Raw genomic sequence first — 228,167 nt, forward strand, 5'->3', positions numbered from 1 at the left:
CTGTTGGGGCGCAAGACCTCGCTGGAACGTGTTGCCGCCTTCATCCTCGAGATGGACCAGCGCCTGACCGGAGCCGAGGTCATCGCCCTCCCGATGTCGCGCCGCGATATCGCCGATTATCTCGGCCTGACGCTTGAAACTGTTTCGCGCGCACTATCGCGGCTGCATGAACTTAGCATCATTGATTTTATCGGTAACACGCAGCGCCAGATCGTATTGTCGGACCGTCGGAAGCTCGCCACTATCGATCTGCAGGGCTAACCCCGGAAGCGCCGATCGCGGAGAGGTGCTCAAGCGTCTTGCGCAACACTTCGAACAGCACGGCGGTCGACCAGCCGAACAGAAGGATGCCGTTCATGGCGGTCATCGGCCCAGTCAACCGCCACGCTTGCTGCGGCGTGATGTCGCCGTAACCCAGCGTGGTGTAATTGACGAAGGCAAAATAGAGCAGATCGGATCCTGCGGGCGCCGCGTCGAGGATCAGATAGGCAAGCGACCAGACCAGAATTTCCAGCGTGTGTGCGAGCATGAGCACCGTTGCCGTTGCGACCATCAGGGCCATTAAGTGCAGTTTTGGCCGCGCCGTGTGCTTCAGGCCCGCCGCTCGCGCAATACTGGTGGCACCCACCGTCACAATCGCGTGGATCATGATGTTGATCGCGCTGACGAGAGCGCCTGCCAGGAATTGAAGTGCCATCCGGACCGAACGGAGTTCAGCTGCGCTTGCGTGAGGTCGGGTCGAGACGCAGCCTTTGTGCTCTCATGCGCTTTATCTCTTTGTTGAGCGCCTCGCTCTTTTCGTCCCGCTGCTCCGTTCTGGTCTTCTGGGGCTCGTCGCCGCGCAGCTTTTCGAGTGCCTTCTCAACCGAGAGCTTTGTCGTGCCGGCCATGATATCGTCCTCATACAGTTGCTACCGATAATGATGCGCCTACCGCGTCAGTCCTCCGAACCAGGCGCCGAAATAGCCGGCATACAGCGCCGGATTTTCGAGGTTCATCGAATGTCCCACACCGGGCACGATCACGAGCCGGCAGTCCGGCATTTCCGTCGCCATCGCTCGCAGATCTGCTGGCGGAATCCACCCGTCCCGCTCGCCCCACAGCACCAGGTGCGCATGCCTGATCTCCGCCATCCGGCGCTCCAGCTCTTTGCTCTCCCACTCGCGGTTGAGATTCACGGGCGTCCCGATCCAAATGCCTTCCGAGACGCCGAAGGTCTGATCGAGGATCCGCTCGAACAAAAGCGGTATGTCTCCAAGCCCCTCTCGAAAGCGCGGTACGGTGTTCGGTGCCAGACTGTCGGGAACGAACAAGGAGGATGCCGCAGTCGCCATCACGGCCCGCGTCACCTCCTTGCTCGCCATCATCGCGCGGAACACGCCGATCTGATCGGCATTGAAGGCCATGCCGAGGGGGGTAATCGGATCGAGCGCGAATACCCGCCCGAACCGTTCGGGCTGCATCAGCAGCATCCGCGCCGCGATGATTCCGCCCGTGGAGTGGGTGGCGAGGTGGCAGAACCGGATGCCGAGCGCATCGAGCGCGGCGAGCAAGTCCTGCGCATGCTGCTGCATGGTGTAATTGGAATAGTCCGCGACCGGCTTTGGCCGGTCGCTGTCGCCGCAACCGCGCCAATCGATGCCGATCACGCGCAGCCCCGAGGGAAAAAGCGGTGCGGCGAGCTCGATCCAGTCCTTGCTGGCGAGATTGCCGTGGATGAAGACGACGGTGACGTCGCCTCTGCCCCACTCCCGCCAACCCAACTGGATATCACCCGCCTGAACTCTCGACATGGTCCCGGCCCTACTTGTTCAGGCCGGCGGTCGGCGCTGCCCCCGGAGGCGTCGGCGCCACCGGCAAGGCAGAGATCACGGCACCCTTGATCATCCGGTCCGTGCCGAGCGGTGATGAGGTATCGACCGCTCCCCTCATCACGAAGTCCACGACGTCAGCCGGGAATTCCACCGGATTGTCGGTATGGATGAAGTGCCCAGTCTCCGGATAGATCTTCAGAAGCGGCCGATTGCCGGCATTGGTCATGCGCGACATGAACGGCGTAATCGCATCCCGGCCGAGATCCGTCAGCCCGTTGAAGGCGGGCGTCGGGATGAACGGCTCCTTGTCGCCGAACGAGAGGAAGATCGGCGCCCTGATCTGGGTAAGCCGTTCGTAAAGGTTCTTCGGATCATCCTGCTGCAGCTCGGCGCCGATGGTGTAGATGTCATAGATGAAGACGTTGCACCACTGTTCGAGCTCTTTCGGATTGCCTTTGATCAAGCCGACGCGCTGCTCGGTGTGAAGGCGTGCATACTCGCTGTCGCTGAAGAAGTAGCCGCTCTTGGAGGCCGAAACCACGTTTGTCTCGGGATCGCGCTTCTTGAAGTAGAAGAAGTCGCGCACGTTCTGCTCCGAACGCTTCATCTCGGCGTCGAGAATCCCCGTCGGGCCCCAGGTTGCCTTCCACTTGTCGAAGTCGTGGTCAAAGGCCCGGTCGAACAGCCTCGCCTTCTTGTCCTTGGCGATGGTGATGTCGCGTGGATACTCCTCGAGGCCGGAGGGGGCCTCAAGCGCGAGACCCTGCACGGCGTCCGGCCAGGTCAGGGCGTAGCCCATTACGAACTGGCCACCGAGGGAGTGGCCGAGATAATACGCCTTCTTGACCCCGAGCTGGTTGACCACGAGGTCATAAATGACCTCGCGCATGTCCTGCATGGTACGCGCCGGGCTCTTGTCGAGATTGCCCGGTCCGGACATGCCGTAGTGCGGCAGATCGGGCGCGATCACACGCACGCCGCTGCGCAGAGCATATTGCATGACGTTGCCGTAGTGCCCGGCAAAGGCGCCCTTGCCATGAATGATGACCAGCACCTTCGGATCCTTATCGGTGCCGGCATATTCGTCCATGTAGCCGATCTGCCAGGAATTGCCGCTCTTGTCCTTCGCGTTGGCGTACTTGACTGGATAGGGGTAGGTCACGAAATCCTTCCAGAAGGACTTCTTCGGATCGATGTTCTCCGCCACGCCGGGCACGCGATAGTTCTTGTCATCGAATGTCTGCGCGCGATCCAGCGCCGCCACGTCATCCATGAAGGAGACGAACTTCGGATCGTTCTTGCGCTGATTGATGATCGGGAACACACCGTAGTGCGCAACCGGGCTTTCCTGAGCGATGAGATCTGCGCCGGGAACGCGATCGACGGCCTTCTCCGCCAGCTTGAAGTTCAGCCAGAGATCGTTGGTGATATGCATCACCAGCGTGCGCGCGCGGATGCGGCCGAGATGAGGATTGACATTGTGGGTCTCGCCGACCCGGTTGCGCCAGACGAGGTCAACGGCGTCATAGAGCTTGGCACGGTTGATGACGCTGAGCCCCGCCTTCTCGTTCGGCGGATCCCAGTAGAAGATTTCGGGTTGCACCGCACTCCAGTTCTGGCTCGTACGGAAGGCGAAATCGTAGCCCGTCATGCCGAGGATCGACCAGCCGAACGCCAAGCCCGGAACCGGGTGTTTCTCCTTGGGCAGCTTGTAATAATCGCCCTTGGTCTGCTGCCACACCGGATCCGACTGGATTGCCGCTGTCATCATCTGGAAGGTCCAGTTGCCGACGGGGTCATCGCCATCGGATTGCGTGGTGCCGCCAATCGGCATCAGCCCGCCCATGAACTCGGGATGCATGACACCCCACACATAGGTCTGAGTGCCACCCATGGAGACGCCGGTGATCAAGGCGGCGCGAGTGATCTTCAGGCCGTCGCGCAGCATGCGGTAGTTGGCCTGCACCATGTCGTAGTAGCTGTATTGAGGAAACTTGGTCCCCAGCCCGTCGGACGGCTTGCTCGCGCCCCAGGTACCGAGCGGGTCCACCATGACGACATAGTAGCGATCGGTGTCGATGGGCCTGCCTGGACCGATAATGGGCACGCCGCCTGACAATGCCGCGCCCTTGACCCACTGCTCGTACATGTCGGTGGAGTCGCCCGAGTAGTAGGAATTGACGATCACCGCATTGGTGATCTCGCCGGTCGCGTTGCGGCGGGCATTGCCGATCGCGATATAGGCGGTCCGCAGTTTGCCGCCGCCCAGCGACTCCAGCGTAACGCCGCCTTCGCCGCCATTCTCCCATTTGGAAGGATCGGACAGATCGTACTTGCCGCCCAGGCGGAAGTTCGCAATCTCGTAGGTCTTCTTCAGCTCGTCGTGCTGCATCTGCGACGAGCGGCGCGTGAATGGCTGCGCAAGCGCAAGCGAGGTGCCGATCAACAGCAACACTGCACTCGCGAGAAGACGACGCATGGCCTCACTCCCTTTCATGGCGAATTCCTCCGGGGATTGTTCTGATCGGACGCTAGGAGGCGCCGGACGGCATCCTTTGACTTAACTCAATGGATTGCTGAAGTTCTGACCGAGGATGCTTCCGCACCAAATTACCCGCGGGACTGCCGCAATGCCCTTCCTCAGCTACAGCTCGTATCGGATCCGCTACGAGCTTGACGGCCCTGCCGACGCGCCGGCCTATGTGCTGGTCAACGGTCTGACGCAGTATGCCGAGCTGTGGACCGCCTATCGCGATGCGCTCATCGCACGGCGATTCCGCGTCGCAACGTTTGATCTGCTCGGTCAGGGCGAATCCGACAAGCCCCCCCTCTTCATCAGCCAGGACGATCAGGTTGCGGCCCTGCACCTTCTGATCCAGGAGCTCGGCAGCGGGCCCGTGTTCCTGAGCGGCATCAGTTTCGGCGGTCTGATCGCGTTGCGCTATGCGATTGCACATGGCGACCGATTGTCCGGGCTGGTACCGATGAGCTGCTTTGCGGAGCTGCCACCGCAACTCTTCCTGCTCGGCAACGCTTTGCGCACCGGCCTGATCCTCGGCGGCACCAGCTACCTGCAAGATCTGCTGCTGCCGATGAATGTCTCCGATCAATGGCTGGCGCCGGTGCTGGACAAGCTCGATAGTGTGAAGAGGCCGGGCTGGCTGGTGAACGATGTCTATGCCCTGCAGAACCTGATGGAATCCTTCCTGGACTTCCAACCGCTGACGCCGCAACTGCCGTCGATCGGCCTACCGACGATGATCCTGAACGGTGAATTCGATTTCCTTACGCCACGTGCACTGCACGAGACGTTGCGCGTAAACATTCCAAACAGCAGCCTCGTCATCATCCCCCGCGCTTATCATGCCTTCACGCTGGAGAAGCCTGCACTGACGGCCGATTTGCTCGCCCGCTTCGCGAATGACGTGATGGCCGGACGCTGGCGGGGAAACAAATCGGTCTGGATCGCCCCGGACGAGGCAGGCGGCGATCTCATGCCGTTTCCCGCCGGCTACGATCATCTGCGCGCGGTTCCCGTGCAGAGAGCGATCTCATGAATGGGTTCTTCGGGCCGCTCGATTCCGACGGTCGCGTGCCGCCCCGGCAGCAGACGCGCGTCGCAAGCTTCCTGATTTCGGCGCATGGCGCGCTGGGGCGTCGCTTCGCTCTAGCCTTGCCTCCGAGGCTGGAATCAGCCTGGCAAACCGAACTGAACGCGCAGTTCTACAACGAGTCGGAAATCGTTTCCCTGCTGCTGCGCGCAACGAATTGGACGCCGGACCTCGCGCTCGGCTATCTGGCGACCGCCTGGGAGACCACCTGGTTTCCCGCACCGGCGGCGGGCATTCCAGATCCAACCCTGGCGCTTGCCGTGGATCTTGCAACCCTCGCTCACGCCATTCACGCCGGCATCAGGCCGGCGGCGCTGCTTCCGGTGGAGGCAAATCCGAACGATCCTTTCGCGATGGCAATCCGGCGCGTCGAGTTTGAGAGCGGCCGGCTGCTGCAGGCACAAATCATGTTCCTGAAAGGCGAAAGCCTCGTGCCGTTTCGCGATGCCGTAAGCGCAGCGCTCGAACGGCGCCACGCCGAGGTACGCAAGCTATGGCACGAGCTGCTAGACAGCATCGGGATTACTTCGCGCAACCAGAATGACGCGAAGCCTTGACACAAATCAAAGGATTGCGCCCACCGCCCGCCAACATTCCGCGGACGAACCGATCGGAGTTCCACCATGAGGGCCGTATCCGTCGAAGAAGCCGTTGCGATGATCCCGACCGGCGCGAGCGTCATGGTCGGCGGCTTCATGGGTGTCGGGACGCCGGAGCGTTTGCTCGACGAGCTCGTCCGACAGAAGAAGAGCAATCTCACGATCATCAGCAACGACGCGGCCACGCCGGGCAAAGGGGTCGGCAAGCTGTTTGACGCAACGCTGGTGTCGCGGCTGACCGCCACCCACATCGGCCTCAATCCGAAGGCGCAGCAGCAAATGCTGACGAACCAGGTCGCAGTTGATCTCATTCCGCAGGGCACTTTCGCCGAGCGCATCCGCGCCGGCGGCAGCGGCTTGGGCGGCGTGCTCACGCCGACAGGAGTCGGCACGCTGGTCGCGGAGGGCAAGCGCCAGATCGAAATCGACGGCAGGCCGTATCTGCTCGAAACCGCGCTACGCGCCCAGTTCGCTCTGGTGCATGCCTTCCTCGCCGACTACCTCGGCAATCTCTCCTATGCGTTGACGTCCCGGAATTTCAATCCGGTGATGGCCATGGCGGCCGATACCGTGATCGTGACCGCGGAGCACATCGTGCCCGTGGGCGTCATCGCGCCCGACCACGTCGTGACACCGGCACCGCTGGTCGACTATCTCATTACGAACCCCAACGGGTGACATCATGGATGCGCAGGAGATCATCGCCCGACGGGTTGCACGAGAGCTCAAGGCCGGCAACCTCGTCAATCTCGGCATCGGTATTCCGACCCTCGTCGCCAACTATGTCTCGCCCGATTTGAAAGTGTTCTTCCAGTCCGAAAACGGGCTGATAGGCACCGGCCCCATTCCGGAACAGGGACTGGCGCATCCCCTGCTCACCGATGCCGGCGGCCGACCCATCAGTGCCCTGCCGGGCGCAAGCACATTTGACAGCGCCATGTCATTCGCATTGATCCGCGGCGGCCATGTCGACGTCACCGTGCTCGGCGGCCTGCAAGTCGATGCACGCGGACACCTCGCCAACTGGATGATCCCCGGCAAGATGGTGCCCGGCATGGGTGGCGCGATGGATCTGGTCAGCGGCGCCAAGCGGGTTATCGTCGCCATGCAGCATGCCGCGAAGGGCAAGTCGAAGATCGTCAAGAATTGCAACCTGCCCCAGACGTCGGACCGCCCGGTGAGCCTGGTGGTCACTGACCTCGCGGTGATCGGCTTTCCGAACGGCAACGCGACCCTGCTTGAGACCGCTCCCGGCGTCAGCGTCGGCGAGGTCATGGCAGTCACCGAGGCCGAGCTCATAGTCGGCGACAGCGTCCCTGAAATGAAGATATGAGCGAGGGAAGCATGCGCATATTCAGCGACTTCAAGGAAATCAAGGCGGCCGTTGGCGCAGAGATCGGGGTGAGCGACTGGATCGAGATCACCCAGGAGTGGATCAACCAGTTTGCGGAAGCGACCTGCGACGAGCAATGGATTCACGTCGATCAGGAGCGCGCCAGGAAAGAGATGCCCGGCGGCAAGACCATCGCTCACGGGCTGTTGTCACTCGCGCTCGCGCCGCTGTTCATTCGATCCGTGATCGGCCTGAAAGGCTTGCGCAATACACTCAACTATGGCGCGGACCGGATCCGCTATCTCGCGCCCGTGCCGGCTGGATCCAAACTGCGTGGACGCGTGACAATCGCGGAAGCCGAGGACGTTCCGCCCGATGGACTGCGCGTGAATTATCACCTCGTTATCGAGATCGAAGGCGGCGCGAAGCCGGCCTGTGTCGCCGAGCTGATCGCGCTGCACTATCGTTGAGACATGGTGGGCGCCACAGCCTTCGCCTGACAAGCCCGTCAGTAAGGGCGTCGGTAGGCGGGATGACCCCAAGCTGGTCTTTGCATCTGGGCAAAGTACGGGTTTATCTCACAGCTGGCCGCACGGCCGGATGCCGACGCCCGACATTGCGGGATGGATGTGTAGCTGCAGTCGATCCACTCCCCGCCGCCCAGAGATCCCTCATAGACTTTCATGCAGACCGGATATCGAGGGTCATAGGTCTGAGCATGCCCGGACACAGAATTGATGACCAGCAACACCATGCTCAGCAAGACGATACGCATCCTCCCTCCCTCGCCTCGCCAAGCTCAATCGATGATGTGGTATCCGCCATCGATGTAGAGCACTCCGCCGGTCATGAGCTTGGCGCCGTCGAGCGCCAGGAACGCGGTGGCGTTGCCGACGTCGTCGATGCTCACCAGGCTCCGCGCCGGTGCTTTCGATTGCGCCTTGTCCATCAGCTCATCAAACTCGGGAATGCCCGAGGCCGCACGGGTGGCCAGCGGTCCTGGCGAGATTGCATGCACGCGAATCCCCTTCGGGCCCAACTCGGCTGCCGCGTAACGAACCGCCGATTCCAGCGCCGCCTTCGCCACACCCATGATGTTGTAGTTCTCGACCACCATCTGGCTGCCATAGTAGGTCATGGTGAACATCGTGCCGCCGTTCTTCATCAGCGGCTCGGCCAAATGAGCCATTCGGAGGAAGGACCAGCAGGAGACCTCCATGGTCTTGAGGAAACCCTCGCGGCCGACGTCGACGACACGGCCGTGCAGTGCCTCCTTGGGCGAGAACGCGATCGAGTGCAGCAGAAAATCGAGCTGTCCCCATTCCTTCGCGATCCTGTCAAACACCCGTTCCGTCTGGCCTTCGACCATGACGTCGAGCGGCATGAAGATCGGCGCTTCGAGCGCCTGTGCGAGCGGCTCGACGTGCTTCTTGGCACGATCGTTCAGATAGGTCACCGCCAGCTCGGCACCTAGCGCGCGGAACGCCCTGGCGCAGCCCCAGGCGATGGATTGGTCGTTTGCGATACCGACGACGAGCCCCTTCTTGCCCTTGAGGGCAACCTTGGTCTCCGGATAGACAGGAATCATGACACCCTCTCTTGTCTGGGGTTGCTCGATGGCGTGTTCATCAGCACCGACAACGTATGCCGCGCGATCATCAGCTCTTCGTCGGTTGGCACCACGTAAACTGGAATGAGGCTGTCGGGCTTCGAAATCAGCAGCGCGTGGCGCGAGTTTGGGATAGGATCAAGCGCGACCCCGAGCCAACCGAGCTGCTCGACTACGCGGGCGCGAATGGTTGCGGAATTCTCGCCGATCCCGGCCGTGAAGACGAAAGCGTCGAGACCTTGCAGAGCGGCTGCCAGCATCCCGGCGTTGAGGCCGATCCGATAGGCGAAATAGTCGATCGCGAGCTTTGCTTTGGGATCCTCGCTCTTTTCCAGCTCGCGCATGTCGTTGCTGACACCGGAAAGGCCCTTCAGGCCGCATTCGCGATACAGGAAGTCCTGCACGCTCGCGGCCGACATGCCCTTCTCGGCCATGAGGTAGAGCACCACGCCGGGATCAAGCTGGCCCGGCCGCGTTCCCATCGGCAGACCGTCCAGAGCCGTAAAGCCCATCGTGCTCTCGACGCTAAGCCCGTCCTTCATCGCGCACATCGACGCGCCACTGCCGAGATGAGCAACGATCACCCGACGCTTTGCGATCTCGGGCGCAACGCTCGGCAGCGTTCTGGCGATGTACTCGTAGGACAGGCCATGAAAACCGTAGCGCCTCACGCCCTCCGCATGAAGCTGATGCGGGATGGCATAGTAGTCCGCCAGGGCACCATGCGTGCGGTGAAATGCGGTATCGAAGCAGGCGACCTGCGGCAGCGCCGGGAAGTTCGTCAGGATCGAGCGGATCGGCGACAAATTGTGCGGCTGGTGCAGCGGTGCAAGATTGGTAAAGCGCTCGAGCCGGGCCACCACGCCGTGGTCGATCAAGACCGGCTTGTCGTGGTCCGGGCCCCCATGCACCACCCGATGTCCGACCGCAATGGGGTGAATGCGCAGCTCCTCGCGCAGCCACTCACCGGCGACGCCCATCGCAGTTGAAACGTCCGGCACCGCCTCGATCGGATAGGCGCGGTCGGCAATGGGATCGCCCGCAGCGCCGCTTGCCTTCAGCCGGGGACGGCTGCCGATGCCATCCATCTGGCCCTTGATTTGTCGCCGTAGCCGGCCCTCACCTTCGACCGAGAAGATCTGGAACTTGACGCTCGAGGAGCCGGCGTTGACGACGAGGATCGTATCCATGGCGATCATGCAGCTATCGTTGGCGCATGCTGGCGGCGCGCGTTGGCATAAAGCGATGCCACTGCGCAAGATGCCATTCGCGCACGCGGCGTATCGGCCCGCGAAGTCAGGACGACCGGCACGCGGGCGCCGAGCACGATGCCGGCGCCATCGGCCTTGGCGAAATATGCAAGATTCTTTGCCAGCATATTGCCGGCCTCAAGATCGGGAACGACCAGGATCTGGGCCCGACCGGCGACCTCGGACTTGATGCCCTTGATGCGCGCCGCCTCGAGGTCGATCGCATTGTCGAAGGCCAGGGGTCCATCGAGCACACCGCCGGTGATCTGGCCGCGATCGGCCATCTTGCAGAGCGCAGCCGCCTCGATCGTTGATGGAATTTTGGAGGTGACGGTCTCGACCGCCGACAGGATGGCGACGCGCGGCGCCTTGCCGAAGCCAGCCTGCGTGTAAAGATCGATCGCATTCTGGATGATGTCGCGCTTGGCGTCGAGGTCGGGAAAGATGTTGATGGCAGCGTCCGTCACGAACAAGGTCTCGGCGTAGGCCGGCACGTCCATGACGAACACGTGACTGATCCGGCGATCGGTGCGCAGACCTCCTGCCTTTGCGGTGACCGCCCGCATCAACTCGTCAGTATGCAGGCTGCCCTTCATCAGTATCTCGCCCTTCGCGGCGTGGATCAGCTCGACCCCTTTGGCGGCAGCGTCCTCGCTATGCGCGGCATCGACGATCTCAAACCCCGAGATGTCGAGATCGAGCTTTCTCGCCGTGTCTCTGACCTTGCCCTCGGGACCGACCAGGATCGGCCGGATGATCCCGGCCTGTGCGCTGTCGACCGCCCCACGGAGCGAAGTCTCGTCGCAGGGATGCACCACCACGGTCAGGACCGGAGGGACGGACTTGGCTGCCGCAATCAGCCGATCATACTTGCTGGGGGATTGCGAGTGCCCGATTTCGGCTGCCATGATTCTGCTCCCGATCCTCTGAACGGCCGCTACGATGCTTTCGCCTGGTCGAAAGGGGCAACTTTGCTCTCGCTCCCCCCTCCCGTCTCGATGCCAAGAAGCGCCGCAATCCGCTGAAGGCGCCTTGCGGGCTCACCGACAAGCTCGCCGCTGGCGGAGAGCACGTCCCGCATCGATTCGAACAGAGCTCGGCGCTGATTGATGTCATCAGGGAGCATTTTTGAGATGGCTGCGAGGGCTCCCTCCTGGTCCAGGAGCAGAATGAAGAACTGCTCTCGGACAAGCATCTTGAACTCGGAGAGCGACAGGCGAGGCCCACTGTAGTCCCGCCGCACGCGGCGGAGCGCCTCGATGCTGCGCTCGTCCACCATTCCGCGTGCCGAGCCGATGTAGAGCAGGCTTCGAATGGCGGCCTCGCGAGGACCGCCCTTGCCGACCCTTGATTTCAGCTCGGCAATCCGCTTCTCGAGCATCGCCCGGTGCTCGACGGACATCTCGCGCCGGCGCGAGACTTCCAACTTCGGATCGATTCCCACCGCCGCCTGCAAGGCAGGCGATCCGTAGACGTTGAGGAAGACCGTTTCGCTCAGCGCCTCGGTTGCGTCGCGCCAGCTATCGAGCGCGTGGACGATCTGCTTGGACATCTGCTCCTGGAAGGCCAGGAACGGGTTGTCCTTCGACACCGGCTTGCGCTTGCCCTCGATCTCCTCCGCGACCGACTTGACCGTCGCCATCAGCGGATTCCGACTGCTAAAGAGCTCATACTGCAGCCGCAGCGGATGCAGGTTGCGCATCGTTTCCGCCACTTGCGGGGTCACGACCTTCTTGATCCAGGGCTGAACAAATTTCCGGTAAGCCGCCAGATTGAGCTCGGAGACGCGCTTTGCGGCGGCGAAGCGCCGCTCGTCCTCCGGCGAATTGCCGCCCATGGCCCGGATATCATCGAGCGTGCGCGCCTCGCAACGCATCACCCATTTGCCGACGACCAGATCCGAGCTCTTCGTCTCCTCGTCCTTGGCCTCGAAGGTTGCCTCATAGAGCCCCGGCGGCAGCACATCGATCAAATCGATGTTCTCGGAGAATTCCGCATGCTCCTTCTTGGCGACGCCGCCGGAGACGAAAATGCCGAGATGGCCGACGCTCTGATGAACCGTATAGACGATGGTCTGCCCATACGCCCTGATCTCATCGACGTCCGCGTAGCAATCGAGGATCCAGTCCAGCGCTTGTTGCGGGGGCGTGACGTTGTCGCCTTCGGAACAGAATACCAGAATGGGCGACCGGATATTGCGAAGATCGACCCTCTCGCCATTTGACATCTCGATCTTGCCGGCGGCGAGGTTGTTGCCGATGAACAGTTCATCGACGATGAACTGGATTTCCTCGGCGTTCAGGTTGACGTGACCGCCCCACCAGCGCTCGAATTCGAGATAACGGTCCGCTTCGGTGTCGGCCTTCGAATAGACGTTGTACTGCTTGGTCCACAGGGTGTTGGACGGATTCTGGTTCTCGAAATTCTGCACCAGCCAGGCGCCGTCGAACTTGCCCGCGCCGAGATCGCTGGCGAGCGCCGTCAGCCAGCTTCCGCCCAGAAGACCGCCCGAATAGCGCATCGGATATTTGCCGTGCACACCCGCCCAATAGGCGAGCGGCGCGCCGGCGATGATGATCGGTCCGAACAGTTCGGGCCGCAACGATGCCAGGATCATCACGGCCCAGCCGGCCTGGCAGTTGCCGATCACGCAGGGTTTGCCGTCGGCTTTTGGATGCAGGCTGATGACTTTCTCGATGAACAGCGCCTCGGCGCGGGCGATGCGCTCGATCGTCTGTCCCGGCATCGGCTCGGGCAGGAAGCCGACGAAATAGCAGGGGTGACCCGCCTTCATCGCGACGCCGATCTCGCTGTCGGCCTTGAAGCCGCCGATGCCCGGGCCGTGTCCGGCGCGCGGATCGACCACGATGAACGGCCGCCGCTCGGGATCGATCTCGACGCCGTGGGGCGGAATGATGCGGACCAATGCATAGTTGACCGGCTCGTCGAGCTTGCGGCCATCGATGATCAGTTCAGCGGCATATTGCAGGACGTGCGGAGCGGTCTGCGCGAGATGCTCGCGGTACTGATCGCCGCGTCGGCGCATGATGTCCAGGAAGAGCACACTGCGCTGCCCGGCATCGACTAGATATTCGACAGCCGAGGCGACGAGCCCGGACATGGGACCACCTGGCAGATTTGGAGTTTCCATCGACATGTTCCGATCTCTGTTGTCCGCATCATCATTGAGAGGCCGTGGCGAGGGGATACGTTGACTTAGGTCAACGGTCGGCCGTATTGCGGATCGGGCCGGAACGGTCCGTAGCAATCCACGCCACAGTAAGTTCCCAAGCCACAGACAACACGATTGGACCTACGAACAGGCCAACGATCCCATGTGCGAGGGTCCCGCCGATCACACCGACTAGGATCACAAGCGTGGGCGTGGTGAGACCTCGGCCCATCAGCAGTGGCTTCAACACGTTGTCGAGCAGACCGACAACGATCAGGAACAGCGTCAGCAGAGCTGCCGTGGTGACGTCCTTTGCAGTCCAGATCCATAGGATCACGGGCAGCATGACGACCGCAGCGCCGATCTGCACAATCGAAAGCAGCAGCACAATGAATGCCAAAAGGCCGGCGATCGGAATACCGGCCAGCTTGAAGCCAATACCGGCGAGCAGAGCCTGGATGACCGCGATACCTATCACGCCCTGAGCCACCGCGCGGATAGTTGCGCCTGCCAGATCCAGGAAGTGTTCGCTTTGCTCCGGGACGATCCGCGACAGGAATCCCCGTCCCGCGGCGACGAGCAGCCGCCCAAACGGCAGCATGAACCCAGCCACTGCCACCGACAGCAGAAACTTGATCGCGCCAATGCCGGCATCGCCCGCAAATCCCAGCAGCATTCCGGCGATCGGCTTCAGGTAAGGGGTCACTTGGCGCAGCACCAGCCGGATGTTCGACGACGCCTCGTCCCAGAATTCGTAGAGCGCCGATCCGATCAGCGGCCAGTTTTTGACCGCCTCCGGCGGAGAGGGGATCCTGAACTCTCCGGCAATCAACTGTCCTGCGAAATCCTTGATTCCTTCGACCGCGCCCACGCCGAGCCACGCTGCCGGCCCGATGAGAATTGCTAGGTTGACGCCGGTGAGGAGCCCGGCTGCAAGCTTCGGACGGCCGCCCAGGATCTTTGCCAGCCTGACGAAGATGGGGTTGAACGCTACGGCAAGCACCAGGGCCCAGGCAAGGATCGTTCCAAACGGGCGTATCAGAACGAACGTCCATGTGATCAACAAAGCCAGCAATCCGAGACGGATGACGAGGCGGATCAACTCTTCTTCTAGGAAAAGCTGGCGCAACGACCTCACGGGCGCACCTCGCCCTCGTCTTTCTTGATCCAGATGTTGACGCTCACCAGGAGTACCCAGAACGGAAAGACGACGAGGCTCCAGTCGATGTAGTAGCTTCCGATGAGGAGGACGGCCGCGACTGCATACCCGCCGTAGGCCAGCCACCGCGGCGTGAGACCCGTGTAGAGGGCGATCGTCGACGTCGTCATCATGAACACGGAGGCGGTCTTGACGAGGTAGATGTTGACCATTCCGTACGCCAGGCCGCGGCCGAAATGGAATGTCGCGGAGTTGATCAGCACGCCCGGCGCGGCGTGGAAAGCCAGAATGACGGCGCCGATCACCGCGGCGGCGGCGAACAACATGGCCAGCATCAGGACGGCGCTGCCGAAGAAGATCGTCGCAAAGAACTGGTCCTCACGGGTGCCGAGGCGGTCGCGCAGAAAGCCGACAAACCACAGAAATGCCACGCCCGCGAAAGGCACGAGGTTCAATGCCAATGCGACGTTGCCGGTGCCTCCCTGCAGCCAGGCACCCGGTTCGAGCGGATCGGGCGGCACAGACCGCCGCATCAACCAGAACACGGCGAGTAGCAGCACCGAAAACAGGATCCCCGCCGCGGCCGCCACGCGCGGGGCTCGCAGTTTCGCCTGCGTCAATCCGGTTGCTTGGGTGATCACGAGACCGCCCGTTCCACTTCTTCCGGGGCCGCTCCGCCCCCCTGATGGTGCGAGAGGCCGAGACCTTGCCGGTCCTCGATGCGGGCCGCGGCGCGGTCCTGCGGATCGAAGCCCGAGCGCTCAATCCCGGAATCGAGGTGAATGAGATAGCCGCGAACGAGTTTCGCCCGCTCCCCATCAACGCACGCCACCAGTTCAACTAGCGCGGCGCGCAGGCGGCGCATCACCTGGATGGAGGTCGATCCGAACTGCCGGATCTCGTCGAACGCCAGCGCGAGGTAGTCCTCCCAGGTCGGCATCCGATAGATCACCCTGAGATCGCCGTCGTCGTCGAATGCCCGGCACGCCTCCAGATCACATTTGGCCAACCGCCGTAGCATATCCTCGATCTGGTCAATGGCCTGGACGGCGGTGGTGGGGTCATTGATGGCGGGGGACAGCGCCTTGATCGCGACATCGACGAGAAGCCGCATTGCATATTTCGGGTCCAGCTCGAAAGTCCGCTGCTCGTCGAGACGAACGCATGCACTCAGCTCCTTGTCTCGGACGAGAGCGGCGGTCCCGTGGGCGCGCAGGATGACACTATCTTCGAGCAGGGTGTCCCCGACGCCGCACTCCATCACGATGAGACCGTCCATCCGGCGGGCATGGTGGACCAGCCTGGCAATGTCGATCGAGGTCACCGACTGCGGATTGCCGACATGCTTGACCGTCAGCTCTGGCGTACCTTGGAGATCTTTCGCTCGCGCGGCCTTGCCGGACGTCCGCCATGGGACCGCCTGGTACGTGCTGACGATGACCTGCCGGCCCGTATCGCCGAGCGCCTGCAGCACCCGTATGATTTGGAGGTTGTTCAAGCGCTGGACGAGTTGCGCGAGCATCAACACGCTCGCCACCAGCATGGCTGCGACGATCGCGGCAGACAGGAATGGCACCCCCTGCGCCCCCTGGCGATCGACCCAGGCCAGCGTGGAGAGGCTGTACATGAAGGTCGCGACGAACATACCGAGCGAGTGGAACAGCAGCCGGTCGCGCGCAAACCAGACCACGAGGCGAGGCGAATAGACCACGGCATTGAACTGAACGAGCACGAAAGCGATCGAAAACACGATTCCGGTTAGTGCCATCATGCCCGAGGCGACTGCCGACAAATAGGCCTGCGCGGAAGAAGTCGACAGATTGAGACTGACGGCCAGGAACGTCGCTTCCAGGCGCGGCACCAGGAAGCCGGCCGCGACGCTCACAATCGCATAGAGCGTGGGTATCAGCCAAAGCTGCATGCCAATTCCTTTCACGCTGCCCGAATGCCGGCCGGTCCGCTCGGCAAGTGACAGCATCCTCGCGCTCGCGCGCGGTTCGTTGATCTTGATCAAGGGTGCGTACCGCCTACTGGGATCAATGCTGACCTATTGGGCGGGCGCCACGTTCATCGCGCGCCGCGCCGCTCGCAACGAAGACTCTGGATCATGAATCCCGCCGCCGATCATGTGCCTTCCTTCGAGACCGCCACCAGCCAGTGGATTCACCTCGTCGGCATCGGCATCGAGATTTTCGGCGTATTCATCATCGTCGTCGGGATCATCTGGTCGACCCGATACGTCTTTGGACGAGAGCTCGTATCCCGCTATGACCGCTACAAGATCAGCATCGGTCGATCGCTGTTGCTCGGCCTCGAGGTGCTGGTGGCGGCGGACATCGTGAAAACGATCGCGATCGAGCTGACCTTCGTGAGCCTCGGCCTGCTGGCCGGCCTGGTTGTGGTTCGCACCTTCCTGAGCTGGACACTGACGCTGGAGATCGAAGGCCGCTGGCCGTGGCAGCCGGAGCAGCCCAAGAGAGCCAGAGAAGGTCATTGAGCTTGCACTCGAGGTGGGGCGGTCGCATCCTCCCTGGCCCTGCATTCAAAATCAGACCGATGACACCGTCCGGTATGTCACCGTCTCCGCTGTCAACGAACACTCCCATATTCGACGCTTCGGTCAGGGCACAGAACCTGGCTGTAGGTACCGCCGCAGAAGATAGCTTGGCCCGGGTCGAAGCGCCGCTTTCAATGATGCACATGGCCGTGTGCTAAGGCCTCGATGAGAGACACCGCACGGCCGATGGGGTCTATGAGAAGCATACTAAATTGCGACTTGACTGTCGGTTGCAAGCGGCTGTCCGTTTTACGCGCCCAGTATCCCATTCTACGACGAGCACGTAAGCGACCTGTCTCGTCGGATTTGTACGTTGTATCGAATGGGTGAAGACACGGAAGCAACGGATAAGTCGCACAGCAATTTGATTGTGCCACGTCCGTCCACAAAAAGCATCGCGCGAGACCCATTCTGTTCTCGGCGATCACTCCGCGAAGGTCTTGGAAAATCGGGGTTTTCCAATGGTGGGCGCACCAGGGCTCGAACCTGGGACCCGCTGATTAAGAGTCAGCTGCTCTACCAACTGAGCTATGCGCCCGAAAGGCGGCCAAAGCCTTGCGAGGCCGGTCGTTTAGCAAAGCGATCCGGGGATGGCAAGCGATCGGGTGCAAGTTTTCCAAGGCTTCGTCCACAAATCTGGAAATTCGAAAAGCCGCTGGATTCCAGCGGCTTCGCCAAGGTTAACGGCCGGAAACCCGAGCCGCTCAGAGCCGGCCCTCACGGTCCCGGTCCGGACCGCCGTCACGGTCGAAACGGTCGTGGTGGAAGTGGTCCATGCCCCGATCCATCATGCGGTCCATGCGCTCCATGAAATGGCGGTGCCGCGGCCCGTCCTCGCCGCCGCCGAACGGGCCGCGGTGGCGGGTCAGCACGGCGAGGCGCCGTTTCTGGCCCTCGTCCAGGGTCTTGTAGAGCGGATCGGCGGCATCGGCGATCTTCTTCAGGGCCGCGGAGCTGGCGCCCATGTCCTCGGCGCGCTGGCGCAGGCGGGCGATCGGATCCTCGACCCTGTCGGCATCGCCCGGCCCGGCATTCATCCGCGCATTGGCGCGATCAATGCGCAGCTTGGCGAACTCCCGCACGGCGGCCTCGACCGGCGGCCACAGCTTCTCCTGATCGGCGTTGAGCTTCAGCCCGGCATGAACGGCGGCGATCCGCGCGTCGACGAAGGCGGCACGGTCCTCGGGGTTCATGCGCATGTGGCGGACGTGCTCCATCCACGGGCGGTGATATTGGGCATAGACCGCGCCCGAGCCGGCGATGCTGAGCACTGCGATGGCTGCGATGGTGAATTTCCTCATACGAACCTCCTCTGGAAGGATGCTCCGAGGATGGGCGCGGCGCGGCCGACGCGCAACTTACAACTTGGACAGGGAGCGCTAGTTACGAAGATGTAACGGCCGATTTTACCTCCCGCCGCGATCGGAAATCATTCACAACAAAAAGGCTTCCGTGCAGCTCGCACGGAAGCCTTCATTCATCATTCATCGTCCGTCGGATCAGTTCGTGGTGCTCTTGGCTTCCTTCTGGAACTCGTCGATCAGCGACTGGCCGACCCGGCTTGCTGCGTCCTTGTAGACCGGCTCCATCGCCTTGCGCATCGCCTCGTCCTGCTCCGGCGTGAGCTTGATGATCTCGCTCTTTCCGCTCTTCTTGATCTCGGCGAGCGCGTCGTCGTTCTCCTTCTGCGACTGCGCGTTGCTGAAGGCGGTCGCCTCCTTCATCGCCTTGGAAAGCTGGTCGCGGATGTCCGCCGGCAGGTCATCCCAGAACTTCTTGTTCACGATCACGACGTAGCCGATGTAACCGTGGTTGGTCTCGGTGATGTACTTCTGAACCTCGTGCATTTTCTGGGTATAGATGTTCGACCAGGTGTTCTCCTGTCCGTCGACCACGCCGGTCTGCAGTGCCTGGTAGACTTCCGAGAACGCCATGACCTGCGGCAGCGAGCTGAGCGCCTTGAACTGGGCCTGCAGAACGCGCGAGGACTGGATGCGGAACTTGACGCCCTGATAATCGGCAGGCGTCACCAGCTTCTTGTTGGCACTCATTTGCTTGAAGCCGTTGTCCCAATAGGCAAGTCCCGTGATGCCCTTGGCATCCAGCAGCTTGAGCAGCTTTGCGCCGAGCGGACCTTCCGTCACCTTCCGCAGCGTCTTCAGGTCCGGAAGAATGTAGGGCAGATCGAACACCTCGAATTCGCGGATGCCGAGCGGACCGAACTTGGAGTTGGACGGCGCCAGCATCTGAACGCTGCCGAGCTGGAGCGCCTCGAGCTCTTCCTTGTCCTTGTAGAGCGTCGAGTTCGGGTAGACCTCGACCTTGACCTTGCCGCCGGTGTACTTCTCGGCAAGCTCCTTGAATTTCTCCGCGCCCTTGCCCTTCGGCGTATCGGTGGCGACGACGTGGCTGAATTTGATGATGATCGGGTCGGCGCTGGCGGGACCGACAAGGCTCAAGGCCAATGCCGCGACGGACACAGCGATCGCGAAGGTGCGCATATTCTCTCCCTGTTGTTATTTGAGCCGCCCGGTTGCCGGTCAGCTGTCCTCATGCCAGCCAAATCAATACAGGCCGGCGCCCAAGCCCGCTATTGGTCGTTAGCAGGGCAGCCATCTCTCAGACCGTCATTCCGGGGCGATGCAAAGCATCGAGCCCGGAATCTCGAGATTCCGGGTCTGGTCCTTCGGACCATCCCGGAATGACAAGCTTTGCTCGTCAGCTCGCCGCCGCGGTCGTCACCCTGTCGCGCTGGCGCTTCATGACGATCTTGTTGAGCGCACCGAGATAGGCCTTGGCCGAGGCCACCAGCGTGTCCGGGTCCGCCGCGCGCGCCGTCATCGAACGGCCGTCCTGCGACAGCCGCACCGAGACCTCGGCCTGCGCGTCGGTGCCTTCGGTCACCGCGTGAACCTGGTACAGCTCCAGCTTCGCCTCGTGCGGCACCAGGCGCTTGATGCAGTTGAACACCGCGTCGACGGGGCCGTTGCCCTCGGCCTCCTCGATCTTGATCTGGCCGTCGACGTCGAGCTTCATGGTCGCGCGTTGCGGGCCGTGGGTGCCGGCAATCACGGTCAGCGAGGTCAGCTTGATGCGGTCGTGCGAGGCCGCCATCTCCTCGTCGACCAGCGCCTCGATGTCCTCGTCGTAGATGTCCTTCTTGCGGTCGGCCAGCGCCTTCATCCGCGTGAACGCATCTTCCAGCTGGTTGGGGCCGAGCTTGTAGCCCATCTCCTCCAGCTTGTGCACGAAGGCATGACGGCCGGAGTGCTTGCCGAGCACCAGCGAGGACTGCTTCAGGCCGACCATTTCCGGCCGCATGATCTCGTAGGTGGAGGCGTCCTTCAGCACGCCGTCCTGGTGGATGCCGCTCTCATGCGCGAACGCGTTCCGGCCGACGATTGCCTTGTTGTACTGGACGGGAAACGAGGTTGCCGCCGACACCAGCTTGGAAGCGCGGGTCAGCTGGGTGGTGTCGATCTTGTTCCAGTAGGGGAATTTGTCGTTGCGCACGTTGATCGCCATCACGATCTCTTCGAGCGCGGCGTTGCCGGCGCGCTCGCCGATGCCGTTGATGGTGCACTCGACCTGGCGCGCACCGCCGGTGATGCCGGCCAGCGAGTTGGCGACCGCCATGCCGAGATCGTTGTGGCAGTGCACGGAGAACACCGCCTTGTCCGAGTTCGGCACGCGCTCGATCAGCGTCCTCATGAAGTGGGTGTATTCCTCCGGCACCGTGTAGCCGACGGTGTCGGGGATGTTCACCGTGGTGGCGCCGGCCTTGATCACGGCCTCGACGATGCGGCACAAAAAGTCCATCTCGCTGCGGGTGCCATCCTCGGCCGACCATTCGACGTCGTCGATCTGGTTGCGGGCCCGCGCGACCATGGCGACCGAGGTCTCGATCACCTGCTCCGGCGCCTTGCTCAGCTTCACCCGCATATGCAGCGGCGAGGTGGCGATCACGGTGTGGACGCGGCCGCGCTTAGCGAATTTCACCGCCTCGGCGCAGCGGTCGATGTCGGCGGGATGGGCGCGCGACAGTCCGGCGATGACCGCGTTCTTGGAGCGGCGGGCGATCTCGCTGACCGCCTGGAAGTCGCCTTCGGAGGTGATCGGGAAGCCGGCCTCGATGACGTCGACGCCCATATCATCCAGCAGCTCGGCAACCTCGAGCTTCTCCTCGAAGGTCATGGTGGCACCGGGGCACTGCTCGCCGTCGCGCAGCGTGGTGTCGAAAATGATGACGCGGTCCTTCTCGGACTTGTTCTGGGTGGCCATACGAAATTCCTTTTGAGCGTTTGCGCCGTTCAGACCGTTTTAGTCCCTTGGCGCTTGAGGTGTCCGGTGATCTCGACCAACCCCTGAGCGCCCAGGCGCGTGGCGCCCAGCCGGCCCTCAGGGGCAAGTAAGAAGAAGGCCGCCAATAAGGAGGGTGGGCAGCAACGCGGCCGAGGTCGTGGCGGCGGCCAGAGCCACCTCCCCCGAAATCCCCTCGATTTGGCCACGAATCAGCATTGCCAGACCCTTTTGAGCCCCGAAATCCTCGGCGAAAACCGTTGACGGTTGGTTGCCGGAAGGCTCAGTACGGCCCGTTTCTAGACGAAAAACGGCTGTAACTGCAACGCCAAAAGATGGTCAGCATGCGTGACCTAGTAGGCCATAGCCTGAGGTCCGGCTATCCCGTGCCGGTGCGGCGGGCACGAGCCCTGCTCTCCCAGCGGTCCAGCATCTGGCCGAGTTCGCCGGTCGGCACGGGTGCAGCGGTGTCGGCTTTCGCAAGCTCGTTGGTATTGGCCGGCGCGTTCGCATGGAGCCAATCCGGTTCGCTGTATTCGCGCCAGCGGCGTGCCTCCGCGCGCCTTTTGCGGGAGACGTAGTCGCGTGCGAAATAGCCGGCCGCAAATGCGATCGCGAGGATGAAGACCAGGACGACAATTTGCACAATGAGCTCCGGCTTTATCCCGTCAAACTCTCATCCAAAACGCACTCGAAGGTGACGAAATTGCGACCCGCCATCGCGCCGTGGTTTCGATTCCGCCTCTCGCAACCGACACCGGACCGGACTAACCTTCGGCGGCTCGGCCGGATCAACCGGCCAGCGAACACGATCGGGAGGACGCGATGACACGCCAAGAGGCTCGTGACCACGAGCTGCGTGAGCAGGATACTGCGCTTTCACGACGAACACTTGTCCGGGGGCTGGCGCTCGGCGCCGCGGCGACCTTGGCCGGAGGTGGCTCCGCGCTGGGCCAGACCGGGCCTGCCGCCCCGCCGACGACGATCACCACCCCGCCGCGCGATTTCGGCCCCCACGGCGCGCCGACCACTTATTTCTGGGACCCCGACATCATCGCGGTCGATCCGTCCTTCAACGATCTCGCGCAGCCCAACACCGCAATCAAGCGGCTGTACACCGGGCTGCTCTAGGCCGAAGGCCCGGCGTGGAGCGCGCAGGGCCGCTATCTCCTGTGGAGCGACATTCCCAACAACCGGCAGATGCGCTGGACCGAGGACGACGGCCGCGTCAGCGTATTCCGCTCGCCCTCCAACAATTCCAACGGCAACTCCTTCGACTTCCAGGGCCGCCAGCTCTCCTGCGAGCACCTGACGCGCCGGGTGACGCGCTACGAGCATGACGGCACCGCCACGGTGCTCGCGGACTCCTACCAGGGCAAGCGGCTGAACTCGCCGAACGACGTCGCCGCGCATCCCGATGGCAGCTACTGGTTCACCGATCCGCCCTATGGCGGCCAGCTCTATGAGGGCGAGCCCGACGTCGCGGGCGGCCCGAGCAATGCGGGCGGCAAGCTCAATCCGCGGATCGGGCAGCCGGCCGGCTTCGTGCCGGGCCGGCGCGAGCTGCCGACCAACTGCTATCGCATCGACCCTTCCGGCCGCATCGATCTCGTCGTCACCGAGGACTAGGTGCCCGACCCGAACGGGCTCTGCTTTTCGCCCGACTACAAGAAGCTCTACATCGCCTCGACCGGCAAGGGGCCCGGAGACACCGGGCCCGGCGGCAAGGGCGAGATCTTCGTGTTCGACGTCGGCAGCGACAACAAGCTCTCCAATCTCAAGAAGTTCAGCGACTGCGTGATCGATGGCGTGAAATGCGGACCCGATGGCCTGCGCTGCGACGTCAACGGCAATCTCTGGGCTTCCAGCAATGCCGGCCGCGCCGTCGGCTACAGCGGCGTGACCGTGTGGTCACCGGAGGGCAAGCTGCTCGGCCGCATCCGCCTGCCGGAAGTGTGCGGCAACGTCTGCTTCGGCGGCCCGAAACGCAATCGCCTGTTCATGGCGGCGAGCCAGTCGCTCTACGCGGTGTACACGGCGACGCAAGGCGCGGGTCCGGGCTGAGGCGCCGCAGCCTTCAATTGCAGCACGGCGCCGGCTTTACTCGCCGGCGCCGAATCGTTTGGGCCGATGCGTCGGCCGGAGCAATAGAGGTGACTTACGGACAGCGCGCGTGATAATTGAGCCATGGCAGACAAAATGGCAGACAAAATCCGCGTCGTTGTTCTCTATGGCGGCAGGTCCGGTGAGCATGAGGTCTCGCTCAAATCCGCGGCCTCCGCATTCAGGCATCTCGACCGCAGCCGCTTCGAGGTGATCCCGGTCTCCATCGACAAGGCCGGGCGCTGGCAATGGAACGATCTCGGTGCGCTCGATCTGGCGCAGACGACGTCCTTGCCGATCCTGCCCGATGCGCCCGAGATACGGCTCGCCAGGGGCCCCGATGGACGCGGCGTGCTCATGCCGATTGCGCAAGCCGTGGCCGCCCCGGTGGCCGCTCCGACCGAGATTGACGTCGTGTTTCCGGTCATGCATGGGCCGCTTTGCGAGGACGGCACCGTGCAGGGCCTGCTGGAGCTGGCCGAGGTCGCCTATGTCGGCTCGGGCGTTCTCGCCTCCGCCGTCAGCATGGACAAGGATGTCGCCAAGCGCCTCGCCGAGTTCGCCGGCATTCCGGTCGCGCCCTATCGCGTGCTGACCCGCAAGGCCTTCGTTCAGGACCGCACGTCGTCGCTCGCGAAGGCGGCCGAAGGCCTGAGCCTGCCGGTCTTCGTCAAGCCGTGCAACATGGGCTCGAGTGTCGGCATCCACAAGGTGAAGACGTGGGATGCGCTTGGCGCGGCGCTTGACGATGCGTTTCGTTACGACGTCAAGGTGCTGGTCGAGCAGGGCATCGACGCGCGCGAGATCGAGGTCGCGGTGCTCGAGGGCGAGACGCTGTTTTCGAGCGTCGCCAGCGAGCTGAGCCCCAACGCCCATCACGAGTTCTATTCCTACGAGGCAAAATATCTCGACCCCGATGGCGCCCGGGTCGATCTTCCGGCGAGGTTGGATCCGGCACAGATGCAACGCGTGCGCTCGCTCGCCACAGAGGCGTTTGCGACGCTTGAATGCAGCGGCTTTGCGCGCGTCGACTTCTTCCTCGACCGACAGACCGGTCAGTTCTATTTCAACGAGATCAACACCCTGCCCGGCTTTACCTCGATCAGCATGTATCCGAAAATGATGGAAGCCTCGGGTGTGCCCTACGGCGAGTTGCTGACGCGGCTCGTCGAGCTGGCGCTGGACCGGCACCAACAGCGTCATTCGCTGGAACGTGGCTACGTGAGCTAGGTTGTTTCCGGTCGGGGACAAGCCCGGGTCAGGACAAAGGCCATGCGCGTTGTGATCTGCGGCGGCGGCGTGATCGGGGCCTGTACCGCGTATTTTCTGCGCCGCCGCGGCATCGACGTGACTGTCGTGGAGCGAACCGAGGTCGCGGCCGCCGCATCCGGCAAGGCCGGCGGCTTCCTGGCGCGCGACTGGTGCGCGGGCACGCCGCTCGACGCGCTGGCGCGGCGCAGTTTTGCACTTCACGCGCAACTGCCGGAGGAGATCGCGGGCGATTGGAGCTATCGGCCGATGTCGGCCTATAATGGTTTCGTTGCATCCGACGACGATGCACGTCGGACTGCGCCGTCGGCGCTTCCTTGGCTCAGTGACGGCGTCGTCATCGCACGGCGCATCGGCACGGTGGAGACGACGGCGATCGTTCATCCCCGCAAGTTCACATCGGCCGTGATGAACGCGGCACTCGCGCAAGGCGCCGAGCTTCGCGCCGGCCGCGTCACCGGCATCGCGCGCCGCGCAGACGGCACGCGAGCGAGAGGTGTCGAGGTCGACGGCGATGTCATCGAAGCCGACGCCGTGGTGATCGCGATGGGACCGTGGTCGCTGCTCGCGGCGCAATGGATGAGCCTGCCCGCTGTCTATGGCCAGCGCAGCCCGAGCATCGTGTACGACCTCGGCGCCGACGTGCCGGCCGATGCGTTGTTCCTCGAGCACGAGGACGACGCGGGTGCCGTGTCGATCGAGGTCTTTCCACGCGCTGACGGCAGCACGCATATCGTCGCCCTCTCCGACATCGCACCTCTGCCGCTCGATCCCGCCGCCGTGACGCCGAACACCGACGCGATCGCGCGCCTGCAGATCATGTGCGAGCGGCTGTCGCCGCTGTTTCGTCCCGAGAAGATCATCGCGCGGCAAGCCTGTTTCCGTCCGGTGACGGAGGATGGATTGCCGTTGATCGGCAAGGTGCCGCAGAGCGAAGGCGTTTATGTTGCGACCGGGCACAATGTCTGGGGCATTCTCAACGCACCCGCCACCGGCGAGGCAATGGCGCAGCTGATCGCAGGCGATGCAACGCGCGTGGACTTGTCGCCGTTCGATCCGGCCCGGTTGAGACCGCTCGATCCATCGTTGCTGCAAGCACACTGAACCAGAATACTGTCTCTGATAGAACGGATGGAGCGAGGCGAAATCCGGGACGCTCGTGCCGCTCGGCGAAAATCCCGGATTGCGCTTCGCTCCATCCGGGCTACGGGCGTTCGCTACGCATGCCCACCAGCGAAATCTGCATGCCTGCGCGCATGATGAGTGTCCCGCGCTGTGCTGCCTGCAATTTGCGCAGCGTCAGACTTTGGTCTGCCTCTCACAATCCTGAACGCAGTTTCACTTGCCGAGAAAGTCTCGCCCGTTATAGTCGCGACATAATGGCTCACAAGAGGCCTGTTCGACGGGAGACAACAAGATGAAGAAACGACTCTCTGTTGCAATTGAAATGGTGCGCGACGCGAGCGCGACCGGCGCGCTGAAGGACGTCACAAGGATCGACGTCAGGCCTCGAAATCTCATCAAGCCCACCACGAGTTGATCGATCCGTTCTGCGGGCCTGAGCCCGGACGCACTCACCCTGCGACTTCGCACAGCACCTTCCCTCCAGCGGCAGCTCGTCTGCCCGGTCGATGATTCATGCGAGCATTCCAGATTCTGATCGATGGCTTTGCCATCAGCGCTCTCTACGCTCTCGGCGCCACCGGTTTCACCCTGATCTTCGGCGTCTCCGGCGTGCTCAACCTCTCCCACGGCGCCATCATGGTAGCGGCAGCGGTCGCGGCCTGGGCCGCAGCCAGCGTGCTCGGTGTCGGCACCTATGCCGGCGCGCTGATCGGCGTCGGTGTCGCGCTCCTCACCGCGTTTGCCACTTATTTCGCGGTGGTGAAGCCGATCCAGGATTCGCGGCGCATCCCAAATGAGGAGAAGGAGATCTTCGTCCTCACCGGCACGCTGCTCTGGGGCATCATGATCCAGGAGTTGATCGCCTATTTCTTCACCAACAACGCGAAGACCGTGCTGCCGATCGTCGAGGGCGTGATCGAGATCCTCGGCGTCCGCACGCCACGCAACGAGATCTTTACGGCAATCGTGTGCTGTCTCGTGATTGCGCTGCTGTGGCTTCTGGTGAACCGCACCCGCACCGGCAAGGCGGTGCTGGCGGCCTCAATGAACCCGCGCGGTGTCACCCTGCTCGGGCTCGAGCTCACCAACATCTACGTCGTGGTCTGGGCGATCTACGGCATATTGGCCGGCATCGCCGGTGTGCTGCTCGGAATGTTTCTTGGCGTCAGCTCCTACAGCGTCGGACCGCTGACCGCGAGCGCGTTCTCGATCGTCGTGCTCGGGGGCCTCGGCAGCGTCTCGGGTTCGCTGATTGCGGCCTTCGTGGTCGGCTATCTCGAAACTCTGACGGCCTATCTGGTCTCGCCGGCCTACCGCACCATCCCGGCGCTGCTGCTGCTCGTGCTCGTGATGTACATCCGGCCCCAGGGCCTGCTGGGGAGACGCTGAGATGTCCACCTTCTTCACCTCGCGCCTGTTCTTCATCTCGCTCGCGCTCGTCGTCATCGCGGCAACCTTGCCGCTCTACGTCTCCGGATATGTACTCGGCCTGCTCACCGTTGCCTTCTATTTCGGCGTGTTCGCGATGGCCTGGGACCTTCTGTTCGGTTTTGCCGGCGAAGTGAACTTCGGGCCCACCTTCCTGATCGGCGTCGGCGCCTACACCGCCGGGATCCTGAATGCGCAGTTCGGCTGGTCGGTTTATGCCTGCATCGTGCTCGGCGCGCTCGCCTCGGTGATCGCCGGTCTCCTACTGGCGCTGCCTGCGCTGCGCGTGCGCGGGCCCTATTTCGGCCTGACCACCCTGGTCGCGGTGCTGATGCTGCAGAATTTCATCGTGGTGTTCGTCGATCTCACCGGCGGCGAGATCGGTCTCACCATCCCCGACGTCATCAGCATCGATGCCGGCACCAACTACTGGATCGCGCTCGGCTTCATGACGATCTCCGCGGCCATCCTCTACGGCCTGTCGCAATCGCCGATCGGCCTCGTGCTGCAGGCCAGCGGCCAGGATCCGGTGCAGGCCGGCGCGCTCGGCTTCAACATCGTCAAGCACAAGCTCGCCGCCTTCGTCGTCAGCGCGTTCTTCTCGGGGCTGTCGGGTGCTCTGCTGGTGTTCTATTTCGGCACCGCCTCGGTCGGCACCGTCGTCGACGTCGCGGTCGGCGTGAACGTGATCGTCTCCGCCGTGCTCGGCGGCCGCCGCACGGTGCTGGGCGCTGCACTCGGCGCGATCTTCCTGATCGTCGCCGGCGAATTCTTGAGGCCGACAGGTGAGCTCGCGACCTTCATCGTCTCGGCGGTCGCGCTTCTCGTCGTGCTGTTCTTCCCCGGCGGCTTCCTCGGAGCGGCCCTCTCGCGCGAGGCCCGCACGTGATGGATATGAGGCTTTCAAACCGGGCCGTGCTCGAAGTCCGCGGCCTGACCAAACGATTTGGTGGCCTGACAGCCGTGAAGAATCTCGGCTTCGAGGTCAATGGCGGCGAGATTTTCGGCCTGATCGGGCCGAACGGCTCGGGCAAGTCGACGGCGATGAAGAGCGTGATGGGGATCGAGCGCCCGACGTCGGGCGAGGTGATCTTCGAGGGCGAGAACGTCGCCGGCCTGCCCGCGCATAAGATCGCGCGGAAGGGCTTTGGCATGGTGTTCCAGCACTCGCGGCCGCTGAACCGGCAGACGGTGCTGGAGAACATCCTGGTCGCGCTGCTGCCGGACAGCCTGTTCATGCTGTTCCCGGACAAGGCGCTGGTCGAGCGCGCCAAATGGATCGCCGAGCGCGTCGGGCTCGGTAATGTGATGAACCGCCACCCGCCGACGTTGCCCTTCGCCGACCTCCGCCGGCTTGAGCTCGCCAAGGCGATCGCGCGTGATCCAAAGGTCGTGCTTGTGGACGAGCCCTTCGCCGGGCTGACGCGCGCCGAGGTCGAGATGTTCTCGAACCTGATCCGCAGCTTCCGCGACGAGGGTCGCGCGGTGATGCTGGTCGACCACAACGTCAAGAGCGTGGCCGCTCTCGTCGACCGGGTGCTCGCGATGTATCTTGGCGAGGAGATCGTCACCGGCAGGGCTGACGAGGTCATGAAGAATGCGACCGTGCGCCGGGTCTATCTCGGCGGCGCCATCGAGACCCATGCGCGGCCCGAGACCAGCTTCAAGGACAAGGTGCCGCTGCTCCAGGTCGAGAATGTCAGCGTGTTCTACGGCAAAGCCCAGGCGCTGGAGAACGTCTCGATCCACGTCCACGAGGGCGAGTTCGTTTCCGTGGTCGGCCTCAACGGCGCCGGCAAGACGACGCTATTCAACACCATCTCAGGCTTCCTCCCCTATAGCGGCGAGATCGTGCGCGGTGGCGAGAAGCTGCGCGGAACGAGCCCGGCGAAGATCGCGCGCAGCGGCCTCGTTCAGTGCCCGGAATCGCGCGAGCTGTTCGGCGAGATGAGCGTTCGCGAGAACCTCGACCTCGGTGGTCAGCATCTCTCCGACGAGAAGCGCGCCGCGCAGCTTGCCTGGCTGTTCGAGCTGTTCCCGATCCTGAAGGAGCGCCAGGGCCAGCTCGCGCAAACTCTGTCCGGCGGCGAGCAGCAAATGCTCGCCATTGGCCGCGCGCTGATGATGCAGCCGCAGATCCTGATCCTGGACGAGCCGACGCTGGGTCTTGCCCCCGTCATTCTCGAGTTACTCTCCAAGGCGCTGACGAAGCTGCGGCAGACCACGGCTATCACGGTGCTGCTGGGCGAGCAGAACGTGACCTTCGCGCTGCCACATGCCGACCGCGTCTATGTGCTGGAGCATGCAAGGATCGTCTGGGAGGGTGATCCCGGTCGCTTCGCGGCGGAGGCCGGCGCCGATTTTCTTTGAGTGCGTCAACATCAACAAGAACACGGAAAGGGAAACGACCATGCAATCCTCAGTTCTCGGCAGCAGCTTGCTCGCCTCCGCGCTGGCGCTGTGCCTCGCCGCACCCGCCTACGCGCAGTCGAACGGTCCCATCAAGATCGGCGTCATCGCCGAGGTCCAGTCGATCGCCGGCGCGGCGACGCCAGGCGGCGCGCAGATCGCTGCCGACGAGATCAACGCCAAGGGCGGCATCCTCGGCCGCAAGGTCGAGATCGTCACCTACGACAACAAGAGCTCGTCGGCGGACTCCGTGCGCGCCTTCCAGCGCGCGGTGAGCGAGGACAAGGTGTCCGCGGTGATCGCAAGCTACATCAGCGAGGTCGTGCTGGCGCTGGAGCCGTGGGCCGCGCGGCTGAAGATGCCGCTGATCACGCCAGGCGCCGCCTCGAACGAGATCACCAAGGCGATCCACAATGATTACGAGAAGAACAAGTACACATTCCACGGCTATCTGACCTCGGCCGCGCAGGCCCAGCTCGTCTGCGACGCCGCCAAGGACCTCCTCGTCGACAAGCTCAAGTTCAAGACCGTCGCGATCATGAGCGAGGACGCGGCCTGGACCAAGCCGCTCGACGTCGGCTACGAGGCCTGCCTGCCCAAGGCGGGTCTCAAGGTCGTCGAGCACGTCCGCTTCTCGCCTGATACCACCGACTTCACGCCGATCTTCAACAACATCGAGAGCAAGAAGCCCGACGTGATCGTCACCGGCATCTCGCATGTCGGCGTGCAGCCGACCGTGCAGTGGAAGAACCAGCAGGTACCGATCCCGATGTTCGGCATCAGCGCGCAGGCGTTGAGCCCGACCTTCTGGAAGGACACCAATGGTGCCGCCGACGGCATCCCCTCCCTTGCGGTGGCGACGCCGGACGTTGCGGTGACCTCGAAGACGAAGCCGTTCGCTGCGGCGTTCAAGGCGAAGTACGGCAATCCCCCGGCCTATACGGGCTACACTGCCTATGACGAGGTCTACATCATCACCGACGCGATCAAGCGCGCCGGCTCGACCGACCCCGACAAAATGGTCGCCGAGCTGGAGAAGACCGACTACGAGGGCACGATCGGCCAGATCCAGTTCTACGGCAAGAACGACGAGTTCACCCACGGCATCAAGTCCGGCCCCGGCACCGTCACCGGCCTCGTGTTCCAGTGGCAGGACTCCAAGCAGGTCGTGGTCTGGCCCGAGAGGATCGCCGAAGGCAAGATGAAGTTTCCAAACTTCGTGAAGCTGTCCCAGTAGTCGGCTCGCCGATGTCGGCCCATCGCTTCCCGGGGAGCGGTGGGCCGTTTCGTTGTCTTTCGCAGCTGCGTTGTGGCGGCGCCCATCGACCTTGGGCGATGTTGACTTTACGCATTCCCCTCCCAATACTTCGAAAAAAACCACCAATCGTAAGATGGTTTTGAGGGAGGATAGGATGTCGACTTCACGCAGGCAGCTGCTGAAGAGCTCGGCGGCTGCCGCCGCCGCACTCAGCCTCGATTGGACACGGGCCCAGGCGCAAGCCGAGACTCTACGCATCGGCCTGATCTACGACCTCACCGGCCCCTTCGCCGCGGGCGGCTCGGTCGCTTCGTCAATCGGCGCACAGATCGCGATCGATCTCGTCAACGAGAAAGGCGGTATCGGCGGCAAATACAAGATTGCTCCGGTCGCCGCGGATTCCCAGAGCAAACCCGACGTTGCGATCAACGAGGCCGAACGGCTGATCAGCCAGGAGAAGATCGACATCCTCAACGGTGTCTATGCGAGCTCGCATGCGGTGCCGCTCGCGGCCAAGGTCGAGCAGCAGAAGAAGATCCTCTGGATCACGACCGCGGTCTCGACCGCCGTGTTCAAGGATAAGAACCTGCAATACGTGTTTCGCGCGCAGATCCATTCGGATCAGTACGGGCAGGCCTTTGCAAGCTTCATCAACGAGCATGCGAAAGCCAAGCTCGGCATCGACCCGAAGGAGGTCAAGGTCGCGCTGATCCACGAGGACGGCCCCTACGGCGTCGGCGTCGCCACGGCCGACGAAGCCTATGCCAAGCAGGCCGGCATCCCGGTGGTGCTGCGCGAGGGCTATTCGGCATCGGCGCCGGACCTCTCGGTGCTCGTCACGAAGATCAAGCGCGCCAAGGCCGACGTGATCTCGCATGCCGGCTACAACCCTGATATCACCCTGTTCCTGCGCCAGGCGCGCGAGAGCGGCCTGCGCTTCAGGATGCTGTTCGGCGCCGGTGCCGGCTACAGCCAGCTCGACAAGCTGCGCGCCACCTTCGGGGCCGATATCGACAATTTCTGCAACATCGATCCGGTGCCGGCGCAACTGCTCGACCCCGCCAAGCTCGCGCCGGGCATGGGCGATCTGATCAACGCCATGGTCACGCGCTACAAAGCCAAGACCGGTGCGACCGACGTGCCGCCACACTGCTCAATGGGCTTCAACCAGACCTGGGTGCTGCTCAACAACGTGCTGCCGGTCGCCAAGGAGAAGTACGGCAGCTTCGAGCCCGAGGCCATCCGCAAAGCGGCGCTCGACGTCGACATCCCCGCCGGCGGTACCATCCAGGGCTATGGCGTGAAGTTCTTCCCGCCGGGCACGCCGCTCTCCGGCCAGAACGAACGCTCGACACCGGTGGTGATGCAGAATGCCGGCGAGCACATCTCGGTGGTGTGGCCGACCAATATCCGCACACAGGACCCGGTATTCCCGCTGCCGAAGGGATCGACCTACGCGGCGTGAGGCAGGCTGCGGCGACAAGCTTTGCCCTGCCCTGGAGGGCAGGGCAAGAGAAGCGCACCACTACAACACCACCCTTCGTCCCGCCTCCGCCGCCCAATAGCCGGCGTAGTTCACCTTGATCGTCTCATAGGCCAGCGCGAGGTCGGCGAGCGGCTGGCGCCCGGTCACGACGCATTCCATGAAATCCTGGATCTCCTGCAAGTACCCGCGCGTCCATTCCTCCTCGAGACAGACATACTGCCAGCCGGTCTTGCGATCGACTTTTTCGGTGATGTAGACGCCGGCGAGCTTTTCATCGCTGGTCTGGTAGCTCATCAGATGGGTGTTCGGCGTGATGTTGGCGAACAGCGAGCCGCCGCTCGTATAGGTCTCGATCAGGTTGCGCACGCCGCCCATGATCATGTCGCCGGAGAACACGGTGGCCTTGGTGCCGTCGGAGAAGGTCGCGGTGAGCGTGCCCCAGTCCTCGACATCGATGGGATTGGCTTTGATGTAGCTGCGCTCTTCGGGCTTGAGGCCGGCGGTGACGTTGCCGACATCGCCGGTGACGCTGGCGACGCGGATGGTCTCGCTGCGCGCCTTCGCTTCGACCTGCTTGAGATACAGTACGGCCGAGAGCGGATGGCAGCCCATCCGGATCAGCGAGCCGCCGCCGGTCATCGCCCATTGCGCGGCATGGGCGGCGTGCGAGCCGGAATGGCTCTCCTCGCCCTTCATGAACAGGATCTTGTCCTTGGTCGCCTTGATGATCTCCGCGGTCTTGGTCACCGCCGGCGCGTAGATCCAGTCCTCGGCATACATGAACAGCTTTCCTGTCCGCTCGATCGCGGCGCGCGTCGCGTCCATCTCTTCCAGCACGCGCTCATACATCAGCGCCTTCGGCACGTGCCTGCCGATGGGCTGCTCGTCGCCCTCGCGGCCGAAATAGCCGGCGAAGGGCTTTTCGCAGATCACATGCTTGCCGGCCTGCATCGCGCCGACGATCATCCCGGCATGGAGATTGGGCGGCGTGCAGATGTCGATGACGTCGAGATCGACGTCCGCGATCAGATCGGCGAAGTTGCGATGGACGCGCGGGATGTTGTGTCGAACAGCGAATTCAACAACGTGGTCGCCACGCGCCGCAACCGCCGCAACCTCGACGTCCACGCCATAGACGCGGCGGAACGCATGCATGTGCAGCTCCGACACGAAGCCGCAGCCGACGAGTCCTACCCTGATCCTGGCCATGGTGCCCCCTTGCTTTGGGCGGCACTATAGCGCGCTCAGAAGCCTATTCCACCGAGACCCGCACCACTCCCGCGCTCATCATGCCGAGCGCGCGGGCGGCCGGCACCGAGAGATCGACGATCCGCCCGCGGATGAAGGGACCGCGATCGTTGACGCGGCACTGGATCGTGCGTCCGCTATAGGACACCTTGAGCACGCTGCCGAACGGGCGCGTGCGATGGGCGCAGGTCAGCTCGCCGCCTCTGCCGGCCTTGCTGTATCCGTAGTACGAAGCAAGCCCGCTTTCGGCGTGGGCAACAGAAAAGGCAAAAAGCAAAAAGCTGGCCAGAGATAGCAATAGCGTCATCTGCGCTTGCACGGCACCCTCCCGGTTACCCTGCCTGGCGCTGCAAACGTCGCTTTGTTCCCTCAGGTTCCGGGAACCCTGCCGGGAAGTGCCCCGCGGGGGATCACACTTTGTTACTGCCGGTGAAACACCAACGTGCGGACCTCGATGCTTTCGCGCGGCGCTGCATCTGCCGGCGTGGTCGGATCGACGAACGCGGTATGCGGCCCGAAGCGGGTGCGGCCGTCGGTTGCGGAATCGTAGCACTTCAGCAGCAGCGCCTCGTCCGGCGTCATCTCCGGGAAATAGAACCAGCGGTGGTTCGGATTGGATCTCACCGAATAGATCTCGCCGCGACGGTTGGGATAGATCAGGTCAGAGGCGACGAGATCGTCGGGAGCGACCGTCGTGCCGTCGGCCATCGCGAGCGGGGAATCGCGCAAGGGGCCGCGGATCGGCCGCCAGAGATTGATCACCTGCACACGGCCCTTCAGCAGCTCCTCGGCCTCATCAGGCAGATGCTCGCGCACGCGATTGACGCCGGAGACGGCGGTCTGGTCGACATGAACGCGCGTCGCCGGCTGGCGCGGGCCGGCGTCTCGGATATCCGCAGCACCCTCGACACGCTTGCGCACGGTGTGGTCGAAGATGAAGACCCGATCCGCCTTCAGCGTAGCACGCAGGAATGCCTCCACGGCGGGATAATAGACCGCCCTCACCTCTTCGTCGTTGTAGAAATCCTTCACCTGGGTCGGGTGACGCACCAGCGCAAAGCCTTCACGATCGAGCGAGAAATTCTGCGCAATCAGCCGCCCGTCGAAGATCGGCACCTGATGCGGCTCAGGCAGCGACGTGCTCTTGGGCTCGCCGGGCGGCGGGTCGAAGGCGTAGGTACGCGGCTTGCCCGATGTCGGCGCGAGATAGTTGAGTTCGGCAGTGACGAAGGGAAGCGATTCGATTTTCGTTTCTTGCAGGCCCATGGCCAGTCTCCCGATGTGGTCGTCGGATTGATTTTTGCGGGAGTTCACCGCGTCGCAAGAGGTGCGATGCAAATAGCAATGAGGCTGCTGTCGCGAGCGCTATATACAGGAGGATTGTTTCGAGGAACGCGATTGGGCTGGAAGTTGTCTTCCCGCTTCACGGATGCTCGAGCGCTTGAGAGGTCTCGTGCCCCGACGCAGCGCATCACCAAGTGGTGCGCTGCTGAGCCGGGGCCCATCTAACCGGACGCAATCTGTGCGCCATGGGTCCCGAGCCTGCGCAGCAGCGTTTCACGCTGCAGCGCGTCCGGGACACGAGAGTGTGCGTAGAGGCTACAACCCCGCCTTCGCGATCGCGCCCGCGAAGGAGCGATCGACGATCTCGGCTGCATCGAGCTTCTGCTTGATCAGGCCCCAGCGGAAATAGAGGTCGATCGTGCTTTGCTCGTCCGCGACCACGCCGTCGTCGATTGGGGCGATCCGGATCTTGGCCCGCGACAACCAGTTCTGCGGCACGGCGGTCGGGATGTTCATCAGCCTGCCCCAGGTCGCGGCGTAGCTATCGACGTTGCTCAGCGACCAGGCCCGCGCTGCGGTGAGACGTCGAACGAAGTCGGCCAACTCCCCTCGCTTGTCGCGGATCGCGTCTGGCCGCGCCACCTGAAAACTCAGACCCGGCGTCAGGCCCTCTGAGGTGATGATCCGCCGCGATTTGAACAGCACCTCCTCCTGGCTGACATAGGGCTCCCAGGTTGACCACGCATCAACGGAGCCTTGCATGTAGGCAATCTTGGCGTCCGAGGGCGCCAGGAATGCGATCTGCACGTCGCTCGCAATCCAGCCGTTCTTCTCCAGCGCGGCGAGGATCAGCTGATGGCCGATCGAGCCGCGGCCGGTGGCGATCTTCTTGCCGCGCAGATCGGCGAAACTCCTGATCGGTGAGTTCTCCGGCACGATGATCGCGAGGCCCTCGCGCGTCTGCCGGATGGCGGCGATCGCCTTGACCGGCGCGCCGGAGGCGGCGGCAAAGGTGAAGGGCGCGTCACCGACGAGGCCCGTCTCGATTGCACCGGCGCTGAGCGCCTCGAGCAGTGGAGCTGCCGCCGGAAACTCCCGCCACTCGATCTTGTAGGGAACGTCCTTGAGCACGCCGGCCGCCTCCATCACGGCCTGTGCATTGCCCTTCTGGTCGCCCACACGCAGGGTGGTTTGTGCCGCCGTCAGCCCGAACGAACCGAGCAGCAGCGCGCAGGCCAGCATGAGGCGGATCATTCCGCAGCCTCGCCGCGAACGGCCTGACGCTTGGCAATCAGCTCGCGCGTCAGCGGGATCAGCTCACGGCCATATTCGATGGCGTCGAGCAGCGGGTCGAAGCCTCGAATCAGGAAATGTCTGATGCCGAGATCGTAATAGTCGCCGAAGACTTCGGCGACCTGCTCGGGGGTACCGACCAGCGCGGTTGTGTTGCTGTTGGCGCCGGTGAGTTTTGCGATCTCGGTCCAGAGCCGCTTGTCGATGCGGCTGCCCTGGTCGGCGAGCGCGAGAAGGCGCCGTCCACCGGCAGTGGCATGGCCGTCCGCGGGCTTGCGGTAGCCGGTCTTGTCCTGGAGCGCGGTGGCGCGCGTCAGAATCTCCTCGGCCTTCTCCCAGGCCTGCTTTTCAGTCGGGGCAATGATCGGCCGCACCGACAAGCTGAAGCGCGGCGTCGGCCGGCCCTGCCTCACCGCGGCGTTATGGACGCGCGAGGTCACATCGCGCACCTGCGCGTAGGATTCGCCCCACAGCGCAAAAGTGTCGGCGTGCTTGCCGGCGACGTCGATCGCCGCATCCGAGGCTCCGCCGAAATAGACGCGGATGCCTTCGGGACGATACGGCTTCACCTGCGAGAAGGCGTTCTCGACCTGGTAGTACTTGCCCTTGTAGGTGAATGGCCTGTCGCTTGTCCATTCCAGCTTGAGCACGTCGAGAAACTCGGAGGTCCGCGCGTATCGCTCGTCCTTGTCGTCGAGCGTGTTGCCGTCCTGCCGGAGTTCGGTGGCATTGCCGCCGGTGATGACATGGATCGCGACCCTGCCGCGAGAGAACTGATCGAGCACGGCGAACTGCCGCGCCAGCAGCGTCGGCGCGGTGAAACCGGGCCGCTGCGCGATCAGCACGTTGAGGCGGCTGGTCGTGTTGAGCACGTGCTGGGCTACCTGGAGCGAGTCGGGCGTCGTCGAATGAAACGCCAGCAGCGCACGATCGAAGCCGGCGTTCTCGTGCGCCTTCGCCACCGTCTCGATGTGGGTCGGGTTGAGAACCGGTCCTTCGCGGACGATGGTCTCGGACGAATTGTTGTTACTGATGAAGCCGATGAACTCGATCGACATGATCGTCTCCCTGTTGATGTCCTAGAGGCCCAGTGCAGCGCGGCCGAGGCCGACGCGCGTGGAATCGTCCTGTGGCGTGTGCACGCGACCGCACAGGACGTCGCGATAGTGCCGCTCCAGCGGATTAGTACGGCTGAGACCGTGATTGCCGGTGAGCGATAACGCGTCCTCAACCACGGCGACGGCATTGTTGGTCACCGTCAGCTTGACGGCATTGGATTCGCCGGCGGAAAGCTCGACGCCCTCGTCGACATCGCGGGCGAACGTGTCGATCAGCCGCGCATTGACCGCGAGCCGCGCCTCGATCGCGCCAAGAGTCTCCTGCGCGCGCGACAGTGTTGCGAGCGGCGCGCCCAGGCTGGCGGGCACGCGCTGTTTCAGGAATGTGATCAGCCAGTCGCGTGCGGCGCGGGCGACGCCGTCATAGATCGCGGCGACGAAGACGGCATGGACGGCCACCTGTGTAATGTCGGGCGCGCGCCAATCCGCCGGCTTGCGCACGTCGATCTCGGCGTCGCGCGGGATCACAACGTCCTCGAAGATCACGTCGTGGCTGCCGCTGGCGCGAAGGCCGTGGTGGTCCCAGGTTTCGACGATGCGTGTGCCCGGCAAGCCCGCCGGCACCAGGAACTGACCGACGCTCGGCTCGGCCTCGTCGGTCCGCGCCCAGACCAGGTACCATTTCAGGATCGGCGATCCCGTCGAATAGATCTTGTGGCCGGTCAGGCTCCAGCCGGTCTCGGTTCGACGCACAATCGTCGCTGGCAGGCCGCCGCGCGCCGGTGAACCGAGCTCCGGCTCGACGCGCAGCGCGTTGATCAGCGCGAGGCCTTCCACGCTCTCGCGTGCAAGCTTGCGCGACAGCCGCGCCGGCCAGGTCGGGCTGCGTGCCATGACGAGATGATTGATGTAATGCATCGACAGCACCAGCGCGGTCGACGGATCGGCCTTGGCGAAAATGCCGAGCACGCGCGCGGCATATCGGGCGCCAGCACCGGCGCCGCCATGGACCGCTGGCACCGTCAGCGACAACAAGCCCGCCTCCGACAGCTCGCGAAAATTCTCGAAGGGAAAGCTGCCGGTGCGGTCGTGCTCGGCGGCGCGCGCGGCAAAGCTTGCCGCAAGCGTCTCGGCGCGGGCGACGTAGTCGGGCTCGCTACGGACCGTGCGGTCCTCGGCTACGGACGTCACCATGTGGCATCCAACCCCAGCAAACCAAGGATCTGGCGACGCAGATCGGCCAGATACGGATCGCCGCGATGGCGCGGATATGGGCGGTCGACGCGGATGTCGGCCTTCACGCGCGCGGGACGATCGCTGAAGACGATGACCCGGTTGGCAAGCACCAGCGCCTCCTCGGCGTCGTGCGTCACCAGCAACGTCGTAAAGCCCTTGCGCTGCCAGAGCGAGACGAGCTCGGCCTGCATGGTGATGCGGGTCAGCGAGTCCAGCTTTCCCAGCGGCTCGTCGAGGATCAGGATCTTGGGATCATTGACCAGCGCCCGCGCGAGCGCGACGCGCTGCGCCATGCCGCCGGAGAGCTGGTGCGGGTAGGCCTTGCGGAAGGAGGACAGCCCGACGAGATCGAGCGCGGCATCGACGCGGTGACGCTGACTCCTGAGGATGCCCTGGGCCTCGAGCCCCAGCGCCACGTTGTCCCAGACCGACCGCCAGGGAAACAGGGTCGGATCCTGGAACACGACCACGCGCGAGGGATGTGGACTTCTGATACGCTCTTCGTCCTCCCGCAGCCTCCCCGCCTTGGGTTTGTCGAGTCCGGCAACGAGCCGCAGCAAGGTCGACTTGCCGCAGCCGGAGGGGCCGAGCAGCGCGACGAACTCGCCGGGCTCGACCGAGATGCTGACGTCGCTCAGCACCGGCAGCTCGGCACCGTCGATGTCGAAGGCATGGCTGACCTGCTCGATGTCGAGCGCGGCGCCGGCGGCCGGATGCGTGGCAATTTCGGCCAGAGCTGCGGCTACCATTTCACGGTCCCCTTCTGCCAGACCAGCAAGCGCTCGCGAATCGAAAACAGCAGTGTGATCGCGCCGGAGCAGAGCAGCGACATCACGATCAGCGCCGCATACATGTTGGCGTAGGCGGCCCAGCCCTGCGCCCATTGCAGGTACCAGCCGAGCCCGGCCTTGACACCGATCATCTCGGCGACGACGAGCACGGCGAAGGACGCGCCGAGCCCCATGAACAGGCCGACGAAGACGTGCGGCAATGCGGCGGGGATCGCGACCTTCAACACCAGGAAGGACGGCCTTGCGCCTAGTGTCCGCGCGACGTCGTAATAGGCGTTGGTGACGCTCGCGACGCCCGACCAGGTCAGCACGGTGACAGGAAAGCCCGTCGCCAGCGCGATCAGGAAGGTCGAGGCGCTCCAGCTCGACGGGAAAGTGAAAAAGGCGATCGGCAGCCAGGCGGTCGCCGGCAGCGGACCGATGAAGCGCAGGACCGGGTGCACCCAATAGCCGACCGCACGCGACCAGCCGATCGAGATGCCGGTCAGAAAGCCGATCGTCGCGCCGATCAGATAGCCGCCGAGTTGAAGTTTCACGGACGCAAAGACGCTGTCGAGCAGCTTTGGCAAGTCATCGGTGTAGACCTCGATGATCGCCTGCGGCGGCGGAAAGAACGGCAGCGGCAGCCAGGCGAACTTTGCGGTCGCGACCTCCCACACGGTCAGGAAGGCACCGAGCGCGACCAGCCACGGCGCCCGCTTGTGCAACGCCTGTCCCGCTGCCCCAAGATAGTCGACGCCGACGGTTCCGAACAGCGCGATCGCCGCGATGACGAAGGCGGCGATGCCGAGCGAATGTGTGCGCGACCAGTCGCCGACGTCCTCCCACCACAGGCAGGACAGGCCGAAAGCGATCCACGCGATGCTGGCGAGAACGCCGACGCCGGAGTCCCGGATCCAGATCGCCAGCAGCGGCGCGCGCGAAAGCCGCGGCGCGCCGGAGGCAAGGCCGTCAGACAGCGAATACGTCGACATAGATGCGCTCCGCGAATTTGGCGGTGTCGGTGCTTTGCTTGAAGACCTGCACGCTCTTGAGATCGTCGGCATAGGCCTTGAGCTCGCGCTTCAAAGTCTCGCCGACGGGATGACGGTGGTGGGTGTGGTAGCGCACCATGCCCTCGATATCGGCGAGCGTCGCCGCCTTCGGCGCGTAGGGCTGGAACGACTTCGCCGCGATCGTCGCATTCTGCGAGGTGAACATCGCGGCATCGAGCAGCGCCTGGGTAATGGCGCGCGCGACTTGAGGTTCTTCGCGCACGAGCGAGCCGCGCAGGCCGAGAATGCAGCAGCTCTTTTCGCGGAATTCGCCGTCGAGGTTGGAAGCGACTTCCTTGTACTGGTTGTCCTTGAGCCAGAGATAGGCGAGCGGGTCGGACGACAGGAACGCCTGCACCTCGCCCTTCTCCACGGCGACGTTGAGCAGGTTGCCGGGATAGGCGCGCCAGTCCACGTCCTTGACCGGATCGATGCCGAGCTTGGCAAGCTGGATCGAGAAGAAGTTCTTGTCGGGACCGGCGAGATCACCGACCGCAACGATCTTGCCCTTGAGGTCGGCGAGCTTGGCGACGCCGGAATCGGTGCGTGACAGCACGCGCATGCAGCCGCCGTGGGTGCCCGCGGCGATCTTGACGTCGAAGCCCTGTTCCAGCGGCTTCAGCCAGCGCAGCGCCATGCCGAGGCCGGCATCGCTCTTTCCTGTCGCGATCGCCTCGAGCAGCTGATCGGTCGAGCCGGAATAGTTGACGAGCTCGACGTCGAGATTGTGCTTCTGGAAGAAGCCGTGCTCGATGGCGACTGGCACCGGCGCGAGGCAGACCGCGCCGGCATTCCACGACAGTTTCAGCTTGCGCGGCGCGCCGGTGAGCGCGGGCGCGTCGGAGGCCGTACGGCACAGGGGAAACTCCGAGATATCGACGCCGGGCGCGACGACGCGCGGTGCAAAGGCCTGTGCTGCACCAAAGGCGCCGAGCGGCGCGGCGAACGCCGCAGCCAACCCCGCCTGAAGCAAATGACGCCGGTCAAGGCTCGATCCTCCGCGCTTGCTATCTTTGTCCATCAGCCCCGCTCCTGAGTTGGCACAGCTCCGCCGTTCGCACAGCGCATTGCGTTGCGCATGTTCCGTACGGAGATGCGTTGAGAGAATGTTCTTCGTCGGCGCTTCCTGCGCCGCGTTGATGCGATGCGCAAATCATGCGGCGTGCGAGCCGCATCGTCAATGAAATGGAATTTCGAATGTGACGCGAAGCGAAGTCATTCTCTCCATCGGTGCGAGCGGGAACGATGAAAGGATTTTCGCTGTCGCGTCGTCATGCAAAGCGGATCGCGACTCCATCGCTTGCTTCATCCGTACGCATTTCCCGCTACGCAAGCCGCGCGTTCTCGAAAGCCTCGCTTCGTTGAAAGGTCTTTGCCGATCGCGCACGCAATACGGTTGGCCATTTCATTGACGACGCATTGCGTGCTCATAGACTTGAACGTCCCGCTGCATCATTCGCTCACACATCATGACCCAAGCAACAAGACGGATCCCAATGTGCATCAACTCCCAAGACCATTCCATCAAGCGCCGGCTTGCGGCCTCGCTGCTGGCCGCCGCCATCACCTTGTCGACGGCGGCTGCATCGATCGCCGCCGACACCGTCGTGCTGCGCGTCGGCGACCAGAAGGGCGGCAACCGCTCGCTGCTCGAGATCTCCGGCTATGCGAAGGACCTGCCCTACAAGATCGAATGGTCGGAATTTCCCGCGGCCGCGCCGATCCTGGAGGCGCTCAACGCCGGTGCGCTCGATGTCGGCTACACCGGCGATCTCTCGTTCCTCTCGGTCTATGCAGCGGGCGCGCCGATCAAGGCGATCGGCGGCACGCACTCGGACGCGAAGACGCAGGCCATCCTGGTGCGCCAGGATTCGCCGATCAGGTCGGCCGCCGACCTCAAAGGCAAACGCCTCGCCGGCACATGCGGCGGCTGGGGGCAGTTCCTGATCGACGCGACGCTGGAGAAGGCGCAGATCAGGCTCGAGGATGCGACCTTCGCGCCGCTCGGCCCCGTCGACGCAAAGTCGCGCTCGTCGCAGGCTCGATCGACGCCTGGGCGGTGTGGGAGCCCTACGTCTCGTTCGCGACATTGAAGGACAAGGCCCGCGTGATTGCCGACGGCGAGGGCCTGACGCCGACCATCACCTTCATCGTCGCCTCCGACCACGCCATCGCGACCAAGCGCGCGGCGGTGCAGGATCTCGTGCAGCGTTTGAACAAGGCGCGGCTATGGTCGCTCGATCACCTCGGCGAATACGCCAGGAACACGGCCGAGCTGACCAGGCTACCGGAGGACGTGCTGCTATCGGCCTACACCGCGCAGCGGACCAGCCCGATCGTGATCGACGATAAATTGGTGAAGGAGGTGCAGGAGGCCTCCGACCGCTCCACGCGTTACGGCATCCTGCCGAAGAAGCTCGACGTGAGCCAAGCCGTCGACCGCAGCTTCACGGCGGCGGCCGCGGGATCGAACTAAACGATATGACCTTTGAACTGAGCCGCGCGCTCGGTGCACCTCTCCCGCTTGCGGGAGAGGTCGCGGAGCGAAGCGACGCGGGTGAGGGCTCTCGACTCTTGGGGGTTCTCGCTAGAGGAAACACCCTCTCCCCGGCCCTCCCCCGCAAGCGGGGGAGGGAGCGCACCGTGTTCGCGGCAACAGGCAAATCCAACAAAGCAAAGGGCGGCCGAATGCGCGGGCGTCGCCTCAAGCCCGGCCCATTGCATCTCGCCGCGATCGTGCTCATGCATCTCGCATGCATGAGCTTGATCGTGTGGCTCTCGTTCTAGCCGCGGCGCTCACCAATATCTGTAATAGTGCCGGCGATAGACCCGGTACGGCCGGTAATAGCCATAGCTGTAATACGGGCGGTAGGGCCGATAGTATCGCGGATAGGCATAGCCCGGTCCGTAGCCATAGCCGTAATACGCGGGAGCATAACCATAGCCGTAGCCCGGATATCCGTAGCCGCCATAATACGGGCCGCCATAATAGCCATAGCCGTACGGCGCGCCGCTGGCGATGGCGCCGCCGATGATCGCGCCGGCGGCGAGACCACCAAGGGCAAATCCCCAGCCGCCACCGCGCCAATGCACCTGCGTGACATCGTCGCCGGCCGCTGCCTTCATCGTCGCAACGTTGGTCGGCATCGGGCCCGCCGCGGCCTGCCCGATTTGGCCTGCCATGACCACGCCGGCCAACGAGCAGGCAATTGCCGTCTTCCAGATCCTCATCGTCTTACTCCCTGTCTGACCTTTGGCTTGGAAAAGGATCGCAGCGTCATGATCGGGCATCCTTGCGCCAAGTCAAAGCCTTGAATTTCAAAGCCTGGAATTTGCGTGCACCGCACAAGACGCATGCCTCCGTTCTGATCAACCGGTGCTCGGCGAAGCTCGGCGACCGCGCCTCGTGCGACACCGGTGCGACGGCGCCTGAGGTCCGAACACCCGCAAAGCATTAAGCTTCCCGTGCTTTCGCAACCAACAACCACCTTCACGATTTACTATTCGTGCCATTACTATCGGTTCCAATGTGCGCGGCCGGGAGGCTTCTCGCGAGCGCCAGAGTTGTGGGAGGACGACATGAGTGCCGCGAGACCTGAGCCGCTTGCCCGTCAGGCACTGGCGTTCGTCCTGGCTGGCGGGCGCGGCAGCCGGCTCCTGGAACTGACCGACCGGCGCGCCAAGCCCGCAGTCTATTTCGGCGGCAAGTCCCGCATCATCGATTTCGCGCTGTCGAACGCGGTGAACTCGGGCATCCGCCGCATCGCGGTTGCAACCCAATACAAGGCGCACAGCCTGATCCGGCATCTCCAGATGGGCTGGAACTTCTTTCGCCCCGAACGCAACGAGAGCTTTGATATCCTTCCCGCCAGCCAGCGCGTCTCCGAGACCATGTGGTATGTCGGCACGGCCGACGCGGTGTACCAGAACATCGACATCATCGAATCCCACGCCTGTCGCTTCATCGTGGTGCTGGCCGGCGACCACATCTATAAGATGGACTACGAGGTGATGCTCCGCCAGCATGTCGAGAGCGGCGCCGACGTCACCGTCGGCTGCCTCGAGATGCCGCGGGCAGAATCCTCGGGCTTCGGCATCATGCATATCGACGAGAACGGCTGGATCCAGCAATTCCTGGAGAAACCGAAGGATCCGCCGCCGATGCCGGGCAAGCCGGACGTCTCGCTCGCCAGCATGGGCATCTACGTGTTCGACGCGAAATTCCTGTTCGACCAGCTCAAGCGCGACTCCGAAGACCCGAACTCGAACCACGATTTCGGCAAAGACATCATCCCCTACATCGTCAAGAACGGCCGCGCGATGGCGCACCAGTACTCGACCTCCTGCGTCCGCTCCGGCAGCGACACCCGCGCCTATTGGCGCGACGTCGGCACGGTCGACGCTTATTGGGCAGCCAATATCGACCTCACCGACGTCGTGCCCGAGCTCGACCTGTTCGATCGCGCCTGGCCGATCTGGTCTTATGCGGAGATCACGCCGCCGGCGAAATTCGTTCACGACGAGGAGAGCCGGCGCGGTCAGGCGGTGAGCTCGCTGGTCTCCGGCGGCTGCATCATCTCCGGTGCCTCGCTGCGCCGCTCGCTGCTGTTCACCGGCGTGCGCATCAACTCCTATGCCAATGTCGAGAACGCCGTGATCATGCCCTATGTGAATGTCGGTCGCGGTGCCCACTTGAGGAACGTCGTGATCGACCGCGGCGTCGAGATTCCGGAAGGCCTCGTCGTCGGTGAGGATCCCGAGTTCGACGGAAAGCGCTTCCGCACCACCGAGCAGGGCATCTCGCTGATCACCCAGCCGATGATCGACAGGCTCAATACATGACGCCTGTTCGCGTCCTCGCGGTCGCCTCTGAAGTCTATCCCCTCGTCAAGACCGGTGGCCTTGCGGATGTCGCCGGCGCGCTGCCGGTTGCGCTGAAGGCGCATGGCGTCGAGATGCGCACCTTGATGCCCGGCTATCCCGACGTGATGCGCCTGGTGTCGGGCGCGGAGGAACTCCGGCGCTGGCCGGACTATTTCGGCGGCCCCGGACGGCTGCTGGCAGGCTCGCATGACGGGCTCGATCTGTTCGTGCTCGACGTGCCGCATCTCTATGCCCGGCCCGGCAACCCCTATGTCACCCCCGAGGGCATCGACTGGCCCGACAATGGCGTGCGCTTCGCGGCGCTGTCGCGCATCGCCGCCGATATCGGCCACGGCCTCGTTACAGCGTTCGTGCCCGACATCGTGCACGCCCATGACTGGCAGGCCGGGCTGGCGCCGGCCTATCTGCACTATGACGATCGCCCGCGGCCAGGCACCGTGATGACCATTCACAACATGGCCTATCAGGGCAAGTTCGCTCCCGGGCTGATCGGATCAATCGGCCTGCCCTGGCACGCCTTCAACGCCAGCGAACTGGAATATTTCGGCGGCATCAGCTTCTTGAAGGCAGGCCTGCGATTCGCCGATCGCATCACCACGGTCTCGCCGACCTACGCGAAGGAAATCCAGAGCGACGAAGGCGGCATGGGGCTCGGCGGTCTGCTTCGTGAACGTTCCGGCGTCCTGAGCGGCATCCTCAACGGCATCGACATATCGGTGTGGAATCCGCAGGAAGATCCGCACATCGCATACCGCTTCGGCGCGGAGGACCTCTCGTCACGGGCCGCGAACAAGGCGGTGCTGCAGCAGCAGTTCAATCTCGATTCCTCCGACGAGGCGCCGCTGCTCGGCGTCATCAGCCGGCTGTCCTGGCAGAAGGGGCTCGATCTCCTGCTCGAGGCCATTCCGACCATTTTGCGCGAGGGCATGCAGCTCGCACTGCTCGGCAGCGGCGACCGCGATCTGCAGGATCGCTATCAGGCTGCGGCCCGCGCCAATCCCGGCCGGATCGGCGTCGTGATCGGCTACGACGAGATTCTGGCGCATCTGATCCAGGCCGGTTCGGACGCCCTCGTCGTTCCTTCGCGGTTCGAGCCGTGCGGCCTGACCCAGCTCTGCGCGCTGCGCTATGGCGCCGTGCCGATCGTCTCCCGGGTCGGCGGTCTCGAGGACACCATCGTCGACATCGGCGAGGCCGATGCGTCGGGCCACGACGCCACGGGATTCAAGTTCGGCCCGGTGACGGCGGATGCCCTCGCCGGCACGCTGCGCAAGGCCAACACCGTCTTCCACGACAAGCTGACCTGGCGCCGGCTGCAGCGAAGCGGCCTTGCGACCGACGTCTCCTGGCGCAATCGCGCCGGTGACTATGCCGCGCTCTATCGCCGCCTCATGACGGCCCGCGCGTGAGGCATGGCCGAATCCATGCTATAGAGCCGGGCATGGACCCCTTCGCGATCAAGCTGCTCGGCTTTGCCGCCGCAACCTGCACCACCGTCGCCTACGCGCCGCAGTTCATCAAGGTCTGGAAGACCCGCTCGGCGCGCGACATCTCGCTCGGCATGTTCCTGGTCATGGTGCTGGGCCTGGCGCTCTGGCTCGTCTACGGCCTGCTCTCCGGCGACGCGCCCCTCGTCGCCGCCAACGCCGTCACCATGCTGCTCGCCGGCGGCATCCTGTTCATGAAGCTGAAATACGGGTGATGCCCAGTTTTCTTCGCCTCTCCCGCTTGCGGGGAGAAGGAGAGGGCTCACCCGCCAAACACATAGGACGCCATCGCCACGTTCGCGACCTCGTCGACGAAGACGCGTCGTCCGACGTCGCTGCCGGCAGCACCAGCCGCCACCATCAGCGGCAGCAGATGATCCTCGCGCGGATGTGCAAGACGCGCGCTCGGTGCATTCTCCCAGTCGACCAGCATCGCGTTGCGGCGCGCCGCATCCGGGCTGCTGATTGCCTCGTTCAGATAAGCCTCGAAATCATACGAGACGGGCCTGGACTCCGGCCGGTTGAAGCCGCGCATGTTATGATAGGTGAGCCCGCTGCCGATGATCAGGATGCCGGCGTCGCGCAGCGGAGCGATCGCCTGTCCCACTTTGATGTGCTCGGACGCATCGTAGCTCGATTTCAGCGACAGCAGCACGATCGGCATGTCGGCGTTCGGATACATCAGCCCGAGCGGGACGAAGGTGCCATGGTCAAAGCCCTGGTTGGAATCTTCGCGGCAATCGAGGCCGGCGCGCGCGAGCTGCGCCTTCACCTCCGCGGCGAGCTCCGGCTTGCCGGGCGCCGGATATTTCAGGTGGTAGGTATGCTCGGGGAAACCGTAGTAGTCGTAGACCATCGGCGGATGCGGCGAGCTGGACACGGTGAAGGCATCGGCCTCCCAATGTCCGGTGATGACGAGCACGGCCTTCGGTCGCTCCGGGAGAAGCTGCGGCAGCCGGCCGAATTCCCGCGCAGTTTTCGCATATTGCACCCGCCTGTCCTCCATGAACGGCCAGGGACCGCCGCCGTGGGACAGGAAGAACGTCGGAAATCGAGTCATGGATGCCGGCTCGTCTGGTTCGCAACATGCGCGTGCATAGCCGCGCGATCAGGGCGAGCATAGGCAAACCCGCATGGTTAGCAAGCCGTTAACGATTTGCCGCTCAGAATCCCCGGCGTGGCCGAAGGAGTCGGCCTCAAGACAAGTGAGACGTGAGATGAGGAAGTTTGCGCTGGGGGACGTCGTCAACAGTGACAAGGGCCGCCGTGGTGTCGTCCGCGCCGCCTTCAAGTCCAGGGACGGCCAGCAGTTCTACGCCGTCGAGAAGGACGGCGCGATGGACTATCTGGAGGAAGACCGGCTGAGCCTGGCGCCGCGCGTCGAGCTCGCCGCGTAACTCCAACTCATTTCCTGCCCTCACCTGCGAGCCGGTCGAGACGCTCCGCCAGCGGATCGTCGTCGCTCGCGATGCGGTCGTTCGTGATCAGCAGCAGGCGATCGCCGCCCGCCGCGTCCCAGCGTGGCAGGTCGGGACCGTTGGGATCGCCGCTTCTCGCGAAATTGATCCAGTAGGCGCGCATGCGGCTCGCGACCGCGCGATCACGTCGAGACAGGATGCCTGCGCCGGGCACGCCTTCCGCACCGAAGATGAACTGCAACTCCCGCCCGCGGCCACCTTCCGGATCCGCGCGCCGAGCCTCCGGTACATAGACGAAGCGATAGCGAAACGCCGGCGCACCGCTCGCAACGTGCAGGCGAGCCAGCAATCGCGCCGGCTCCGAGAAGACCTTGTCGGTGTAGAACCTTGCCGCGAGATCCGAAGGTCTGGCAAGGTCCGGATAAAGCTTGCGCAGTTCGTCGCCGGCAATGCCGGACGAGGCAAGCTCCTCCTCGAGATCGGACTCATTGTCGAAGCCCGTCTCGTCGTCGTTGGAGCCGATGATCAGGGGAATGCGGCTTTGATGTCCGGCCGCGAAGCCCAGGGCGATATCCTCGGTCGCCAGACGCCCATCCATGATCGGCACGAAGCTGCGCGACGATTTCTCCAACAATTGCTTTTCGGCGGCCAGCAGCCGCCGCGGCTCGGCTGCGCGCAAATCCGCCTCTCCTCCAAGCGCGGCCGCAAACTGCCGGCCCACCGCCTGCGCCTCTTGCACTGAGCGCAGGCGGGTCCGACCGGGCACCGATTGCAGAATGGCTTTCTGGAAGAGGTCGCGTGATTGCGCAGACAGCATCAGGAGCGCGATCGACGTCGCGCCTGCATCGCGGCCAAACAAAGTGACGTTATCGGGGTCGCCGCCGAAGGCCGCGATATTGTCGTGCACCCAATGCAGCGCGGCAATCTGGTCCATCAGGCCGTAATTTCCGCCGCTATCCGAAAGCGCGGGCTGAGCGAGCCAGCCGAGCGCGCCGAGGCGATAATTCACGGTGACCACGATGAGGCCCGCCTGCGCCAGCCTGGCGCCATCGAACAGCGGATCGCTGGCCGTGCCCGAGACGAAGGCGCCGCCATGGATGAACACCATCACCGGCAATGGGCCGTCGACCCCGAAAGGACGGAACACGTTCAGCGTCAAGCAATCCTCGCTCGAGTCCTGCAGCGACGGTTGAAGGCACGGCGCAGCATAATTGTAAGCGGTGCGCATTTCCGAGCTCTCGGTCGTCGGCTGCGGCGGGCGCCAGCGCAGCGCGCCGACCGGCGGTGCCGCGTAAGCCAGCCCCTTGAACGATGCCACCTCGCCTTCCACGGCCCCGAGCATCTGCCCTTCACGCGTCAGCGCGAATGGAAACTGTCCGACCGGCTGAGCCACAGCCGATGGTGCGCAGCACAGGACTGCGCAAGCCGCAACAAGTGCAAGCAAAGACCGCATCTTCGAAGATCTCGATGAAGGATCCCGGGCAGGTTATGTCCAGGGCCGTCAGCGAGGCAAGCCTTGCGCCGGCGCCTAGCTGCCTTTGCCCATCAACTCCGCCAGCGCGCGACGCGCAACGATGCCGAGCTCGCCGAGCGTGGAGTGGCCGGACTGCGCCGCGTCGATCAGGCGCTCGGCGATGAACCTGCGGCTGTCATGATCGCCGCCATGCGGCAATTGGCGGCACGTCTCCTCGAGGACGACGTCCATGTTCGCTTTGGTTCGCTCGCTCAACTCTGTCATGACGCCCGGCCGGTACGCGTGGCTTGTAAGCGCAAGCATACACGGACGGATACGCTCTGATTACCCCGGGCTATCACGGCCATTGTGCATCGCGGTGCGTGTGATGCCTCAAACATTCGCGCGGTCACGCTGCCGCCGCAAACGACCACCCTGGGATTGCATTTGCTCTAATGACAAGCTGAACCTGCGGCGATAGCCTGCCGGCAAAACAAAACATACGGGAGGAATACCATGCCTGACGCAATGGTTGCCACACGCGTCTCAGACGAGCGCGGAACCGCTCAGCAGGTCGACGTCGCCGTGGTCGGCGCCGGATTTGCCGGCCTCTATCTCTTGCACCGCCTGCGCAAGGCCGGCTTCTCCACGGTCGCCCTCGATGAAGCCGGCGATGTCGGCGGCACCTGGTACTGGAACCGTTACCCGGGGGCGCGCTGCGATATCCAGACCATCGACTACAGCTACAGCTTCGACCCGGAGCTCGAGACCGCCTGGACATGGTCGGAGAAATACGCGACCCAGCCCGAGATCCTGCGCTATCTCGGCTTCGTCGCCAACCGCTACGGTCTGAGGCGCGACATCCGTTTCAAGACCAAGGTCACCGAAGCCAGATGGGACGATGCGTCGGAGCGCTGGCAGCTCACGACCGACAATGGCGCACCGGTCTCCTGTCGCTATTACATCATGGCCACCGGCTGCCTCTCCATGCCGAAGCCACCGGAGATCGACGGCGTCAAGGACTTCAAGGGCGAGGTCTATTTCACCGGCCGCTGGCCGCATGACGGCGTCAACCTCGCGGGAAAACGCGTCGCCGTGATCGGCACGGGTTCGTCAGCGATCCAGTCGATCCCGCTGATCGCCGAGCAGGCCGCACATCTCACCGTGTTCCAGCGCACGCCGAACTTCGCGTTGCCCGCGCATAACGGTCCGGCGCCGTCGGACCGCATGAGCCTGCTGCAGGGCGATCGCGCCGCCTATCGCGAGCAGGCACGCCAATCGATGGCTGGTGTGCCCTATCCTCAGCAGACGGTCGTGAGCTGGCAGCTCACCGATGCCGAGCGCCGCGCGCGGTTCGAGGAAGCATGGGGCAAGGGCGATCTCGTCTATATCCTCACGCAGCTCTGGGCCGACCAGGCCGTCGATCTCGATGGCAACAAGATCGTTCAGGACCTGATCCGCGAGAAGATCCGCGCCGCCGTCAAGGACCCCGAGACCGCTGCGGCGCTCACGCCGGACGATCATCCGTTCGGCGCAAAACGCCCCTGCCTCGACACCAACTATTACGCCACCTACAACCGGCCGAACGTCACGCTCGTCAATCTACGCCAGGAGCCGATCAAGGCGATCACCGCAGGCGGCATCACGACGGCCAGGCGCAGCATCGACCTCGACGTCATCGTGTTCGCGACCGGTTTCGACGCGATGACCGGCGCGATCCGCGCCGTGCACCCGATCACCGGGCGCGGCGGCAAGTCGCTCTCCGACCTGTGGGCGAAGGGACCCGAGACCTATCTCGGCCTCACGGTCGCGGGCTTCCCGAACTTCTTCATGATCACCGGCCCCGGCAGCCCGTCGGTGCTGTCGAACATGGCGGTGTCGATCGAGCAGCATGTCGACTGGGTCGTGGATCGCCTGGCCGCGCTGCGCGAGGCCGGCTTCACCACGATCGAGCCGACCGAGACGGCGCAGGCCGGCTGGGGCCGGCACATGGCGGACTGTTCGACGCTGACGCTGCACCGGCTCGCCAACACCTGGTACACGGGCGCCAACGTCCCCGGCAAGGTCCAGGGACTGATGCCCTATACCGGCGGCGTCGGCCCCTATCGCAGCATCTGCGACGAGGTGGTCAGCCGCGGCATGCTCGGCTTCAGGCTCACCGGACCCTACGTTGCTGCGCAATGCAATGACGGCGAGGTGGTACGGCTGCAGCCGGACGTGCGGCTGGTGCTGAACCTGCTCGCATCGCTCAACCTGCCGCCGATCGAGTCGATGGGCGCCGAAGGCGCGCGCGCCTTCGTCAACGAGTTCAACAAGAGCCGCCCGGCAGGACGGCCGATCGGCGAGATCGTCGACGGCACCCTGCCCGGCGCCGACGGTCCGCTGCCCTATCGCGTCTACAAGCCGGCAACGCCCGGGCCGCATCCGGTCGTGGTCTATTTCCACGGCGGCGGCTGGGTGCTCGGCGACGAGCAGTCGGACGAGCCGTTCTGCCGCGACATGGTGCGGCGAACCGGCATGATGTTCGTCAGCGTCGGCTATCGCCACGCGCCGGAGCATCGCTTTCCGGCGGCCGCCGAAGACGGCTATGCGGCAACGCGCTGGATCGCCGAGCACGCCGGCGAGCTCGGCGGCAAGCCTGGTGCGGTGCTGGTCGGGGGCTGGAGCGCCGGCGGCAACGTCGCAGCCGTCACCTGCCAGCTCGCGCGCGATCGTGGCGGGCCCGAAATCGCGGGCCAGCTCCTGATATGCCCGGTCACGGACTGCACCTTCGATCGCCCGTCCTACAACGACAATGCGACCGGCTATTTCCTGACGCGCTCGCTGATGTACTGGTTCTGGGACCTCTACTGCTCGCCGGCCGATCGCACCGATCCGCGCGTCTCGCCGCTGCGCGGCAAGGTCGAAAGGCTGCCACCGGCCTTCGTTGTCACCTGCGAGTTCGATCCGTTGCGCGACGAGGGCGTCGCCTATGCCGAGGCGATGGCCGCAGCCGGCGTTTCGGTCGGGCAGCTCAGGGCGCGCGGCCATTTCCACTCATCCTTCACCATGGTCGATGTGGTGATCACCGGGGTGCCAGGCCGGGTGCAGATGGCCGAAGCCTTGCGCCGCTTCGCCGGGCTCCCGCCGGAGGTCGGCCGCGGCGACGAGCACAGCGGCCAAGCCAGCCTCAAAATCGCGGCGGCAGCGAGCTGATCGCGACGAGACGGGAACCTTTTCCCGGCTGCCGCGTTCAGCGCCTGTGACATTGAGATGCAACGATAGATGTGGGCCCCGGCACGCAAGTCAGCGTGCTGGGGCGCTTCTTGCGTGAGGCGAGTGCGATGGGGGATGCGATTGCGCGTTCAAAGGTCGATTTTGGTGCGCTTGCGGTGCTGCATAAATGGCCGTCGCTTGCAAACCAGCGCCGGCCGGACCGGGAGTCGTACCAGATAAGCGAAGGCACCCTCGACGAGTGCATCTCGGCCTTCATGGAGAAGCCGGCGACCACCCGGCATCTCTACGAGATCCGGACGATGCCGCAGCCGCCACTCGTGACGGAGATCCTCTCGCCCGAGCACGTCACCGAGCTATCGCGGTTGAGAGAATTTCTCTGACGGCGCTTTGCAGGCACGCGCGCAGGAACCTTCATCCGGTCTTTCCCGTTGTCAGCGATCGGAAGCCAAGGCGTGAGCGCCTCAGATGCTAGAAGCTGGCATACCCTCACCTGTCGTGCCCTATGGTGCAGACCAGACTCTGTTCGTGGTGATCGATCGCCTCGACCGGGCGACCGAAATCCGCATTGAGCGGAGCGATCTCGAAACCACGATCGACGAACTCGTCGCCGGCTGCTTCAACGATCCCATCAAGGTGATTTCGTTCAACACGCTCGAGCATTGGATGAAGGACATCTCGGCCGATGTCGCCGGCGAGATAAAGGCGCGCTGCGACATCGACGGCGTGACGCTGCCCGACTATCTCAGCGACTTCGTCGAGAGCCATCCACTGAACCGCGCGCGGCGCCGATGATGTCCTCATCCTCGTGCATCGCCGGGATGACGCCGGGAAGAAGCTCCGCGCCGAACGTCGTGGCGCATGCGCTCAAGGCATGGTTCGCGGGGAACGATTGCCGTGGTGCTTGCCGACGATGACCTCGATCTCGCGACGGCGTTCGCCCGCGAAGGTCAGGAGCTTTTCGATCGTCAGCGTATCCGTGATCCGTTTGGCGAGCCGCTCGGCGCGCGCAGCCTGATCTTCGAGATAGTGGATCGTGTTCAAGCGCCGCCTCCCCCAAAGCCCCGAATTGCGTGGGCAGCCATGGTGCTCGAGAAGCAGCTAACAGCGGGTTAAGCGCGTCGCGTTGGTCTCGATCAATCGCGCCCTATTGCACGACCTCGAGCCTGACATTGGTGATGCCCTTATCGACCATGCCGAGCGCCTCGGCCGCGGAAGGGGTGATGTCAACCACGCGCCCGCGAACATAGGGGCCGCGATCGTTGACCCTGACGGTGACGAAGCGGCCGGAGGAGGTATCGGTGACCCGCAGCTTGGTGCCGAACGGCAGGGTCGGATGCGCCGCGGTCAGCTCGTTCTTGTCGAACTTCTCGCCGCTCGCGGTTTCCGTATCCGAATAGAAGCTGGCGACGCCATGCGAGGGGGTCTGCCTGGCGTCACTGTCCGGGGCACCCGCCCGGCTGATCGGGCGTGGATGCAGCGCCGCCACCCTGTGCGGCCGCTCGACCGCGACATGCCGGCTGGAACCGGCGAAATCGGCCTTCTGGCGACCGACCGGCGCTTGCGCGCACGCGGCAAGCGATGCTGCGACGACGACGGGGAGCACCAGCCGGCATGAGGTTGCGAAGGAAATCCGGGCATTTTCGGCACGTGCAATGCGAGACATGGTACGCCCTCCGAACAGCCGGATTTTCGGTCGGCAATGAGGGCAGAACCTTGTCGGAACAAAAGCGGCTCTGGGGCCGCGGCCGTTTCACGATCAGCTGTGATGATTCCACCACAGTGGCGTGTCCTGAATCGGAACCGACGGCCCCTGGCCGGCGCGCGAGGCGGCGAGATCAGGCGCTTACCAGAGGCTGGCGAGCGCCAGACCGGATTGCGTTCTGGCGACGATCAACTGTCGGCCTAAGGCAAGATCCGGAAAAGTGCGCAGCTGTTTTCCGAAGAGATCATGCTTAAACAACAACCTAAGGCGTGATGACGATTCATCCTGATCGCATCGCGCTTTAGTGCCTCAGTATTGCGGCTCGTACATCTGCGACTGGACCAAAGCCTTCACGTCATTCGGTGCAGGTCCGTCTGCGAGCCCGCGCTGATAGGCGACGTCGGCAACGGCCGCAGCGATGCGGACCGAGACCTCGCGGATGCGCGGCAGTGCCGGATAGAGACTGCCTTGCGCGAGGTCCTCGTTGCCGACGCAATCGGCAAGCGTATGGGCCGCCGCCATGAACATCTCGTCGGTGACGAGGCGCGAGCCGCTGGCGATGACGCCGAGGCCGACGCCGGGGAAGATGTAGGAATTGTTGCCCTGGCGCGGCACAAAGGTGCGCCCGTTGAGCGTGACCGGATCATACGGACTGCCGCACGCAAACAGCGCGCGACCCTCGGTGTAGCGATAGGCATCCTCCGCCGAGCATTCGGCTTTCGACGTCGGGTTGGAAAGTGCGAACACGATCGGCCGCTCGTTGAGCTCGGCCATCGTCTTGAGCACGTCGGGCGTGAAGGCGCCGCCAACCGCAGCAACGCCGATGATCGCCGTCGGCTTCAGTGTCCTGATCGCGGTGAGGAAATCGGCGATCGGCGCCTGGTCGGTGTGGGCATAGCGGAGCTTGTGACCGGAGAGGCCCTCGCGGCCGCTGACGACGAGACCACGTGAATCCACCAGCCAGTTGCGGCGGAGCGCCTCGGCCTCGGTGGCGCCCTCCGCCATCATGGCGGACACCACGAGATCGGCGATGCCGGTCGCGGCCTCGCCCGCGCCGAGGAACAGGATGCGCTGATCCCTGAGCTTGCCGCCGGAAATGCGCAAGCCCGAGAACAGGCCTGCGAGCGCCACCGCCGCGGTGCCCTGGATGTCGTCGTTGAAGACGCAGGCTTCATCCCGGTACTTGTGCAGCAGCTTGAAGGCGGAGTGATTGGCGAAATCCTCGAACTGGATCAGCACGCCCGGAAACGTCTTTCGCGCAGCCTGCATGAACTCGTCGACGAAGCTGTCATAGGCCTCACCGGTCAGCCGCCGCTCGCGCAGGCCAATATAATACGGATCATTCAACAGCTCCTCGTTGTTCGTGCCGACATCGAGCACGATCGGCAGGCACAACTCGGGATGCACACCGGCGCAGGCCGAATAGAGCGAGAGTTTTCCGACCGGGATGCCCATGCCGTTAGCGCCGAGATCCCCGAGACCAAGAATGCGCTCGCCGTCGGTGACGACGATCAGCCCGGCCGGATAAGGCCAGTTCTTCAGAAGCTCCGCGATCTGGCCGCGATCGCGCGAGGAGATGAACATGCCGCGCGGCCGCTGGAAGATCAGGCCGTATTTCTGGCATGCAAGCCCGACCGTCGGCGTGTAGATGATCGGCTGAATCTCGTCGATATTGTCGACGACGACGCGGAAGAACAATGCCTCGTTGCGGTCATGCAGCGCGTTCAACGCGACATACTTTTCGAGGTCGGTCGGAAGCGCGCGCAGGTTGATGAGAACTCGCTCGGCCTGGGTCTGCATCGTCAGCACGCAAGGCGGCAAGAGGCCGCGCAGGCCGAGCGTCTCCCGCTCCGCTTCCGTGAAGGCAGTCCCCTTGTTGAGCAAGGGATCGCGCAGCAGCGTCATGCCCTGCTGCGGATTGGACGATGTCGGTTGGGTAACGACCCGGGCAGGCCTATTCACGAATTCCCCCAAGGAGCTTGTAGTTGAATCGCGGACATTGTCGGCCAGCGATCCATCCAGATCAAGGACGGAGAGGACTCGGGAATGGACTATGATCTCGCACCGCAGCGAGATTTTCGCGAACGGCTGGCAGTTGCGCTCGAAAAGAGTCAACGGCGCTGCTCCGGCTCAACGTCGGCCACCTCCACGATCGGCCACCATTTCGCCGTCTCAACCTTCTGAAAAGTGGCCATGTTCTCGCACCTGGATGCAGACTGAATGCTGCCGCATCCGTAGAGGCAAGCGGGAAGTTTGGGAGACCTGCTTATCCAGCCGCCCGCCGCGGCGTCAGGCTGGCAGTGCTATCCGCCGGTGGCCCGATATGCATCAAGATGGTCTGGGTGGCGGATGCGACCTCGATACCGTTCTGCTGGAAGCGCAGCTTCATGCGCCGGTTGAATTCGCGCTGGACCGGCCAGCGACCGGCCTCGGTGCAGCGGATCTGGCCGACGATCGACACCATCGCGCCATCGACCTTGTCAATGCCCCACAGTTCGAGGTCGCCGCGGATTAGTGCGCGGAATTCCGGTTCGCGGCGCATCTCGTCGACGATATCCTTCAGCATCTGGCCGGCACGGTCTGTGTCCTCCTTGTAGGCGACGTTGACGCTGACGGAGGCGTTGCCGGCGCCGCGGCTGGCATTGGTGATGGTCGTGACCGCGCTGAACGGTACGATGTGCACGGCACCGTCACCGGCGCGCAGGCGGATGGTGCGGATCGAGACATTCTCGACCACGCCCGAGAGCCCCGAGACGCTGACATTGTCCCCGACCTGGACCGTGTTCTCCAGCAGTAGGAACAGGCCGGTGATGAGATCCTGCACCAGCTTTTGCGAACCGAAGCCGATCGCGATGCCGACGATGCCGGCGCCCGCGAGCAGCGGCGCGACATTGACGCCGATCTCGCTCAGCGCCGTGAGGCCGACGACGGTTGCGATCAGACAGAGCAGCGCCGTGCGCAGCATCGGCTGGAAGGTGCGCAGACGCGCGGCGCGGGCATAATGGCCGTCCCGGGACAGTGTATTGATCTGACGGTCCAGCAGCGCGTTGCTGGCTTCCCAGATCGCAGCTGCGATTAAGACGGCAAGGCCGACCGTCACCACGGCGGAGATCAGCCGGCTGCCGATCTGGCCGCCGTAAAACCAGACGATGGCGTCGACGCCCCAGACTTCGAGCACGGCGACGAAGCCGATGAAGGCGATCACCCCAGACACGATCTTGCGCAGCAGCGGCAGATAGCGGTTGGCGCGGATCTCGAGGCCAGGAAAGCGCTGCAGGATCTCCGGCTTGATGCGGAAGCCGCGGTCGATCAGGCTCAGCGTCACCATGATGACGACGCGCGTGACCAGCGCCACTGCGATGGTGCCGACGAAATATTGCAGCAGCAGCGAATAGCCGTTGCGGATGTTGAGCGCCCACACCGCCCACAGCGCAAGGTCCAGCGCGATGGCAAGATAATGCCAGCCGCCGGCGATCCGGTTGCGCAAACGGGCCGCAATCCCCTGCCGCTCGGCCGGCGCGCGAATGGCGTCGGCGACCTGGCGGCGGCATTGCAGGATGATGACGACGATGAAGAGGTGCACGATCAGCATCACCATGCGCAGCAGTGCGGCGTAGCCGGCGCGGTGCAGGCCGAGCAGCAGCGCCACGTTGGCAAAGGCGATGCCGGAGACACCAACGCCGACGATGCGGCGGGCCCAGATCTCGATATAGGCGGCGGTCTCGGCGCGCACCGGAAACAGGCCGAACGGCCCCGCCAGCGCCCGGACCATGCAGATGAGTCCGCGCGAGAACGCGTAGGCATTGATGACTGCGAGGATCACGAGGCGAACGGTCGTGGGCTCGCCGATCTCAGTCCCGAGCAGCGCCGTGGCAACGCCCACGAAGACGAACACGGGAAGCAGTTCAAGGACGATGCGGCCCAGCACGAAAGGCAGCCGCAGCAACAGCTGCCAAATCCGCGCGAGGCTGTGACGGCGCTTGTGCAGTTCCGGCTCGGGGGTGACTTCAACGACCGATGGCGGCGGATCGGCAATCGGCAGCGTCTGGGTTGGCAGGCGCGCCGTTTGCGGCACGCGCGCTTCCAGGAAGCCCACCGGACGCCGGATCAGGCGGAAGATCACCCATTCCGCGCAAAAGGCAGAACCGAACACCAGCGCCAGCTTCCAGGCGATCTCGATCAGGAGGTTGTAGGCGGCGGGATCGTTCGCGGTCCGCATGATCCAGTAGTAGAACGCCGGGAAGTGCGTGAGCGTCCGCGCCATGCCGGCGATCTGACCCGAGATCTCGCCGATCTCCTCCGACACCGTGAGCAGGAGCTGCGCACCGAGACCGTCGGCCGAGAGCGGGATCGGCGATTTTGGCTCGGGCGCGGGTTGCTGCGGACCGGACGCGTTGGCGATCGCGCGGAGCGTGTCGATCATCTGCGCGCGCTTCTTGTCGTCCTGAAGAGTTTCCAGCGCGCGCTTCGCCTCGTCGGGCGACAGTGCGGCAGCGCTATTTACCGCCAGCGGAGACGGCTCGGCACGGGCGCCGGAGAGAGATGGAATCGTGAGGAGGAGAGCGGCGAGGAGCGCCGCGGCCAGCTTATGCGACACGAGGATTCCCTGGAAATATGAATGCGCCAGCGGCGTCGGGGGCCATCACCGACGAAGCACATGCATCATGTCGGATTGCCGCTATTCGCCCCGACCCTGTGTCGGAAGTTGGCCTTTGAGGCGACATTCTCTTGGCATTTGCCGCAATGCAAGATCAGGAGCCGGCGTCGGCGAAACACCGCGCACGCAAGAACCTCCGCGCGCGCAAAGGCCTCTCCCGTCATTGCGAAACGACGGCGAGGAGGGGAAGCAAGGAATGTGATGAAGGCTCATCGCGGCGGCCTTCGTCACGGCCATCAGACGCGATCGGTGTGATGAGAAATACAGCGCCGGGAAGGTAGGGGCTTTGCCTCACTGATGCAGCCCGCTAAACCTTGTCCCGGCGTGCCGTTCGCGGTTTTTGCCGCTATGCGATAGTCCGAACGAGCTCCATCGCAATTAACGCGGCTGGATTTGCGGAGGTGGCGTCATAGACCTCCCCTTGCTCATGAGGTGGACCTTGCGTGTCGCTTGTTTGCGACCCTCGGCATGGTCCTCCTGCGACACAAAACTGTCAAGCGGGATCAAAGGCGCAAAGGATCACAATTGAACGCGCGAGTTCCTTGGACGGCCGCGCCCGATCGTGAGTTGCAGCACCTCGCAATCAGGAGCATTCGCGCGCCGGGCGAGGACATTGAGCGAGACAGCCGGCACGGTGACACCATGCCACTGTTTTGCCCGACGACGCAAACGGATTTCGCAAAATCCGCATCACGGATGATGGGCCCGATAAGCCATTGATTCCGCTATGCCCGGCTACTGTGCATGGGGTTGTTTTCGCGGTTTTGTCGATGGCCGGCCTAGAGAAACATCTCCGCGAGGTCGACCGTCGAGGCCTTTCCGATCTGGTCGAAGTTTCGCGCCAGCCAGCTTCGCGCCGCCGCGCGGCCCTCGTCGCGCAGGCGGCACAACAGGCTCCATTCGGGATGGAATTGCGTGGCCGTGCCGAGCTCCGACATCAACGCGTCGTTGCCGATCCAATGCATGTACATGCGGCTGTGCTTGTTGCTGTCGAGTTCGCCGTCGTCGATCAGCCGGGTGGCGAAAGCGATCGCGCGCATCTCGCGCATCAAGGACGAATTGAAGCTGATCTCGTTGATGCGGTGGAGGACGTCCGCGGCACTGGCCGGCAGCTCGTCGCGCCGGATCGCCGTCACCTGCACGATGACGACGTCGTGACTGCCCTTGCGGTAGATCAACGGATAGATCGCGGGATTGCCGAGATAGCCTCCGTCCCAGTAATGCTCGCCATCGATCTCGACGGCCTGGAAATAGGGCGGCAGGCAGGCTGAGGCGAGCACGGTTTCCGCCGTCAGCAGCGGGCTCTGGAACACCTTGATCTTGCCGGTGCGGACGTTGGTGGCGTTGAGAAACAGCTGCGGCGCCTCGGGCGAGGAATTGAGCCGGTCGAAATCGACCACGCGCTGCAGCAGCGCTCGGAGCGGATTGAAATGAAACGGATTGAGCAGGTTCGGCGGCAGCGTGTGTGTCAGCGTATGGATGAATGCGTGGACCGGATGATATTCCGGCGGCAGCTTCAGGGCCTGGATCCACTGGTTCAACGGCGACATCAGATCGTACGCCATGTCCATGCGCGACACTTCGTACCAGAATGCGTGCAGGCTCTCCCGCGCGGCCTCAGCGCCTCCATGCGCCATGCCGGAGGCCATCGCCACCGCATTCATCGCGCCGGCACTGGTCGCACTGATCGCCTCGATCGCGAGCCTGCCGTCCTTGAGCACCTGGTCGAGCACGCCCCACACGAAGGCGCCGTGCGCGCCGCCGCCCTGGAGCGCGAAGTTGACGTCCTTGCAGTTCGTGGTCCCGCTGGCTGTCACTTTGCTTGCTTCTTGCCTCCCGTCCCTTCTTTCTCCAGCGCCTGGCGCACCTGCTTGAACTCTTCCAGAGAGCCCCTGTCGGCGCTGGGGAAGCGCAAGTCGAGCTTTTCGAGCGCCGCGTTGATCACCGAGCCGATCACGACGCGGGCGAACCATTTGTGGTCGGCGGGCACGACGTACCAGGGCGCGTGGGGCGTCGCCGTGTGGCGGACGATGTCCTGATAGACCGCCTGGTAACGCGGCCACAGCGCGCGCTCCTTGATGTCGTCCATCGAGAACTTCCACTGCTTGGCCGGGTCCTCCAGCCGCTCGAGAAAGCGCTTGCGTTGCTCCTCTCTGGAGACGTTGAGGAAGAATTTCAGCACGACGGTGCCGTTGCGGCAGAGATAGCGCTCGAAGGCCGAGATGTCCTCGAACCGCTCCTTCCAGATGTGCTTGGTCACGAGCTTTGGCGGCAGCTTCTCCTTGGCGAGAATCTCCGGATGCACGCGCGTCACCAGGCATTCCTCGTAGTGGGAGCGGTTGAAGATGCCGATACGCCCGCGCTCGGGCAGCGCGATCATATGGCGCCAGAGGAAATCATGGTCGAGCTCCTTGCTGCTCGGTGCCTTGAAGGCATGAACCTCGCAGCCCTGCGGATTGATGCCCTCGAAGATCGCCTTGATCGCAGAATCCTTGCCGCCGGCGTCCATCGCCTGGAACACGATCAGGAGCGACCAGCGGTCCTGCGCGTAAAGCTTCTCCTGAAACTCGATCAGCCGCTTCTTGTTCGAATCGAGGACCGTCTGCGCCTTCTCCTTGTCGAGATCGCCCCTCTCGTCGGTCTTGTGGTCCTTGAGGTGAAACTTGCCCGAACCATCGTGGCGGAATGGCGAGATGTAGCGGTCAAGTTCCTGGGCGAGCGATTTGGACGACTTCTTGTTCATGAGCGCGGGGCACCTTGCGTTGCGGCTTCAATCGGTCGAGCAAGCTACCAAGGATGCCCTTGGGAAGGAATATGATGAAAAGGACGAGCAGCACGCCGTAGACGAGGTTGTCCCAGCCGACCGCCTTGGTGCCGAAGCCGATGCGCAACGCCTCGGCCAGCAGAATGGTGATGATGGCGCCGACGGTCGGACCGAGCGAGACGAACAGGCCGCCGACGATGGCCGCGAACACCATCTGGAGCGATACCGCGATGCCGCTCACCGTGTCGGGCGTGATGAACATCTGGTACTGGCAGTAGATCGCGCCGGCAAGCGCCGTCATCAGCGCGCTGAGCAGCGTGATCTTCAGCTTCTCCGCAGTGACATCGACGCCGGCCGCAGCCGCGGCGTCCTCGTCCTCCGAGATCGCCTCCAGCGCATAGCGGGCCATGCTGCGATCGACCCAGTGCCAGACCACGATGCCGAAAAGCCAGATCCCGAGCGCGATCAGGTACCAGGTCGTCTTGTCGTCGAATTGCAGCGCCAGCAGCTTGTTGCCTGAGGTCCGGTTCGGCGTGTAGCCCAGCGAGCCGCCGGTGTAGTCGCGCGTCGCGGTGATGACCTGGAGCACGATGCCTGACAGCGCCAGCGTCACCAGCACGAAATAGTGGCCGGTGATGCGGAAGCGGAAGCAGGGATAGCCGACGATCAGCGCCAGCGCGCCGGCCGCCACCATGCTGATGGGAATGCCGATCCAGGGCGACAGGCCGAGATGATTCCAGAGCAGCGCCGTGACATAGGCGCCGATCCCCATGAAGCCGCCATGGCCGAGCGAAACAAGGCCGAACCGGCCCATCATCGACCACGAGGTGTAGGCAAACGACCAGATCAGGATCAGCACCAGAATGTGCAGATGATAGGGATCGCGATAAACGAAGGGCAGCGCGACCAGCGCCGCCAAGCCTATTCCCCAGGCCGCAAGCCGCCCCTGCCCTATCATCGGCGCCTCACAAGCAGGCCCGCGGGCCGGATGAACATCATGACGATGAAGAAGGCAAAGGCGAGCACATAGCCCCATTCGAGATCGGAGAACAGGCCGCCGAGCGAGATGATCTCGGCGAAGACGAAGGCGGCGATGAAGCCGCCGATGAAATTGCCGAGGCCCCCAAGCACGCAGATCAGGAAGGTGATCGGCCCGAACGACAGGCCGACGAACGGATGCACGTCATATTGCAGCACCAGGAGGCAGGCGGCGAGCCCGGCGAGCGCGCCGCCCAGCGCCGAGGTGATCAGATAGATCCGCCGGGTGTCGACGCCCATCAAGGCCATGATCTGCCGATCCTGGGAGATGGCGCGGATCGCAGTGCCGGTGAAGGTGCGCGTCATGAACAGATAGACGGCGACCATGCCGACCAGCGCGGCCACGAACGAGAGCAGTCGTGCGTAGCTGAAATTCATGTCGCCGAAGGCCAGCACCGGCAGGCGGATGCCCAGATTGCGGAAGTCGATGCCGAAGGCGACCGTGGCAAAGCTCTGCAGCACGAACAGCACCCCGCCGGTCGCGAGCAGCTGGTTTATCGGCGGCGCAGTCAGCAACGGCGCGATCACGAGATAGTGCAGCGCCGCGCCAAGCACCGCGACCAGCAGGATGGTGAGCGGCGCGGCGACGAAATAGCTGATCCCGTAGTACTGCACCATGAAATACATGCCGTACATGCCGATCATCACGAGCTCGGCATAGCAGATCCACGTGACGTCGATGACGCCGAAGATCAGATTGAGACCTAGCGCGAGCAGCGCCAGCACGCCGCCGAGCAGGATGCCGTTGATCACGGCCTCCAACAGGTAGATGTCGAAAATGTCCAGGAATGCCTGCATGCCCGTCACACCCCGAGATACGCTTCCTTGACCGTGTCGCTCGCCAGCATCTCAGCCGAGGTGCCGGACGCCCTGATCGTGCCCGCCTCGATCAGATAGGCGCGGTCGACCACCTTCAGCACCTGCTGCACGTTCTGCTCGACGATCAGCACCGTCAGGCCGCTGGCGCGGATCCGTTTCACCAGCTCGAACACCTGCTGCACCACGACCGGCGCGAGCCCCGCCGAAGGCTCGTCGAGCAGCAGCAGCTTTGGATTGGACATCAGCGCACGACCGATCGCGCACATCTGCTGTTCGCCGCCGGACATGGTGCCCGCCATCTGGTGGCGGCGCTCCTTGAGGCGCGGAAACAGCTCGAACACGACTTCGAGCCGCTCGGCATAGTGCCCGCGCGCCTCTTTCATAAAGGCGCCCATCTTGAGATTGTCATCGACTGTGAGCTGCGGAAACAGCCGGCGGTTCTCCGGCACATGCGCGATGCCGAGGCTGACGATCTTGTGCGCCGGCGTCGCCACGACGTCGACACCTTCCATCCTGACTGACCCGCGCGAGGGACGGATCAGGCCGGAGATGACGCGCATCAAGGTGGTCTTGCCCGCGCCGTTCGGGCCGATGACGCCGACCGCCTCGCCGGCCCTCACATCGAGGGCGACGTCGAATAGGGCCTGAAAGGTGCCGTATCCGGCATTGACGCCGCGAAGCTCCAGCATCGGCTACCCTCCCGCCCGGCGGCGCGCTTCGGCGGCCGCGGCCTGCGTGGTCTCGGCATCGGTGCCGAGATAGACCTCGATCACGCGCGGATCGCCGGCAACGGCACTGGGAAGCCCCTCAGAGATCTTCTCGCCGTGATCGAGCACCATGACGCGGTCGACGACGCGCATCAACACGCCCATGATGTGCTCGACCCAGATGATAGTGATGCCGAGCTCGTCGCGGATGTTGCGCAGCATGTCCGCGGCCTGATCCATCTCGGCCTCGTCGAGACCGCCGAGGCTCTCGTCGGCCAGCAGCAGCTTCGGCGCGGTGGCGAGCGCCTTGGCCAGCTCGAGCTTCTTCAGCCCTGCTGCGCCGAGCCCATCGACGCTGGCATGGCGATCGGTGGGCAGGCCGACCATGGCAAGCGAGCGCTCTGCCGCCTCTTCCGCCCTGGCGCGGCTGTGGCGGCCCTGGCCGTAGAAGCCGGCAAGCGCGACGTTCTCGAAAATGGTCAGGCGGCGGAAGGGGCGCGGAATCTGGAAGGTGCGGCCGATGCCGCTGTTGATGATCCGATGCGGCGCGAGGCCCGCGATCTCGTGGCCGCCGAACAGGATCGAGCCCGATGTCGGCGCCAGCGTGCCGGAGAGCATGTTGAAGATCGTGCTCTTGCCCGAACCGTTGGGGCCGATCAGGCCGAGGATCTCGCCCTCGTCGACCTTGAACGATACGTTGTTCACGGCGGTGAAGCCGCCGAACCGCTTCACCAGCCCGTTCACTTCCAGCACCGCCGCTCTCCGCCGCTACTGGTTGCTGTAGGTGGTGCCTTTCGGCAGCGGCAGCACCGCCTCGCGCTGCGCCTGGCTCTTGGGCCACACCACGTAGGATTTGTCGTCGACGTACTGGATCACGACGGGAAACGAGCGCTCGTTCTGGCCGGCGATTGGCGAGCCCTCGCCGTGGAATTTGACGCCAAAGCCGAGCATGGTGCCGCCTTCGGGTATGTCGGTGTCGAGTGCGGCCTTGCGCAGGGAGTCGGGATCTATGCCGCCATATTTCTTGATCGCTCGCGGCAGTACGTCGGTCAGGAATAGGTAGGTGTTGGACGCAGCCATGCCGACGTGAGCCGAACGTATGGCGACGCCCGGCTTGCGCTTGTCGAACTCCTCGCCAACCGCCTTGATGATCGGCGGAAGCTTCGGATCCATGCTCTTCTGGTTGGCGAGCCAGATCGAGATCGGATCGGTGTTGAAGAAGTAGTTTACATCGGCGCCCAGGCCTTCTTTCAGCTTCTCATAGACCCCGTAGCCGGCGCCATGTCCCACCAGTGCACCGAACTTCAGCCCTTGTTCGCGAGCTTGCCGGAGCAAAAGAGTGATATCGGGATTGTAGCCGGTGTGGAAGATCACATCCGGCTTGGCCCGCTTCAGCTTGGTGACTAGCGCAGACAGATCCGGGGCCGTGGCCGAATATCCCTCCCTCAGCACGATGTTGAAGCCGGCCTTCTTGGCACCGGCTTCATTGCCTTTGGCGACGTCGACGCCGTAGGCGCCGTCCTCATGGATGATGGCGACCCGCAGGTCCTTCGGATCCTTGCCCAACTTTTCCTTCGTGTTCTGCGCGATGAAGTCCATCGTCATCATGCCGAACTGATCGCCGGAGGCCTGCGGCCGAAACACGTATTTGTAGTTCTTGTTCTCCAGCACCGCGGACGAAATGCAGGTCGTGATCCACATGAACTTCTTCAGCTGCTCGACGCGCGCTGCCACCGGCACGCACTGCGCCGAGGAAAAGAAGCCGAGCAGCATGTCGACCTTTTCCTGCTCGATCAAACGGATCGCTTCATTGATGGCGACGTCCGGCTTGCTCTGAGCATCGGCATAGATCGCCTCGATCTTGTAGCCCTCGACATCCCTAGCGCTGTACTGATCCAGCATGATTCTTGCGCCGGTATATTGCAGCTCCGAGCCGCCGCCGGCGAGCGGGCCGGTCAGATCATAGATGACACCGATCTTGATCTTCTTCTCCTGAGCCTGGGCGGACGCCGCCAGGCCCGTCGCGGCAATCGCGACCAACACCCCGCGTACCAAACGGATAGCCATGCGCAGGCGCATCAGAACCTCCCTGGACGATTGTGCATCGCAGTCTTGTTGCTTTTGCTTTTTGCCCATCACATGGGCTGGGCGCGGCGATGTCAAGCCTCGCGCATCAGCGCGACGCGAACTGGCGCTCGACGAAGGCCGTGACAAATCGCGGCATGGACGGCCTGAGATCACCCATGTCGCGCACGAGATGAATGGCCGACAATTCAGGCTCGTCGTCACGTGCGAGATTGGCTTCGATCCGGGCACGGGCCTCTTCGCCCGGCATGTCCAGGTTGAGGATCTGAATCATCGCAATCGCACGGCCGGAGACGACGCAGTGCCAGTCCGCCTCCGCCGCGTAGTCGTCGGCGGTCAGCCCGGTCTCTTCCGCGATCTCGCGGACGACGCTGCCGGGAACGTCGAGGGCGCCATCCCTGACGTCCCCAAGGTCGGGCGTGCCCGAAGGGAAATAGATGCGGCCGGCATTGGCAGTGTGCTGTGCCATCTCGCCCATGATGAAGGCGTTGTCGGTCGTGCGTAGCGCACCCATGCCGAAACCGTTGAACACGGCTGTATCGGGGAAGCCCCAGTCGCGCCAAGCGAGGAAGCTGGCGAAATCGGTCTCGAAATAGGTCGCGGCGAAATGGTTGCCCGTGAACACGGGATCGCGTCCAAGCAAGACGCGGCCGTTCCAGATCTTCGGCCGCTCGCGCTGCTTTTCGGCGAAATGCGCCGCGATCTCGGCGCGCCGTTCCTCCGCGAACGGCCAAACGATCGGCCTCACCGCAAGTTCAAGCGTCGTGACGCGATGAATGACAGGTGACGTCATGACCGGGCGACTATCACGCCTTCGCGTCGGCTATTTGGCATTCCCCGTGGTCTTCTTGGCCTGGTCGACGAATTTGTTGGTGAAGGTCTTGCTGACGTCGATCTTGGCGTTGGCGACCTCGGGCGAGCCGACGCTGAACACCGCGAGCACGGCGTCGGCGCCCTTCGGGTCCATCTTGCCGGTTTCCGAGAACATCGGGATCGTGTTCTTCAGCGCGGCGAGATAGAGGTCCTTGTTCTTGCCGACCGTCTCTTCCGGCATCTTCGCCATGATCTCCTCGGGGCTGTGCGAATGGATCCAGGCGAGCGTGGCGAGGATCGCATTGGTGAGCGCCTGCGTCTCCTTCTCGTGGCCGTTGATCCAGGCCGCGGTCGAATACAGCGCGCCCCCCGGGTATTCGCCGCCGAACGTCTCGAGCGTGTCCTTCTGGGTGCGGGTGTCCGAGAGGATGCGAAGATCCTTGTGGCTGCCCTGAAGCACGGTCACCGAAGGATCGAGCATCACGGCCGCATCGATCTGGCCCTGCTGCATGGCGGCAACCGCAGTGGCGCCAAGGCCGACGCCGATCACCGCGGTGCCGGCGGGATCGAGCCCGTTCTTCTTGAGCATATATTTGAGGAAGAAGTCGGTGGAGGAGCCGGGCGCGCTGACGCCGACCTTCTTGCCTGCGAGATCCTTGACCGACTTGATATCATTGGTGCGCGAGGGCGCGACCACCAGCACGAGGCCGGGGTAACGGTCATAGACCACGAAGGACTGCAGCTCCTGCTTTTTGGCCGCGAGATTGACGCAATGGTCGAAATAGCCGGAGACCACGTCGGCGCTGCCGCCGAGCACGGCCTTCAGCGCGTCCGAGCCGCCCTTGAGGTCGACCAGCTCGACATTGAGGCCCGCCTTCTCGTATTCGCCGAGCTGCTTGGCCAGGACCGTGGGCAGGTAGCACAGGCAGGAGCCGCCGCCGACCGCGATGGTCACCTTGCTTTGCGCCGCGGCAAGCGAGGTGGTGAGCGTCAGCGCGAGCAGCGCGCCGGCGAGCCTGGCAATCGTATTCTTCATCGGTTTCCTCCGTTCGGCCGGCGGCACCATAGAGCAGCGGGATGGGCTTGAGAAGCACTCCTGGGTGGGCTGGCCGCCGGCCCTTCGACGCAATCGCATGCGGCAGACAGGAACGATTCCCGATGAGGAGGATCAAGACGCCGCCGAGGGCGCCTGACGACGTCACGTTGCCGAATTGAGGCCTCGCGATTAGGCTCGCGCCGACGCGCGGGCCCGTTTCGTGAATTTCGCCGCTAGATCGAGCGCGCCTGCTTCCGGATCTCGTTCGCGATCGGCCTGAGGGTGTCTGTCGGAAGCTGGCCGACGAGGGTATAGCCGAGGCCGTCATCTATCCAGGCAAAACCCGCGACGTTGCCGGACGACTGCGGCATCATCGGCGCATCCTGATTGCGGCTGCTCATCGGACGCGTCAGCACCACGAGGCGATCGCCGCGATCGTCGTCGTACATGAACATCGCGGCCGGACCGTGCGAGGTAGCGACCAGGCGCCCGCCCATCAGCCGATAGCCCGAGACGGAGAGGTCCGGTACCTTGACCGGCTGTTTCAGCCGGTTGGATATCCATTGGGTGAGCTCTGCGCTGTCGGACGCCCGTATCTCGACCGGGCGCACGCGATCCGGTGCGTAGACGCCATAAGTATAGGCTGCTTCATTGGCCAACGCGGAGAGTCCGTTCGAACTGTCCTGCACTACGCTGCGCATCGTCCATCCGCCGAGGCCTCCGATACCTAGAAGCAACATCGCAGCGATTGCCCGCCACGCCCGCAGGGGACGGCGCTTCCGGCTCTCGATGATGTGCGACAGGTTCAATTCCGCGGGCAATGGCTCGTCGGCGATTGACGCGAGCGCGCCACGCAGCTGCTCGCGCTGGTTGGCGAAGTCCGCAACGCGGTTGGCGACATCGGGATGCTGGTCCAGATAGGATGCGACCTCGGCGCGACGCTCGGGCTCGAGCGCCTGGTCCACGTAGGCGTGGAGATCATCCTCCGTGATCGGCCGCTGGCTCATTTCAAGCTCCGCAATGCGACGACGTTCCTCGGCCCCACCGCATCCATCTCCTGCTGCAACCGCTCCCGTGCGCGCGACAGGCGCGACATCACGGTGCCCACCGGAACGCCGAGAACTTTCGCAGCATCCGCGTAGGAGAGATCCTCGACTGCGACCAGCAGCAAGACCGCCCGTTGCTCTTCCGGCAGCCGTGCAAGCTTGCTCAGGACGTCCCGGTAGATCAGTCTTTGTTCCTGCGCTGCCGCACTGACAAGCTCCTGCTCACCCGCATCGTCGATCGGCATATGCCTTCCCCGCACCGTGGCTTGGCGGAATTGCGTGATCGCCAGATTGTGAAGGATGGTGAAGAGCCATGCGTGGACGCTGCCATCGCGCCGCTGATGCCAGCGGCTGACGGCGCGCTCCAGGCAGTCCTGGACCAGATCGTCAGCCGCCGCGCGATCGCGCATGAGCACACGCGCATAGCGGCGGCGGAGCGCGGGGATCAGCGGCTCGACCTGAACCAGCATATCCTTCATGACGCGCTCCGCCTCATCTCGGTTGATGCCTGCCGAACGTCATCGCGCCTCGATTTGAATGACGTCGCCCGGCATGGCCGCGTCGCCGGACGCAATCACCAGATATCGCCTGGCAGCCACGGCAGACTGGTCGACGATCTGCCGGATCGGACCGGCCGCGTTGACGATGGCCGATCCGGCCGGATTGGTCATGAACGCCGCCAATGGCTGCAGCGGCCCGCTTCCATCGCCATGGTCCGCCAGCGCCAGCACATATTTCTGCCTGGGCTGAAGTCCCGTCACCGAAGCCTGCAGGACCTGTATCAGGCCCTGATCGAACAACGACACGCTGGTCGGCGCTTGGCCGCCCCCCGCATCACCCTTCGATACAAGCGCGAGATGAGCAACCTGGCCGGCAACCCCGAGAGCCTGCAGGTTTTTGCGGTCATCCGGGTCAGCCGCGGCGTTCGGGACATAGGCGATCGCCTGCGGCGCCTGGCCGATCGGAACGTTCGCAATTACCTTGTTGGTTGCCGTATCGATAGCCGCAAGCGCGTCGGCATTCTCCAGCCCGACATAGATGCGAGTCCCGTCGCCGGACGGCCACACACCGTGCGGAAGACTACCGACCGGGATCGTCGCGACCTGCGAGAAGTCGTCGGTTCGGAACACCTTCACTTCGTTCAGGCCACCGACAGTGACATAGGCAAACGTGCCCTTGGCCGTATGCGCGAAGTTGACGTGATTTGTGATCGGGCCGGTTTCAATGGTTTTGATCGCATTGAACGGCGGCCTTGCGTTGAACACTTGGGTCCGGCCCACGTCTTTCAGCGTGAACCACACTTGGTTCCCATCCGGCGTCGCCGCGATGTTTGGGCAGAATGGGCTCTCCTGCTTCACCCTCGCGATGATCTTGTGCTCGGCAACAGCGACCACGTCAGTCTCGGGATTGAAGGACGAGCAGATGTAGCCATACTTGCCGTCGGGTGAGAAAATCTGCATGCCGGGCCCGTTCGGGGTCGTGATGCGGGTCTTCTCCTTGAAGCTGGTCGTGTCGATGACCGAGATGTAGTTTTCGCCGCGAACGGTGACCCACACCTCCTTGCCGTCCGGCGTGTAGAACGCCTCGTGTGGCGACCTCCCGACGTAGGTCACGTGCTTGACCGCGTTGGTCGCGGTATCGATGAAACTCACGGAGTTCGAACCGATCGAGACCACGGCGAGCGTCTTGTGATCCGGCGAGAACCCCATGCCGTGCACGAGGACCTGGCCCTTGTAGAGCGGGCTAAAATTGCCGGGTTGCGGGTCGCCCAGCCGGATCACGCCGAGCAGCTTGTTGTCGACGGGGTCAGTGACCGAAACCGTATTCGAGAATTGTTCTGCGGCGTACACGCGGTCGTGGTGGCTGATCGGAATATCGGGGACGGACAGCGCGCCCGGTGCCTGCCCCGCCCATGCAGCGGATCCGCCCGCAAGCATCGTGGCGGCCAGGAAAATGCTTCTCACAACCCTGCATTTCGATGTGCTCATGTATGTCGCTCCTACTTCTTCATTCCGGCGGGCATATCCATCTGCATGCCCGAATGTTGATGAACGTTGGCCACCGGAGCGGATGCCGGTTGCGTCGGAGCAGGTGCGGTGTCCGAGGCCGGCTCGCCTAGGGCTAGCTTCATGGCCGCGATCTCCTGCATCTGATCGACAATGATTTCCTGAGCGATGCGCCGCAGCTGCTCGTTCTTGCCATAGCGCAATTCGATTACTGCCATGTCGATCGCGCCCTGATGATGCGGATTCATCATTGCGACGAAATCGCGATCGACGTCGCCGGTCGGCTTGACCGCCATGTCGTTCATCATCTTGGTCATAGCGGCTTCATTTTCTTCCAGAAATGCCCGCTCCTCCGTGCTCAGCGCGGCCGGCGGGCTGGCCGGATGGGACTCATGCGCGAACGCGAGCGGTGGCACAGCGAACGCGAGGAGAATGCGCGCGGCGAGGAACGCCGCGCCGAAGCCGGACCGGCGCCATCGACATCTGGCTGAGAGCGCCGCTACGGCGCAGCGAAACTGTGACGGGTACATCAAGAACTCCCATGCGGGTGGTCGCATGGGGGTTTGACGCGCGGCGGCGCCTTCTATTCCGGCCCGCCGATCACATAAATGTCAGCGCGCAACGAGGCGGCTTAACCACGCCCATCCGACGCGGTCGGCCGCCACACCAGCAGCCGCCGCTCCATCAGCGTGACGCCGAAGTCGATCAGGATGACGAAGGCCGAGAGCACGAACATGCCGGCGAACACGCCGGCAACGTCGAACACGCCCTCGGCCTGCTGGATCAGATAGCCGAGCCCCGCCGCCGATCCCAGATATTCGCCGACGACGGCGCCGACCACGGCGAAGCCGACCGAAGTATGCAGCGAGGAGAACATCCACGACAGGGCCGACGGCCAATACACGTGCTGCATCAGCTGCCGCTCGCTCATGCCGAGCATGCGACCGTTGTCGAGCACCGTGCGGCTGACCTCTTTCACGCCCTGGTAGACGTTGAAGAACACGATGAAGAACACCAGCGTCACGCCGAGCGCGACCTTGGACCAGATGCCGAGCCCGAGCCACAGCGCGAAGATCGGCGCCAGCACGACGCGCGGCAGTGCGTTGATCATCTTCACGTAGGGGTCGAACACCGCGGCGACCAGCGGCTGGCGCGCGAACCAGAAGCCGACCAGCACACCGCCAAGGGATCCGATCACGAAGGCGAGGATCGATTCCGCGAGCGTGATGCCGAGATGCTTCCAGATCACGCCGGAGGAAAACCACTTCACGATCTGGCTGAACACGTCGACAGGATTGGAGAAGAAGAACGGCGGCGACAGGATCTTGCCGAAGACCGGCACGGTGGCGAGCAATTGCCAGAGTGCGAGGCAAACGATGGCGACCAGGATCTGCAACGCCAGCAGCGTCACGCGCGACATCAGACCGCCTCCGCCGCCTGGGTGGATTGCGCGTAGCCCTTCATCACCTCATCCTTGAGCACGCTCCAGATCTCGCGATGGAGCGCATGAAACTCCTTGTCGAGCCGCACCTCGAAGATATCGCGCGGGCGCGGCAAGCTCACGCGCCAGTCGCCGATGATGCGCGAGGACGGCCCGGCCGACATGATCACGACACGGTCGGCGAGCGCGATCGCCTCTTCCAGATCGTGGGTGACGAACAGCACGGCCTTGCGGTCGGCGCTCCAGAGATCGAGCAGCAGGTTGCCCATGACCTGACGGGTCTGCGCATCGAGCGGCCCGAACGGCTCGTCCATCAAGAGGATCTTGGGATCGCGGATCAGCACCTGGGCCAGGGCGACGCGCTTGCGCTGGCCACCGGAGAGCATGTGCGGATAGCGGCCCGCAAAGGCACCGAGGCCGACGGAGGTCAGCCATTTTTGCGCTTGCGGCAGCGCATCAGTGCGCGGCGTGCCCTTGATCTCGAGCCCAATCGCGACATTGTCGAGCGCGGTCTTCCAGGGGAACAGCGCGTCGGCCTGGAACAGGTAGCCGGCATCCCGGTTCAGCCCCGCCAGCGGCCGGTCGAAGATCCGGACGCTGCCGGCGGCGGGCTTGAGCAGCCCTGCCGCAACGTTGAGCAGCGTCGATTTCCCGCAGCCGGTCGGGCCGACGATGGCGACGAACTCGCCCTGGGCGACCATGAGATGAGCCTTCTCGACTGCCGTATAGACCCGCCCGTCCCCGAGGCGGAACGCGACCTTGGCATCTTCCAGCGCCACCGCCGTGGGCGTCGTCATGTGCTTCCTCCGAATTCAAGCCGATGCCTTAGCCGCTCGCGCGGCCAAGTTCAATCAAGGGCCCAAGCGTGCTACGCATGGGGCCCGTCACCCCGCCCCTCAGAGGCAACCGAGCCGAGCGCACGTCTGATGCCGTCCAGTCCCATGATTGGCTATGCACACGCCACCAAGAGCTTCGGCTCCCTCAAGGCTCTGGACGATGTATCGATCGAGATCGCCGAGGGCGAGTTTGTGGCGATCGTCGGCGGCTCGGGTTCGGGCAAGACAACGCTGCTGCGGCTCGCCAATCGGCTGACCGAGGCCGACGGCGGCACCATCACCGTCGAGGGCGCGGACGTGAGAGACGTCGATCCGGTCGCGCTGCGGCGGCGGATCGGCTACGTCTTTCAGAGCGGCGGGCTGTTCCCGCATCTGACCGTCGCCGACAATATCGGGATCACACCGAGACTGCTGGGTGTGTCGGCGGCGGATATCGCGGCGCGTGTCGACGAGCTGCTCGACCTGGTGCAGCTCGACCGTGCCGCGCATCGCGACCGTCTGCCGGAAGCGCTCTCCGGCGGCCAGCGTCAGCGCGTCGGCGTAGCGCGGGCGCTTGCCGCAAGGCCTCGCATCGTGCTGATGGACGAGCCGTTCGGCGCGCTCGATCCCCTCACCCGCGATGCGCTCGGCGACGACTATCGTTCGCTACATCGCAAGCTCGGCCTGACCAGCGTGATGATTACTCATGACATGACGGAGGCTATCTTGCTCGCCGACCGCATCGCAGTGATGCGCAGCGGACAGCTGCTCGCACAGGGCACGCCCAATGAGCTCGCCAAGAGCGGCGACGCCTACGTGCTTGAGCTGCTGCGCACGCCGCGGCGCCAGGCCGAGCGGCTGAATGCGCTGCTGCCGAAGAGCGGTGCGGCATGAGCCTCCTCGCCGATCCACGCTGGGGCGAGGCGCTGGCTCATCTGCCCGATTATCTCGGAAACCATGTGCGGGTGAGCCTTGCCGCACTGGCGCTCGGTCTCGCCGTCAGCCTGCCGCTGGCCATCCTCACGCGCAATCGCCCGGCGCCGCGCGGTCTCCTGCTCGCGTTCGCCAGCATCGTGCAGACCGTGCCTGGACTGGCGCTGCTTGCGCTGTTCTATCCGCTGCTGCTCGCGGCGGCCTCGGTCGCACTGGCCTGGTTCGGCGTCTCCTTCTCCGCTTTCGGCTTCCTGCCGGCGATGCTGGCGCTGGCGCTCTATTCGATGCTGCCGGTGCTCCGCAACAGCATCACCGGGCTCAACGGCATCGATCCCGCGCTGATCGAAGCCGCCAAGGGCGTCGGCATGACCGGGCGCCAATCGCTTCTGATGGTCGAGCTGCCGCTGGCGCTCCCGGTGATGATGGCGGGCATCCGCACCGGCGCTGTGTGGGTGATCGGCACCGCGACGCTGTCGACCCCGATCGGGCAGACCAGCCTCGGCAATTACATCTTTGCCGGGCTCCAGACCCAGAACTGGGTATTCGTGCTGTTCGGCTGCCTGGCCTCTGCCCTGCTCGCGCTCGCTGTCGATCAGCTGCTCGGCCTGATCGAGAACGGCCTGCGTCGTCGCAGCCGTCTGCGCGCAGCGCTCGGCTGCGCCGGGATCGCGGCCCTCCTTGCCGCAACGCTGGTGCCGACGATGGGGCGCTCCTCGCAGGGCTACGTCGTCGGCGCCAAGACATTCGCCGAGCAATATGTGCTGTCGGCGCTGCTCAGGGACCGCCTCCAGGTCGCCGGCCTGTCCGCGACGGCGCGCTCGGGCCTAGGTTCGAGCGTGATCTTCGGGGCGCTGAAGGCCGGCGACATCGATCTCTATGTCGACTATTCCGGCACGCTTTGGGCCAACCAGCTGCATCGCACCGACATCAAGCCCCGCACCGAGTTGCTCGCGGAACTCAAGACGGCGCTCGCCAAGGACAACATCACCCTGCTCGGCGACCTCGGCTTCGAGAACGCCTATGCGCTGGTGATGCCGAGGAAGCGCGCCGAGGCGCTCGGCATCCGCACCATCGCCGATCTCGCCGCACACGCATCGACGATGTCGATTGCCGGCGACTACGAATTCTTCTCGCGACCCGAATGGGCGGCCCTGCAAAAGACTTACGGCCTTTCGTTCCGCGCCCAACGCCAGATGCAGCCGGATTTCATGTATGCGGCCGCCGCCAGCGGCGAGGTTGACTTGATCGCCGGCTACACCAGTGACGGCCTGATCGCGAAGTACGAGCTCGTCGCACTCGACGATATCAGGCACGCAATTCCGCCCTACGACGCCATCCTGCTGCTCGCGCCGAAACGCGCCCGCGACGAGCGATTGCAGGCGGCGCTGCGGCCGCTGCTCGGCAAGATCGACATCGCCACCATGCGCGAAGCGAATTTGCGCGCCAGCGGCAACGACGCGAATTCGTCGCCCGATGCGGTGGCGAAGTGGCTGTGGGAGAAGATCAAGCAGTAGATTGGCGGCAAGCCCCGTCATCCTGAGGTGCGAGCTGCGCGGTGCATAGCACCGTGTGGCGAGCCTCGAAGAATACGGCCGCGATGCAGCCGGGCCGTACATCCTTCGAGGCCTCCGCTACGCTCCGGCACTTCAGGATGACGGTAACAAAAAACTACAATCCCCTGATCATCCCCGCGTCGATCAGCAGCCGGTTCAGCCGCCGTGCCTCGGCGCCGTCCTTGCAGCCGTAGAAGATGCCCTTGCAGCGGACCATGATCTCCTTCTGCTCGGCGAAGGACGGGTCGAGCGGAATGCCGGCGGCTTCTTGGATCACCAGCGGCAGATAGGGGCCGTCGATCGTGTCCATCACGGCCGCGCTCTTCAGCGGCTCGAAATTGACGGCGTCGATCGCATAATAGGTCGCGTAGAGACGCGGATCGTAATTGTCCAGCTTCTTGCCGAGAGCGCCCTCGTCGAGCCCGGGCTCGAGGATCTGCGGTGCGAATTCCGGCTGGTGATCGCCGTAGCGCACGATCAGGAAGCGCTCGCCCGGAAAGTTCTTCTTCAGCCCGGCGACGAAGACCTTGTACTGCTCGGCGCTCATGGCCTGCCGGCGCAGATATTCGTCGATCGACGGCGCATTGCCCGGCGCGCGCCAGGTTGGCAGCAGGTCGGGGCGGAAGCGCGTCTCCCAGGGGAAATGATTGGCGCCGAGATAGATGAAGGTGAACAGCGGCTTGTTCGGCGGCTGCTGGCCCATCAGTTGGAGCGCCTTGTCGTAGAAGAAGCTGTCGGGTTCGACATCCTTCGCGCCGAGGTCTTTCGAATCGAGAAAGCGCTCGATGCCGGTCGTCATCTGGAAGCTGCGCGCGCCCATGAAGCCGCCATTGGCGGGATAGAGCGACAGCGTGTCGTAGCCACAGCGGCGCAGCGCCAGTGGCAGGCCGCGCTCAACCCGGCTCGATGCAATGCGCGTCACGAAATAGGCGAAGCGTCCGAACGAGCGCGACGAGAGCCCCGCGAGCACGTTGTATTCGGTGAACCAGCTCGGTCCGCCATTGCTCTCGGCCAGGAACGTGCGCTGCTTGCCGTCCCAGGACTTGAAGTGGCTGCCATAGCCCTGTGGCACCTTGATGCCCTGCGCCGTGCGGATGTCGAAGCTCGATTCATCATGGATCATGATGATGTTCGGCCGGCGGCCGGCCGGATGGCAGGCGTCGACCAGCGGCACGTTGAGCCGTTCACTGCTCGAAGCGGCCGCCTCCATGAGGCCGTACTGCGCGAAATCCGACACCGCGCTGACGCCCGAGCGGAAGAATTTCGAGAGATAGCCGTCGTCGTAATAGCTGCGCCAGGCTTCATCCGGATGGTAGAGCGAATACCCCACAAGCCCGGCGAGGCAGGCGAGCTTGCAGGCCAGCGCCGGCAGACGGCGGACGCGGAACGGGTCGAGCCACCATAGCGAATACATCAACGGCAGCGTGACCAGGCCGGCCAGAATCACCGACCAGCGCAAGTTCGGGAAGATCGTGAACAGGAACGCGACGGTGTCGCGGTCGATCATCATCAGGTCGATGAAGTTGACTGTCATCTGCACGACCGCGTGCTTGAGCTGTGACAGCAACACCAGCACGACGACCATGGTCAGCGACAGTGCGCCCGAGAGCGCCGGCCGCCGCAGCAGCGTGATCCAGAAGAAGTTCAGGGTACCCCAGGCGAGCGCAAAGGACAGGCGCGAGCCGAAATCGGTCTCGGTCTTGTACATCAGCGCGAGAGCAGCGAGATGCGGCGCTGCGACCGCGAGCAGGCGCCAGATGCCGAGCGCGGCGACGCTCGCCAGCACGGCGGTCGCGGCAGAAGGACCTGGATTGGGCGCGGACGCCATCGAAAATACGCTGAACTTCAAGTCCGGCCCTGTGACACGTCTGACCGGCCGGTCAGGGCGTCCGGCGCAGCCGGAAGCCTGCACCGTGTCATAAAACTGTAACGGAATGGTCAAGGACAGGCAACGCGCGGGGCGGCCCGGCCTTCGCTTAATGTTAGCGAGCGGCGAAGCTGCTACGGCTTGGCAACGCCTGCGACGAACAGGTCGAGCCCCTCGTGCGCCACCCGCTCGATTTCACGCTCCTCCAGGCGCCAACGCCATGGGCGAAATGGCTCGTGGTGGAGACGATATGGAGATGCGCGGGATCGCGCCGTGGCCCAGCGCCATCTCGAACTTGTCACGAAAGCGCCGCTGCGCCCCCTTCGCCACGGCCATCAGGGCGTCGCGCTTTTCGGGAGTGCCGCAACGGCGCTCCCGGCGACACTGCCGCCCGGCACGCGGCCTCACGGACGGAGATCTCTATTCCCTCCGCCGCGAGTTGCAGCGCAGCATCGAATCAGCACGCGGCAGCGGCAACACGGCCCCGATCAGGTGGCGCATCGGCTCCGGCGGGATCTGATGGCGTACCTTGGGACCCGCCGCGGTCAGCGCTCGATCACGATTTCGGCGATGCGCTCGGCCGGTATGCAGCGGCCTGGCCCTCAGTGGACGCGAGATGAGAATGCGGATGAAGAGCCGAATCCTTGCCCCCTGAAGACGCAGAGGTTTTGATGTTCGGAATGCAGGGAGAAAGTGAGACAAACGCCGCAATACCAAAAATGTGGTTTAAAAGTCGGTTCTTCGCGTTCAGGCTGCGCGTCAACCCGCGAAGAAATTGAACGAAGCAGCAATGCTTCGGGCGGGACAGAAAGAGCGAGACCACTGTTTGCGATCTCGCTCGATCATAGCCGCGAAGATTTAAGATTTGGTTTGGCGAGCAAGGTTGCGTTTCGTCCGTCATCCGGGGCGCGCTTTAGCGCGAACTCGGAATCTCGATCCACAACCTCTGGATTCCGGGTTGCGCTTCGCGCCCCCGGAATGACGGCGTAGCCGTCAGTTCTTGCTCTTGTCGACCAGCGCGCCCTTCTTGATCCAAGGCATCATGTCGCGCAGCTTGGCGCCGACTTCCTCGATCGGGTGCGCGGCGAGCTTGGCGCGGGTCGCCTTGAACGAGGTCTGGTTGACCTTGTTCTCGAGCATCCAGTCGCGCGCGAACTTGCCGCCCTGGATGTCGGCAAGAACCTTCCGCATCTCCTTCTTGGTCTCGTCGGTGATGATGCGCGGACCGGTGACGTACTCGCCGTATTCGGCGGTATTGGAGATCGAGTAGTTCATGTTGGCGATGCCGCCTTCATAGATCAGGTCGACGATCAGCTTCACTTCGTGCAGGCACTCGAAATAGGCCATCTCCGGCGCGTAGCCGGCTTCGACCAGGGTCTCGTAGCCGCCCTTGATCAGTTCGACCAGGCCGCCGCAGAGCACGACCTGCTCGCCGAACAGATCGGTCTCGCACTCTTCCTTGAAGGTGGTCTCGATGATGCCGGCGCGGCCGCCGCCGATGGCGGAGGCGTAGGACAGGCCGAGGTCATGGGCGTTGCCCGAGACGTCCTTGGCGATCGCGATCAGGCAGGGCACGCCGCCGCCGCGCTGATACTCCGAGCGCACGGTGTGGCCGGGGCCCTTCGGCGCGATCATCAGCACGTCGAGATCGGCGCGCGGATCGAGCAGGTTGAAGTGAACGTTGAGGCCGTGGGCGAACACGAGGGCCGCGCCCTTCTTCATGTTGTCGTGCAGGTGCTCGCGGTAGATGTCGCCCTGAAGCTCGTCCGGCGTCAGCATCATGACGAGGTCGGCCCATTTGGCGGCTTCGGCGACTTCCAGCACCTTGAAGCCGGCAGCTTCCGCCTTCTTGGCCGAGGCCGAACCCTTGCGCAGTGCAATGGCGACTTCCTTGACGCCGGAGTCCTTCAGGTTGAGCGCATGGGCGTGGCCCTGGCTGCCATAGCCGACGATGGCGACCTTCTTGCCCTTGATCAGGTTCAGGTCGGCGTCGCGATCGTAATAAACACGCATGGTCGTTTCCTCGTTCAGGGCCGAAATCGGCCAATGGTCAGTGTCCGAAGGGTGAAATTTGCGGATTTCGGGGGCTGTCTAGAGCATTTTCAGCCCTGAGGGAAACCCGTTTCTGCATGGAAATCCGCGACATCATGCATCCGTGAAAACGGGGTAGAGGGAAGCGAGCAGCAGGACCGCCATCAGGATATTGAAGGCGCGGACCAGCCGCTCGGAAGTCAGGACCGGCCGTAGCGCAGTGCCGAACAGGGCCCAGACCACGGTCGAGACCGTGCCGACGACGAGGCTGATCACGGTCTGGATGACGATGTTGAGCGGGAATTGGGCGATCGCGGCATAGGCGGTGATGGTGCCGATCACGATCACCCAGCCCTTGGCATTGATCCACTGGAACATGGCCGCACCCCAAAAGGTCATCGGGCCGCGAGCCTTCTCCTCGCCGGGCCTGGCCGGACCGGACAGCGCGATCACGGCGGCCAGGTAAATCAGGTAGGCGGCGCCGGCATATTTGAGGATGGTCTGGAGGATCGGATAGGCCAAGAACACGGTGCCGAGCCCGAGGCCGACGGCGGCGATCATGAAGGCGAAGCCGATGACGATGCCGACGATGTGCGGGATCGTGCGCCGGAAGCCGTAGGTCAGGCCGGAGGACAACAGCATGATGTTGTTCGGCCCTGGGGTGAAGTACATCACCACCATGAAGGCGAGGAAGGCGTAGAACAGCGAGTAGGTCATATTCGCCTCACGCAGTCTTTGGCACGACTTGCGGGCGCTTCGCCAGCACCATCACGGCGATGCCGCCGATCACGGTCAGCATGCCGGCGAGGCGCAGGGGTCCGAACCGCTCGCCGAACACGATGCTGGAGGCGGCCGAGCCGACGAACGGCACCAGCAGCGCGAACGGCACCACTTGCGCGGCGGGATAGTCGCGCAGCAGGCGGCCCCACAGCCAATAGGCGATGCTGGTGGAGATGCCGCCGAGCATCAGCACGCAGAGTGCTGACGTCAGCGACATGTGGGTCAGCGACGTCCAGGTCGGAGCCGGCCCATTGGCGATCAGCGCAAGCACGAGCAGCGGCGCCGCCGACGCGAGACATAGCCAGGCGAACAGGTCGAACATCGGCACGCCGCGGGCGCCGCGCAGCAGGAGATTTCCAAGGGCGAAGCTGAGCGGCGAGATCATCAGCACAGCGAATGCTGCGACGCTGAAATCATAGCCAACGGTGCCGCAGATCATCAGCAGGCCCGCCGCGGCAACGATGATACCCAGCGTCTGCAGCGGCGTCGGCCGCTCGCCGAATGCGAGCGCGGCAAAGCCGATGGTGAACAGCGCCTGGCTTTGCACCACGACGGAGGTCAAGCCCACCGGAACGCCATGGGCGATGCCATAGGCCTGGCTCAGGAACTGGCCGAGGAACAGCGTGAAGCTGATCGCGATCAGAAGCGACCAGGCAATCTTCGGCTTGCGAACGAACAGGCAGGGCACCGCGGCAATGGTGAATCGTAGTGCCGTCATCAACTCCGGCGACAGTTCGTCGAGCGCGATCCGGCTTGCCACGAAGGCAAGTCCCCAGATGATCGCCACCGTGACGGCAATGAGGATGTCGGCGGGCTTCATTATCGTTTCCGGTCCTGCCCTTTCGGACAGCCCTGTTTGTTGTTCTGGTCTAGCCTTGCTCGCCGGCTTTCGGTTTCCGCAGCAGATATGTGCCGTGCATCGGCGCGTGGTAATCGGCCGAGACCAGAGTGAAGCCGACGTCCGTCAGCATCCGCTCCATCACCCAGCCGAAGGTGGAATATTCGTCGCGCATGTGGGTCACCACGCCCTCGCGGGAAAAATCGTGGTTCTTGATCTGGAAATCGGCCCATTGCTCGACGTCACGCTCGACGGAGTCAGGCATCGACACATAGACGATGTCGCGCAAGTAAAAGCTCGCCCCCGGTTTCAGCGCGCGATAGATCCGCGACATCGCCACCGCCTTCCAGAAATCCGGCAAATGGTGCAGCGTGAACTCGCTGACGATCAGATCGTAGGACTCCGGGCGGTAGGCGAAGCTGAGCAGACCTGCCGACTGGGTACGCACCGGCGCCTTGCGGTCGCGGGCGTAGATCTCGGCGAGCGCGAGCATCGCCGGCGAGATGTCGATGGCGTCGACTTCCGCGCCCATCAGCGCGGCTTCGGTGGCGAGCACGCCGTTGCCGCAGCCGATATCGGCGATACGCCAGCCGCGCTGCACACCGAGCATTTTGAGCGCGGCGCGCGCCCGCAGATCGGCATCGTCATGGTTGTCGTAGATCGACGCCACCGCGGGCTCGATCCCCATCCGGTTCCGCTCGTTGTAGTACCAGTCGCGCGCCAGCATGGTTCACATCCCTTCAGGCCCGCGACCGATCGCGGCGACGCCGGTGCGCGACACCTCGACAAGGCCGAGCGGGCGCATCAGGTCGATAAATTGATTGATCTTGTCCGTATTGCCTGTGATCTCGAACACAAAGCTCTCGGTGGTGGCGTCGATCACGCGGGCGCGGAACGCATCCGCCAGCCTGAGCGCCTCGACCCGGTGCTCGCCCTGCCCGCGCACCTTCACCATCGCCAGCTCGCGCTCGATCGAACGCTTCGTCAAGGTCATGTCGACGACTCGGTAGACCGGAATCATGCGATCGAGCTGGTGCTTGATCTGCTCGATCACCATCGGCGTACCCGTGGTGACGATGGTGATGCGCGACAGATGCTTCTGGGCCTCGGTCTCCGAGACCGTGAGGCTCTCGATGTTGTAGCCGCGCCCCGAGAACAGGCCGATGACGCGGGCGAGCACGCCCGGCTCGTTCTGCACGAGCACCGCCAGCGTGTGCGTCTCGTTGGGATCGTGGCGGTCCTCGATGAAGTAGGCGGATGCGGGCTGGTTCATTGTCGTCCCCTCTTGACTCTCCATCACGCCATCGCTGGCGCGTCCGTCCCGACCCAACGGCGGAACAGATCGAAATCGATGTTGCCCCCGGACAGCACGAGACCGACGCGCTTGCCCGACAGTCTTGCCTTTTCCTGAAGTGCCGCAGCGAGCGCGGCAGCGCCGGCGCCCTCGGCGAGATTATGTGTATCGGTCCAGTAGGCGCGGATCGCTGCAGCGACTTCGTCGTCGGTGACCTGCACGATGCGCGAGGCGCCCCTGCGGATCAGGGCGAACGCATCCGGGTCTGGAATGCGCGTCGCCATGCCGTCTGCGAGCGTATTGCTGGTTTCGGTCGTGACGATCTTTCCGGCCGCGAACGACAGCGCGTAGGACGGCGCCTCGGTCGATTGCACACCGACGATCTCGATCTTCAGACCCAGCAGGTCGCGCGCCATGATACAGCCGGAGATGCCGGAGCCCTGCCCAATCGGCACGTAGAGGATGTCGAGGTCAGGTGCGGATCTGAACAACTCGAGCGCATAGGTCGCGACGCCGAGCACGAGATCCGGATGGAACGAAGGCACCATGTGCAGACCGGTAAACTGGGCGCGCCGCTGGGCCTCTTCGGCGGCCGCCTGGAAGTCGTCGCCATGCTCGACCAGTTCGGCACCAAACGCCTTCATGGCGCGGTTCTTCTCGACCGAATTGCCCCGCGGCACGTAGATCACGGCAGGAATGCCGTGACGAGCTGCGGCAAAGGCCAGGCTCTGGCCGTGATTGCCGCGCGTCGCCGAGATGATGCCGGGCGTATTCGGCCGCTCGCGCTTGAGCCGGTCGAGATAGACGAGGCCGCCGCGCACCTTGAACGCGCCGATCGGGGTATGGTTCTCGTGCTTGACCAGAACTTGCGTGCCGAGGCGTTCAGCGAGCAGCGGCCAGGCATGCGCCGGCGTTGCCGGCACGGCCTGCCCCACGATCGCACATGCGTGCTCGAGCTCGTTCAGGTCGAACATGGCTTCACACCAGCGCCTTGCCGCCGGCGAACGCCTTCGCCGTGGCTTCATCGTTCGCCTGCTCCGGCAACAGCATCTCGTTGTGCGCCTTGCCGGAGGGAATCATCGGGAAGCAGTTTTCCAGCGCGGCGACGCGGCAGTCGAACAGCACGGGGCGCTTGACCGAGATCATTTCCTTGATGGCGCCCTCGAGATCGACAGGCTTGTGCACTTGGAGGCCGACGGCGCCATAGGCTTCCGCGAGCTTGACGAAATCCGGCAGCGCTTCCGAATAGGAATGCGACAGGCGGTTGCCGTGCAGCAGCTGCTGCCACTGCCGCACCATGCCCATGTACTGGTTGTTCAGGATGAAGATCTTTATGGGCAGCTCGTACTGCACTGCCGTGGACATCTCCTGCATCGTCATCTGCACCGAGGCATCGCCCGCGATGTCGATGACGAGACTGTCGGGATGGGCAACCTGCACGCCGACCGCCGCCGGCAGGCCATAGCCCATGGTACCGAGACCGCCCGACGTCATCCAGCGATGCGGTTCCTCGAAGCCGTAGAACTGCGCCGCCCACATCTGATGCTGGCCGACCTCGGTCGTGATGTAGGTGTCCTTGCCGCGCGTCGCCTCGAACAGGCTCTGGATCGCGTGCTGCGGCAGGATAACGTCGTTGCTCTTTTTGTAGTAGAGCGAGTTGCGGGCGCGCCATTGCGCGATCTGCTGCCACCACGACTTGATGTCGGGCTTCTTCGCCTCCGCCTTGAACACCTGGAGGATGTCACCGAGGATGTTGCCGCAATCGCCGATGATCGGCACGTCGACGCGGATGTTCTTGTTGATCGAGGACGGGTCGATGTCGATGTGGATCTTCTTCGAGCCCGGCGAGAACGCATCGACGCGGCCGGTGATGCGGTCATCGAAGCGCGCACCGACGCAGAGCATGACGTCGCAATCATGCATCGTCATGTTCGCCTCGTAGGTGCCGTGCATGCCGAGCATGCCGAGCCAGTTCTTGCCCGACGCGGGATAGGCGCCGAGGCCCATCAACGTCGAGGTGATCGGAAAACCGGTAACCTCGACCAGTTCGCGCAGCAGCTTGGTCGCGTCGGGGCCGGAATTGATGACGCCGCCGCCACTGTAGATCACGGGACGCTTGGCATTGGCCAGCAGCGCCACGGCCTTGCGGATCTGCGTCGCATCGCCCTTCACGCGCGGCGCATAGGAGCGGTGGACATCGGACTTGCGCGGCGGATGATAGGTGCCGGTCGCGAACTGCACGTCCTTGGGAACGTCGACCAGCACCGGGCCGGGACGGCCGGAGGTTGCGACATAGAAGGCCTCGTGCAGCACCTTTGCGAGATCGTTGACGTCGCGCACCAGCCAATTGTGCTTGGTGCAGGGACGGGTGATGCCGACGGTGTCGCATTCCTGGAACGCGTCGTTGCCGATCAGATGGGTCGGCACCTGGCCGGAGATGCAGACCAGCGGGATCGAGTCCATCAGCGCGTCGGTGAGCGGCGTCACCATGTTGGTGGCGCCGGGACCGGAGGTCACCAGCGCAACGCCCGGCTTGCCGGTCGAACGCGCATAGCCCTCGGCGGCATGGCCTGCGCCCTGCTCGTGGCGGACCAGGATGTGCTGGACCTCGCTCTGCTGGAAGATCTCGTCATAGATCGGAAGCACGGCGCCGCCGGGATAGCCGAAAATGTCGGTCACGCCGTGATCGATGAGCGCGCGGACAATCATCGCGGCGCCGGTCATCTGGTTCGGGTCGTGGCTCTTGTCGCTCATTGGCTTGCTCCGGATGCGCTGTTGTCAGCGGCTTCGTTCGTGTCGGGTTCGGAAAATAAAAAAGGCCCCGAAGAGGGCCCATGCACACCGCCTGTCTTGTGGATGGCAGCTAGCCACCCCCGGCGGTGTGCCTGGGTACGACGGCGATAAGGAGTTTGGTAATAATGTTACGCATGGCAGGCGCTCGGCTTCCCAAAGGTTGCGCGAAACATAGCGGCCAATGCCCGGATGTCAAGGCAATGCGGCCATTCCCACGCGATTTTGCCAGTGTAGCCCTGTTCCCCGGGTTCGGCGAGAGGTAAATTCGAGCTCCCGCCACAAATCCGCGCTAGTCGGAAGCCCTGCGCGCGTTCACGACCGCCGCGAGCCAACTCCTTGCCCCCTCCGGCCTGACCCATGCGAATTCCGGCAATTGGTGCCGGAACCAGGTGAATTGCCGCTTGGCGTAGCGGCGGGTGTCGGCGCGGCCGATGCTGGCGGCCTCCTCCAGGCTGAGCTCGCCGCGCAGATGCCGGATCAGGGCCGGCACGCCATGGGCCTTCATCGCCGGCAGCAGCGGATCGAGGTGTCTGGCGGCGAGCCGCTCGACTTCGCTCAAAGCGCCGGCTCCTAGCATGGCGTCGAAGCGGGCATCGATGCGGGCGTAGAGCTCGTCCCGCTCAGGTGCGAGAAACACCGCGCAAAAGCTGTCCTTCGGCAGCAGCGGTGGCTGTCCCTCCCGGTGCCAATCGAGCAGTGAACGCCCCGTCGCCTCAATCACCTCGAGCGCGCGCGCAATCCGCGTGCGGTCGCGCAGGTTCAATCGCTCGGCTGCGGCCAGGTCGCGGCGCGCAAGTTCCGCGTGCAGCGCCTCGACGCCGTTCCGCTCCAGCCGTTCCCTCACGTCCTCCCGCACCTCGGCCGGGATTGGCGGCACCACGGAGAGGCCGGTCGTCAGAGCCTTGAAATAGAGCCCTGTGCCGCCGACGAAGACCGGCAGACGGCCTTGAGCCTTTGCTTCATCGAGCGCCTTCGCCGCGTCGCTGACCCAGGCGCCCGCCGAAAAATTCACGGCCGCATCGACATGGCCATAGAGGCGATGCGGCACAAGCGCCTCGTCCGCCGCTGGCGGCCGCGCCGTGATGATGCGGAGGTCGCGGTAGACCTGCATGGAATCGGCGTTGATGACGATACCGCCGGTGGCGAGGGCAAGCTCGAGCGCCAGCGCCGACTTGCCGCTGGCGGTCGGGCCTGCGATAAGCACGGCCTTGCTTGAATGCCCCTCGCTCACGAAACCCTCAATGTCCCTCGTTGCCACGCTGATCTGCAACCCTGACAATCCCGCGCTCGACTCGACCCTCGTCGACGGCGCCCGCGCCGTGCTGCCACAGGCGGCGCCGGCGCACTGGCTGTTCGACGGGGTCGCGGTCGACATCCCCTTCGGCACCGACAGTAACCTCGGAGGCGACCGTCACGCCATCGAGCAACGGTTGCGCGAGCTCCGCGGCGACCTGCCCATCGATATCGTCGTGCAGCCAGTCGGCGCCCGGCGCAAGAAGCTTTTTCTCGCCGACATGGATTCCACCATGATCGGCCAGGAATGCATCGACGAGCTCGCCGATTTCGTCGGGGTGAAGGCGCATGTCGCCGCCATCACCGAGCGCGCGATGCGCGGCGAGATCGAGTTCGAGCCGGCGCTGCGCGAGCGCGTTGCGCTGCTCAAGGACCTGCCCGCAAACGTGGTCGACGAGGTGCTGGCCAAGCGCATCACGCTGACGCCGGGCGGCAGAACACTGGTCGCGACCATGCGCGCGAACGGCGCTTACACCTGCCTCGTCTCCGGCGGATTCACGCTGTTCACGACCGCGGTCGCCGCCAAGATCGGCTTCCAGGAGAACCGCGCCAACGAACTCGTCGTACGCGACGGCAAGTTCACCGGCGAGGTGAAGGAGCCGATCCTCGGCCGCGCGGCAAAACTCGCGACGCTGGTGGACTTGATGGAGTCGTTCGATCTCGACGACATCGACTCGGTAGTGGTCGGCGACGGCGCCAACGATCTCGCGATGATTCAGGCGGCGGGGCTCGGCGTGGCCTATCACGCCAAGCCCGCGGTGGCCGCTGCCGCGGCCGCGCGGATCGATCACGGCGATCTCACCGCGCTGCTCTATGCGCAGGGGTATCGACGCGACGAGTTCGTCGAGGGCTGACACAATCGTCGTTCTGGATGGTGCGAAGCACCAGACCTCAGGTGCGCAATCGCGCACCAGGGAACCTCCAGATTCCGGGGTCGATGCTTCGCATCGCCCCGGAATGACGGATGCAGTTACTGCACACTCAGTGCGACGAAACGCAGCTCGCCGTCGCCGTTGGAGACCAGCAGCAGCACCGACTTCTTGCCGTCCTTCTTGAGCTGATCGACCCGCTTCTGGATGTCGGCGCCGCTCGACACCGCTTCCTGCGCGACCTCGACGATGACGTCACCGGCCGAGAGGCGCTTCTCGGCCGCGTCTGAATTGGCGTCGACATTGGTGACGACCACGCCCTTGACGCTGTCCTTGATCTTGTAGCGCGTGCGCAGATCCTTGTTGAGCGCTGCGAGGTCCAGGCCAAGCGCCTTCTGCGTCACCGGCTTCTCGGGCGCGGGTTCGTCGGTCTTCACCGCGGCCTGCACCTTTTCGGGGTCCTGGAGGCGGCCGAGCGTGACCTTCTTGGTCTCTTCCTGTCCCTTGCGGATGATGACGACGTCGACCTCCTTGCCGACCGCCGTGTCGGCGACGACACGGGACAGGTCCTTCGGGTCCTTCACGTCCTTGCCGTCGAACTTGACGACGACGTCGCCGGGCTCGATGCCGGCGGGCTTGGCCGGGCCCTTGTCGTCGACGCCGGCGACCAGCGCACCGCGCGCCGGCTTGATGTTGAGACTCTCGGCGATCTCGTCGGTGACGCTCTGGATGCGCACCCCAAGCCAGCCGCGGCGCAGCTCGCCGAACTGGCGGAGCTGATCGACGACGCCCACCACCGTCTTCGACGGCACGGCGAAGCCGATGCCGATGGAGCCGCCGGATGGGGAGATGATCAGCGTGTTGACGCCGATGACGTCGCCGTCGAGGTTGAATAGCGGACCGCCGGAATTGCCGCGATTGATGGAGGCGTCGGTCTGGATATAGCTGTCGTACGGCCCTGAGGAGATGTCGCGGTTCTTGGCCGAGACGATGCCGGCCGTCACCGTGCCTCCGAGGCTGAAGGGATTGCCGATCGCGACCACCCAGTCGCCGAGGCGCAGCTTGTCGGAGTCGCCGAACTTGACCGCGACCAACGGCTTCGGCGGCTTGATCTTGAGCACGGCGAGATCGGTCTTCTTGTCGACGCCGACCAGCTCGGCCTTGATCTTGGTCCCGTCGTTGAGGATGACGTGAATCTCGTCGGCGTCCGCAATGACGTGGTTATTGGTGACGACGACGCCTGACGCATCGATGATGAAGCCGCTTCCGAGCGAGTTGGTCTTGCGCGGGGGGTTGTTGTCGCCGCCCTTGCTGCCGCCACCGGGGCCCCGGCGGTTCTTGAAGAAGTCGTCGAAGAACTCTTCGAACGGCGAGCCGGGCGGCAGTTGCGGCATGGTGTTGCTGCCGCCGCCGCCCTTGGCGTCGACCGTCTGGGACGTCGAGATGTTGACGACCGCGTCGATCACCTTCTCGGCGACGTCCGCGATGCCATCCGGTCCGCGCGCATGGGCCGGCGTGCCGAACGCGCTGAAAGCACTGACGGCGAGCGCGGCCAGCCCAATTCGCACACCAAGTCGCACGCAACGGCGCGAGCGGGACGGGGCAGTGGTGGCAGCGGTCATTGTGATCTCCAGGCAAAGGGATTCGGCGCCAGACTGCGCTCGAAGGGGGGCACGACGCAAGCGCGGAGCTTAATGGGCCTCAAGACCCCGACAATACGACGAAAACCAGTCTGTCGCCTTCACTTTGGCGTTGGCCTGATGCCCTAAATCGGGCGCCGGATAACCCAGATCAGGACCAGGCCGGCCACGGCCGAGCCGATCCCAACCGCCCGCAGGACGTTGTCCGGCGTAGCGATGGCGCTCTTCATGGCTTTGCGCATCCAGTTGGGACTGGCCGCGAACATCAAGCCTTCAAGCACGAACAGGATGCCTAGGCCGATGAGGAAGTCGGCGAACGCAATGGACCTCATCGGAATGGAACCTCCCGCTATACTGTTCTTGTCTGGACAAAGGGCGGCCAGACCGGCCGCCCTTGTCTAGCTTACGGCTTCGCCGGCGTCTCATTTGCCGTCTTGCCGGACGGATTACTGAAGTACCGGAAGAAATCCGAGTCCGGCCGCAGCAGGAAGCGGGTGTCGTTCGAACGAAGCCCGTTCTCGTAGGCCGTCATTGACCGGTAGAAGGCGAAGAAGTCGGCGTCCTTGCTGTAGGCTTCCGCAAACAGGCGGTTGCGCTCGGCATCGCCCGCACCGCGGGTCTGCTCGGCCTGCGAATTGGCCTCCGCGACGATGACAGTGGCCTCGCGGTCGGCCCTGGACTTGATCTCCTGCGCCTTCTGTCCACCCTGAGCACGGAACTCGGCGGCCTCGCGCTCACGCTCGGTCTTCATGCGCTGGTAGACCGCCTGGCTGTTCTGCTCCGGCAGGTCGGCACGGCGGATCCGGACGTCGACGACCTCGATGCCGTAGCCGTCGGCCTCGCGATCCAGCTGGTCGCGGATGCGCAGCATCAGCTTCTCGCGGTCGTCGCGCACCACATTGATGAAGGTGACCTCGCCGAGCACGCGGCGCAACGCCGCGTTCAGGAGCGTGGTGAGCTGGATGTTGGCAGCCTGGATCGAGCCGATGCTCTGATAGAAACGCAGCGCATCCTTGATGCGGTAGCGCGCAAAGGCGTCGACGACGAGCCGCTTCTGGTCGGATGCGATCGCCTCCTGCGACGGATTCTCCAGATCGAGGATCCGCTTGTCGATGTTGATCACCGAATTCCACGGCGCCTTGAAATGCAGGCCGGGTGTGGTGACGACGTCGACGGGCCGGCCGAACTGGAGCACGATGGTCTGCTCGGTCTGCTGTACCGTGAACAGCGACATGTAGCCGACGATCAGGACCAGGAGCAGCCCGAGCAGAGCGACGAAACCTGTAACCGGAGACCTCATCGGCTGCCTCCGCTCGACTGCGGACCGGTGGTAGGCGGCCGCCTGGTCGTCAGTTCGGGAAGCGGCAGATAGGGCACGATTCCCTGCCCCGAGGCGCCGCCGTCATAGACGAGCTTGTCGGCGCCGCCGAGGACGCGCTCCATCGTTTCAAGATAGATCCGTTCACGCGTCACGTCGGGCGCCTTCTTGTATTCCTCGTAAACTTTCAGAAAGCGCGCGCTCTGGCCCTTGGCCTCTGCGACCGCCTGCTCCTTGTAGCCTTCGGCGGCCTGAAGGATCTGAGCTGCACGTCCGCGCGCCTGCGGCACCACCTGGTTGGCGTAGGTCTGCGCTTCATTCTGCAACTGCTCGAGATTGGCGCGCGCCGCCTGCACGTCGCGGAAGGCGTCGATCACCTGCGCCGGCGGATCCACCTTCTGCATCTGCACCTGGCTGATCTGAATGCCCGCGCCGTAGCTGTCGAGGGTCCTCTGGATCAGTTCATGCACGTTCTGCTCGGTGACGTTCCGCGCGCCGGTCAGGATCGGCTGGATTTGCGAGCGGCCGATCACCTCGCGCATCGCGCTCTCGGCGACCGCCTTCACGGTGCCTTCGGGATTCTGGATGTTGAAGAGGAAATCGCCGACGCCGTCCGGCTTGATACGCCAGAGCACGGTGAAGTCGACGTCGACGATGTTCTCGTCGCCGGTCAGCATCAGGCTCTCTTCCGGCACGTCACGAACCGAGCGGCCGCGCCGCGCCGGATCGTCGATCAGCGTCATGCCGATGGAGATGGTGTTGACGCGCAGCGCCTTGGGCAGCAGCACTGTCTCGATTGGATAAGGCAGATGGTAGTTCAGGCCCGGCTGCACGGTGCGGACATGCTTGCCGAAGCGCAGCACGACGCCGAGCTCTTCGGACTGCACGCGGAAGAAGCCCGACAGCAGCCAGAATGCGACGATCAGCAGGATGATCAGCGTGATGCCGACGCCGGAGAAATAGCCGCCCGGCATGATCTGCTGGAGGCGGTCCTGGCCGCGCCGCAGAAGATCCTCCAGATCCGGCGGCCTCGGCCCGACCGGTTGCGGGCCGGAGCCCCATGGTCCCTTTGGACCCGAGCCCCATGGGCCACCGCCCTGATTCTTCCACGGCATTCGACGCTCTCCTCGGCAGGGTGGAATTGCCCCCGCCCGCTTTGTCCGGTCCGGCTTTATAGGGGACAGGCAGGTCCCTTACAACGCAGCCCGGGTCGTCTTCCGAGCTATGCTCGGGCACGAAAAAGTCAATGTAAACATTGGCGAATGCGGTTAATGGCCCGGCCGCCGACGATATGTCACATAGGAGAAGTCAGCGCTGTCGTCGGGTCCGGCAGGATGACGCATGCGCGTGGTCTCCTCCCACCCGGCCTTGTCGATGTCGAAACGCGTGTCGCCTTCGGGCCGCGCATGCACTTCAGTGATTTCGAGGCGATCGGCGCGATCGAGCCATTGCCGGTAGATCTCGGCGCCGCCGATCACCGCGATCTCAGTGACCGAACGCCGCAGGGCATCGCCGCGCGCGACCGCCTCCGCATCCGCAGCCGACGTCGTGACGACGGCACCAGCGGCACGATAAGCCGCATCGCGCGTGATCACGATGTTGGTGCGGCCCGGCAGCGGCCGGCGCAGGGATTCGAAGGTCTTGCGGCCCATGATCACCGGCTTGCCGATCGTGAGCGCCTTGAAGCGGGCCATGTCGGATTTCAATCGCCACGGGATGGCGCTGCCGGCGCCGATGACGCCGTTCTCCGCAATGGCAACGACGAAGACGATCTCCATCAGGGCGTGTTCCCGGCAAGCCGCGTCAGCGCAGGCCCGGTGACGCGGCACAGCGTCCAGTCGTCCATCATGACGGCGCCGAGCGACTTGTAGAACGCGATCGACGGCGCGTTCCAGTCGAGCACCGCCCATTGCAGGCGCGACCAGCCGTTCTCGATGCATTCCCTGGCGAGATAGACCAGCAGCGCCTTGCCGAGGCCCCTGCCCCGATGCGACGGCCGCACGTAGAGATCTTCGAGATAGATGCCGTGGCGGCCGCTGAAGGTGGAGAAATTCGCAAACCACACCGCGAAGCCGACCGGATCACCGTTCCACTCGGCAATGGCGCAATAGAGTTGCGGTCTTTCGCCGAACAGCGCATCGGCGATATCAGCTTCGGACGCCTCCACCTCGTGCGACAGTTTCTCGTATTCAGCCAGCTCGCGGATGAAATCCAGAACGAGCCCGGCTTCGCCCGGGCGCACGCGGCGGATGTTGAGCGACATAGGCGCTAGACCGCGACTTCCGCCTTGATGTGCGGATGCGGATCGTAGCCGACGAGCTCGAAATCCTCGTATCGGAAGGAGAAGATATCCTTCACATCAGGATTGATCCGCATCACCGGCAGCGGCCGCGGCGCGCGGGTGAGCTGGAGCCGCGCCTGCTCCAGATGGTTGGAATAGAGGTGGGTGTCGCCGAGCGAGTGCACGAAGTCGCCGGGCTTCAAGCCGGTGACTTGCGCCACCATCATGGCGAGCAGCGCATAGGAGGCGATGTTGAAGGGCACGCCCAGGAAGACGTCGGCCGAGCGCTGATAGAGCTGGCACGACAATTTCCCGCTCGCGACATAGAACTGGAACAGCAGGTGGCAGGGCGGTAGAGCCATCTTCTCGACGTCGGCCGGATTCCAGGCGGTGACGATCAGCCGACGGGAATCGGGAGTGCGCTTGATCATGTCGATGACATTGGCGATCTGGTCGATGCTGCGCCCGTCGGCGGTGGGCCAGGAGCGCCATTGATGGCCGTACACCGGGCCGAGATCGCCATTGGCGTCCGCCCACTCGTCCCAGATGGTGACGCCGTTGTCGCGCAGATATTTGATGTTGGTGTCGCCCTTCAGGAACCACAACAGCTCGTGCACGATCGCCTTCAGCGGCAGCCGCTTGGTGGTCAGCATCGGGAAGCCGGCGGAGAGATTGAAGCGCATCTGGTGGCCGAACACCGAGAGCGTGCCGGTGCCGGTCCGGTCGGTCTTCTCGGCGCCGTCTGAAAGAATCCGCTCGAGCAGGTCCTGATACTGGTGCATGTGCCAAAAACCTTAGGAAAGACGGCAGCCTTTGGGGGAGGCGCCGAACTTAGCGGCCACCATCGCGCTGCAACAGCAGCGATTCGCTGCCTGCGGCGATTATACCCGGAAAAATGAGTGTTTCCGGCACAAACGACAAGGGCGGAACCTGCGTCCCGCCCTTCCCTACCTACTCGCTTGACCGTATCGCCTAAGTTGCCGGCTTGAGCACCGGGGTCCACTTCGCGATCTCGCCCTTGACGAGGGTGGCCAGTGATTCGGACGTCCGTTCGGCAGGCCTTGGGATAACGCTGCCGAGCTCGAGCAACCGCTTGCGCACGGTCTCGTCATCGAGCGCCTTGACGGCCGCAGCGTTCAGGCTTGCCACGATCGCGGGCGAAGTTCCCTTGGGCGCGAATATCGCGTTCCAGGCCTGCGCCTGGAACTTCGGCAGGCCCGCTTCGGCCGTCGTCGGCACGTTCGGCAGCGAGGGATTGCGCTCCGGCGTTGCGATTGCATAGGCCTTGATAGTGCCGGCGTTGATCTGCGGCACGGCGTTGACGATCTGGTCGCACATGTAATCGACCTGGCCCGCCACCAGCGCGTTCATCGCAGGTCCCGTGCCGTTGAAGGGCACGCCGACCGGCTTGATGTCGAGGATCGAGTGCAGCAATTCGCAGGAGACATGCGAAACCGAGCCGACGCCGGCATGCGCGGCGTTCACTTTCTCGGCGTTCGCCTTCACATAGGTGACGAACTCATTCAGGTCCTTCGGCGGAAAGTCCTTGCGCGCGAGGATCAGGATCGGCGTGCCCGCGAGCAGCGCAATCGGCTCGAAGTCCTTCTCGGGATGGTAGGCGAGCTTCGGATAGAGCGGCACCGATGCGGCGTGCGTGCCCATATGCCCGGTGATCAGCGTATAACCGTCATTGGCCGCGCGCGCGGCGCGCGTGGTCGCGGTTGTGCCGCCGGCACCGACGACGTTCTCGATGATGATGCTTTGCCCCAGCGTTTGCGCCATGTGCGAGGTGACGATGCGCGCGACGACATCGGTCGGCCCACCGGCCGCGAACGGCACGATCATGGTGATGCTGCGCGTCGGATAGGTCTGCGCCTCGGCCGGTGCAACCAAGGCGCCGAGCGAGGCGAGCGCTGCGGCGCATGCGCCCGTGAGCGCGCGAATAAAGGTCATGTCGATCCCCTTGTGATCCCCTTGGTTATCCACAAAAATGCCGGCCAAGAGGCCGGCATTTTCATTTCACGAAGCCGCCACACAAGTCGATTGGACTTCCGAATGCGGCGCGCCGACGCAGGACGTGGGTCGCCGTTGGGCGGCGACCTCAGTTCTCGGACTCGGTGAACACCTCGTCGCGCTTGGCGCGCAACGTCGGCAGCACCGTAAGAACAAGAAGGCCCGCTGCAACCGCCAGCAGCACCGCCGACAATGGACGCGTCAGGAACACGCTCCAGTCGCCGCGCGAGATCAGCAGCGCCCGGCGCAGGTTCTCCTCCATCAGCGGTCCGAGCACCATGCCGAGCAGCAGCGGCGCCGGCTCGAAATCGTGCTTGATCAGCCAATATCCGACCAGACCGAACACGCCTGCGAGGATGACGTCGACCGGCGCGTTGTTCACCGAATAGATGCCGATCGCGCAGAAGATCACGATCGAGGGGAACATGAGCCGGTACGGCACGCGCAGCAGCCGCACCCAGATGCCGACCAGCGGCAGGTTGATGATGATCAGCATCAGATTGCCGATCCACATCGAGGCGATCATGCCCCAGACGAGATCTGGCTGCTTCTGCATCACCTGTGGACCCGGCACGATGCCGTGAATGGTCATGGCGCCCACCATCAGCGCCATCACTGCGTTCGGCGGGATGCCGAGGGTGAGCAGCGGGATGAACGAGGTCTGCGCCGCGGCGTTGTTGGCGCTCTCCGGCCCCGCGACGCCCTCGATCGCGCCGCGACCGAACCGCGACGGGTTCTTGGCCAGCTTCTTCTCGAGCGTATAGGCCGCAAACGACGCGATGACCGCGCCGCCGCCGGGGAGGATGCCGAGGATCGAGCCGAGCACGGTGCCGCGCAGGATCGGCGGCGTCGAGTCGGCCAGATCCTTCCTTGTCGGCATCAGGCCGGTGATCTTCTGCTGGACGAGGTCGCGGTTCATCTCGGCGCCATGATCGAGATTGCGGATGATCTCGGCAAAACCGAACACGCCCATCGCCACCGTCGCGAAGCCGAGACCGTCGGCGAGCTCGGGAATGTTGAAGGCCATGCGCGAGGCACCGGTCTCGATGTCCGAGCCGACCATCGACAGCAGCAGGCCGAATACGATCATGGCGATCGCCTTAAGCACTGAGCCCTTGGCCAGGACCACCGCGAAGATCAGGCCGAGCACCATCAGCGAGAAATATTCGGCCGGGCCGAACGCCAGCGCGAGCTTCGTGAGCGGCGCGCCGAGGATGGCAATCAGGACGGTCGCGACGCAGCCGGCGAAGAACGAGCCGATCGCGGCGATCGCCAGCGCCGGGCCGGCGCGGCCCTGCTTGGCCATCTGGTGGCCGTCAATGGCGGTGACGACCGATGTCGCCTCACCCGGTATGTTGACGAGGATCGACGTGGTCGAACCGCCATATTGCGCGCCGTAATAGATGCCGGCGAGCATGATCAGCGCGCCGACCGGCGGCAGTCCGAAGGTGATCGGCAGCAGCATCGCGACCGTCGCAATGGTGCCGATGCCCGGGAGTACGCCGACCAGCGTGCCGACGAGGGCGCCGATCAGGCACATCAGGAGGTTGATCGGAGAGAACGCGACGGCGAAACCGTGAGCGAGGTTGGCAAAGATATCCATCACGCCCTCACTGGTTCAGGAAACGCGGGTACATCGGCATCGGCAGCCCGAGCACGTAGGGAAACAGGATGGCGCAACCGACCGTCAGGCAGGCGCCGACGATCACCGCTTCCAACCAGCGCGTCTCATGCGAGCCCGTCGCCGCGATCATGAAGCTCGAGAAGGCCGTTACCACGAGGCCGAGGGACCGGATCGACAGGGCGAAGAAGAGGATCGCGGCGACCACGAACAGCGGTCCCCGCCAGGAATAATGAGCCATCGCCGGCCCGTTGGTCAGAAGGCCGGTCAGGGCGATGCCGGCGGACAAGGCGACCAGCAGCCCGCCGAACATGCGCGGCGCGGTCCCTGCGCCGAAGGAGAAGCCCCGCATGCCCTGCAGATCGCTCGACGCCCACAGCGCGAACAGGGCGACGGCCATCAGGACGACGCCGCCGACATAATCCTGTGCCGATCGGATCGTCATGAACAGCGTCAGGATCGCCACGGCGAACAGCGGATAGGAATAGATCAGCGCCAGCAGCACCTCGGACGACATCTTCTTGGTGCCGCCGCCGAACGATCCGAATATGGCACTGGGCGCGCCGGCGAGCAGCGCCGTCGCGTGGCCGGTGACGACCGCCGCCGGGCCGCGGCCGGTGCCCCAGCCGAAGATCGTCCCGATCGACCAGATCAATTCGAAAATCTGCGGCGCAATCGCCAGCAGACAAAAGCCGAGCGCTACCTTGGTGTTTCGGGTAGCCGTCGCTGAGTGGCCCATCGTGTCGGCCATGCCTGTCTCCTCCGCGACCCGTAAGTCACGAGCACTGTTGTTCTAAATCCGCTGGAACTGGATCCCCCGCCCCGGATCACTGCCTAGCGATTTTCATTACACAATGCCAGCAAAACCCAACACGCCCCCGGCGAGCAGGAGCCACAGGGGATTGACGCGCGAGACGGACGCCACCACGGCAACCATTGCGGTCAGAAGCAGTGCAGCAATGCTGCGATCGGTGGACTGGGCCAGGATCAGGGCACTCGCCGCCATCAAACCAATGGAGAGCGGAACCAATGCAGCCTGGATCAGGCCGGGCCAGCGCGATTGGCTCGGGCGATTCAGGAGCCGGCTGACAAAATAGGCAAGCAGTGCCGTCGGCAGGCACATCGCCAGCGTCGCCGCCAGCGCGCCGGGGATCCCCGCGACGGCATAGCCGATTAACGTCACGATAAGCACGTTCGGACCCGGCGAGAGCTGTGCGATCGCATAGGCGTCAGTGAACTGCTTGTCGGTCATCCAGTGATGGACTTCGACCGCAATGCGGTGCATCTCGGGCACCGCTGCCGCGGCCCCGCCGACGGCGAATAGCGACATCAGACCGAAGGTGGAGATCAGCGACCAGATCGGGCTGTGGCTGGTCATGCTGCTACTTTCCGTCGCAGGAAATAAGTGACGGACATACTAACGGGGATCGCGACCAGCAGCACCGCCTGGAGCGGCATGCGGAGCACGCCGATGGCGAGGAACACACCGAGCATCAGGATCGCCGCGAGGGGATCCGCGCGCTTGAGCAGCGGCGTCATCATGCGGAAGACCACCGCGATCAAGAGGCCGACCGCCGCGCATGAGATGCCGGCAAGGATTCGGCGCAGCACCTCGATATCGCCGAAACGGGCGTAGGCGATCGCCAGCGCCGTCATGATCAGCGTCGGCGGCAGCAACAGCCCGGCAAAGGCGGCAACGCCGCCGGCGACGCCGCGCAGCCGCGATCCAAACACCATCGACAGGTTGACGATGTTGGGCCCGGGCAAGAAGTGGCAGAGCGCAAAGGTCTCGTTGAACTCATCCGCCGTCATCCAACGGTGCTGCTCGACGAGCGCTCGCCGGGCGAACATCAGGACCCCACCGAAACCCGCCAGCGACATCCTGGCGAAGGCCAGAAACAACGCGACCAGGCTCGGCGGTGCGGTGGCGAGATCCGGCTCTTGGACAGCCGGTGCTGAATCCGAGGACATGTCAGGAGCTTAGAACGAGGGTCGCACCGCGGCCAAGACGATCCGGAACCTATCCAAAGGGAACCGCAGCCAATCCGCTCGAAACCCCTGTTTTTCGAAAGCTTTGCGCCCTATATTGGGGATGCCGGTTCGCCGGCTATGGAAATAAACGGTCGTCGCAATAAACCATTCGGACCCGGGGGCGGTACCCGGCGCCTCCACCAAAGCCCACCATCGGGCTAGCCCGGAAGCGGGCTTTGGCGGGGGCGAAATAGGATCGACGAGGGCGTAAAGGGCGTACTTTTTCCCGGTATTGTTCCGCCGTTATCGGGCTACTGCAATAGTTGCCAACGACAACTTTGCTCCGGTTGCTCAGGCTGCGTAACGCAGTTTGAAAGACCACTCTAAAGTCCTAGCGGGTTAAGCTCCGCTAGGCGGGGTTCGGAGGCACCTGGCAACAGAAGCCTCCACTTTAACTCTTCGATTTCTTCCCCGGCGGGGACTCCTGCTCACCCGTCAGGCGCGGTACTATTGCGGCTTGGCGAGTCGGGGCCGGCAGGGTCCGGGTTCGGGGATGCAACAGGACCACCATGGCGACCGATCATATCCGATATGATGTACTGGCCCGCGACGCGCTGCGCGGCGTGCTGCGGAAGGTGCTGACCGATGCCGCGGCCCATGGCCTGCCGGGCGAGCACCATTTCTTCATCACCTTCGTGTCGAGGGCCGAGGGCGTGAAGCTGTCGCCGCGACTGCTCGCGCAATATCCGGAAGAGATGACGATCATCCTCCAGCACCAGTTCTGGGACCTGACCGTGCTCGAGGACCGTTTCGAGGTCGGCCTGTCCTTTGGCGGCATTCCGGAGCGGCTGGTGGTGCCGTTCAGTGCGATCAAGAGCTTCCTCGATCCGTCCGTGAAGTTCGGCCTCCAGTTCGACACCTCCGACGTCGCCGAGGTCGCGCCCGAGAATTTGGCGGCGGCGCCCGCGCCATCGGCCGTATCGGTCCCGGCACCTGCCACGGAAGAGACAGAAGCCACCGACGAGCCGCCCCCGCCGAGCCAGGGCGGCGCCGAAGTCGTGCGGCTCGATCGTTTCCGCAAGAAATGATCTAGACTGGGCCCGAGCCCGTCGCACAGGGCCAAACTGCCTATATAGAGAAGCACATGAAAAGGCCGCGCGGCGTTTCGCGCGGCAGAATGGATGTGCTTATGGCCAAAACGACCGCCAAGACGACCCGCCCTTCACGCTCCGCGACCCGCATCGAAACCGACAGCTTTGGTCCCATCGAAGTCCCCGCCGACCGCTATTGGGGGGCCCAGACCGAACGCTCGCGCCAGAATTTTCGCATCGGCACCGATCGCATGCCGGTCTCGCTGGTGCATGCCCTCGGCATCGTCAAGCTCGCCGCCGCGCAGTCCAATCGCGAGCTCGGCCTGCTCGACCAGCGCCGCGCGGGCGCCATCATCCGTGCCGCGCGCGAGGTGATCGAGGGCGAGCTGGATGATCATTTTCCCCTCGTGGTGTGGCAGACCGGCTCCGGCACGCAGAGCAACATGAATCTCAACGAGGTGATCGCCAACCGTGCCAATGAGCTGCTCGGCGGCGAACTCGGCGCCAAGAAGCCGGTGCATCCCAACGACCATGTCAACATGAGCCAGTCGTCGAACGACTCGTTTCCCACCGCGATGCACATCGCGGCCGCGAGCCGCATCAATGCCGATCTCGTCCCCGCCCTCGGGGAATTGCTGCGTGCACTGCGCAAGAAGGAGAAGGAGTTCGCAAAGATCGTCAAGATCGGCCGCACCCACACCCAGGATGCAACGCCCCTGACGCTGGGCCAGGAATTTTCCGGTTATGCCGCGCAGGTCGAAAGCGGCATTGCCCGGCTCAAGGTCGCGGTGAAGGAGCTTTATCCGCTGGCGCAGGGCGGCACCGCCGTCGGCACCGGCCTCAACTCGAAGCCGCGCTTTGCAAAACTGTTCGCAAAGCATGTTGCCCGCATCACGAAGCTCCCGTTCACCAGCGCCGCCAACAAATTCGAGGCGCTGGCCTCGAACGACGCCTATGTGCTCGCGCACGGGGCCATCAATTCGGTCGCGACCGGCCTGTTCAAGATCGCCAACGACATCCGCCTGCTCGGCTCCGGCCCGCGTTCGGGTCTCGGCGAGCTGATCCTGCCGGAGAACGAGCCTGGCTCCTCGATCATGCCCGGCAAGGTCAATCCGACCCAATGCGAGGCGATGACCATGGTGTGCTGCCAGGTGTTCGGCAATCACACCGCCATCACCGTCGCCGGCAGCCAGGGCCATTTCGAGCTCAACGTCTACAAGCCCGTGCTCGCCTACAACATGCTGCACTCGATCCGCCTGATGGCGGATGCCGCACGCTCCTTCACCGAACATTGCGTCAGCGGCATCCGCGCCGACGAAAAGCGCATAAGCGAGCTGATGCAACGCTCGCTGATGCTGGTGACGGCGCTGGCCCCGAAGATCGGCTATGACAACGCGGCAAAGGTCGCCAAGACGGCGCATGCCAACGGCACCACGCTCAGGGAGGAGGCGCTGCGGCTCGGCTTCGTCTCGGCCGACGAGTTCGACCGGCTGGTACGCCCCGAGAAGATGACCAGCCCGGGATAGATTTCCGAATTCCGATAGCCATCCGTAATGATACGGACCCTCGGGCCTCAGAAATATGCGGTTTTGGGGGAGGGATTTGATTACCGTCAATGTTGCGGCGGGGCGGTGTGTTACGCAGCTCTTCCGCCCTCGGGCGAAATTCATCGTTTGATGGCCCGTGGGGCCGATTGACGAGGACGAGCGAATGGCGATCAAGTCTTGCGGGGCGCAACGTGGCACCCTTTTTCTGAATGTTTCATCCTGCCTAGCGAGGATCTGCTGATGGAGACGCGGCATGGGGAACGTCATCAACCTGAATCGCTTCAGGAAGCGCGTCGAGCGGGAAGCCTCGGCGAAGCAGGCGGACGCCAACCGGGCGAAGTTCGGTCGCACGAAGGCGGACCGGTCGGCAGAGGAGAAGCGGGCGGACCAGGCCAAGGAGCATCTGGACCAGCACCGGATCGATCACGAGGAGCAGCCATGAAGTCGCCCGTCGTGAAACGGTCGATTGTCGTCGCCGGCCACAAGACCAGCGTCAGCCTGGAAGAGGCGTTCTGGAACGGGATGAAGGAGATCTCCGGCCTGCGCAACATGACGTTGTCCGAGCTGGTCGGCGAGATTGACAACAACCGCCAGCAAGGCAATCTGTCGTCGGCGATCCGTCTCTTCGTGCTTGACTACTTCAAGAGCCGCGCCATGGCGGCTCATCCGGACAAGGTCCCGGCCCAGTAGCCCTCGGGGGGCGCCCGCGACGGCGCCCCGGCTGCAACACTTTAAAATCACTCTAAGGTGCAGTTTCCACGGGTGCGCGCGCTTGACCTCAATGCCCCGCGTTGAAAATACAGGGCATGACCGACACCACTGACACGCGTCCGCACATGCCGCTGGGTCTGGCCCAGCGGGGCTATACCGGCGTCATCCAGCACCTTTCCGCCAAGCAGGCGGGCTCGGCGCTCTCGGACGTCGAGCTCGAAAGCCGCCTGATCGAACTCGGCTTCGTCGAGGGCGCCCGGGTCGAGATCTTGCATGAGGGGCTGGTTGGGCGCGACCCGATCGCCGTGCGGGTCGACAGTATCACCATCGCGGTCCGCCGTCGCGAAGCCATGGCCATCATCGTCGCCTAGAATGCGACGGGACGCCTTATCCCGGGCCCCTGATCACATGGAACTCCCCCTGCTGCATCTCGCCCTGGTGGGCACGCCAAACAGCGGCAAGACCTCGCTGTTCAACGCCCTGACCGGCAGCCGGCAGAAGGTCGCGAATTATCCCGGCGTCACCGTCGAGCGCAAGGAAGGCTTCTTCGTTACCCCGCTGGGACGCCAGGTCTCGGTGGTCGACCTGCCCGGCACCTATTCACTGCGCGGCCGCAGCCCGGACGAGGAGATCACCCGCGACTTCGTGCTCGGCAAGGCCAGCGGCGAGACGGTGCCCGATCTCGTGCTCTGCGTCGCCGATTCCACCAATCTGCGCCTGACCATCCGCCTGCTGCTCGAGCTCAAGCGCACGGGACGGCCGATGATCCTCGTGCTCAACATGTTCGACATCGCGTCCCGCCGCGGCATCACTGTCGACGCGGAGCGGCTCGCAAAGGAGCTCGGCGTGCCCGTGGTCACCTCGATCGCGGTGCGCAAGGGCGGTACGGCCGATCTGCTCAAGCTGACCGACGAGATCTCGGCCAAGCTCGCCACTGAGTCGCAGGAGAACAGCTGGCGTGCGCTCAGCGTCAGCGAATTGCGCGCCACCCAGCGCGAGGCCGACCGCATCATCGCCAACTGTGTCAGCCTGCCTGCCAGGCCCGACACCTGGACCGCGCGGATCGACGCGATCGTGCTGCATCCGGTGGGCGGCCTCATCGTGCTCGCGCTGATCCTGTTCGTGATGTTCCAGGCGGTGTTCGCCTGGGCGCAGCCACTGATGGAGCTGCTCAACTCGGGCTTCGAAGCGCTGGGCGAATTCGTCCAGGCCACCCTGCCCGCCGGCCTGCTCCAGAGCTTCCTTCAGAACGGCGTGATCTCGGGCGTCGGCAGCGTCATCGTGTTCCTGCCGCAGATCATCATCATCTTCCTGTTCATCCTGCTCCTGGAAGATTTCGGCTACATGGCCCGCGCCGCGTTCCTGATGGACCGCATCATGGGCGGCGCAGGGCTGCACGGCCGCGCCTTCATTCCGCTGTTGTCGAGCTTTGCCTGCGCCATTCCCGGCATCATGGCGACGCGCGTGATCGACGACAAGCGCGACCGGCTGACCACGATCCTGATCGCGCCGCTGATGACCTGCTCGGCGCGCATTCCGGTCTACACGCTGATCATCTCGGCATTCATTCCGGCTAGGGACGTCTGGGGCTTCATCAACCTCCAGGGCCTCGTGATGTTCGGCCTCTACGCCACCGGCATCGTCAGCGCGCTTGCCGTCTCGTTCCTGATCAAGTTCTTCATGCTGCGCGACTATGCGCCGGCGCCGTTCATGCTGGAGCTGCCGGATTACAAGATGCCGCGGCTGAAATCGATCGCGATCGGGGTCTACACCCGGGCCAAGATGTTCCTGCACCGCGCCGGCACCACGATCTTCTCGATGATGGTGCTGATCTGGTTCCTGGCGTCGTTCCCGCAGCCGCCCGCGGGCGCGACCGAGCCAGCCATCGATTTCAGCCTGGCTGCGATGATCGGCAAGGCCCTGGAGCCGCTGCTCGCCCCCGTCGGCTTCAACTGGCAGATCGCGGTCGCCCTGATCCCGGGCATGGCGGCGCGCGAAGTCGCGGTCGCAGCGCTCGGCACCGTCTACGCGATCGAGGGCGGCAAGGAAGCGGCCGAGCAGATCGGCCAGGTGCTGGCGACGAAATGGTCGCTGGCGACCGCGCTGTCGATGCTGGCCTGGTACATCTTCGCCCCGCAATGCGCCTCCACGCTGGCCGTCATCCGGCGCGAGACTGGCAGCTGGACCTGGATGGCCGCGACCTTCAGCTACATGCTGGTGCTGGCCTATACGGCGAGCCTCGTGACGTACAACGTCGCGGTGGCGCTCGGAGCGGGATAGGCCCTCGCCAGATCAAAAATGCGAAAACAACCCCATGCACAGTAGACGGGGGCTGTGAAATCAATGACCTACGGATTATCCTAAATTCACTTGCGCCGTCGGGCAAAACAGCGGCATAATGGCACCATCGGCCCGCTACGGCATGGCGACCTTCTCGAAATGCTGAGCCCGGGCAACGGCCCGCTTCGCAAGTGTCCTCGAGGGCCTGCTCAGCCGGCGCGGAGCCGAACGAGCGATCGCGGCAGTGAGGTGAGAAACAGCACGACGCAAACACAAAGCAGGACGATGTCCTTGAACAGGAACTCGCCGGTCAAATTCCACGCCATCGGATCGGATGACAGGCTCCATTTCACGACCCCGGGCGTCGTGAAGAAGAACGACCAGGTTGTCGCGAAGGTCACGATGCCCATGAACGAACCGAGCGCAGACAGGATCGGGCTGAATGCGCCGGCCGCGAGCAGCGCCGCAATCACGAACTCGGAAACACCAAGAAAATAGGCCTCTCCCCTCAAGCCGAACACCGACAGCCAGGAGATGAACGGACTGTTCGTGATGAACTGGGCGATGCCCTCTGCCGATTGGAGCGTGAACTTCTGCATTCCAAACGACACGAAGATGATCACCATGACCCAGCGAAGGATGGCAAGAGGACGATAAGAACCCTCGCCATTCTCGGCGACGTTGAATCCGTTCATGTGACGATTCTCCCGGCTACGCGTTCTTTGATTTGCGAACGAAACGTCCGCTGCAGGCTGTACGGCGGGGGCCCTGCCGCGTTACCGGTGGCACGGGGTTCCGCCGATCACAGCCGCGTGTAATGGCGTCCCGTGACGAAAATCCTGCCGCGCAGGATGAGCTTGGTCCTACCCGTCCATGGAATACAGACAGGAGCACGATCGGCATCGTCGCTCTCCCGGGCCCGGCCAGTCACTGCGGGTCACTGCGTCCATTCTCCGATTCGCTCTCCGGCTCCGGGATCAGCACGGCCGGTTCGTCATAGCCTTTGCGGCTGCTGTAGAACACCAGCGCGTAGGATGGGTAGAGCGCGAGCGAAACCCATCATTAGCCACCGCGCCGAGCGGACGATGGGTTTCGCTTGCGCTCTACCCATCCTACGGGCTTTTTTACATTTGGACGCAAGGATGAGGCCGCCGGCGAGGCGGCCTCCGGCCGACCTTGGATCGATGTGCCTCAGCCTATCAAATCACTTGGCCAGCTACTTCTGGGCAACTACTTCGTGTAACCCTGGCTCGTACACCACCACATGGCGTCGGCCGAGGTCGAGCCATGCTCAATGACGTATTTTCGGCACGCTTCGTAATTGACGGCGTAACGCTTGGCACACGGGACCGGGGAAATGGTGCCCCCGCTCCAGGAACACTTGTATTGAGCATTGGCTGCCGGCATCGACAGGGTTACGACAGCGAGCCCGACGACGAGAAACGCGAAGGTCTTCATGACTATCTCTCCCAAATCCATGGATTAGCGAGTGATATCGCAAGTAGTACGATAGCATGCTTTCGATTGCGCGAGCTCGACGCATGCCCATTCGGGATCGAAGGGGTGCCTTGCGGAAATGCCGACTCTCACACCCAGGGCGTGGCCTTCGAAGGCGAAACGATGTTCTTCGCGCAGCGACGCGTGCTCTGGCAGGCCGGCGCCGGTCCACCGCTTCCTGCCGGGCCTGATCGAACGCGTTCTCGCCGGCAAGATCAAGCCGGCAAGGTGTTCGACCTGACGCTGCCACGGTCGGAGGTGGCAAGGATACCGCGCCATGGACGAGCGGCGCGCGATCAAGAGCTTGATTACCGTGTGAAGGGGGGACGACGCTCTGCACTCCGTCATCGCGAGCGCAGCGAAGCAATCCAGAATCTTTCCGAGGCGGCAGTCTGGATTGCTTCGCTGCGCTCGCAATGACGGCGTGGGAGGCAGCCTACCTGAAATACCCCAGCACGAGATCGACATCCGAGCTGCCTGCGACCGTGCCGTTCAGCTCGGCGTCGATGACGCGACGGCAGGCTTCGACGGCGGCGTGGTCGCCGAGATCGTTGGCGGCTTCCAGCACGAGCCAGGCGGCGTCCACCGACGCCTTGTCCGGTGCTCCGCCGCCGAGATCGGCGGTGACGGCATTGCCCAGGTTCTTCTTGCGGACGGCGGTGCCGAATTGAGGCAACATTGCAAATACTCCCCTTCGAATTCCGGGATGATGCTCAGTACACCCGACTAGTGGACCTGGAGCTCGGGCTGACGGCCCGCCGCATCGGCGCCCGCGCCGGTCTTGCGCGACTGATAGAACTTCAGGATGCTGCGCGAGGTCTCGATCTTGAGCCGGCCGTACTCGCGCTCGTTGTCCTGGAGCTCGCGCGCCGTGATCAGATGATCCTTGGCGCCGAGGAACAAGAGCGACATCGTCGTGTCCCAGGAGAATTCGAGCGCCTTACACAACACCAGGATCATCTCGCGGTTACGGTCCATCAGCGCGCGCTCGATCACGTCGACGGGCAGCGACGAGAGCAGCGACAGGCCGATCTGCACCTCGTCGAAGCGGTGCTGGCGCGCATAGTTCGAGATGGAATCCTGATTGAGGTTGCCCTGCCGATACTGCGTCGTGACCACGCGCTTGGCGACGAAATAGCTGCGCGAGGACGGGCCGAATTTGGACTGGAGATCGCCGGTGAGTTCGGTCACCGAGCTCTGGATCTGCGCCATCATCTCGGGCCGCTCGCTCTCGAGGCGGCGGCGCACGTCTTCCGACGCCTTCGAGATGAGCTGCTGGAAGATGTGGCGCGGCACGTCCTTGCGCAGGCCAAGCTGTTCGGCGAGAATCGAATCGCCCTCGGCGCGACGGACCATGTGCAACAGGCCCGATCCGGAGAAGCGCGCGCCGTCGTTCCTGGCAACCGACGTCACGACTTCCTGGTTACCGCGCTTGACCAGCACGTCGGTCACCGCTTCGCCGATCGACTTGCGCTGGGCGATCGCGAGCAGGTGCGACTGGCTCTTGGTCAGGGCACTCTCGACCAGCATCTTCTCGTCGAGACGATTGGAGTCGCGCAGCACGGGACCGGCGACCTCGATCTCGTCGTCGAGCGCGAGCTTTTCGATGACGTTGAGCGGCGCGTGATCGCAGGCCGCCATCAGCTCCGAGAGCTGCGCCCGCGCGGCGACCTCGATCTCTTCGGCGAGCCGGCCGATGACCTCGCCGAACGTGGAGATCTCGTCGTCGCTGTAGCGGCCGGTGATCAGAATATCGGTCGCGTGCCACAAAGCCTTCGCCCGGCTTTCGTCGGTGCCGCGCGCGATCGCGTCGTCCAGATCCTGCAGCAGCGATTTCGCCCCGTTCATCTCGATCACCCCAGTTCTTGGTAGCCCGTTGGCAGGCCGTCCCGCCGCTCTTGGCGCGACGCCGAATTCCTCTGGGAACCGACGCTAGAGATGAAACGCGAGAATTCAGTAAAATCGGCAAATCAGTTTTGCCGACGAAAATTCATTCAAATGCGAGGGAATGGATTTACCGGTGCGAAAGGTGCGCACTTTCCGTAGGACCCTAATGCCTGCTCCACGTCATGGCCGGGCTTCGTCCCGGCCATCCACGTACGGCAAGGCACGGAGAACGTGGATGCCCGGGACAAGCCCGGGCATGACGACCTTTATGGCCACGGTCGCGCTTGGCTCAACGTCACGGATTCTGCGGCGTCAGCACCAGCGGCGGCTTCGGCCTGGGCCTGGCGGGCGGCGGGCCCGGAGCCGGCTTCACCTCGATCGGCGGCGGCAGAGGCGCGGCCTGCTGGCTTGCGAGCGGCGGGCTTGTGAGTGGGGGGCTTGGCGCGGCGGGAGCGGCCTGCGGCGCCCGCGGCGTCGGCGCGGGCCGCGATTCCACCTTGGGCTTCGCCGGCATGCGGCGCGGATCCTGACCCGGCAGCGGCACATTGGCCGGCGCCTGCTCAGGCGCTGCATCTGGAGACACCAGCGTCGGCAGGGCAGCGGTGGCCGGCGGCGGCTCGCCGCGTTCGATGGCATCGAGCCGACGCGTCTCACGATCGATCGTGCGCACCGCAAGCCATGACGACAGCGGCGTGAGGTCGATGGTGCGGCTCAGCTTGTCGGGGGGCCCTGCCGCGAACAGCTGGATCTCCGGCGGCGCGCCGGAGAGGCCGGTCATGATTGGCGTCAGGCTGGCGCGGATGTCGGCCTGGTCGGCGGGAATGTCGTAGCCTCCGGAGACGATGGCGCGGGCGTTCTTGGCCTCGAGCGGCGTCGCACCGACGCGCAGGCGGCCGTCGCGGATCGTGAACGGGATCTGCGCCGAGGCGATCGCAATGCGCCCCGCCGACAGCGCGGGCTCGACGAGCTGCCGCAGGCGGTTGTCGTCGGCGACCTGGCCGCCGTCACTGGCGCGGATGGCGATCTCGAAGGCGCGCGGATTGAGGCCGCTGATTTCCGCGGATTCGAGCGTCACCGTGCCGTTGCCGGCGAGCGCGCCGGTCAAGGCCGCGACGCTGCGACCCTGGCTGGTCAGCGCCATCTGCACCGAGGCACGCCCCTTGGGCAGCGCGAGGTCGCGATAGCGCAGCGTCGCCGCATCGACATTGCTGAGCTCGATGCGCGCGTTCAGCGCAAGACCATTAGCGCCATTGCGCGCGTCGAGGCTCGCGGACATCTCGCCGCCGCCGAGGCCGCCCTTGAGTGCATCGAATGCGAGCGACTGCCCGTCGCTGCGGATCGTGCCGCCGAAGGGGCGCAGCTCGATGCCGCCCGGCAACGTTCCGCGCAGGGCCTGGAAGGCGACGCGGCCGCGCCAGCCGCTGACGAGCCCCGGACTGAACGGCTCGCCGGACTCATGCCCGGCCGCGCCGATCGCGATTGCGAGCGCCGGCGCAACGTCGAGCGAGTCGAGGCCGACCTCGCCGTCGACGCTTTTCTCCTGATCGAGCATCACCGAAAGATGCCCGCGCAGATGCGAGCCCGCTGCATTGCCGTCGAGATCGCCGAACGTCAGACGATTGCCCGAGAGCGTCAGGCGGGACGACAGGCTGACATTCCGCGTCGATTTGTCGGCCGGGCCGGTGCCGAGCAGCGGCGCCAGATTGACGTTGCGCACGCGCAGGTTCACGTTTCCCTTCGGCTCCGACAGCTCGACGCTGCCTTGCGCATCCGCATCGAGCCCGCCGCCACTGAGCTTTGCGTTCAATTGCAGCGGTCGCCGCCAGGCGCCGCTCAAGCGGCCTTCGAACTGCGAGGCGCCCTCGCCCGCGGCCACGACGCCATCGAGCCCGAGCAGCGCCAGCATCGCACCGGCCTGCGATGACGAGCCCTTCGTGTCCAACGTGAAGTCGCTGTTGCGCAACCTTTCGAGGTCGATGCCTCCGATGGCGGCCGCCGGGGTCTGCGCCGCCAGCGTCGCCGTGGCCTTGAGCTGCGGCGCGTCGAGGTCGAGCACGATTCGGGCATTGCTGCGGTCGGCATGCTCCGTGTTCCTGTCCAGGCTGAGATCGAGCTTGAGACGGGTCGCGCCGGGCAATGACGGGAGCGCATCGACGCGCGCGCGCACCGCGGGTGCAAACGGCTCGATCAGCGCAGCAAGTTCGCGCAGCGAATTGGCCGAGGATTTCAGTGCGAGCTTGCCGGTGGCCTTGGTGCGGTCGAAGCTGCCGCTCGCCTCCGTGGTCACGCCGCTGGCCTGACCGAAGCGCAGTTGCTCCAGCGACAGCGATGCGGGGCTGTAGGCGAGCTTGGCTGCGAACGGCCGCAGCTCCTGTCCAGCGGAGATCGCACGGCCGATAGCGAGCGAGAGTTTCGCCTCTTCCGGCCACTCGCCCTGCGGCCCCGCCAGCGCGCGCACGAAATTCGCGGCGGCATCGAGGTCGAGCCGGTCGGCCTTGAGCTCCGCGTCGATCCGCGAGCCTTTGCTCGCGCCTGATTGCATGAAGGCGATGCGACCTTCGACGGCGCCGCCGTCGATGTCGGCTTTCAGCCTGTCGATGGCGAGGTGATTGGCGGCGATGGTCACGTCGCCGGCGAGGCGCAGCGGCCGCGTGCTGCGGCGGCCGATTTCGCTGCGACCCTGGAGCCAGGCCACCAGCGTGTCCGGATCGGACGATTCGACGCTGAGCCGGCCGCTGAAACTGTCGGCGCCGGGAGCCGCGCCATTGAGCGAGAGCTGCGTCATGCCGGGCGCGCGCAGCTCGAACCGCCGGAAGGTCCAGGACCGTCCGTCGGTCTGAAGCTCGGCCGCGATGTTCTGAAGCGGACGACCGCCGAGCATGATCTGATCCGCGTTGAACTCGATCTGCGCCGGGATCGGCACCTGCGGGATCGCCGCAAGGCCCGCCCGCAGCGCCGGCAGGACGCGCTGCGGATCGGCATCATCCTTGGCCGTCAGCCTGTCGGCATCGACCTGCCGCGCCGACAGCACCGCGCGCAGCAGCGGCGAGGCGCCGAACCTGAGATCACCGACGCCGCCGAGCTTCAGCGCGGCGTCCTCCGTGCCGAAGCTCGCGTCGATCTGCTCGAATTTCGCGCCGGCCGGATCCGCCTTGAGCCTGGTCGCGAGCTTCCAGGGCGCCGGCCCCGCCTCGCCCGCCTTCTTGACCGCGGGCACGGCGAGCGTCAGCGCGCCGTCGAATTTCGGCTGGCGATTGTCGAAGGCGAGCACGCCTTCGAGATCTGCGAGGATGGCGCGCTCGCCGGGATCGATGTTGAGGTGCAGACGGGTGGCGCTGCCGTCGGCGCTCGGGCCGGAGGAGACGCGGAACGGGTAGCGCACCCCGGCAGCGCTGAAACTGCCGTCGCCCCGCACCGAGCCTGCCAGCGATCGCACGTCACCGGAGAAGGCAATGTCGTTCAATTCCAGCGTCGAGCGGCTGGCGGCGTCATGCAGGGCGATGCGGCCGGTGAGATTCAGCCGTTCGATGGCGAGGGATGCCAGATTGAAGGTGCCGCTCGCGATCGACGGCAAGTCGACCCGCCCGCGCGCATCCAGGCCTAGATCGACCGCCATGCCGCCCACCGAAAGCTCGGTGGCGCGCCATTCGCCGCGCATCAGGGAGCCCAGGCTGAACTCGACGTCGAGCTTGTCGGCGCGCAGGCGGCCGAGATCGTTGTTGCCGCCGAAGGTGACCTGGCGCAGCCGCAGCGTCGGCGCCGGCAGCAGCCGCGCGTCGAGCTCGCCCGCCACCCGCACCGGCACGCCGATGATCTTGCCAGCCTCCGCCTCGAACTGGGGCCTGAACTGGTTCCAGTCGATGTAGTAAGGCCCGATCAGCGCGGCCAGCAGCGCAATGATGAAGGCAATCGCCAATCCGAGCAGCGTCGTCTGCACGGGTCTCCCCTCGGCCAAAACCGGCCCGGGCCGAACCTGAGGGCCTCAGGCGCGCCGGAACAGCCCCTTATATAGGGGGAAGTGTGGCGAAGTCACAGCGACTGTTGCGCGCGGAGGTTAACGCTGGCAGGTCTCACCAGCTCGCCGGCAGCCGCTTCAGGCCACGCAGCACGAAGGTCGGCCGCCATTCCGGATTTTCGGCATCGTCGATGCGCAAGTCCGGCAGCCGCCGCAGCAGCGTGGCGATGGCGATCTCGGCCTCGATGCGCGCCAGCTGGGCACCCAGGCAGAAATGGATGCCGCCGCCGAACGACAGCGGCTTCACGTTCGCCCGGGTGACGTCCAGCCGGTCGGGCCGATCGGGATAAATCGCGGGATCCCGGTTGGCCGAGCCGAGCAGGCACAGCACGCTCTCGCCCTTGGGAATCTTCACCCCGCCGAGGTCGACATCCTCCAGCGCGACGCGCCCGGTCATCTGCACCGAGGAATCGTAGCGCAGGAATTCCTCGATCGCGCCCTCCATCAGCTCCGGCCGCGCCTTGAGCAGCGCCAGCTGATCCGGATTGCGGTGGAGCGCGAGCAGGCCGTTGCCGATCAGGTTGACCGTGGTCTCGTGGCCTGCGCCGAACAAGAGGATGATGTTGGCGGTGAGTTCCTCATTGGTGAGCTTGTTGCCGTCCTCCTCGGCCTGCACCAGTCGGGTGATGAGGTCATCCCCGGGAGTGCGGCGGCGCAGTTCGAACAGCTGCTGGAAGTACATCTGCGCCATCAGGTTGCCGGCGTTGCCCTTTTTGATCTCCTCCGCAGACAAGGGCACGGGATCAAGCAGCCGCCCGCCGTCGCGCGAGCTCTTGTAGAAGACTTCGCGGTGCTCCTCGGGGATGCCGAGCATGTCGCAGATGATGGTGACGGGCAGGCGGAAGGCGAAATCCTCGATCAGGTCCATGTGGCCGCGATCAATCACGGCGTCGATGGCCTGGTCGACGATCTCCTGGATCCGCGGCCGCATATCCTCGACCCGGCGGGCGGTGAACGCCTTCACCACGAGGCCGCGCAGGCGGGTGTGGTCGGGAGGATCGGCTTGCAGCATCCAGTAGCTCATGCTGCGAAACACCGGCTCCTTCATGATCTCGGGGCCGTAGCGTCGCGTGGTGCGCTCGACGAAATCCTTGCCAAAGCGCTTGTCGCGCATCACGAGGCTGACGTCGGCATGGCGGCTGGTGACGAACTGGCCGAACGGCGTCACATGGATCGGATCGAGGGTGCGCAGCCGGTCGTAATGCGGATAGGGATCGCGGATGAAGTCCGGCGAGAGCGGGTTGAACAGCGGTCCGCCGCCGGCGCCTTGCACGTGCTCGTTCATGGTGACCTCAGATCGGTTGCCGCATGAATCGAATACGCCGGGCAGCCCCTCACGCGCAGCGTAACCATCCCTGAATTATCCAACTAGATACATTGTTGTATCGAGTTGCAGTCTGCCCTAACCTGCGCCGATGTCAAGGGTGAGAACGAGACCGACCAGGGACGACACGCGCGACAGACTGTTCGAGGCGGCCGCGCGCGTGTTCGAACAGGACGGCATCGGCGGCGCCAGCATCGAGGCGATCGCGGCGGCGGCGGGTTTTAGCCGCGGGGCGTTCTATTCGAACTTCAAGAGCAAGGACGAATTGATCATCGCCATGATCGAGGATCATGTCGAGCAGTCGATCCGGCGCAACATGGACATCCTCGCGGAGCACGACAATCTCGACGATTTCATCGCGGCGCTGAAGACAATGGATCGCAGCCGGCAGGATCCGCTCGGCCGCTCGCCTCTCCTCCACATGGAGATGATCCTGTTCGTCGCACGCGCCGAGAAGCGCCGCCCGGAGCTTGCCAAGCGCCTGCGTGCGCGGCGCAAGCTGGTCGCCGACATCGTCGAGGCGACGTTGAAGAGCAACGGGCGCAACGACAATCTGAACCCGCCCTGGATGGCCTCCATCGTGCTCGCGCTGGAAGACGGCTTTCGCCTGCACCGGCTGATCGATCCGGAGACGACGCCGGCCGACAGTTTCCTGCGCGCGATCACGGATCTCAGGCGCAGGACGGGATTGGCGTCGGACTAGCGAAGAGCGACCCGAGTCAGCGAGCTGCGAGATTTGTCGCAGGATCGGACAAGGCATGTCCGCTTTGGGAAAGACGTTTCGATCCGCCCGGCGCCACAAACAAGCCCATCGCTCGAATCCGAAGGTTCCGTTCTGCCTCAGCTCCCGAACGGTGCAGCCACACCGACGTCCGTTGTCGATGTCCTGAGGGCGGTCGCCGGTCTTCCGCCCAAGGCGCGCGCGAGCTTTTGCTGGGGCCAATGCGTTCGTGGCACCTATGCCCCCTCGGATCAGGCCAAGGAAATCACCAAGTCCCGCAGCTTCACCATGCCCTCCCGGGTGCTGGCGCGTTTCTCGACGGACGGTGTCTCCGCCAACGCGGTCGATACTGACGGCCGCTCGCTGCGCGGCTTCAGCTTCCGGCTCGGCAGTGGCGATCACCGTTCCGAGATTCTGACCCAGAGCGCCCCGGTTCATTTCGCCAGAACGCCCGACCAGATGCTGGCTTTCCTGCAGGCGCGCATGCCGGGACCGGACGGCAAGCCGGACATGGCCCGGGTCGAGGCATTCTCCGCCGCCAATCCCGAAACGTTGCGCCAGGCAGCCTACCTTGCCGCAAATCCGCCGCCGGCAAGCCTTGCCTGCACGACCTATTGGGGCGTGCACGCCTTTCCCGCAACGAACGCTCGGGGTGAGACACGGTTCATCAAGTTCAAGGTCGCGCCGGTCGGCGAAGAACGCAGGTCGGCCGAGGATGCGACCAAGTCCACCGGCTTGCTGCGCGATCTCGAATCCCGGATCGCGGCGCGCGACGTCAGGTTCAGCGTGATGGCGCTGCTGGACCGTCCCGGCGATCCCGTCATGGACGTGACCATCCGTTGGCCCGACGAGGATGGCCGCGAACCGGTGCGCCTCGGAACGATCGTGATAACGGGCACTGAATCAAACGAAGCGTGCGACGCGGCCGTGTTCAATCCAGCCAATCTTGCCGAAGGCATCGGCCATCCGCCGGACGAGATGTTCGCGGCACGGCGCGCCGCCTACGCCATCTCTCGAAGGTGCCGCTGAGCGGTGGAGTCACGTTTCGCCGTCCGGCACGCCCTGCGCCTCACGGCGCCACATTCCCGGGCTGATGCCGACCAGCGAGGAAAACACCCGGGTGAAGTGGCTTTGATTGGCGAACCCGGCCGATATCGCGATCTCCGCCAGCGACAGGTCGCGCACCGTCATCAACTGCTTGGCCGTGTCCACGCGCTGGCGGAGCAGCCATTGATGCGGCGGCAGGCCGGTGGAGACGCGAAATGCGCGCGAAAAATGACTGACCGAGAGATCGAACTCGGCTGCGATCTTTTCCAGTGAAAGCTTGCCGCGAAGATCGGACTCCAGCCTTTCGCAAGCCCGCTTGACCTGCCAGGGGGCAAGGCCGCCACGCGCCGGCTCGGCGGCGCGCCGCAATCCGCCGTAGGTCGTCGCGACATGTGCGGTGAGCGCGAGCATCATGTGGTCGATGAAGAGCTGGTTGGCCTCTTCAGGCTGCCGCAACGCCGCCAGGAACGACGCGCCGAGATGGCGGATCGTCACATCGTCATGGCCGACGCCGGGCTGATAGGCGAGCTCATCGATCCGCAGCGCGCCGCTTTGTCTCGCCATATCGTCCAACGCCGAACGGGGCAAATGGAAGAACAGGGAATGGAAGGGCTTGTCGATGACGTAGCGCGGATCGCGTTTCAGGTCGTACAGATAGGTGGCACCGGCGCGGATATCGCGCTTGATCACGCATCGGCCGCGTTCCCAGCACTCGCAATCAGCGAAATCGCGGAATTTGAGGCTGACGAGATAGGCATCCTCCGGGGGCATCGACTCGGAAAGACGCGGGGTGGGATGATCATTGCGGGTCTCGGTGACCGCGAGCTCGGCGCTGCGCAGCGAACGCGTGACCAGAGTTGGCGGCGCATCCTTCAAATGCAAAAAACGTTCGAACTTCTGCGCAAGGGCGCCCGCCTGTGCCATGGGAATGCATCTCAAATGTGAGGAGACTGGGGAGCGGATACGCTACACCAGACCATGTCGAATTATCCGACATCGGCAAGTGACGGTCCAGACTTGCGCGTCGGAACGCTAGCCCCGTGACTCCTCGCCGCAGCTATCGTCACGAGACGTTTTCACAAGAGATTTCAACGGATTCTGATGCCTCTTGCGCGAGCTCCGTTCAATGCCTCGACAACGCCTCGCCCGCCGATCGTGCATTTGTGAAAGCGCGCGCCTGCTTTGAGCATTCGCCACCGGCTGATCAATCCTGAGACAACGCCGGCCGACAGCTTCCGCGATCACGGAGTTGCGGCGTCACATGCCCTCAAATGCCACAAGTGCTCGCGAAGCTGGCACGACTACGTTCGTCGGGTCGGCACCGAATAGCGTTTGCAGGAAACGCCATGCGCGACTGGTGAGTTGCAGCCGCTCGCTACTTCTTCTTTGCAGGTCCGAAGTCCGGCTGCCACGCGACTTCCTTGCGGGACCGGGCCGCGGCGATCACCTTGGCCTTGCCCTTCTTCAGCTTCGGAACGAAGACCGCTGCTACTCCGGCCTTGCTTTGACCTCCGGCAAGGGCGGCTTGCGCTCGAAGGGCTTCTTTTTCGGCGGTGCGGGCAGCAATCCTTCCCTGATCGCCTGCTTCCGGGCGAGCTTGCGGGCGCGGCGAATGGCCTCGGATTTCTCGCGGGTCTTTCTCTCGGACGGCTTCTCGTAGGAACGGCGCTGCTTCATTTCCCGGAAGACGCCCTCGCGCTGCATCTTCTTCTTGAGAACACGGAGTGCCTGCTCAACATTGTTGTCTCTGACGAGTACGTGCAATTTGTTCCTCCTGGCCCGGGCTGCGAACGCGACACGTCCTGCACGGCAGCCAATTGCGCAGGAGCTTCATTGCGATTTTTGAGGATAGTGACGGCGACTTTGTCGCGGCTTCGCGCGAGCCGATCTGCCTGTCACGGCGAGCAGCTGGTGGCGTCAACGTGACCACTGTCGCGCAGCGCTGTCAATCGATTACGTCCCGCTTGAAGCTCGACGGACACATGCAGGGCACCTCGATCGGAACGGAAGAACCGGCGCGCAGAAAACAAACCGGCTTCGCTCCTTGCAAAACCACGAAAATCATATATGTTGAGGCCGTTCGATTAGCCGCTGTGCCTTGTTGAATGCGCCCGCGGGCTCCTTTTCCAATGTCATCGACGAAGTTGAAGATAGCTGCGTGATTGTCACGCGGGATGCGCTTGTGCGCTTTGGAGAAGAAATGACGACAGGTACAGTCAAGTGGTTCAATGGCCAAAAGGGCTTCGGTTTCATTCAGCCGAGCGACGGTGGCAACGATGTGTTCGTTCACATCAGCGCCGTCGAGAGAGCTGGTCTTGCTGGTCTCGGAGAGGGCCAGAAGGTCAATTTCGAGATCAAGACCGACAAGGTGCGAGGCAAAGCGAGCGCTGAGAACCTGTCGCTGGCCTGATATCGTGGCGCCGTTTCACGGATGTACTGAAATGGCTGCTCCGCCCGCTCAATCCTGGGATTGAGCGGGTTTTGGCCGTTGTGGATCCGGGTGAGCGATGAGCACCAAGAAACCGGCAGAGCCGTCACCCGAAAGCATCGCGCGTTCCGATCGCAAACGCCTGGCCGCCGAAGAGGGCGCGAAGGCGTTGGCAGATGTCGAAAGGCAGGCCATCGAGGTTCGCAAGAACATGGCGCGGCTCCGAGAGGTACGCGAGGCGAAGCAAGCGGCTGATGAAGCTCTTCGAACAGCCTTGCCGGCGCCAGTGCTCAAGAAGCGTTCGAGGAAGCCGGTGCGATAGTCGTATTCAACACCGCCGGCGAAATCTGAAGAGCCGATCCCATGCCGGAGGGTGCAGATCGTGCCTAGAATCAAGCCCGACCACGGAACCATCACGTTCTTTCTCGCGTCCGGCGCCAATCGGCAGATGTGCCGGCTTGCCACGACATTCAACACGCAGAAGCAGGCCTTCAGTTACCTGCAGAAGCATCGAACGGAGTTCGAGCGTATGGCCCGGGCCCGCCTTGCTTCAGGGGACCTCGAAGACGGGATTGTCGTGCTTTCGATGCTCTAAAGCATGATCCGGAAAAGTGCGCAGCGGTTTTCCAAAAGGACCATGCTTGAGCAACAACCCAAAGCGCGATCTCAATTGACCTGTCGAACTCTCTCGCGGAATGAATGTCGCGCTCGAGACGGGACCGCTCGCATCCCGAACAATGATGGCCAGGCCGTCGCTGCCGTCGAACGGCTCAAGCTGCTTGGCAATATCAGCGAGATACGGCGCTGCCTCGATCTTCGCGGGCCGCCGGCTGCCCAGATCCAAACCTTCTTCGTCTACGACGCGCGGTTCCGCATCCCGGATGTCAAACTAGAACTGCGACGCTAGGTCGTCCTCTCGGACTGGCTTCGTCGTTCAGCTTCCCTCGCCAGCCGTTCAGCTTTCAGTCGCTCCCGATTTTCGTGGAAGGCCTGCTCCGCTTTCTCGTAATCAGTCGCGGGCTTCGTCGCCGGCTGTTTGAAGTGGCTATTCGCCTCGTTCGCTGCATGCGATTGGGAATGTCGTCTCATTGCACCTCCTCCATGTCGCTGGTAGTTCGAATTCCTCCGGTGTCGGCGGCTTCCTGGTGCTCAGCCGATTCTCGGATCGGCTTGCCGCGCTTGGACCGATCAATTCGCACGCGATCGAACTCCTCGGGGCCGTCGAGCAGATCCCGCTTGCGGACCGCCCTATCCTCCGCCGTCGTCCTCGTGTCGCCCATGCGATCGATCGCATCGCCAGCCATTTTGCGAGCGCGCCGCTTCTGGCGATCGGTATCCGTGTACAACGCAAGCCCCAGTTCCACCAAGCGGCTTATTGCCTCGGACAGGCTGGGCTTGTCGCTCTGACAAGCCATCCATGCCGTGATGGCCTTGAGCTGCGGTTGCGAAGGTCGAAGGCCTGCCGCTCGGACGGTGGCGCTGCTTTGTGGTCTTTTCATCGGGCCCATGCCGTTTGCAAACAGGACATGGCGCGGTGCTCCTTCGGCGGATGTCGGGGACCAAATCGCCGGTCGTCAATGCGTTCCTTATCGGCTGCGAATATCGCCCGAGGGCAGCTACGCCGACCGCTTCACCGCATCCCCGCCCGCCGGCGCAAGGTCAAGCCGCGTCAGCATGGTCCTCGCCTGCTCCGCGCAGTGGTCGATCAGCCAGCGCTCGAAGGCGACAGGAGGCAGCGCGGGTGAATAGAGGAAGCCCTGGACGATGTCGCAGCCGAGTTCGGCCAGCGTCTTGCGCTGCCCCTCGGTCTCGACGCCCTCGGCGACCACGGTCATGCCGAGACCCTGGCCGACGCGGACCACCGCAGTTGCGATCGCGAGCGCGCCCGCGTCTTTCTCGATGTCGCGCATGAAACTGCGATCGATCTTCAATTCGCGGATCGGCAGATGCGCGAGCCGGCTCAGGCTGGAATAGCCGGTGCCGAAATCGTCCACCGAGAGGCCGACGCCGAGCTCGCGGATCGCGTTCATCGTCTCCAGCGCTGCGACGCCGTCCTGCATGAACGCGCCTTCGGTGATCTCCAGCATCAGCGCGTCCGGCGGCAGATCGTATTCGGCCAGGATGTCCTTGAGCCGCGCCGCCAGCGTGACGTTGCGGAAATTGATCGGCGACAGGTTCACCGAGACGCAGGGAATGTTGAGCCCTGCGTGGCGCCAGCTCGCCATCTGGCGGCAGGCCTCGCGCACGGACCAAAGGCCGATCTGCTCGATCAGGCCGCATTCCTCGGCGAGCGGGATGAACTTTGCCGGCGAGACGTCGCCCAGCACGGCATCGCGCCAGCGCGCCAGTGCCTCGACGCCATGGATCGCGCCGTCGCAGCTGCGGATCTGCGGCTGGTAGCTGAGACTCAGTGCGCCCTCCGCGATCGCGCGGCGCAGCGCCGCGATCAGGGCCAGCCGCTGCTCGGCGAGCACGTTCATCTCGGTACTGAAGATGCGATGGGTCGAGCGTCCGGCCTGCTTGGCCATGTACATGGCGGCATCGGCCTGCTGCATCAAGGTGTCGATATCGGTGGCGTGATCGGGATAGAGGCTGATGCCGATGCTGGCGGACAACGGCATCAGCTTCGATCCGAGCCGGAGCGGCCGCGCCAGTGCTTCGGCGAGATCGGCCGCGACGCGCTCGGCGTCCTCGGCGTTGCGTTGCGGCAGCAGGATGACGAACTCGTCGCCGCCGAGCCGCCCCAGCATGTCCCCGGGGCTGATATGCTCGCGCAGGCGCTGCGCGAGTTGAACCAGGAGCTCGTCGCCGGCGGCATGACCGAGCGTGTCGTTGACGTCCTTGAAATGATCGACGTCGAGGAAGGCCAGCGCGACGTGGCTGCCGGTCGGGCAGGCATCGATTGCGGTGGTGATCAGGTGCCGCAGTTGGGCGCGGTTCGGCAGGCCGGTGAGGATGTCGTGATAGGCGAGCCGCGCGATCTCGGCGCGCGCCTCCTTGCGCTCGATCGCGAAGGCGCCGAGATTGACGCAGGCCTCAACGATGCGCCGGTGCCAATTGCTCGGCTCACGCGGCTCGCGGTAATAAAAGGCGAAAGTCGCGATGACGCGGCCGTCCTTGGCCTTGACCGGGGTCGACCAGCAGGCGCGCAGGCCGATCGCGAGCGGCATCGCCTTGTAAGGCTGCCAGCGCGGATCGGTGTCGAGATCGGCCGCCAGAACCGGCGTACCGTAGAAGGCCGCGGTGCCGCAGGAGCCGACATTGGGACCGATCGCGATGCCGTCCAACGCGCGGGAATAGTCCTCAGGCAGGCTGGGACCACCGAGCGGATGGATCAGGCCGGCAGCATCGACGTGGAGCAGCGAACAGACGGCGTCGGGCGCGATCTCCTCGACGCGGCGGCACAGCCGGTCAGCGATCTCGCCGATCGGCACCTCGTCGGCGAGTGCGCTCATGATGAGTTGCTGAAGCGAACGCAGCTGCTTGGTCTCGGTGATGTCCTCGAGCAGCGCGAAGATATGCTTGACCCGGCCCTTGCCGTCGCGGAAGACGTCTATCCGCGCGGAGACCCAGATCTCCTCGCCGTCCTTGTCGTAGACGAGTACGTCGGCCTCTCCACGCTGGCCGCCACGCATCAGGCGCGTGACGAGCTTCGCGAGGGCCTTGCGATCGGTGTGACGACCGGCAACGAGCTCGGCGACGGGGCGACCTGCGGCCTCCTCGCTGGTATAGCCGAACAGCGCCGTGAACGCCGAATTGACGTAGACAATGTTCTGCTCGACGTCGGTGACGATCACCGCGCGGTTGGTCTGGTCGGAGACGGCGTGGAGCAGCCCGATCCTGACGCGTCGCTCCGCATCAAGAGTGACATCGCGTGCGAACACGATGCGATGGGTCGCGCCGGCAATCGTCGTTGATGACATCGCGACCTGCACCTTGATACGACTGCCGTCGCGCCGCACGAGGCTGATCTCTTCGCGGAAGTCCGCGGTCGCGCCGGCCTCGAGACATTTGAGGGTGAGAACGGCGGCGTTACGGCCGAGCACCTCGGTGGCAGCGAACTTCCAGATCCGCTCCGCGGCAGGGTTGAAGTGCGTGATGCGATGCGCGTCATCGACGACGACGATACCATCGTCGGCGCGTTCGACCGCGACGCGCAGCACGTCCGGCATTTCGGTCGCAAGACAATCGGAGGCAGGCATCGTTAGACCCGGACGTCATCGGGAAGAAGTGGCACTGAACCGACGCTAGCGCTCCGATGGTGTCCAAGACGTTCTTGCAGGCCCGCAGCGCCACGCCAAGACACGACATGCTTAACGTTCTCCAAAGAAGGAACGAACAATGCCGTGATTGAGAAAACCTACTCCGCAGTGCCGCCGGGGAGCTTGTGCAGCCGGCCGGCCACGGCCCGCACCTTGCCGGGGGCCGCCCGCCAGATCGCGAACGCCGACAGTCCGCTCATGACCGTCGCGATGGCAAAGGCAAGCGTGTAGTCGCCGGCACGATCATAGAGGAAGCCTGTCACCCACGGTCCGGCCGCACCACCCGCCAGCGCCGCAAGCATGATCGTGCCGAAGATGCTGCCCTGATGCTTGCCCTGGAAAATCTCGAATACCACCGCCCCCATGATCGAGGTGAGGCCGTAACCGAGCGCGCCTTGCACGAAGACCATCACGTAGACCAGCCACAGCGACGGCTGGAATTTCAGCGCCATCAGCGCCGCAAAGCAGATCGCAAAGCCCGCGCAGCTGATCGCCCACACCCATTCTCGCCCGATCCGGTCGGAGACATGGCCGAGCAGGATCTGGCCGGGAATACCGAGCAGGCTGACCATGCCGAGTGCCCACACCGCAACGCTGGGGCTGAAGCCGATGTCGAGCAGGAACTTGGTCTGGTGCACCTGCACCGCGTACCAGATGTAAAGGCCGCAGAAATAGCCGAGCGCGATCCACCAGAAACGCGCGGTCGCGACGGCTCGCTTGAGCGTCCAGTCGATGCGGACCCAGACCGGATCGACGACGTTGGAGACCGGCCGGGCTGCGCCCCGCACCGGGGCGGCATCGCCGTCCGGTTCAAGGCCGATGTCCTCCGGGCGCTTGTGCAAGAGCAGATTGACCGGCGCCAGCACCATCAGGACGAGCAGTCCCATCGCGGTGCAGGCGGTGCGCCAGCCGGTCTGCTCGATCATGTGCTGCACCCAGGGCAACAGCGTCACCGAGCCGATGCCGACGCCGGCGAAAGCGATACCGATGGCGAAGCCGCGCTTGCGGATGAACCAGTTCGGCAGGAACAGCGACTGGCCGGAATAGCCGAGACAGACGCTGCCCGCACCGACCATGACGCCGATGGTGACATAGAGGTGCCAGGGCGCGCTGGTCAGCGGTGCCAGCAGCAGTCCGCCACCCATCAGCACGACACCGAGCTCCATCACCGCGCGCGGACCGGCGCGATCCATCAGGCGGCCGATCAGCGGGCTGACCACGCCCGACACCACGAAGCCGAAGGAGAAGGCGCCGGCCGTGACGCCGCGCTCCCAGCCGAATTCGGAGATGATGGGCGGAAAGAACAGCGAAAAGGCGGTACGCGCGTTGACGCCAATGGCCATGGTGACGAAGGTCACGGCGACCACCACCCAGCCGTAGAAGAACGGAAGCCGCATGTTGTGCTGTTTCATCCCTAGACGTTCCTTCGGATCATCCGGGGATGCTCTGGTCAAGCGCTTTTTCGCGCATGCCACTTTGAGCCGCAGCGCAACCGCGCCTGGGAGCGGTGTCCCCGCAGCCATCCTTCGAGAGGCCCGCTTGATGCGGGCTCCTCAGGATGAGGACAGAGTGTGTGGCAGCAGTTCAACAGGCACCGGTGCTGCTTAGCCTCATCCTGAGCTCAGCGCGGCGGTCGTTTCGAAGGACGAGGCGCGCGCTCAGGCGGCATCGAGCTGTGAGGATTTGACCGGCGCGTCGAACAGGATCCGCTCGATCGGCTGCGGGCGGCCGAACAGATAACCTTGCGCAAAATTGACGCCGAGCGCCTTCAGCCGCTCGAACTCCTCGGAAGTCTCGATGCCCTCGGCCGTGACCGACATGTCCAGCCCGCGCGCCAGTGTCACGATCGCGGAAATGATGGCGGAGCTGCGCGGCTGATGCGTGAGGTTGCGGATGAACGACTTGTCGATCTTGATCTTGTCGAACGGGAACGCGGTCAGGTAGCTGAGCGACGAATAGCCGGTGCCGAAATCGTCGAGCGCGAGCTCGATCCCGATGCTCTTCAGCCGCTCCATGAAGGCGTGGTTCTCGGCGGCGCGCTCCAGCAGCACGGATTCGGTGATCTCGATCTCCAGCCTCTGCGGCGGCAGGCCGGAATCGGCGAGCGCCGCGCAGATCATTTCGAACAGCTCGGCTTCCTTGAACTGGATCGGCGACAAATTGACGGCGACCATGAGATCGCAGGGCCAGCCGGCGGCGTCCGCGCAGGCGCGGCGCAGCACGAATTCGCCGAGCGGCACGATCAGCCCGGTCTCCTCTGCAAGCGAGATGAACTGGTCCGGCGGGATCAGTCCGCGCGTCGGATGCCGCCAGCGCACCAGCGCCTCGAAGCCGCGCCGTACGCCGCCGAGGGCGTCGACGAACGGCTGGTAGTGCACCTCCAGCTGACACTGCGCGATGGCCTCGCGCAGATCTCCCTCCAGCGTGTTGCGGGCCTCCAGCTCGGCCGACATCGCCTCGTCGTAAATGGTGAAACAGTTGCGGCCCGCCGATTTCGAACGGTAGAGCGCAAGATCCGCCTTCTTCAGGAGCTGCTCCTGATCGCTGCCGTGGTCCGGCGCGATCGCGATGCCGATGCTGGTGCCGATCTCGACGCGGTGTCCCGGCAGCAGGAATGGTTCGCTCACGAGCTTGGCGATCTGCGCCGCCAGCTCGGTCGAGCAGGCACGTTGATCCTCGCCGGCTTCCTGGATGATGGCGAATTCGTCGCCGCCGAGCCGCGCCAGCACGTCGTTGGCGCGCATTGCGGATTTCAGCCGCTGCGCCACCTGGCGCAGCAACGCATCGCCGGCTGCGTGACCAAGTGAGTCGTTGACGTTCTTGAAGCGGTCGAGGTCGAGCATCAGGATCGAGAAGGGCAGACCCGTCACGTCCGACTGCCTGTTCATCTCGTCGAGCCGGGTGAGGAAGAAGGCGCGGTTCGGCAGTCCGGTGAGTATATCGGTCTGGGCAAGCTCGAGCACGCGCCGGTTCGCCTGCGACAGCCGCCGCGAATTGCGGCTTGCGAGCATCAGATAGGTCGACAGCGACAGCGTCAGCAGCATGCCGACGATCAGCACCGCGCCCGCGCGATCGTAAGTCGTAGCCAGCGGACCACCGGCGGTTGGAACCGCCCGCACCTGCCAGTCGGCATCGCCGATCTTGAGACTGCCCGACCATTGCACGGCCCGCGCGATGTCTTCCATCGACCGCGGCGCGGCGGCGGACGACGAGTAATCCGGCAGCGTTTCCTCCAGGTTGGCGATCTCCGCCGTGAAGGGCGGGTAGATATTCATGCTGACCGCGGGGCTTGCTCCGGTGGTCACGCGAATGGAGTGGATCAGCAGCGGCAGGTCGAAGATGCCGACCACGAAGCCGGCGAGATTGCGGCGCCGGTCCGCGATCTCCTCGCGTGACGTGCCCTTGGCGTAGACGGGAATCGCGACGAGGACGTCGGGCACCCGGCCGCCCCCCTGCTTCGGCTCGAAGAGGCGCGTGCGAATGGCTGCGACCTGATCGTTGTCGCGGGCGCGCTCCAGCACCGCCCGGCGCTCCGGAACCGTCGCGTAGTCCATGCCATAGACCGACGAAGTCTTCGGCCGAGTCGAGTAGAACACCGGAAAATACTCGTCGCTCTGCGGCGCGACGGCGAAGCCGTCGCCCTGGAGCGACTTGATACGATAGCCGGATACGCCGTCGGTGATCGCCGCGGCCTCGTATTCCGCGCGCTCCTTGCGGTTGACGCGCGGCAGCCAGGCAATGCGCAGCATGCCGGGATGTCGCTCGAACAGGCGGGCGCTGAAGGTCTCGAATTCGCTGCGGGTGACTTCGTCGCTGGTCGATTCGAACAGCGTGCGCAGTGCGAGCAGCCTGGAGATGTACTCGTTCGTACCGTTCTGCATGACGGTCGCTTGGGCCGAGGCCGCGTTCTCGAACTCGATCCGATTGACGCGATCTTCCCACCGCGCTACGGCAGCAGCGCCCACGATCGAGAACAGAAGGCCGATGCCGACCGCAACGAGCGCAGGGCGATAGAGCCCGAGCAGCGGCGCGGCACGCCACCATCCCCTCATACGCCCCCGATCCTGATCGTTCTGATCGCGACCGCTCATCTTTGATCCGCAAATCCCCATGGGTACGGCGGCCCGAACTTCTGGTTGAGCCGCCGGTGCGACTATCGGGCCAGGATCGGGGTTAAGAACTGCCCAATTTCGGAAACCGGACCGCTGCGCATCGCGCAGCTTAGTTAACGATTGCCCCGAAAGTTGCGGCAGAGTGGCAATAACTTACCGGTTTTCCCCGAGGCTTACGGACCGTGGCCGGGCACAAATTAGCGTCCTGTTTAGCCCGCTCGACCTATCGTTTCCGGAACGCCTCCTGCATCCGGCAAGCATCCTCATGGCACGATCGCCGTTCGCGACCTACGTCGGCTTGACCATTGCGCTGCTCGCCGCAGCGACGCATTCCGCCAAAGGCGACGAGGTCGGGGTCGGCGAGGACGCGATCCTGTTCGGTCAGGCAGCAGCGCTCGAGGGCCCCTCCTCCACGCTCGGACAGCGCATGCGGCAAGGCATCGTCGCCGCGTTCACCGAGATCAATGCCAAGGGCGGCATCCACGGCCGCAAGCTCCAGCTCGTCAGCCGCGATGACGGCTACGATCCCGACCGTTCGGTGACGCAGACGCTGCGCCTGATCGAGAACGACAAGGTGTTCGCGCTGATCGGCGCGGTCGGCACGCCGACCGCCATCGCGACAATTCCGATCACCAGCACCAGGAACATTCCCTTCATCGGCCCCTTCAGCGGCGCCGAATTCCTCCGCGACCTCGAGCTTCCCAACGTCGTCAACATCCGCGCGAGCTACGGCGCGGAGGCCGAGGCCTGGGTCAAGCACCTCACCGAGGATCGCCGCTTCACCCGCATCGGCATCTTCTACCAGGACGATTCCTTCGGCCGCGACGGTCTCCTTGGCGTCAAGCGCGCGCTTGCGAGGCGCGGCCTCGAACTCGCCGCCGAGGGCACTTTCGAGCGCAATACCCGCGCGGTCGCCGCAGCCTTGCGAGTGATCAAGCGCGCCGAACCCGAAGCCATCGTCATGGTCGGGACCTATGGTCCCTGCGCGGAATTCATCAAGCTGGCGCACCGCGGCGGCTTCTATCCGGCCTTCGTCAACATCTCCTTCGTCGGCGCCAACGCGCTCGCGGGGGAGCTTGGCCCGGACGGCGAGGGCGTCATCGTCTCGCAGGTCGTGCCTTTTCCCTGGGACCGCTCGCTCAAGCTCGTCGCCGACTACCAGGCGGCGCAGCAGGCGTTCGATCCGACGCTGACACCGGACTTCGTGTCGCTAGAAGGCTATATCTCCGGCCGCCTCGCGGCCGCGGCACTGGAAAAGGCCGGACCGAAGCCGACACGCGCAAGCCTATTGCGCACCATCAACGATATCGGCCGTTTCGACATCAGCGGCACCACCGTCACCGTCGGCCCGCGCATGATCGACGCGCCGCCGAAGGTGTTTTTGACGGTGATCCAGAAGGACGGGTCGTTCAGGGCGGTGGATCGGCTGTAGGGCGCGATAGCGCATGCAAGTGCTGGAGGACGTCATGCCCGGCCTGTCGAGACTTGTCCATGACGATGTGGAAGCTTCAGTGCGCCGGGCGCCGGATCCGCCGCTTCACGGCCGCCGCGTCCACCGATCGGCATTGACGGCGCCTTGAGGGACCTCGCCTTTGACGATGGCCTCGACTTGCCGCACGGTGTCCAGCGACTGGTATTCGATCGCCTGCGGCGTCAGCCCGCCGACATGCGGCGTGGCGATGACGTTGGACAGCTTCGCCAGCTCGGGCGTGGGCATCTGGTCGGGTGCGCGGCCGACATCCATCGCCGCGCCGGCGATGCGGCCCCCGCGCAGCGCGCGCGCCAGTGCGGCTTCATCGACGAGATTGCCGCGCGAGAGATTGACGAAGACGGCATGCCTCTGCATGCGCGACAGCGCCGCTTCGCCGATCAGGTTCTCGGTCTGCTCGTTGGCGACGGCGAGGCAGACGACGTAATCCGATGCGGCGAGCAGCTCGTCGAGCCCGACCTGGCGAATGGCGCTGTCGCTGACGGTCGCGAAGGGATCGGCGACCAGCACCTCCATGCGCAGCACTTTTGCCACTTCGGCAAGATAGCGCCCGATGCTGCCATAGCCGATGATGCCGATTCGGCTGCCGGCGAGCTGGCGGCCCATCCGCGCCTCCGCCTTGCGACCGGCCTGATAGTCGGCAGTGGTCCGCGACACCCCGCGGGAGAGATCGACCATGAAGCCGAGCGCGAGCTCGGCCACCGCCTGCACGAAGCCGGGTCCGGCGCGAGTCACGAGCACGCCGGCCTCCGAGGCCGCTTCCACGTTGACGTTGCGGATGTCGACGGCGCAGCGGACGAACGCCCGCAGGCGCGGCAATTGCGCAAAGATCTCGCCGCGGCCCTCGGTCATGCGATCGGCGACGATGATGTCTGCGTCCTTGGCGGCGCGTACCAGGCCGGCTGCGTCCAGCGGGTCATCGCCCTCGTGCAGGATCACCTCGGCGGCCGCGCGCAGGCCGTTCACGCTGCGATCGCCATAGTAATTGCGCCGCATCTCCGGGGTGTGAGCCAGCAGGACCTTCACGGCAGCCCCCTTCAGTAGCCGAATGCCCGCGGCAGCGCGGTCGAGAGCCACGGCACGAAGGCGATGACGAGCAGGCAGAGGAACAAGAGGCCGAGATAGCCCATGATCGGCTTCACGGTCTGCTCGATCGGCACGTTACCGATCAGGCAGGCGCCGTAGAGGCCAAGTCCCAGCGGCGGCGCGAACAGGCCGATGCCCATGGCGATGACGAGCACGACGCCGAAATGCAGGGGATCGACGCCGAGCTGCACGGCGACCGGCAGCAGCAGCGGCCCGAAGATGATCAGGGCGGCCGCGCCTTCCAGCACCGAGCCCATCACGATCAGCACTGCGATCGCCAAGAGGATGAACAGCCAGACGCCCGAGGTCTTGGACAGGCCGAGCATGAAGTCGCCGACCGCATGCGGCACCTGCTGCAAGGTCAGCGTGAACGCCAGCGACTGCGCGGCGGCGACTATGAACAGCACGAGGCCTGCGCGCGTCGCCGCCTGCACGAAACTGTGCGCTGCCGATTTGAAGCCGAGCTCGCGGAACACCACGCTGCCGACGATGAGCGCATAGGCCACCGCGAAAGCCGATATCTCGGTCGCGGTGGCAAAGCCGCTCTTGAAGCCGAAGAAAATCATGAAGATCAGGCCGAACGAGGCGATCGCGCCGCTCCACAGACCCGACACCGGCATTTGCGGCTCGACATCCTCCGCCTCCGCCGGCCGCTTGCCGAAGATGATGGACACCGCGATCAGTACCAGCGCCATCAGCGCCGACGGCAAGAGACCCGCGACGAACAGGCCGCCGATCGACAGGTTCGCCACGAAGCCGAGGATGATCAGGTTGATGCAGGGCGGAATGGTCTCCGCCATCACCGCGGAGGCTGCGAGCAGCGCCACCGCGCCGCCGGGGTTCTGCTTCGAGCGTCGCGCCGCCGGGATCAGCACCGAACCGACCGCGGCGACGTCGGCCATCTTCGAGCCGGAGATGCCGGAGAACAGCACCATCGAGGCCACCATCACGACGTTCAGCCCACCGCGCATCCGGCCCACGGCGCGCTGCAGCAACTCGATCAGCCGCACCGACATGCCGTTGGCTTCCATGAGATAGCCGACCAGGATGAAGAAGGGGATCGCGAGCAGCACGAAGTTGTCGATGCCGCGTGCCATCTGCTGGGCGAAGATGACGCCGGGCAGCGCGCCCTCGACCCAGATGAAGATCAGCGCGGCGAGCGCCAACGCAAATCCGATCGGCAAGCCGCCGAACAGGGTGGCGAAGAAGCCGGTCAGCATCAGCATGCCCGCCGACGGCACCGACGACGGCGACAGATGATCCCAGGCGAGATAGAGGCCGGTCACGGCGATGATGGCAACGAGGCCCCTGACGATCTCGGGGAGCGGCCTCGCGCAGAGATGATCGATCGCGAACACCGTCATGAACAGCGCGCCGATGCCCATCGGATAGAAGGTCAGCTCCAGCGGCAGGCCGGAGCCGGTGGTCTGCCCCGACGTCAGCGAGCCCAGCTTGACGGCGTTGTAGGCGACGTAGCCGGAGATCACCACGATCAGCAGCGCGCTGGCGGCATCGACCAGCGTGCGCAGCCGCACCGGCAAGAGATCGCGGAAGAACGACACACCGACATTCTCGCCGCGCGCGAGCGCGCTCGCCGCGCCGAAGAAGGCCGAGCCGACCATCAGTCCGCGAGCAACGTCGTCGGACCATTCGACCGGCGCGTTGAAGAAGAAGCGCAGCAGCACGGAGGCGCACACCACCACGAGATCGGCGGCCAGCAGAATGGCCGCGATCGCATCGCTGAGCTGAAGCAGCAGGACGATGCTGCCGTGGCGGCCGCCCGAGAGGGGCACGGCAGCTGTCATGGTCATGTCAGGCTTGCGTCGCGCGGATGATGTCGATGACGGCCTTTGAGCCAGGCCGCGCCTTGATGAAGTTCTCGGTCTGCGGCTCCACGCGCTTCTTGAACGCCTCGCGGTCGCATTCGGCGACCGTCACGCCCTTCTCGGTCAACGCCGCAAGCGCCTCCTTCTCGACCACGAGTCCATGGGCTCGGGTGTCGGCCGCGGCCTTCTTGGCGGCATCGAGGAAACCCTCGCGCAGCTTCGGATCCATGCGATTGTAGGTCATGTCGCTGAAGTAGATCGCGAGCGGCGAAAAATTGTGCTGCGTCAGCGCGTAGAACTTCGCCGTTTCGAAGAACTTGCTGGCCAGGATGGTCGGCGGATCGTGCTCGAGCCCATCGAGCACGCCGGCCTGCAACGCCGTGTAGATCTCGCCGAAGGCGAGCGGCGTCGCGGCCGCGCCCATCAGGCGCAGGCATTCGGTGATAACGGGATTTGGCAGGGTGCGGATCTTGAGGCCGGCAAGATCCTCCGGCGTCTTCACCGGCTTCTTCGCCAGCACGCTGCGAGAGCCGAAATTATAGGCCCAGGCGATGATGCGGATGTTGCCGCCCTTGAGCAGCGCATCCTCGATCGGCTTGGCGGCGCCGGCATCGAACGCCTTGGTCTGCTGCGGGAAGCTCGAGAACAGGAAGCCGAGATCGAAGGTGCCGACCAGCGGCACCAGGTTGGCCGAGATCGATGAGCCCGACACCATGAGATCGATCACGCCGAGCTTCACCGAATTGATGACGTCGATTTCCTGGCCGAGCTGGTTGTCGGGGAAGAAGGTGACCTCGACCTGCTCGCCGAGCCCGTTGCCCTTCAGGTTCTTGACGAGATTGTCGTAGTAGACGCGGCCGTTGGCGTATTTGGGATCGTTCGGCAGCGAGGAGGAACACTTCAGCTTCAACGTCGCAGCTTCCGCGCGGCCGATGATAGCGGGAGAGAGCACCAGGCCGGCGGTGGCCGCCGCCGACGACTTGATGAACGCGCGACGGTTCACGGGCACGATGGTCATTGAGCGGTCTCTCCCCGATTCTTTTTGTTCGATGCGGTCGTTGCCGCAGCCAGTTGCGCGGACTGTATGGCCAAAGCGACAGCACAGGCAAGCATGGCGCCGGCCATCGCAGAACGGCGCGAGACGCCTGCCCGCAGTCCACATGCAGAGCAAAACGACGACGAATCCCCGGGGATTCCTTGCGGTGGTCGGCCTGCGGCCCGCTCTGCGAAAGACATCCTTTCGCGAGGACATGGCATCAATCCAATTGGAGCATGGATCAATGCGCGATTCACATGGATGAACTCGGAACGATGCTGTTCCGCTCCGGCGATACCCTGCCCCATTTTGCCGCGGCCCCTGCGTGATCCAGCGCACAGACGGCTCGTGGCGCAGACGTAGAAAAAGTGACATCATCGCGCGCATTGCCGATCGAGGTGACACCATGCGTCGTCCGACATTTTCCAATTTTCTGCTTGCATCCGGTCTTCTTGCGCTCACGCAGTTGATGACGCCGACCGGCGCCGCCGCCGAAACGCGGCTTGCACTGGTCATCGGCCAATCCGCCTATCGCGCCGTGCCGGAGCTGCCCAACGCCGCCAACGACGCCAAAGGCATGACGGAGCTGCTCGGCAACGCCGGCTTCACCGTCACCACCGCGGCCAATCTGGCGCAGAACGAGATGCGCGCGGCGATCTCGGATTTCGCCGGCAAGGTCAGTGCCAGCGGCAGCGATACCGTCGCGCTGGTGTTCTATGCCGGCCATGGCCTGCAGATCGACGGAGAAAATTATCTGGTGCCGGTCGATCTCGACCCCAAGCGTGAGGCCGACATTCCGCTTCAGGGCGTGCGGCTCAACGACCTGCTCAACACGCTCGGCGCGCTGCCGACGCGGGCGCGCATCTTCATGCTCGATGCCTGTCGCAACAATCCGTTCCCCGCGCTCAGCGGCGCCGGCCACGGCCTTGCGATCGTCGACACCAAGGCGGGCGCGCCCGGCTCGTTCATCTCCTATTCGACCTCGCCCGGAGCCGAAGCCGAGGACGGCAACGGCACTGACAGCCCCTACACGGCGGCCGTGCTGACGGTCGCCAAGGAGCCCAATCTGCCGATCGAGGAGATGTTCAAGCGCATCCGCGTCGCCGTGGCGCAATCGACCGACGGCCGGCAGATTCCCTGGGAGAGCTCGTCGTTGACCACCGACTTCAGGTTCTTCGGCGAGGGCAGCGGCCAGACGTCTTCCCTTCCAGACACAGATTCGATGGCGCTTGCCAGCGGCACGCGCAGCCTCGAGGACTGGCGCAAGGAATTGCAGGGCAAGCCTGCCCCGGTCGCCTATGAACTCGTGATCACCGAGGACACTGTGCCCGCTTATCAGGCCTATATCGAACTCTACGCACAGGACGCCCGCACGCCGCGCCTGCGCAGAGTGCTCGAGCGGCGGCGGCAGATGCTGGCCTGGGAGCGCGCGACCGCGATCAACACACGCGCCTCGTTCGAGGCTTATCTGCAGAACTGGGACAACAGCGATCTCGCGGCAACCGCGCGCAGGCTGCTGCTCCGCGTGCAGAACCGCAACTACGCCTTGCCTGTGGCCGCCGCGACGACGCCCGTCGCGGTCGCGATGACGCCGACCTGCCCGTGCTCGACGCCGTCGCCGCCGGCAACGCCCGTCAACCCGAACGTCGCGCCCGCCATCAAGAAGCGCGTCGACGAGACCCCGCCGAAGCGCAAGGTGGTCGAGACGCCGCCCAAGCGACGACCGCCGTCTGACCAGGTGATCTACGAGCGCGCTCCGCCGCCGGATCGCGGCCCGCCGCCCGAGGCTGTCATGCAAGGCATCGGCGTCGGTGTTGGTATCGGCCTCGGCGTAGGAATGGGCAGCCGCGGCGGCGACCATTATCGCGGCGATTACCGCAGGTACTGAGCCGGTCCGTCACAAACACGACATCCGCGCTCGCGCCAAGCGCGCGAGCCGTGCGACAGGGCCGGATAATCCCGCTGCACGGCCTCGCGAACCCAGCCCGCCTGGATCGCGCGCGACAATACCTGCGCGGCCTTGATGTCGTCAGCCTTCATGCAGAGGTCGACGATGCGACGCACCGCATCGTCGCGCATCAGGTCGTCGAAAATCTTCATCGCGATCTCCATCGCGGCGCGGGCCGCGCGTTCATAGCGCTCGCGCTCACGCTTGCCGGTCTGCCCGGAACCTCCGACGTTTTCGGCGCTTGCCCTCGCGGCCTGGCAGATGTTGCGGATCTGGTCGGCCGCCTCGATGTCGCCGATCGGCGCCTGGACCGGCTCATCCCAGATGTCGGCCGGCTGCCGCCTTGCGAACCACTTCATGATTGCCCCACCCGTGATCTTTGATGGCTCGCAGCGTTCAGGAGATGCGGCGCGGCCCGATCGCCTCGAACTGCGCCTTCTGCTCGTCGTTCAGCGTGGCGTAGAAATCATCGAGCGCCGCGCGCACCGACTTGATCCCGTCCAGCATCACGTCGAGCCGCTTGCGGATCGCGGCCATGCGTGCCGGCGGTGTCATCACGTCATTGGGCTCGCAGGCCGCCTTGAGCGATGCGCTGACTCTGGCGCTGGTATCCTGGAGCACCTGCAGCGCCGCACGCTGGGTGTCGTTGGGATGCAGCCTCTCCTCGATCGTGGCGCCGGGCCAGTCGAACGCCGCGGACGCGCTGCAATTCTGCACCGACGACCGGCCCGCATTGTTCGATGCCGTTGCACGACGCTGATCGTCAGCCAGCGCATTGAAGCGCGCCTTCTGCTCGTCGTTAAGCGAACCATAGAACGTGTCGAGTGCGGGCTGGACCAGATCGACCGCCTTCTGCATGGCTTCGACACGCTGCTGCATCGCCGCGAGCCGGCCGGGCGCTGTCGCTGCGGCCTGGGTCGGACAGGACGTGCGGATCAGCGCCGCCGCGTCGACCGAGGCATTGCCGAGCGCGTCGAGAGCGGCGATTTGCGCATCCGTCGGCTGCACCGCGGCCGCGATCTGATCGATCGGCAAACCGACGATGGCGCGCCGGTCGCTGCCGCAGAGCTGATCGAGCGATGCGCTGCGCGCCCGCCGTCGTCCCTGCGGCTGCTGCGGCAGATAGGCCGACAGGCGATCATAACCATAGGGGCCGAAGATGCCGGCATATATGTCGGGATAGCCGTAGCCCCAGAAGCCGAGCCCGTCACCCCAGATCGTGTAATCATAGAAGTCGTTGTAGGCGAACGGCCAGAACAGCGGCCCGACCCAGCCATAGCCACCGCCCGGGTGCTGCCACCATCCGCTGCTTGCGCCGCTCCAGCCCGCCAGTGCGGCTGCGGCCGCGAGTTGCGCGCGGGCTGCCGGATTGCTGATCAGCCGGCCATTGCGGAATGCGCTGGCGTTCAGGGCATTGCGGAAATCCGCAGGGCGGATCGCTGCATTGCGGATCTGACCGAAATTCGGGCCGCCACGTCGGGCACCGGTGGTGAACCGCATTCCGCGATGATGCCCGCCGCCATGTGCATGCCCGCCGCCGTGACCGCGGAAATGGCCGCCGCCGTGATGACCACCGCCATGCCCGCCTCCGTGGCCGCCGCCATGTCCGCCTTTCGCCAGCGCCGCGCCAGCCAGCATGCAGGCAAAAGCCACCGCCGCAATTCCAAGGACCGGTCGCACCGTCGCACCCTCCCGCGCAAGCCCTGCCATTGAGGCATCGGAACTTGGCGGGAATTGGAACCGGCGAGATTGCCGAAAGTTCCCGATGCCTTGCGGCGCAGGCCTTATGCCTCCGGCACGATCTTGCCGGGGTTGAAGATGTTGAGCGGGTCGAGCGCCTTCTTCAACGCCCGCATCGCGTCGAGCGCCTCGGGGCCGAGCTCGGCCTCGAGATATTTCTGCTTGCCCTGTCCGATGCCGTGCTCGCCGGTGCAGGTGCCGTCCATCGCCTGCGCGCGCTCGACCAGGCGATGCATGAACTCCTCGCCGCGCGCCATCTCCTCGGCGTCGTTGGTATCGCAGACCAGCGAGCAGTGGAAATTGCCGTCGCCGACATGGCCGACGATCGGCGACAGCAAATTGAGACGCTTGAGATCCTCCTCGGTCTCGCTGACGCAGTCGGCGAGCCGCGAGATCGGCACGCAGACGTCGGTCGCGACCACGCCGATGCTGTCGCCGGGCCGCAGCGCCTTCACCGACCAATAGGCGTCGTGCCGCGCCTGCCAGAGCTTCGTGCGGTCCTCGGGCTTGGTGGTCCAGGAGAAATCGCCGCCGCCGCATTCCCTTGCGATCTCGCCAAACGCCTTGGACTGCTCGCCGACCTCGATCTCGCTGCCATGGAATTCCATCAAGAGCAGCGGCGTCTCCGGCAGCGTCAGCTTCGAATAGGCGTTGCAGGCTTTCACCTGCGCGGCATTGAGCAGCTCGATGCGCGCGATGGGAATGCCGGTCTGGATCGCCAGGATCACGGCCTGGCAGGCCCCGTGCACGGTGTCGAACGAGACCGCGCCCGCCGCGATCGTCTCGGGGATGCCGCGCAGGCGGATGGTCAATTCCGAGATGATGCCGAGCGTGCCCTCGGCACCGACGAACAGATGCGTGAGGTCGTAGCCGGCCGACGACTTCTTCGCGCGCGTGCCGGTGGTGATGATCTCGCCGTCGCCGCGCACCACTTTCAGCGCCAGCACGCTGTCGCGCATGGTGCCGTAGCGCACCGCATTGGTGCCGGAGGCCCGGGTCGAGGCCATGCCGCCGAGCGAAGCATCCGCGCCGGGATCAATCGGGAAGAACAGGCCCTGGTCGCGCAGATGCTCGTTCAGCGCCTTGCGGGTGACGCCGGGCTGGATCACGCAGTCGAGGTCCTCGGCATGCACCGCGAGGACCTTGTTCATGTCGCGCAGGTCGATCGAGATGCCGCCCGCGGGCGCGTTGACCTGGCCCTCGAGCGAGGTGCCGGTCCCGAACGGAATGACGGGGACGCGGTTCTTGGCGCAGATCCGCACCACGTCCTGGATGTCGGCGGTCTCCTGCGCCATCACCACGCCATCAGGCGGCTGATTGGGGATCCAAGTGGTGGTATGGCCGTGCTGCTCGCGCACGGCCTGCGAGGTGATGAGGCGGTTGCCGAAGCGTGCGGCAAGCTGCTCCAGCGCGCTTGCGAGGGCTTTCGGCTCCGGCCGCGGCGGATTATTGGTGATGGTCGTACCCACGGAATTCCTCCCGACAGAAGAACCGTGGCAAAGGACATAAAGCCGGTCAAGTCAAGCGACCGGACGCATAGCTAGGGAATGAAGCATGCCGGAGACTGCCGCCACCGCCCCGAACGCCGAGCCGTTCCGTTCGTCGATCATGCAGATCGAGCCGCAATGGATCGACTATAACGGCCACCTCAACATGGCCTATTACAACGTGATGTTCGACCGCGCGATCGACCAGCTCTGGCTCGAGCTCGGGATGGGGCCGACGTACATGACGGAGCGAGGCAACTCGAGCTTCACCGCCGAGTGCCATGTGCGGTATCTGCGCGAAATCCATCTCGGCGATCCCGTGCGGATCTTCGTCTGGCTGCTGGAGGCCGACGACAAGCGGCTGCACACGTTCGAGGAGATGCGGCACGCGTCAGAGGGCTGGCTGTCGGCCACGTCCGAGAACATGTCGCTGCACATGGACATGACGGCCCGGCGCGTCGCGCCGTTTCCGCCTGACATCCGCGAGCGTATCGCTGGGGTCACAAAGACCCACGGCGCCGTGCCGCGGCCTGAGGGCATCGGCCGGAGCGTGGCGATGCCCGCGAAGAAATAGCAATTCGGATGCCGCCTGATCGTGGTTCACCTCTCCCCGTCGGGGAGAGGTGAACACGCTGCGCTATATCCGGTTGCGACCGCGCGCCAGGCCGACCACGGCCGAGACCAGGAACAGGACAACCGCGATGAAGAAGATGATCTTGGCGATCTCGATCGAAGCGCCAGCGATACCGCCGAAGCCAAGGATGCCGGCGATCAGTGCGATAACCAGAAACGTCACAACCCAGCCTAGCATGGTCAAACCCTCGTCTTGATGTTGTCTGCGTCGACGCGGCTGGCCGCGCCACCTGCCCTGACAATCTCGACGCGGGAACGATGGTTCCGGCCCATGCGGGAGCGAAATTCGCGGCCCGTGCTGGAACAAATCGGCCTGCCGCGCACGTGGAAAACCTGCCCCCGGCGCCCCATATAGGCTCCAATCCCTGTTATGAAGGCTCCCTTCCGTCACCCCGCGGTGCCATCGTGGGGCCAATGATTCGCATGACCGAGCCGAGCAAGATCACAAGCGTACCCGACCACCAGCCCGCAGCCGGCGGCATCGCCGCGCGTGCGCGCGCCTCGGTGGGTCCGAAATACCTCTCCGGGCTCAATCCGGAGCAGCGCGAGGCGGTGGAGACCCTGGACGGCCCGGTCCTGGTGCTGGCCGGCGCCGGCACCGGCAAGACGCGGGTCCTGACCACGCGCATCGCGCACATCCTGAGCCAGGGCCGCGCCCGTCCCGCCGAGATCCTGTCGGTGACCTTCACCAACAAGGCCGCGCGCGAGATGAAGCACCGGCTCGGCCAGATGCTCGGCCATGCCGTCGAGGGCATGCCGTGGCTCGGCACCTTCCACTCCATCGGCGGCCGCATCCTGCGTTTCCACGCCGAGCTGGCGCAGCTCAAGTCGAACTTCACCGTGCTCGACGTCGACGACCAGGTCCGGCTGCTCAAGCAACTGCTGCAGGCCGAGAACATCGACGACAAGCGCTGGCCGGCACGGATGCTGGCCGGCTTGATCGACGGCTGGAAGAACCGCGGCCTGATGCCGTCGCAGGTGCCCTCGGGCGAGGCCGCTGTCTTCGCCAATGGCAAAGGCGGCAAGCTCTATGCGAGCTACCAGGAGCGGCTGAAGATCCTGAACGCAGCCGATTTCGGCGATCTCTTGCTGGAGAACATCCGGATCTTCCGCGAGCACCCGGATATTCTCCGGCAGTACCAGCAGCGCTTCAAATACATTCTGGTCGACGAGTACCAGGACACCAACGTCGCGCAATATCTGTGGCTGCGGCTGCTGTCGCAGGCGCCGTCTTCCAACTCGTCATTGCCGGGATCGACCCGGCAATCCATCGATTCTTTGCAAGATGGATCACCGGGTCTCGACGCTTCGCGTCGGCCCGGTGACGACGACAATGATGATGTTGCGCTGCCCGCTGCGAACGAAAAGTCCCACGTCAAAAACATCTGCTGCGTCGGCGACGACGACCAGTCGATCTATGGCTGGCGCGGCGCCGAGGTCGATAACATCCTGCGCTTCGAGCACGATTTCCCCGGCGCCAAGGTGATCCGCCTCGAGCGCAACTATCGCTCGACCGGCCACATCCTCGCCGCCGCCTCGCATCTGATCGCGCACAATGAAGGCCGGCTCGGCAAGACGCTGCGCACTGAGGATCAGGACGGCGAAAAGGTCACGGTGACGGGCTCCTGGGATTCGGAAGAGGAAGCCCGCGGCATCGGCGAGGAGATCGAGCAGCTGCAGCGCCAGGGCGAGAAGCTCAACGAGATCGCGATCCTGGTGCGCGCCTCCTACCAGATGCGCGAGTTCGAAGACCGCTTCGTCACGCTCGGCCTGCCCTATCGCGTCATCGGCGGCCCGCGCTTCTACGAGCGCGCCGAAATCCGTGACGCGCTGGCGTATTTGCGCGTCATCAACTCGCCGGCCGACGATCTCGCCTTCGAACGCATCGTCAATACGCCCAAGCGCGGTCTGGGCGATGCCACCGTGCAGATGCTGCACGACCATGCCCGCAAGCGCCGCATTCCCCTGTTCGAGGCCGCGCGCGCGGTGGTCGAGACCGACGAGCTGAAGCCGAAGGCGCGCGGGTCTTTGCGCGACCTCGTCGCCCAGTTCGACCGCTGGCGCGCGCAGCGCGAGGTCACCGCGCACACGGACCTCGCCCAAATCGTGCTCGACGAGAGCGGCTATACCGAGATGTGGCAGAAGGACCGTTCGGCGGACGCTGCGGGCCGGCTGGAGAACCTAAAAGAGCTCGTGCGCTCGATGGAGGAGTTCGAGAACCTGCAAGGATTCCTCGAGCACATCTCCCTGGTAATGGACCGTGAGGGCGGTGCCGAGGACGACGCGGTGTCGCTGATGACGCTGCATTCGGCCAAGGGCCTCGAATTCGACAATGTATTCCTGCCGGGCTGGGAGGAAGGCCTGTTCCCGAGCCAGCGCACGCTGGACGAACAGGGGCGCGCCGGCCTCGAGGAGGAGCGCAGGCTCGGCCATGTCGGCCTCACCCGCGCGCGCCGCCGCGCAAAGATCTATTTTGCGACCAACCGGCGGATCCACGGCACCTGGTCGACCACGATCCCGTCGCGCTTCCTCGACGAGTTGCCGGCGGCCAATGTCGAGATCACGGAATCCAAGGGCGGCTCGGGCTGGGGCGGCACCGGCGGCTACGGCACCTCGCGCTTCGACGACATGGAGGCGTTCGGCTCCAGCTATTCGACGCCGGGCTGGCAGCGCGCCCAGGCCAATCGCAACCGCGGCAGCGGCCGCAATGGCGGCGGAAGCGGCTTCGAGGAGGAGGCCACCACGTTCTCCTCCGCGTCGTCCTCACCCGATTTCGGCAGCTTCTCCTCGCGCCGCCGCGGGCCTCTGACGATCGAGGGCGAGCTGGTCGCCAAGTCCACAGGCACGACCTCGGAGTTCTCGCTCGAAGACCGCGTCTTCCACCAGAAATTCGGCTACGGCCGCGTCACCAGGATCGACGGCAACAAGCTCACCATCACCTTCGACAAGGCCGGCGAAAAGAAGGTCGTGGACAGTTTCGTGCAGCGGGCGTGAACAATCCTGCCATGGCTCAGTACGTTGCCATCATCGAGGACGCCGATCCGGACTCTGTCAGCCTGTGGTTTCCCGACCTGCCCGGCTGCATTTCCGGGGGTGACGATCTCGAGGAGGCGCTGGAGAATGCGCCCGAAGCCCTCGCGTTCTTTGCCCAGGAGCTGACCGCGGACGGCCGCCAGCTTCCCCCGCCGCGGACGTTGGACGAGCTCAAGGCCGATCCTGATTTTGCCGACGATCTCGGGAAACACACGGCTGTCCTGATCGAATGGCCGCCCCGCGATGCCTCGGAGTGAGGACTGTTCGTCGCACTGGCCGGACTCTCGACAGTTCTGGCCCGAACAGCCCTTGACCATCGCGAACTTCCCCGTATCAGATAAACCCATGTTCCGGGGCTCCATCACATTGATCGTGCTTGCATTGGGGATGCCGTCGCTTGCGGCGGCGGAGACCATGAGCTTTGGCGATTCGATCGGAAAGCTGGCCGCGAGCTGCGGCGCGGAAATCGTCGCCAATTGCCGCGGCGTCAATCCGGATTCGAACCGGCTGAAGGAGTGCCTGTCGCGCAACCGCGACGTGCTGTCCCCGCAGTGCGCGAGCGACTATCTCGGCGTGTTCGACGCCATCCAGAAGCGCGTCGCCGCGCGCGTCACGGTGGCGAACGCCTGCCAGCGCGAGATCGTCAAGGTCTGCGGCGGCTCGACCAAGGAGACCAGCAAGTCGGTCCCGTGCCTGGTCTCGACGCCCAAGGGCATCAGCAACAACTGCCTCAAGGCCGTCGACGACGCGGGGTATCGCTGATGCGCGCGACGAGACCGTTCATTGACGGAGCGATCGTTGCGCTGGGGCTCGCTCTGCTCGCGGGCACTGCCGGCGCGCAAACGGCAGCGCCGACCCGCGACGACATCGTCGGCAAGCTGAACCATTTCGAAGAAGCCGCCGAGGTCGATCTGCCCGCGCTGAAGCAGCAGGTGATGGAGCGCGCCAAGACCAGGATCAAGAACGATCCGGGACCCGTGAACCGGCCGCTGATCGCGCCCGACCTCGCCAAGCTGCCGGCCTTCAATGCGCAGATCCAGTTCGACACCGACACGCCGATCATCCAGCCGGCCTCCTACCAGACCGTCGGCCGGATCGCGGATGCGCTGGTTCATTCCTCGCTGCTGCCCTACACTTTCCTGATCGTCGGCCACGTCGAATCCAATTCGAAGACGCGCGAGGCCAATGCGATCCTGAGCCAGCGGCGGGCAGATGCGATCCGAGACGTGCTGGTGAACACGTTCAAGATCTCGACCAAGCGGCTGCATCCGATCGGCCTCGGCGAGGAGCAGTTTCTCGACCGGGCGAAGCCGACCTCGGCCGTAAACGGGCAGCTGCAGATCCTGACCTATGCCAAGCTGCCGGAGGAGCCGCGTCCGGCTGCAGCCTCTGCGCCTGCGGCTAAAAAGCCCGCCAAAAAACGGTGAGCGAACGCGGTTCCGCGGCTGACGGAACCCTTTGAAGTGCTGACGTTTTGCAGCCTGTCCGGGGCGCGCCAACACGGTTTGACGCGACAATAGTGCCGGTTTGTGCACCGTCCGGTCCAGTGCTATAGCCACTGTTCGCCCTTCCCGACCCCATGCTGCATGAGACCAAAATGGGTGGCTTTTTCCAGCGCCAACTTGCCGTTTATGTCGAGTACCATCGCGACCCCCGCAACACGGCGATGCATGTGGTCGGTATTCTCCTGCTGTTCACCGGCGCCGTGCTGCCGCTGACGCTGGTCAGGCTTCCGCTCTTCGGTTTCGACGTCAGCCTGGCGGTGATCCTGGCTTTGCCGGTATTGATCTATTGGCTGCTGCTCGACGCGGCGCTCGGGCTCGGCATTCTGGCCGTCTCCATCGTGCTGTTTTCGGTTGCGACAACCATTGCGGCGCAAGTCAGCACCGCGACGATGTGGGCGATTTTCGCCACGCTGGTGGTGCTCGGCCTCGCCGCGCAGACCATCGGCCACAAGGTTTTTGAGGGCCGCGAGGCCTCGTTGTTCACTTTTCCTTCGCATCTTTTGCTTGGACCGATGTTCGTGATGGCAAAATTGTTCATTGCCTTGGGCTTCCGTCGCGACCTTGCCGCGATTCTGGCGCCTCTTCCGACCAATTCCCTTTCGACCCGATAACTCCAAAAGCGAACAGCAACCTTCTGCATGGCTCTCGTCCTGGTTACCGGTGGCAGTGGCTTCATCGGACATCATCTCGTCGAAGCGCTCCGCGCCCGTGGGCAGCGGGTCCGGGTTCTCGATGTCCGCGTGCCGACCGCAGCGAACACGGACGCTGAACACGTCCACGGCTCGGTGCTGGACGGCGCCGCGGTCGATGCTGCGATGGCCGGTGTCGATCAGGTCTATCATCTCGCCGGCCTGCCCGGCATGTGGGTCGCCAACAAGCAGGACTTTCACGACGTCAATTGCCGCGGCACCGAAATCGTGCTCGCGGCGGCAATGAAGCGCGGCGTCTCGCGCTTCCTGCACTGCTCGACCGAATCGATCCTGTTTCCCTATTCCGACCTCAAGGGCGTTCCCGCCGAAGAGGCGCTGCAACCGGCCGACGCGATGCCCGGCGCCTATACGCGCTCGAAGTCGCTCGCCGAGCATCATGCCGCAGAGGCGGCGGCCACGGGCTTCCCTCTCGTGATCGGCACACCGACCATGCCGATCGGCGCTGCCGACCACAATCTGACGCCGCCGACCGCGATGCTCTGGTACTTCCTCCAGAAGAAGGTGCAGCCGCATCTCGACTTCCTGGTCAACCTGGTCGACGTCCGCGACGTCGCCATGGGCCTCGTGCTGACCATGGAACGCGGCCGCCTCGGCCAGCGCTACATCCTCGGCGGCGACTGCGTCCCACTCGGGCGCATCCTGCGCATGATGTCGGCGATGAGCGGCCGCCGGCAGTTTCCGGTCGTCGTGCCCGGAAAGATCGCCGAGCTCTCCGCGATCATGCTCGAATACATCGCCGATCACGTCACGCGCCGGCCGCCCAACGGCACCGCCGAGGGCGTGCGCATCGCGCTCGCCGCGAGCGACCTGTCGATCGGCAAGGCGCGCACCGAGCTCGGCTATTCGCCGCGTCCGATCGAACCGGTCTTGCGCGAAACCATCACCCATCTGCTCGCCCGCAACGGTCAGCAGCCCTCCGGCGCCATCAAGCATCACGCGCTCTCCTCGCGCGCGAGCTGATCGCTCCGCCCAACGCAAAGAACCTTCATGTCCTTCGATTTCAGCAAGCTTCTCTCTGTCGCCTGGGGTGGCTGGACCACGACCTGGCCGACCGAACTTCTGGCTCTGCTTTGGCTTGCCTTTCTCGCCAGCTGGGTCGGCGCCTCGTTCTGGCAGGGGCGGACCAAGAAGCAGGTCATGACGCTGGAGTCGCAGCGCTATCGGCTGCCGATCCTGGTCGGCGGCATCCTGTACACGCCGTGGGTTGCGGAGATCATGGGCTGGAAGCCGCTCTGGGTACTCGACAACACAGGCATCGCCGTCGCAGCGGTCCTCTCGGCCGCTGGCATTGCCTTCGCCTGGTGGGGCCGGCTGCATCTCGGGAAATTCTGGTCCAACACCATCACCCACAAGGAAGACCACCGCGTCATCGACACTGGTCCCTACGGCATCGTGCGCCACCCCATCTACACGGGGCTGATCTTCGGCATGCTGGTGACCGGAATTGCGATCGGCTTGGTGACGACGATCCTCGGCGCGATCCTGATCTCGCTCGGCATGTGGCAGAAGGGCCGGATGGAAGAGGTGTTCCTCTCCAAGGAGCTCGGCGAAGACGCCTACGGCGCCTATTGCCGCCGCGTTCCGATGATCATTCCGTTCCTGTCGCCGCGCTGAGGGCATAGCAGCTCGCCTCACTCTCATGTCCCGGACGCGCTGCAGCGTGCAACGCTGCTGCGCAGAGCCGGGACCCATATGGCGACGCATCGTGTGGCGGTAAGATGGGCCCCGGACTCAGCGCAACGCGAAGACGCGGTGCGCTGCGTCCGGGGCACGAGTGCGCGGCTCGATGCGTCAAGGAACCACCCCTTCATTCGCCCGTTACCCTCGACCTGCAGCGACCGCAGAGTATCGAGCCATGTCGGACGCCTACGATTATTTCCGCGCGCATGCGATTGCCGCCGTCCGCAAGGCGCGGGCATTGCCGCCCGGACGGACCAAGCAGAAGCAGCGCGCGGTGGCGCGGGTGTATCATCTCCTGTCCAGGGAGGCCGCGCTGGCGCCGAACGTCCATCACCTGGATGATTTTCGCGCGACACGGCGGCTGGAGCGGCAGATCGGTCGCTGATCTCCGGCGCAAACGCCGCGTCCGTCCCATGCAAATTCGATCGGCTGCCATTCCATGGGAATAGGCCCGCGCGGCGCGCCGCACAGGTTGACGTCTGCCCCGTCAGCCAGTTGGATGCGCGCGCACAAAGGGGCTTCTCATGACGTTTTCCAGCATCTTCGCGCAGTTCGTCGCGTTCATCGGCGGCATCGCGCTGCAATGGCGAAAACTGTCGGGCACGGAGCCCGCACCTGCCTGGGGCGATAAGCCGGCCATTCCCGAGGCGAAGCCGCAAGGCGCGATCCCGACCTTGAAGATGCCGACCGCGCGCGGCTGGCGCGAGGGCCAGAAGCCGACGGTCGCGCCCGGACTCAGGGTCAATGCGTTCGCGACCGGCCTCGACCATCCGCGCTGGATCGAGGTGCTGCCCAATGGCGACGTGCTGATCGCGGAGGCAACGCAGATCGCAGGCCCCCCGCGCACCGTGTTTCACTATGCGATGCAGGCGACGATGCGGCGTGCCGCGGCGCTCGGTGTTTCCGCCAACCGCATCACGCTCTTGCGCGACAAGGACGGCGACGGCGTCGCCGAATCTCGCGGCGCCTTCATGGAGAATCTCAGCCAGCCCTTCGGCATGGCGCTGGTCGGCGACACCTTCTATGTCGGCAACACCGACGGCGTGATGGCTTTTCCCTACGTCGCGAACGCCGACCGCATCACCGCCCCGGGCAAGCGGCTCACGACGTTCAAGCCGGGCGGACACTGGACGCGCAGTCTCCTGGCAAGCCCCGACGGCAAGAAGCTCTATGCCGGCGTCGGCTCGCTCAGCAACATCGCCGAGATGGGCATGGAGGTCGAGGAAGGCCGCGCCGCGGTCTACGAGCTCGATCTCGTCGCCGGCAGGCATCGGATTTTTGGTGCCGGCCTGCGCAACCCGGTTGGATTGGCATGGGAGCCGAACACGAATGTGCTCTGGACCGTCGTCAACGAGCGCGACGGCCTCGGCGACGAAACGCCGCCGGATTATCTCACCTCGGTGCGCGACGGCGGCTTCTATGGCTGGCCCTATTGCTACTGGGGCAGGACGGTGGACGACCGCGTGCCGCAGGATCCGGCAATGGTCGCCAAGGCGATTCAACCGGACTACGCGCTCGGCGGCCACACCGCCTCGCTCGGCCTGTGCTGGATGCCCGCGGGCACCCTGCCCGGCTTCGGAGACGGCATGGTGATCGGCCAGCACGGCTCGTGGAATCGCAGCAAGCTGTCCGGCTACAAGCTGGTGTTCATCCCGTTCGAGAACGGCAGGCCCTCCGGCCCCGGTCGCGACATCCTGTCGGGCTTCCTGTCCCCGGACGAGAAGGAGTCCTATGGCCGCCCGGTCGGCGTCGCGATCGGGCCGGACAAGAAGTCGCTGCTGATGGCGGACGACGTCGGCAACGTGATCTGGCGCGTGACGGGCGCCTGATACTCACGTCCCGACGCAAAGCGTGGCGCGCTGCTTGCGTAAGAGCGCGATCACCGAGAGCGCCGTGATCAGCCCGGTCTTTGGATTTTCGGAAGGGATGTTCTCGATCGACATCGAAAACCGCGCCGAATCCGCCTCGACCTCGATCCGGTGAACGTTGCGCGTCACGGTCGGGTCGGCCCAGATCTGCACCATCGTGTGGTCGGGCCCGACGCCCGCAAGCGACAGCGCAACCGCGACGTTGAGATTGGCCGGAAAGCCCTTCGCGGCCTCTCGCGCCGTGCCTTCGAACAGCTTCAGCGGCTCGCGCAGATCGTCGATGTCGATATTGTTCTGCACGATGAACGGCGCGCCCTTCAGACCGTCGATCGGCTTGCGCGTCACCATTTTCACCGAATGGATGGTGCCTATCGCGGCGGCGTTGACGGCATCGAGCCCGATCAGCGCGCCGGTCGGCACGAGGATGCGGCCGCCATTGGCGCGGGCGAGATCGACGAGATCGAAATTGTCGAGCAATCCGCCGACGCTGACGACGACTGCGGCCCTGCCGCGCTTCACCGCGGGCTCGACGATCGCGCGCAGCTGACTGCTCGGCGCGCACTCGACCACGATATCGGCGGCATCGCCGAGCTGGTCGACCGGCAGGATTTGCGGCGCACGGCGCAGGCCGTTGATGAACGCCTGATGCTTTGCGGGATCGCGCACCGCGACCGCCGACAGCGCCAGGCCCTCGACGCCCTGGTCCAGCGCAGTCGCGATCTTGGTGCCGATCGAGCCCATCCCGGCAATGGCAACCTGCAATGCGCCCGACGCCTTCCGTTCAGTCATCGCATCCTGCTTTCTCGCTGGACTGATGTCATAGCGCATCGTTTTCTGTATAAGCCAGCCCGAATTGGTCAGGTTGGCCAGGTCGTGGAACGCGCCGCGGGCTGGACCTTGTCCTACCGACGCAATTTGCCGATTTCCTCCGACGGAGCCTCCCATGCGCACCCATTCGATCGCAGCCATCCCCGCCGACGGCATCGGCCCTGAGGTGATCTCGGCCGGTGTCCGTGTGCTGGAGGCGCTGGCCAAACGCAGCGGCGACCTTGCCTTCAACGTCAAGACGTTCGACTGGGGCTCCGACTATTACAAGAAGCACGGCGTGATGATGCCGACGGACGGTCTCAGCGAGCTGAAGAAGTTCGACGCGATCTATTTCGGCGCGGTCGGTGCCCCTGACGTGCCCGACCACATCACGCTCTGGGGCCTGCGGCTGCCGATCTGCCAGGGCTTTGACCAATACGCCAATGTGCGGCCGACAAAGATCCTGCCGGGCGTGGCCTCGCCGCTGCGCAATGTCGGCGTCGGTGATCTCGACTGGGTGATCGTGCGCGAGAACTCGGAAGGCGAATATGCCGGCATGGGCGGCCGCGCCCACAGGGGCCTGCCGGAGGAGGTCGGCACGGAAGTGGCGGTTTTCACCCGCGTCGGCGTGACGCGGATCATGCGCTACGCGTTCCAGCTTGCGCAGTCGCGTCCGCGCAAGCTGCTGACGGTCGTGACCAAGTCGAACGCGCAGCGCCATGGCATGGTGATGTGGGACGAGATCGCGGCGGAGGTTGCCGGTGAATTCCCCGACGTCAGCTGGGACAAGATGCTGGTCGACGCCATGACCGTGCGCATGACGCTGCATCCAAGGAGCCTCGACACCATCGTGGCGACCAATCTTCACGCCGACATCCTCTCCGATCTCGCCGGTGCGCTGGCTGGAAGCCTCGGCGTTGCGCCGACCGGCAACATCGATCCGCAACGCCGCTTCCCCTCGATGTTCGAGCCGATCCACGGCTCGGCCTTCGACATCACCGGCAAGGGCATCGCCAACCCGGTCGCGACGTTCTGGACAGGCGTTCAGATGCTCGAGCATCTCGGCGAGAAGGATGCCGCCTCGAGGCTGATGGCCGCCGTCGAGCGCGTCTGCGCGGCCGGCGTGCTGACGCCGGATGTCGGCGGCAAAGCCACCACCAAGGAAGTGACCGATGCCGTGATCGACGCGATCAACGGGTCGAATGTCTGATCACTGCTCTGCGTGTTATGGGCCGGGCTTGTTCCGGCCATCCACGATCTTTCGTGCGGGATGTTTTATTTTCGTCCACCCGCGGCCGGCGGTGGCACTGCCATCGCAGCCGTAGGCTCAGGCGGCGTCAGGTGACGCGGGACGATGATGGTCTGACCCGGCGTGAGCTGCGCGTTCTCCGGCAATGAATTGCTCTGCGCGAGCGTCCACAGCGGCACGCGATTGGCTGCGGCGATGCTCTCCATGGTGTCGCCCCGGCGCACCGGCACCCGCACGCCGCTGTCCCACAATTCGACCAGCGTGTCCGCCGGCACGAGATAGCGCAGCGGCACGGCATCAGCCTGGGTTTGCGGCGGGATGCGCGGGAGCTGCGTCACCATCTCGACGATCTGGCGGTGGATGTCGTCGGACTTCTCGATGTTGATGTGGCTGACGCGCGAGTTTTCCTTCAGGTCGTAGCTCGCATAATGGCCGCGAAAGCCGGGCACGGCCACGACGTCGCCGCCGCCGAGCACGCTGTCGGACAGGAAGATGTTGATGAAGCGCTCGACGTTGAGCGGCACGTCGCCGGTCGCATGCGCCGGGTCGATGGCGATGACGAGGCTGATCGGAATGTTCTCCTTGGCCGCCATCTCGGAGATGACGATCGAGCACAGGCCGCCCATGGAGTGGCCGATCAGCACGATCGGCGCCGGCGATTCCTTGTAGCTGGAGATGGCGCGATCGCCGATCCACCGGCAGATGGTGAATTCGTAGACGTTGGCCGAGAAGCCAGCCTTCGTTAGCTTCTCTTCGAGCCGATCCATGCCGGTCGAGAAAATGGGACCCATGGCGCCGCGGAACAGGTAGATTTTTGGCGGCGGCAATGGCTCGAACGGCGGCGGCGTGGCGGGCGCGGCCGCGTTGGTCTTGGACTTGGCTGGTGTGGCAGCGGCCGTGCCGGTGCCGAAGGCGAGCAGCGCAACCGCTGCCAGCACGAGGAGCCGCCTCAAATCAATCATCAGTCCAGCAGTCCCACCCGTGAGAGGCAAAGGCCTTCCTTACCCCGCTTAGTGACGCCCGATTTGGTGGATTTTGGGGCGCGGGAACTGGAACGCGACGCACCGCCGCTCGTAAGTCCCTGTGACCTGCCGGGTGGGCCGCTTCCGACCCATCACCGCCTGCTTTTGAGCCGGCTGCGATGCGCGGCCTGCTTGGCACGGTTGCCGCAGACCGCCATGACGCACCATCGACGCGCGCGCCTGTGGGTGTGGTCGGCGAACAGCATCGTGCAGTTATGGCCCTCGCACCCCTTCACGTGGGAGAAGTCCTCCTCGCAGACGAATTTGGCCAGTGCTTCACCGACCGGCAGCAGCAGGGATTCCGGCGATCGCCAGCGCCGCATCGCTTGCAGGGAAAGACCTTCCTCACCGTGGCGAGGCACGATTTGCAGGAAGGCCTCATCGCGCGCCAGGAGGCTATTCAAGGGGCCAAGCTCGCGCAGCGCCTTCGCAGTCAGCGGCCGGCCCGCATGCTCCAGAACAAATCCCCTGAACCACTCGCGCAAGGCGCGCGCCTGATCTGCGACCTTGTCCATTTCGCCCGGCTTCGCGCCCGCCCGCAATGCGTGCAGCTCATCCGCCGGCACCAGCTTCGCCTGCTCCAGCCAGTCGATCAGGCCATCGCCATCGTCGATCCAGTCGACGGGGATATCGACCGGTGTCGCCACCGAGTTGAGGAAATCGAGGCCGAGCGAGTCGGCAATGAACATGGCGGGCGGGCGGTTCATGCGCGGGTCCTTGGCCTTCATAAAAAGCCACGCCTAGGTAACCTGTGAAATGGCAGTTGACAAGTTACGAAAGGGATGTAACCTGAAATTAGGCTTTTAACAGGTTACAAAAGATTGGAGACGGCGATGGCCCCGACCACCTACCGCACCGCAGACGTCGATGGCTTCAAGGTGTTGTATCGCGAGGCCGGCCCCCGAGGGGCGCCGAAGCTCCTGCTGCTGCACGGCTTCCCGAGCGCCGGTCACATGTTCCGCGACCTGATCCCGCTGCTTGCCGACAAATTCCACATCGTCGCGCCCGACCTTCCCGGCTTCGGCCAGTCCGACATGCCCCCGCGCGAAAGCTTCCGCTACACCTTCGACAATGTCGCGCAGGTGATCGAGCGCTTCACCGAGGTCATCGGCTTCGATCGCTTCGCCGTCTACGTCTTCGACTATGGCGCGCCGACCGGCTTCCGACTTGCGCTGCGTCACCCCGAACGGATCACCGCGATCATCTCGCAGAACGGCAACGCCTATGAGGACGGCCTCAGCGACGGCTGGACTCCCATCAAGGCCTATTGGCAGGATCCCTCGCCCGCCAACCGCGAAGCGTTGCGCGCCTTCCTCACGCCGGAAGCGACGCGCTGGCAGTACACGCATGGCGTCTCCGACCCAGCGACCGTGTCGCCGGATGGCCAGAACCTCGACAATTTCTATCTGGCGCGGCCGGGCTCGGACGACGTGCAGCTAGACCTGTTCGGCGACTACAAGAGCAACGTCGCGCTCTATCCCGCCTTTCAGGACTATTTTCGCACGCACAAGCCGCCGTTTCTGGCGGTCTGGGGCAAGAACGACCCGTTCTTCATCCCGCCCGGCGCCGAGGCGTTCAAGCGCGACAATCCCAATGCCGTGGTGCAGTTCTTCGACACCGGCCATTTCGCGCTGGAGACGCATGCGAAGGAGATCGCAGAGAGCATTCGCTCGTTCTTGAGGTAATGATGGGAGTGCGCAACGATGCGCTCCCGATCTCCGCGCTCATCGGCCATGGCCGAAAGATGGACCCGCGACCTGTCGGTCGCGGGACGGAGCTCAGTTCCTCGCGGGAGCGGTTGCCGCCGCCGAGCGTGCCTGTCGCGGCGTGCGGGGTTCGGCGACGGGCGCTGCCGGTACGCGCGAGCGCATGATCGCAGCGTCGATCTCGGCAATGACGCGACGCTGGATTGCCTCGTTCTTGTCGATCGAGATGTGGCCGACGCCGGTGCCGCGGACGTCGACATTGTCAAGCTTGCCGCGAAAACCCGCTGCGGCCCGCACCGGCTCGCCGGGACCATCGCCGATATAGATGTTGATGTAACGCTCCGCGCCGGTCGAGAGCTTGGTCTTGAACACGGAATCGAGGCCGATCGCGAGCTTCACGGGCACGCCGAGCTGATTGAGCTTGGCGATCATGTCCGGCAGCGCGGTCGCGCCGGAGGAATGGCCGACCAGGATGATGGTCTTGAGCCGGCCGGCCCTGTAGGCGGCCGCCGCTTCATCGGCGAGCGAGGACCAGGACACGAAGTTGGCGACGGTCACCGGGATGCCCTGTGCCTGGAGCCGGGCGCCGATCGTATCGAGCCCGAGCGAGAAGATGTTGAGCACGCCACGAAGCAGGTAGACATGCGTGGTTGCCACAGCGGCTGTCTGGCTCGGCGCGGCCTTGGCGGTGGTCGGGCTGATGGCAACAGCTGACAGCAGGAGCAGGCCCATCGCCCACACACGCAGGGTGGACAATTGGCGGGCGCCGGCGGTGTGACGGCCGTTCGGTCTCATCGATTTTTTCCCTGGAGACAATACGCTTGGCGATTGGCCGGAATCGTAGCCACGGCCCGCTTGCAGACGCAACAAAGAGCCGCGTGAGCGACAATCTTCGCAGCAAGCCGTGGCCATCGCGCAACACTTGCCCGGAACATGCCATTGAACGGCCTGTTTTGAGACCAATTTTCTCCGGGGAATTGCGGGCCAACAACAGCGTTCCTATTTCAGGGCTCCGCCGACCCGCCTTTCCGAGTGGGTCCGGCGTTCCCCTTCCCTCCCCAGCCCGCCGGCCATCATGTCTTCCATCATTTCCGTCGCCAATCTGTCGAAGACCTATGGGTCCGGCTTCAAGGCGCTCAAGAACGTCAATCTCGACATCAAGCGCGGCGAGATTTTTGCGCTGCTCGGCCCCAACGGGGCCGGCAAGACCACGCTGATCTCGATCATCTGCGGCATCGCCAACCCGAGCGAAGGTAAGGTTTTGGTCGGCGGCGAGAACATCCAGACCTCCTACCGCAAGGCGCGTTCGCTGATCGGCCTCGTGCCGCAGGAATTGCACACCGATGCCTTCGAGAGCGTGTGGGCGACCGTGAGCTTCTCCCGCGGCCTGTTCGGCAAGCCGAAGAACCCTGCCCATATCGAGAAGGTGCTGAAGGACCTCTCGCTGTGGGACAAGAAGGACAACAAGATCATCACGCTCTCCGGCGGCATGAAGCGTCGCGTGATGATCGCCAAGGCGCTGTCGCACGAGCCGCAGATCCTGTTCCTGGACGAGCCCACCGCCGGCGTCGATGTCGAGCTGCGCAAGGGCATGTGGGAGGTGGTGCGCGGACTTCAGCAGTCCGGCGTGACCATCATCCTCACCACACACTACATCGAGGAGGCCGAGGAGATGGCCGACCGCATCGGCGTCATCAACAAGGGCGAGATCGTGCTGGTCGAGGACAAGACGACCTTGATGCAGAAGCTCGGCAAGAAGCGCCTGACGCTGCATCTGCAGGGCAAGGTCGCCTCACTGCCGGAGAGCCTTCGCCATTACGAGCTCGAACTCTGCGACAACGGGGCGACGCTGGTCTACGACTACGACACCCAGGGCGAGCGCACCGGCATCACCAGCCTGCTCGGCGACCTCCGCGCCGCCGGCATCCGCTTCAACGACCTCGACACGACGCAATCGTCGCTCGAGGACATCTTCGTCGACCTCGTGAGGACGTCATGAACCATCGCGCCATTCGCGCCATTTATCTGTTCGAGATGGCGCGCACCTGGCGCACGTTGCTGCAAAGCATCGTTTCGCCCGTGGTGTCGACTTCGCTCTATTTCGTGGTGTTCGGCGCCGCGATCGGCTCACGCATCAGCCAGGTCGAGGGCGTCAGCTACGGCACTTTCATCGTGCCGGGCCTGATCATGCTCTCGGTGCTGACCCAGAGCATCGCCAACGCCTCCTTCGGCATCTACTTCCCGAAATTCACCGGCACGATCTACGAGATCCTGTCGGCGCCGATCTCCTATTTCGAGATCGTGCTCGGCTATGTCGGCGCCGCCGCGACCAAGTCGATCATTCTGGGTCTCATTATCCTGGCGACGGCCGGCCTGTTCGTGCCGCTGCACATCCAGCATCCGGTCTGGATGCTGGCCTTCCTGGTGTTGACGGCTGTGACGTTCAGCCTGTTCGGTTTCATCATCGGCATCTGGGCCGACGGCTTCGAAAAGCTGCAGATGATCCCGATGCTGGTGGTGACGCCGCTGACGTTCCTCGGCGGCAGCTTCTATTCCATCGACATGCTGCCGCCCACCTGGCGCACGGTCGCGCTGCTCAACCCGGTGGTCTACCTGATCTCCGGCTTCCGCTGGAGCTTCTACGAGATCGCAGACGTCAGCATATCCGTCAGCATCGGCATGACGCTGGCGTTCCTGGTGATCTGCCTGGCCGTGATCTGGTGGATTTTCAGGACGGGGTACCGGCTGAAGAATTGAGCTGTCATCCGGGGCGAGCGCAGCGCCCCCGGAACGACGGCGTTGCACTTACCGATAGCAATGGAAGCGGTGATAGCGGTCGTAATATCCGCGACAGCGGTGACGGTAATGGCGGTGGGGAATGCCGAGCACGCCTTCGACTGCACCGACGGCCCCACCAACGCCGGCGCCGACGACGCCGCCGACTGCGCCGCCCACGGGCCCGCCGATGCGGTTGCCTTCATAGGAGCCCTCCTGCGCACCGCGCACGATGCCCTGGGCATGACTGGCCTGCGGCAGCGCCAACAACGCCAGCAAGATTGCGGCGGCGGCGAACAGCAGGCGGACGGGCAGACTGGCCGGCAATGGCGCGGCGGCGAGACGGGCTTTGTTCATTTTCGGACCGCAGGGGAAGGAAAGAGGTAAACGGCGCCGGACGCGCCGAATGTCGAGACAGCCCATCACCAACGCGCCGCGCGGCGGAATGGTTGCGCCTTTGTGACGAATTGTCGGCGTTGTGAACGCGCCTCCGCTCGCGAAAATGTCAGCGCTCCTGCGCGTGGCGCGGCGCAAAGTGGCCTTGCTTACATCAGGCATCGCGTTAACGATTGGCTGGCAGCTCGCTGGAACGAAAGCCGGATTGCAGGCATATTGCACGCCGGGGACGGAGAGCCGCGGCGCCTAGCGTGAACAGGCCGGAGGCCGAGATTGATATGTCTTTCCAGATGCGTTCGTTTTTCATCGCTTTCGCCTCATCGCTGCTTTTGAGCGCGGGCGCCGCGCAGGCCAAGGTCGAAATCACCGTCGACAAGGACAATCAGCAGATGACCGTCGCCGTCGACGGCGTCGCGCGCTATCACTGGCCGGTGTCGACCGGCATCCCCTCGCGCGAGACGCCGAACGGCGCGTTCCGCGCCTTCCGCATGGAAGAGGATCACTACTCCAAGGAATTCGACGACGCGCCGATGCCGCACGCGATCTTCTTCACCAAGGTCGGGCACGCCATCCACGGCACGGACTCGGTCGGCCGGCTCGGCTCGCCCGCGTCACACGGCTGCGTGCGGCTGTCGCGCCAGAATGCCTCGACGCTCTATGCGCTGGTTCAGCAGCAGGGCGTGCTCAACACGACGGTGACGCTGACCGGCTCGGCGCAGGTGGCGCTGGCCCGCAATCCGCGTGGCCGCAACCCCAATGCGGTGGCCAGGGCAGCGCAGCCGGCCGAAGAGCAATACGCAACCGCGGGCGATCCCGTGAACCTGGCGCCGCCGGCGCAGCCCGCGCGCCGCTACATGCCGCAGGACGACAACTACATTTACCCGGCCGACGGCAGCGACACCGGCGCGCGCTATCCCGCGCCACGCTCGGCCACTCGCCCGCTCTATGACACGCAGGCCTATCAGCAGCAGCAGCGGCCCTATTACGACCAGGGCTACGGCCAGCAGGGCTACTACTATCAGCCGCAGCCGCGGCAGTATTACCAGCCGCGCGGCTATTACTATCAGAACTGACGCGGTCGCCATCAACCGCCCTCGCCGGCCGAGGCACCATGAAGCCACGTGGCACGACCATTCCGATCGTGCTCTGCGTTCTGATGGCGGGACAGGCCATGGGGGCGGATCTGACCTTCGATCTCGAGCCGCATCGCCGCGGGCGGGCGCTGCTGCCGGAAAACACCCTGCCCGCCTTCGCCAATGCGCTGTCGATGGGTGTGGACACGCTAGAGCTCGACGTCGGTGTCACCGCCGACGGCGAAGTCATTCTGTCGCATGAGCGCGGGCTCAACCCCGATCTCGCCCGCGGCCCCGATGAGGCCTACATCACTCCGCCCGGCACGGCTTTCGTAAGACTGCGGCTCGACGAGGTCAGGACCTATGACGTCGGCCAGATCCGGCCGGACAGTGCCTACGCAAAGCAATTCCCCGACCAGCGTGCCGTGCCGGGGACACGCATTCCCACCTTGCGCGAGCTGTTCGCGCTGGTGCGCAAGTCCGGCAACACGCATGTGCGCTTCAACATCGAGACCAAGATCGATCCTAACCGTCCGGATGAAACGCTTGATCCGCAAGGTTTCGTCGCGAAGCTGCTCGGGGCGATCGAGACCGAAGGCTTCTCCGACCGCGTGATGATCCAGTCGTTCGACTGGCGAACTCTGCTTCTCGTCCAGCAGCAGGCACCGAAGATTCCGACCGTGTACCTGACGCTCCAGCGCGGCTCGGGCCAGACGGTGGCACGCGACAAAGCGACGAACTGGACGGCGGGTTTCAGCCCGGCCGATCACGGCGGCTCGCTGCCACGGACGATCAAGGCTGCGGGCGGCGCGATCTGGTCGCCTTATTTCGGCGATGTGACCGCGTCACTGGTCACCGAGGCTCATGAGCTCGGATTGCGCGTCGTGGTCTGGACGGTCAACAAGCCCGAAGACATGACGCGCATGATCGAGCTCGGCGTCGACGGGATCATCTCGGACAGGCCGGACCTGCTGCGGCAGATCGCCGGCGGGAAGGGGATCGCGCTGCCGGCGGGCACGCCGGTAGCGCCGTAGGACTGGTCTCGTGTCCCGGACGCGGCGCGGCATGAAATGACGCGACGCAGAGCCGGGACCCAAAATTGTGGACCCCTGCTCTGCAGCGCACCGCTGAACTGGACGATGCTTCGCATCGCCGGGGAAGCGCTGCGCAGCGTCCGGGGCATGAGACCATTCGTGGCGCGAAGCCTACTCCCCGTCCCGCAAACGACGATACAGCGCGCCGAGAATATTCGAATAGTCGTCGGTCCAGACCCGCAGCCCATCATCGGCTTCGGTCTGTACCCATTGCTTGGAGGATGCGAGCCTGCCGATGTCGGCCTCCTCGCGCGCGGAGATGACGACGTCGGTCGAGAAGATGTAGTCGGAATCGCGCCCGGAATCCTCGTTGAAGACCCAGCTCGTGAGATCGTTGGCATCCGCAATGCCGACCACGACGGTCTCGAGATCCAGATGCCGGTTGGAGACGTGCATCACCACGGCACCGTGCGGCGCGAGCTTGTCCTTGTAGATCTTCATCGCCTCTTCGGTCGCAAGGTGGATCGGGATCGCATCGGACGAATACGCATCGACGATGATGAGATCGTAGGCGCCATCGGGCTCCTTCGCGAAGGTGAGGCGCGCATCGCCGATGACGGGCTTCATGTCCGGCATGCAGCTCGAGATGTAGCGGAAATTCCTGGGGTCACGCGCCGCGTCGACCATGGACTGGTCGATCTCGAAGAAGGTCCAGTTCTCCCCCGGCTCGGCGGCGCAGGCGAGCGTGCCGGAGCCGACGCCGATCGCGGCGACCTTGAGCGGCGCGCCCTTGCGCTCGCGGATGGCGCTGACGGCCTGGCCGATGCCGCCGTCCTTGTGATAGTAGGTGATCGGCTCGGGCCGGCCGATGACCGGCGTGCCGTCATTGTTGCGGAAGCGCTCGGCGCCATGAATCGTGGTGCCGTGCATCAGCACATGGAAATAGCCGCCCGGCGTCACCACGATCTTGTGCACGCCGAAGAAGCTGCGCACCGTCGTGACGCGGCCTTCGTCCGCAGGGTAAACGCGGATCAACGCCAGCGCGAGCACAACGGTGGCAAAGATCTTCCAGCGGCCGGCATTGAGGGTCAGCGCGAGCAGCGCGGCGAGGACGCCGACGGCGCCGGCGACCCAGACGCGGTGATCCTCGAACCAGGTCGAGAGGTCGTCGGTCATATATGACGGCGCAATGAGCGCCACCGCGAGCGCGGCGAGCGCCAGCCAGTACCATTTGACGATGCCGGCGAGGCGTTCATTGGCGGAGGGGCGGCACAGCGCGGCAAGCGCGATCAGGATTGGATATTCGGCGATCCACGAGAAGGTGAATGGCGCAACGAGGCCGGCAAAGAGGCCGCCGACCATGCCGCCGAACGACAGCGCGACGTAGAAGCCGGTGAGATATCTGGCGGGCGGCCGCGTCCGCGCCAATTCGCCGTGGCAGGCCATGGCGATGACGAAGAAGCACAATTGATGACCGCCGAGCGTCAGCAGCAGATTCTGCTCGCCGCCGAAAGCCAGCAGCACGACGACGCCCGCAATGGCGGCCGGCTGGAGCATCAGCATCCATTTGTGCGGCAGCAGCGGCCGCGACTGGAACACCACGACCCAGGTCAGCAGATACAGCGACAGCGGCAGCACCCACAAAAGCGGCGCCGCCGCGACGTCGGTCGAGATGTGTGCGGTAACGGCGATGAGCAGGCCCGACGGCACCGCGGCGAGGAAGATCCAGCGCAGCCGCGTCAGAAGGCCGGGCGCGGGCGCATTCACGTCCTCGGCCCGCGCATCGACCTCCGCCAGCTTCGGCGAACGCAACAACAGCACGCCGCAGGCGCCGATGAGAAAGATCAACAGGCCATAGAGGCCGGTCCAAAACCGGTTCTGCATGTGCAGCGTGAACATCGGCTCGAGCAGGAACGGATAGGACAACAGTGCGAGGAAGCTGCCGATGTTGGAGGAGGCATAGAGGAAATAGGGATCGTGCCCGGCGGGATGGCCGGTGCGGACGAACCAGGCCTGCAGCAGCGGATTGTTGGCGGCGAGCGCAAAGAACGGCAGCCCGATCGACACCACGAACAGGCCGAGCAGCCAGAACGCATAGCCCGAAGCGGGCGGCTCGCCATAGGCGGAGGCGATGCCGAGCGGCAGCGTCGCGAAGGCCGCGATCAGCAGCGCCATATGCACCGCGACGGGAACGATGCGGCGCCGCGCCTGCATCAAGAGATGCGCGTAGGCGTAGCCGGCCAGCAGCAGCGACTGGAAGAACACCATCGCCACCGACCACACCGCCGGCGAGCCGCCGAGCCGCGGCAGCACCATCTTCGTGAACAGCGGCTGCACCGAGAACAGCAGCAGCGCGCTGACGAAGATCGCAGCAGTGTAGACCGTCAGCAGCAGCCGGTTGCGCGACGAGGAAGGCTGCTCCGTGGCGGCGGGTTGCACGATGGAATCCATGAAAACTCCGGCTCGAACCCGGCGGGTGCCGGACCGCGCGCAATGGAGCACACCGCGCCTGAACGGGCAATAAAGGGGGGCGTGATGTTGCAGCGGGAATTGCCTGATATAAGGGAGTCGTTCCGGGACGATGCACAGCATCGAGCCCGGAACCTCGAGATTGCGGGCTCTCGCTTCGCGAGCCCCGGACTGACAGTGGACTGGGCCTTGCATTCTTCATGACCGAAAGCGACGTCGTCATCATCGGCGCTGGCCACAACGGCCTCACTTGTGCGGCCTATCTCGCGATGGCGGGCCTGCGGGTGCGCGTGGTCGAGCGCCGCAAGGTGGTCGGCGGGGCCGCAGTCACGGAGGAGTTTCATCCGGGATACCGCAATTCGGTCGCGGCCTACACCGTGAGCCTGCTCAATCCGCAGGTGATCCGTGACCTCAAGCTCGCCGAGCACGGCCTGCGGATCGTCGAACGGCGCGCGCAGAATTTTCTGCCCGCGCCCGACGGCAGCTATCTCCTCACCGGCGAGGGGCGGACGAAAGCGTCGGTCGCCCGGCTCAGCGCGCATGATGCGGAGGTCCTCGACGGCTTCTCGCGCGAATTGGAGGACATCGCCGACGTGCTCAGGCAGTTCGTGCTGCGCGCGCCGCCGAACCTGCTCGACGGATTTGGCACGAACGCGATCCGCGAGGCCGTGAATGCGCTCCAGAGCGCCAACATCCTGCGCGGCCTCACGCTGGAACAGAGTCGCAGCCTGCTCGATCTCTTCACCCGTTCGGCCGGCGAAATGCTGGATGAACGTTTCGAGCATGATCTGGTCAAGGCGCTGTTCGGTTTCGACGCCATCGTCGGCAACTATGCCAGCCCCTATGCCGCCGGCTCGGCCTATGTGATGCTGCATCACGCCTTCGGCGAGGTGAACGGCCAGAAGGGCGTCTGGGGCCACGCCATCGGCGGCATGGGCGCGATCACGCAGGCGATGGCGCGAGCGGCCGGCGACCGCGGCGTTGTCATCGACACCGATGCCGGCGTCCGAGAGATCATCGTCGAGCGCGACCGCGTCGTCGGCGTCGTGCTGGAGAACGGCGAGACCGTCCGCGCGAAATACGTCGCGGCCAATGTCAATCCAAAGCTGCTCTACACGCGGCTGGTCGCGGCCGACGCTCTCCCTGCGGACTTCCTCGCCCGCATCCGGCACTGGAAGAACGGCTCCGGCACCTTCCGCATGAACGTGGCGCTGGACCACCTGCCCTCCTTCACGGCGCTGCCGGGCGAGGGCGATCATCTCTCTTCCGGCATCATCCTGGCGCCGAGCCTTGGCTACATGGACCGCGCCTTTCTCGATGCGCGGGCGCAGGGCTGGAGCCGCGAACCCGTCGTCGAGATGCTGATTCCCTCGACGCTCGACGACACGCTGGCACCCGCAGGCAAGCATGTCGCGAGCCTGTTCTGCCAGCATGTCGCACCGGAACTTCCCGATGGAAAGTCGTGGGACGACCATCGCGAAGAGGTCGCCGATCTCATGATCGCGACGGTGGACAAATACGCGCCCGGCTTTGCGGCGAGCGTGCTCGGCCGCCAGATCCTGTCCCCGCTCGATCTCGAACGGCAGTTCGGCCTGTTGGGAGGCGATATCTTCCACGGCGCGCTGACACTGAACCAATTGTTCTCGGCACGGCCGATGCTGGGCCATGCCGATTACCGCGGGCCCCTGAAGGGCTTGTACCATTGCGGCTCCGGGGCCCATCCCGGCGGCGGCGTCACCGGCGCCCCCGGGCACAACGCGGCGCAGGCGATCCTGCGGGATCACCGGTCGCTGTTCAGAGGCCGTGGATAGATCTGTGGATTGCTTGTGGACAGGCTGTCGAAAGGTCTGTGGTCGGGCGGAGGATGCCGGGCAAGTCCGTTGGGCCTGATCCTGGGGATAGCCGGTGGAAAATCGTAGGGACAATCGCGGGAAAAGCGATGGACGGGGTCCCGGCAAGCCCGCGGACAACCTGTGAATATTCGCGGAAACAGACGCTGCAAAAACGACCTCGCCCGCCAGGGGAATTCCTGGCGGGCGGTGATCAGGAACAGCCTCTTGCCGAAAAAACAGCCCCCTGGAAAATGGAGGCGGAAATTACTTCAAGGAGGTGCTAATCGAAGTGAACTTCTCATTCATGGTGGTGCCCAGGCCGTTCACCACGGTGATGATCGCCAGCGCGATACCCGCGGCAATCAGACCGTACTCGATCGCGGTTGCACCCGACTCGTCCGACCAGAACTTCTGAACCATGTGCTTCAAGACTCGCCTCCGTTTCAACTCCAAGCTGTGCTAGCTGGATTCAGCACTAGAGATGTAACAGGGTGGAACCTTAGGTCCAGTTAATCCGAGAACCGCAAATTGTCGGGAACATTGGCACCAAAAGCTTGATAAATTGAACTGAACGGAACCTTGAATGCAGCCTTCCCCCACCCATCGCGCCAGCTTTTCAATCGGCAGCGAGGCCGACGCCAGGCGCGTCGTCGACGTGCTCACCGAGGTATTTTTCGAGGGCGATGCGGCCGTCGCAGCCTTCGAGCAGCCGGACGGACAATGGGACGTCACGCTCCATTTCGCCGAGGCCCCGGATCAGGCCTGGCTGCGCGAACTCGTTGCAGTTTCAGCAGGAAATGAGATTGCCGAGACGCTCGCCTTCGACATCGTCGAGGCCAGGGACTGGGTCAAGGCCAGCCTGGAGGATCTCGTCCCCGTCCCGGCCGGGCGCTTCGTCGTGCACGGCAGCCATGACCGCGACCGTGTGGCGCCAAACAAGCAGGCCATCGAGATCGAGGCGGCGCTCGCCTTCGGCACCGGCCACCACGGCACGACGCGGGGCTGTTTACTTCTGCTTGACCATGTCCTGAAGAGTTCCCTGCCGCGCAACGTGCTCGACCTCGGCACCGGGACCGGCGTGCTGGCGATTGCAGCGGCGAAGGCGCTGCATCGCGCCGTGCTTGCCTCCGACATCGATCCGCCCTCGGTGCGGGTGGCGGCCGAGAACGCCGCGCTGAACGAAGTCGGCAACAATGTGCGGGTGATCCGCGCCACCGGGTTTGCTGCGCCGGACTTTGCGCGCGCGGGCCCGTTCGACCTGGTGCTCGCGAACATCCTTGCCAATCCGCTGCGGCAATTGGCGAGTCCTATGGTGCGGCACCTTGCGCCTGGCGCCCGCGTCATCCTTTCCGGCCTGCTGACGCACCAAGCCCCCGCCGTGATCGCCGCCTATCGCGCGCGGGGCCTCGTGCCGCTGAAGCATCTGCGGATCGAGGGGTGGAGCAGTTTGTTGCTGCGGAAGGTGGGGTGAGCGAGGTGCCGCGGGGTAGTTAGGCGAAGCAGGCCCAATCTAAAATCGCGGAATGATAGTGGATACGGCGCTTCGCGCCCTTTGCCCATCCGACGGAATCGCCGGTGCCGCCCTACTCCGCCGGCTTCTCGTCGCGGCGCATCACGGCCTGATCCTGCAAGGCGCGCCTCGCGCGGCGCTCGGCGAAACGGTCGATCATCTGGCTGATGAGGCCACGCGGCTTCTTCGGTGGTGTTGCAGCCGGGCCGCGGCGCACCGGCGGCGAAATCTTCTCAAACGTGAACGCTGGCATCGTGTGTCCCCTCGCCGTTGAGATGAACCACTTGCTCGAATTTCCCTGTTATCCGGATGAAGCGCAGCTGCCGCATCCTTTACTCCACTCGATTCGACCGGAACTATTTCAAGCACGGTCCATGCCACATGCGACGCAAATGCGTCGAGATTGCGGACCGATCCCCATGATCCTAAAGTGATCCACCATGTTCGAAGCACACTTCCAGACATTCGAGGAGCCGGAGGCCGGCGTCGCATTGACGGCACGGCTGGCCGCACTTCGCGAAGAACTCGCCCGTCGCAAGCTGACCGGCTTCGTGATTCCACGCGCCGATCAGCAGCAGAACGAATATGTGCCGCCATCGGAAGAGCGGCTGGCCTGGCTGACCGGCTTTACGGGCTCGGCAGGGCTGGCAGTGGTGCTGCCCCAGGAGGCTGCGGTGTTCGTCGACGGCCGCTACACGCTTCAGGCCGCCAAACAGGTCGACGCAAAGGCCTGGGCCGTGGAAACGCTGATCGACCCGCCGCCGGAGAGCTGGGTGGCGGCGCATCTGAAAGCCGGTGACCGCCTGGGATTCGATCCGTGGCTGCACACTTATGCGGCAGCCGAACGCCTGTCCGCAGCCTGCACCAAGGCCGGCGCCGAGCTGGTGGCTGTCGACAGCAATCCGATCGACGCGATCTGGCACGACCGGCCGCAGCCGCCGCTCGCTCCCGTCGCCGTGCACGGTCTTCAGAATGCCGGCGTCGCTGAAGCCGAGAAGCTGAGGCAGATCAGGGACGAGATCGCCAAGCTCGGAACCGATGCGCTGGTGCTGTCTGACAGCCACGCGGTGGCCTGGACCTTCAACATCCGCGGCGCCGACGTCGCGCACACGCCGCTGCCGCTGTCCTACGCGCTGGTGCCGAAGGACGGCCGCCCCACCGTCTTCATCGATCACCGCAAGCTCTCCAATCTCACGCGCGACCATCTCGAGCAGTCCGCCGACGTGCGAGAACCGGACGCCATGGCGCCGACACTGATGGCGCTTGCCAAAAGCGGCGCGGCGATCGCGCTCGACAACGCCACCGCGGCCGACGCGCTGAGCCGGCTGATCGCGGGCGCCGGCGGCAAGCCAGTGCGCGGCAGCGATCCCGTGGCACTGCTCAAGGCGGTCAAGAACGCGACCGAGATCAAGGGCACCAAGACGGCCCATGTGCGCGACGCCGTGGCGCTGGCGCGCTTTCTCGCATGGATCGATCGCGAGGCCCCAAGCGGCAAGCTCACCGAGATCGACGCGGTCGAGGCGCTGGAAACATTCCGCCGGGATACCGGCGCGCTCAGGGACGTGTCGTTTCCAACCATCTCCGGCACCGGCCCGAACGGCGCCATCGTGCACTACCGCGTCACGCGCAAGAGTAACCGGCGGATCGAGCCCGGCGACCTGCTGCTGATCGATTCCGGCGCGCAATATGAAGACGGCACCACCGACGTCACGCGGACCATGGCGGTCGGCGAGCCCACGGACGAGATGCGCGACCGCTTCACCCGCGTGCTGCGCGGCCATATCGCGATTGCGCGCGCGGTCTTCCCCGACGGCACCACGGGCGCGCAGCTCGACACGCTGGCGCGGCAATATCTCTGGGCTGCCGGCCTTGATTTCGAGCACGGCACCGGCCACGGCGTCGGCAGCTATCTCTCCGTGCACGAAGGGCCGGCGCGGATCTCGAAGCTCGGCACCACGCCGCTGAAGCGCGGCATGATCCTCTCCAACGAGCCCGGCTACTACAAGGCGGACGGTTTCGGCATCCGCATCGAGAACCTCGAGCTGGTCGTCGCCTCCGACATCAAGGGCGCCGAGAAGCCGATGAACGCGTTCGAGACGCTGACCCTGGCGCCGATCGACCGCCGGCTGATCGATGCGGCGATGCTGAGCCGCGATGAACTCGACTGGCTCAATGCGTATCATGCGCGCGTGAGGGACCAGGTGCGGCCGGCGCTGGACGAGGCGACGAGGGCCTGGCTCGATCAGGCGACGGCGGAGCTGAAGGCGTAAGGTCGTCGTTCCGCCGCGCATGGCACTACGCGATTTGCGCAATGCTTTTTCCTCCACCACCGCCGTCATGCCCCGCGAAGGCGGGGAATGACACCTGCCTTTTGTGGCACAAACAACGCGCCCAATCGGTCGCCATCGTGCCGTCATCATAACCGTCCCGGAATCCGTATAGCCGCATTCCGAAACGCCGATATCCGTCTTGCGCGGGCGCGCTACAGTCGATTCGAATTCGAGAGACGGACACGTATGCACGGCATGATCAGCAAGCCGCCGGAAGCGGCCAGCAACATCGCGACATCGCGCGTGGTGTTGCTGCTGCTGGTCGTGATGACCGGGATCGCGCCGATCTCGCTCTACATGCTGGTACCGGCGCTGCCGGTACTGGCGACGAATTTCGGCAGCGACATTTCGATCGCGCAGATGACGGTGTCGCTCTACATGGTCGGCATCGCGCTGTCGCAGCTGATCATGGGGCCGCTGTCGGACCGGTTCGGACGGCGCCCGGTGCTGCTCGGAGGACTGGCGCTGATGGTCGCGGCCAGCGTCGCCTGCATCTTCGCGCAAAACCTGCCGCAGCTGATCGCGGCACGCTTCTTCCAGGCGCTGGGCGGCGCCGCCGGCATGGTGGTGAGCCGCGCCATCATCCGCGACATCTACGAGCGGGATCGCGTCGCCTCGATGATCAGCCTCGTGATCGCGGCGCTGATGATCGGGCAGATGGTCTCGCCGCTCACCGGCGGCCTGATCGAGACTGCGTTCGGCTGGCGCGCGATCTTCTACGCCATCACCATCGCCGCGATCGTTGTCGCCGTCGGTATCGCGGTGGCGCTGCCCGAGACCCGCCGCAGCCGCGCCGCCGGCGGCGGCTTCCGCGGCGACGTCGGCATGCTGATCCGCAATCGCGCCTTCGTCGGCTATGTCATGTGCCAGGTGCTGGCCTCGCAGATCATCTTCACCTTCGCCGGTGGCGGCCCCTATATCGTCGTGACGCAGATGGGCCGCAGCAGCGCCGAGTACGGCGCGTGGTTCGCAACGACCGGCTTTGCATATTTGATCGGCAATCTGCTCTGCGTGCGCTTCGCGCCGCGGCACTCGCTGGAGAAGCTGATCTGGTTCGGGCTCGGCCTGCAGCTCTGCGGCAGCCTACTGAACCTGCTGTGGAGCTTCGCCGGCTGGAACGAAGCGCCCGCCTGGCTGTTCGGCACGCAGATGATCGTGATGGTCGGCAATGCCTTCGTGATGGCGAATTCCGCCGCCGGCGCGATCAGCATCCGCCCGGAGGCGGCCGGCACCGCCTCAGGTGCGATGGGCTTCCTCCAGCAGGGCATCGGCGCACTGATGTCGCAATTCGGCGCCTATCTCGGCGGCCACTCCGCCACGACGCTGCCGCTCACCGCCGCGGTCCTCGCGATCTCGCTGCTCTGTGCCTGCATGATGATCTTCGTCGTGCCTCGGCGCGAGGTGGTGGTGAGCGAGACGCTGATCGAGCAGGCCGAGGAGGAAGAGACGGGGATGATGTGAGGGGGGCCGCCCTCTCCCCGTCATTGCGAGCGCGGCGAAGCAATCCAGACTGTCACCACGGATACAGTCTGGATTGCTTCGTCGCTACGCTTCTCGCAATGACGGAGAGAAACCTCACTCCCCGATCAGCTTCAGCCACTCGTCTTCGGTCAGCACCTTCACCCCGTGCTTGTTGGCTTCCGCGAGTTTCGAGCCCGCGCCGGGGCCGGCGACGACGAGATCGGTCTTCTTCGACACCGAGCCCGACACCTTTGCCCCTAGACGCTCCGCCGTCGCCTTGGCTTCATCCCGCGTCATCTTCTCCAGCGAGCCCGTGAACACCACGGTCTTGCCGGCGACGGCCGAGTTGCTCTTCGGCTTCTCGGCGTCGACGATCTCGACCTCCTCCGTCAGCCGCTCGACGATGCCGCGGTTGTGGCTCTCGCCGAAATAATCGGCGATGCTCTTGATCACGGTGTCGCCGATCTGGTCGAGCGCGTCCATCTCCGCGATCGCCTCCTCGTCGCCTTTGGCGACCTTGAGGCAGGCATCGTGGAAGGCGTCCCACGAGCCGTAGCCGCGCGCCAGGGCCAGCGCCGTGGTCTCGCCGACATGGCGCATGCCGAGCGCATAAATGAAGCGCTCCAGCGCGATTCTGCGCCGGCTCTCGATGGCACCGAACAGATTGCGGACCGAGGTCGTGCCATAGCCCTCGATCTCCTCGAGCTTGAGCCTCGCGTTGCGCTTCTCCAGCGTGAAGATGTCGGCAGGCTCCTTCACCCAGCCCTCGTCGAAGAAGTACTGGAGCTGCTTCTCGCCGAGGCCGTCGATGTCGAAGGCGCGCCGCGAGACGAACAGCTTGAGGTGCTCGATCTTCTGATAGGGACAGGCGAACTCGCCGGTGCAGCGGGCGCGCGAGCCCTCCTCGCCCGTCGCCGTCTCCTCGCGCACGACGTCAGTGTGCAGCGGACACGGGCACTTCTTCGGGAAGTGGAACTCCTTGGCACCGCGGGGACGCTTGTCGATGACGACATCGACTACCTGCGGGATGACGTCGCCGGCGCGCTGGATCACGACGGTGTCGCCGATGCGGATGTCGCGACCCTCGCGCAGCACCTCGCCCTTGTTGCCGATGCCCCTGATGTAGTCCTCATTGTGCAGCGTGACGTTCTGCACGATCACGCCGCCGACGCCGACCGGCTCGAGCTTGCCGACCGGCGTGAACGAACCGGTGCGGCCGACCTGAATCTCGATGTCGCGCAATACCGTCATGGCGCGCTCGGCCGGGAATTTGTGCGCGATGCCCCAGCGCGGCGTGCGCGACACGAAGCCAAGCCGCTCCTGCCAGTCGATGCGGTCGACCTTGTAGACGACGCCATCGATGTCGTAGTCGAGCCGCGCGCGCTGCTCCTCGATCGCATGATGAAAGGCGAGCAGCTCCTCGACGGAGTGACAGAGCTTGGTCAGCGGATTGGTCTTGAAGCCGCAGCGCTCGAACCAGTGGATCATGCCGCTCTGGGTCCCTTCCGGCATCGCGCTCATCTCGCCCCACGCATAGGCGAAGAAGCCGAGCGGGCGCGAGGCGGTGATGGTCGGGTCCTTCTGCCGGAGCGAGCCCGCGGCCGAGTTGCGCGGATTGGCGAAAACGGTACCGCCTTCGGCCTTCTGCCGCTCGTTGAGGGCAAGGAACGCCTTCTTGGTCATATAGACTTCGCCGCGCACCTCGCAGACATCTGGAACGTTGCGGCCCTTCAGCTTCTGCGGCACGTCTTCGAGCGTGCGGATGTTGGCGGTGACGTCCTCTCCGACCGCACCGTCGCCGCGCGTTGCGGCGGTGACGAGCTCGCCCCCCTCGTAGCGCAGCGACATCGAGAGCCCGTCGATCTTCGGCTCGGCGGAGAAATTGACCTTGTCGTCGTCGAGCTTCAGAAAGCGCACGATGCGGCCGACGAAGTCGCGCACGTCCTCCTCCGCAAAGGCGTTGTCGAGCGACAGCATGGGAACGGCATGCCGGACTTTCTTGAAACGGCCCGACGGCGCCGCGCCGACCTTCTGCGAGGGCGAGTCCGCGGTGACGAACTCGGGAAAGCGCTTCTCGATCGCGTTGAAGCGCTGGCGCAGCGCGTCGTACTCCGCGTCGGTGACGGTGGGCGCGTCCTCTTGATAGTAGCGCTCGTTGTGCCCCTCGATCTCGAGCGCGAGCCGCATGTGCTCGACCTTGGCCTGCGCCTTGGTGAGGTCGGCGACGTCGCGAAACGGTTTCGATTTTGCTGCTCTTGCCATGGTGCTTGGATACGACGGAGCGGGCCGAGGGGTAAAGGCTTGTGGAAATCTCGTGCCCCAGACGCAGCGCAGCGCCTCGGTGCGCTGCAGAGCCGGGGCCCATGCGACGGGAGCTCTGGGTCCCGGCTCTGCGGAGCAGCGCTACGCGCTGCACCGCGTCCGGGACACGAGAGTCAAGCCGTCGCCGCCTTGAGCAGCCTCTCTGCGGCCGCCCTCGCCTCGGCCGTGATCTCCGCGCCCGCGAGCATGCGCGCGATCTCCTCTCGGCGGTGGTCGGCGGCGAGCGTATTGACGCGGGTGGCGACGCGCTTGCCCTTGTCCAGGGCATCCTTGGAGATCAAGAGGTGCTGGTCGGCGCGGGCGGCGACCTGCGGGGCGTGCGTCACGGCCATGACCTGGACCTTGCCGGCAAGGCGCGCCAGGCGCCCGCCGATGGCGTCCGCGACCGCACCGCCGACGCCGGTGTCGATCTCGTCGAACACCAGAGTCGGCGCCGAGCCGCGGTCGGACAGCACGACCTTGAGCGCAAGGAGGAAGCGCGACAGCTCGCCGCCGGAGGCGACTTTCATCAGCGGACCCGGCTTGGTGCCCGGATTGGTCTGGACCCAGAACTCGACACGGTCGAAGCCTTGCGGTCCCGGCGCGGCCTCGTCGGTCTCGACCTGGGTCATGAATTTGGCGCGTTCGAGCTTGAGCGGCGCGAGCTCGGCATTGACCGCCTTGTTGAGCTTCTCCGCCGATTTCTGCCGCGCCAGTGACAGCTTCTTGGCGGAGGCGGCATAGCGGCCGTCTGCCTCGATCGCGGCCTGCTCCAGCTTCTTGAGCCGCGAGGCGCCGGCATCGATCAGCACGACGTCCGCGGCATATTTGGCGGCAAGCGCGGCGAGGCCGTCGACCGGCGTCGAATATTTGCGCGAGGCGGCGCGAAGCGCGAACAGCCGTTCCTCGATGCGCTCGAGCTCGGCCGGATCGAAATCGGTCGCGGCCAGCGCCGCCTGGAGATGCTGGTCGGCTTCCTCCAGCGCATTGATCGCAGCGTCGATCGCCTTCACCGCAGGCTCGACCAGTGCCGGCGAGTTGACGCCGCGGCGCTCCAGCCGGCGCACCGCCGCCGACAGCGTGGCGACCGGCGAATGATTGCCGCCGACCGCCTCCTGCGCCTCGCGCAGGTCGGAGGCGATCTTCTCGCCCTGCATCATGGTGGTGCGGCGCGAGGCCAGCGCGGTCTCCTCGCCATCCTTGGGCGCAAGCTGCTTCAGCTCGTCGGAGGCATGGCGGAGATAATCGGCCTCGCGCGCGGCGCTCTCCATGGCGGCGCGATGCTCCTCCAGTGCGGTATTGGCGGTGCGGCGCGCGTCCCAGAGCGCTTCGACCGCCGCGACGTCCGTCTCCAGGCCGGCAAAAGCATCGAGCAGGCGGCGGTGGGTGGCGGCATCGACCAGCGCGCGCTCGTCGTGCTGGCCGTGGATCTCGACCAGGGCGGCACCGACCGCCTTCAGCGTCTGCACGCTGATCGACTGGTCATTGATGAAGGCGCGGGTGCGGCCGTCGGCGAGCTGCACCCGACGGAGAATCATCTCGCAAGACTCCTCGACACTTGTGCCGTCGAGGCCGTTCTCGGCGAGGATCTTCGCTGCGGGGTGATTCTTTGGGACATCGAATACGGCGGTGACCTGCCCCTGCTCCGCGCCGTGGCGCACGAGGCCTGCATCGCCCCGGCCGCCGAGCGCCAGTGCAAAGGCATCGAGCAGGATGGATTTGCCCGCACCGGTCTCGCCGGTCAAAACCGCGAGGCCCGAGGCGAATTCGATATCGAGCCGTTCGATCAGGACGATGTCACGGATCGACAGACGCGCCAGCATGGAACCAAATTTCCTAGCCGAGTCCCATCTTCTTGAAGGTCCGGCTGATCCAGGACCCCTGATTCTCGCTCGGCTCGAGACCGCCGGATTTTACAAGATTATAGGCGTCCTTGTACCAGCGGCTGTCAGGAAAATTGTGCCCAAGCACGGCCGCCGCGGTCTGCGCCTCGCCGACGATGCCGATCGCCATATAGGCCTCGGTGAGCCGGAACAGCGCCTCCTCGACATGGCGGGTGGTCTGGTACTGCGTGACGACGGTCTTGTAGCGGTTGATCGCGGCCGTGTAGTCGCGCTTCTGGGCGTAGTAGCGGCCGACGTTCATTTCCTTGCCGGCGAGCTGGTCGCGCGCACCCTCGATCTTGGCCTTGGCCGAAGTCGCATATTCGGACGTCGGATACTTGCGCACCACCTCTTCCAGAGCGGCGATCGCCTTCTCGGTGCGGGCCTGGTCGCGGCTGATGTCCGGAATCTGGTCGTAGTGGGAGGCGGCGATCAGATATTGCGCATAGGCCGCGTCCGGGCTGCCGGGATGCAGAGTGACGTAGCGGGTGGCGGCGCCGATGCAGCCGTCATAGTCGCCGCCCTGATAGGACGCATAGGCCGACATCAGCAGCGACTTGCGGGCCCAGTCGGAATAAGGATGCTGGCGGTCGACCTCTTCGAACTTCTTGGTCGCCGCCTTCATGTCCTTCTTCTCGTTCATGAGGTACAAGCCCTCATTGTAGATCTTGTCGGCGGGCTCCTCGATGAAGGTGTCGTCCTTGGCCGTGAACTTGTCCCAGAGCGAGCCGGTGCCGCAGCCGGCGAGCGGCAGCGCGAGCATGATGAAGGTGACGGCCTGCAGCAGCCCACGGGCTCGCGACGAGACCGAGAAATATCCGCGCGTCATACGCTGTGCCGACATGAGTTTAAGCCCTGACGCCCTGTGATGCGGTGCCCGCCAGCCCACGAACCCCGTCCTGGGCGCAAAATGTAACCGTGGTGCCTGCCATGCGACCACGTCGATGGATCCGAAAAACAATCGTTAACCCATCGGATAGGCAGGCATTTCGCCCGGATTAAGGCGAACGTGCCGCAATGCTAGCCGATCTTGGTTACCAGGAGTTTCCCGGGGGGCAAATCGTCGTCACACGCGCGCGCCGACAGGTCTCGTCAGGACACGTCCGGCCCGTAGGCCGCCGCGATCCGACCGCCGACGATACCGCGACCGGTTTCGCCCACGGGACGCGTGGTGCGGCGGACCGCCTCGCCCTCGACCACCCGCCAGGCGGTACGGTCGGCGAGCAGCGCGGTCAGGACAGCGTGGTTGAGCTTGTGGCCGCCGCGGACCGAGCGGTAGGCGCCAAGCAGCGGCAGGCCGGCCAGCGAGAGGTCGCCGATCACATCCAGCACCTTGTGGCGGGCGCATTCATCGGCGTAGCGCAGGCCCTCTGTATTGAGCAGCCGCTCTTCATCGAACACGACGGTGTTGTCGAAGGAGGCGCCGAGGGCATAGCCCGCGCTCCAGAGCCGCGCGACATCGCACATCAGACCGAAAGTCCGGGCACGGCCGATTTCGCGCCGGAAACCTTCAGGATTGAGGTCGAAGACGTAGCTCTGCTGGCCGATGACGGGATTGGTGAAGTCGATCTCGACCTCGACGCGGAAGCCGCTGGCATGCGGCCTGATCTCGCCGAAGGAGTCGCCGATCTTGACCGAGATCGGCTTCAAAACCTGAATGAGACGGCGCTGCGCCGGCTGGGTGACGATGCCGGCCTGGTCGATCGCCGCAATGAAGGCTGCGGCGCTGCCGTCCATGATCGGCACTTCGGGACCGTCGATCTCGATGGTGGCGTTGTCGACCCCCATACCCCGCAGTGCGGCAAGCACGTGCTCGGCGGTGGATACCAGTGGACCACTGCGATCGCCGAGAACGGTCGCGAAGTCGGTCGCCACCACATGCTCGGCAGTCGCCTGAACTTCACGGTCGCTTCCCTCGAGGCCCGTACGGACAAAAATAAAACCTGCGTCGACAGGCGCAGGCCCGAGGGTGAGAGTGACGGGAAGACCGGAATGAACGCCTACGCCTGCCACGGAGGCTTGCGCACGAAGCGTTGTTTGCCGGTTGAATTTCATCAGGAACCGCCCCACTACGATCATCGCGACTTATACAAACTCGCCTCGCCGGTCAGAGCCGACGCCCCGCGAATCCGTATCCCCAAGTCACGGCAAACCATAGTCACCGCCTCAAACAGCGCCAACTCACGCTTTTTTACCGATTGTTACCCCAAACCCGCCGTATTCGCGCCAAGGCTTAACCAAATTGAGCCCAGGCTTGAGACCGTTATCGGCAGTTTTACTGAACCACCAAATGCGTAATTAATGATTTAAAATCAGTCGCTTGGCAAAATAACCCGGGTCTGCACGGGATAAAAGGAAAGGTCCCGGCAAGCTTGCTGCCGAGACCTTTTTCCGTCTGCCTTATTGTAACATTCCTCAGGTCGCCTGCCGGCGCAGGAAGGCCGGGATATCAAGATGGTCGTCGCCCTGTGGCGCCGGCGCAACAGGGGCCGGGCGGCCGTGCATGTCCAAGCCCTGCGGCGCAGGACGACGGGCATACTCCGATACCGGCTCGCTGGATGCGATCTGCTGCGCCACGGTCTTCTGCGGGCGGCGCTCAGGCAGCGGCGGCATGGCGGGACCGGCGGTACGGGCCGCGACCGGCGGCTCGCTCTCCTCGTCGCGACGGCCGAGGCCGACATTGGCGAGGCGCTGAAGCAGCGACAGGCGGGTCTTCTGGGGGGTCTCTTCCTCGACCTCGCCGCGGGCCTGACGGATCTCGGCCTGGGCCGGCATCGGCAGTTCCTCGATGCGCGGCATCCGCGGCGCACGGACCGGCGGACGTTCCGCCTGCGGCGGAATGAAGTTTTCGGGCGTCATCGGCTCCTGCATGGCGACCGGGGTCATGTCAGGCTCCGGAAACAGGGTCGGCTTCTGCGCGATCGGACGCACGGTGACGTCGCCATAGGTCTGCGGCGGCGCCGGCGGCTGCGGGGTTTCGGCAACGGCAGCGGCGATGGCGGCGAGCGCAGCACGCTCGACGTTGGGACGGGGCGCGGCGGCGGCCGGAGCCGCGGCCGGGGGCTGCGCTTCCAGCTTCTGGGCGCGTTCGGCCAGACGCTGGTTGTCGGCACGGAGCCGCGCGGTCAGGTCGGCGAGACGGCTCTCGGCAGCGGCGGCAGGTGCGGCCGCCTGCTGCGCCTGCGGTGCCGGGTTTGCGACGGGCGCGGAGGTCGCCTGGCTGTTGCGGGCGATCGCGGCCTGCTCGATGCCGGTGGCGACCACGGAGACGCGGATCAGGCCGTCGAGCGCTTCGTCGAAGGTCGCGCCGACGATGATGTTGGCGTCCTGGTCGACTTCCTCGCGGATGCGGGTCGCGGCCTCGTCAACCTCGAACAGGGTGAGGTCCTTGCCGCCGGTGATGGAGATGAGGAGGCCCTTGGCGCCCTTCATCGAGCTGTCGTCAATCAGCGGGTTGGCGATCGCGGCTTCAGCGGCCGTCAGCGCGCGCTTGTCGCCGGAGGCTTCGCCGGTGCCCATCATCGCCTTGCCCATCTCGCGCATGACGGCGCGGACGTCGGCGAAGTCGAGGTTGATCAGGCCTTCCTTGACCATCAGGTCGGTGATGCAGGCGACGCCCGAATAGAGCACCTGGTCGGCCATCGCGAACGCGTCGGCGAAGGTGGTCTTCTCGTTGGCGACCCGGAACAGGTTCTGGTTCGGGATGATCAGGAGCGTATCGACGACCTTGTGCAGTTCGTTGATGCCGGCTTCCGCGGTGCGCATGCGGCGGCCGCCCTCGAAGTGGAACGGCTTGGTCACGACGCCGACGGTGAGGATGCCCATGTCGCGCGCGGTCTTGGCGATCACGGGAGCGGCGCCGGTGCCGGTGCCGCCGCCCATGCCGGCGGTGACGAACACCATGTTGGCGCCCGAGAGATGGTCGCGCAGCTCGTCGATCACCTCTTCCGCCGCCGCGGCACCGACGTTCGGCTGCGAGCCGGCGCCAAGCCCTTGCGTGACCGCCGTGCCCATCTGCACAATGCGCTGCGCCTTCGACATCGTCAGCGCCTGCGCGTCGGTGTTGGCGACCACGAAGTCGACGCCCTGGAGGCCCGCCGTGATCATGTTGTTGACGGCGTTGCCACCGGCGCCGCCGACGCCGAACACGGTGATCCGGGGCTTCAGTTCGTGAATATCAGGAACATTGATGCTGATGGTCATGGTTGCCTCTCGATCACGCGCGCGTGGGTTCGCCCCGGCCGGCGGCCGCGGGAGTTGGTGAAAATCGAAGATTGCGGAAAGCGGTCATCAGAAGCCCTCGCGTAGCCATCGTCCGACCTTTCCGAAATATCCGCCGGTCCCTGTCCTGACCTGCTGCCGCGTATGCCGCGGTTCGACATGTTCGAGGTGAACATATTGCGGGTAGACGAGGAGTCCGGCCGGCACCGCGAACGCGGCGTTCTTCGCCTCGTTGGGCAGCCGGCCGAAACCGAGCGGACGGCCGACCCGCACGGGCCGGCCGAGAATCTGGGTGCCGAGCTCGACGAGGCCGGTGAGCTGCGAGGCACCGCCCGACAGCACGACGCGGCCGTTGGGCTCTGAGGCGAAGGGCGAATCCTTCAGCTTGTCCCGAACCATTTCGAAGACTTCCTCGGCACGGTGCTTGACGATGTTCGCGATGGTGGCGCGGGAGACGATCTGCGGCAGATCCTGCTCGTCACCGGCTGTCGGCACAGACATCAGCTCACGCGAGTCCGATCCGCCGGTGATGACGGTGCCGTATAACGTCTTGATTCGCTCGGCATCGGCAATGGTCGCGGAGAGTCCGCGCGCAAGATCCATCGTGATGTGTTGCCCGCCGACCGCAAAGCCGGCCGCATGCACGAAGCGCCCGCCGGAAAAGACCGCGATCGTGGTCGTGCCCGCACCCATCTCGACGACGGCAGCGCCGAGATCGGCCTCGTCGTCGGTCAGCACCGACAGGCCGGCCACATAGGGGCTCGCCGCCATGGCTTCGACATTGATGTGGCAGCGTTCCACCGCCAGCATCAGGTTCCGCGCCACGGTGGCGTCGCAGGTGACGACGTTCATGTCGACGCCGAACTGGTGCGCGACCATGCCGCGGGGATCGCGGATGCCCTTGACGCCGTCAAGCGTGTAGCCGACCGGCAGCGCGTGCAGCACGGTGCGGCCCTCGCCGGTGGCGTGGCGCATGCCGGTGGAGGTGACGCGGCTGACATCGGCGGGCGTCACGGCGCCGCCACGGATGTCTGCGGCGGCTTCGACGAGCTGGCCGGAGAGCCGGCCGCCGGAGACCGAGAGCAGCACCGACTCGACCCGCACTTTGGCCATTTTCTCCGCGAGCCCGACGGCCTGGCGCACCGCCTGCTCGCATTCGGTAAGATCGATCACCGCGCCGGCCTTCATCCCGCGCGACTGGATCTGGCTGTAGCCGATCAGTTCCACCGCATGAGTACGGCCGCGCAGCGCATCGCTCGGAGGCGACGGCTTCAACCGTGCGATCATGCAGGCGATCTTGCTGGTGCCGATGTCGAGGCAGGCGACGATGCCGCCGCGCTTGTGCGGCATCGGGCGCGTCTTCGGCGTCTGGGTGCGATCGAGACCGGTCATGCGGAATCCCCGGCCTTCTTTTTCTTCTTGTCCTTGAACTGATCCTCGCGCGCCTTGGCGGCGTCCTCTGACAGCTGCACCACCAGTCGATCGGGCAGGCGCATGTCGACGGCGACGATATCGCGGGAGAACAGCCTGTCGTCCTTGTCGAGCTTCGACAGCATCGCGAGCGCGTTGCCGACGTCCTGCTCGGGCAGGCGGATGTCGAGGCCGTCCTTGAGCCTCAGGTTCCAGCGCCGCTCGCCAACGAAGACCGCGGCTTTCGTCACCGAATTGACCTGCGGATAGCGCGCCAGCAGCGCCAGGAAATCGCGCGCCTGCGTGTCGGCCCCCTTGCCGACCACGAGCGGCAGCGACAGAAAGCGGCGCGAGACGTAGGGTTCGAGCACGGCGCCGTCATCGGCAATGACGGAAAGCCGGCCGGCCTCCTGCCACAGCGCGAACGCCTTGCGCTCGGTGAGCTCGATCATGAGCTGGCCCGGATAGAGCTTCAGCACGGTCGCATCCGCGATCCATGGATTGGCCTTGAGCTTGTCGCGCACCGCTTCGGCGTCGAGGAACAGCAGCGAGGAGCGGCCGCTGACGCCGCCGATGGCGAGGATCTCGTCCTGGGTGAGCTGCTTGCGGCCGTTGATCACGACCGAGGTGATGCGGAATCCGGCGGAATTGGCCAGCGCGTTGCGGGCGTCGCTGACCGCGGTGATGAAGTCCTGGAGATGGCCGCCCTTGACGATGCCGAAGCCGCAGCTTCCGATCAGCAGCAGCACGGTCATGCTGAGTCCGACCCGGTGCGGCAGATAGCGCTCGACCAGCGCAACCATTCGCGGCGGCGGCTCACGCTCGACGACGGCCTTGGCCCTGCTCTTGATCTTGTCCTTGGCGGCGGCGCGCGCGGCCTGGAGTCTTTCCTGGCGCTTGTCCTGCACCCACTCGCGCAGAAGCACGACCGCTCCGACAGCGGCCGCCTTCAGGTCAGCTTGGGGCCTCAGCGACCTGAAAACCGATCGGGTGAGGCTTCCTGCTCCATCCATTGCACGAGCTCGTCAACAGTTTCCCCGCGACATCGCGCGGATCCTGGCGAACATGACGTCTCGGACCTGCCGGGCCGGGTGCTGGTCTTCAGCAGAAGAAAACCTCTCCCCTTCAAAGCGTTCGCTGGAGGTGAAATCACCCGCGACAGCTCACGCGCCGGCAGCCAAAGCGCCATATGCGCCGCCAGCGTTAACCTTCGGACGTCCTGGTAAACAAAAGGTAAAATTCGTTAACGACATGCGCATTTTGCCCCGCGATATCCGGCATTTGTGGCGCGATGTCCGGCAATTTACCGGTTTTGGTCGCCAAACCGGGCGATTTCGCCGATCCGGCCGTTAACCAGTTCCGATTATTTCCGCACGCGCTGCCCGGCGAGTTCGACCAGGCCGCGCAGGAAGTCGATGAACTCGATTCCTGCGGCTTTCAGCGCCTTGGGGTAGAGCGAGGACTTGGTCAGCCCGGGGAGCGTGTTGGTTTCGAGATAGACGAGGCCCTTGTCCGAGACGATGAAGTCCGAGCGGGAATAGCCGGAGCAGGACATCGCGCGATGCGCCAGCATCGCCTGCTCCTTGAGCGCTGCGGTGATCTCAGGTGCGAAACGGCCAGGGCAGATCTCCTGGGTCGACTTCAGGAGATATTTCGCCGCATAGTCGAAACTGCCCTCGCCCGGAATGATCTCGATCGGCGGCAGCGCAATGATCGAGCCATCGGTGCGCTCCAGCACGCCGCAGGTCGCCTCGACGCCGGCGATATAGGGCTCGATCACGTACTCTTCGTGCCTGGCCGCATTGCGGACGGCGACGAGATCCTGCTTGGCGTTGACGAAGATCAGCCCGTAGCTCGAGCCGTCGCGTGCCGGCTTCGCGATCAGCCGTCCGTACTCGGCGAAGGCCTCGTCGATGTTATCAAGCGCAAGACTCGCTGGCGGCGTCACGCCGCCGAGGGCGGCAAAGCGCTTGGCTGCGATCTTGTCAAAGGCGAGATGCGAGGAGGCCGAGCCCGAGCCGGTGAAGGGCACGCCGCGCGCCTCGCACATCACCTGCAATTCGCCGTTCTCGGCCCGTCCGCCATGCAGGCCGAGCACCAGCACCCGCCCTTCCGCCTTGGCCTGGTCGAGCGCCTGCTCCAGCGGAATGCCCGATGTGCCCGGCTTGAATTCGTCCTCGAATGGGCGGGCATGCTCGAGCAGCTGCCGCGACTGGACGACATGCACCTTGTCCTCGACGTCCCACCACCAGAGATCGGCCTCGGGCAGTGCCTGATGCAGGGCCTGGGCCGAGGCGACCGAAACCAGACGCTCCCGGTTGGAGCCGCCGAAAAGGATGGTAATGCGCATGTTCTCCGTTACCTATCCAGTTGTCATTCCGGGGCGATGCGCAGCATCGAACCCGGAATCTCGAGATTCTCAGGTGCGCAATTGCGCACCATAGTTGCGCTGCGCGCCCCCGGAATGACGGTGATCATGACACCCCGATCCGCTTGATTTCCCAGTGTAGCTCGATTCCGGAATTTGCCTTCACCCGTTCGCGCACGGTCTCGCCCAGCGTCTCGATATCGTGCGCGGTGGCATCGCCCGTGTTGATCAGGAAATTGCAGTGCATCTCGGAGACCTGCGCGCCGCCGACGCGCAAGCCGCGGCACCCGGCGGCATCAACCAGCTTCCAGGCGGAATGGCCCGGTGGGTTCTTGAAGGTGGAGCCGCCGGTCTTCTCGCGGATCGGCTGCGCGGTCTCGCGGTGCGCGTGCACTTCCGCCATGCGTGCGCGGATTGCCTCCGCATCCCTGATCTCGCCGCGAAAGCGGGCGGAGGTGAAGATGATGGAGGGATCGACGCCGCTGTTGCGGTAGACGAACTTCATGTCCGCGTTGGAGAAGACATGCTTGGTGCCCTCGCGCCCCACACCCCTCGCCTCGATCAGCACATCCTTGGTCTCGCCGCCATTGGCGCCCGCGTTCATGCGCAGCGCGCCGCCGATCGTGCCGGGAATGCCGAAGTAGAATTCGAGCCCGCCGATATTGGCGGACGCCGCCACCTCCGCCACACGCTTGTCGAGCGCGGCAGCGCCGGCGGTGACGAGGTCTCCGCTCGCGGTGGCCTCGCCGAAGCCGCGCGGCGAAAGGCGGATCACGACGCCCGCAATGCCGCCATCGCGCACGATCAGGTTGGAGCCGACGCCGACGACATAGACCGGAATGTCGCTGGCGAGACGCGCGAGGAAATAGGCGAGATCGTCTTCGTCCGCGGGCGTGAAAAGCACCTGCGCCGGACCGCCGACGCGAAACCAGGTGAGCTCGGCCAGCGACTGGTTCGCCAGCAGCCGGCCGCGCAAGTCCGGCATCGCGGCTTTGAGTGAAGGGGTGATGTCGGGGAAGCTCATGGTGCGCCGACCGACATGCGAGCTGCGTTGAGATTGCGTCGCGTAACGTTATCCGCCAGCGCCCGGGGCTTACCCCTCTCCCCAACCCTCCCCCGCAAGCGGGGAGGGAGCCTGACCAGCGTGCTCGCCTCACCTGGCATCACAGCTGCAGTCTGAGCCTTTGCGAGAGTGAGGAAGGCACCGGCGGACGGGTTCCCTCCCCCCTTGCGGGGGAGGGTTAGGGAGAGGGGTGGCCACACGGGCGGTGATCGACGATGGCTCGACATCCGCTCGCTCACCCCAGCGCCTTCAACTGGTTCGGCAGTGCATACGCCCATTGCGTGATGTTGCCGGCCCCGAGGCACACGACGAGATCGCCAGGCTTCGCGATCCCTTTGACGATGCCCGCCAGCTCCGATGCCGCCGGCAGCGGGATCACCTCGCGATGACCGTGGGCACGCAGGCCGGCGACGAAGTGATCGCGGTCGACGCCCTCGACCGGCGCCTCGCCGGCGGCGTAGACGTCAGCGACGATCACCGCATCGGCGTCGTTGAAGCAGGTGCAGAACTCCTCAAACAGGGATTGCAGGCGGGTATAGCGGTGCGGCTGCACCACGGCGATCACCTTGCCGGTGTAGGAATCGCGCGCCGCTTTCAGCACGGCCGCGATCTCCACGGGGTGATGGCCGTAATCGTCGATGACGGTGACGCCGTTCCATTCGCCGGTCTTGGTGAAGCGGCGCTTGACGCCTCCGAAGCCTGCGATGGCACTGCGGATCTTGTCGTCGGACACACCGAGCGCGTGAGCGACCGCAATCGCCGCCGTCGCGTTGGAGGCGTTGTGCCGGCCCGGCATCGGCAGCGCGAGGTCGGCGATCTCGTGCGTGGTGCCTGCCTTGCGGTCGCGGATTACGACCTTGAACTTCGAGCCGCCGCCTCCCGCGGTGAGATCGACCAGGCGCGCATCGGCCTGCGGATTTTCCCCGTAGGTGATGATGCGGCGGTCCTCGATCCTGCCGACGAGGCTCTGCACCACGGGATGATCGATGCACATCACGGCAAAGCCGTAGAACGGCAAGTTCTCGACGAAGTGACGGAAGGCGTCCTGCACGGCATCGAAGGTCTTGAAGTGGTCAAGATGCTCGGGATCGACGTTGGTGACGATCGCGACATCGGTCGGAAGCTTCAGGAAGGTGCCGTCGCTCTCGTCGGCCTCCACCACCATCCAGTCGCCGGCACCCAGCCGCGCGTTGGAGCCGTAGGCATTGATGATGCCGCCGTTGATCACGGTGGGATCGAGCCCGCCGGCGTCGAGCAGCGTTGCGACCATCGTGGTCGTCGTGGTCTTGCCGTGCGTGCCGGCGATGGCGACGCAGCTCTTCAAGCGCATCAGCTCGGCCAGCATCTCGGCGCGGCGCACCACGGGAATGCGCCTCTCGCGCGCCGCCATCAATTCCGGATTGTCGCGCTTGATCGCGGAGGACACGACCACGACCTCGGCACCGTCGACATTCTCGGCCTTGTGGCCGACCGAAACCTTCGCGCCCTTCTTGCGCAGGCGATCGAGGTTGTAATTGTCGGCGGCGTCCGAGCCCTGCACGGCATAGCCGAGATTGACCAGCACCTCGGCGATTCCGCTCATGCCGATTCCGCCGATCCCGACGAAGTGGATGGGTCCGATCTCGCGCGGCAGTCTCATACTGTCTCCTCGACGTCGCAAAGCCTGAGATTCAAATCAGCCTGCGTCGACTATTGGATGCCCCGCTTTCGCGGGGCATGACAAGGGGCATTTTTGGTCACTCCGGGGCGCTCGCATCGCGAGCGAACCCGGAATCTCGAGGTTCCGGATCGGTCCGCGTCGCGGCCCGTCCGGAATGACGGGTGCTACACGCCCGCGACCTTGACCACGAGATCCGCCAGACGCTCGGCCGCATCGAGCCGCCCCACCCCCTTCGCGGCCGCGGCCATGGCGGTAAGGCGCGCCGGCTCAGCGGCCAGGCCGGAGATTTCGGCGGCAAGGCGGTCGGAGGTGAACTCGGTCTGCGGGATACGGATCGCGCCGTCGACCTTGACCAGCACGCCGGCATTGGCGAACTGGTCCTGGTCGATCGAGCCGGGCAGCGGCACCAGGATGGAGGGCCGGCCGATCGCCGCGAGCTCGGCGACGGTGCCCGCGCCGGAGCGCGACACCACGAGATGGTTGGAGGCGAGCCGCGCCGGCAGATCGGTGAAGAACGGCGCGAGCTCTACCTTGATCTTGAGCCTGTCGTAGACTGTGCGCACGCGGCTCATGTCCTCTTCGCGCACCTGCTGGGTGAGGACGAGGCGGCTCCATAACGCGGGCTCGAGCCGCTCGATCGCGCCCGGCACGATATCGGCCATGATGCGCGCGCCCTGGCTGCCGCCGACGACGAGCAGGCGCAGCGGACCATTCACCTCGGGGGGGCTATATTTCACCGCAGCGGCGGCGAGAACCGCCGGCCGCATCGGCGTGCCGACGGTCGTGGTCTTGGCCGACAGCGCCGGATCGCGATCGAGGACGCCGGGCAAGGACGTTGCGATGGCGCGGACGCGGCCCGACAGAAACCGGTTGGCACGGCCGAGCACCGCATTGGCGTCGTGGATGATGCCGGGCACGCCGGCGAATTTCGCAGCGACCAGCGGCGGCAGCGTCGGATAGCCGCCGAAGCCGACGACGGCGACCGGCTTGAGCCGCTTGATCAGGAGGTAGGCGGAGAGCGTGCCCGCGGCGAGCGTGAGGCCGGCATAGGCGAGCTGCAACGGATTGCGGCCGCGCGCCGTCTCGCTTCTGACGACGTCGATCATGTCCTTGCTGAACAGCCCGCTGTAGCGCAGCGCGCGCTCGTCCGTGACGAGGCGGACGCGAAAGCCGCGCCGGATCAATTCGACGCCGAGCGCCTCGGCCGGAAACAGATGGCCGCCGGTGCCGCCCGCGGCGAGAAGAATCAGGGGGGACGTGTCCATGGTGGGAGTTTTACAGGGTCTTAGTCGTCATTGCGAGCGAAGCGAAGCAATCCCTCCGCAGGGACAGCCCTGGATTGCTTCGTCGCTTCGCTGCGCTCGCAATGACGGGTTACGCGTAGCTGCGCATCGCCTCGGCATGGCCGCTCGCTTCGACCTCGGTGCGCGGGCGCAGCCGCGTCAGCGCCAGCATCATGCCGACACCATAGGCCAGCGACACGATCGAGGAGCCGCCATAGGAGATGAACGGCAGCGTCATGCCCTTGGCGGGAATGAGCTGGAGGTTGACCGACATGTTGATCGCGGCCTGCACGCCGAACAGGATCGCGAGGCCCGAGGCCGCGAAGCGCGAGAACATGTCCTCATTGGCGTAGGCCCGCGACAGCGTGCGGATGACGACGAAAGCGAACAGCGCCAGCATCGCAAGGCACAGGATGATGCCGAACTCCTCGGCGGCGACTGCGAACACGAAATCGGTGTGGCTGTCCGGCAGGCTGCGCTTGGCGATGCCCTCGCCCGGTCCGAGCCCGAACCAGCCGCCATTATAGAAGGCCTCCATCGCGGTATCGACCTGGAAGGTGTCGCCCGAGGCCGGATTCATGAAGCGCCTGATGCGGCCGGCAACGTGCGGGACGAACAGATAGGCGCTGAACAGGCCGGCGGCACCGAGACCTGCGAGACCGAACACCCAGATCATCCGCATGCCCGCGATGAAGAACAGCGAGCCCCACACCATCAGGATCAGCATGGTCTGGCCGAAATCCGGCTCCATCACCAGCAGCGCGACCAGCATCAGGAGCAGCACCACAGCCATCGAGGTCGCCGGCATCTCCGGCCGTCTGGTCGACTCCGCGAACAGCCAGGCGGCGATGACGACGAACGACGGCTTTGCGATTTCGGAGGCCTGGATGTTGACGCCGAGCAGCGTGATCCAGCGCCGCGAGCCCTTCACCTCAGGACCGATCGCGAGCGTGAGCACGATCAGGATGATGCTGATCGCGAAGATGGTGAGCGCGCTCCGCCGGATGGCACGCGGCGACAGGAAGGACACGCCGATGAGCACGATGCAGGACGGCACCAGGAACAACACGTGGCGGCTGAAGAAATGGAAGGGATCGAGCCCGATGCGGGTCGCCACCGGCGGGCTCGCCGCCAGCGACAGGATCACCCCGGTCAGCATCAAGGCCAGGATGGCGCCCATCAGCGGCTTGTCGACGGTCCACCACCACTCGGAAAAGGGGGTGCGTTCTTCACGGGAGAGCATGGGCGGCCGCTTTCGGACAGAGGTCCGTCCATTGGTCGCCGAGGTTGGTTACCGGGGGGTTAAGAAGATTGATCAAGTTGTGGAGAGGCCCGTGCCCCGGACGCAGCGCAGCGTGCCCCTGGCGATGCGAAACATCGTCCAGTGCGGCATGGTGCGCTGCAAAGCCGGAGCCCATATCGCGGCAGTGTATCGTGTAGCGGTCTGGGTCCCGGCTCTGCGGAGCGTCACTTCGTGCCGCACCGCGTCCGGGACACGAGCGCCCTATTCGTAGTTGATCGCAACGTCTCCCGCGCGCTGATCGCGCTTGTAGATCTGATCTGGCCCGGGGATGAACCCGATCCTGACCGCGCGCTCACTGCTCCACGCGACGACAACATCAAGGTGCCCGCGCAGGCTGACGAAAGTCGGCGTGCTCTCCGGCGAGAACGTCCGGCCGCGCGCCAGGATGCTGGCTTGCGTGCTGTCGGGCACCGTCGCGCCGCACGACTTCCAGACCACGACAACCAACTGGCTACCGCTTGGCGAGGCGAATGCGCGTTGGCGAACGATGCGGCATGCGCCGAATCCAGTCATGACACTGTCGACGATGACAACGAAGATAAAACCCGCGACGACCGGGACAGCAAGCGCAGCGACGACAAGTCCGATCCAGCGTCGCCGCGACATTCTCACACCACCGGCTTCACGCCCGGCAGCGCCTGCACCAGTTCGCGGAACCTGGTGCCGCGGATTTCGAAATTGCGGTACTGGTCGAAGGAGGCGCAGGCCGGTGACAGCAGTACGACCGCATCGCTAAGACCTGATGCCTCCGCATCGCGCGCGGCATGCTCGACGGCGACGTCGAGGGTCTGGCTGATCTCATGCGCGACCGCGCCCAGCGTTCCCGAAAATTCCTGCGCGGCCTCGCCGATCAGATAGGCTTTTCGGATGCGCGGGAAGAAACCCGTCAAACTCGTGATGCCGCCGGCCTTCGGCTTGCCGCCGGCGATCCAGAAGATGTCGGCAAACGACGACAGCGCATGCGCGGTCGCGTCGGCATTGGTGCCCTTGGAGTCATTGACGAACAGCACGTTGCCGCGGCGGCCGACCTGCTCCATGCGGTGGGCAAGGCCGGGAAAGCTGCGCAGGCCGTTCTGTAACACATCGAGGCTGATGCCCATGGCGAGCGCGGCGGCGGCGGCGCACGCCGCGTTCTGCGCGTTGTGCAGGCCGCGCAGCGAGCCGATGCCGCCGAGCGCGGCGACCTCGCTGCGGGCGCCGCCCGAGGCGCGCACGATGTTGCCATGCTCGACATAGATGCCGGAGGCGAGCGGGTTTTTGACGGAAATGCGCATCACGTTCTTGCCGGCGCGGTCGAGCCGGTCGGCGACATCACGGCTATAGCCGTCGTCGACACCGACGATCGAGGTGCCGCCCGCCTGCACACCAGCGACGAGGCGCTCCTTTACCGCTGCGTAGTGCTCGATCGTACCATGCCGGTCGATATGGTCCTCGCTGACATTGAGCAGGATGCCGACGGAGGGATCGAGCGAGGGCGTGAGGTCGATCTGGTAGGACGACATCTCGATGACGTGGACACGGCCCATGCGCGGCGGCTCCAGCGACAGGATCGCGGTGCCGATATTACCGCCCATCTGGGTGTCGTAGCCGGCGACTTTCGTCAGGTGCGCGATCAGCGCCGTCGTGGTCGACTTGCCGTTGGTGCCGGTGATGGCGACGAACGGCGCGTCGGGTGCGTGGCGGCGCCGCTCGCGGCAGAACAGCTCGATGTCGCCGATCACCTCGACGCCCGCTTCGCGCGCCTTCAGCGCGCTCCAATGCGGCACCGGATGCGTCAGCGGCACGCCGGGCGCGAGCACGAGCGCGGCGAAATTCGCCCAGGAGACGTTGCGCAGATCGGCGGTGATGAAGCCGGCCTGCGCGGCTTTGGCGACGTTCTCGGCATTGTCGTCGGCGGCGATCACCTCGGCGCCGCCCGCCTTCAGCGCGTGGCAGGAGGCGAGCCCCGAGCCGCCGAGGCCGAACACCGCGACGCTCTTGCCGGCGAAGGATGTAATCGGGATCATCGCGAGACCATCACCGCAGCTTCAGCGTCGAGAGGCCGGCCAGCGCCAGCATCACCGAGATGATCCAGAAACGGATCACGATCTGCGGCTCGGTCCAGCCGAGCTGCTCGAAATGATGATGGATCGGCGCCATCCGGAAGATGCGTTTGCCGGTGAGCTTGAACGACACCACCTGGACGATGACCGAGACCGCCTCCAGCACGAACAGGCCGCCGATCACCGCGAGCACGATCTCGTGCTTCACCGCGACCGCGATCGCACCGAGCATGCCGCCGAGGGCGAGCGAGCCGGTGTCGCCCATGAAGATCGAGGCCGGCGGGGCGTTGAACCAGAGGAAGCCGAGGCCGGCGCCCAGCAGCGCGCCGCAGAGCACCGCGAGCTCGCCGGTGCCGGCGACATATTTGATCTGGAGATAGTCGGCGAACACGGCGTTGCCGGCGAGGTAGGCGATCATCGCAAAGCTCGCGGTCGCGATCATCACCGGTACGATTGCCAAGCCATCGAGGCCATCGGTGAGGTTCACGGCATTGCCGGCGCCGACGATGACGAAGGCGCCGAACACCACAAAGAACCAGCCGAAATGCAGCACGGTGTCCTTGAGGAACGGGATCGTCAGCGCGGTCGAGGCGGGATCGCGGTTCAGCCGCACCAGCGCGTAGCAGGCAACCAGCGCGATAACCGCCTCGATCAGAAGGCGAAGCTTGCTGCCGAACCCGGTCGTGGTCTGCTTGGTCACCTTGAGGTAATCGTCATAGAAGCCGACGAAGCCGAAGCCGAGCGTCACCGCCAGCACGATCCAGACATAGGGGTTGAGCGGATTGGCCCACAGCACCGTGCCGACGGTGAGGCCGGACAGGATCATCAGCCCGCCCATGGTGGGCGTGCCCTTCTTGGCGAGATGCGATTGCGGGCCGTCGAGGCGGATCGGCTGGCCCTTGCCCTGACGGATGCGCAGATGGTCGATGATCCAGGGCCCGAACAGGAACACGAACAGCGCGCCGGTCACGACTGCGCCGCCGGTGCGGAAGGTGATGTAGCGGAAGACGTTGAAGAAGGTGCGAACGGCACCGAATCCCGGAAATGTGTTGGAAAGCTCGATCAACCAGTAAAACATTCAGACGGTCCTATGGCGCCTTTGCACACGCAGCCTTGGCCTTGTTCTTGGCCTTTATCTTGGCCTCAACGTGCCTCACGGGCATTCGCTGGTTTTCGTCATGGCTCGCGCGACCTCTGGGAAAACGGACGGCTTCGCGCCACAAAGGGTGAGATTCGGGAACAGCGCCTTCCAAGCAGTTTACGCCTTCGCCTGCAAGGCGGCCACCAGCCCCGGCACAAACTTGTTGACCCAGAACATCTTCTTGCTGCCCTTGACAACCACGACATCCCCTGCCTTCAGCAGGCCCGCAACCTCGCTCGGCTTCAACGTGGCGGGATCATCGTGCCAGCCAAGGCCCTTGCCTGATGGCAGCACGTCATAGAGATGGCGCATCAAGGGACCGACGCAGTAGACGCCGTCGATGCCTTCGAGATATTTGGCAAGGCCGGTGTGATAGTTCGGGGCGTCCTCGCCCAGCTCGAGCATGTCGCCGAGAACCGCGATGCGGCGGCCATCACTCACGTGGCGCGCCTGGAGGCTTTGCAGCGCAGCCGCCACGCTGGCCGGATTGCCGTTGAAGCTGTCGTCGATTACGGTGATATCGCCGACCGCCTGCTCGACGCCGCGGCCGGTCATGATGCCGACGCGGTCGAGCTTGATCGCGAGCGTCGCGACGTCGAGATGCGCAGCATGAACCGCGGCGAGCGCGGCCAGCGCATTGTGCACCCGGTGCGGCGCGCCAGGGGTGAGGCTGAAGGCGATCTCCTTCCTGCCGATTGCGGCCACGATCTGCCAGCTCTCGCCGTGGGGCGCATGCGCAACCTCGTGCACCTCGGCATGCTCGCCGCCGAAGCGCACGACCTTGCCCTTCCATTCGGGCGCCTTGATCCCGGCCGGCAGCACCAGCACACCATTCTCGGGCAGGCCGAGCGCGATCGATACCTTCTCGCGCCGGATGGCTTCCAGCGAGCCGAGCTTTTCCAGATGCACGGGCTGCACGTTGACGACGAGCGCGACCGTCGGCCGCGTCAATTCGCTGAGCCGCGCGATCTCTCCCTGCTGGTTCATGCCCATCTCGACGACCCAGAGGCTGGCATCCCGCCTGGCATTGCACAGCGTCAGCGGCACGCCCCAGAAATTGTTGAAGCTCGACGGGCTCGCATAGGCGTTCGGATAGGCGGCGAGAAATTCCTTGGTGCTGGTCTTGCCCGCGCTTCCGGTGAGTCCGATCACCGGCCCATGGAAGCGCGCGCGTGTGGCACGTGCAAGGCCCCAGAGGCCGTCGATCAGCGTGTCCTTGACGACGATCTGCGGGATGCGGATGCCTGCGATCTCGTGCGGCACGATCATCGCCACCGCGCCAGAAGCCTCCGCCTTGTCCGCGAACTCCCAGCCGTCGCGCGCGCTGGCGAAGGCCGAGACGAAGCCGCCGCTCGGCGTGCCGCTGAGCGCGACGAACAGGCTGCCCGGCTTCACCAGCCGGCTGTCCTGCGTGACAAAGTCGATTCCCGTGTCCGGGAATGATCCGGTGACACCCAGCGCACGCGCGACTTCGGCAACCGTCCATATTGGCGCGCTCATGCAACCCTCGACGCTAGTGCGGCGGCAACCGCCTCGTGATCACTGAAGGGCAGAACCTCTCCGCCGACGATCTGCCCGGTCTCATGGCCCTTGCCGGCGATGAGCAGCGCATCGCCCTCTTCGAGTTCCTCGATCGCGGCGCGGATCGCCTCGGCGCGGTCGCCGATCTCGCGGGCGCCCTTAGCCGCGGCGAGGATCGCGGCGCGGATGGACTCCGGCTTCTCGCTGCGCGGATTGTCGTCGGTGATGATGACGGCGTCGGCGTTCTCGGCCGCGATTTCACCCATGATCGGACGCTTGCCGGCATCGCGGTCGCCGCCGGCGCCGAACACGACGACCAGCCTGCGCTTCGCATAAGGCCGCAGCGCCTGGAGCGCCTTCGCCAGCGCATCGGGCTTATGCGCATAATCGACGAAGATCGGCGCGCCGTTGCGCTCGCCGACGCGCTCGAGCCGGCCCTTGGCGCCTTCGAGATGTTCGAGACTTGCGAACACATCTGCCGCGTCGCTGCCGGTGCCGATGGCAAGGCCGGCCGACACCAGCGCGTTCTCGATCTGGAATTCGCCGACCAGCGGAAGCCGGATCGCGTAGCCCTTGCCGCGATGTTCGAGCGTGAGCTTCTGCGAGAAACCTTCGACCACGGCCTCCGTGAGACGGATGCCCTCGCCTGCTCCGTCGCCGTTGCGGCCGACCGCCATGACGCGCAGGCCGCGCGCCCTGGCGGCCTCGATCGCTTGGGCCGAGCAATCATGATCGGCCGAGATCACTGCGGCGCCGCCCGGCGGCACCAACTCGCGGAACAGGCGGAGCTTGGCGGCGAGATAATGCGCCACGCTCGGATGATAATCCATGTGGTCGCGCGAGAGATTGGTGAAGCCGCCGGCGGAGACGCGCACGCCGTCGAGGCGATACTGGTCGAGCCCATGCGAGGAGGCCTCGAAGGCGAGATGGGTGACCCCGTCGCGCGCGATCTCATCGATCTGCCGGTGCAATGCGATCGGATCCGGCGTCGTCAGCGAGCCGTAGACGGTGCGCTTGGGCGAGACCAGGCCGATGGTGCCGATGCTGGCGGAGGCATGCCCCAGCCGCTCCCAGATCTGACGTGTGAAGGCGGCAACCGAGGTCTTGCCGCTGGTTCCGGTCACGGCGGCGATCGTGGCGGGCTGCGCAGGGAAAAATCTTGCCGCAGCCAGCGCCAGCGCGCGGCGCGGATTGGCGCTCGTGATGAACGGCACCTTGCAGGCGGCCGGTGCGTGGTCACCGGCGACAGCCACAGCGCCGGCAGCGACCGCGGCATCGACGAAGCGGGCGCCGTCGGTCTTGCTGCCTGCCAGCGCGAAGAAGAGATCGCCCGGCTTGACCGCGCGGCTGTCGAGCGCAACGCCGCTCACCTCGAGCGCCGCGGCAGCCGGCTCGATGAGGGCATCATTGCCTAAGAGGTCGCGCAGCTTCATGGTCTTCCAGTCGACATGCCCTGCCGGAAAGCCGAATCCATTAGGAAAAATCCCGACTCAGCACCGGCGATGGCCCACCCGGTTGATTACTGGGTTGTCCTGGATGCTGCAAGAATAAGGCGCTCGGACGGCGGCAGGTCGAACCGTGGCTCGACGCCGAGAAGCGGCGCGATCCGCTCGATCACCTTGCCGCCGGTCGGCACCGCGTTCCAGCCCGAGGTGATGAAACCGTGCGTCTCCGGCAGCGCCTGCGGCTCGTCCAGCATGACGAGGACCTGATATTTCGGATCATCGCACGGCATCACCGCCGTGAAGGAATTGAGCACGCGCTTCTTGGCGTAGCGACCGTTGATGACCTTCTCCGACGTGCCGGTCTTGCCGCCGACATAGTAGCCCTTGACGTCCGCCTTTCTCGCCGATCCGACTTCGGCATTGAGCCGCATCAGGAACCGCATCTTGTCGCTGGTCTCCGGCTTGATGACGCGCTTGGCCATCGCCATGGCTTCGGATTCGCTGCGCTTCATGAATGTCGGCGGAATCAGATAGCCGCCGTTCACGAGCGCGTTGATGCCCATCACCGCTTGCAGCGGCGCCACCGACAGGCCCTGGCCGAACGCGGCGGTGACCGTGTTCAGCTCGCTCCAGCGCCGCGGCAGCAGCGGCGCCGCGCTCTCCGGCAGTTCGGTGCGCAGCCGTGTCATCTGGCCCATCTTGGCGAGGAACGCCTTGTGCGCCTCCACGCCCTGGCCGAGCGCGATGCGCGCCGCGCCGATGTTGGACGAGTAGGTGAACACTTCCTTGGTGTTGATGAAGCGGCCGAGCGGATGACTGTCGTGGATCGTGAATTTGCCGTAGTGCAGATTTCCGCGCGCGTCCCACATCGAGTTCAGATTGATCTTGCCGGAATCGAGCGCCATCGCCAGCGTGAACGCCTTGAAGGTCGAGCCCATCTCGTAGACGCCGGTGGTGAGACGGTTGATGCGGTCGGGATCGTGCGCTTCCTTCGGATTGTTGGGGTCGAAATCGGGCAGCGAGACCATCGCCACGATCTCGCCGGTCTTGACGTTGGAGACGATGCCGGAAGCGGCCTTGGCGTGGAACTTGTCCTTGGCCTTGAGCAGCTCGTCGCGCAGCGCGTGCTCGACGCGCAGATCGACCGCGAGCTCGATCGGCTTCTGCAGCCGGTCGGTGGCAAAACCGGCGCGGTGGAGATCGGCGAGCCCCTGATTGTCGAGCCACTTCTCGAGGCCGGCGATGCCCTGATTGTCGATGTTGACGAGACCGATGATGTGGGCAACCTCGTTGCCGGTCGGATAGACGCGCTTGTTCTCGCGCAGGAAGCCGATGCCGGGAATGCCGAGCTTGTGGATGGCCTGCTGCTGTGCCGGCGTGACCTCGCGCTTGAGCCAGGCGAAGCCCTTGCGCGACCTCAAGCGCTCGCGCACCTCGGCCTCGTCGAGGTCGGGAATGGTCGCGGTCAGGAGCTCGATCGCCTCGTCCTTGTCGATGATGCGGCGCGGCTCGCCGAACAGGCTCGCCGCCTTGACGTCGGTCGCAAGGATCGCGCCGTTGCGGTCGACAATGTCGGGCCGCGCGGTCGCAACCACCTCCTGCGCCGCGGCGCGGCGCGCCCCGTGGGCGTCGGCGCCGATCGCGAACATCACGAGCCGCCCGCCGATCAAAGCGTAGACCGAAGCGAAGGCCAGTATCGCAAGGCCCACGCGCGCGCGCGCCTTTGCTGCGCGATCGACATTGCGCCCGTAGAGCAGGCTGCGGATCAGCCGCTGCCGCCAAGGCTCGGTCGACTTCTCGGTCGACTTTTCGATTGGTTTTGCAGGCGTTGCCGGGCTCATTGCTTGTCCTCGGGCTGAGGCACGGAGCCCGTCACCGTATCGGCATCGCTCGCGGCTTCGATGACGTTCAGCATGGCCCCGATCGGATCGGGTTCGCCCGGCCTGAACATCCGCGGCGGGCGCTCCGGCAGATTCTTCAGCGAGTCATATTGCGTGCCGTTGACCGGCTTGAGGTGCAGATGCCGGTCGGACAGGCCTTGCAGCCGCAGCGGGGCATCGAGCTTTGCCCACTCGGCCCGCAGCGCCGCGATCGCATCGCGCTGTTCACGAATCTCCGCATGCAGCCGCAGCACCTTCTCGGTGCGCGCCGTCGAGTCCATTTTGATCCGGTAGACATGGGCCGCCGCGAAGATCAGCGCACCGATGACGAGGAGGTGGATGATGCGCATGCGCTAGCCACCCCTCATCACATCGGAGAGTTTCGGCCAGGGCGACGCCTCGTCGGTCTCATGCGCCGGTGCCGGGGTGCGCTCGGCGGCGCGCAGCTTGGCGGAGCGCGCGCGCGGATTACCCGCAACTTCGTCTTCACCGGCGACGACTGGCCGCCGCGTCAGAACCCGGAAGCTCGGCGTCACTTGCGCCACCTCCGGCAGATGCCGCGAACCGCCGCCGGTCCTGGAGCGCTCGGCGAGAAAATTCTTGACGATGCGGTCTTCCAGCGAATGGAACGACACGACGACGAGGCGGCCGCCGGGCTTGAGCATGCGCTCGGCCGCAGCGAGTGCCGTCTCGAGTTCCTCGAGCTCCTCGTTGACGAAGATGCGCAGCGCCTGGAAAGTCCGCGTCGCCGGATGAATGTCTCCCGGCTTTGAGCGAACCACCCTTCCGACGAGGTCGGCGAGCGCGCGCGTGGTGGTGAACGGAGTTTCCTGCCGGTCTGCGACAATGGCGCGGGCGATGCGGCGCGAATGCCGCTCCTCGCCGAGGAGATAGATGATGTCGGCGAGATCGCCTTCCGACGCGCGTGCGACGACGTCAGCGGCGGTCGGGCCGGTCTGCCCCATCCGCATGTCGAGCGGACCGTCGAGACGGAACGAGAAGCCGCGGCCGGCCTGGTCGAGCTGCATCGAGGACACGCCGACATCCATCACGACGCCGTCGATCGCCTCGACACCTTGCGATGCGCAGACCTCGGCAAGGTTGGAGAAGCGGTCCTCGACCAGCGTCAGCCGGCCCGTGGAGCGTTCGACCAGTTCGGCACCGGCAGCAATCGCGGTGCGGTCCCGATCGATGGCGATGAGTCGGGTTCCCGGCACCTCGAGGATCGCGCGGCTATAACCGCCCGCACCAAAAGTGGCGTCGACGTAAACGCCGCCCTCGCGCGGAGCGAGATGCACGATGGCCTCACGGCCAAGAACGGGGATATGCGGAACCGGGCTCATGCGCGATGCCTGCCGACCGCCCGGCCTGGCATGCAAGCGAGATCGGGGACGAACAAGCCCATAACGCCTCGAATCATTGCGCGTCGCGGCGGTTCCACGACCAAGCCCTTGTCCAGCATGGTTACCGAGCCCGGTCGTCCCCGGCCACAAACCCAGTGTTCCCAGTGGAATTTGTCGGGCAGCCATGGGATTCCGAGCCAAAATACGCTTTGGCCGCCTCCGGACGCGGGTCGGCTCTTCATCCCTCAGTAACGGCCCTTAGCGTTAAGAAAGCGTTGCTCGACTCGATACAACTCGTAAAGGTGACGAGCGGGGTGATGCTTCATCCACACACATCGGCAAAATGCATCCGTTAACCGCGCCGCGCGATTGCGCGCGGTGGAGGGTAAAGGAATAGTAAAGAGAAGGGCTTGCCCCACTCTCCGTCAGTTCGAGCTGCTCATGCCCTCCGGTTCGTCCACACCGTCTGGATCCGATTCGAAGCGTCAACGTGTTCTCCCGGTTCCCAAGGCCGTGGCGAGCCTGCGGACCTTCGAGCCCGACTCATCGATCGTCTCGGACATCATCCCCTCGCCCAACCATGGCGAGCGCAACAAGGGACGGCAGCCGGACATGATCGTGCTGCACTACACCGGCATGCCCGATGTCGAGGGCGCGCTGGCACGACTGTGCACGGCTGGCACCGAAGTCTCGGCGCATTATGTCGTGCTGGAGGACGGCCGCATCGTGCAATGCGTGCCCGAGGCCAAGCGCGCCTGGCACGCCGGCGTCTCCTCCTGGGCCGGCGAGGACGACATCAACTCCTGCTCGATCGGCATCGAGATCATCAATCGCGGCCACGACTGGGGCTATCCGGAATATCCGCTGCGCCAGATCGCCGCCGTGATCGCGCTGTGCCGCGGCATCATGCTCCGCCGCAAGGTGCCGGCCCACCGGGTGCTCGGCCATTCCGACGTCGCGCCCGCGCGCAAGAAGGACCCCGGCGAGAAGTTTCCGTGGCATTCGCTGGCCAATTCCGGCGTCGGCCACTGGGTCACGCCCGCCCCGATCGTGCGCGGCGAGACTCTGATGCTCGGCACCATCAGCGACGCCGTGCTGAGCATGCAGCAGGCGCTCGCCAGATACGGCTACGGCGTGCCCCTGAACGGCAAATACGACGCTGCGACGATGGAAGTCGTCACCGCCTTCCAGCGTCATTTCCGTCCCGCGCGGCTCGATGGCGTCGCGGATCATTCGACACTGTCGACACTGCGGGCACTGCTGGCGAGCTTGCCGGAGGAAGGGACGGCGGTGGCGTCGAAGTGACGGCCTGGCCTCCCCGTCATTGCGGAGTGTATGGCCCCTACCCCATCTCCCTCATCCTCCGTGCATAGAGCCGCCGCAACGGCTCGAGCTGCGTTGCGTCCGTCGCCGCACGATAGGCATCTCGCGCCTCATCCTTGCGGCCAAGCCGCCGCAACAGATCCGCCCTCACCGCGGGCAACAGCCCATAGCCGCGAAGCCCGCCGCGCGCGGTGATCGCATCAACGAGATCGAGCGCCCGTGCCGGCCCATCGACCATCGAGACCGCCGCGGCATGGTTGAGCTCGATCACCGGCGAGGGGTTGATACGCAGCAGCACCTCGTAGAGCCCGGCGATCTGCGGCCAGTCGGTCTGCTCGAAGCTGGGCGCGCGCGCATGCAGTGCGGCGATCGCGGCCTGCACCGCGTAAGGCTGCGGCTGGGCGGGCACGCGCAATGCGTCCTCCACCAGCCGCAGGCCCTCCTCGATCTGCGCGCAGTCCCACAGCGAGCGGTCCTGCTCTTCGAGCAGCACGATGTCGCCGGCCGGCGTCTCGCGCCCGGCGCGGCGCGCGTCGTGCAGCAGCATCAACGCCAGCAGGCCCTTGATGCCGGCGCGATCGGGCATCAGCTGGTCGAGCAGGCGGCCGAGCCGGATGGCCTCGGCCGCAAGATCGGGCCGCATCAGGTCCGCGCCCTCGGTCGCAACATAACCTTCGGTGAAGACCAGATAGATCACGGCGAGCACGCCATCGAGCCGCGGCGCCAGCGCGTCGCGCTCGGGCACCTCATAGGGGATGCCGGCAAGCCTGATCTTCTGCTTGGCGCGGACGAGCCGCTGTGCCATTGCCTCCTCGCCCACGAGGAACGCGCGCGCGACCTGCGCTGTCGACAGCCCGCAGACCGTGCGCAGCGTCAGCGCGACCTGGACCTCGGGCGCGAACGCGGGATGGCAGCAGGTGAAGATCAGCCGCAGCATGTCATCGTCGAGCGTTGCCGGCGGCTCGTCGGGGCCCAGCGCGTTCAGCTCGAGCTCATGCACCAGCGCCTGCTGCTTGCCGCGGAAGACGGCCTGGCGGCGGATGCGGTCGATCGCCTTGTGCTTGGCGACATTGACCAGCCAGGCGCGCGGGTTCTCGGGGACCTCAGACCCCGCCCAGCGGTCCAGCGCGACGGCAAAAGCATCCTGCAGCGCGTCCTCGGCAAGATCGAAATCACCGACGAGACGGATCAGCGTGGCGAGCGCCCGCCCCGCCTCGTCGCGGAAGATTTTGTCGATCTCGCCCGGGATCATGTCGCGCGATCACTTAACTCCACTGTCATTCCGGGCGCGACGCAGTCGCGAACTCTGGTGCGCAATTGCGCACCTGAGAATCCCGAAGCTGGGAGCGAGATTCCGGGTTCTCGCTTCGCGAGCCCCGGAATGACGGCTTCGCCGTCACTTCTCATACACCCAGATCGGCCGCACCTCGATCGAGCCGATGCGTGCGCTGGGAATCCGCGCCGCGATCTCGATGGCCGCATTCAGATCCTTGGCTTCGATGAGATAGTAACCGCCGAGCTGCTCGCGCGTCTCCGCGAACGGACCGTCGGTCGTCAGCATCTTGCCCTCGCGCACGCGCACGGTCGTCGCGGTCGTGGTCGGCTGCAAGCGGTCGCCGGCCTTGAAATTGCCGCTCTGGATGATGCCTTGGGTAAAGGTCTGGTATTCGGCCATCAGCTTCTGAGCCGTGGCCGCGTCGTTCTTCGCGTACTCGACTTCGTTCTGGTAGATCATCAGCAGATATTGCATCGCTTCACTCCTGTTGTTCGGCTGGGTCGCCGACATCCAGTCGAACGGACCACGCGCCAAACGACATGTTCAGGATAAATTATTTCGGACCGCCGGTGCGGAGCGATATCGGCTTGACGAAACCGTCACAAATGCCCATGCGTTGTCGGTCAGTCGGCCGGACGGCCGCTCCGGCAGGTGCCGAAAGGCCGCCGGGGAGGAAAGTCCGGGCTCCCTTGACATGCGGTGCCGGATAACGTCCGGCGGGGGTGACCCCAGGGAAAGTGCCACAGAGAACGAACCGCCCGCCTTCGCCCTCAGGGGCTTCGGAGCGGCAAGCCCTCGGGCCTGTCGTGCCGTAGCAGCGCAAGCTGCGTAGGTGGGTAAGGGTGAAAAGGTGCGGTAAGAGCGCACCGCGGTTCCGGCAACGGAGCCGGCATGGCAAACCCCACCGGGAGCAAAACCGAATAGGGACGGCTCAAGCGGGCTGTTCGCGAAAGCGATAACGCCGCGGGGCGATGTCAGGCTCGCCGTCCGGGTAGGTTGCTCGAGGCCATGTGCAAACACGGTCCCAGAGGAATGGCCGTCACGTATCGTTCGCGCAAGCGGACGGTGCCCTACAGAACCCGGCTTACAGGCCGGCTGATATTCTAAAGCGTTTTCGAGCGAAGTGGTTTTCCGGTTCGCGTGAAGAAAACGCGTCTTACTGAGAGAGTGACGAGGGGTTCGGTGCCAACGCATCGGACCCCTCACCATTTTGGCCGGGCGTCCCGCCATTCAACCGCTGTCTTGCTGGGACTCGCTGAGCGAGAACCCGGAATCCATCGGTCGGCAGAGACGGAGGAGAGATGGATTCCGGGTTCGTGCTGCGCACACCCCGGAATGACGGCGAGAACTAGGCAACGATCGCCTTCAGCACTGCCATCAGCGCCTCCGGCGCCGTCACGTTCGGCGCGTGGCTCGCGTCGAGCTCAAAATAGCGCCAACCGTCCTCGTTCTTCGTGCGCCTCGCAAACTGCCCGAACACGTCGCCCGGCGGGATGCGCGTGCAGTAGATGTAGCTGCGCGGCATCGCCGGCTCGCCGTGCTCGAGCCTCAAGCGCGTCTCGAAGCATTTGATCGGCATCGGCACGCGGCGCGCGTTGAGCCAGTCGAGATCGGCCTGCAGCGTGTCGGGCGGCGGCGGGTTTGGCGGGATGCGGTAGCCGTCACCGGAGCTCGCTGCCTTGCGCATCGGCTCGCGGCCGGCCTCATTGAGATCGAACAGCGATTGGCCATCACGTGGCACGAAGGCGTCGAGATAGATCAGCTGCGTCACGCGCTCGCGCGCGCGATCGGCAACGCCGGTCGCGACCATGCCGCCATAGCTATGGCCAAGCAGCACGATGTCGCTGAGATCCTCGAAGGCGATGACGTTGAGAATGTCCTGGATGTGCGTTTCCAGATCGATCGCGGGGCTTGCGAGATGCGCGCGCTCGCCGAGCCCGGTGTAGGTCGGCGCCACCAGGCGATGGCCGGCCTGCGCCATCAGCGGATGCATCTTCTTCCAGGCCCATCCGCCGGACCACGCGCCATGACAGAGCAGGAAAGTCTTCGCGCGTGCGGCCATCGGCGTTCCCATCGTTCTTCTTGGTACGAGGGAGTGTAGCGGCAGCGCGCACGATGTAAACGCCGCTCAGGCCGCCCGCGTATCCGCCTTCACCAGCACGGGCGCAAGCTCGCCGGCCTCGCGCCGCAGCTTGCTCGCCTCGAAGCCGTGCATGCCCAGCTGCCATTGCAGCCCGACGATGGCGCCCTTGGTCGGTTGCAGCAGTGCGAGCGACGCGAACAGCGTCACCGGCAGCCACACCGCGAGCTGCAGCCACTCCGGCGGTGCATAGGCGGTCTCGACCGCGAGGATCGCGGGGACCACGAGATGGCCAACCACGACCATCACGAGATAGGCGGGGAAGTCGTCGGCGCGCTGGTGAAACAACTCCTCGCCGCAATGGTCGCAGCTGTGGGCGACCTTCAGGAAGCGGCCGAACAGATGCCCTTCGCCGCAGTTCGGGCACCTGCCGCGAAAGCCACGCCGCATCGCCTTTGCAAGAGAGACCGTCGCCATGACCACACCTCTTCCTTTTCGAAGATCCATACAATAATATCTTGCATCCATACATTCAAAGGATATTGGGCTAAATTGCATGGATTGGACCCCTACAATCTCGGAGCTGAGCGGCCCGCGCTATCAGCGCATCGTCGATGCGATGGAGGCCGACATTGCTGCGGGCAGGCTGGTGCGCGGCCAGCAATTGCCGACGCAACGCGCCCTCGCAAGAGCCCTCGGCATCGACCTGACCACGGTGACGCGCGCCTATACCGAAGCCCGGCGCCGCGGCATCATGGAAGCCCGCGTCGGACAGGGCTCGTTCGTGTCGGAGACCAGCGCGCGCCGCGCGGTCGACCTGCCGCATCCCGTCGCGATCGACCTCTCGATGAACGTGCCACCGCATCCGCTGGAGGCGCAGCTCGACGAGCGCATCATTGCCGGGATGGAAGCCATCCGCGCACAGTCGGGCCTGACGGCCTATCTCAACTACCAGCCGCCCGGCGGCAGCGCGCATGAGCGCGAGATCGCGGCGCGCTGGATGCGCGCACGCGTTCCGCATGCGCAGGCCGACAGGCTCGTGATCTTTCCCGGCGCGCAAACCATCCTGTTCAATCTGCTCGCCCATCTCGCGCGGCCCGGCGACATCGTTCTGACGGAAGCCCTCACCTTCCCCGGCATCAAGGCCGCTGCAGTGCGGCTCGGCGTCAAGCTCGTCGGCGTCGCCATGGATGACGGGGGCATTTTGCCCGATGCGCTGGCAAAGGCGTGCCGCGTGCACCGGGCAAAGGCCGTGTATCTCATTCCGACGCTGCACAATCCGACCACCGCGACACTGTCCGCCGAGCGGCGCAACGCAATCGCAAAGATCATTCGCGATGGCGACACGACCTTGATCGAGGACGACGCTTACGGCCTGCTCGATCGCTCGGCGTCGCCGATCGCGAACCTCATTCCGGAGCGGACTTATCTCGCGACCACGCTGTCAAAATGCATCGCGCCGGCGCTGCGCGTCGCCTATCTGGTGACACCCGATAACGGCGCGCAGCGGAGCATGTGCACGTCCTTGCAGGCAACCGTGCAGATGCCGGCGCCACTGATGGTCGCGCTGGTGACGCATTGGATCGAAAGCGGCATTGCCGATCGCATCATCAGCGCCATCCGCAGCGAGGCGATCGGACGCCAGCAGCTTGCACAGCGCGCGCTGAAAGGCTTTCAGTTCCTGGCCAAGCCTGCCGCCCATCATCTGTGGCTGCGGCTGCCGGAAGATCGGACCGATGTCGCGGCACATCTCCTGCGGAACGGACTTGCGGTCGTCGCCGGCGAGGCCTTCACGGTCGACGGGACACCGCCGCATGCGGCACGTGTCTCGCTGGGGGCGGCACGGAACAGATCGGAATTGACGGAAGCGCTGCGCATCCTGATCGGCGCGCTGCAGAAGCCTGCCGACACCAGGCAGATCGTCTAGATCATCGACGATGACGGCGAGGGCCGGAGCGCACCACCGGTGCCAGGGGTCGCGGATAGGCCTGCGAGGCATATGCATCGCTCGGCGCTCCCTGCTGACCGAGAGCCGCACGCCCCGCAGGCGTGAGCTGGCCGCCGTTCAGCACATCACGATCGGGATGGGCGGCCTGATAGGCCGCCGGCTCGGAAAACTGCGCCTGGGCCATTGTCGGCGTCAACGCCACCGCGAGCAGCGCGGCCGCAGCGGCAATCTTGGTGCGGGTCATGGTCATTCTCCATCATCGCAGTCAGGACTGACCGATCGAGCGCACGATCGCGTCGGGCGGCCCCAAGATTGAAGTACGGCCATCATGTAGGCGTGTCTTCCGCGAAAGCCCGCCACGGCAGATCACGCTTGCGTGCAGCATGGATTGACCTGCATGGCAGCAGGCATGTTTATGCGAGCGCTGGCGATCGACAATCCGGGATCGCCCCTTGCGACAAGGTTAATCTGTTGGAAACGCTCACCTACGTCCTGCTGCTGTTCGGCGCGCTGGCCGGCGGCTTCGTCTCGGGACTGGCCGGGTTCGGCACGGCGCTGATGGCGCTCGGCATCTGGCTTTACGTCCTGCCGCCCTCGCTCGCGGTACCACTGGTGCTGATCTGCTCGGTGATCGCACAGACCTCGACGCTGCCCTCGATGTGGAAAAGCTTCGACCTTTCGCTGGTCTGGCCGTTCCTGATCGGGGGCCTGATCGGAGTCCCGCTGGGAACCATGATGGTCGCCACGGCCGATCCGAAGGTGTTCAAGCTGAGCGTCGGTGTGCTGCTCCTGATCTTTTCGAGCGCGCTCTACCTCAACAAGAGGCCCCTCGCCTTCAAGTTCGGCGGCAGGATCGCCGATGGAGCGATCGGCTTTGCCGGCGGCATCCTTGGCGGCCTCGCCGGACTCTCGGGGCCGCTGCCGATCCTCTGGGCGAACATCCGCGGCTGGAACAAGCATGAGCGACGCGGCATCTTCCAGCTCTTCAATTTCACGGTGCTCGCCACCGCGCTGGTGCTGCAGACGGCGTCAGGCCTGGTCGAACTGAAAGTGGTCTGGCTCGCACTGGTCGCGTTTCCGGGCACGCTGATCGGCGCATGGGCCGGCGCCCGCGTCTATCACGCCCTGAGCGACAAGCATTTTGGCGATGTCGTGCTCGGCCTGTTGTTCCTGTCGGGCCTTGGCCTCGTCTGGAATAGTGTTGGCACGCACTAAAGCGCCGGCGCGCGTGCAGGAGGCACGACCGGCTCGACCCCCGACTGCTCCACCGCTTGCTCTGGAGAAGGCAATACCAGCCGCCTGGCGAATTCGCGACGCAACAGCCACAAGCTCAGCACAGCCTGGAGCGTCGTCGCCGCGACCGACAAATACCAGACGTGCTCCATGCGAAAGCCCGGCCGGGTCGAGAGCCAGATCGCTGGCAGCGAATAAGTGAAGACGCGCGTCGCCGAACTCAAGAGCACCGGGCTGGTGTTGCCGAGCCCCTGGAACATGCTCGAGCAGGTGAAGATCAGACCCTGCGCCACCATGTTGAGCGAGATGATACGCAAGAACAGGAAGGCGATCTCCATCGTCTCGTGGTCGTTCGAGAATCCGGCGAGCAGCAGTTCTGGCTTCAACTGCGCAAGGATCATGAAACCGATCATCACGGCACTGGCGATCAGGGCCGTCTTGACTAAGGTTTCCCGCACGCGCTCGGCGATTCCGGCGCCGACGTTCTGACCGGCGATGGGCCCGGCCGCCAGCGCAATCGCAAGCGCCGGCATCTGGATCAGGCCAAGCACCCGCTGCCCGATGCCGAATCCGGCCTGCGCCGCTGCGCCGAAATCGCGCAGCACGAAATAGACCACGGCCATGAAGATGAACATCATCGCGAACTCGCCGCCCGCGGGCAGGCCAACAGTGAGGATGCGCTTCGAGTGGCGCGGCCGCGGACGCCACTGCGCCGGATTGAAGGCGACGTAGCGCTCGACCTTGCGAAAATACGCCAGCAGCATCAGGACGCCGGCACCCACTGCGATCGTGCTCGCCAGCCCGGCGCCGGCAACGCCGAGCGGATAGCCGGTGCCCCAGCCCGAGATCAGCACCGGCGCCAGCGCGATGTTGATGATGACCGCAAGGACCCGCACCAACATGGCGGGACGCACGATGCCGGTCGCGCTTAGCGCGGAGGCAATCACTTGCATGACGAATTCCAGCGCGAGCGCCGGCATGAACCACTGCAGATAAGTGGTCCCCGCCTCGATCGTGGCCCGGTCCGCGGCAATCGAACGCATATAGAGGCGCGACAACACCGCTCCCGCGGCAAGGGTCACCAGGCCGAACAGCACCGACAGCGCGACTGCCTGATTGAAGATCAGATTGGCGTCAGGCCGGTCCTTTCGTCCCACCGCATGCGCGATCAGCGCCACCGTCCCGACGCCGAGCACCTGTATCAGGCCGTTGACGAGAAAGCCGGCATTCCCGGCCGCGGCCACACCTGCCACGGCGGCATCGCCGAGGCCCGAGACGAAGTAGAGATCGACCAGCTGGCAGATCATGATTGAGATCATGCCGGCCATAATCGGCGGTGCCATGCCCAGGATGTGGCTCACGATGGAGCCGCGCGTCAGGTCTTTCATCTCATTCCGTCCTCGGCGGATGACGGCGGGACCTTCGCCCCGCTGCACCCCGCCTCATTCCGCTGCTGCGATCTTTCCGAGCTCCACGACCTGGCGCTCGAACAGGCCGCGATAGATGCCCCCTCGCTTGGCTGCGAGCATCGCATGCGTGCCTTGCTCGACGATCTCGCCGCGGTCGAACACCAGGATGCGATCGAGGCTCTTCACCGTCGACAGGCGATGCGCGATCACGATCGAGGTGCGGCCCTTCATCAGCCGCTCCATCGCCTCCTGGATCAACGCCTCCGATTCCGAATCCAGGCTCGAGGTCGCCTCGTCCAGGATCAGCACCGGCGCGTCCGCCAGGAACGCGCGCGCCAGCGCCACGCGCTGCCGCTCGCCGCCCGACAGCTTCACGCCGCGCTCGCCGACCAGCGTGCCGTACCCCTTCGGCAGGCGCAGGATGAAGTCGTGCGCATTCGCCAGCCGCGCCGCCTGCTCGATCGCCTCGAGGCTGGCGCCGGGCCGGCCATAGGCGATGTTCTCGGCGAGCGAGCGGTGAAACAGGATCGGCTCCTGCTGCACGATCGCGATCTGGCTGCGCAGCGATTGCTGCGTGGCGTGCGCAATGTCCTGCCCGTCGATCAGCACGCGGCCGCCGGTGACGTCGTAGAGCCGCTGCACCAGCTTGACGAAGGTGGTCTTGCCGGAGCCGGAGCGGCCGACCAGGCCGACGCGTTCGCCGGCGCGGATCTTGACGGACAAGCCGTCGTACAGCGGCGCGCGATGGCCGCCATAATGGAACGTGACGTCGTCGAACACGATCTCGCCGCCCTCGATCGCGATCGGCCGCGCATCGGCTGCATCCGCAATCCCGATCGGCTCGTCATGGATCGCCACCAGCTCGTCCATGTCGTTGACCGAGCGCTGGAGGTTGTTGATGTGCATGCCGACGTCGCGCAAGTACGCGTGGATGACGTAGTAGCTCGTCAGCACATAGGTGACGTCGCCGGGCGAGGCGTGACCTGACATCCACAGCAGCACCGATCCGCCGATCACCGCCCCCCGCAGGCATAGCAGCAGCGAGAGCTGCGCCATGGCGGTGTAGTTATAGCGGAACCAGGTCCGCCGCACGCGCACGCGCCAGCGATTAATGACACGGGCGAGCCGCGCGTCCTCGCGCAGCTCCGCGCCGAACGATTTCACCACGGCATTGCAGGTCAGCGCGTCCGCCAGCGTGCCGCCGACCTTGGTGTCCCAGGCATTGGAGACGCGCGCCGCCGGTGCGACGTAGCGCGTCGAGAGCAACACCGTGATCGTGACGTAGAAGATCGCCCCGAGCGCGATCACGAGGCCAAGCGAGGTCCAGTGCACGCCGATCAGGATCATCGAGCCGGCCAGCACCAGCAGCGACGGCGCCAGAGCCATCAGGATGGTGTCGTTGAGCAGGTCGACCGCCCACATGCCGCGGCTGATCTTGCGTACCGTGGAGCCGGCAAAAGAGTTCGCGTGCCAGTCGGTCGAGAAACGCTGCACGCGCGTGAACGCATCCTGCGCGATGTCGGACATGATCTTCAGCGTGAACGGCACGATCGCCTGGAGACCGACGAGACGCAGCACCATCGACGCCGCGCCCAGCGCCACGATGGCGCCGAACGCGACCAGCGCCGCGTGGCGCGCATCGGGATCGGACGGACCGCGGGTCAGCGCATCGACCAGATGTCCCGAGAATAGCGGCATGAACAGGTCGGCGATGGTCGCACCCAGCAGCCCGCCGGCCACGACGAGGCCGCGCCCCGGCTGCTTCAGCCAGTGCCGGAATACGAAAGGCAGCACCACGCGAATGGCGGCGGGCTTCTTGGACAGAGCGGTCATGACATCATCCGGCCGCACGTGCGGGCCGGCTCCATCGATGGACGCAGGCCGGCCGCAAGGACCGGGACGGCGTCACTCAGAACTGATTTTGACTTGGGAGGTGGAGCGATCGGGACGCCTGGTCGAAACCCTGGCCCAATCGAAGCTGGCGGAAGAGGCCTCTAACAGGCCGCGTACATACCGAGCCAGAACGTGATCGAGGTCATCATCGAGCGCGGGCGTACGATCTGCGAATGCGACGAAATCATGCAAATCTCTCCCCGGTTCGAATGAATGAGGTGCGCTTTATAGATGTGTCGTTTGCGATTTGCAACGGGGCCCACGCGAGATCACGGACGAGTGTTGCAATTTGGTGCGCCTCGCCGCCGCACCAATCTCCGCCAGATGCTGGATCGCCCGGTCAAGCCGGGCGACGACGGCGAACGTGGAGCAGGCTAGTGCGCGTCGCCGCCGGCGCCGAACGGCGAGGCCGGCTTGTTCAGCAGCGCGACCAGCAGGCTGAGACCGAGATAGAACAGCGTCAGCATGAGGAAGGTGTCGCCGAAACTCATCACCACGGCCTGGCGATGCACGAGCTGGGAGAGCTGCTTCATCGCCATCAGCGCGGAATCGCCGAGCCCCTGGAACTTCTGCATGAACATGTTCAGGGTTTCGGTCGCGGCCGCATTGCCCCAGGTCACGCGTTCCTGGAGGCGCGTGATGTGCAGGTCGGTGCGATCGTTGAGCACGGTGTTGATGACGGCGAGGCCGACCGCGCCGCCGAGATTGCGCATCAGGTTGAACAGGCCGCTCGCGTTCTTCACCTTCTCGGGCGCGAGGGTGCCGAGCGCGACGTTGTTGGTCGGCACCATCGCGAACATCATGCCGATGCCGCGCAATATCTGGGGCACCAGCAGCTCGTAGAAATCGTAATCGCGCGTGATCCACGTCATCTGGTAGGAGCCGATCGCGAACACGATCAGGCCGAAGGCGATCATGTAACGCATGTCGACCTTCGCCATGAGACGGCCGACCAGCGGTGCGACCAGGAACATGGTGATGCCGGAGACGAACATGGTCTCGCCGATCATCAGTGCGCTGTAGCCCCGCACCTCGGCCAGATAACGCGGATAGATGTAGGTCAGGCCGTAGAGGCCGATGCCGATGCAGAACTGCAACGTGCAGCCGACGGCGAAATTGCGATCGGAGAAGGTGCGCAAATTGACGATCGGCTCGTCCGCCGTGAACACGCGCCAGAAGAAGGCGATCGCCGAGATGGCGCAGATCCAGGCGCAGATCGCGACCGAGGTATCCTGCATCCATTCATATTGCGGGCCTTCCTCCAGTACATATTCCAGCGTGCCGAGGAAGCTGGCCATGAACAGCAGGCCCCACCAGTCGAAGCGGTCGAGCAGTTCGAAGTGCGGCTCGTCGAAATCCACCAGCGCCAGCACGCCCAGGGTGATGCCGATGCCGGGCAGCACGTTGATGAAGAACAACCAGTGCCACGACATCAGGTCGGTGATGTAGCCGCCGACCGTCGGCCCGATGGTCGGCGCCAGCGTCGCGACGAGGCCGATGATGGGGCCGACGATATGGAATTTCGTCCGCGGGAAGACGGTGTAGGCCGAGGCGAACACCGTCGGAATCATGCCGGCGCCGAGAAAGCCCTGCAGCGCGCGCCAGAGGATCATCTCCTCGATCGTGGTGGCGAAGCCGCAGAGCAGGCTCGCGGCGGTGAAGCCGGCCGCCGAGATCGCAAACAGCAGCCGCGTGCCGAAGGCGCGCGACAAAAAGCCGGACAGCGGGATCGCGATCACCTCGGCGATCAGATAGGCGGTCTGGACCCAGGAGACCTCGCTGGAGCTCGCCGACAGCCCGGCCTGGATCTCGCTGAGGGAAGCCGAGACGATCTGGATGTCCAGGATCGACATGAACATCCCGAACACCATGATGATGAACGCGAACAGCCGCTTCGGCGCGATGCGCTCCGAAGCGGGATCCGCCATGATGGCAGGTGAAGCGGTGGTGGCGGTGGCCATGTGTCAGCTCTGACTGGAGCGGCGGGCTCTTACCTCTCCCGCTTGCGGGAGAGGTCGACGCGCTCGAAGAGCGCGGCGGGTGAGGGCTTTCTCCTCTTGGGGAGTCTCCCTAGAGGAGACACCCTCTCCCCAGCCCTCTCCCGCAAGCGGGAGAGGGAGCGCACCTGCATTCGGAGCAGCGGCGCGGCTCATGTCATCGCCCCTACTGCGGATGGCCCGTGGGATCGTCGAGATCGACCTCGCTGTCGGCGTCGGCGGCGCCCTTGTTGGTGTCGACGGTCGCGTAAACCGACATGCCGGCGCGGAGAAGGTTCTGCTTGGCCACCGACTTCGGCACGCGAATGCGGACCGGCACGCGTTGCACGATCTTGGTGAAATTGCCGGTGGCGTTGTCCGGCGGCAGCAGGGTGAACACCGAGCCCGCGCCCGCCGCGATGCTGTCGACGACGCCGGAGAACTTGCGCATGCCGTAGGCGTCGACCTTGATCGTCACCGGCTGGCCGGGGCGGATACGCTTGAGCTGCGTTTCCTTGAAGTTGGCGTCGATATAGACGTCGTCGAGCGGCACGATGTTGCCGAGGCGCTGGCCGACCGCGACGAAGTCGCCGGTGTTGACCAGGCGATTGGAGAACGTGCCGTTGACCGGCGCACGCACCGCGGTGAAGCCGAGGTCGCGCTCGGCCTTGGCGAGCGTGGTCTTGAGCTCGGCGAGCTGGGCCTGTGCTTCGGCCTGCTGCGCTTTGGCTACATCGACATTGCTGACGGCAACGTCGTAGGCGGCCTGCGCGGCCTTGACCCCGGCGGCGCCCTGATCGCGTCCGGCTTCCGAGCTCTCGAAGGTGGCGCGCGAGGCAAAGCCCTTGCTGCTCAGCGCCTGCTGGCGCTCATAGTCGAGGTCGGCGCGCTTGAGGCCCGCTTCCGCGGAGACGAGCTGCGCCTTGGCCTGCGCGACCTGGCTGTCGAGCGCGGCGACCTGGCGGCCGATGCGATCGATGGTGGCCTGCTGGGTCGCGATCTTGGTCGCGGCGGCTTCGACCGCGATCTTGTAGTCGCCGTCGTCGATGCGAAAGACGATGTCGCCGGCACGGACCGGCGTGTTGTCACCGGCGAGGATCGAGGAGATATGGCCGGCAACGCGCGCGCCGAGCATGGTGTTGTTGGCGCGCACATAGGCGTCGTCGGTCGAGATATAGAAGCGGCCGACCAGCGTGTAATAGCCGGCATAGCCCGCAACAGCGAGCGCGAGGACGAGGCCGACGCCCATCAGGACGAATTTGCGCTTGCCGGATTTGGGCGCACCGGCGGCGGGCGCGCCTGGCGCGGGTGCAGACGGCTTGTCGGTCACGGGCTGGTCTGGCGCCACCGGGGCCGGACGTCTGGTTTCCTCCGGTACATGAGCGCGCAACTGCCCGGCAGGGGATGCGGCTGTCTCGGACGCAGCATCATCGCCCGACTGCTCCTCCACCGCTCCCTGGCGAAGGACGCGAGCCGTCTGGTCTCTCGATACGGCCATAAAGGCCCTCCCCAAAATAAGTGCGAGCAAGGGGCCGCTGCGCAGCCGGTTCCTTCTCGCTCATTTCAAGTATCATTGACCGAACGGTTCGGTCAATGTAAACAATTTTCGCGGACGGGACCGTACGACCTCGAAGGCTTTATTCGGGTTTCATCGACCTGATCCGGTCCGAAAACCTTCCGAGACCCTAAACCAATGGTTGCATTTGCCAAGGAACATCCGCAGGTTGTCCATGAAGAGGACAGCTCCAAGCGCCGCCAGATCCTGGACGGCGCCCGCAAGGTGTTCATGGACCTCGGTTTCGACGGCGCCAGCATGGGCGAGATCGCACGCGCCGCGCAGGTCTCGAAAGGCACGCTCTACGTCTACTTCGCCGACAAATGTGCGCTGTTCGAAGCCATCCTCGAGCAGGAAGCGCTTCAGCACGGCCAGGTCGTGTTCAATTTCGATCCCACCCGTGATGCCAAGACCACGCTGAAGGAGTTTGGCCTCGCCTACCTTCACCTGGTCTGCCGGCCCGGTGGCGGATCGGCGATCCGCACCGTGATGGCAATCGCCGAACGTATGCCGGATGTCGGCCGCCGTTACTATGGGCGCGTTCTCGACAAGTCCATCAACCGCCTCTCCAGCTATCTCAAGGCCCGTGTCGCCGCGGGCGATCTCGATATCGACGATTGCGATCTCGCCGCCTCGCAGTTCATGGAGCTGTGCAAGGCCTCGCTGTTCCTGCCCTTCGTCTTCCAGGCCGCGCCCGCGCCATCAGAACAGCGCATGACCGAGGTGGTCGACAGCGCAACGCGGATGTTCCTGGCCGCGTACAAGACGACGTAGCAGCGCGTTGCGCATACGGGCGGGGCGGCACTATATTGCAGCCATGTCTCGTGATCTTCGCCCCCCGGTCGATATCCTCCACTACGAGATCGTCCAGGAACAGGCCTCCGCACTTGGACGGATGGGCCGCGCGCTCGAACAGAGCCTCACGCGCTTGCGCGAATTCGACGCTGCCCACGCACACCCCGAGGATCCGGCCTCAATGCAACCGGCCAGGCGCAAGCTGGTGATGGAAGCCGGTGACGCGCTTTGGATGTTCGTCGTCCAACGTGAGGCGTCCGGCTTGCGCGACAGCCGCCATATCATGCGCACCTACAACGTCCCGAGCGAGGTGCAGCGGTGCATGGGGCTGCCTCCGTCGAAGCCGGCCTCGTAGTGATTTCCGGCAGATCTGCAAAAGAAGGCTACTCGTCGACGTACTCGTCTTCTTCGCGCTTGCGCGCCATGCTCTTGCGCGCACCCAGCGCGCCGGTGATGGAGGGATCGCGCGCGTTGGCATAGGGGTTGCGCGACTGCGCGCGCGCGGCGACCTCCTCGCCGGACACGGCGGCAGGCTGGCAGATCAGGCGGCGGCTGGCGCGGCGCATCAGGTCGACGTGAATGTGATCGTAGTGAAAGACGTTCGAGCCCGGCGCGAGCACGGTGGTGAAATGCGCACACGCTCCCGATTGCACGTCGCGCAGGAAACCCTGTTCCTCCGGCATGCCGCGCCAGCCGTCCTTCACGGTGACGCGGCGGCCGTCGGCGAGCACGAAGGCGGAAATGTCGAGCGCGTTGCCGAAGGCGTGCTCGGAGATGTGGGCCCGCGAGTTGCCGTTCATGCCGCGGCACGAATAGGCGGAGATCTGCTTGATCTCGGCGACGCGGACGCCGAACCAGCGCATCGCCGAGGGCTGCACCGTGTCGGCGAGCCAGCGGTCGAGCTCGGACACGATCGGACAGGCCAGCGTCGCCGTCGGCTTGATCGCGACGGGCCCGACCGCTGTGACGGGATTGCCCTGCGCCGGACCAAGGCGCGGCAGTGGCTGCTGCGCGGGCGCCTGCGAGTAAGGCGCAGGACGAGCCGGATAGCTCGGCGCATTCATGTAGCGCGCAGCCCCGGCGGCATCGGTGCCTTCGGGCGGCAGATCGATTTCGTCCTCCTGCGGCGCTACGCCGGGCGCGTTCAGCGACATCGGCCCGGTGGAGGCCCCATAGCCGGACGGCTGGCGCGGCGCGCTCTCGGGATAGTTCGACCGCGGCGGATAGGAGGAAGCCGGGTAGTTCTGACCCTGCGGATAGTTCGATTGCGGCTGTGTTACGGGCCAGCGCGGCTGGTTGCCGATGCTCCCCGGCGGACGCAATGGCTCGTCGGCAAAGCCATAGGTGCTGGAGGCTTCGCCGATCGCTGCGACCTTGAGTGGAAACTCGGCGCCGCACTGGCCGGGGCCGGAAATCGGGTCGATGCGGACGATGTCCGCACTCTCCTTCACCGCGCCCGATTTCAGGCATGCGGCTTCCGCCTCGGCCCGCCACGGTTCGCGTTCGGCCTGGAAGAAGCCGCGACCGCAACCCGCTAGCGAAACAAGGACGATGGAGCCGACGAGATACAAACGAACTCCGCGCGTCATGCACGCACGTTCGGTGAATTTACTTAAAGACTCTTCAACATGTTGATTTCATGCTTCTTTAACCACGTTGGGCGGCGCACGGGCGAACCAGCGGCAGCAGGTCTGACTTTTTCCGGTTGCAACTCTCTGTTAACCAAGCGTCCCGCAAACGAGGAGCATCCTATGACCTTCGTTGGGAGACTGAGCGTTGTGACCGCCTACCTCGCCATGGCCTTCGTCGGTGCCATCGTACTCGGCATGATCTAGAAGCGTTCACTGGCCGCATCACAGCCTGCCATCAGGCCGCCGAGGCTCTAAAGCGGTGTGAATGCCAGCCTGAGCCGAGCGCTAGCCAACCGAGCTCTGCATCAGCGAGTGAAACATCAGGTATCGTGGCATGGCGCCGTGGACGAACAGCGATGCGCCCGGGACCGCTGCGACGTTGGGATCAAGAACGTCGAGGAAGCTCGACGACTTGCCGAGGTCCTGCCACCGCTGCAGGGGAATGTGGATCCCCTTGTTGAGGCGGAATTCCTGCACGACCTGGTTCAGCTTCACCGGCCGCTGGTCGTAGGTTAACACTTTCGGGGCGAAAGAGCGCAATCCCTCGCTCTTGTCCTTGCTCGTCGAGAAGCGGCCGTCATAGTCCCACACCTCTTTCAGGACGGGCTTGAGGTCCTTGGCTTTGTGCAGGAACGTGCTCATGTATTGGACGCCGGCGCTGTAGCTCGCCGTGATCACCTCCTTGAGATCCATATCCTCGCCTTTCCGTCCTGGAAAACGCTGGTCGCGGATATGCCTCAGGATCAACTCGATCAAATCCTTCCACTTGTCCGGAAACACGCCGCACGTTTCCGTCGACGCGAGGCTGAAGATCGGCATGATGAGCACGATCTTCTTGTTCGACGCGGCGAGCTGGGCGCCCTGCTGCTCGCAATAGCGGTAGATGCTGTGCCAGCCGCCGGTCTGGGCCGCGTACTGTCCGTCGTCGTATCCGGCCCGTTGTGTGGGCAGCGGATGGAAGAAGATGAGCGCGCGGGTGAACTCGGTCGTGCCGTCCGGCACCACGGCGCATACGCGCGCCGGCAACCCTCTCGCGTATGCAAACACAAAATTCCTGAACCCGTTGTGCCCGGTGGTCCCCGACCGCAACACCCTGTCGGCCACGACCGTATCCGGAGCGGCGACCTGGAGCCTGTCGTTCGCCGGAAACGCCTTGGCGCTGGGGTGATCCTTGATTTCACGAATCATCGGGACGCTCTGCGTCTCGAGCGGCCTCTTTGGCTCCCGCTCGACTTCACGCGGCGAGCGGTACTCCAGCTCGGGAACGTCTTTCACCATGCGTGACCCCTTGTTCGTCGTGGACGGAGGAGCGCGTCAGTGACGGCTGGCTGCGCAGGAAGGCAGAGCGATCAATTCAGAAGCCGGAGCGATCAAGTTAATCGAAGGGCTACAGGGAGTCCAGAAGTCGAGGCGGCTGCAAATGGGCGAGAAGCGGACAGCGTCGACACATCTGACGCGAATGATGGATATCAGTTGCCCAATTGAGAAGGCCGCGACGATATTCATTCCCAAGAACGCGTAGCACGATTCACTGCTCCCGATAACGAGTTGCTATTGCTCCGGGTCACGGCGCTTGCCGGTCTGGATGGCTTTCTCCGCAAGACCGAGCAAGCAGCGAGACGCTGTTACGACCGCGAGCCGCCGGACACTTCGCGCTGCGCGGCCGTGACTTCAGTCACAGAGGGAGCGAGGCTTGCTGCCTAGAGTCGAACCAGGCTCGCTGGCTTGGCGACATAGACCATACCCGCTCAAGGCTGCATCTTTGGAGGTCTCATGAAGAAGCTCTATTTCGCCGCCACCGCGCTGTTGCTCGCATCCACCGCCGTGGCGCATGCCGGCAACGTGATCACCTTCCAGATCGAAGGACAGAAGATCCAGATCCAGGCGCCGAAGAATTGCAGCTCGCTGAACTGCGTCACGATCGTCGCGCCTGGCCTGTCCAAGAAGCCGATCACGCTGAACAATCTCGATTTCAATGATTTCGGCTCCGAGGACGATGATGACGACACGACGTCCGGCGCGACGATGACGGCGCAGGGGGCGCGGGCGCCGACCGCTCAGCAGCCGGCACCGCCGACAGCGGTCCAACCGACCGCGCCCGCCGCGCCCACGGTCACAGCGCCGGCCGCGCCGTCAGTTGGCTTCAACGCTGCGCCGGCAGCGGCACCGGCGCCGGTCGCAGCACCCGCTCCCGTCGCGGCACCCGCACCGGCCGTCACAACGTCGGCGCCTGCGCCGGTTGCCGCTACCCCTGCTCCTGCTCCTGCTCCTGCGCCTGCTCCGGTCACGCCGATCGGGCTGTGGGCGACCGAAGAGAACAAGGGCAATGTCCGCGTCGAGCAGTGCGGCGCCAATCTCTGCGGCTATGCCGAGAAGACCAACGAAAAGATCCTGATCAACATGAAGCCCAACGGCGCCAAGTGGAGCGGCCGTATCCACGATCCCGACTCCGGTCGCAACTACGACTCCACGATCGCCATGAAGGGGCCGAATGCGATGCGCGTGCAGGGCTGCGCCTTCGGCGGCATGTTCTGCGGCGGCCAGACCTGGAAGCGCGTGAGCTGACACCGACGGTGTCATCCCGGGGCGACGCCAAGCATCGAACTATGGTGCGCAATTGCGCACCTGGGGATCTCGCGCGACAGCCTCACTCTGTCTTCTCACCCTGAGGAGCCCGCGCGGCAGGCGTCTCGAAGGGCGAGGCCCAGATTCCGGCCTGCATGGTTCGAGACGGGCGCAAGCGCGCTCCTCACCATGAGGGGATAGAGTGCCCTCTGTTGTTCGCCTCTCCCCTGCGGCACCTATTCATCCGCCATTCAGCTGCGCCCGGCTGAAATCCGCAGCTCTCGCCTCGCGTTCTTTCACCGGGACTGTTTCGTGGATCTGATGGTGGTTCGGCGCCGCTTCGCGTTCGCGCTTGTGCTGCTGGTCTTGTCGTTGGCTGGCAGCAACGCGGCTTGTGCATTCGAGGCCATCGAGCTCGCCCAGGCGCAGCCGCAAGCACAGCCGATACCCGGCCCCTCCCCGACGCCGTCGGCCTCACCGACACCCGCTGCAGACGCACAGCCCGCCGCCGTCGAGCCGATCGGCAACGTCGCGACGGTGACGGGGATCGCGACCGTGATCCGCGACAAGAACTCCTATCCGCTGCGCGTGCGCGACGACATCTATCTCAACGACGTGGTGCAGACCTCGTCGAACTCCTCGCTCGGCATCACCTTCCACGACGCCACCACGTTCAATCTCTCGGCCAGCGCCAGGATCACCATCGACAATTACGTCTACGAGGACGGCGGCAGGCAGAATTCGGCGATCTTCGACGTCGGCAAGGGCACGGTTGCCTTCGTGGCGGCAGCGGTGGCGAAGACCGGCGACATGAAGATCACGACGCCGACGGCAACGCTCGGCATCCGCGGCACCACCGGCGTCATCGAGGTGCCGGAAGGCGCGGCGGCGACCAGGGCCGGCAACGTCAACATCAAGCTCTATCCCGACGCCGATGGCCGGGTCGGCCACATCGACGTCGACGACCGCAGCAGCGGCACGCGGCTCGGCGCGCTGACACGGGCGTCCAGCGGCTTTGCGATCCGGCCCGATGCACGCGGCGCCCGCGGCGTCATGCGCTTTGCCGCGGTACCGATCACAATTCCCGCGCAGCAGATCGCGCGCGACCGCGGCTTCGTCAGCCAGGTGCATCTGGCGCAAACCACAGGCCGGCAGATCGTCGCCGAGCAGCGCGACTTCCGCCGCGCCAATCCGGGCGCGCTCAGCCGCATTCCGCGGCCGGTCCAGCCGCAGCAGCAGCAATTGCGGCCGACGACACCCGGACAACAACCACAGCGCCAGAACGGACAGCCCGGTCAGGATACCCGCCCGGGTCAGCAGAAGGGCACACCAGGCCGCCAAGGCGCCCAGCCGCCGCGGCAGGGACAAGGCGGCGCCGTGCAGCCAGGCACGCCGCGCGCCGGTCAGGGGCAGCAGCGACAAGGCGAGCAGGGACGCGTGCCTCAACGCGAAGGCCGGCAACAAGGCACGGGTCGGCCGCCCGTTGCTCCAGGCATCGGACAAGGCATGCAGCCCGATGGCGGACAGCAGACACAACCGCAAGCACCGCGCAGGGGATTGCAGCCTGGCCAGCCAGCTCGACCACCTGCTTCCCAACAGCCAGGCGGCATGCAGCGGAACGGTGGCTTCCAGCAGCGCCTGCCCGGCGCACAACGCCCCGCAGCGGCGCGCAGGCTGGCGCCGGCCCCGAGGGACAGGAGAGAGCGGCGGTGACAGAGTCGCCTCAGCGTGAGGCGCGGCGTTGAGGGAAGTCAGCTCTTTCGCCTCGTCATTGGGAGCGCTCACGCCTCGCCGCGCAGCCACGCCTTCACTTTCTGCAACAAGCCGTGGCGCAGCTCGTCGACGGACGCCGCCTCGGCCGGCGTCAGCGTCTGCAAGGCGGTATCGATGTCGTCGGCGGCTTGCGCCGGCTCGGGCGGCGGCGATGATGTCAGTCCCGCCGCCGCAAGCGCGATCGGGCCAACCTGGTTGAGGAACGCGCGCTCATATTCGCGCGACAGACGTCCGATCGCATCGTCCAGCGTCAACCAGTCGACCGCCTTGATGTCGTTCATGAGCTTGCGGACCGGCCCGCCGTCAGCCTCCATCCGCCAGAAATGCACGACCTTGGAGCGCCCGCCGGACTGATCGACCAGCGTGCCCAGGAATTCGTGCACCGCGACGTTATGGCCGGTCTCCTCCAGCACCTCGCGGTGCGCGGCCTCCTTCGGCGTCTCGCCGTCGTCGAGCTTGCCCTTGGGCAAGACCCATTCGTTGCGCTTGCGCTGGCGCACGACCGCGATCAGCGGCGCCGAGCCACGCAGCAGCACAATACCCCCCGCGGCCAAGACCGGCGCCCGCGCCATCGCTCACACATCCGAAATCGTCGTCCCCCGAGGACGATATAGGCAGCAGGGACGGCGGATTGAAGGCTCCTTTCTTCTGAGCAGCGCCTGCCCTGCGCGAATACGCGTGCCTTCGGCGATGCCGTTGCAGAAGGTGAAATCGCCGGGCGCCAGGATGATGATGGTCGAGCCGTGCTCGAACCAGCCGAGTTCCTCGCCCTTGGCCACGTTGACGTCACAGGGGAAATTGACCGGCCCCGTCGTCTGCGCGTTCAGCACGATGTCGAGGAAGTGCAATCGGATGCTCGCGACCAGGATCGCGGCAACGGGCACCAGTGTCACCGCTTCGCCGGTCGAAAGGTGGGTGCGGATCACCGCGCGCTCGTTCTTGCAGAAGAGACGTTCGACGCGCTTGAGCGCGATCGGGTTGACGTTCCAGACATCGCCATGGATCAGCGTGACGCGTTCGATATGTGCATCATAGGGCGCGTGGAAACGGTGATACATGCTCGACGTCAGCCGCAGCGTGACGAAGGAGCCGTTGCGGTGCTGATCCACAAGCGCGGAGTCGCCGAGGAGATCGAGCAGCGAATAGGGCGCGCCCTTGACCTGGAACAGTTCGGTGTCGGCGATCCTCCCGTGGGCGCCGACGATGCCATCCGAGGGACTCGCCACCACGGCCGGATCCGCATCGAACGGCCGCAGGCCGGGCTTCAGCTCCCGGGTGAAGCAGTCATGCAGGCTCTTGAACTGCGTCTTGCGCGCCTCCGACAGGTCGAGGTCGGAGAACAGCTTCCACAGCGCGATCGAGAAGTCCCGCACGATGGGATTCTCGATCTTGGAGAACCACCCCATGAAGCGCGTCAGGGCGGCGCGGGGGATGCGGTTGGTCAACAGGAAGTTGAGGTCTTCCTGCTGGGTGAAAGAGGCGATGAGGGCTTTGACTGTCATGAATCTGTCAGCTCGCAGGGTTAGCGCTTGTTGTCATGGAAACGACACTCCCGATTCTCTCGATGTCCGTGGCCGCCGCAGCGTCCGCTGCCGCCGCCTTCCCGAAGCTCAAGGCGCGCATCGAACTCTCCCGCGCCAAGCACCGGTCGCTCGCCGGGCACTCCAAGATGTCGCGCCGGGTGGCGCGGCTGCTGCCGTTCTACGAGTTCGCGGATACCGACTATTTCTCGTGCGACGGCGCGCCGGCGAGCATCGCCACGCAGCGTAAGGACGGCTTCTTCCGTCTCGCCGCCCTCTACGCCGAGCGCTACCCCAGGGGACGCGCGATGACGAAGGAAGCGGCGGAGAAGATCTCCGACCTGAACTTCACCGAGAGCTACCGCGTGCCGTTCCAGTTCTCGCGTCTCGTCCGCGAGCACCTGGGCACCTCGACCTTCATGGAATCGTCCAGCGGCGTCACCGTCACGGATGTCGACGGCAACACGTCCTACGACCTCACGGGGTCCTACGGCGTCAACATCTTCGGCAACGATTTCTACAAGGAGTGCATCGAAGGTGCCGAGAAGCGCGCGCATGCGCTCGGCCCCGTGCTCGGTCCCTATCATCCCGTCATCCTGGAGAACGTGCAGCGGCTCTGCCGGATCTCCGGCCTCGACGAAGTCTCGTTCCACATGTCCGGCACCGAAGCCGTGATGCAGGCGGTGCGGCTGGCGCGCTACCACACCAGGCGCACCCATCTCGTCCGCTTCGCCGGGGCCTATCACGGCTGGTGGGGCGACGTACAGCCCGGCGTCGGAAATCCGATTCCCGCGCACGAGACCTACACCCTCGCCGAGATGTCGGAGAAGACGCTCCACGTGCTGCGCACGCGCAAGGATATCGCCTGCGTGCTGGTCAATCCGCTGCAGGGCCTGCACCCGAACGCCAACGCGCCCGGCGATTCCTCGCTGGTCGACTCTTCCCGCGGCGGCAATTTCGATCGGGCCGCCTACACGGAGTGGCTGAAGAAGCTGCGCGAGGTCTGCGACCAACGCGGCATCGTCTTGATCTTCGACGAGGTCTTCGTCGGCTTCCGCCTCGCCGCCGGCGGCGCCCAGGACTATTTCGGCGTCAAGGCTGACATGGTGACCTACGGCAAGAGTCTCGCCGGCGGCCTGCCGGTCGGCGTGGTCTGCGGCAAGCGCGAGCTGATGCGCCGCTTCCGCGACGATCGTCCCGCCGACATCTGCTTCGCCCGCGGCACCTTCAACTCGCATCCCTACGTCATGACGGCGATGGACGAGTTTTTGAGCCGGCTCGCCAGCCCCAACTTCCGCGCCGTCTATGACGGGCTGGAGGAGACCTGGAACGGCCGCGTCCAAAAGCTCAACCAGATGATGGAAGGCGCCGACCTGCCGGTGCGGTTCGCCAACTTTTCCTCGATCTGGACGGTGAAGTACACCACGCCGTCCCGCTACAACTGGATGCTGCAATACTACCTGCGCGCCGAGGGCCTGGCGCTGAGCTGGGTCGGCACCGGCCGGTTGATCTTCAGTCTCAACTACACCGACGCCGACTTCACCGAAGTCGCCGAACGCTTCGTCCGCGCCGCGCAGAAGATGAAGGCGGACGGCTTCTGGTGGCACGATGGCGCGCTCACCAACAAGCAGATCAAGCGGCAGATCCTGAAAGAGATGCTGGCGAAGCGCTTCGGGCGCTGAGGCCGCTCCTACCACCCTCACTGTCATTCCGGGGCGATGCGAAGCATCGAACTCCGGTGCGTAATTGCGCACCTGAGAATCTCGAGATTCCGGGTTCGGTTCTTCGAGCCGCCCCGGAATGACGGCGCTTGTTGCAGCAGCTCTGGAAATCGCATCCCCCAAGACGTGGATGCCCGGGACAAGCCCGGGCATGACGTAACCATCAGACATCGGAGTGCGTCGTGCGAGCAGCGCGTTCAGGCGTGCTGCTCTTCGAGCACGGGCTCGCCGATCAGGCCCAGCGTATGCTCGGGATTGAGATGCAGGCCGGGGTCCATGAGCTCGCCGCGCATCAGCGCCAGCGGCGCCTTGCGATAGAGCATCAGGTCGTGGAACGGATCGGTCAGGATCTTGGTCATCCAGACGAGGCCGGTCTCGACGTCGCGAATGAAGAACAGGTGCACGGTGCGGAACAGAAGGCCGCCGCCGCCGATCACCAGCCAGATCTTGGCAACCTGCCGCATGAAGTCGGCTGCGCTCGCCCACGGCGTGAACAGGCCGAACAGCGTTGGATCCACGAACAGCACCAGCGGCGAGAGCGCCCAGATCGCCATCAGCACCACCTTGCGCTGCAGGTTATAGCCGACCTTGATCTCTTCCTTGTACTCGTGCGTCGCCTGGTTGATGTGATCGTAATCGTGCGGCTCGAAGAAGAAGTGACCGGCCTGGCGCGAGGTCATCGAGACCAGCCAGCCGACCAGCGCCGAGACCACGGGGTCGATGAACAGCCAGACATAGGCGAAGAGGAAGCTCAGCGCGCTGACGAAGTGCAGGCTCTGATTGATGCGGCTGTGGTGATAGTAGCGATGGTCGTCCCAGCGCTGGATCCGCAGCTGCTCGAGATAATTCTTGATCATGCTCTTCCCCAATTGCTTTCGGGTCCGGGTTACAGGGATTCGATGTAGGCCGTGTGACATCATCATTTTGTCATGTGACGATGTGCAGCGGCGCGATGACGCACGGGCTCGTGAGCTTCTGATCAAGCGGCCTTGGCGACGCCGACCTTGCGGAAGCGCACTAGCGAGAAGTGACCGAGCGGCGGAATCAGACGGCGCTCGGCAAGCTCGATGCCGTTCGCACCGGCGAGCCATTTGGCGTAACGCGACCAGGCGAACTCGGCGGTGCGGAAGCCGAGCGGCCGCACCACCGGCTGCAGCTTCTGCTCGATGAAGCGGCGCATGCCGGTGTCGGCGCTGACGCGGGTGAGGATGATCAGCTCGCCGCCGGGACGCAGCACGCGGGCGAATTCGTCGAGCGCTTTCTCCGGGTTCGGCACGGCGGTGACGACATATTGCGCCATCACGACGTCGAAGGAATTGTCCGGGAATTCGAGCTTCTCGGCGTCCATCACCGCGAGGCCCTCGACGTTCTTCAGCTTCTGCTCCTTCACCCGGCGGCGCGCCTTGTCCAGCATCGCTTCCGAGATGTCGGTGCCGAAGATGCGTAGGTTCGGCGCATAGAGCGGCAGCGAGATGCCGGTGCCGACACCGACTTCGAGCACACGGCCGCCGATCTTGTTGGTGGCCGCGATCGCGGCCTGCCGCCCCTTGGCGAACACGCCACCGAACACGAGGTCGTAGACGGGCGCCCAGCGGTCATAGGCCTGCTCGACCGTGCCACGGGTGAGGTCGAGCTGCTGCGTGCCGTCAAGGTTCATGATCTTAGCCATCGATGGGGTTCTCGCTGTGGTTCGAATTGATGATCAGCTGCGCACCGGCCGCCGCGCCATGCGAGGCGAGGCACGCAAGACGCGGCTGGGTTGAAGAGAGGTGAGATTGCCGACAAACTGGCGCGCGCTGTTCTCCCAGGAGCGCTCCAGCGCGAAATTGCGGCAGGTGTTGCGCGACATGGTGAGCGCGCGCAGGCAGGCGGTGCGCAGATCGTGGTCGATCGCGCCGATCGGGTGATCGGCGATGACGTCCTTCGGACCCGTCACCGGAAACGCCGCAACCGGCGTGCCGCAGGCGAGCGCCTCGAGCTGCACCACGCCAAAGGTATCGGTCAGGCTCGGAAACACGAAGACGTCGGCAGCGGCGAGATGCGCGGTCAGACCCGCACCCTTCTTCTCGCCAAGGAAGACCACGTCCGGATATTTCTTTTCGAGCGCCGCCTTCTGCGGGCCGTCGCCGACCACGACCTTGGTGCCGGGCAGGTCGAGCGAGAGGAACGCTTCGAGATTCTTCTCCACCGCGACGCGCCCCATGGTCATGAAGATCGGCCGCGGCAGGTCGAGCCTCGCCGGAGAATCGGGATGGAACAGCTCGGTGTCGACGCCGCGCGTCCAGAAGCCGAGCCGCTTGAAGCCGCGCTCGGACAGCTCCTGCCGCAGCGAGGGCGTCGCCACCATCGTCATGGTGGCGGCATCGTGGAAGTGGCGCAGCACGGCATAGCCGACGGCGGCCGGGATGCCGGTCCGCACCGCGACATATTCGGGAAAGCGCGTCGTGTACGAGGTGGTGAAGGCGAGCCGGTTGCGGCGGCAATAGGCCCGCGCCGCCCAGCCGATCGGGCCCTCGGTCGCGATGTGCAGCGCGTCCGGCGCCGCCCTCTCGATCCGCCGCGCGATCTCCTTGGCGCTCGGCAGCGCAAAGCGCAGGCCGGGATATGTCGGCAGCGGCCAGGACGGAAAGCCGTCGGGGGTGAGGAAGTCGATCTCGACGTCGAGGGCCTTGGCCGCATTCGCCAGCGAAGTCAGCGTCCGGACCACACCGTTGACCTGCGGATGCCAGGCGTCGGTCGCGATTAATACCCGCATGGGGAAATCCCGAGAGTTTGATGATTCTCAGGCATCGACCATCAACGAAGGATATTTCAGGCGTGTGACGTCACAGAAGTGTCGGCCGGCTGTTTTGTTCGTTAACGGGCGCGCGGAGCCACGAAACCGTCATGAAACATTCCTTTCCGCGACGAAACCGTTTTCGGTTTTCCGCGCAAATGTCCCGAAACGTTTCGCCGTTAGGACTTGAGGCAACGGAGCACCGAAATGGTGCCGCGGTGAGCAGAAACACCGAGCAAACAGGGGCGACCAATGTTCAATCTGGATACGTTCAAGACGTTTTCGCGCGCCGTTGCGTTCAGTGCAGCCGCGATCTCCGCAATCGCATTCACAGGCGCAGCCAACGCCGCGCCCGCGCAGCTTTTCCCTCTCTTCCAGCCGCTGCCGTCAATGGCCGCACCGCAGCCGATCCAGCCCTATCAAGCCTATCAGGCAACGCCTTACCAGGCCGCGCCCTCGGAAGATCAGGACACGGTCGAGATGCCGGCCCGCTTCCGCCGCCAGACCGTCTCCTATGCAACGCGCGAGGCGCCGGGCACCATCATCATCGATACGCCCAACACCTATCTCTACTACGTGCTCGGTAACGGCCAGGCGCTGCGCTACGGCATCGGCGTCGGGCGCGACGGTTTCACCTGGTCCGGCATCCAGACGGTGAGTCGGAAGGCCGAATGGCCGGACTGGACCCCGCCGCCCCAGATGATCGCCCGCCAGCCCTATCTGCCGCGCCACATGGCCGGTGGCCCCGGCAACCCGCTTGGCGCCCGCGCCATGTATCTTGGCAGCACCATCTACCGCATCCACGGCACCAATGCGCCCGAGACCATCGGCAGGCACGTCTCCTCCGGCTGCATCCGCATGACCAACGAGGACGTCACCGACCTCTATTCCCGCGTCAATGTCGGCACCAAGGTGGTCGTGCTGCCGATGACCGAACGCAGGGCCGAGCTCGGCGCTGCGACACGCTGAGTGGCCGGACATTGTGACGCAAGCGGCCCCGGAACCCGCCGGGACCGTCTTTGTTTGCCCTCGACATCCCGGCGCGCTTGCTACGGCGCGATCACCGATGGAGGCGCAAATGCAACCACGCCTGCAACACTCGTCAAGAGCATGGGTGCACGCGATCGGCGCCGGGGCACTGACGCTTCTCTTGTCATCACCCCTCTCGCTCGCGCAGCAACCCGCGAGTGACGACACAGGCCAGCAGGCCTTCAACAATTCCTGCCGCACCTGCCACTCCGTGAAGGAGGGCGATAATCGCCTCGGTCCCAACCTCAACAAGATCGTCGGACGCAAGGCCGGCGCGCTGCCGAACTACAACTACTCCTCGTCCATGAAGGAAGCGGGCTTCGTCTGGGACCAGGACAAGCTCACCCGCTTCATGGTCAAGCCGGACGAGGTCGTGTCCGGCCACAAGATGCAGCCCTATGGCGGCGTCTCGGCGGAGGAAGCGAGCAAGGTGTTTGCGTATCTGCAATCGACCGGCAGCCAATAAGACGCCCCGCAGCCCTACGCATCCCTCGGCTCGTACCGTCGCTCGACCTGGAATGATTTCGCCGTGATCAGCCAGGCGTCATCGATGCGGTGGTACGCGAGGTAGTCGATGTACTGGAGCACATCGATACGAACGCGAACCTTCACCAGCGCCTGCACCGGCGAGGCCATGTCGATCAGCAATATCTCCCGAAGGCGCGGGGCGTCCTTGGATTTGGGCGACGGGGTCGATGCCAGCAGCGTCCTGTAGTCGCGAACCGGCAATATCCGCAATTCGGCGTCGCGAATGCCGTGGAGCTGCGCCGTCGGCGCAAAGACTCGGTCGAACTGCGAAACGTCGTTGTCGTACATCAGCGTAAAGTAACGCTCGACAGCCTCCAGCAGGGGCGCGAGAGTCGGGCTTTCGGTCATGGTTCACTCCATCAGCGGCAGGATCGGAACACTCCATCCCATGGAAAGCCGAGGCATGTCCTTGCGAACTGGGCTAGTCTCGACGGCTCGGGCGCAACATCGTGCCCTTCTTGATCCAACGGGATGCGGTTCATGCCAAAATGCGAGCTGGATGCGATCGACCGGCGCATCGTCACCGAACTCCAGGCCAATGCGCGATTGAGCAATATCGAGCTCGCCGACCGGGTCGGCCTGTCACCGTCGCCCTGCCTGCGACGCGTGCGTCGACTGGAGCAGGACGGTTATATCGACGGCTACCGCGCCTCCCTGCGGCGCAACCGTCTCGGGCTCGGCTTCTCGGCCTTCCTCGGCGTCAAGATCAATGGCCACGCCAACGACCAGGCACTGAGCTTCGAAAAGACCGTCGTCGCCATGCCCGAGGTCGTCGCCTGCCACCTCATCGCCGGAGAGGCCGACTATTTGCTCGAAATCGTGGTACCCGAGCTCGAGGACTACCAGCGCTTCCTCGTCGACAAGCTGCTCAACCTGCCGATCGTGCGGGAAGTCCGCAGCAGCATCGCGCTCCAGACGCTGAAGGCGGCTGCACCCTTGCCGCTGGCGCACCTCTCATAGCCATGATCAGGCTGCTCACGCCGGCCGATGCGGCCCTCTATCGCACGATCCGGACGAAATCTGAGCGACGCGGCCCCCGGGTGATGCGGGACCGTTCTCGCTGCTGCCGCGATCGCTTAACCGCCGCCCCGACGCTCCGCGATCAACCTCAGCCACGCGGCCGAGTGAAACGCACTCATCAAGAAATACATCGGCACCATTCCGCCGAGCAGAGATCCCTGCCCGCCGGCACACAGCAGGTCTGCCGGCCCTCCCCCGGTCATGGCCGTCAGCACGGCCATGACCGCGAAGGTCGGTGTCGCCGCCAAGGCCAGCCACAAAGCCAGCCACCTGGCGAGATGGCGCGCCGCCACAACGCCGTCGCGGCCGGCGCCGACAGTTGCGCTGACGGGACTAGTCACGTCCTTCCGCAGCCTCTTTGCGGAACGCCTTTTCACCGGCATCCGAGATCTCGACCCATCGCTTGTCTGGCTCGGCGCCTTCGGTGTAGCTGTCGTGCCAGTTCCACCATTTGTAGGTCGGCGTCTGCGGATAGCCCTTCGGCGAATCCTCCCACACCTCCTGGCGGCCGAGCGGCGTGATGTCGAGATAGTTCCAGGTACCGCCCATCTGCTCGTCGCCCCGGCTCTTGACGAAATAGGTGCGGAAGATGCGCGCCCCGTCGCGGTAGAACACGTTCGTTCCGTGCCATTCGCCGACGCCGAAATCGGCATCGAAGCTGTCGGTGATGGTGACCCACGGCATGGTCCAGCCCATCCGTTTCTTCAGCCTGACGATGTCCGCCTGCGGCGCGCGCGAGGCGAAGACGAGCGTGGTGTCGCGGGCGTTCAGATGCGCGACATGGGCGACCTGGTCGGCCACCATGGAGCAACCGCGGCAGGCATGGTCGGGCCAGCCGAACACGCCGGGTTCGAAGAATGCCCGGTAGACGATCAGCTGCCGCCGTCCCTGGAACAAGTCGCGCAGGCTGAGCTTGCCGCCGGGCCCCTCGAACGCATAGGTTTTGTCCACCGCCATCCACGGCATGCGACGCCGCTCGGCGGCCAGGGCATCGCGGGCACGGGTATGCGCCTTTTCCTTCACGAGCAGTTGCTGACGGGCTGCCTCCCAGTCCTGCGGCGACACCACCGGCGGTGTTTGCATGGCGGCCTGTCCGTTAGTCACTGCGTCTTCACCTGATGTCATGATGGCTCTCCAAACCTCTTGCTCCGGCGGCCGTTCCGCGCCCCGTTCTGACAGCCGCGGAACCGATCGCCCCTCGCCGCACATTGTCGGCCGTCAACGATTTCTGGCACCGGACAGCTGCGCGGTGGGAGTAACAAGTGTGGCGGGATTGACATGGAGTCGCTGATCACCGCCGCGGCGCGCGCGCTCGAGGCCGGCGATCCGCTCGGTGCCTTGAACCGCGTTGCGTTGCGCAACGATGCGCCGTCGCTCGCGCTGCGTGGCATCGCGATGGCGCAGCTCGGCGATCTCGCCAAAGCCAAGACGCTGCTGCGAAGCGCCGCACGCGTCTTCGGTCCACGCGAGGCGGTGGCACGCGCAAGATGCGTGGTGGCCGAAGCCGAGATCGCGCTGGTCTCGCGCGATCTGAGCTGGCCGGTGAAGGCCCTCGTGGCGGCACGCGCGACGCTCGAAAACCATGGCGATCTCGCCAATGCCGCCCATGCAGGCCATATCGAGGCGCGGCGTTTGCTTCTGGTCGGGCGCCTCGATGAGGCCGAGCGCACACTGGCGGAGGTCCGTCCCACGCCGCTCCCGCCCGCATCTCAAGTCGTCCGCGAGCTCGTGCTCGCCGGCATCGCGATCAGGCGCCTCAGAACGAAAGAGGCGCGCGCGGCACTCGGCCGCGCGGCTCACGCAGCGCGGCTGGCCAAAATCCCGGCGCTCGTGGCCGAGGTCGACAGCGCGAACCTCATACTCGCCACGCCGGCAGCGCGCCTGATCGCGCGCGGCAGTGAACACCCGTTGTTGCTCGGAGAGGTCGAGAGACTGGCAACCTCGACGGCGCTCGTCGTGGACACCTTCCATCATGTCGTGCGCAGGCAAGGCGTCGTCGTGTCGCTCGGAACGCGGCCCGTCCTGTTCGCGCTCGCTCGCCTGCTGGCGCAGGCATGGCCCGCCGATGTTTCGCGAGAGACTTTGATATCGGGCGCCTTCCAGGCAAGACACGCCGATGAGTCGCACCGCGCGCGATTGCGTGTCGAGATCGGACGGCTCCGCACCAAGCTCAAGCCTCTGGCCGACATCAGCGCGACGAAGCAGGGATTTGTGCTGGCGCCGCGGAAGACGCGCGACGTTCTCGTGCTGGCGCGGCCCCTGGAGGAGAAGCACGCCGCCGTCCTCGCCTTTCTCGCCGACGGCGAGCCATGGTCGAGTTCGGCGCTCGCACTTGCGCTTGGGATCAGTCCGCGTACCGTGCAGCGGGCGCTCGATGAGCTGGCGCGGTCGCATAAGGTGCAGTGCTTCGGACAAGGACGGGCGCGCCGCTGGATGACACCCCCTGTTCCCGGTTTCCCGACAGGCTTGTTACTCCCTACGCCGCTCCTGAAGACGTAGGATGCGCGCAAGCATCAGGGATCGAGCACATGAAACGTTCAGCCGCCGAGATCGTCACCGAGTATGGGCCCTTTCCGGGCGTTGAAGCCGTGCATGGCGTCACCTATGACGGCAAGCATGTCTGGTTCGCATCCGGCGACAAGTTGAACGCTTTCGATCCGGCCAGCGGCAAGATCGCGCGCTCCATCGACGTCGCCGCGCATGCGGGAACGGCGTTCGACGGCCGGCACCTGTTCCAGATCGCCGAGGATCGCATCCAGAAAATTGATGCCGCCTCGGGCAAGGTGCTCAGCACCATTCCGGCACCCGGCGGCGGCGGCGATTCCGGCCTTGCCTGGGCCGAGGGCTCGCTCTGGGTCGGACAATATCGCGAGCGCAAGATCCATCAGGTCGATCCCGAAACGGGCAAGATCCTCCGCACCATCGAGAGCAGGCGCTTCGTGACCGGGGTGACCTGGGTCGACGGCGAACTCTGGCATGGCACCTGGGAAGGCGAGGAGAGCGATGTGCGGCGAATCGACCCGGAAACGGGCCGGGTGATCGAGCAACTCGACCTGCCCGCCGGGACGGGCGTGTCCGGGCTGGAGTCCGATGGCGGCGACCGCTTCTTCTGCGGCGGCGGAGATCGCGGCAATGTGAGAGCGGTTCGCCGTCCTCGGCGCGGCTAGCCTCGTCGCAATGCTTGAACGCCTGGTAACGGCGCGTTCGCAGCCGTTAACCTGTTCGCCCCAATTCCACCCCACCGGTGCGCTCTAGCGCCCCCCTCGCCCGCCCTGTAAAATCCCCACCGGGGCTGCTTGGGGGATTGATGCGACTGACGTTGAATGTGAAGATCATCCTGATCGGCGTCGCAGTGCTCGCGGCGTCGTTCTTCATCAGCCTGAAGGCGATGGACTTGCTGTCGCCGCGCGCGACGAATTCGGCGCCACCGGTCGCGCAACTGCCGCCGCTGCCGCCGGCCTCGAAGAGCTCGATCGTGGTCGCGCCGGTCGCGATCGCGCTATCTGCGATCCGCGAGCAGGCCGAGAAGGCCGCGCCGCGCAATTTCGCCGGCAAGGCCGATAACCCGATCTCGCAGATCCTGGAGAACGCCGATATCGGCTGGACCGCCGCGCGCGGCCCGATGGCAGCGAGCGGCGACAAGGACGTGCTGACGATCTCGACGCCGCTCACCGGCAGGCTGAACGTGACGGGCTCGCTGTCGTCGAAAGCCACCGGCGCGCTCGGCGACGCACTGGGCAGCGTGCTCGGCGGCGATGCGGCGAAACGGATCGGCGCGGTCAACATCAAGAACCTGAATGCCAGCGCCGAGATCAAGGGCAACGTGGTCGTCACCTCGCGGCCGAAGCTCGCGGCCAATTGGTATCTGGAGCCCAATCTCGGCGCCCAGGTCAATCTCGGCGACACCAACCTCAACGTCGCCGGCGCCAAGGTCAACGTGCCGGCGCAGGTGAAGCCGCTGATCGACAAGAATGTCGGCGAGCAGATCAACGCCGTCTCCGAGCGCATCCGCAACGATCCATCGCTGCGCGAGAATGCGAAAGCGCAATGGATCAAGGCCTGCCGCTCGATCCCGCTGCAAGGTTCGGGTTCCTCGGCCGCTCTGCCGCCGCTCTGGCTCGAGATGAAGCCGGTGCGCGCGATCGCGGCGCAGCCGCGCGTCGATGCGCAGGCCGTGACGCTGCTGCTCGGCCTCGAAGCCGAGACGCGCGTGACCTCGGCGCCGACCAAGCCGGAGTGTCCGTTCCCCGACAAGATTTCGATCGTGCCGCCGACCGGCACCGGTGTGAGCATCGGCGTGCCGATCGACGTTCCTTTCACCGAGATCAACAAGCTGATCGCAGCGCAGATGGTCGGCCGTACCTATCCAGAGGACGGCTCCGGCCCGGTCGACGTCACCGTCAAGAGCGCCAACGTGACGCCGTCAGGTGAGCGGCTGCTGATCTCGCTTCTGGTAAGCGCCAAGGAGAAGAAGAGCTGGTTCGGCCTCGGCGCGGAGGCAACCGTGCACATCTGGGGCCGGCCGGTGCTCGACCAGGCGCGGCAGACGCTGCGGCTGACGGACATCGAGCTCGCGGTGGAATCCGAGGCCGCCTTCGGCCTGCTCGGCGCGGCCGCGCGCGCGGTGGTGCCGCAGATGCAGCAGGCACTGCTCCAGAGGGCGACGCTCGACCTGAAGCCGATCGCCGCCAACGCGCGCGAGAAGATCGCCGCAGCGATCGCCGACTACCAGAAGAGCGAGGACGGCCTCAAGGTCGACGCCAAGATCGACAGCCTGACTCTCGCCGACATCGCCTTCGATTCCAAGACCCTCCGCGTCGTCGCGGAAGCCGGCGGCTCGCTGAATGTGTCAGTGACGAAGCTGCCGGGGATGTAGCGCGCCTCCACAGGGCCATCGCATTCGACTTGTTGCGCGATCTGCGCGCACGCCTCGTCCTTCGAGACGGCGCTTACGCGCCTCCTCTCCATGTGCAGCGTCCGCTTTCGGCGCTGACGGCTCAGGATGAGGCTATTCGGCGTCAGTGCCCTTTGAAACCGCAGCCACGCACTCCGTCCTCATCCTGAGAAGCCCGCCCAAGGCGGTCGTCTCGAAGGATGGCCGCAGGGAAGAGCTCTGAAATGCGATAGCCCTGCCACTCACCGGGCCCGCACGCCTCTTCGTTGCTTGCGCCGCTGGCATTCTCGCTGCACGATGCTAATCTCGCACGGCACGGTAGGGGACAACGCGAGGACGACATGGAAGCCGGCATGGTCACACCTGCGCCGGCACTGGTACGCTTTTCCGGCATTCAGAAGACCTATGATGGCGAGCACCTCGTGGTGAAGAACCTCGATCTCGACATCAGGAAGGGCGAGTTCATCACCCTGCTCGGCCCCTCGGGCTCGGGCAAGACGACGACGCTGATGATGCTGGCCGGCTTCGAGGTGCCGACCCATGGCGAGATCTATCTCGCGGACCGTCCGATCAAGAACGTGCCGCCGCACAAGCGCGACATCGGCATGGTGTTCCAGAACTACGCCCTGTTTCCGCACCTGACGATCGCGGAGAACATCGCCTTCCCGCTGTCCGTTCGCAAGACGAACAAGGCGGAAGCGCAGGAGCGCGTGAGAGCAGCGTTGCGCATGATCAAGATGGAGGCCCTGGCGCATCGGCGGCCGGGTCAACTCTCCGGCGGTCAGCAGCAGCGCGTGGCGCTGGCCCGCGCGCTGGTTTTCAAT

Annotated in this window: 211 protein-coding genes, 1 tRNA gene, 2 other RNA genes and 2 pseudogenes (2 of these 216 cut by a window edge); 80 read left to right on the forward strand and 136 right to left on the reverse strand. The window is 64.8% G+C overall.

Features of this window, described 5'->3' with window-relative positions; genetic code table 11:
• Positions 1-261 carry the end of a helix-turn-helix domain-containing protein gene (locus EHH60_RS13040; protein WP_124160088.1) on the forward strand. 423 nt of this gene lie to the left of the window's left edge, so only the last 261 of its 684 coding nucleotides appear in the window; its start codon lies off the left edge, out of view; the stop codon is at positions 259-261.
• Here EHH60_RS13040 and EHH60_RS13045 read toward each other — a convergent pair.
• Genes EHH60_RS13045 through EHH60_RS13055 form a run of 4 tightly spaced genes read right to left on the reverse strand, consistent with a single transcriptional unit; the run spans position 242 to position 4,293 of the window.
• A complete protein-coding gene (locus EHH60_RS13045; protein WP_124159869.1) occupies positions 242-697 on the reverse strand; it encodes a potassium channel family protein in 456 nt (151 codons plus the stop codon). The genes EHH60_RS13040 and EHH60_RS13045 overlap by 20 nt on opposite strands.
• Before the next feature lie 16 nt (positions 698-713).
• Positions 714-890: a hypothetical protein gene (locus tag EHH60_RS37510; protein ID WP_199751434.1), complete on the reverse strand. Its 177-nt coding sequence runs from the start codon at positions 888-890 to the stop codon at positions 714-716.
• A gap of 39 nt (positions 891-929) precedes the next feature.
• Positions 930-1,793, reverse strand: coding sequence for an alpha/beta fold hydrolase (locus tag EHH60_RS13050; protein ID WP_124159870.1), 864 nt, complete (start codon positions 1,791-1,793; stop codon positions 930-932).
• Between the two features lie 10 nt (positions 1,794-1,803).
• Entirely contained in the window at positions 1,804-4,293 is a 2,490-nt protein-coding gene (locus EHH60_RS13055) for an alpha/beta hydrolase (protein WP_124159871.1), read from the reverse strand.
• Between the two features lie 151 nt (positions 4,294-4,444).
• Here EHH60_RS13055 and EHH60_RS13060 point away from each other — a divergent pair, with 151 nt between their 5' ends.
• The 5 genes from EHH60_RS13060 (at position 4,445) to EHH60_RS13080 (ending at position 7,827) form a co-directional block, all read left to right on the forward strand.
• Entirely contained in the window at positions 4,445-5,371 is a 927-nt protein-coding gene (locus EHH60_RS13060) for an alpha/beta fold hydrolase (RefSeq protein ID WP_124159872.1), read from the forward strand.
• Positions 5,368-5,982 carry a hypothetical protein gene (locus EHH60_RS37515; protein WP_199751435.1) on the forward strand — a complete coding sequence of 205 codons (615 nt, stop codon included), beginning with the start codon at positions 5,368-5,370 and terminating at the stop codon, positions 5,980-5,982. Before EHH60_RS13060 ends, EHH60_RS37515 begins: the two co-directional genes overlap by 4 nt.
• Positions 5,983-6,048: 66 nt before the next feature.
• Entirely contained in the window at positions 6,049-6,702 is a 654-nt protein-coding gene (locus EHH60_RS13070; RefSeq protein ID WP_124159873.1) for a CoA transferase subunit A, read from the forward strand.
• 4 nt (positions 6,703-6,706) lie between these two features.
• Positions 6,707-7,357, forward strand: coding sequence for a 3-oxoacid CoA-transferase subunit B (locus tag EHH60_RS13075; RefSeq protein WP_124159874.1), 651 nt, complete (start codon positions 6,707-6,709; stop codon positions 7,355-7,357).
• A gap of 11 nt (positions 7,358-7,368) precedes the next feature.
• Entirely contained in the window at positions 7,369-7,827 is a 459-nt protein-coding gene (locus tag EHH60_RS13080) for a MaoC family dehydratase (RefSeq protein ID WP_124159875.1), read from the forward strand.
• A 38-nt stretch (positions 7,828-7,865) separates the two neighbouring features.
• Here the strand turns inward: EHH60_RS13080 and EHH60_RS13085 are convergent, their stop codons facing one another.
• From EHH60_RS13085 to EHH60_RS13120, 8 genes are all read right to left on the reverse strand, one after another.
• Positions 7,866-8,132: a DUF3551 domain-containing protein gene (locus EHH60_RS13085; protein WP_124159876.1), complete on the reverse strand. Its 267-nt coding sequence runs from the start codon at positions 8,130-8,132 to the stop codon at positions 7,866-7,868.
• 24 nt (positions 8,133-8,156) lie between these two features.
• Positions 8,157-8,945: an enoyl-ACP reductase FabI gene (gene fabI / locus EHH60_RS13090; protein WP_124159877.1), complete on the reverse strand. Its 789-nt coding sequence runs from the start codon at positions 8,943-8,945 to the stop codon at positions 8,157-8,159.
• On the reverse strand, positions 8,942-10,156 hold the full coding sequence (locus tag EHH60_RS13095) for an acetate/propionate family kinase (protein WP_124160089.1): 1,215 nt from the start codon (positions 10,154-10,156) through the stop codon (positions 8,942-8,944). The genes fabI and EHH60_RS13095 overlap by 4 nt, the downstream gene beginning before the upstream one ends.
• A 5-nt stretch (positions 10,157-10,161) precedes the next feature.
• On the reverse strand, positions 10,162-11,139 hold the full coding sequence (locus EHH60_RS13100) for a phosphate acetyltransferase (protein ID WP_283811838.1): 978 nt from the start codon (positions 11,137-11,139) through the stop codon (positions 10,162-10,164).
• Positions 11,140-11,153: 14 nt separating this feature from the next.
• On the reverse strand, positions 11,154-13,373 hold the full coding sequence (locus EHH60_RS13105) for a DUF3141 domain-containing protein (RefSeq protein ID WP_124159879.1): 2,220 nt from the start codon (positions 13,371-13,373) through the stop codon (positions 11,154-11,156).
• Between the two features lie 64 nt (positions 13,374-13,437).
• Positions 13,438-14,526: an AI-2E family transporter gene (locus tag EHH60_RS13110; RefSeq protein WP_199751436.1), complete on the reverse strand. Its 1,089-nt coding sequence runs from the start codon at positions 14,524-14,526 to the stop codon at positions 13,438-13,440.
• The gene (locus EHH60_RS13115; RefSeq protein WP_124159880.1) at positions 14,523-15,188 is read right to left on the reverse strand and encodes a hypothetical protein; all 666 of its coding nucleotides are present in this window, start codon (positions 15,186-15,188) and stop codon (positions 14,523-14,525) included. Before EHH60_RS13115 ends, EHH60_RS13110 begins: the two co-directional genes overlap by 4 nt.
• A complete protein-coding gene (locus EHH60_RS13120; RefSeq protein ID WP_124159881.1) occupies positions 15,185-16,561 on the reverse strand; it encodes a DUF2254 domain-containing protein in 1,377 nt (458 codons plus the stop codon). Before EHH60_RS13120 ends, EHH60_RS13115 begins: the two co-directional genes overlap by 4 nt.
• A 93-nt stretch (positions 16,562-16,654) precedes the next feature.
• On the opposite strand from EHH60_RS13120, the gene EHH60_RS13125 reads away from it, so the two are divergent.
• Positions 16,655-17,044, forward strand: coding sequence for a DUF1622 domain-containing protein (locus EHH60_RS13125; protein WP_124159882.1), 390 nt, complete (start codon positions 16,655-16,657; stop codon positions 17,042-17,044).
• A gap of 522 nt (positions 17,045-17,566) precedes the next feature.
• Here EHH60_RS13125 and EHH60_RS13130 read toward each other — a convergent pair.
• The 5 genes from EHH60_RS13130 to EHH60_RS13150 all read right to left on the reverse strand — a co-directional run bounded on the left by EHH60_RS13130 (position 17,567) and on the right by EHH60_RS13150 (position 22,052).
• Positions 17,567-17,642 (reverse strand) — tRNA-Lys (locus EHH60_RS13130).
• A 166-nt stretch (positions 17,643-17,808) separates the two neighbouring features.
• Positions 17,809-18,405 carry a Spy/CpxP family protein refolding chaperone gene (locus EHH60_RS13135; protein WP_124159883.1) on the reverse strand — a complete coding sequence of 199 codons (597 nt, stop codon included), beginning with the start codon at positions 18,403-18,405 and terminating at the stop codon, positions 17,809-17,811.
• A gap of 198 nt (positions 18,406-18,603) precedes the next feature.
• Positions 18,604-19,605 (reverse strand): TRAP transporter substrate-binding protein, encoded by a 1,002-nt coding sequence (locus EHH60_RS13140; protein ID WP_124159884.1) that lies wholly within the window; start codon positions 19,603-19,605, stop codon positions 18,604-18,606.
• Between the two features lie 217 nt (positions 19,606-19,822).
• Positions 19,823-21,385, reverse strand: a complete 1,563-nt coding sequence (locus tag EHH60_RS13145) for a 2-isopropylmalate synthase (protein WP_124159885.1) — start codon at positions 21,383-21,385, stop codon at positions 19,823-19,825.
• A gap of 397 nt (positions 21,386-21,782) precedes the next feature.
• On the reverse strand, positions 21,783-22,052 hold the full coding sequence (locus EHH60_RS13150; protein ID WP_124159886.1) for a hypothetical protein: 270 nt from the start codon (positions 22,050-22,052) through the stop codon (positions 21,783-21,785).
• 176 nt (positions 22,053-22,228) lie between these two features.
• Here EHH60_RS13150 and EHH60_RS13155 point away from each other — a divergent pair.
• The 9 genes and pseudogenes from EHH60_RS13155 to EHH60_RS13190 all read left to right on the forward strand — a co-directional run bounded on the left by EHH60_RS13155 (position 22,229) and on the right by EHH60_RS13190 (position 32,460).
• A pseudogene (locus tag EHH60_RS13155) lies at positions 22,229-23,467 on the forward strand (SMP-30/gluconolactonase/LRE family protein).
• Between the two features lie 135 nt (positions 23,468-23,602).
• The gene (locus EHH60_RS13160; protein ID WP_124159887.1) at positions 23,603-24,736 is read left to right on the forward strand and encodes a D-alanine--D-alanine ligase family protein; all 1,134 of its coding nucleotides are present in this window, start codon (positions 23,603-23,605) and stop codon (positions 24,734-24,736) included.
• A gap of 42 nt (positions 24,737-24,778) precedes the next feature.
• Entirely contained in the window at positions 24,779-25,879 is a 1,101-nt protein-coding gene (locus EHH60_RS13165) for an NAD(P)/FAD-dependent oxidoreductase (protein WP_124159888.1), read from the forward strand.
• Between the two features lie 313 nt (positions 25,880-26,192).
• Entirely contained in the window at positions 26,193-26,315 is a 123-nt protein-coding gene (locus EHH60_RS38565) for a hypothetical protein (RefSeq protein ID WP_283811835.1), read from the forward strand.
• A gap of 98 nt (positions 26,316-26,413) precedes the next feature.
• Entirely contained in the window at positions 26,414-27,289 is an 876-nt protein-coding gene (locus EHH60_RS13170; RefSeq protein WP_124159889.1) for a branched-chain amino acid ABC transporter permease, read from the forward strand.
• 1 nt (position 27,290) lies between these two features.
• Positions 27,291-28,217, forward strand: coding sequence for a branched-chain amino acid ABC transporter permease (locus tag EHH60_RS13175; RefSeq protein WP_124159890.1), 927 nt, complete (start codon positions 27,291-27,293; stop codon positions 28,215-28,217).
• Positions 28,217-29,698 (forward strand): ATP-binding cassette domain-containing protein, encoded by a 1,482-nt coding sequence (locus EHH60_RS13180; RefSeq protein ID WP_199751437.1) that lies wholly within the window; start codon positions 28,217-28,219, stop codon positions 29,696-29,698. Before EHH60_RS13175 ends, EHH60_RS13180 begins: the two co-directional genes overlap by 1 nt.
• A 40-nt stretch (positions 29,699-29,738) precedes the next feature.
• Positions 29,739-30,974, forward strand: coding sequence for an ABC transporter substrate-binding protein (locus tag EHH60_RS13185; RefSeq protein WP_124159892.1), 1,236 nt, complete (start codon positions 29,739-29,741; stop codon positions 30,972-30,974).
• A 175-nt stretch (positions 30,975-31,149) separates the two neighbouring features.
• On the forward strand, positions 31,150-32,460 hold the full coding sequence (locus EHH60_RS13190; protein ID WP_124159893.1) for an ABC transporter substrate-binding protein: 1,311 nt from the start codon (positions 31,150-31,152) through the stop codon (positions 32,458-32,460).
• 60 nt (positions 32,461-32,520) lie between these two features.
• Here EHH60_RS13190 and EHH60_RS13195 read toward each other — a convergent pair whose 3' ends face one another.
• From EHH60_RS13195 to EHH60_RS13235, 9 genes are all read right to left on the reverse strand, one after another.
• Positions 32,521-33,690, reverse strand: coding sequence for a Gfo/Idh/MocA family protein (locus EHH60_RS13195; protein WP_124159894.1), 1,170 nt, complete (start codon positions 33,688-33,690; stop codon positions 32,521-32,523).
• 43 nt (positions 33,691-33,733) lie between these two features.
• Positions 33,734-34,048 (reverse strand): septal ring lytic transglycosylase RlpA family protein, encoded by a 315-nt coding sequence (locus EHH60_RS13200; protein ID WP_124159895.1) that lies wholly within the window; start codon positions 34,046-34,048, stop codon positions 33,734-33,736.
• 101 nt (positions 34,049-34,149) lie between these two features.
• Positions 34,150-34,995 (reverse strand): CmcJ/NvfI family oxidoreductase, encoded by an 846-nt coding sequence (locus EHH60_RS13205; RefSeq protein ID WP_124159896.1) that lies wholly within the window; start codon positions 34,993-34,995, stop codon positions 34,150-34,152.
• 333 nt (positions 34,996-35,328) lie between these two features.
• Positions 35,329-36,267, reverse strand: coding sequence for an ABC transporter substrate-binding protein (locus tag EHH60_RS13210; protein ID WP_124159897.1), 939 nt, complete (start codon positions 36,265-36,267; stop codon positions 35,329-35,331).
• Positions 36,264-37,364 carry an LLM class flavin-dependent oxidoreductase gene (locus EHH60_RS13215; RefSeq protein ID WP_124159898.1) on the reverse strand — a complete coding sequence of 367 codons (1,101 nt, stop codon included), beginning with the start codon at positions 37,362-37,364 and terminating at the stop codon, positions 36,264-36,266. Before EHH60_RS13215 ends, EHH60_RS13210 begins: the two co-directional genes overlap by 4 nt.
• 21 nt (positions 37,365-37,385) lie before the next feature.
• Positions 37,386-38,558, reverse strand: a complete 1,173-nt coding sequence (locus EHH60_RS13220) for an acyl-CoA dehydrogenase family protein (protein WP_124159899.1) — start codon at positions 38,556-38,558, stop codon at positions 37,386-37,388.
• Entirely contained in the window at positions 38,552-39,349 is a 798-nt protein-coding gene (locus tag EHH60_RS13225; RefSeq protein ID WP_124159900.1) for an ABC transporter ATP-binding protein, read from the reverse strand. Before EHH60_RS13225 ends, EHH60_RS13220 begins: the two co-directional genes overlap by 7 nt.
• Positions 39,343-40,365 carry an ABC transporter permease gene (locus EHH60_RS13230; RefSeq protein ID WP_124159901.1) on the reverse strand — a complete coding sequence of 341 codons (1,023 nt, stop codon included), beginning with the start codon at positions 40,363-40,365 and terminating at the stop codon, positions 39,343-39,345. The genes EHH60_RS13225 and EHH60_RS13230 overlap by 7 nt, the downstream gene beginning before the upstream one ends.
• Positions 40,343-41,446: an ABC transporter substrate-binding protein gene (locus tag EHH60_RS13235; RefSeq protein ID WP_124159902.1), complete on the reverse strand. Its 1,104-nt coding sequence runs from the start codon at positions 41,444-41,446 to the stop codon at positions 40,343-40,345. Before EHH60_RS13235 ends, EHH60_RS13230 begins: the two co-directional genes overlap by 23 nt.
• A 475-nt stretch (positions 41,447-41,921) precedes the next feature.
• Here EHH60_RS13235 and EHH60_RS13240 point away from each other — a divergent pair.
• Positions 41,922-42,901: pseudogene (locus EHH60_RS13240) on the forward strand (ABC transporter substrate-binding protein).
• 320 nt (positions 42,902-43,221) lie between these two features.
• On the opposite strand, the gene EHH60_RS13250 reads toward EHH60_RS13240, so the two are convergent.
• The gene (locus tag EHH60_RS13250; protein ID WP_124159903.1) at positions 43,222-43,656 is read right to left on the reverse strand and encodes a hypothetical protein; all 435 of its coding nucleotides are present in this window, start codon (positions 43,654-43,656) and stop codon (positions 43,222-43,224) included.
• Positions 43,657-44,004: 348 nt separating this feature from the next.
• On the opposite strand from EHH60_RS13250, the gene glgC reads away from it, so the two are divergent.
• Genes glgC through EHH60_RS13265 form a run of 3 tightly spaced genes read left to right on the forward strand, consistent with a single transcriptional unit; the run spans position 44,005 to position 47,011 of the window.
• Positions 44,005-45,267, forward strand: coding sequence for a glucose-1-phosphate adenylyltransferase (gene glgC / locus EHH60_RS13255; protein ID WP_124159904.1), 1,263 nt, complete (start codon positions 44,005-44,007; stop codon positions 45,265-45,267).
• On the forward strand, positions 45,264-46,718 hold the full coding sequence (gene glgA / locus EHH60_RS13260; protein ID WP_124159905.1) for a glycogen synthase GlgA: 1,455 nt from the start codon (positions 45,264-45,266) through the stop codon (positions 46,716-46,718). Before glgC ends, glgA begins: the two co-directional genes overlap by 4 nt.
• 32 nt (positions 46,719-46,750) lie before the next feature.
• Positions 46,751-47,011 (forward strand): SemiSWEET transporter, encoded by a 261-nt coding sequence (locus EHH60_RS13265; protein ID WP_024339661.1) that lies wholly within the window; start codon positions 46,751-46,753, stop codon positions 47,009-47,011.
• A 47-nt stretch (positions 47,012-47,058) separates the two neighbouring features.
• Here EHH60_RS13265 and EHH60_RS13270 read toward each other — a convergent pair whose 3' ends face one another.
• On the reverse strand, positions 47,059-47,856 hold the full coding sequence (locus EHH60_RS13270) for a DODA-type extradiol aromatic ring-opening family dioxygenase (protein WP_124159906.1): 798 nt from the start codon (positions 47,854-47,856) through the stop codon (positions 47,059-47,061).
• A 157-nt stretch (positions 47,857-48,013) separates the two neighbouring features.
• Here EHH60_RS13270 and EHH60_RS13275 point away from each other — a divergent pair, with 157 nt between their 5' ends.
• The gene (locus EHH60_RS13275; RefSeq protein ID WP_124159907.1) at positions 48,014-48,193 is read left to right on the forward strand and encodes a hypothetical protein; all 180 of its coding nucleotides are present in this window, start codon (positions 48,014-48,016) and stop codon (positions 48,191-48,193) included.
• A 7-nt stretch (positions 48,194-48,200) separates the two neighbouring features.
• Here EHH60_RS13275 and EHH60_RS13280 read toward each other — a convergent pair whose 3' ends face one another.
• Positions 48,201-49,667: a carboxylesterase/lipase family protein gene (locus EHH60_RS13280; RefSeq protein ID WP_124159908.1), complete on the reverse strand. Its 1,467-nt coding sequence runs from the start codon at positions 49,665-49,667 to the stop codon at positions 48,201-48,203.
• A 75-nt stretch (positions 49,668-49,742) separates the two neighbouring features.
• Complete coding sequence (locus tag EHH60_RS13285) at positions 49,743-49,991, reverse strand: hypothetical protein (RefSeq protein ID WP_124159909.1); 249 nt, start codon at positions 49,989-49,991, stop codon at positions 49,743-49,745.
• A 192-nt stretch (positions 49,992-50,183) separates the two neighbouring features.
• Between EHH60_RS13285 and EHH60_RS13290 the strand changes: the two genes are divergently transcribed.
• The 3 genes from EHH60_RS13290 to EHH60_RS13300 all read left to right on the forward strand — a co-directional run bounded on the left by EHH60_RS13290 (position 50,184) and on the right by EHH60_RS13300 (position 53,675).
• Entirely contained in the window at positions 50,184-52,862 is a 2,679-nt protein-coding gene (locus EHH60_RS13290) for a flavin-containing monooxygenase (RefSeq protein ID WP_124159910.1), read from the forward strand.
• Between the two features lie 128 nt (positions 52,863-52,990).
• Positions 52,991-53,263, forward strand: a complete 273-nt coding sequence (locus EHH60_RS13295) for a hypothetical protein (RefSeq protein ID WP_124160091.1) — start codon at positions 52,991-52,993, stop codon at positions 53,261-53,263.
• Between the two features lie 85 nt (positions 53,264-53,348).
• Entirely contained in the window at positions 53,349-53,675 is a 327-nt protein-coding gene (locus EHH60_RS13300) for a hypothetical protein (protein ID WP_124159911.1), read from the forward strand.
• Positions 53,676-53,747: 72 nt separating this feature from the next.
• Here EHH60_RS13300 and EHH60_RS37520 read toward each other — a convergent pair whose 3' ends face one another.
• From EHH60_RS37520 to EHH60_RS13310, 3 genes are all read right to left on the reverse strand, one after another.
• The gene (locus EHH60_RS37520; protein ID WP_199751438.1) at positions 53,748-53,924 is read right to left on the reverse strand and encodes a hypothetical protein; all 177 of its coding nucleotides are present in this window, start codon (positions 53,922-53,924) and stop codon (positions 53,748-53,750) included.
• Between the two features lie 103 nt (positions 53,925-54,027).
• Entirely contained in the window at positions 54,028-54,546 is a 519-nt protein-coding gene (locus EHH60_RS13305; RefSeq protein ID WP_124159912.1) for a septal ring lytic transglycosylase RlpA family protein, read from the reverse strand.
• A gap of 348 nt (positions 54,547-54,894) precedes the next feature.
• Positions 54,895-56,547 (reverse strand): NAD-dependent malic enzyme, encoded by a 1,653-nt coding sequence (locus EHH60_RS13310; RefSeq protein WP_283811837.1) that lies wholly within the window; start codon positions 56,545-56,547, stop codon positions 54,895-54,897.
• Positions 56,548-56,631: 84 nt separating this feature from the next.
• On the opposite strand from EHH60_RS13310, the gene EHH60_RS37105 reads away from it, so the two are divergent.
• A complete protein-coding gene (locus EHH60_RS37105) occupies positions 56,632-56,769 on the forward strand; it encodes a hypothetical protein (protein WP_158626732.1) in 138 nt (45 codons plus the stop codon).
• Positions 56,770-56,851: 82 nt separating this feature from the next.
• Here the strand turns inward: EHH60_RS37105 and EHH60_RS13315 are convergent, their stop codons facing one another.
• The 16 genes from EHH60_RS13315 to EHH60_RS13390 all read right to left on the reverse strand — a co-directional run bounded on the left by EHH60_RS13315 (position 56,852) and on the right by EHH60_RS13390 (position 73,794).
• Positions 56,852-59,182, reverse strand: a complete 2,331-nt coding sequence (locus tag EHH60_RS13315) for a mechanosensitive ion channel domain-containing protein (protein WP_124159913.1) — start codon at positions 59,180-59,182, stop codon at positions 56,852-56,854.
• Positions 59,183-60,021: 839 nt separating this feature from the next.
• Positions 60,022-61,059, reverse strand: a complete 1,038-nt coding sequence (locus EHH60_RS13320) for a patatin-like phospholipase family protein (protein WP_124159914.1) — start codon at positions 61,057-61,059, stop codon at positions 60,022-60,024.
• Positions 61,056-61,985 (reverse strand): polyphosphate kinase 2 family protein, encoded by a 930-nt coding sequence (locus EHH60_RS13325; protein WP_124159915.1) that lies wholly within the window; start codon positions 61,983-61,985, stop codon positions 61,056-61,058. The genes EHH60_RS13320 and EHH60_RS13325 overlap by 4 nt, the downstream gene beginning before the upstream one ends.
• Positions 61,945-62,964 carry a branched-chain amino acid ABC transporter permease gene (locus tag EHH60_RS13330; protein ID WP_124159916.1) on the reverse strand — a complete coding sequence of 340 codons (1,020 nt, stop codon included), beginning with the start codon at positions 62,962-62,964 and terminating at the stop codon, positions 61,945-61,947. Before EHH60_RS13330 ends, EHH60_RS13325 begins: the two co-directional genes overlap by 41 nt.
• Positions 62,961-63,842: a branched-chain amino acid ABC transporter permease gene (locus tag EHH60_RS13335; protein ID WP_124159917.1), complete on the reverse strand. Its 882-nt coding sequence runs from the start codon at positions 63,840-63,842 to the stop codon at positions 62,961-62,963. Before EHH60_RS13335 ends, EHH60_RS13330 begins: the two co-directional genes overlap by 4 nt.
• A 5-nt stretch (positions 63,843-63,847) precedes the next feature.
• Positions 63,848-64,552, reverse strand: a complete 705-nt coding sequence (locus EHH60_RS13340) for an ABC transporter ATP-binding protein (RefSeq protein ID WP_124159918.1) — start codon at positions 64,550-64,552, stop codon at positions 63,848-63,850.
• 3 nt (positions 64,553-64,555) lie between these two features.
• Positions 64,556-65,323, reverse strand: coding sequence for an ABC transporter ATP-binding protein (locus EHH60_RS13345; protein WP_124159919.1), 768 nt, complete (start codon positions 65,321-65,323; stop codon positions 64,556-64,558).
• 15 nt (positions 65,324-65,338) lie between these two features.
• Positions 65,339-66,649 (reverse strand): ABC transporter substrate-binding protein, encoded by a 1,311-nt coding sequence (locus tag EHH60_RS13350; protein ID WP_124159920.1) that lies wholly within the window; start codon positions 66,647-66,649, stop codon positions 65,339-65,341.
• A gap of 94 nt (positions 66,650-66,743) precedes the next feature.
• Entirely contained in the window at positions 66,744-67,448 is a 705-nt protein-coding gene (locus EHH60_RS13355) for an NUDIX hydrolase (protein ID WP_124159921.1), read from the reverse strand.
• Between the two features lie 30 nt (positions 67,449-67,478).
• The gene (locus tag EHH60_RS13360; RefSeq protein ID WP_199751439.1) at positions 67,479-68,504 is read right to left on the reverse strand and encodes an ABC transporter substrate-binding protein; all 1,026 of its coding nucleotides are present in this window, start codon (positions 68,502-68,504) and stop codon (positions 67,479-67,481) included.
• A gap of 233 nt (positions 68,505-68,737) precedes the next feature.
• Positions 68,738-69,511 carry an anti-sigma factor family protein gene (locus EHH60_RS13365; RefSeq protein ID WP_124159923.1) on the reverse strand — a complete coding sequence of 258 codons (774 nt, stop codon included), beginning with the start codon at positions 69,509-69,511 and terminating at the stop codon, positions 68,738-68,740.
• Complete coding sequence (locus tag EHH60_RS13370; RefSeq protein WP_124159924.1) at positions 69,508-70,029, reverse strand: sigma-70 family RNA polymerase sigma factor; 522 nt, start codon at positions 70,027-70,029, stop codon at positions 69,508-69,510. The genes EHH60_RS13365 and EHH60_RS13370 overlap by 4 nt, the downstream gene beginning before the upstream one ends.
• Positions 70,030-70,068: 39 nt before the next feature.
• Complete coding sequence (locus tag EHH60_RS13375) at positions 70,069-71,538, reverse strand: YncE family protein (protein ID WP_124159925.1); 1,470 nt, start codon at positions 71,536-71,538, stop codon at positions 70,069-70,071.
• An 11-nt stretch (positions 71,539-71,549) separates the two neighbouring features.
• A complete protein-coding gene (locus EHH60_RS13380; RefSeq protein ID WP_199751440.1) occupies positions 71,550-72,086 on the reverse strand; it encodes a DUF305 domain-containing protein in 537 nt (178 codons plus the stop codon).
• A gap of 101 nt (positions 72,087-72,187) precedes the next feature.
• Positions 72,188-72,976 (reverse strand): ABC transporter permease, encoded by a 789-nt coding sequence (locus EHH60_RS13385; protein ID WP_124159927.1) that lies wholly within the window; start codon positions 72,974-72,976, stop codon positions 72,188-72,190.
• On the reverse strand, positions 72,976-73,794 hold the full coding sequence (locus tag EHH60_RS13390; RefSeq protein ID WP_124159928.1) for an ABC transporter ATP-binding protein: 819 nt from the start codon (positions 73,792-73,794) through the stop codon (positions 72,976-72,978). Before EHH60_RS13390 ends, EHH60_RS13385 begins: the two co-directional genes overlap by 1 nt.
• A 129-nt stretch (positions 73,795-73,923) precedes the next feature.
• Between EHH60_RS13390 and EHH60_RS13395 the strand changes: the two genes are divergently transcribed.
• Both EHH60_RS13395 and EHH60_RS13400 read left to right on the forward strand, forming a co-directional pair.
• Positions 73,924-74,706 carry an ATP-binding cassette domain-containing protein gene (locus EHH60_RS13395; protein WP_124159929.1) on the forward strand — a complete coding sequence of 261 codons (783 nt, stop codon included), beginning with the start codon at positions 73,924-73,926 and terminating at the stop codon, positions 74,704-74,706.
• A complete protein-coding gene (locus EHH60_RS13400; RefSeq protein WP_124159930.1) occupies positions 74,703-76,259 on the forward strand; it encodes a glycine betaine ABC transporter substrate-binding protein in 1,557 nt (518 codons plus the stop codon). The genes EHH60_RS13395 and EHH60_RS13400 overlap by 4 nt, the downstream gene beginning before the upstream one ends.
• Before the next feature lie 154 nt (positions 76,260-76,413).
• Here EHH60_RS13400 and EHH60_RS13405 read toward each other — a convergent pair whose 3' ends face one another.
• The 9 genes from EHH60_RS13405 to miaA form a co-directional block, all read right to left on the reverse strand.
• Positions 76,414-78,126 (reverse strand): sulfatase-like hydrolase/transferase, encoded by a 1,713-nt coding sequence (locus EHH60_RS13405; RefSeq protein ID WP_124159931.1) that lies wholly within the window; start codon positions 78,124-78,126, stop codon positions 76,414-76,416.
• Between the two features lie 1,032 nt (positions 78,127-79,158).
• A complete protein-coding gene (gene ilvC / locus EHH60_RS13415) occupies positions 79,159-80,178 on the reverse strand; it encodes a ketol-acid reductoisomerase (protein WP_027577255.1) in 1,020 nt (339 codons plus the stop codon).
• Positions 80,179-80,310: 132 nt separating this feature from the next.
• Positions 80,311-80,913, reverse strand: coding sequence for a LysE family translocator (locus EHH60_RS13420; RefSeq protein ID WP_124159932.1), 603 nt, complete (start codon positions 80,911-80,913; stop codon positions 80,311-80,313).
• Positions 80,914-80,920: 7 nt separating this feature from the next.
• Complete coding sequence (locus EHH60_RS13425; protein WP_124159933.1) at positions 80,921-81,796, reverse strand: EamA family transporter; 876 nt, start codon at positions 81,794-81,796, stop codon at positions 80,921-80,923.
• A 49-nt stretch (positions 81,797-81,845) separates the two neighbouring features.
• Positions 81,846-82,541 (reverse strand): class I SAM-dependent methyltransferase, encoded by a 696-nt coding sequence (locus EHH60_RS13430; RefSeq protein ID WP_124159934.1) that lies wholly within the window; start codon positions 82,539-82,541, stop codon positions 81,846-81,848.
• 3 nt (positions 82,542-82,544) lie between these two features.
• Positions 82,545-83,087 (reverse strand): acetolactate synthase small subunit, encoded by a 543-nt coding sequence (ilvN, locus tag EHH60_RS13435; RefSeq protein WP_061879307.1) that lies wholly within the window; start codon positions 83,085-83,087, stop codon positions 82,545-82,547.
• 23 nt (positions 83,088-83,110) lie between these two features.
• A complete protein-coding gene (locus tag EHH60_RS13440; RefSeq protein WP_124159935.1) occupies positions 83,111-84,082 on the reverse strand; it encodes a threonine dehydratase in 972 nt (323 codons plus the stop codon).
• A gap of 4 nt (positions 84,083-84,086) precedes the next feature.
• Positions 84,087-85,862, reverse strand: a complete 1,776-nt coding sequence (locus EHH60_RS13445) for an acetolactate synthase 3 large subunit (RefSeq protein WP_124159936.1) — start codon at positions 85,860-85,862, stop codon at positions 84,087-84,089.
• 328 nt (positions 85,863-86,190) lie between these two features.
• The gene (miaA, locus tag EHH60_RS13450; protein ID WP_199751441.1) at positions 86,191-87,132 is read right to left on the reverse strand and encodes a tRNA (adenosine(37)-N6)-dimethylallyltransferase MiaA; all 942 of its coding nucleotides are present in this window, start codon (positions 87,130-87,132) and stop codon (positions 86,191-86,193) included.
• A gap of 10 nt (positions 87,133-87,142) precedes the next feature.
• Between miaA and serB the strand changes: the two genes are divergently transcribed.
• A complete protein-coding gene (gene serB / locus EHH60_RS13455; protein WP_124159937.1) occupies positions 87,143-88,048 on the forward strand; it encodes a phosphoserine phosphatase SerB in 906 nt (301 codons plus the stop codon).
• 116 nt (positions 88,049-88,164) lie between these two features.
• On the opposite strand, the gene EHH60_RS13460 is transcribed toward serB, so the two are convergent.
• The 12 genes from EHH60_RS13460 to EHH60_RS13515 form a co-directional block, all read right to left on the reverse strand.
• Positions 88,165-89,685 (reverse strand): Do family serine endopeptidase, encoded by a 1,521-nt coding sequence (locus tag EHH60_RS13460; RefSeq protein WP_124159938.1) that lies wholly within the window; start codon positions 89,683-89,685, stop codon positions 88,165-88,167.
• Between the two features lie 143 nt (positions 89,686-89,828).
• A complete protein-coding gene (locus tag EHH60_RS13465) occupies positions 89,829-90,035 on the reverse strand; it encodes a DUF2065 domain-containing protein (protein WP_028177121.1) in 207 nt (68 codons plus the stop codon).
• Between the two features lie 71 nt (positions 90,036-90,106).
• A complete protein-coding gene (hflC, locus tag EHH60_RS13470) occupies positions 90,107-91,003 on the reverse strand; it encodes a protease modulator HflC (protein ID WP_124159939.1) in 897 nt (298 codons plus the stop codon).
• Positions 91,000-92,136 (reverse strand): FtsH protease activity modulator HflK, encoded by a 1,137-nt coding sequence (gene hflK / locus EHH60_RS13475; RefSeq protein ID WP_124159940.1) that lies wholly within the window; start codon positions 92,134-92,136, stop codon positions 91,000-91,002. Before hflK ends, hflC begins: the two co-directional genes overlap by 4 nt.
• Positions 92,137-92,289: 153 nt before the next feature.
• Positions 92,290-92,799 (reverse strand): dihydrofolate reductase, encoded by a 510-nt coding sequence (locus EHH60_RS13480; protein ID WP_124159941.1) that lies wholly within the window; start codon positions 92,797-92,799, stop codon positions 92,290-92,292.
• Complete coding sequence (locus EHH60_RS13485; protein WP_124159942.1) at positions 92,799-93,284, reverse strand: GNAT family N-acetyltransferase; 486 nt, start codon at positions 93,282-93,284, stop codon at positions 92,799-92,801. Before EHH60_RS13485 ends, EHH60_RS13480 begins: the two co-directional genes overlap by 1 nt.
• Positions 93,285-93,289: 5 nt before the next feature.
• The gene (locus EHH60_RS13490) at positions 93,290-94,084 is read right to left on the reverse strand and encodes a thymidylate synthase (RefSeq protein WP_124159943.1); all 795 of its coding nucleotides are present in this window, start codon (positions 94,082-94,084) and stop codon (positions 93,290-93,292) included.
• A 190-nt stretch (positions 94,085-94,274) separates the two neighbouring features.
• Complete coding sequence (locus EHH60_RS13495; RefSeq protein ID WP_124159944.1) at positions 94,275-95,255, reverse strand: tripartite tricarboxylate transporter substrate binding protein BugD; 981 nt, start codon at positions 95,253-95,255, stop codon at positions 94,275-94,277.
• 148 nt (positions 95,256-95,403) lie between these two features.
• Complete coding sequence (locus EHH60_RS13500) at positions 95,404-96,918, reverse strand: tripartite tricarboxylate transporter permease (protein WP_199751442.1); 1,515 nt, start codon at positions 96,916-96,918, stop codon at positions 95,404-95,406.
• Between the two features lie 7 nt (positions 96,919-96,925).
• The gene (locus EHH60_RS13505; RefSeq protein ID WP_124159946.1) at positions 96,926-97,687 is read right to left on the reverse strand and encodes a tripartite tricarboxylate transporter TctB family protein; all 762 of its coding nucleotides are present in this window, start codon (positions 97,685-97,687) and stop codon (positions 96,926-96,928) included.
• A gap of 96 nt (positions 97,688-97,783) precedes the next feature.
• Positions 97,784-98,314, reverse strand: coding sequence for a chromate transporter (locus tag EHH60_RS13510; protein WP_124159947.1), 531 nt, complete (start codon positions 98,312-98,314; stop codon positions 97,784-97,786).
• Positions 98,311-98,907 (reverse strand): chromate transporter, encoded by a 597-nt coding sequence (locus EHH60_RS13515; protein ID WP_124159948.1) that lies wholly within the window; start codon positions 98,905-98,907, stop codon positions 98,311-98,313. Before EHH60_RS13515 ends, EHH60_RS13510 begins: the two co-directional genes overlap by 4 nt.
• A gap of 84 nt (positions 98,908-98,991) precedes the next feature.
• Here EHH60_RS13515 and ssrA point away from each other — a divergent pair.
• From ssrA to feoB, 7 genes are all read left to right on the forward strand, one after another.
• Positions 98,992-99,358: a transfer-messenger RNA gene (ssrA, locus tag EHH60_RS13520) on the forward strand.
• Between the two features lie 118 nt (positions 99,359-99,476).
• Positions 99,477-99,995, forward strand: a complete 519-nt coding sequence (locus tag EHH60_RS13525) for an SspB family protein (RefSeq protein ID WP_124159949.1) — start codon at positions 99,477-99,479, stop codon at positions 99,993-99,995.
• An 89-nt stretch (positions 99,996-100,084) separates the two neighbouring features.
• Positions 100,085-101,524 (forward strand): class II fumarate hydratase, encoded by a 1,440-nt coding sequence (gene fumC / locus EHH60_RS13530; protein WP_124159950.1) that lies wholly within the window; start codon positions 100,085-100,087, stop codon positions 101,522-101,524.
• 274 nt (positions 101,525-101,798) lie between these two features.
• Positions 101,799-101,987 carry a DUF4169 family protein gene (locus EHH60_RS13535; protein WP_124159951.1) on the forward strand — a complete coding sequence of 63 codons (189 nt, stop codon included), beginning with the start codon at positions 101,799-101,801 and terminating at the stop codon, positions 101,985-101,987.
• Entirely contained in the window at positions 101,984-102,235 is a 252-nt protein-coding gene (locus tag EHH60_RS13540; protein WP_124159952.1) for a ribbon-helix-helix domain-containing protein, read from the forward strand. The genes EHH60_RS13535 and EHH60_RS13540 overlap by 4 nt, the downstream gene beginning before the upstream one ends.
• Before the next feature lie 116 nt (positions 102,236-102,351).
• On the forward strand, positions 102,352-102,627 hold the full coding sequence (locus EHH60_RS13545) for a FeoA family protein (RefSeq protein ID WP_061879324.1): 276 nt from the start codon (positions 102,352-102,354) through the stop codon (positions 102,625-102,627).
• 37 nt (positions 102,628-102,664) lie between these two features.
• Positions 102,665-104,536, forward strand: a complete 1,872-nt coding sequence (feoB, locus tag EHH60_RS13550; RefSeq protein ID WP_124159953.1) for a ferrous iron transporter B — start codon at positions 102,665-102,667, stop codon at positions 104,534-104,536.
• A gap of 209 nt (positions 104,537-104,745) precedes the next feature.
• Here the strand turns inward: feoB and EHH60_RS13555 are convergent, their stop codons facing one another.
• Positions 104,746-105,231, reverse strand: coding sequence for a YkgB family protein (locus EHH60_RS13555; protein WP_124159954.1), 486 nt, complete (start codon positions 105,229-105,231; stop codon positions 104,746-104,748).
• Between the two features lie 592 nt (positions 105,232-105,823).
• Between EHH60_RS13555 and EHH60_RS38035 the strand changes: the two genes are divergently transcribed.
• Positions 105,824-106,453: a hypothetical protein gene (locus EHH60_RS38035; RefSeq protein ID WP_245454486.1), complete on the forward strand. Its 630-nt coding sequence runs from the start codon at positions 105,824-105,826 to the stop codon at positions 106,451-106,453.
• A gap of 16 nt (positions 106,454-106,469) precedes the next feature.
• Here EHH60_RS38035 and EHH60_RS13570 read toward each other — a convergent pair whose 3' ends face one another.
• From EHH60_RS13570 to EHH60_RS13585, 4 genes are all read right to left on the reverse strand, one after another.
• On the reverse strand, positions 106,470-106,712 hold the full coding sequence (locus EHH60_RS13570) for a hypothetical protein (RefSeq protein ID WP_124159956.1): 243 nt from the start codon (positions 106,710-106,712) through the stop codon (positions 106,470-106,472).
• A gap of 47 nt (positions 106,713-106,759) precedes the next feature.
• Positions 106,760-107,881 (reverse strand): DUF2336 domain-containing protein, encoded by a 1,122-nt coding sequence (locus EHH60_RS13575; RefSeq protein WP_124159957.1) that lies wholly within the window; start codon positions 107,879-107,881, stop codon positions 106,760-106,762.
• A gap of 334 nt (positions 107,882-108,215) precedes the next feature.
• Positions 108,216-111,857 carry an AsmA family protein gene (locus EHH60_RS13580; protein WP_124159958.1) on the reverse strand — a complete coding sequence of 1,214 codons (3,642 nt, stop codon included), beginning with the start codon at positions 111,855-111,857 and terminating at the stop codon, positions 108,216-108,218.
• 133 nt (positions 111,858-111,990) lie between these two features.
• On the reverse strand, positions 111,991-113,220 hold the full coding sequence (locus EHH60_RS13585; RefSeq protein ID WP_199751443.1) for a cytochrome P450: 1,230 nt from the start codon (positions 113,218-113,220) through the stop codon (positions 111,991-111,993).
• 130 nt (positions 113,221-113,350) lie between these two features.
• Here EHH60_RS13585 and EHH60_RS13590 point away from each other — a divergent pair, with 130 nt between their 5' ends.
• Together EHH60_RS13590 and EHH60_RS13595 are read left to right on the forward strand one after the other, a co-directional pair.
• Positions 113,351-113,962, forward strand: a complete 612-nt coding sequence (locus tag EHH60_RS13590) for a TetR/AcrR family transcriptional regulator (protein ID WP_124159960.1) — start codon at positions 113,351-113,353, stop codon at positions 113,960-113,962.
• 183 nt (positions 113,963-114,145) lie between these two features.
• Positions 114,146-115,009, forward strand: a complete 864-nt coding sequence (locus EHH60_RS13595; RefSeq protein WP_245454492.1) for a catalase — start codon at positions 114,146-114,148, stop codon at positions 115,007-115,009.
• A 9-nt stretch (positions 115,010-115,018) separates the two neighbouring features.
• Here EHH60_RS13595 and EHH60_RS13600 read toward each other — a convergent pair whose 3' ends face one another.
• Together EHH60_RS13600 and rpsU are read right to left on the reverse strand one after the other, a co-directional pair.
• Positions 115,019-115,951 (reverse strand): AraC family transcriptional regulator, encoded by a 933-nt coding sequence (locus EHH60_RS13600; RefSeq protein ID WP_124159961.1) that lies wholly within the window; start codon positions 115,949-115,951, stop codon positions 115,019-115,021.
• Between the two features lie 564 nt (positions 115,952-116,515).
• The gene (gene rpsU / locus EHH60_RS13605) at positions 116,516-116,791 is read right to left on the reverse strand and encodes a 30S ribosomal protein S21 (RefSeq protein ID WP_124159962.1); all 276 of its coding nucleotides are present in this window, start codon (positions 116,789-116,791) and stop codon (positions 116,516-116,518) included.
• Between the two features lie 436 nt (positions 116,792-117,227).
• Between rpsU and EHH60_RS13610 the strand changes: the two genes are divergently transcribed.
• The 3 genes from EHH60_RS13610 (at position 117,228) to EHH60_RS38680 (ending at position 118,050) form a co-directional block, all read left to right on the forward strand.
• Positions 117,228-117,437, forward strand: coding sequence for a cold-shock protein (locus EHH60_RS13610; RefSeq protein ID WP_124160095.1), 210 nt, complete (start codon positions 117,228-117,230; stop codon positions 117,435-117,437).
• A 97-nt stretch (positions 117,438-117,534) separates the two neighbouring features.
• The gene (locus tag EHH60_RS13615; RefSeq protein ID WP_124159963.1) at positions 117,535-117,777 is read left to right on the forward strand and encodes a transcriptional regulator; all 243 of its coding nucleotides are present in this window, start codon (positions 117,535-117,537) and stop codon (positions 117,775-117,777) included.
• A gap of 51 nt (positions 117,778-117,828) precedes the next feature.
• The gene (locus tag EHH60_RS38680; protein ID WP_124159964.1) at positions 117,829-118,050 is read left to right on the forward strand and encodes a hypothetical protein; all 222 of its coding nucleotides are present in this window, start codon (positions 117,829-117,831) and stop codon (positions 118,048-118,050) included.
• Here EHH60_RS38680 and EHH60_RS37525 read toward each other — a convergent pair.
• From EHH60_RS37525 to EHH60_RS13650, 5 genes are all read right to left on the reverse strand, one after another.
• Positions 118,006-118,299 (reverse strand): hypothetical protein, encoded by a 294-nt coding sequence (locus EHH60_RS37525; RefSeq protein ID WP_199751444.1) that lies wholly within the window; start codon positions 118,297-118,299, stop codon positions 118,006-118,008. The genes EHH60_RS38680 and EHH60_RS37525 overlap by 45 nt on opposite strands.
• Before the next feature lie 241 nt (positions 118,300-118,540).
• Positions 118,541-118,954 (reverse strand): hypothetical protein, encoded by a 414-nt coding sequence (locus EHH60_RS13635; RefSeq protein ID WP_158626733.1) that lies wholly within the window; start codon positions 118,952-118,954, stop codon positions 118,541-118,543.
• 117 nt (positions 118,955-119,071) lie between these two features.
• Complete coding sequence (locus EHH60_RS13640) at positions 119,072-121,657, reverse strand: EAL domain-containing protein (protein WP_124159967.1); 2,586 nt, start codon at positions 121,655-121,657, stop codon at positions 119,072-119,074.
• A 158-nt stretch (positions 121,658-121,815) separates the two neighbouring features.
• Positions 121,816-123,114: an MFS transporter gene (locus EHH60_RS13645; protein WP_124160096.1), complete on the reverse strand. Its 1,299-nt coding sequence runs from the start codon at positions 123,112-123,114 to the stop codon at positions 121,816-121,818.
• Positions 123,115-123,375: 261 nt separating this feature from the next.
• Positions 123,376-125,808, reverse strand: a complete 2,433-nt coding sequence (locus EHH60_RS13650; RefSeq protein ID WP_199751445.1) for a bifunctional diguanylate cyclase/phosphodiesterase — start codon at positions 125,806-125,808, stop codon at positions 123,376-123,378.
• Positions 125,809-126,094: 286 nt separating this feature from the next.
• Between EHH60_RS13650 and EHH60_RS13655 the strand changes: the two genes are divergently transcribed.
• Positions 126,095-127,261, forward strand: coding sequence for an ABC transporter substrate-binding protein (locus tag EHH60_RS13655; protein WP_124159969.1), 1,167 nt, complete (start codon positions 126,095-126,097; stop codon positions 127,259-127,261).
• Between the two features lie 105 nt (positions 127,262-127,366).
• On the opposite strand, the gene EHH60_RS13660 is transcribed toward EHH60_RS13655, so the two are convergent.
• The 3 genes from EHH60_RS13660 to EHH60_RS13670 are packed head-to-tail and all read right to left on the reverse strand — an operon-like array spanning position 127,367 to position 131,248.
• The gene (locus EHH60_RS13660; protein WP_124159970.1) at positions 127,367-128,344 is read right to left on the reverse strand and encodes an NAD(P)-dependent oxidoreductase; all 978 of its coding nucleotides are present in this window, start codon (positions 128,342-128,344) and stop codon (positions 127,367-127,369) included.
• 11 nt (positions 128,345-128,355) lie between these two features.
• Positions 128,356-130,209: a TRAP transporter large permease gene (locus EHH60_RS13665; RefSeq protein ID WP_199751463.1), complete on the reverse strand. Its 1,854-nt coding sequence runs from the start codon at positions 130,207-130,209 to the stop codon at positions 128,356-128,358.
• 7 nt (positions 130,210-130,216) lie between these two features.
• The gene (locus tag EHH60_RS13670; RefSeq protein ID WP_124159972.1) at positions 130,217-131,248 is read right to left on the reverse strand and encodes a TRAP transporter substrate-binding protein; all 1,032 of its coding nucleotides are present in this window, start codon (positions 131,246-131,248) and stop codon (positions 130,217-130,219) included.
• A gap of 424 nt (positions 131,249-131,672) precedes the next feature.
• Here EHH60_RS13670 and EHH60_RS13675 point away from each other — a divergent pair, with 424 nt between their 5' ends.
• On the forward strand, positions 131,673-133,154 hold the full coding sequence (locus EHH60_RS13675) for a caspase family protein (protein WP_124159973.1): 1,482 nt from the start codon (positions 131,673-131,675) through the stop codon (positions 133,152-133,154).
• On the opposite strand, the gene EHH60_RS13680 is transcribed toward EHH60_RS13675, so the two are convergent.
• The 3 genes from EHH60_RS13680 to EHH60_RS13690 all read right to left on the reverse strand — a co-directional run bounded on the left by EHH60_RS13680 (position 133,139) and on the right by EHH60_RS13690 (position 136,423).
• Entirely contained in the window at positions 133,139-133,573 is a 435-nt protein-coding gene (locus EHH60_RS13680) for a hypothetical protein (RefSeq protein ID WP_124159974.1), read from the reverse strand. The genes EHH60_RS13675 and EHH60_RS13680 overlap by 16 nt on opposite strands.
• 37 nt (positions 133,574-133,610) lie before the next feature.
• Complete coding sequence (locus EHH60_RS13685) at positions 133,611-134,894, reverse strand: Spy/CpxP family protein refolding chaperone (protein ID WP_245454487.1); 1,284 nt, start codon at positions 134,892-134,894, stop codon at positions 133,611-133,613.
• A gap of 104 nt (positions 134,895-134,998) precedes the next feature.
• Positions 134,999-136,423, reverse strand: coding sequence for an FAD-binding oxidoreductase (locus EHH60_RS13690; protein WP_124159976.1), 1,425 nt, complete (start codon positions 136,421-136,423; stop codon positions 134,999-135,001).
• Between the two features lie 85 nt (positions 136,424-136,508).
• Between EHH60_RS13690 and EHH60_RS13695 the strand changes: the two genes are divergently transcribed.
• A complete protein-coding gene (locus EHH60_RS13695) occupies positions 136,509-137,015 on the forward strand; it encodes a thioesterase family protein (protein ID WP_124159977.1) in 507 nt (168 codons plus the stop codon).
• Positions 137,016-137,078: 63 nt separating this feature from the next.
• On the opposite strand, the gene EHH60_RS13700 is transcribed toward EHH60_RS13695, so the two are convergent.
• Positions 137,079-137,252 carry a DUF1328 domain-containing protein gene (locus tag EHH60_RS13700; RefSeq protein WP_008556598.1) on the reverse strand — a complete coding sequence of 58 codons (174 nt, stop codon included), beginning with the start codon at positions 137,250-137,252 and terminating at the stop codon, positions 137,079-137,081.
• A 236-nt stretch (positions 137,253-137,488) separates the two neighbouring features.
• Here EHH60_RS13700 and EHH60_RS13705 point away from each other — a divergent pair, with 236 nt between their 5' ends.
• From EHH60_RS13705 to EHH60_RS13745, 9 genes are all read left to right on the forward strand, one after another.
• On the forward strand, positions 137,489-140,068 hold the full coding sequence (locus tag EHH60_RS13705) for an ATP-dependent helicase (protein WP_124159978.1): 2,580 nt from the start codon (positions 137,489-137,491) through the stop codon (positions 140,066-140,068).
• Between the two features lie 11 nt (positions 140,069-140,079).
• Entirely contained in the window at positions 140,080-140,364 is a 285-nt protein-coding gene (locus EHH60_RS13710; protein WP_124159979.1) for a type II toxin-antitoxin system HicB family antitoxin, read from the forward strand.
• A gap of 88 nt (positions 140,365-140,452) precedes the next feature.
• Positions 140,453-140,869 carry a hypothetical protein gene (locus EHH60_RS13715; RefSeq protein ID WP_124159980.1) on the forward strand — a complete coding sequence of 139 codons (417 nt, stop codon included), beginning with the start codon at positions 140,453-140,455 and terminating at the stop codon, positions 140,867-140,869.
• On the forward strand, positions 140,869-141,534 hold the full coding sequence (locus EHH60_RS13720; protein ID WP_124159981.1) for an OmpA family protein: 666 nt from the start codon (positions 140,869-140,871) through the stop codon (positions 141,532-141,534). The genes EHH60_RS13715 and EHH60_RS13720 overlap by 1 nt, the downstream gene beginning before the upstream one ends.
• 152 nt (positions 141,535-141,686) lie before the next feature.
• Positions 141,687-142,223: an Mpo1 family 2-hydroxy fatty acid dioxygenase gene (locus EHH60_RS13725; protein WP_124159982.1), complete on the forward strand. Its 537-nt coding sequence runs from the start codon at positions 141,687-141,689 to the stop codon at positions 142,221-142,223.
• A 27-nt stretch (positions 142,224-142,250) separates the two neighbouring features.
• Entirely contained in the window at positions 142,251-143,282 is a 1,032-nt protein-coding gene (locus EHH60_RS13730; protein ID WP_124159983.1) for an NAD-dependent epimerase/dehydratase family protein, read from the forward strand.
• A 27-nt stretch (positions 143,283-143,309) separates the two neighbouring features.
• Positions 143,310-143,936 carry a methyltransferase family protein gene (locus tag EHH60_RS13735; protein ID WP_124159984.1) on the forward strand — a complete coding sequence of 209 codons (627 nt, stop codon included), beginning with the start codon at positions 143,310-143,312 and terminating at the stop codon, positions 143,934-143,936.
• A 241-nt stretch (positions 143,937-144,177) separates the two neighbouring features.
• Positions 144,178-144,387 carry a hypothetical protein gene (locus EHH60_RS13740; RefSeq protein ID WP_124159985.1) on the forward strand — a complete coding sequence of 70 codons (210 nt, stop codon included), beginning with the start codon at positions 144,178-144,180 and terminating at the stop codon, positions 144,385-144,387.
• Between the two features lie 139 nt (positions 144,388-144,526).
• Complete coding sequence (locus tag EHH60_RS13745) at positions 144,527-145,831, forward strand: PQQ-dependent sugar dehydrogenase (RefSeq protein ID WP_124159986.1); 1,305 nt, start codon at positions 144,527-144,529, stop codon at positions 145,829-145,831.
• 3 nt (positions 145,832-145,834) lie between these two features.
• Here the strand turns inward: EHH60_RS13745 and EHH60_RS13750 are convergent, their stop codons facing one another.
• Positions 145,835-146,659 carry an aspartate dehydrogenase gene (locus EHH60_RS13750; RefSeq protein WP_124159987.1) on the reverse strand — a complete coding sequence of 275 codons (825 nt, stop codon included), beginning with the start codon at positions 146,657-146,659 and terminating at the stop codon, positions 145,835-145,837.
• A gap of 154 nt (positions 146,660-146,813) precedes the next feature.
• On the opposite strand from EHH60_RS13750, the gene EHH60_RS13755 reads away from it, so the two are divergent.
• A complete protein-coding gene (locus EHH60_RS13755; protein WP_124159988.1) occupies positions 146,814-147,887 on the forward strand; it encodes a tartrate dehydrogenase in 1,074 nt (357 codons plus the stop codon).
• Between the two features lie 65 nt (positions 147,888-147,952).
• Here the strand turns inward: EHH60_RS13755 and EHH60_RS13760 are convergent, their stop codons facing one another.
• Positions 147,953-148,888: a LysM peptidoglycan-binding domain-containing protein gene (locus EHH60_RS13760; protein WP_124159989.1), complete on the reverse strand. Its 936-nt coding sequence runs from the start codon at positions 148,886-148,888 to the stop codon at positions 147,953-147,955.
• A gap of 152 nt (positions 148,889-149,040) precedes the next feature.
• On the reverse strand, positions 149,041-149,655 hold the full coding sequence (locus EHH60_RS13765) for a CGNR zinc finger domain-containing protein (protein WP_199751464.1): 615 nt from the start codon (positions 149,653-149,655) through the stop codon (positions 149,041-149,043).
• A 126-nt stretch (positions 149,656-149,781) separates the two neighbouring features.
• Here EHH60_RS13765 and EHH60_RS13770 point away from each other — a divergent pair, with 126 nt between their 5' ends.
• Positions 149,782-150,633 (forward strand): alpha/beta fold hydrolase, encoded by an 852-nt coding sequence (locus EHH60_RS13770; protein ID WP_124159991.1) that lies wholly within the window; start codon positions 149,782-149,784, stop codon positions 150,631-150,633.
• 93 nt (positions 150,634-150,726) lie between these two features.
• On the opposite strand, the gene EHH60_RS13775 is transcribed toward EHH60_RS13770, so the two are convergent.
• Positions 150,727-151,449, reverse strand: a complete 723-nt coding sequence (locus tag EHH60_RS13775) for a hypothetical protein (RefSeq protein WP_124159992.1) — start codon at positions 151,447-151,449, stop codon at positions 150,727-150,729.
• Positions 151,450-151,729: 280 nt separating this feature from the next.
• On the opposite strand from EHH60_RS13775, the gene EHH60_RS13780 reads away from it, so the two are divergent.
• Both EHH60_RS13780 and EHH60_RS13785 read left to right on the forward strand, forming a co-directional pair.
• Positions 151,730-152,653, forward strand: coding sequence for an ABC transporter ATP-binding protein (locus tag EHH60_RS13780; RefSeq protein WP_124159993.1), 924 nt, complete (start codon positions 151,730-151,732; stop codon positions 152,651-152,653).
• On the forward strand, positions 152,650-153,411 hold the full coding sequence (locus EHH60_RS13785; RefSeq protein WP_124159994.1) for an ABC transporter permease: 762 nt from the start codon (positions 152,650-152,652) through the stop codon (positions 153,409-153,411). Before EHH60_RS13780 ends, EHH60_RS13785 begins: the two co-directional genes overlap by 4 nt.
• 48 nt (positions 153,412-153,459) lie before the next feature.
• Here the strand turns inward: EHH60_RS13785 and EHH60_RS13790 are convergent, their stop codons facing one another.
• Positions 153,460-153,786: a hypothetical protein gene (locus tag EHH60_RS13790; RefSeq protein ID WP_124160097.1), complete on the reverse strand. Its 327-nt coding sequence runs from the start codon at positions 153,784-153,786 to the stop codon at positions 153,460-153,462.
• A gap of 317 nt (positions 153,787-154,103) precedes the next feature.
• On the opposite strand from EHH60_RS13790, the gene EHH60_RS13800 reads away from it, so the two are divergent.
• Complete coding sequence (locus EHH60_RS13800) at positions 154,104-154,898, forward strand: L,D-transpeptidase (protein WP_199751446.1); 795 nt, start codon at positions 154,104-154,106, stop codon at positions 154,896-154,898.
• Positions 154,899-154,936: 38 nt separating this feature from the next.
• The gene (locus EHH60_RS13805) at positions 154,937-155,932 is read left to right on the forward strand and encodes a glycerophosphodiester phosphodiesterase (protein WP_124159996.1); all 996 of its coding nucleotides are present in this window, start codon (positions 154,937-154,939) and stop codon (positions 155,930-155,932) included.
• Between the two features lie 171 nt (positions 155,933-156,103).
• On the opposite strand, the gene EHH60_RS13810 is transcribed toward EHH60_RS13805, so the two are convergent.
• On the reverse strand, positions 156,104-158,383 hold the full coding sequence (locus EHH60_RS13810) for a fused MFS/spermidine synthase (RefSeq protein ID WP_124159997.1): 2,280 nt from the start codon (positions 158,381-158,383) through the stop codon (positions 156,104-156,106).
• 218 nt (positions 158,384-158,601) lie between these two features.
• Here EHH60_RS13810 and EHH60_RS13815 point away from each other — a divergent pair, with 218 nt between their 5' ends.
• A complete protein-coding gene (locus EHH60_RS13815) occupies positions 158,602-160,212 on the forward strand; it encodes a phytoene desaturase family protein (protein ID WP_124159998.1) in 1,611 nt (536 codons plus the stop codon).
• Between the two features lie 285 nt (positions 160,213-160,497).
• Here the strand turns inward: EHH60_RS13815 and EHH60_RS13820 are convergent, their stop codons facing one another.
• Positions 160,498-160,653, reverse strand: coding sequence for a Flp family type IVb pilin (locus tag EHH60_RS13820; RefSeq protein ID WP_124160098.1), 156 nt, complete (start codon positions 160,651-160,653; stop codon positions 160,498-160,500).
• 163 nt (positions 160,654-160,816) lie between these two features.
• Here EHH60_RS13820 and EHH60_RS13825 point away from each other — a divergent pair, with 163 nt between their 5' ends.
• Positions 160,817-161,704 carry a 50S ribosomal protein L11 methyltransferase gene (locus EHH60_RS13825; RefSeq protein WP_124159999.1) on the forward strand — a complete coding sequence of 296 codons (888 nt, stop codon included), beginning with the start codon at positions 160,817-160,819 and terminating at the stop codon, positions 161,702-161,704.
• Between the two features lie 112 nt (positions 161,705-161,816).
• Here the strand turns inward: EHH60_RS13825 and EHH60_RS13830 are convergent, their stop codons facing one another.
• Positions 161,817-161,996, reverse strand: a complete 180-nt coding sequence (locus tag EHH60_RS13830) for a hypothetical protein (protein ID WP_124160000.1) — start codon at positions 161,994-161,996, stop codon at positions 161,817-161,819.
• Positions 161,997-162,183: 187 nt separating this feature from the next.
• Here EHH60_RS13830 and EHH60_RS13835 point away from each other — a divergent pair, with 187 nt between their 5' ends.
• On the forward strand, positions 162,184-164,013 hold the full coding sequence (locus EHH60_RS13835) for an aminopeptidase P family protein (protein ID WP_124160001.1): 1,830 nt from the start codon (positions 162,184-162,186) through the stop codon (positions 164,011-164,013).
• A gap of 246 nt (positions 164,014-164,259) precedes the next feature.
• A complete protein-coding gene (locus EHH60_RS13840) occupies positions 164,260-165,534 on the forward strand; it encodes a multidrug effflux MFS transporter (protein ID WP_124160002.1) in 1,275 nt (424 codons plus the stop codon).
• A gap of 114 nt (positions 165,535-165,648) precedes the next feature.
• On the opposite strand, the gene ligA is transcribed toward EHH60_RS13840, so the two are convergent.
• The 4 genes from ligA to lpxC all read right to left on the reverse strand — a co-directional run bounded on the left by ligA (position 165,649) and on the right by lpxC (position 171,773).
• The gene (ligA, locus tag EHH60_RS13845) at positions 165,649-167,796 is read right to left on the reverse strand and encodes an NAD-dependent DNA ligase LigA (RefSeq protein WP_124160003.1); all 2,148 of its coding nucleotides are present in this window, start codon (positions 167,794-167,796) and stop codon (positions 165,649-165,651) included.
• A 173-nt stretch (positions 167,797-167,969) separates the two neighbouring features.
• A complete protein-coding gene (gene recN / locus EHH60_RS13850; RefSeq protein ID WP_124160004.1) occupies positions 167,970-169,658 on the reverse strand; it encodes a DNA repair protein RecN in 1,689 nt (562 codons plus the stop codon).
• A 13-nt stretch (positions 169,659-169,671) separates the two neighbouring features.
• Positions 169,672-170,562, reverse strand: coding sequence for an outer membrane protein assembly factor BamD (locus EHH60_RS13855; protein WP_124160005.1), 891 nt, complete (start codon positions 170,560-170,562; stop codon positions 169,672-169,674).
• A gap of 248 nt (positions 170,563-170,810) precedes the next feature.
• Positions 170,811-171,773 carry a UDP-3-O-acyl-N-acetylglucosamine deacetylase gene (lpxC, locus tag EHH60_RS13860; RefSeq protein ID WP_124160006.1) on the reverse strand — a complete coding sequence of 321 codons (963 nt, stop codon included), beginning with the start codon at positions 171,771-171,773 and terminating at the stop codon, positions 170,811-170,813.
• Between lpxC and EHH60_RS37530 the strand changes: the two genes are divergently transcribed.
• Positions 171,711-172,016 (forward strand): hypothetical protein, encoded by a 306-nt coding sequence (locus tag EHH60_RS37530; RefSeq protein ID WP_199751467.1) that lies wholly within the window; start codon positions 171,711-171,713, stop codon positions 172,014-172,016. The genes lpxC and EHH60_RS37530 overlap by 63 nt on opposite strands.
• Positions 172,017-172,133: 117 nt before the next feature.
• On the opposite strand, the gene ftsZ is transcribed toward EHH60_RS37530, so the two are convergent.
• The 16 genes from ftsZ to rsmH form a co-directional block, all read right to left on the reverse strand.
• Positions 172,134-173,921 (reverse strand): cell division protein FtsZ, encoded by a 1,788-nt coding sequence (ftsZ, locus tag EHH60_RS13865; RefSeq protein ID WP_124160007.1) that lies wholly within the window; start codon positions 173,919-173,921, stop codon positions 172,134-172,136.
• Positions 173,922-174,008: 87 nt separating this feature from the next.
• On the reverse strand, positions 174,009-175,331 hold the full coding sequence (gene ftsA, locus EHH60_RS13870) for a cell division protein FtsA (RefSeq protein ID WP_124160008.1): 1,323 nt from the start codon (positions 175,329-175,331) through the stop codon (positions 174,009-174,011).
• Positions 175,328-176,362 (reverse strand): cell division protein FtsQ/DivIB, encoded by a 1,035-nt coding sequence (locus tag EHH60_RS13875; protein WP_124160009.1) that lies wholly within the window; start codon positions 176,360-176,362, stop codon positions 175,328-175,330. Before EHH60_RS13875 ends, ftsA begins: the two co-directional genes overlap by 4 nt.
• A gap of 350 nt (positions 176,363-176,712) precedes the next feature.
• Positions 176,713-177,699 carry a D-alanine--D-alanine ligase family protein gene (locus EHH60_RS13880; RefSeq protein WP_124160010.1) on the reverse strand — a complete coding sequence of 329 codons (987 nt, stop codon included), beginning with the start codon at positions 177,697-177,699 and terminating at the stop codon, positions 176,713-176,715.
• Between the two features lie 124 nt (positions 177,700-177,823).
• The gene (murB, locus tag EHH60_RS13885; RefSeq protein ID WP_124160011.1) at positions 177,824-178,741 is read right to left on the reverse strand and encodes a UDP-N-acetylmuramate dehydrogenase; all 918 of its coding nucleotides are present in this window, start codon (positions 178,739-178,741) and stop codon (positions 177,824-177,826) included.
• 274 nt (positions 178,742-179,015) lie between these two features.
• The gene (murC, locus tag EHH60_RS13890) at positions 179,016-180,419 is read right to left on the reverse strand and encodes a UDP-N-acetylmuramate--L-alanine ligase (protein ID WP_124160012.1); all 1,404 of its coding nucleotides are present in this window, start codon (positions 180,417-180,419) and stop codon (positions 179,016-179,018) included.
• 185 nt (positions 180,420-180,604) lie between these two features.
• On the reverse strand, positions 180,605-181,705 hold the full coding sequence (gene murG, locus EHH60_RS13895; protein ID WP_124160013.1) for an undecaprenyldiphospho-muramoylpentapeptide beta-N-acetylglucosaminyltransferase: 1,101 nt from the start codon (positions 181,703-181,705) through the stop codon (positions 180,605-180,607).
• Positions 181,706-181,814: 109 nt separating this feature from the next.
• The gene (gene ftsW / locus EHH60_RS13900) at positions 181,815-182,966 is read right to left on the reverse strand and encodes a putative lipid II flippase FtsW (protein WP_124160014.1); all 1,152 of its coding nucleotides are present in this window, start codon (positions 182,964-182,966) and stop codon (positions 181,815-181,817) included.
• A 261-nt stretch (positions 182,967-183,227) separates the two neighbouring features.
• On the reverse strand, positions 183,228-183,632 hold the full coding sequence (locus tag EHH60_RS13905) for a hypothetical protein (protein ID WP_124160015.1): 405 nt from the start codon (positions 183,630-183,632) through the stop codon (positions 183,228-183,230).
• A gap of 2 nt (positions 183,633-183,634) precedes the next feature.
• Positions 183,635-185,032: a UDP-N-acetylmuramoyl-L-alanine--D-glutamate ligase gene (gene murD / locus EHH60_RS13910; RefSeq protein ID WP_124160016.1), complete on the reverse strand. Its 1,398-nt coding sequence runs from the start codon at positions 185,030-185,032 to the stop codon at positions 183,635-183,637.
• Between the two features lie 10 nt (positions 185,033-185,042).
• Positions 185,043-186,146: a phospho-N-acetylmuramoyl-pentapeptide-transferase gene (gene mraY, locus EHH60_RS13915; RefSeq protein WP_124160017.1), complete on the reverse strand. Its 1,104-nt coding sequence runs from the start codon at positions 186,144-186,146 to the stop codon at positions 185,043-185,045.
• 180 nt (positions 186,147-186,326) lie between these two features.
• Complete coding sequence (locus tag EHH60_RS13920) at positions 186,327-187,709, reverse strand: UDP-N-acetylmuramoyl-tripeptide--D-alanyl-D-alanine ligase (RefSeq protein ID WP_124160018.1); 1,383 nt, start codon at positions 187,707-187,709, stop codon at positions 186,327-186,329.
• On the reverse strand, positions 187,706-189,163 hold the full coding sequence (locus tag EHH60_RS13925; RefSeq protein WP_124160019.1) for a UDP-N-acetylmuramoyl-L-alanyl-D-glutamate--2,6-diaminopimelate ligase: 1,458 nt from the start codon (positions 189,161-189,163) through the stop codon (positions 187,706-187,708). Before EHH60_RS13925 ends, EHH60_RS13920 begins: the two co-directional genes overlap by 4 nt.
• 86 nt (positions 189,164-189,249) lie before the next feature.
• A complete protein-coding gene (locus tag EHH60_RS13930; RefSeq protein ID WP_124160020.1) occupies positions 189,250-191,016 on the reverse strand; it encodes a peptidoglycan D,D-transpeptidase FtsI family protein in 1,767 nt (588 codons plus the stop codon).
• Positions 191,013-191,405, reverse strand: coding sequence for a cell division protein FtsL (ftsL, locus tag EHH60_RS13935; RefSeq protein ID WP_124160021.1), 393 nt, complete (start codon positions 191,403-191,405; stop codon positions 191,013-191,015). Before ftsL ends, EHH60_RS13930 begins: the two co-directional genes overlap by 4 nt.
• Positions 191,406-191,408: 3 nt before the next feature.
• Entirely contained in the window at positions 191,409-192,398 is a 990-nt protein-coding gene (gene rsmH, locus EHH60_RS13940; RefSeq protein ID WP_199751448.1) for a 16S rRNA (cytosine(1402)-N(4))-methyltransferase RsmH, read from the reverse strand.
• A 441-nt stretch (positions 192,399-192,839) separates the two neighbouring features.
• Here rsmH and EHH60_RS13945 point away from each other — a divergent pair, with 441 nt between their 5' ends.
• Positions 192,840-193,703, forward strand: a complete 864-nt coding sequence (locus tag EHH60_RS13945) for an N-acetylmuramoyl-L-alanine amidase (RefSeq protein ID WP_199751449.1) — start codon at positions 192,840-192,842, stop codon at positions 193,701-193,703.
• Positions 193,704-193,740: 37 nt separating this feature from the next.
• Here the strand turns inward: EHH60_RS13945 and EHH60_RS13950 are convergent, their stop codons facing one another.
• Both EHH60_RS13950 and EHH60_RS13955 read right to left on the reverse strand, forming a co-directional pair.
• The gene (locus EHH60_RS13950; RefSeq protein WP_124160023.1) at positions 193,741-194,973 is read right to left on the reverse strand and encodes an RNA polymerase sigma factor; all 1,233 of its coding nucleotides are present in this window, start codon (positions 194,971-194,973) and stop codon (positions 193,741-193,743) included.
• Positions 194,974-195,117: 144 nt separating this feature from the next.
• Positions 195,118-195,471, reverse strand: coding sequence for a YciI family protein (locus EHH60_RS13955; RefSeq protein ID WP_124160024.1), 354 nt, complete (start codon positions 195,469-195,471; stop codon positions 195,118-195,120).
• Positions 195,472-195,620: 149 nt separating this feature from the next.
• Here EHH60_RS13955 and rnpB point away from each other — a divergent pair.
• Positions 195,621-196,100: RNase P RNA component class A (gene rnpB, locus EHH60_RS13960), an RNA gene on the forward strand.
• A 245-nt stretch (positions 196,101-196,345) separates the two neighbouring features.
• On the opposite strand, the gene EHH60_RS13965 is transcribed toward rnpB, so the two are convergent.
• Both EHH60_RS13965 and EHH60_RS13970 read right to left on the reverse strand, forming a co-directional pair.
• Positions 196,346-197,059, reverse strand: a complete 714-nt coding sequence (locus tag EHH60_RS13965; protein WP_199751450.1) for an alpha/beta fold hydrolase — start codon at positions 197,057-197,059, stop codon at positions 196,346-196,348.
• A 66-nt stretch (positions 197,060-197,125) separates the two neighbouring features.
• Positions 197,126-197,554, reverse strand: coding sequence for a DUF983 domain-containing protein (locus EHH60_RS13970; protein ID WP_199751451.1), 429 nt, complete (start codon positions 197,552-197,554; stop codon positions 197,126-197,128).
• A gap of 79 nt (positions 197,555-197,633) precedes the next feature.
• Here EHH60_RS13970 and EHH60_RS13975 point away from each other — a divergent pair, with 79 nt between their 5' ends.
• Complete coding sequence (locus EHH60_RS13975; protein WP_199751452.1) at positions 197,634-199,004, forward strand: aminotransferase-like domain-containing protein; 1,371 nt, start codon at positions 197,634-197,636, stop codon at positions 199,002-199,004.
• 1 nt (position 199,005) lies between these two features.
• Here EHH60_RS13975 and EHH60_RS13980 read toward each other — a convergent pair whose 3' ends face one another.
• Positions 199,006-199,269, reverse strand: coding sequence for a hypothetical protein (locus EHH60_RS13980; RefSeq protein WP_199751453.1), 264 nt, complete (start codon positions 199,267-199,269; stop codon positions 199,006-199,008).
• A 227-nt stretch (positions 199,270-199,496) separates the two neighbouring features.
• Here EHH60_RS13980 and EHH60_RS13985 point away from each other — a divergent pair, with 227 nt between their 5' ends.
• Positions 199,497-200,240, forward strand: a complete 744-nt coding sequence (locus tag EHH60_RS13985; RefSeq protein WP_028182074.1) for a sulfite exporter TauE/SafE family protein — start codon at positions 199,497-199,499, stop codon at positions 200,238-200,240.
• Here EHH60_RS13985 and EHH60_RS13990 read toward each other — a convergent pair.
• The 4 genes from EHH60_RS13990 to EHH60_RS14005 form a co-directional block, all read right to left on the reverse strand.
• Positions 200,237-201,646: an MATE family efflux transporter gene (locus EHH60_RS13990; protein ID WP_199751454.1), complete on the reverse strand. Its 1,410-nt coding sequence runs from the start codon at positions 201,644-201,646 to the stop codon at positions 200,237-200,239. The genes EHH60_RS13985 and EHH60_RS13990 overlap by 4 nt on opposite strands.
• Positions 201,647-201,700: 54 nt before the next feature.
• Positions 201,701-203,500, reverse strand: coding sequence for an ABC transporter ATP-binding protein (locus tag EHH60_RS13995; RefSeq protein ID WP_199751455.1), 1,800 nt, complete (start codon positions 203,498-203,500; stop codon positions 201,701-201,703).
• Positions 203,501-203,934: 434 nt separating this feature from the next.
• Positions 203,935-205,521, reverse strand: a complete 1,587-nt coding sequence (locus tag EHH60_RS14000; protein ID WP_124160030.1) for a DHA2 family efflux MFS transporter permease subunit — start codon at positions 205,519-205,521, stop codon at positions 203,935-203,937.
• Positions 205,522-205,723: 202 nt separating this feature from the next.
• On the reverse strand, positions 205,724-207,034 hold the full coding sequence (locus EHH60_RS14005; RefSeq protein WP_124160031.1) for an HlyD family secretion protein: 1,311 nt from the start codon (positions 207,032-207,034) through the stop codon (positions 205,724-205,726).
• 195 nt (positions 207,035-207,229) lie between these two features.
• Here EHH60_RS14005 and EHH60_RS14010 point away from each other — a divergent pair, with 195 nt between their 5' ends.
• Complete coding sequence (locus EHH60_RS14010) at positions 207,230-207,865, forward strand: TetR/AcrR family transcriptional regulator (RefSeq protein ID WP_124160032.1); 636 nt, start codon at positions 207,230-207,232, stop codon at positions 207,863-207,865.
• A gap of 43 nt (positions 207,866-207,908) precedes the next feature.
• Positions 207,909-208,241, forward strand: a complete 333-nt coding sequence (locus tag EHH60_RS14015; protein ID WP_124160033.1) for a DUF6665 family protein — start codon at positions 207,909-207,911, stop codon at positions 208,239-208,241.
• A gap of 28 nt (positions 208,242-208,269) precedes the next feature.
• Here the strand turns inward: EHH60_RS14015 and EHH60_RS14020 are convergent, their stop codons facing one another.
• Together EHH60_RS14020 and EHH60_RS14030 are read right to left on the reverse strand one after the other, a co-directional pair.
• Positions 208,270-209,475, reverse strand: a complete 1,206-nt coding sequence (locus tag EHH60_RS14020; RefSeq protein ID WP_124160034.1) for an extensin-like domain-containing protein — start codon at positions 209,473-209,475, stop codon at positions 208,270-208,272.
• A 327-nt stretch (positions 209,476-209,802) separates the two neighbouring features.
• Positions 209,803-210,795 (reverse strand): hypothetical protein, encoded by a 993-nt coding sequence (locus EHH60_RS14030; protein ID WP_124160036.1) that lies wholly within the window; start codon positions 210,793-210,795, stop codon positions 209,803-209,805.
• Positions 210,796-211,290: 495 nt separating this feature from the next.
• Here EHH60_RS14030 and EHH60_RS14035 point away from each other — a divergent pair, with 495 nt between their 5' ends.
• Together EHH60_RS14035 and EHH60_RS14040 are read left to right on the forward strand one after the other, a co-directional pair.
• Positions 211,291-212,082, forward strand: coding sequence for a DUF2147 domain-containing protein (locus EHH60_RS14035; protein ID WP_124160037.1), 792 nt, complete (start codon positions 211,291-211,293; stop codon positions 212,080-212,082).
• 321 nt (positions 212,083-212,403) lie between these two features.
• Complete coding sequence (locus tag EHH60_RS14040) at positions 212,404-213,795, forward strand: FecR domain-containing protein (RefSeq protein WP_199751465.1); 1,392 nt, start codon at positions 212,404-212,406, stop codon at positions 213,793-213,795.
• Positions 213,796-213,863: 68 nt separating this feature from the next.
• On the opposite strand, the gene EHH60_RS14045 is transcribed toward EHH60_RS14040, so the two are convergent.
• The gene (locus EHH60_RS14045) at positions 213,864-214,427 is read right to left on the reverse strand and encodes an NUDIX hydrolase (RefSeq protein WP_124160039.1); all 564 of its coding nucleotides are present in this window, start codon (positions 214,425-214,427) and stop codon (positions 213,864-213,866) included.
• Positions 214,428-214,430: 3 nt separating this feature from the next.
• Entirely contained in the window at positions 214,431-215,357 is a 927-nt protein-coding gene (gene asd, locus EHH60_RS14050; RefSeq protein ID WP_245454489.1) for an archaetidylserine decarboxylase, read from the reverse strand.
• A 35-nt stretch (positions 215,358-215,392) separates the two neighbouring features.
• Between asd and EHH60_RS14055 the strand changes: the two genes are divergently transcribed.
• Complete coding sequence (locus EHH60_RS14055; protein ID WP_124160040.1) at positions 215,393-217,057, forward strand: aminotransferase class III-fold pyridoxal phosphate-dependent enzyme; 1,665 nt, start codon at positions 215,393-215,395, stop codon at positions 217,055-217,057.
• A gap of 236 nt (positions 217,058-217,293) precedes the next feature.
• Here the strand turns inward: EHH60_RS14055 and EHH60_RS14065 are convergent, their stop codons facing one another.
• The 3 genes from EHH60_RS14065 to EHH60_RS14075 form a co-directional block, all read right to left on the reverse strand.
• A complete protein-coding gene (locus EHH60_RS14065) occupies positions 217,294-217,953 on the reverse strand; it encodes a hypothetical protein (protein WP_124160042.1) in 660 nt (219 codons plus the stop codon).
• A gap of 122 nt (positions 217,954-218,075) precedes the next feature.
• On the reverse strand, positions 218,076-218,765 hold the full coding sequence (locus EHH60_RS14070; protein ID WP_124160043.1) for a class I SAM-dependent methyltransferase: 690 nt from the start codon (positions 218,763-218,765) through the stop codon (positions 218,076-218,078).
• A gap of 33 nt (positions 218,766-218,798) precedes the next feature.
• Positions 218,799-219,851 carry a glycosyltransferase family 4 protein gene (locus EHH60_RS14075; RefSeq protein ID WP_124160044.1) on the reverse strand — a complete coding sequence of 351 codons (1,053 nt, stop codon included), beginning with the start codon at positions 219,849-219,851 and terminating at the stop codon, positions 218,799-218,801.
• A gap of 273 nt (positions 219,852-220,124) precedes the next feature.
• On the opposite strand from EHH60_RS14075, the gene EHH60_RS14080 reads away from it, so the two are divergent.
• Both EHH60_RS14080 and EHH60_RS14085 read left to right on the forward strand, forming a co-directional pair.
• Positions 220,125-220,841, forward strand: a complete 717-nt coding sequence (locus tag EHH60_RS14080) for a L,D-transpeptidase (RefSeq protein WP_124160045.1) — start codon at positions 220,125-220,127, stop codon at positions 220,839-220,841.
• Between the two features lie 109 nt (positions 220,842-220,950).
• The gene (locus EHH60_RS14085; RefSeq protein WP_502697406.1) at positions 220,951-221,367 is read left to right on the forward strand and encodes a c-type cytochrome; all 417 of its coding nucleotides are present in this window, start codon (positions 220,951-220,953) and stop codon (positions 221,365-221,367) included.
• A gap of 14 nt (positions 221,368-221,381) precedes the next feature.
• Here EHH60_RS14085 and EHH60_RS14090 read toward each other — a convergent pair whose 3' ends face one another.
• Positions 221,382-221,777, reverse strand: a complete 396-nt coding sequence (locus tag EHH60_RS14090) for a nuclear transport factor 2 family protein (protein WP_124160047.1) — start codon at positions 221,775-221,777, stop codon at positions 221,382-221,384.
• 132 nt (positions 221,778-221,909) lie between these two features.
• Between EHH60_RS14090 and EHH60_RS14095 the strand changes: the two genes are divergently transcribed.
• Entirely contained in the window at positions 221,910-222,389 is a 480-nt protein-coding gene (locus tag EHH60_RS14095) for an Lrp/AsnC family transcriptional regulator (RefSeq protein ID WP_124160048.1), read from the forward strand.
• A 116-nt stretch (positions 222,390-222,505) separates the two neighbouring features.
• Here EHH60_RS14095 and EHH60_RS14100 read toward each other — a convergent pair whose 3' ends face one another.
• Together EHH60_RS14100 and EHH60_RS14105 are read right to left on the reverse strand one after the other, a co-directional pair.
• Entirely contained in the window at positions 222,506-222,790 is a 285-nt protein-coding gene (locus EHH60_RS14100; protein ID WP_124160049.1) for a hypothetical protein, read from the reverse strand.
• Positions 222,783-223,577 carry a DUF899 domain-containing protein gene (locus EHH60_RS14105; protein WP_124160101.1) on the reverse strand — a complete coding sequence of 265 codons (795 nt, stop codon included), beginning with the start codon at positions 223,575-223,577 and terminating at the stop codon, positions 222,783-222,785. Before EHH60_RS14105 ends, EHH60_RS14100 begins: the two co-directional genes overlap by 8 nt.
• Positions 223,578-223,727: 150 nt before the next feature.
• Between EHH60_RS14105 and EHH60_RS14110 the strand changes: the two genes are divergently transcribed.
• The 4 genes from EHH60_RS14110 to EHH60_RS14125 all read left to right on the forward strand — a co-directional run.
• Positions 223,728-224,948, forward strand: coding sequence for a helix-turn-helix domain-containing protein (locus EHH60_RS14110; protein ID WP_124160050.1), 1,221 nt, complete (start codon positions 223,728-223,730; stop codon positions 224,946-224,948).
• A gap of 29 nt (positions 224,949-224,977) precedes the next feature.
• Positions 224,978-225,616: a Vgb family protein gene (locus tag EHH60_RS14115; RefSeq protein WP_124160051.1), complete on the forward strand. Its 639-nt coding sequence runs from the start codon at positions 224,978-224,980 to the stop codon at positions 225,614-225,616.
• Positions 225,617-225,756: 140 nt separating this feature from the next.
• Positions 225,757-227,325 (forward strand): DUF4403 family protein, encoded by a 1,569-nt coding sequence (locus tag EHH60_RS14120; RefSeq protein ID WP_124160052.1) that lies wholly within the window; start codon positions 225,757-225,759, stop codon positions 227,323-227,325.
• Between the two features lie 359 nt (positions 227,326-227,684).
• Positions 227,685-228,167: the 5' end (the start) of an ABC transporter ATP-binding protein gene (locus EHH60_RS14125; RefSeq protein WP_124160053.1), read on the forward strand. The gene runs 627 nt beyond the window's last position; 483 of the gene's 1,110 nt are visible here — the first part of the coding sequence; the start codon lies at positions 227,685-227,687; its stop codon lies off the right edge, out of view.

It is taken from the genome of Bradyrhizobium sp. RP6 (assembly GCF_003837805.1).
In the GTDB taxonomy this organism is placed as follows: Bacteria; Pseudomonadota; Alphaproteobacteria; order Rhizobiales; family Xanthobacteraceae; genus Bradyrhizobium.

Coding starts and splice junctions, on each gene's coding strand:
- EHH60_RS13070 (WP_124159873.1), top strand. CDS start 6,049: ATGAGGGCCGTATCCGTCGAAGAAGCCGTTGCGATGATCCCGACCGGC.
- EHH60_RS14055 (WP_124160040.1), top strand. CDS start 215,393: ATGGAAACGACACTCCCGATTCTCTCGATGTCCGTGGCCGCCGCAGCG.
- EHH60_RS13400 (WP_124159930.1), top strand. CDS start 74,703: ATGAGCCTCCTCGCCGATCCACGCTGGGGCGAGGCGCTGGCTCATCTG.
- lpxC (WP_124160006.1), bottom strand. CDS start 171,773: ATGAAATTCAACCGGCAAACAACGCTTCGTGCGCAAGCCTCCGTGGCA.
- EHH60_RS13365 (WP_124159923.1), bottom strand. CDS start 69,511: ATGAGCCAGCGGCCGATCACGGAGGATGATCTCCACGCCTACGTGGAC.
- ftsW (WP_124160014.1), bottom strand. CDS start 182,966: ATGCTCTCCCGTGAAGAACGCACCCCCTTTTCCGAGTGGTGGTGGACC.
- EHH60_RS14015 (WP_124160033.1), top strand. CDS start 207,909: ATGTCTCGTGATCTTCGCCCCCCGGTCGATATCCTCCACTACGAGATC.
- ilvN (WP_061879307.1), bottom strand. CDS start 83,087: ATGAACCAGCCCGCATCCGCCTACTTCATCGAGGACCGCCACGATCCC.
- EHH60_RS13230 (WP_124159901.1), bottom strand. CDS start 40,365: ATGTCGACGTATTCGCTGTCTGACGGCCTTGCCTCCGGCGCGCCGCGG.
- EHH60_RS13095 (WP_124160089.1), bottom strand. CDS start 10,156: ATGGATACGATCCTCGTCGTCAACGCCGGCTCCTCGAGCGTCAAGTTC.
- EHH60_RS13575 (WP_124159957.1), bottom strand. CDS start 107,881: ATGAACGGGGCGAAATCGCTGCTGCAGGATCTGGACGACGCGATCGCG.
- EHH60_RS37510 (WP_199751434.1), bottom strand. CDS start 890: ATGGCCGGCACGACAAAGCTCTCGGTTGAGAAGGCACTCGAAAAGCTG.
- EHH60_RS13670 (WP_124159972.1), bottom strand. CDS start 131,248: ATGACCATCGTGCCCGTGAACCGTCGCGCGTTCATCAAGTCGTCGGCG.
- EHH60_RS13510 (WP_124159947.1), bottom strand. CDS start 98,314: ATGACCAGCCACAGCCCGATCTGGTCGCTGATCTCCACCTTCGGTCTG.
- EHH60_RS13725 (WP_124159982.1), top strand. CDS start 141,687: ATGCTGCATGAGACCAAAATGGGTGGCTTTTTCCAGCGCCAACTTGCC.
- EHH60_RS13590 (WP_124159960.1), top strand. CDS start 113,351: ATGTCAAGGGTGAGAACGAGACCGACCAGGGACGACACGCGCGACAGA.
- recN (WP_124160004.1), bottom strand. CDS start 169,658: ATGCTGGCGCGTCTGTCGATCCGTGACATCGTCCTGATCGAACGGCTC.
- EHH60_RS14075 (WP_124160044.1), bottom strand. CDS start 219,851: ATGCGGGTATTAATCGCGACCGACGCCTGGCATCCGCAGGTCAACGGT.
- EHH60_RS13460 (WP_124159938.1), bottom strand. CDS start 89,685: ATGACCGCTGCCACCACTGCCCCGTCCCGCTCGCGCCGTTGCGTGCGA.
- EHH60_RS13300 (WP_124159911.1), top strand. CDS start 53,349: ATGCTAGAAGCTGGCATACCCTCACCTGTCGTGCCCTATGGTGCAGAC.
- EHH60_RS13515 (WP_124159948.1), bottom strand. CDS start 98,907: ATGTCCTCGGATTCAGCACCGGCTGTCCAAGAGCCGGATCTCGCCACC.
- EHH60_RS13160 (WP_124159887.1), top strand. CDS start 23,603: ATGGCAGACAAAATCCGCGTCGTTGTTCTCTATGGCGGCAGGTCCGGT.
- EHH60_RS13335 (WP_124159917.1), bottom strand. CDS start 63,842: ATGCAGGCATTCCTGGACATTTTCGACATCTACCTGTTGGAGGCCGTG.
- EHH60_RS13855 (WP_124160005.1), bottom strand. CDS start 170,562: ATGTCGGCACAGCGTATGACGCGCGGATATTTCTCGGTCTCGTCGCGA.
- EHH60_RS13735 (WP_124159984.1), top strand. CDS start 143,310: ATGTCCTTCGATTTCAGCAAGCTTCTCTCTGTCGCCTGGGGTGGCTGG.
- EHH60_RS13490 (WP_124159943.1), bottom strand. CDS start 94,084: ATGCACCAGTATCAGGACCTGCTCGAGCGGATTCTTTCAGACGGCGCC.
- EHH60_RS13770 (WP_124159991.1), top strand. CDS start 149,782: ATGGCCCCGACCACCTACCGCACCGCAGACGTCGATGGCTTCAAGGTG.
- EHH60_RS14095 (WP_124160048.1), top strand. CDS start 221,910: ATGCCAAAATGCGAGCTGGATGCGATCGACCGGCGCATCGTCACCGAA.
- ilvC (WP_027577255.1), bottom strand. CDS start 80,178: ATGCGTGTTTATTACGATCGCGACGCCGACCTGAACCTGATCAAGGGC.
- EHH60_RS13980 (WP_199751453.1), bottom strand. CDS start 199,269: ATGACCCGCACCAAGATTGCCGCTGCGGCCGCGCTGCTCGCGGTGGCG.
- EHH60_RS13745 (WP_124159986.1), top strand. CDS start 144,527: ATGACGTTTTCCAGCATCTTCGCGCAGTTCGTCGCGTTCATCGGCGGC.
- EHH60_RS13930 (WP_124160020.1), bottom strand. CDS start 191,016: ATGAGCCCGGCAACGCCTGCAAAACCAATCGAAAAGTCGACCGAGAAG.
- EHH60_RS13680 (WP_124159974.1), bottom strand. CDS start 133,573: ATGAAGTGGTTCGCAAGGCGGCAGCCGGCCGACATCTGGGATGAGCCG.
- EHH60_RS13785 (WP_124159994.1), top strand. CDS start 152,650: ATGAACCATCGCGCCATTCGCGCCATTTATCTGTTCGAGATGGCGCGC.
- murC (WP_124160012.1), bottom strand. CDS start 180,419: ATGAGACTGCCGCGCGAGATCGGACCCATCCACTTCGTCGGGATCGGC.
- EHH60_RS14040 (WP_199751465.1), top strand. CDS start 212,404: ATGGTGGTTCGGCGCCGCTTCGCGTTCGCGCTTGTGCTGCTGGTCTTG.
- glgA (WP_124159905.1), top strand. CDS start 45,264: ATGACGCCTGTTCGCGTCCTCGCGGTCGCCTCTGAAGTCTATCCCCTC.
- EHH60_RS13295 (WP_124160091.1), top strand. CDS start 52,991: ATGGGGGATGCGATTGCGCGTTCAAAGGTCGATTTTGGTGCGCTTGCG.
- murG (WP_124160013.1), bottom strand. CDS start 181,705: ATGGACACGTCCCCCCTGATTCTTCTCGCCGCGGGCGGCACCGGCGGC.
- EHH60_RS13380 (WP_199751440.1), bottom strand. CDS start 72,086: ATGTACCCGTCACAGTTTCGCTGCGCCGTAGCGGCGCTCTCAGCCAGA.
- EHH60_RS13425 (WP_124159933.1), bottom strand. CDS start 81,796: ATGAAGCCCGCCGACATCCTCATTGCCGTCACGGTGGCGATCATCTGG.
- EHH60_RS37105 (WP_158626732.1), top strand. CDS start 56,632: ATGGACTATGATCTCGCACCGCAGCGAGATTTTCGCGAACGGCTGGCA.
- EHH60_RS13495 (WP_124159944.1), bottom strand. CDS start 95,255: ATGACCTTTATTCGCGCGCTCACGGGCGCATGCGCCGCAGCGCTCGCC.
- glgC (WP_124159904.1), top strand. CDS start 44,005: ATGAGTGCCGCGAGACCTGAGCCGCTTGCCCGTCAGGCACTGGCGTTC.
- EHH60_RS13615 (WP_124159963.1), top strand. CDS start 117,535: ATGAGCACCAAGAAACCGGCAGAGCCGTCACCCGAAAGCATCGCGCGT.
- EHH60_RS13440 (WP_124159935.1), bottom strand. CDS start 84,082: ATGTTCGACCTGAACGAGCTCGAGCACGCATGTGCGATCGTGGGGCAG.
- EHH60_RS13220 (WP_124159899.1), bottom strand. CDS start 38,558: ATGGTGACGTCCGTAGCCGAGGACCGCACGGTCCGTAGCGAGCCCGAC.
- EHH60_RS13140 (WP_124159884.1), bottom strand. CDS start 19,605: ATGCGCACCTTCGCGATCGCTGTGTCCGTCGCGGCATTGGCCTTGAGC.
- EHH60_RS13635 (WP_158626733.1), bottom strand. CDS start 118,954: ATGAAAAGACCACAAAGCAGCGCCACCGTCCGAGCGGCAGGCCTTCGA.
- EHH60_RS13375 (WP_124159925.1), bottom strand. CDS start 71,538: ATGAGCACATCGAAATGCAGGGTTGTGAGAAGCATTTTCCTGGCCGCC.
- EHH60_RS13720 (WP_124159981.1), top strand. CDS start 140,869: ATGCGCGCGACGAGACCGTTCATTGACGGAGCGATCGTTGCGCTGGGG.
- EHH60_RS13800 (WP_199751446.1), top strand. CDS start 154,104: ATGTCTTTCCAGATGCGTTCGTTTTTCATCGCTTTCGCCTCATCGCTG.
- EHH60_RS13340 (WP_124159918.1), bottom strand. CDS start 64,552: ATGCTGGAGCTTCGCGGCGTCAATGCCGGATACGGCACCTTTCAGGCC.
- EHH60_RS13710 (WP_124159979.1), top strand. CDS start 140,080: ATGGCTCAGTACGTTGCCATCATCGAGGACGCCGATCCGGACTCTGTC.
- EHH60_RS13170 (WP_124159889.1), top strand. CDS start 26,414: ATGCGAGCATTCCAGATTCTGATCGATGGCTTTGCCATCAGCGCTCTC.
- EHH60_RS13500 (WP_199751442.1), bottom strand. CDS start 96,918: ATGGATATCTTTGCCAACCTCGCTCACGGTTTCGCCGTCGCGTTCTCT.
- EHH60_RS13545 (WP_061879324.1), top strand. CDS start 102,352: ATGACCGACACCACTGACACGCGTCCGCACATGCCGCTGGGTCTGGCC.
- rsmH (WP_199751448.1), bottom strand. CDS start 192,398: ATGAGCCCGGTTCCGCATATCCCCGTTCTTGGCCGTGAGGCCATCGTG.
- EHH60_RS13085 (WP_124159876.1), bottom strand. CDS start 8,132: ATGCGTATCGTCTTGCTGAGCATGGTGTTGCTGGTCATCAATTCTGTG.
- EHH60_RS13290 (WP_124159910.1), top strand. CDS start 50,184: ATGCCTGACGCAATGGTTGCCACACGCGTCTCAGACGAGCGCGGAACC.
- EHH60_RS13820 (WP_124160098.1), bottom strand. CDS start 160,653: ATGGTTCAGAAGTTCTGGTCGGACGAGTCGGGTGCAACCGCGATCGAG.
- EHH60_RS13840 (WP_124160002.1), top strand. CDS start 164,260: ATGCACGGCATGATCAGCAAGCCGCCGGAAGCGGCCAGCAACATCGCG.
- hflC (WP_124159939.1), bottom strand. CDS start 91,003: ATGAGGTCTCCGGTTACAGGTTTCGTCGCTCTGCTCGGGCTGCTCCTG.
- EHH60_RS13465 (WP_028177121.1), bottom strand. CDS start 90,035: ATGAGGTCCATTGCGTTCGCCGACTTCCTCATCGGCCTAGGCATCCTG.
- EHH60_RS13665 (WP_199751463.1), bottom strand. CDS start 130,209: ATGACAGCTGCCGTGCCCCTCTCGGGCGGCCGCCACGGCAGCATCGTC.
- EHH60_RS14115 (WP_124160051.1), top strand. CDS start 224,978: ATGAAACGTTCAGCCGCCGAGATCGTCACCGAGTATGGGCCCTTTCCG.
- murB (WP_124160011.1), bottom strand. CDS start 178,741: ATGAGCTTCCCCGACATCACCCCTTCACTCAAAGCCGCGATGCCGGAC.
- asd (WP_245454489.1), bottom strand. CDS start 215,357: ATGACAGTCAAAGCCCTCATCGCCTCTTTCACCCAGCAGGAAGACCTC.
- EHH60_RS13585 (WP_199751443.1), bottom strand. CDS start 113,220: ATGAACGAGCACGTGCAAGGCGCCGGCGGCGGACCGCTGTTCAACCCG.
- mraY (WP_124160017.1), bottom strand. CDS start 186,146: ATGTTTTACTGGTTGATCGAGCTTTCCAACACATTTCCGGGATTCGGT.
- EHH60_RS13555 (WP_124159954.1), bottom strand. CDS start 105,231: ATGAACGGATTCAACGTCGCCGAGAATGGCGAGGGTTCTTATCGTCCT.
- EHH60_RS13075 (WP_124159874.1), top strand. CDS start 6,707: ATGGATGCGCAGGAGATCATCGCCCGACGGGTTGCACGAGAGCTCAAG.
- EHH60_RS13970 (WP_199751451.1), bottom strand. CDS start 197,554: ATGGCGACGGTCTCTCTTGCAAAGGCGATGCGGCGTGGCTTTCGCGGC.
- serB (WP_124159937.1), top strand. CDS start 87,143: ATGTCCCTCGTTGCCACGCTGATCTGCAACCCTGACAATCCCGCGCTC.
- EHH60_RS13925 (WP_124160019.1), bottom strand. CDS start 189,163: ATGAAGCTGCGCGACCTCTTAGGCAATGATGCCCTCATCGAGCCGGCT.
- EHH60_RS13325 (WP_124159915.1), bottom strand. CDS start 61,985: ATGAACAAGAAGTCGTCCAAATCGCTCGCCCAGGAACTTGACCGCTAC.
- ftsA (WP_124160008.1), bottom strand. CDS start 175,331: ATGACCGGTCTCGATCGCACCCAGACGCCGAAGACGCGCCCGATGCCG.
- EHH60_RS13360 (WP_199751439.1), bottom strand. CDS start 68,504: ATGAAGAATACGATTGCCAGGCTCGCCGGCGCGCTGCTCGCGCTGACG.
- EHH60_RS13445 (WP_124159936.1), bottom strand. CDS start 85,862: ATGAGCGACAAGAGCCACGACCCGAACCAGATGACCGGCGCCGCGATG.
- EHH60_RS13540 (WP_124159952.1), top strand. CDS start 101,984: ATGAAGTCGCCCGTCGTGAAACGGTCGATTGTCGTCGCCGGCCACAAG.
- EHH60_RS13905 (WP_124160015.1), bottom strand. CDS start 183,632: ATGTCGCGGCGACGCTGGATCGGACTTGTCGTCGCTGCGCTTGCTGTC.
- EHH60_RS14110 (WP_124160050.1), top strand. CDS start 223,728: ATGGAGTCGCTGATCACCGCCGCGGCGCGCGCGCTCGAGGCCGGCGAT.
- EHH60_RS13165 (WP_124159888.1), top strand. CDS start 24,779: ATGCGCGTTGTGATCTGCGGCGGCGGCGTGATCGGGGCCTGTACCGCG.
- murD (WP_124160016.1), bottom strand. CDS start 185,032: ATGATCCCGATTACATCCTTCGCCGGCAAGAGCGTCGCGGTGTTCGGC.
- EHH60_RS38035 (WP_245454486.1), top strand. CDS start 105,824: ATGCTCAATGACGTATTTTCGGCACGCTTCGTAATTGACGGCGTAACG.
- EHH60_RS13760 (WP_124159989.1), bottom strand. CDS start 148,888: ATGATTGATTTGAGGCGGCTCCTCGTGCTGGCAGCGGTTGCGCTGCTC.
- EHH60_RS13600 (WP_124159961.1), bottom strand. CDS start 115,951: ATGGCACAGGCGGGCGCCCTTGCGCAGAAGTTCGAACGTTTTTTGCAT.
- EHH60_RS13920 (WP_124160018.1), bottom strand. CDS start 187,709: ATGAGCGCGCCAATATGGACGGTTGCCGAAGTCGCGCGTGCGCTGGGT.
- EHH60_RS13215 (WP_124159898.1), bottom strand. CDS start 37,364: ATGTCGATCGAGTTCATCGGCTTCATCAGTAACAACAATTCGTCCGAG.
- EHH60_RS13145 (WP_124159885.1), bottom strand. CDS start 21,385: ATGGCCACCCAGAACAAGTCCGAGAAGGACCGCGTCATCATTTTCGAC.
- ligA (WP_124160003.1), bottom strand. CDS start 167,796: ATGGCAAGAGCAGCAAAATCGAAACCGTTTCGCGACGTCGCCGACCTC.
- EHH60_RS37515 (WP_199751435.1), top strand. CDS start 5,368: ATGAATGGGTTCTTCGGGCCGCTCGATTCCGACGGTCGCGTGCCGCCC.
- EHH60_RS13370 (WP_124159924.1), bottom strand. CDS start 70,029: ATGAAGGATATGCTGGTTCAGGTCGAGCCGCTGATCCCCGCGCTCCGC.
- fumC (WP_124159950.1), top strand. CDS start 100,085: ATGGATGTGCTTATGGCCAAAACGACCGCCAAGACGACCCGCCCTTCA.
- EHH60_RS14000 (WP_124160030.1), bottom strand. CDS start 205,521: ATGGCCACCGCCACCACCGCTTCACCTGCCATCATGGCGGATCCCGCT.
- EHH60_RS13175 (WP_124159890.1), top strand. CDS start 27,291: ATGTCCACCTTCTTCACCTCGCGCCTGTTCTTCATCTCGCTCGCGCTC.
- EHH60_RS14120 (WP_124160052.1), top strand. CDS start 225,757: ATGCGACTGACGTTGAATGTGAAGATCATCCTGATCGGCGTCGCAGTG.
- EHH60_RS13825 (WP_124159999.1), top strand. CDS start 160,817: ATGCAGCCTTCCCCCACCCATCGCGCCAGCTTTTCAATCGGCAGCGAG.
- EHH60_RS13650 (WP_199751445.1), bottom strand. CDS start 125,808: ATGAGCGGTCGCGATCAGAACGATCAGGATCGGGGGCGTATGAGGGGA.
- EHH60_RS13285 (WP_124159909.1), bottom strand. CDS start 49,991: ATGCTTGCGCTTACAAGCCACGCGTACCGGCCGGGCGTCATGACAGAG.
- EHH60_RS13790 (WP_124160097.1), bottom strand. CDS start 153,786: ATGAACAAAGCCCGTCTCGCCGCCGCGCCATTGCCGGCCAGTCTGCCC.
- EHH60_RS38565 (WP_283811835.1), top strand. CDS start 26,193: ATGAAGAAACGACTCTCTGTTGCAATTGAAATGGTGCGCGACGCGAGC.
- EHH60_RS13385 (WP_124159927.1), bottom strand. CDS start 72,976: ATGTCGCGCGTGACGCTGCTGGCGTTGCAGATCCTGGTCGCCATCGTT.
- EHH60_RS14035 (WP_124160037.1), top strand. CDS start 211,291: ATGAAGAAGCTCTATTTCGCCGCCACCGCGCTGTTGCTCGCATCCACC.
- EHH60_RS13195 (WP_124159894.1), bottom strand. CDS start 33,690: ATGGCCAGGATCAGGGTAGGACTCGTCGGCTGCGGCTTCGTGTCGGAG.
- EHH60_RS13570 (WP_124159956.1), bottom strand. CDS start 106,712: ATGTTGCCTCAATTCGGCACCGCCGTCCGCAAGAAGAACCTGGGCAAT.
- EHH60_RS14020 (WP_124160034.1), bottom strand. CDS start 209,475: ATGACGCGCGGAGTTCGTTTGTATCTCGTCGGCTCCATCGTCCTTGTT.
- EHH60_RS37530 (WP_199751467.1), top strand. CDS start 171,711: ATGAACGCCTACGCCTGCCACGGAGGCTTGCGCACGAAGCGTTGTTTG.
- EHH60_RS13655 (WP_124159969.1), top strand. CDS start 126,095: ATGGCACGATCGCCGTTCGCGACCTACGTCGGCTTGACCATTGCGCTG.
- EHH60_RS13390 (WP_124159928.1), bottom strand. CDS start 73,794: ATGACGACGCCCACGGCGGTGGCGCTGGAAGATGCCAAGGTCGCGTTC.
- fabI (WP_124159877.1), bottom strand. CDS start 8,945: ATGATTCCTGTCTATCCGGAGACCAAGGTTGCCCTCAAGGGCAAGAAG.
- EHH60_RS13405 (WP_124159931.1), bottom strand. CDS start 78,126: ATGGCGTCCGCGCCCAATCCAGGTCCTTCTGCCGCGACCGCCGTGCTG.
- EHH60_RS13250 (WP_124159903.1), bottom strand. CDS start 43,656: ATGAGGATCTGGAAGACGGCAATTGCCTGCTCGTTGGCCGGCGTGGTC.
- EHH60_RS13695 (WP_124159977.1), top strand. CDS start 136,509: ATGCCGGAGACTGCCGCCACCGCCCCGAACGCCGAGCCGTTCCGTTCG.
- EHH60_RS13750 (WP_124159987.1), bottom strand. CDS start 146,659: ATGACTGAACGGAAGGCGTCGGGCGCATTGCAGGTTGCCATTGCCGGG.
- EHH60_RS14045 (WP_124160039.1), bottom strand. CDS start 214,427: ATGGCGCGGGCGCCGGTCTTGGCCGCGGGGGGTATTGTGCTGCTGCGT.
- EHH60_RS13420 (WP_124159932.1), bottom strand. CDS start 80,913: ATGACCTACTCGCTGTTCTACGCCTTCCTCGCCTTCATGGTGGTGATG.
- EHH60_RS13135 (WP_124159883.1), bottom strand. CDS start 18,405: ATGAGGAAATTCACCATCGCAGCCATCGCAGTGCTCAGCATCGCCGGC.
- EHH60_RS13080 (WP_124159875.1), top strand. CDS start 7,369: ATGCGCATATTCAGCGACTTCAAGGAAATCAAGGCGGCCGTTGGCGCA.
- EHH60_RS13835 (WP_124160001.1), top strand. CDS start 162,184: ATGTTCGAAGCACACTTCCAGACATTCGAGGAGCCGGAGGCCGGCGTC.
- EHH60_RS13640 (WP_124159967.1), bottom strand. CDS start 121,657: ATGCCTGCCTCCGATTGTCTTGCGACCGAAATGCCGGACGTGCTGCGC.
- EHH60_RS13265 (WP_024339661.1), top strand. CDS start 46,751: ATGGACCCCTTCGCGATCAAGCTGCTCGGCTTTGCCGCCGCAACCTGC.
- feoB (WP_124159953.1), top strand. CDS start 102,665: ATGGAACTCCCCCTGCTGCATCTCGCCCTGGTGGGCACGCCAAACAGC.
- EHH60_RS13055 (WP_124159871.1), bottom strand. CDS start 4,293: ATGCGTCGTCTTCTCGCGAGTGCAGTGTTGCTGTTGATCGGCACCTCG.
- EHH60_RS13185 (WP_124159892.1), top strand. CDS start 29,739: ATGCAATCCTCAGTTCTCGGCAGCAGCTTGCTCGCCTCCGCGCTGGCG.
- EHH60_RS13395 (WP_124159929.1), top strand. CDS start 73,924: ATGCCGTCCAGTCCCATGATTGGCTATGCACACGCCACCAAGAGCTTC.
- EHH60_RS13305 (WP_124159912.1), bottom strand. CDS start 54,546: ATGTCTCGCATTGCACGTGCCGAAAATGCCCGGATTTCCTTCGCAACC.
- EHH60_RS13350 (WP_124159920.1), bottom strand. CDS start 66,649: ATGCGCCTGCGCATGGCTATCCGTTTGGTACGCGGGGTGTTGGTCGCG.
- EHH60_RS13190 (WP_124159893.1), top strand. CDS start 31,150: ATGTCGACTTCACGCAGGCAGCTGCTGAAGAGCTCGGCGGCTGCCGCC.
- EHH60_RS14005 (WP_124160031.1), bottom strand. CDS start 207,034: ATGGCCGTATCGAGAGACCAGACGGCTCGCGTCCTTCGCCAGGGAGCG.
- EHH60_RS13205 (WP_124159896.1), bottom strand. CDS start 34,995: ATGGGCCTGCAAGAAACGAAAATCGAATCGCTTCCCTTCGTCACTGCC.
- EHH60_RS13780 (WP_124159993.1), top strand. CDS start 151,730: ATGTCTTCCATCATTTCCGTCGCCAATCTGTCGAAGACCTATGGGTCC.
- EHH60_RS13060 (WP_124159872.1), top strand. CDS start 4,445: ATGCCCTTCCTCAGCTACAGCTCGTATCGGATCCGCTACGAGCTTGAC.
- EHH60_RS13050 (WP_124159870.1), bottom strand. CDS start 1,793: ATGTCGAGAGTTCAGGCGGGTGATATCCAGTTGGGTTGGCGGGAGTGG.
- EHH60_RS13430 (WP_124159934.1), bottom strand. CDS start 82,541: ATGCTGGCGCGCGACTGGTACTACAACGAGCGGAACCGGATGGGGATC.
- EHH60_RS13875 (WP_124160009.1), bottom strand. CDS start 176,362: ATGGATGGAGCAGGAAGCCTCACCCGATCGGTTTTCAGGTCGCTGAGG.
- EHH60_RS13950 (WP_124160023.1), bottom strand. CDS start 194,973: ATGATCCCGGGCGAGATCGACAAAATCTTCCGCGACGAGGCGGGGCGG.
- EHH60_RS13815 (WP_124159998.1), top strand. CDS start 158,602: ATGACCGAAAGCGACGTCGTCATCATCGGCGCTGGCCACAACGGCCTC.
- EHH60_RS13210 (WP_124159897.1), bottom strand. CDS start 36,267: ATGATCCGCCTCATGCTGGCCTGCGCGCTGCTGCTCGGTTCGTTCGGG.
- ftsL (WP_124160021.1), bottom strand. CDS start 191,405: ATGCGCATCATCCACCTCCTCGTCATCGGTGCGCTGATCTTCGCGGCG.
- EHH60_RS13975 (WP_199751452.1), top strand. CDS start 197,634: ATGGATTGGACCCCTACAATCTCGGAGCTGAGCGGCCCGCGCTATCAG.
- EHH60_RS13125 (WP_124159882.1), top strand. CDS start 16,655: ATGAATCCCGCCGCCGATCATGTGCCTTCCTTCGAGACCGCCACCAGC.
- EHH60_RS13830 (WP_124160000.1), bottom strand. CDS start 161,996: ATGCCAGCGTTCACGTTTGAGAAGATTTCGCCGCCGGTGCGCCGCGGC.
- EHH60_RS14070 (WP_124160043.1), bottom strand. CDS start 218,765: ATGGCTAAGATCATGAACCTTGACGGCACGCAGCAGCTCGACCTCACC.
- EHH60_RS14085 (WP_502697406.1), top strand. CDS start 220,951: ATGCAACCACGCCTGCAACACTCGTCAAGAGCATGGGTGCACGCGATC.
- EHH60_RS13330 (WP_124159916.1), bottom strand. CDS start 62,964: ATGATAGGGCAGGGGCGGCTTGCGGCCTGGGGAATAGGCTTGGCGGCG.
- EHH60_RS13610 (WP_124160095.1), top strand. CDS start 117,228: ATGACGACAGGTACAGTCAAGTGGTTCAATGGCCAAAAGGGCTTCGGT.
- EHH60_RS13705 (WP_124159978.1), top strand. CDS start 137,489: ATGATTCGCATGACCGAGCCGAGCAAGATCACAAGCGTACCCGACCAC.
- EHH60_RS13715 (WP_124159980.1), top strand. CDS start 140,453: ATGTTCCGGGGCTCCATCACATTGATCGTGCTTGCATTGGGGATGCCG.
- EHH60_RS13505 (WP_124159946.1), bottom strand. CDS start 97,687: ATGGCCGACACGATGGGCCACTCAGCGACGGCTACCCGAAACACCAAG.
- EHH60_RS14080 (WP_124160045.1), top strand. CDS start 220,125: ATGTTCAATCTGGATACGTTCAAGACGTTTTCGCGCGCCGTTGCGTTC.
- EHH60_RS13525 (WP_124159949.1), top strand. CDS start 99,477: ATGGCGACCGATCATATCCGATATGATGTACTGGCCCGCGACGCGCTG.
- EHH60_RS13645 (WP_124160096.1), bottom strand. CDS start 123,114: ATGCGGCTTCCGTTCTTCTACGGCTGGGTGGTGGTCGCCGTGACCTTC.
- EHH60_RS13225 (WP_124159900.1), bottom strand. CDS start 39,349: ATGGTAGCCGCAGCTCTGGCCGAAATTGCCACGCATCCGGCCGCCGGC.
- EHH60_RS13995 (WP_199751455.1), bottom strand. CDS start 203,500: ATGACCGCTCTGTCCAAGAAGCCCGCCGCCATTCGCGTGGTGCTGCCT.
- EHH60_RS13700 (WP_008556598.1), bottom strand. CDS start 137,252: ATGCTAGGCTGGGTTGTGACGTTTCTGGTTATCGCACTGATCGCCGGC.
- EHH60_RS13945 (WP_199751449.1), top strand. CDS start 192,840: ATGCCCTCCGGTTCGTCCACACCGTCTGGATCCGATTCGAAGCGTCAA.
- EHH60_RS13740 (WP_124159985.1), top strand. CDS start 144,178: ATGTCGGACGCCTACGATTATTTCCGCGCGCATGCGATTGCCGCCGTC.
- EHH60_RS13775 (WP_124159992.1), bottom strand. CDS start 151,449: ATGAGACCGAACGGCCGTCACACCGCCGGCGCCCGCCAATTGTCCACC.
- EHH60_RS13105 (WP_124159879.1), bottom strand. CDS start 13,373: ATGTCGATGGAAACTCCAAATCTGCCAGGTGGTCCCATGTCCGGGCTC.
- EHH60_RS13280 (WP_124159908.1), bottom strand. CDS start 49,667: ATGCGGTCTTTGCTTGCACTTGTTGCGGCTTGCGCAGTCCTGTGCTGC.
- EHH60_RS13045 (WP_124159869.1), bottom strand. CDS start 697: ATGGCACTTCAATTCCTGGCAGGCGCTCTCGTCAGCGCGATCAACATC.
- EHH60_RS13805 (WP_124159996.1), top strand. CDS start 154,937: ATGAAGCCACGTGGCACGACCATTCCGATCGTGCTCTGCGTTCTGATG.
- EHH60_RS13275 (WP_124159907.1), top strand. CDS start 48,014: ATGAGGAAGTTTGCGCTGGGGGACGTCGTCAACAGTGACAAGGGCCGC.
- EHH60_RS13990 (WP_199751454.1), bottom strand. CDS start 201,646: ATGAAAGACCTGACGCGCGGCTCCATCGTGAGCCACATCCTGGGCATG.
- EHH60_RS13730 (WP_124159983.1), top strand. CDS start 142,251: ATGGCTCTCGTCCTGGTTACCGGTGGCAGTGGCTTCATCGGACATCAT.
- EHH60_RS13270 (WP_124159906.1), bottom strand. CDS start 47,856: ATGACTCGATTTCCGACGTTCTTCCTGTCCCACGGCGGCGGTCCCTGG.
- EHH60_RS13355 (WP_124159921.1), bottom strand. CDS start 67,448: ATGACGTCACCTGTCATTCATCGCGTCACGACGCTTGAACTTGCGGTG.
- EHH60_RS13880 (WP_124160010.1), bottom strand. CDS start 177,699: ATGCGCATTACCATCCTTTTCGGCGGCTCCAACCGGGAGCGTCTGGTT.
- EHH60_RS13180 (WP_199751437.1), top strand. CDS start 28,217: ATGGATATGAGGCTTTCAAACCGGGCCGTGCTCGAAGTCCGCGGCCTG.
- EHH60_RS13235 (WP_124159902.1), bottom strand. CDS start 41,446: ATGGACAAAGATAGCAAGCGCGGAGGATCGAGCCTTGACCGGCGTCAT.
- EHH60_RS13755 (WP_124159988.1), top strand. CDS start 146,814: ATGCGCACCCATTCGATCGCAGCCATCCCCGCCGACGGCATCGGCCCT.
- EHH60_RS13955 (WP_124160024.1), bottom strand. CDS start 195,471: ATGCAATATCTGCTGATGATCTACCAGAACGAAGTCGAGTACGCGAAG.
- ftsZ (WP_124160007.1), bottom strand. CDS start 173,921: ATGACCATCAGCATCAATGTTCCTGATATTCACGAACTGAAGCCCCGG.
- EHH60_RS13675 (WP_124159973.1), top strand. CDS start 131,673: ATGCGTCGTCCGACATTTTCCAATTTTCTGCTTGCATCCGGTCTTCTT.
- EHH60_RS13480 (WP_124159941.1), bottom strand. CDS start 92,799: ATGGAGATCGTCTTCGTCGTTGCCATTGCGGAGAACGGCGTCATCGGC.
- EHH60_RS13485 (WP_124159942.1), bottom strand. CDS start 93,284: ATGTCGCTCAACATCCGCCGCGTGCGCCCGGGCGAAGCCGGGCTCGTT.
- EHH60_RS13810 (WP_124159997.1), bottom strand. CDS start 158,383: ATGGATTCCATCGTGCAACCCGCCGCCACGGAGCAGCCTTCCTCGTCG.
- EHH60_RS14030 (WP_124160036.1), bottom strand. CDS start 210,795: ATGGTGAAAGACGTTCCCGAGCTGGAGTACCGCTCGCCGCGTGAAGTC.
- EHH60_RS14090 (WP_124160047.1), bottom strand. CDS start 221,777: ATGACCGAAAGCCCGACTCTCGCGCCCCTGCTGGAGGCTGTCGAGCGT.
- EHH60_RS14010 (WP_124160032.1), top strand. CDS start 207,230: ATGGTTGCATTTGCCAAGGAACATCCGCAGGTTGTCCATGAAGAGGAC.
- EHH60_RS13765 (WP_199751464.1), bottom strand. CDS start 149,655: ATGAACCGCCCGCCCGCCATGTTCATTGCCGACTCGCTCGGCCTCGAT.
- hflK (WP_124159940.1), bottom strand. CDS start 92,136: ATGCCGTGGAAGAATCAGGGCGGTGGCCCATGGGGCTCGGGTCCAAAG.
- EHH60_RS14065 (WP_124160042.1), bottom strand. CDS start 217,953: ATGATCAAGAATTATCTCGAGCAGCTGCGGATCCAGCGCTGGGACGAC.
- EHH60_RS13965 (WP_199751450.1), bottom strand. CDS start 197,059: ATGGCCGCACGCGCGAAGACTTTCCTGCTCTGTCATGGCGCGTGGTCC.
- EHH60_RS13535 (WP_124159951.1), top strand. CDS start 101,799: ATGGGGAACGTCATCAACCTGAATCGCTTCAGGAAGCGCGTCGAGCGG.